Annotated in this window: 197 protein-coding genes, 5 tRNA genes and 1 other annotated feature (2 of these 203 cut by a window edge); of the genes, 101 read left to right on the forward strand and 101 right to left on the reverse strand. The window is 46.0% G+C overall.

The annotated features are described in order from the left end of the window. Both cmoB and cmoA read right to left on the reverse strand, forming a co-directional pair. Positions 1 to 714: the 5' portion of a tRNA 5-methoxyuridine(34)/uridine 5-oxyacetic acid(34) synthase CmoB gene (gene cmoB, locus DI392_RS06980; protein ID WP_109319189.1), read on the reverse strand. Its footprint begins 261 nt before the window's first position; only the first 714 of its 975 coding nucleotides appear in the window; it begins with the start codon at positions 712 to 714; its stop codon lies off the left edge, out of view. A 2-nt stretch (positions 715 to 716) separates the two neighbouring features. Beyond that, positions 717 to 1,445, reverse strand: coding sequence for a carboxy-S-adenosyl-L-methionine synthase CmoA (cmoA, locus tag DI392_RS06985; protein WP_109319190.1), 729 nt, complete (start codon positions 1,443 to 1,445; stop codon positions 717 to 719). 332 nt (positions 1,446 to 1,777) lie between these two features. Between cmoA and aspS the strand changes: the two genes are divergently transcribed. The 14 genes from aspS to nadA all read left to right on the forward strand — a co-directional run bounded on the left by aspS (position 1,778) and on the right by nadA (position 16,305). Next, a complete protein-coding gene (aspS, locus tag DI392_RS06990) occupies positions 1,778 to 3,550 on the forward strand; it encodes an aspartate--tRNA ligase (RefSeq protein WP_109319191.1) in 1,773 nt (590 codons plus the stop codon). 201 nt (positions 3,551 to 3,751) lie between these two features. Next, on the forward strand, positions 3,752 to 4,273 hold the full coding sequence (gene ruvC, locus DI392_RS06995) for a crossover junction endodeoxyribonuclease RuvC (protein ID WP_109319192.1): 522 nt from the start codon (positions 3,752 to 3,754) through the stop codon (positions 4,271 to 4,273). Positions 4,274 to 4,367: 94 nt separating this feature from the next. Continuing rightward, the gene (gene ruvA, locus DI392_RS07000; protein WP_109319193.1) at positions 4,368 to 4,988 is read left to right on the forward strand and encodes a Holliday junction branch migration protein RuvA; all 621 of its coding nucleotides are present in this window, start codon (positions 4,368 to 4,370) and stop codon (positions 4,986 to 4,988) included. Positions 4,989 to 4,995: 7 nt separating this feature from the next. Next, entirely contained in the window at positions 4,996 to 6,006 is a 1,011-nt protein-coding gene (gene ruvB, locus DI392_RS07005) for a Holliday junction branch migration DNA helicase RuvB (protein WP_109319194.1), read from the forward strand. A 519-nt stretch (positions 6,007 to 6,525) separates the two neighbouring features. Next, positions 6,526 to 8,109, forward strand: coding sequence for a cytochrome ubiquinol oxidase subunit I (locus tag DI392_RS07010; protein ID WP_109319195.1), 1,584 nt, complete (start codon positions 6,526 to 6,528; stop codon positions 8,107 to 8,109). 16 nt (positions 8,110 to 8,125) lie between these two features. After that, positions 8,126 to 9,262 (forward strand): cytochrome d ubiquinol oxidase subunit II, encoded by a 1,137-nt coding sequence (gene cydB / locus DI392_RS07015; protein WP_109319196.1) that lies wholly within the window; start codon positions 8,126 to 8,128, stop codon positions 9,260 to 9,262. Between the two features lie 341 nt (positions 9,263 to 9,603). Next, complete coding sequence (gene ybgC / locus DI392_RS07025) at positions 9,604 to 10,029, forward strand: tol-pal system-associated acyl-CoA thioesterase (RefSeq protein WP_109319198.1); 426 nt, start codon at positions 9,604 to 9,606, stop codon at positions 10,027 to 10,029. 70 nt (positions 10,030 to 10,099) lie between these two features. Next, positions 10,100 to 10,786: a protein TolQ gene (gene tolQ, locus DI392_RS07030; RefSeq protein ID WP_109319199.1), complete on the forward strand. Its 687-nt coding sequence runs from the start codon at positions 10,100 to 10,102 to the stop codon at positions 10,784 to 10,786. 1 nt (position 10,787) lies between these two features. Next, positions 10,788 to 11,237: an ExbD/TolR family protein gene (locus tag DI392_RS07035; RefSeq protein ID WP_109319200.1), complete on the forward strand. Its 450-nt coding sequence runs from the start codon at positions 10,788 to 10,790 to the stop codon at positions 11,235 to 11,237. 6 nt (positions 11,238 to 11,243) lie between these two features. Continuing rightward, positions 11,244 to 12,299 carry a cell envelope integrity protein TolA gene (gene tolA, locus DI392_RS07040; protein WP_109319201.1) on the forward strand — a complete coding sequence of 352 codons (1,056 nt, stop codon included), beginning with the start codon at positions 11,244 to 11,246 and terminating at the stop codon, positions 12,297 to 12,299. Between the two features lie 48 nt (positions 12,300 to 12,347). After that, positions 12,348 to 13,700, forward strand: coding sequence for a Tol-Pal system beta propeller repeat protein TolB (gene tolB, locus DI392_RS07045; RefSeq protein WP_109319202.1), 1,353 nt, complete (start codon positions 12,348 to 12,350; stop codon positions 13,698 to 13,700). A 33-nt stretch (positions 13,701 to 13,733) separates the two neighbouring features. Beyond that, positions 13,734 to 14,276, forward strand: coding sequence for a peptidoglycan-associated lipoprotein Pal (gene pal / locus DI392_RS07050; RefSeq protein WP_109319203.1), 543 nt, complete (start codon positions 13,734 to 13,736; stop codon positions 14,274 to 14,276). Positions 14,277 to 14,288: 12 nt separating this feature from the next. After that, on the forward strand, positions 14,289 to 15,086 hold the full coding sequence (gene ybgF, locus DI392_RS07055) for a tol-pal system protein YbgF (RefSeq protein WP_109319204.1): 798 nt from the start codon (positions 14,289 to 14,291) through the stop codon (positions 15,084 to 15,086). A gap of 154 nt (positions 15,087 to 15,240) precedes the next feature. Further along, positions 15,241 to 16,305 (forward strand): quinolinate synthase NadA, encoded by a 1,065-nt coding sequence (gene nadA / locus DI392_RS07060; RefSeq protein WP_109319205.1) that lies wholly within the window; start codon positions 15,241 to 15,243, stop codon positions 16,303 to 16,305. A 65-nt stretch (positions 16,306 to 16,370) separates the two neighbouring features. On the opposite strand, the gene DI392_RS07065 is transcribed toward nadA, so the two are convergent. Continuing rightward, positions 16,371 to 16,940: a UPF0149 family protein gene (locus DI392_RS07065; RefSeq protein WP_109319206.1), complete on the reverse strand. Its 570-nt coding sequence runs from the start codon at positions 16,938 to 16,940 to the stop codon at positions 16,371 to 16,373. A 291-nt stretch (positions 16,941 to 17,231) separates the two neighbouring features. Between DI392_RS07065 and DI392_RS07070 the strand changes: the two genes are divergently transcribed. After that, on the forward strand, positions 17,232 to 17,681 hold the full coding sequence (locus DI392_RS07070; RefSeq protein ID WP_109319207.1) for an L-alanine exporter AlaE: 450 nt from the start codon (positions 17,232 to 17,234) through the stop codon (positions 17,679 to 17,681). A 168-nt stretch (positions 17,682 to 17,849) separates the two neighbouring features. Then, positions 17,850 to 17,937 (forward strand) — tRNA-Ser (locus DI392_RS07075). Here DI392_RS07075 and DI392_RS19575 read toward each other — a convergent pair. The 3 genes from DI392_RS19575 to DI392_RS19910 form a co-directional block, all read right to left on the reverse strand. Then, positions 17,929 to 18,105 (reverse strand): hypothetical protein, encoded by a 177-nt coding sequence (locus DI392_RS19575; RefSeq protein WP_181388376.1) that lies wholly within the window; start codon positions 18,103 to 18,105, stop codon positions 17,929 to 17,931. The genes DI392_RS07075 and DI392_RS19575 overlap by 9 nt on opposite strands. 25 nt (positions 18,106 to 18,130) lie before the next feature. Beyond that, positions 18,131 to 18,709: a hypothetical protein gene (locus tag DI392_RS07080; RefSeq protein WP_109319208.1), complete on the reverse strand. Its 579-nt coding sequence runs from the start codon at positions 18,707 to 18,709 to the stop codon at positions 18,131 to 18,133. 265 nt (positions 18,710 to 18,974) lie between these two features. After that, complete coding sequence (locus DI392_RS19910; protein WP_281259820.1) at positions 18,975 to 19,109, reverse strand: hypothetical protein; 135 nt, start codon at positions 19,107 to 19,109, stop codon at positions 18,975 to 18,977. 257 nt (positions 19,110 to 19,366) lie between these two features. Between DI392_RS19910 and DI392_RS07085 the strand changes: the two genes are divergently transcribed. From DI392_RS07085 to DI392_RS07100, 4 genes are all read left to right on the forward strand, one after another. After that, entirely contained in the window at positions 19,367 to 21,787 is a 2,421-nt protein-coding gene (locus DI392_RS07085) for an ATP-binding protein (RefSeq protein ID WP_109319209.1), read from the forward strand. 452 nt (positions 21,788 to 22,239) lie between these two features. Next, positions 22,240 to 25,806, forward strand: a complete 3,567-nt coding sequence (gene pulA / locus DI392_RS07090; protein WP_245883983.1) for a pullulanase-type alpha-1,6-glucosidase — start codon at positions 22,240 to 22,242, stop codon at positions 25,804 to 25,806. Between the two features lie 73 nt (positions 25,807 to 25,879). Beyond that, positions 25,880 to 27,478 carry an alpha-amylase family glycosyl hydrolase gene (locus tag DI392_RS07095; protein ID WP_109319211.1) on the forward strand — a complete coding sequence of 533 codons (1,599 nt, stop codon included), beginning with the start codon at positions 25,880 to 25,882 and terminating at the stop codon, positions 27,476 to 27,478. 263 nt (positions 27,479 to 27,741) lie between these two features. Beyond that, the gene (locus DI392_RS07100; protein WP_109319212.1) at positions 27,742 to 29,037 is read left to right on the forward strand and encodes a methyl-accepting chemotaxis protein; all 1,296 of its coding nucleotides are present in this window, start codon (positions 27,742 to 27,744) and stop codon (positions 29,035 to 29,037) included. 95 nt (positions 29,038 to 29,132) lie between these two features. Here DI392_RS07100 and proX read toward each other — a convergent pair whose 3' ends face one another. From proX to DI392_RS19745, 5 genes are all read right to left on the reverse strand, one after another. Beyond that, entirely contained in the window at positions 29,133 to 30,137 is a 1,005-nt protein-coding gene (gene proX, locus DI392_RS07105; RefSeq protein WP_109319213.1) for a glycine betaine/L-proline ABC transporter substrate-binding protein ProX, read from the reverse strand. Then, on the reverse strand, positions 30,134 to 31,216 hold the full coding sequence (gene proW / locus DI392_RS07110) for a glycine betaine/L-proline ABC transporter permease ProW (RefSeq protein ID WP_109319214.1): 1,083 nt from the start codon (positions 31,214 to 31,216) through the stop codon (positions 30,134 to 30,136). Before proW ends, proX begins: the two co-directional genes overlap by 4 nt. 4 nt (positions 31,217 to 31,220) lie before the next feature. Then, the gene (proV, locus tag DI392_RS07115) at positions 31,221 to 32,408 is read right to left on the reverse strand and encodes a glycine betaine/L-proline ABC transporter ATP-binding protein ProV (protein ID WP_109319215.1); all 1,188 of its coding nucleotides are present in this window, start codon (positions 32,406 to 32,408) and stop codon (positions 31,221 to 31,223) included. Positions 32,409 to 32,856: 448 nt separating this feature from the next. Further along, positions 32,857 to 33,822 (reverse strand): methyl-accepting chemotaxis protein, encoded by a 966-nt coding sequence (locus DI392_RS19740; protein ID WP_245883984.1) that lies wholly within the window; start codon positions 33,820 to 33,822, stop codon positions 32,857 to 32,859. 259 nt (positions 33,823 to 34,081) lie between these two features. Continuing rightward, entirely contained in the window at positions 34,082 to 34,393 is a 312-nt protein-coding gene (locus DI392_RS19745; protein ID WP_245883986.1) for a hypothetical protein, read from the reverse strand. 373 nt (positions 34,394 to 34,766) lie between these two features. On the opposite strand from DI392_RS19745, the gene DI392_RS07125 reads away from it, so the two are divergent. Next, positions 34,767 to 37,265, forward strand: coding sequence for a bifunctional diguanylate cyclase/phosphodiesterase (locus DI392_RS07125; protein WP_109319216.1), 2,499 nt, complete (start codon positions 34,767 to 34,769; stop codon positions 37,263 to 37,265). After that, entirely contained in the window at positions 37,262 to 37,702 is a 441-nt protein-coding gene (locus tag DI392_RS07130; RefSeq protein ID WP_245883988.1) for a GtrA family protein, read from the forward strand. Before DI392_RS07125 ends, DI392_RS07130 begins: the two co-directional genes overlap by 4 nt. Here DI392_RS07130 and hypF read toward each other — a convergent pair. From hypF to hypA, 6 genes are read right to left on the reverse strand one after another with little or no spacing between them, the layout of a single operon-like run. Next, a complete protein-coding gene (gene hypF, locus DI392_RS07135; RefSeq protein WP_109319217.1) occupies positions 37,699 to 40,023 on the reverse strand; it encodes a carbamoyltransferase HypF in 2,325 nt (774 codons plus the stop codon). The two genes, DI392_RS07130 and hypF, sit on opposite strands and share 4 nt — an antisense overlap. A gap of 31 nt (positions 40,024 to 40,054) precedes the next feature. Next, on the reverse strand, positions 40,055 to 41,068 hold the full coding sequence (hypE, locus tag DI392_RS07140) for a hydrogenase expression/formation protein HypE (RefSeq protein ID WP_109319218.1): 1,014 nt from the start codon (positions 41,066 to 41,068) through the stop codon (positions 40,055 to 40,057). Between the two features lie 18 nt (positions 41,069 to 41,086). After that, entirely contained in the window at positions 41,087 to 42,241 is a 1,155-nt protein-coding gene (gene hypD / locus DI392_RS07145) for a hydrogenase formation protein HypD (protein WP_109319219.1), read from the reverse strand. A 1-nt stretch (position 42,242) separates the two neighbouring features. After that, positions 42,243 to 42,500: a HypC/HybG/HupF family hydrogenase formation chaperone gene (locus tag DI392_RS07150; protein WP_109319220.1), complete on the reverse strand. Its 258-nt coding sequence runs from the start codon at positions 42,498 to 42,500 to the stop codon at positions 42,243 to 42,245. A gap of 3 nt (positions 42,501 to 42,503) precedes the next feature. After that, positions 42,504 to 43,295: a hydrogenase nickel incorporation protein HypB gene (hypB, locus tag DI392_RS07155; protein WP_109319221.1), complete on the reverse strand. Its 792-nt coding sequence runs from the start codon at positions 43,293 to 43,295 to the stop codon at positions 42,504 to 42,506. Next, positions 43,295 to 43,636, reverse strand: coding sequence for a hydrogenase maturation nickel metallochaperone HypA (gene hypA, locus DI392_RS07160; protein ID WP_109319222.1), 342 nt, complete (start codon positions 43,634 to 43,636; stop codon positions 43,295 to 43,297). Before hypA ends, hypB begins: the two co-directional genes overlap by 1 nt. 225 nt (positions 43,637 to 43,861) lie before the next feature. Here hypA and DI392_RS07165 point away from each other — a divergent pair, with 225 nt between their 5' ends. From DI392_RS07165 to DI392_RS07190, 6 genes are read left to right on the forward strand one after another with little or no spacing between them, the layout of a single operon-like run. Next, positions 43,862 to 45,019: a 4Fe-4S dicluster domain-containing protein gene (locus DI392_RS07165; protein WP_109319223.1), complete on the forward strand. Its 1,158-nt coding sequence runs from the start codon at positions 43,862 to 43,864 to the stop codon at positions 45,017 to 45,019. Beyond that, complete coding sequence (locus DI392_RS07170) at positions 45,009 to 45,830, forward strand: FAD/NAD(P)-binding protein (protein WP_109319224.1); 822 nt, start codon at positions 45,009 to 45,011, stop codon at positions 45,828 to 45,830. The genes DI392_RS07165 and DI392_RS07170 overlap by 11 nt, the downstream gene beginning before the upstream one ends. After that, positions 45,830 to 46,636, forward strand: a complete 807-nt coding sequence (locus DI392_RS07175; protein ID WP_109319225.1) for an NADH-quinone oxidoreductase subunit B family protein — start codon at positions 45,830 to 45,832, stop codon at positions 46,634 to 46,636. The genes DI392_RS07170 and DI392_RS07175 overlap by 1 nt, the downstream gene beginning before the upstream one ends. Beyond that, positions 46,633 to 47,937: a Ni/Fe hydrogenase subunit alpha gene (locus DI392_RS07180; protein WP_109319226.1), complete on the forward strand. Its 1,305-nt coding sequence runs from the start codon at positions 46,633 to 46,635 to the stop codon at positions 47,935 to 47,937. Before DI392_RS07175 ends, DI392_RS07180 begins: the two co-directional genes overlap by 4 nt. After that, entirely contained in the window at positions 47,934 to 48,455 is a 522-nt protein-coding gene (locus DI392_RS07185; RefSeq protein ID WP_109319227.1) for a hydrogenase maturation protease, read from the forward strand. The genes DI392_RS07180 and DI392_RS07185 overlap by 4 nt, the downstream gene beginning before the upstream one ends. 39 nt (positions 48,456 to 48,494) lie before the next feature. Further along, positions 48,495 to 50,351 (forward strand): sensor domain-containing diguanylate cyclase, encoded by a 1,857-nt coding sequence (locus tag DI392_RS07190; RefSeq protein ID WP_109319228.1) that lies wholly within the window; start codon positions 48,495 to 48,497, stop codon positions 50,349 to 50,351. Positions 50,352 to 50,362: 11 nt separating this feature from the next. Here the strand turns inward: DI392_RS07190 and DI392_RS07195 are convergent, their stop codons facing one another. Then, on the reverse strand, positions 50,363 to 52,540 hold the full coding sequence (locus tag DI392_RS07195) for a YgiQ family radical SAM protein (RefSeq protein ID WP_109319229.1): 2,178 nt from the start codon (positions 52,538 to 52,540) through the stop codon (positions 50,363 to 50,365). A gap of 148 nt (positions 52,541 to 52,688) precedes the next feature. On the opposite strand from DI392_RS07195, the gene DI392_RS07200 reads away from it, so the two are divergent. After that, the gene (locus DI392_RS07200) at positions 52,689 to 52,889 is read left to right on the forward strand and encodes a DUF4250 domain-containing protein (protein ID WP_109319230.1); all 201 of its coding nucleotides are present in this window, start codon (positions 52,689 to 52,691) and stop codon (positions 52,887 to 52,889) included. Between the two features lie 39 nt (positions 52,890 to 52,928). Here the strand turns inward: DI392_RS07200 and DI392_RS07205 are convergent, their stop codons facing one another. Beyond that, entirely contained in the window at positions 52,929 to 53,840 is a 912-nt protein-coding gene (locus tag DI392_RS07205) for a LysR substrate-binding domain-containing protein (protein WP_109319231.1), read from the reverse strand. A gap of 252 nt (positions 53,841 to 54,092) precedes the next feature. On the opposite strand from DI392_RS07205, the gene metE reads away from it, so the two are divergent. Continuing rightward, a complete protein-coding gene (gene metE / locus DI392_RS07210) occupies positions 54,093 to 56,375 on the forward strand; it encodes a 5-methyltetrahydropteroyltriglutamate--homocysteine S-methyltransferase (RefSeq protein WP_109319232.1) in 2,283 nt (760 codons plus the stop codon). A 100-nt stretch (positions 56,376 to 56,475) separates the two neighbouring features. Continuing rightward, a complete protein-coding gene (locus DI392_RS07215; protein WP_109319233.1) occupies positions 56,476 to 57,153 on the forward strand; it encodes a PilZ domain-containing protein in 678 nt (225 codons plus the stop codon). A gap of 28 nt (positions 57,154 to 57,181) precedes the next feature. Here the strand turns inward: DI392_RS07215 and DI392_RS07220 are convergent, their stop codons facing one another. Both DI392_RS07220 and DI392_RS07225 read right to left on the reverse strand, forming a co-directional pair. Continuing rightward, positions 57,182 to 57,625 (reverse strand): META domain-containing protein, encoded by a 444-nt coding sequence (locus tag DI392_RS07220; RefSeq protein WP_181388377.1) that lies wholly within the window; start codon positions 57,623 to 57,625, stop codon positions 57,182 to 57,184. A 45-nt stretch (positions 57,626 to 57,670) separates the two neighbouring features. Then, positions 57,671 to 58,873, reverse strand: a complete 1,203-nt coding sequence (locus tag DI392_RS07225; protein ID WP_109319235.1) for an MFS transporter — start codon at positions 58,871 to 58,873, stop codon at positions 57,671 to 57,673. Positions 58,874 to 59,042: 169 nt separating this feature from the next. Here DI392_RS07225 and DI392_RS07230 point away from each other — a divergent pair, with 169 nt between their 5' ends. Beyond that, complete coding sequence (locus DI392_RS07230; RefSeq protein ID WP_109319236.1) at positions 59,043 to 59,921, forward strand: LysR family transcriptional regulator; 879 nt, start codon at positions 59,043 to 59,045, stop codon at positions 59,919 to 59,921. Positions 59,922 to 59,955: 34 nt separating this feature from the next. On the opposite strand, the gene DI392_RS07235 is transcribed toward DI392_RS07230, so the two are convergent. The 4 genes from DI392_RS07235 to radD all read right to left on the reverse strand — a co-directional run bounded on the left by DI392_RS07235 (position 59,956) and on the right by radD (position 64,284). Beyond that, positions 59,956 to 60,477, reverse strand: a complete 522-nt coding sequence (locus DI392_RS07235) for a hypothetical protein (RefSeq protein WP_109319237.1) — start codon at positions 60,475 to 60,477, stop codon at positions 59,956 to 59,958. Between the two features lie 224 nt (positions 60,478 to 60,701). Beyond that, entirely contained in the window at positions 60,702 to 61,844 is a 1,143-nt protein-coding gene (chrA, locus tag DI392_RS07240; RefSeq protein ID WP_109319238.1) for a chromate efflux transporter, read from the reverse strand. Positions 61,845 to 62,101: 257 nt separating this feature from the next. Further along, positions 62,102 to 62,380, reverse strand: coding sequence for a 50S ribosomal protein L25 (gene rplY / locus DI392_RS07245; RefSeq protein ID WP_109319239.1), 279 nt, complete (start codon positions 62,378 to 62,380; stop codon positions 62,102 to 62,104). Between the two features lie 161 nt (positions 62,381 to 62,541). Further along, entirely contained in the window at positions 62,542 to 64,284 is a 1,743-nt protein-coding gene (gene radD, locus DI392_RS07250) for a DNA repair helicase RadD (protein WP_109319240.1), read from the reverse strand. A gap of 106 nt (positions 64,285 to 64,390) precedes the next feature. On the opposite strand from radD, the gene rsuA reads away from it, so the two are divergent. The 10 genes from rsuA to fabV all read left to right on the forward strand — a co-directional run bounded on the left by rsuA (position 64,391) and on the right by fabV (position 78,011). Further along, complete coding sequence (gene rsuA / locus DI392_RS07255) at positions 64,391 to 65,086, forward strand: 16S rRNA pseudouridine(516) synthase RsuA (protein WP_109319241.1); 696 nt, start codon at positions 64,391 to 64,393, stop codon at positions 65,084 to 65,086. Positions 65,087 to 65,143: 57 nt separating this feature from the next. Then, positions 65,144 to 66,331, forward strand: coding sequence for a Bcr/CflA family multidrug efflux MFS transporter (locus DI392_RS07260; protein WP_109319242.1), 1,188 nt, complete (start codon positions 65,144 to 65,146; stop codon positions 66,329 to 66,331). Then, positions 66,331 to 67,014: a DUF2913 family protein gene (locus DI392_RS07265; RefSeq protein ID WP_109319243.1), complete on the forward strand. Its 684-nt coding sequence runs from the start codon at positions 66,331 to 66,333 to the stop codon at positions 67,012 to 67,014. Before DI392_RS07260 ends, DI392_RS07265 begins: the two co-directional genes overlap by 1 nt. After that, positions 67,014 to 68,393, forward strand: a complete 1,380-nt coding sequence (locus DI392_RS07270; RefSeq protein WP_109319244.1) for an MATE family efflux transporter — start codon at positions 67,014 to 67,016, stop codon at positions 68,391 to 68,393. Before DI392_RS07265 ends, DI392_RS07270 begins: the two co-directional genes overlap by 1 nt. A gap of 219 nt (positions 68,394 to 68,612) precedes the next feature. Continuing rightward, a complete protein-coding gene (locus DI392_RS07275) occupies positions 68,613 to 69,284 on the forward strand; it encodes an ABC transporter ATP-binding protein (protein WP_109319245.1) in 672 nt (223 codons plus the stop codon). Next, positions 69,265 to 71,721: an ABC transporter permease gene (locus DI392_RS07280; protein WP_109319246.1), complete on the forward strand. Its 2,457-nt coding sequence runs from the start codon at positions 69,265 to 69,267 to the stop codon at positions 71,719 to 71,721. The genes DI392_RS07275 and DI392_RS07280 overlap by 20 nt, the downstream gene beginning before the upstream one ends. Further along, positions 71,721 to 72,848 (forward strand): lipocalin-like domain-containing protein, encoded by a 1,128-nt coding sequence (locus DI392_RS07285; RefSeq protein ID WP_109319247.1) that lies wholly within the window; start codon positions 71,721 to 71,723, stop codon positions 72,846 to 72,848. Before DI392_RS07280 ends, DI392_RS07285 begins: the two co-directional genes overlap by 1 nt. 145 nt (positions 72,849 to 72,993) lie before the next feature. Then, entirely contained in the window at positions 72,994 to 74,199 is a 1,206-nt protein-coding gene (gene nhaA, locus DI392_RS07290; protein WP_109319248.1) for a Na+/H+ antiporter NhaA, read from the forward strand. A 242-nt stretch (positions 74,200 to 74,441) separates the two neighbouring features. Next, on the forward strand, positions 74,442 to 76,724 hold the full coding sequence (locus tag DI392_RS07295) for an acyl-CoA dehydrogenase (protein ID WP_109319249.1): 2,283 nt from the start codon (positions 74,442 to 74,444) through the stop codon (positions 76,722 to 76,724). An 84-nt stretch (positions 76,725 to 76,808) separates the two neighbouring features. Then, positions 76,809 to 78,011, forward strand: coding sequence for an enoyl-ACP reductase FabV (gene fabV / locus DI392_RS07300; RefSeq protein ID WP_109319250.1), 1,203 nt, complete (start codon positions 76,809 to 76,811; stop codon positions 78,009 to 78,011). Between the two features lie 125 nt (positions 78,012 to 78,136). Here fabV and DI392_RS07305 read toward each other — a convergent pair whose 3' ends face one another. Then, on the reverse strand, positions 78,137 to 79,819 hold the full coding sequence (locus DI392_RS07305; RefSeq protein ID WP_109319251.1) for an aspartate:alanine antiporter: 1,683 nt from the start codon (positions 79,817 to 79,819) through the stop codon (positions 78,137 to 78,139). A gap of 181 nt (positions 79,820 to 80,000) precedes the next feature. Further along, entirely contained in the window at positions 80,001 to 80,264 is a 264-nt protein-coding gene (locus DI392_RS07310) for a GrxA family glutaredoxin (protein WP_109319252.1), read from the reverse strand. A 180-nt stretch (positions 80,265 to 80,444) separates the two neighbouring features. Between DI392_RS07310 and DI392_RS07315 the strand changes: the two genes are divergently transcribed. After that, the gene (locus DI392_RS07315; RefSeq protein ID WP_109319253.1) at positions 80,445 to 81,686 is read left to right on the forward strand and encodes an iron-containing alcohol dehydrogenase; all 1,242 of its coding nucleotides are present in this window, start codon (positions 80,445 to 80,447) and stop codon (positions 81,684 to 81,686) included. 29 nt (positions 81,687 to 81,715) lie between these two features. Here the strand turns inward: DI392_RS07315 and DI392_RS07320 are convergent, their stop codons facing one another. From DI392_RS07320 to DI392_RS07335, 4 genes are all read right to left on the reverse strand, one after another. Further along, complete coding sequence (locus DI392_RS07320; protein WP_109319254.1) at positions 81,716 to 82,570, reverse strand: MurR/RpiR family transcriptional regulator; 855 nt, start codon at positions 82,568 to 82,570, stop codon at positions 81,716 to 81,718. Positions 82,571 to 82,843: 273 nt separating this feature from the next. Beyond that, positions 82,844 to 84,493 (reverse strand): pyridoxal-dependent aspartate 1-decarboxylase PanP, encoded by a 1,650-nt coding sequence (gene panP / locus DI392_RS07325; RefSeq protein ID WP_109319255.1) that lies wholly within the window; start codon positions 84,491 to 84,493, stop codon positions 82,844 to 82,846. A gap of 105 nt (positions 84,494 to 84,598) precedes the next feature. Next, entirely contained in the window at positions 84,599 to 85,507 is a 909-nt protein-coding gene (locus tag DI392_RS07330) for a LysO family transporter (RefSeq protein WP_109319256.1), read from the reverse strand. A gap of 119 nt (positions 85,508 to 85,626) precedes the next feature. Continuing rightward, positions 85,627 to 86,547, reverse strand: coding sequence for an HDOD domain-containing protein (locus tag DI392_RS07335; protein WP_109319257.1), 921 nt, complete (start codon positions 86,545 to 86,547; stop codon positions 85,627 to 85,629). Between the two features lie 399 nt (positions 86,548 to 86,946). Here DI392_RS07335 and DI392_RS07340 point away from each other — a divergent pair, with 399 nt between their 5' ends. The 6 genes from DI392_RS07340 (at position 86,947) to DI392_RS07365 (ending at position 93,426) form a co-directional block, all read left to right on the forward strand. Then, on the forward strand, positions 86,947 to 87,537 hold the full coding sequence (locus DI392_RS07340) for a TfoX/Sxy family DNA transformation protein (protein WP_109319258.1): 591 nt from the start codon (positions 86,947 to 86,949) through the stop codon (positions 87,535 to 87,537). A 242-nt stretch (positions 87,538 to 87,779) separates the two neighbouring features. Further along, positions 87,780 to 88,808: an ABC transporter permease subunit gene (locus DI392_RS07345; protein WP_109319259.1), complete on the forward strand. Its 1,029-nt coding sequence runs from the start codon at positions 87,780 to 87,782 to the stop codon at positions 88,806 to 88,808. A gap of 3 nt (positions 88,809 to 88,811) precedes the next feature. Further along, the gene (locus tag DI392_RS07350; RefSeq protein ID WP_109319260.1) at positions 88,812 to 89,855 is read left to right on the forward strand and encodes an ABC transporter permease; all 1,044 of its coding nucleotides are present in this window, start codon (positions 88,812 to 88,814) and stop codon (positions 89,853 to 89,855) included. Positions 89,856 to 89,901: 46 nt separating this feature from the next. Continuing rightward, positions 89,902 to 91,731: an extracellular solute-binding protein gene (locus tag DI392_RS07355; protein WP_109319261.1), complete on the forward strand. Its 1,830-nt coding sequence runs from the start codon at positions 89,902 to 89,904 to the stop codon at positions 91,729 to 91,731. A 7-nt stretch (positions 91,732 to 91,738) separates the two neighbouring features. Beyond that, positions 91,739 to 92,602: an ABC transporter ATP-binding protein gene (locus tag DI392_RS07360; RefSeq protein ID WP_109319452.1), complete on the forward strand. Its 864-nt coding sequence runs from the start codon at positions 91,739 to 91,741 to the stop codon at positions 92,600 to 92,602. A gap of 5 nt (positions 92,603 to 92,607) precedes the next feature. Further along, a complete protein-coding gene (locus tag DI392_RS07365) occupies positions 92,608 to 93,426 on the forward strand; it encodes an ABC transporter ATP-binding protein (RefSeq protein WP_109319262.1) in 819 nt (272 codons plus the stop codon). A gap of 59 nt (positions 93,427 to 93,485) precedes the next feature. Here DI392_RS07365 and DI392_RS07370 read toward each other — a convergent pair whose 3' ends face one another. From DI392_RS07370 to DI392_RS07380, 3 genes are all read right to left on the reverse strand, one after another. Then, positions 93,486 to 94,028, reverse strand: a complete 543-nt coding sequence (locus tag DI392_RS07370; protein WP_109319263.1) for a hypothetical protein — start codon at positions 94,026 to 94,028, stop codon at positions 93,486 to 93,488. 221 nt (positions 94,029 to 94,249) lie between these two features. Next, positions 94,250 to 94,747: a response regulator gene (locus tag DI392_RS07375; RefSeq protein ID WP_109319264.1), complete on the reverse strand. Its 498-nt coding sequence runs from the start codon at positions 94,745 to 94,747 to the stop codon at positions 94,250 to 94,252. Continuing rightward, positions 94,744 to 96,705: an ATP-binding protein gene (locus tag DI392_RS07380; protein ID WP_109319265.1), complete on the reverse strand. Its 1,962-nt coding sequence runs from the start codon at positions 96,703 to 96,705 to the stop codon at positions 94,744 to 94,746. Before DI392_RS07380 ends, DI392_RS07375 begins: the two co-directional genes overlap by 4 nt. Before the next feature lie 231 nt (positions 96,706 to 96,936). On the opposite strand from DI392_RS07380, the gene DI392_RS07385 reads away from it, so the two are divergent. Together DI392_RS07385 and serC are read left to right on the forward strand one after the other, a co-directional pair. Continuing rightward, complete coding sequence (locus DI392_RS07385; RefSeq protein WP_109319266.1) at positions 96,937 to 98,181, forward strand: DUF945 family protein; 1,245 nt, start codon at positions 96,937 to 96,939, stop codon at positions 98,179 to 98,181. A 174-nt stretch (positions 98,182 to 98,355) separates the two neighbouring features. Further along, positions 98,356 to 99,438, forward strand: a complete 1,083-nt coding sequence (serC, locus tag DI392_RS07390; protein ID WP_109319267.1) for a 3-phosphoserine/phosphohydroxythreonine transaminase — start codon at positions 98,356 to 98,358, stop codon at positions 99,436 to 99,438. Between the two features lie 82 nt (positions 99,439 to 99,520). On the opposite strand, the gene cydC is transcribed toward serC, so the two are convergent. From cydC to DI392_RS07430, 8 genes are all read right to left on the reverse strand, one after another. After that, positions 99,521 to 101,242, reverse strand: a complete 1,722-nt coding sequence (gene cydC / locus DI392_RS07395) for a heme ABC transporter ATP-binding protein/permease CydC (protein WP_109319268.1) — start codon at positions 101,240 to 101,242, stop codon at positions 99,521 to 99,523. Beyond that, positions 101,235 to 103,016, reverse strand: coding sequence for a heme ABC transporter permease/ATP-binding protein CydD (gene cydD / locus DI392_RS07400; protein ID WP_109319269.1), 1,782 nt, complete (start codon positions 103,014 to 103,016; stop codon positions 101,235 to 101,237). Before cydD ends, cydC begins: the two co-directional genes overlap by 8 nt. Before the next feature lie 316 nt (positions 103,017 to 103,332). Continuing rightward, positions 103,333 to 104,295: a thioredoxin-disulfide reductase gene (gene trxB / locus DI392_RS07405; protein ID WP_109319270.1), complete on the reverse strand. Its 963-nt coding sequence runs from the start codon at positions 104,293 to 104,295 to the stop codon at positions 103,333 to 103,335. Between the two features lie 196 nt (positions 104,296 to 104,491). Continuing rightward, a complete protein-coding gene (locus DI392_RS07410; RefSeq protein ID WP_109319271.1) occupies positions 104,492 to 105,202 on the reverse strand; it encodes a TSCPD domain-containing protein in 711 nt (236 codons plus the stop codon). A gap of 29 nt (positions 105,203 to 105,231) precedes the next feature. Next, on the reverse strand, positions 105,232 to 107,385 hold the full coding sequence (locus tag DI392_RS07415; protein ID WP_109319272.1) for an adenosylcobalamin-dependent ribonucleoside-diphosphate reductase: 2,154 nt from the start codon (positions 107,383 to 107,385) through the stop codon (positions 105,232 to 105,234). Between the two features lie 171 nt (positions 107,386 to 107,556). Beyond that, positions 107,557 to 108,918 (reverse strand): SLC13 family permease, encoded by a 1,362-nt coding sequence (locus tag DI392_RS07420; RefSeq protein WP_109319273.1) that lies wholly within the window; start codon positions 108,916 to 108,918, stop codon positions 107,557 to 107,559. Positions 108,919 to 109,009: 91 nt separating this feature from the next. After that, on the reverse strand, positions 109,010 to 109,618 hold the full coding sequence (locus tag DI392_RS07425) for a SanA/YdcF family protein (RefSeq protein ID WP_425445686.1): 609 nt from the start codon (positions 109,616 to 109,618) through the stop codon (positions 109,010 to 109,012). A 60-nt stretch (positions 109,619 to 109,678) separates the two neighbouring features. Then, positions 109,679 to 110,002: a DUF3392 domain-containing protein gene (locus DI392_RS07430; RefSeq protein WP_109319275.1), complete on the reverse strand. Its 324-nt coding sequence runs from the start codon at positions 110,000 to 110,002 to the stop codon at positions 109,679 to 109,681. A gap of 365 nt (positions 110,003 to 110,367) precedes the next feature. Here DI392_RS07430 and DI392_RS07435 point away from each other — a divergent pair, with 365 nt between their 5' ends. Then, the gene (locus DI392_RS07435; protein WP_109319276.1) at positions 110,368 to 110,745 is read left to right on the forward strand and encodes a transporter; all 378 of its coding nucleotides are present in this window, start codon (positions 110,368 to 110,370) and stop codon (positions 110,743 to 110,745) included. Positions 110,746 to 110,885: 140 nt separating this feature from the next. Here the strand turns inward: DI392_RS07435 and DI392_RS07440 are convergent, their stop codons facing one another. From DI392_RS07440 to DI392_RS07465, 6 genes are all read right to left on the reverse strand, one after another. Then, positions 110,886 to 111,992, reverse strand: a complete 1,107-nt coding sequence (locus DI392_RS07440; RefSeq protein WP_109319277.1) for a phosphoribosylaminoimidazolesuccinocarboxamide synthase — start codon at positions 111,990 to 111,992, stop codon at positions 110,886 to 110,888. A 121-nt stretch (positions 111,993 to 112,113) separates the two neighbouring features. Then, entirely contained in the window at positions 112,114 to 112,476 is a 363-nt protein-coding gene (locus tag DI392_RS07445) for a hypothetical protein (RefSeq protein ID WP_109319278.1), read from the reverse strand. Between the two features lie 176 nt (positions 112,477 to 112,652). After that, positions 112,653 to 112,844, reverse strand: coding sequence for a hypothetical protein (locus tag DI392_RS07450; RefSeq protein WP_109319279.1), 192 nt, complete (start codon positions 112,842 to 112,844; stop codon positions 112,653 to 112,655). Between the two features lie 100 nt (positions 112,845 to 112,944). Then, positions 112,945 to 113,862, reverse strand: coding sequence for a J domain-containing protein (locus tag DI392_RS07455; protein WP_109319280.1), 918 nt, complete (start codon positions 113,860 to 113,862; stop codon positions 112,945 to 112,947). Between the two features lie 34 nt (positions 113,863 to 113,896). Continuing rightward, the gene (locus tag DI392_RS07460) at positions 113,897 to 114,586 is read right to left on the reverse strand and encodes a DUF2786 domain-containing protein (protein ID WP_109319281.1); all 690 of its coding nucleotides are present in this window, start codon (positions 114,584 to 114,586) and stop codon (positions 113,897 to 113,899) included. A gap of 230 nt (positions 114,587 to 114,816) precedes the next feature. Then, complete coding sequence (locus DI392_RS07465) at positions 114,817 to 115,503, reverse strand: DUF3334 family protein (protein ID WP_109319282.1); 687 nt, start codon at positions 115,501 to 115,503, stop codon at positions 114,817 to 114,819. A 272-nt stretch (positions 115,504 to 115,775) separates the two neighbouring features. On the opposite strand from DI392_RS07465, the gene ydiJ reads away from it, so the two are divergent. Together ydiJ and DI392_RS07475 are read left to right on the forward strand one after the other, a co-directional pair. Then, the gene (gene ydiJ, locus DI392_RS07470; protein ID WP_109319283.1) at positions 115,776 to 118,814 is read left to right on the forward strand and encodes a D-2-hydroxyglutarate dehydrogenase YdiJ; all 3,039 of its coding nucleotides are present in this window, start codon (positions 115,776 to 115,778) and stop codon (positions 118,812 to 118,814) included. A gap of 136 nt (positions 118,815 to 118,950) precedes the next feature. Next, complete coding sequence (locus DI392_RS07475; RefSeq protein WP_109319284.1) at positions 118,951 to 119,412, forward strand: methyltransferase family protein; 462 nt, start codon at positions 118,951 to 118,953, stop codon at positions 119,410 to 119,412. Positions 119,413 to 119,456: 44 nt separating this feature from the next. Here DI392_RS07475 and DI392_RS07480 read toward each other — a convergent pair whose 3' ends face one another. Next, positions 119,457 to 120,182, reverse strand: a complete 726-nt coding sequence (locus tag DI392_RS07480) for a DUF3581 domain-containing protein (RefSeq protein ID WP_109319285.1) — start codon at positions 120,180 to 120,182, stop codon at positions 119,457 to 119,459. A 293-nt stretch (positions 120,183 to 120,475) separates the two neighbouring features. Here DI392_RS07480 and hlyD point away from each other — a divergent pair, with 293 nt between their 5' ends. The 11 genes from hlyD to pheT all read left to right on the forward strand — a co-directional run bounded on the left by hlyD (position 120,476) and on the right by pheT (position 133,896). After that, entirely contained in the window at positions 120,476 to 121,516 is a 1,041-nt protein-coding gene (gene hlyD / locus DI392_RS07485) for a secretion protein HlyD (RefSeq protein ID WP_109319286.1), read from the forward strand. Beyond that, positions 121,513 to 123,252 (forward strand): ATP-binding cassette domain-containing protein, encoded by a 1,740-nt coding sequence (locus DI392_RS07490; protein ID WP_109319287.1) that lies wholly within the window; start codon positions 121,513 to 121,515, stop codon positions 123,250 to 123,252. Before hlyD ends, DI392_RS07490 begins: the two co-directional genes overlap by 4 nt. Positions 123,253 to 123,258: 6 nt before the next feature. Then, the gene (locus DI392_RS07495; RefSeq protein WP_109319288.1) at positions 123,259 to 124,389 is read left to right on the forward strand and encodes an ABC transporter permease; all 1,131 of its coding nucleotides are present in this window, start codon (positions 123,259 to 123,261) and stop codon (positions 124,387 to 124,389) included. Beyond that, a complete protein-coding gene (locus DI392_RS07500) occupies positions 124,389 to 125,486 on the forward strand; it encodes an ABC transporter permease (protein ID WP_181388378.1) in 1,098 nt (365 codons plus the stop codon). The genes DI392_RS07495 and DI392_RS07500 overlap by 1 nt, the downstream gene beginning before the upstream one ends. Before the next feature lie 258 nt (positions 125,487 to 125,744). After that, a complete protein-coding gene (gene thrS, locus DI392_RS07505; protein WP_109319290.1) occupies positions 125,745 to 127,670 on the forward strand; it encodes a threonine--tRNA ligase in 1,926 nt (641 codons plus the stop codon). Between the two features lie 3 nt (positions 127,671 to 127,673). Then, the gene (gene infC, locus DI392_RS07510) at positions 127,674 to 128,225 is read left to right on the forward strand and encodes a translation initiation factor IF-3 (protein WP_109319291.1); all 552 of its coding nucleotides are present in this window, start codon (positions 127,674 to 127,676) and stop codon (positions 128,223 to 128,225) included. A gap of 105 nt (positions 128,226 to 128,330) precedes the next feature. Beyond that, complete coding sequence (gene rpmI, locus DI392_RS07515; RefSeq protein ID WP_109319292.1) at positions 128,331 to 128,525, forward strand: 50S ribosomal protein L35; 195 nt, start codon at positions 128,331 to 128,333, stop codon at positions 128,523 to 128,525. 42 nt (positions 128,526 to 128,567) lie between these two features. Next, positions 128,568 to 128,921, forward strand: a complete 354-nt coding sequence (rplT, locus tag DI392_RS07520; RefSeq protein ID WP_004401084.1) for a 50S ribosomal protein L20 — start codon at positions 128,568 to 128,570, stop codon at positions 128,919 to 128,921. Between the two features lie 131 nt (positions 128,922 to 129,052). Beyond that, a complete protein-coding gene (locus DI392_RS07525; protein WP_245883990.1) occupies positions 129,053 to 130,186 on the forward strand; it encodes a GGDEF domain-containing protein in 1,134 nt (377 codons plus the stop codon). A 321-nt stretch (positions 130,187 to 130,507) separates the two neighbouring features. Beyond that, positions 130,508 to 131,491, forward strand: coding sequence for a phenylalanine--tRNA ligase subunit alpha (gene pheS / locus DI392_RS07530; RefSeq protein ID WP_109319293.1), 984 nt, complete (start codon positions 130,508 to 130,510; stop codon positions 131,489 to 131,491). A gap of 17 nt (positions 131,492 to 131,508) precedes the next feature. Continuing rightward, positions 131,509 to 133,896: a phenylalanine--tRNA ligase subunit beta gene (pheT, locus tag DI392_RS07535; RefSeq protein WP_109319294.1), complete on the forward strand. Its 2,388-nt coding sequence runs from the start codon at positions 131,509 to 131,511 to the stop codon at positions 133,894 to 133,896. A 74-nt stretch (positions 133,897 to 133,970) separates the two neighbouring features. Here pheT and glgC read toward each other — a convergent pair whose 3' ends face one another. Beyond that, positions 133,971 to 135,224, reverse strand: coding sequence for a glucose-1-phosphate adenylyltransferase (gene glgC, locus DI392_RS07540; protein ID WP_109319295.1), 1,254 nt, complete (start codon positions 135,222 to 135,224; stop codon positions 133,971 to 133,973). Positions 135,225 to 135,802: 578 nt separating this feature from the next. Here glgC and ihfA point away from each other — a divergent pair. Then, the gene (gene ihfA, locus DI392_RS07545; protein ID WP_109319454.1) at positions 135,803 to 136,099 is read left to right on the forward strand and encodes an integration host factor subunit alpha; all 297 of its coding nucleotides are present in this window, start codon (positions 135,803 to 135,805) and stop codon (positions 136,097 to 136,099) included. Positions 136,100 to 136,192: 93 nt separating this feature from the next. Here the strand turns inward: ihfA and DI392_RS07550 are convergent, their stop codons facing one another. After that, complete coding sequence (locus DI392_RS07550; RefSeq protein ID WP_109319296.1) at positions 136,193 to 137,380, reverse strand: cystathionine beta-lyase; 1,188 nt, start codon at positions 137,378 to 137,380, stop codon at positions 136,193 to 136,195. A 79-nt stretch (positions 137,381 to 137,459) separates the two neighbouring features. Beyond that, entirely contained in the window at positions 137,460 to 138,911 is a 1,452-nt protein-coding gene (gene cls / locus DI392_RS07555) for a cardiolipin synthase (protein WP_109319297.1), read from the reverse strand. Positions 138,912 to 139,285: 374 nt separating this feature from the next. Between cls and DI392_RS07560 the strand changes: the two genes are divergently transcribed. The 4 genes from DI392_RS07560 (at position 139,286) to pepT (ending at position 143,659) form a co-directional block, all read left to right on the forward strand. Continuing rightward, the gene (locus DI392_RS07560) at positions 139,286 to 140,620 is read left to right on the forward strand and encodes a sodium-dependent transporter (protein ID WP_109319298.1); all 1,335 of its coding nucleotides are present in this window, start codon (positions 139,286 to 139,288) and stop codon (positions 140,618 to 140,620) included. 117 nt (positions 140,621 to 140,737) lie between these two features. Continuing rightward, positions 140,738 to 141,427, forward strand: coding sequence for a TIGR01621 family pseudouridine synthase (locus tag DI392_RS07565; protein ID WP_109319299.1), 690 nt, complete (start codon positions 140,738 to 140,740; stop codon positions 141,425 to 141,427). Between the two features lie 12 nt (positions 141,428 to 141,439). Then, positions 141,440 to 142,372, forward strand: a complete 933-nt coding sequence (locus tag DI392_RS07570) for a class I SAM-dependent methyltransferase (RefSeq protein WP_109319300.1) — start codon at positions 141,440 to 141,442, stop codon at positions 142,370 to 142,372. A 57-nt stretch (positions 142,373 to 142,429) separates the two neighbouring features. Then, positions 142,430 to 143,659, forward strand: coding sequence for a peptidase T (pepT, locus tag DI392_RS07575; RefSeq protein ID WP_109319301.1), 1,230 nt, complete (start codon positions 142,430 to 142,432; stop codon positions 143,657 to 143,659). An 87-nt stretch (positions 143,660 to 143,746) separates the two neighbouring features. Here the strand turns inward: pepT and gspS2 are convergent, their stop codons facing one another. The 4 genes from gspS2 to DI392_RS07595 all read right to left on the reverse strand — a co-directional run bounded on the left by gspS2 (position 143,747) and on the right by DI392_RS07595 (position 145,511). Further along, positions 143,747 to 144,136, reverse strand: a complete 390-nt coding sequence (gspS2, locus tag DI392_RS07580) for a type II secretion system pilot lipoprotein GspS-beta (protein WP_109319302.1) — start codon at positions 144,134 to 144,136, stop codon at positions 143,747 to 143,749. 2 nt (positions 144,137 to 144,138) lie between these two features. Continuing rightward, the gene (locus tag DI392_RS07585; protein ID WP_109319303.1) at positions 144,139 to 144,435 is read right to left on the reverse strand and encodes a YciI family protein; all 297 of its coding nucleotides are present in this window, start codon (positions 144,433 to 144,435) and stop codon (positions 144,139 to 144,141) included. 84 nt (positions 144,436 to 144,519) lie between these two features. Next, positions 144,520 to 144,930: an acyl-CoA thioester hydrolase YciA gene (gene yciA, locus DI392_RS07590; RefSeq protein WP_109319455.1), complete on the reverse strand. Its 411-nt coding sequence runs from the start codon at positions 144,928 to 144,930 to the stop codon at positions 144,520 to 144,522. Positions 144,931 to 144,965: 35 nt separating this feature from the next. Further along, the gene (locus DI392_RS07595) at positions 144,966 to 145,511 is read right to left on the reverse strand and encodes a septation protein A (RefSeq protein WP_109319304.1); all 546 of its coding nucleotides are present in this window, start codon (positions 145,509 to 145,511) and stop codon (positions 144,966 to 144,968) included. Between the two features lie 233 nt (positions 145,512 to 145,744). Here DI392_RS07595 and DI392_RS07600 point away from each other — a divergent pair, with 233 nt between their 5' ends. Continuing rightward, positions 145,745 to 147,208, forward strand: coding sequence for an FAD-dependent oxidoreductase (locus DI392_RS07600; protein ID WP_109319305.1), 1,464 nt, complete (start codon positions 145,745 to 145,747; stop codon positions 147,206 to 147,208). Positions 147,209 to 147,298: 90 nt separating this feature from the next. On the opposite strand, the gene DI392_RS07605 is transcribed toward DI392_RS07600, so the two are convergent. The 7 genes from DI392_RS07605 to DI392_RS07635 form a co-directional block, all read right to left on the reverse strand. Next, the gene (locus DI392_RS07605; protein WP_109319306.1) at positions 147,299 to 148,552 is read right to left on the reverse strand and encodes a dicarboxylate/amino acid:cation symporter; all 1,254 of its coding nucleotides are present in this window, start codon (positions 148,550 to 148,552) and stop codon (positions 147,299 to 147,301) included. Between the two features lie 318 nt (positions 148,553 to 148,870). Next, positions 148,871 to 149,677 carry a tryptophan synthase subunit alpha gene (trpA, locus tag DI392_RS07610; RefSeq protein WP_109319307.1) on the reverse strand — a complete coding sequence of 269 codons (807 nt, stop codon included), beginning with the start codon at positions 149,675 to 149,677 and terminating at the stop codon, positions 148,871 to 148,873. Beyond that, positions 149,677 to 150,867 (reverse strand): tryptophan synthase subunit beta, encoded by a 1,191-nt coding sequence (gene trpB, locus DI392_RS07615; RefSeq protein WP_109319308.1) that lies wholly within the window; start codon positions 150,865 to 150,867, stop codon positions 149,677 to 149,679. The genes trpA and trpB overlap by 1 nt, the downstream gene beginning before the upstream one ends. Before the next feature lie 13 nt (positions 150,868 to 150,880). Further along, positions 150,881 to 152,278 (reverse strand): bifunctional indole-3-glycerol-phosphate synthase TrpC/phosphoribosylanthranilate isomerase TrpF, encoded by a 1,398-nt coding sequence (gene trpCF / locus DI392_RS07620; protein WP_109319309.1) that lies wholly within the window; start codon positions 152,276 to 152,278, stop codon positions 150,881 to 150,883. A gap of 2 nt (positions 152,279 to 152,280) precedes the next feature. Continuing rightward, positions 152,281 to 153,279, reverse strand: coding sequence for an anthranilate phosphoribosyltransferase (trpD, locus tag DI392_RS07625; protein ID WP_109319310.1), 999 nt, complete (start codon positions 153,277 to 153,279; stop codon positions 152,281 to 152,283). A gap of 45 nt (positions 153,280 to 153,324) precedes the next feature. Continuing rightward, a complete protein-coding gene (locus DI392_RS07630; RefSeq protein ID WP_109319311.1) occupies positions 153,325 to 153,903 on the reverse strand; it encodes an aminodeoxychorismate/anthranilate synthase component II in 579 nt (192 codons plus the stop codon). An 11-nt stretch (positions 153,904 to 153,914) separates the two neighbouring features. Continuing rightward, a complete protein-coding gene (locus DI392_RS07635; protein ID WP_109319312.1) occupies positions 153,915 to 155,480 on the reverse strand; it encodes an anthranilate synthase component 1 in 1,566 nt (521 codons plus the stop codon). Positions 155,481 to 155,585: 105 nt separating this feature from the next. Further along, positions 155,586 to 155,688, reverse strand: a sequence feature (Trp leader region). 180 nt (positions 155,689 to 155,868) lie between these two features. Between DI392_RS07635 and rnm the strand changes: the two genes are divergently transcribed. From rnm to DI392_RS07660, 5 genes are all read left to right on the forward strand, one after another. Further along, positions 155,869 to 156,735 carry an RNase RNM gene (rnm, locus tag DI392_RS07640; protein WP_109319313.1) on the forward strand — a complete coding sequence of 289 codons (867 nt, stop codon included), beginning with the start codon at positions 155,869 to 155,871 and terminating at the stop codon, positions 156,733 to 156,735. Between the two features lie 8 nt (positions 156,736 to 156,743). Beyond that, the gene (locus tag DI392_RS07645) at positions 156,744 to 157,364 is read left to right on the forward strand and encodes an L-threonylcarbamoyladenylate synthase (protein WP_109319314.1); all 621 of its coding nucleotides are present in this window, start codon (positions 156,744 to 156,746) and stop codon (positions 157,362 to 157,364) included. A gap of 145 nt (positions 157,365 to 157,509) precedes the next feature. Next, the gene (locus tag DI392_RS07650) at positions 157,510 to 158,946 is read left to right on the forward strand and encodes a cobyric acid synthase (RefSeq protein ID WP_109319456.1); all 1,437 of its coding nucleotides are present in this window, start codon (positions 157,510 to 157,512) and stop codon (positions 158,944 to 158,946) included. Positions 158,947 to 159,059: 113 nt separating this feature from the next. After that, the gene (gene rluB / locus DI392_RS07655) at positions 159,060 to 159,965 is read left to right on the forward strand and encodes a 23S rRNA pseudouridine(2605) synthase RluB (RefSeq protein ID WP_109319315.1); all 906 of its coding nucleotides are present in this window, start codon (positions 159,060 to 159,062) and stop codon (positions 159,963 to 159,965) included. Between the two features lie 73 nt (positions 159,966 to 160,038). Beyond that, the gene (locus DI392_RS07660) at positions 160,039 to 160,239 is read left to right on the forward strand and encodes a DUF2986 domain-containing protein (RefSeq protein WP_109319316.1); all 201 of its coding nucleotides are present in this window, start codon (positions 160,039 to 160,041) and stop codon (positions 160,237 to 160,239) included. 88 nt (positions 160,240 to 160,327) lie between these two features. Here the strand turns inward: DI392_RS07660 and DI392_RS07665 are convergent, their stop codons facing one another. Continuing rightward, positions 160,328 to 160,648 carry an HI1450 family dsDNA-mimic protein gene (locus DI392_RS07665; protein WP_109319317.1) on the reverse strand — a complete coding sequence of 107 codons (321 nt, stop codon included), beginning with the start codon at positions 160,646 to 160,648 and terminating at the stop codon, positions 160,328 to 160,330. Positions 160,649 to 160,662: 14 nt separating this feature from the next. Further along, entirely contained in the window at positions 160,663 to 161,232 is a 570-nt protein-coding gene (gene efpL / locus DI392_RS07670; RefSeq protein WP_109319318.1) for an elongation factor P-like protein EfpL, read from the reverse strand. A 157-nt stretch (positions 161,233 to 161,389) separates the two neighbouring features. On the opposite strand from efpL, the gene DI392_RS07675 reads away from it, so the two are divergent. After that, complete coding sequence (locus DI392_RS07675) at positions 161,390 to 162,169, forward strand: nucleotidyltransferase domain-containing protein (RefSeq protein ID WP_109319319.1); 780 nt, start codon at positions 161,390 to 161,392, stop codon at positions 162,167 to 162,169. A 95-nt stretch (positions 162,170 to 162,264) separates the two neighbouring features. Beyond that, complete coding sequence (locus tag DI392_RS07680) at positions 162,265 to 164,346, forward strand: EAL domain-containing protein (RefSeq protein WP_109319320.1); 2,082 nt, start codon at positions 162,265 to 162,267, stop codon at positions 164,344 to 164,346. A gap of 41 nt (positions 164,347 to 164,387) precedes the next feature. Here DI392_RS07680 and DI392_RS07685 read toward each other — a convergent pair whose 3' ends face one another. Continuing rightward, positions 164,388 to 166,751 carry a DNA polymerase II gene (locus tag DI392_RS07685; RefSeq protein ID WP_109319321.1) on the reverse strand — a complete coding sequence of 788 codons (2,364 nt, stop codon included), beginning with the start codon at positions 166,749 to 166,751 and terminating at the stop codon, positions 164,388 to 164,390. A gap of 345 nt (positions 166,752 to 167,096) precedes the next feature. On the opposite strand from DI392_RS07685, the gene uvrY reads away from it, so the two are divergent. The 6 genes from uvrY (at position 167,097) to DI392_RS19915 (ending at position 170,789) form a co-directional block, all read left to right on the forward strand. Next, entirely contained in the window at positions 167,097 to 167,741 is a 645-nt protein-coding gene (gene uvrY / locus DI392_RS07690; protein ID WP_109319322.1) for a UvrY/SirA/GacA family response regulator transcription factor, read from the forward strand. 6 nt (positions 167,742 to 167,747) lie between these two features. Continuing rightward, entirely contained in the window at positions 167,748 to 169,580 is a 1,833-nt protein-coding gene (uvrC, locus tag DI392_RS07695; RefSeq protein WP_109319323.1) for an excinuclease ABC subunit UvrC, read from the forward strand. A 49-nt stretch (positions 169,581 to 169,629) separates the two neighbouring features. Next, entirely contained in the window at positions 169,630 to 170,187 is a 558-nt protein-coding gene (gene pgsA / locus DI392_RS07700) for a CDP-diacylglycerol--glycerol-3-phosphate 3-phosphatidyltransferase (protein WP_109319324.1), read from the forward strand. A 253-nt stretch (positions 170,188 to 170,440) separates the two neighbouring features. Then, positions 170,441 to 170,514: transfer RNA gene (locus DI392_RS07705), tRNA-Cys, on the forward strand. Positions 170,515 to 170,535: 21 nt separating this feature from the next. After that, positions 170,536 to 170,611, forward strand: a tRNA-Gly gene (locus DI392_RS07710). Positions 170,612 to 170,663: 52 nt separating this feature from the next. Next, positions 170,664 to 170,789 (forward strand): hypothetical protein, encoded by a 126-nt coding sequence (locus DI392_RS19915; protein WP_281259821.1) that lies wholly within the window; start codon positions 170,664 to 170,666, stop codon positions 170,787 to 170,789. 67 nt (positions 170,790 to 170,856) lie between these two features. Here the strand turns inward: DI392_RS19915 and DI392_RS07715 are convergent, their stop codons facing one another. Then, positions 170,857 to 171,156 carry an isoamylase early set domain-containing protein gene (locus DI392_RS07715; RefSeq protein WP_109319325.1) on the reverse strand — a complete coding sequence of 100 codons (300 nt, stop codon included), beginning with the start codon at positions 171,154 to 171,156 and terminating at the stop codon, positions 170,857 to 170,859. A gap of 356 nt (positions 171,157 to 171,512) precedes the next feature. Here DI392_RS07715 and DI392_RS07720 point away from each other — a divergent pair, with 356 nt between their 5' ends. Further along, positions 171,513 to 172,757: an HDOD domain-containing protein gene (locus DI392_RS07720; RefSeq protein ID WP_245883992.1), complete on the forward strand. Its 1,245-nt coding sequence runs from the start codon at positions 171,513 to 171,515 to the stop codon at positions 172,755 to 172,757. A 183-nt stretch (positions 172,758 to 172,940) separates the two neighbouring features. Here DI392_RS07720 and DI392_RS07725 read toward each other — a convergent pair whose 3' ends face one another. The 3 genes from DI392_RS07725 to amrB all read right to left on the reverse strand — a co-directional run bounded on the left by DI392_RS07725 (position 172,941) and on the right by amrB (position 174,888). Then, positions 172,941 to 173,261, reverse strand: coding sequence for a hypothetical protein (locus DI392_RS07725; RefSeq protein WP_109319326.1), 321 nt, complete (start codon positions 173,259 to 173,261; stop codon positions 172,941 to 172,943). A gap of 285 nt (positions 173,262 to 173,546) precedes the next feature. Beyond that, the gene (amrA, locus tag DI392_RS07730) at positions 173,547 to 174,134 is read right to left on the reverse strand and encodes an AmmeMemoRadiSam system protein A (RefSeq protein ID WP_109319327.1); all 588 of its coding nucleotides are present in this window, start codon (positions 174,132 to 174,134) and stop codon (positions 173,547 to 173,549) included. Then, the gene (amrB, locus tag DI392_RS07735; RefSeq protein ID WP_109319328.1) at positions 174,106 to 174,888 is read right to left on the reverse strand and encodes an AmmeMemoRadiSam system protein B; all 783 of its coding nucleotides are present in this window, start codon (positions 174,886 to 174,888) and stop codon (positions 174,106 to 174,108) included. Before amrB ends, amrA begins: the two co-directional genes overlap by 29 nt. 85 nt (positions 174,889 to 174,973) lie before the next feature. Here amrB and amrS point away from each other — a divergent pair, with 85 nt between their 5' ends. The 10 genes from amrS (at position 174,974) to dbpA (ending at position 184,611) form a co-directional block, all read left to right on the forward strand. Next, positions 174,974 to 176,026: an AmmeMemoRadiSam system radical SAM enzyme gene (gene amrS / locus DI392_RS07740; protein ID WP_109319329.1), complete on the forward strand. Its 1,053-nt coding sequence runs from the start codon at positions 174,974 to 174,976 to the stop codon at positions 176,024 to 176,026. A 106-nt stretch (positions 176,027 to 176,132) separates the two neighbouring features. Further along, positions 176,133 to 176,330 (forward strand): hypothetical protein, encoded by a 198-nt coding sequence (locus DI392_RS19490; protein ID WP_146194525.1) that lies wholly within the window; start codon positions 176,133 to 176,135, stop codon positions 176,328 to 176,330. A gap of 383 nt (positions 176,331 to 176,713) precedes the next feature. Next, a complete protein-coding gene (locus DI392_RS07745; protein ID WP_181388379.1) occupies positions 176,714 to 178,330 on the forward strand; it encodes a tetrathionate reductase family octaheme c-type cytochrome in 1,617 nt (538 codons plus the stop codon). Between the two features lie 17 nt (positions 178,331 to 178,347). Continuing rightward, positions 178,348 to 178,944 (forward strand): cytochrome b/b6 domain-containing protein, encoded by a 597-nt coding sequence (locus tag DI392_RS07750; protein WP_109319330.1) that lies wholly within the window; start codon positions 178,348 to 178,350, stop codon positions 178,942 to 178,944. A 31-nt stretch (positions 178,945 to 178,975) separates the two neighbouring features. After that, positions 178,976 to 179,302, forward strand: coding sequence for a hypothetical protein (locus DI392_RS07755; RefSeq protein WP_109319331.1), 327 nt, complete (start codon positions 178,976 to 178,978; stop codon positions 179,300 to 179,302). A 122-nt stretch (positions 179,303 to 179,424) separates the two neighbouring features. Beyond that, on the forward strand, positions 179,425 to 180,801 hold the full coding sequence (locus DI392_RS07760; RefSeq protein WP_109319332.1) for a DUF3373 family protein: 1,377 nt from the start codon (positions 179,425 to 179,427) through the stop codon (positions 180,799 to 180,801). A gap of 407 nt (positions 180,802 to 181,208) precedes the next feature. Further along, positions 181,209 to 182,732, forward strand: a complete 1,524-nt coding sequence (gene amyS, locus DI392_RS07765) for an alpha-amylase (RefSeq protein ID WP_109319333.1) — start codon at positions 181,209 to 181,211, stop codon at positions 182,730 to 182,732. Positions 182,733 to 182,934: 202 nt separating this feature from the next. Then, positions 182,935 to 183,021, forward strand: a tRNA-Leu gene (locus tag DI392_RS07770). 22 nt (positions 183,022 to 183,043) lie between these two features. Continuing rightward, a tRNA-Gly gene (locus DI392_RS07775) sits at positions 183,044 to 183,119 on the forward strand. A 106-nt stretch (positions 183,120 to 183,225) separates the two neighbouring features. Next, positions 183,226 to 184,611, forward strand: coding sequence for an ATP-dependent RNA helicase DbpA (gene dbpA, locus DI392_RS07780; protein ID WP_109319334.1), 1,386 nt, complete (start codon positions 183,226 to 183,228; stop codon positions 184,609 to 184,611). A 62-nt stretch (positions 184,612 to 184,673) separates the two neighbouring features. Here dbpA and DI392_RS07785 read toward each other — a convergent pair whose 3' ends face one another. Beyond that, positions 184,674 to 185,234: a hypothetical protein gene (locus tag DI392_RS07785; protein ID WP_109319335.1), complete on the reverse strand. Its 561-nt coding sequence runs from the start codon at positions 185,232 to 185,234 to the stop codon at positions 184,674 to 184,676. Positions 185,235 to 185,584: 350 nt separating this feature from the next. On the opposite strand from DI392_RS07785, the gene DI392_RS07790 reads away from it, so the two are divergent. Further along, positions 185,585 to 187,297 carry an EAL domain-containing protein gene (locus DI392_RS07790; protein WP_109319336.1) on the forward strand — a complete coding sequence of 571 codons (1,713 nt, stop codon included), beginning with the start codon at positions 185,585 to 185,587 and terminating at the stop codon, positions 187,295 to 187,297. Positions 187,298 to 187,328: 31 nt separating this feature from the next. On the opposite strand, the gene DI392_RS07795 is transcribed toward DI392_RS07790, so the two are convergent. The 22 genes from DI392_RS07795 to DI392_RS07900 all read right to left on the reverse strand — a co-directional run bounded on the left by DI392_RS07795 (position 187,329) and on the right by DI392_RS07900 (position 214,459). Then, positions 187,329 to 187,670, reverse strand: coding sequence for an SHOCT domain-containing protein (locus DI392_RS07795; protein WP_109319337.1), 342 nt, complete (start codon positions 187,668 to 187,670; stop codon positions 187,329 to 187,331). Beyond that, positions 187,663 to 188,403: a PP2C family protein-serine/threonine phosphatase gene (locus DI392_RS07800; RefSeq protein WP_219930889.1), complete on the reverse strand. Its 741-nt coding sequence runs from the start codon at positions 188,401 to 188,403 to the stop codon at positions 187,663 to 187,665. Before DI392_RS07800 ends, DI392_RS07795 begins: the two co-directional genes overlap by 8 nt. 12 nt (positions 188,404 to 188,415) lie before the next feature. Next, positions 188,416 to 189,183 carry a type VI secretion system-associated protein TagF gene (gene tagF / locus DI392_RS07805; RefSeq protein WP_181388380.1) on the reverse strand — a complete coding sequence of 256 codons (768 nt, stop codon included), beginning with the start codon at positions 189,181 to 189,183 and terminating at the stop codon, positions 188,416 to 188,418. Continuing rightward, on the reverse strand, positions 189,168 to 192,746 hold the full coding sequence (tssM, locus tag DI392_RS07810; protein WP_181388381.1) for a type VI secretion system membrane subunit TssM: 3,579 nt from the start codon (positions 192,744 to 192,746) through the stop codon (positions 189,168 to 189,170). The genes tagF and tssM overlap by 16 nt, the downstream gene beginning before the upstream one ends. Next, positions 192,746 to 194,071 carry a type IVB secretion system protein IcmH/DotU gene (gene icmH / locus DI392_RS07815; RefSeq protein ID WP_109319340.1) on the reverse strand — a complete coding sequence of 442 codons (1,326 nt, stop codon included), beginning with the start codon at positions 194,069 to 194,071 and terminating at the stop codon, positions 192,746 to 192,748. Before icmH ends, tssM begins: the two co-directional genes overlap by 1 nt. A gap of 2 nt (positions 194,072 to 194,073) precedes the next feature. Then, entirely contained in the window at positions 194,074 to 195,411 is a 1,338-nt protein-coding gene (tssK, locus tag DI392_RS07820; protein ID WP_109319341.1) for a type VI secretion system baseplate subunit TssK, read from the reverse strand. 14 nt (positions 195,412 to 195,425) lie between these two features. Further along, the gene (gene tssJ / locus DI392_RS07825) at positions 195,426 to 195,980 is read right to left on the reverse strand and encodes a type VI secretion system lipoprotein TssJ (RefSeq protein WP_109319342.1); all 555 of its coding nucleotides are present in this window, start codon (positions 195,978 to 195,980) and stop codon (positions 195,426 to 195,428) included. Between the two features lie 148 nt (positions 195,981 to 196,128). After that, on the reverse strand, positions 196,129 to 197,607 hold the full coding sequence (tagH, locus tag DI392_RS07830; RefSeq protein WP_181388382.1) for a type VI secretion system-associated FHA domain protein TagH: 1,479 nt from the start codon (positions 197,605 to 197,607) through the stop codon (positions 196,129 to 196,131). Positions 197,608 to 197,708: 101 nt separating this feature from the next. Beyond that, positions 197,709 to 198,803 carry a hypothetical protein gene (locus DI392_RS07835; RefSeq protein WP_109319344.1) on the reverse strand — a complete coding sequence of 365 codons (1,095 nt, stop codon included), beginning with the start codon at positions 198,801 to 198,803 and terminating at the stop codon, positions 197,709 to 197,711. Between the two features lie 195 nt (positions 198,804 to 198,998). Beyond that, positions 198,999 to 199,385 carry a hypothetical protein gene (locus tag DI392_RS07840; RefSeq protein WP_109319345.1) on the reverse strand — a complete coding sequence of 129 codons (387 nt, stop codon included), beginning with the start codon at positions 199,383 to 199,385 and terminating at the stop codon, positions 198,999 to 199,001. Between the two features lie 156 nt (positions 199,386 to 199,541). Then, complete coding sequence (locus tag DI392_RS07845) at positions 199,542 to 200,591, reverse strand: M35 family metallo-endopeptidase (protein ID WP_109319346.1); 1,050 nt, start codon at positions 200,589 to 200,591, stop codon at positions 199,542 to 199,544. 103 nt (positions 200,592 to 200,694) lie between these two features. Next, on the reverse strand, positions 200,695 to 203,460 hold the full coding sequence (gene tssH / locus DI392_RS07850; RefSeq protein ID WP_109319347.1) for a type VI secretion system ATPase TssH: 2,766 nt from the start codon (positions 203,458 to 203,460) through the stop codon (positions 200,695 to 200,697). A 66-nt stretch (positions 203,461 to 203,526) separates the two neighbouring features. Beyond that, positions 203,527 to 204,555, reverse strand: coding sequence for a type VI secretion system baseplate subunit TssG (gene tssG / locus DI392_RS07855; RefSeq protein ID WP_109319348.1), 1,029 nt, complete (start codon positions 204,553 to 204,555; stop codon positions 203,527 to 203,529). Continuing rightward, positions 204,519 to 206,387, reverse strand: a complete 1,869-nt coding sequence (gene tssF / locus DI392_RS07860) for a type VI secretion system baseplate subunit TssF (RefSeq protein ID WP_109319349.1) — start codon at positions 206,385 to 206,387, stop codon at positions 204,519 to 204,521. The genes tssG and tssF overlap by 37 nt, the downstream gene beginning before the upstream one ends. Further along, a complete protein-coding gene (tssE, locus tag DI392_RS07865; RefSeq protein WP_109319350.1) occupies positions 206,384 to 206,902 on the reverse strand; it encodes a type VI secretion system baseplate subunit TssE in 519 nt (172 codons plus the stop codon). Before tssE ends, tssF begins: the two co-directional genes overlap by 4 nt. A gap of 12 nt (positions 206,903 to 206,914) precedes the next feature. After that, complete coding sequence (locus tag DI392_RS07870) at positions 206,915 to 207,742, reverse strand: type VI secretion system accessory protein TagJ (protein WP_109319351.1); 828 nt, start codon at positions 207,740 to 207,742, stop codon at positions 206,915 to 206,917. A 118-nt stretch (positions 207,743 to 207,860) separates the two neighbouring features. Further along, complete coding sequence (locus DI392_RS07875) at positions 207,861 to 208,343, reverse strand: Hcp family type VI secretion system effector (RefSeq protein WP_109319352.1); 483 nt, start codon at positions 208,341 to 208,343, stop codon at positions 207,861 to 207,863. A gap of 125 nt (positions 208,344 to 208,468) precedes the next feature. Then, positions 208,469 to 209,965: a type VI secretion system contractile sheath large subunit gene (gene tssC / locus DI392_RS07880; protein ID WP_109319353.1), complete on the reverse strand. Its 1,497-nt coding sequence runs from the start codon at positions 209,963 to 209,965 to the stop codon at positions 208,469 to 208,471. 3 nt (positions 209,966 to 209,968) lie between these two features. Beyond that, the gene (gene tssB / locus DI392_RS07885) at positions 209,969 to 210,487 is read right to left on the reverse strand and encodes a type VI secretion system contractile sheath small subunit (protein WP_109319354.1); all 519 of its coding nucleotides are present in this window, start codon (positions 210,485 to 210,487) and stop codon (positions 209,969 to 209,971) included. Positions 210,488 to 210,521: 34 nt separating this feature from the next. Continuing rightward, entirely contained in the window at positions 210,522 to 211,637 is a 1,116-nt protein-coding gene (tssA, locus tag DI392_RS07890; RefSeq protein WP_109319355.1) for a type VI secretion system protein TssA, read from the reverse strand. Positions 211,638 to 211,831: 194 nt separating this feature from the next. Continuing rightward, positions 211,832 to 212,422 carry a DUF6931 family protein gene (locus tag DI392_RS07895; RefSeq protein ID WP_109319356.1) on the reverse strand — a complete coding sequence of 197 codons (591 nt, stop codon included), beginning with the start codon at positions 212,420 to 212,422 and terminating at the stop codon, positions 211,832 to 211,834. A 51-nt stretch (positions 212,423 to 212,473) separates the two neighbouring features. Next, on the reverse strand, positions 212,474 to 214,459 hold the full coding sequence (locus DI392_RS07900; RefSeq protein WP_109319357.1) for a type VI secretion system Vgr family protein: 1,986 nt from the start codon (positions 214,457 to 214,459) through the stop codon (positions 212,474 to 212,476). 159 nt (positions 214,460 to 214,618) lie between these two features. Between DI392_RS07900 and DI392_RS07905 the strand changes: the two genes are divergently transcribed. Next, the gene (locus DI392_RS07905; protein WP_181388383.1) at positions 214,619 to 215,062 is read left to right on the forward strand and encodes a DcrB-related protein; all 444 of its coding nucleotides are present in this window, start codon (positions 214,619 to 214,621) and stop codon (positions 215,060 to 215,062) included. A gap of 14 nt (positions 215,063 to 215,076) precedes the next feature. Here the strand turns inward: DI392_RS07905 and DI392_RS07910 are convergent, their stop codons facing one another. Then, positions 215,077 to 215,463 (reverse strand): PAAR domain-containing protein, encoded by a 387-nt coding sequence (locus DI392_RS07910; RefSeq protein WP_146194526.1) that lies wholly within the window; start codon positions 215,461 to 215,463, stop codon positions 215,077 to 215,079. Positions 215,464 to 215,690: 227 nt separating this feature from the next. Here DI392_RS07910 and DI392_RS07915 point away from each other — a divergent pair, with 227 nt between their 5' ends. Then, a complete protein-coding gene (locus DI392_RS07915) occupies positions 215,691 to 216,866 on the forward strand; it encodes a LysM peptidoglycan-binding domain-containing protein (RefSeq protein ID WP_181388384.1) in 1,176 nt (391 codons plus the stop codon). A 102-nt stretch (positions 216,867 to 216,968) separates the two neighbouring features. Here the strand turns inward: DI392_RS07915 and DI392_RS07920 are convergent, their stop codons facing one another. From DI392_RS07920 to DI392_RS07930, 3 genes are read right to left on the reverse strand one after another with little or no spacing between them, the layout of a single operon-like run. After that, entirely contained in the window at positions 216,969 to 218,285 is a 1,317-nt protein-coding gene (locus DI392_RS07920) for a hypothetical protein (protein ID WP_109319360.1), read from the reverse strand. Continuing rightward, entirely contained in the window at positions 218,285 to 219,301 is a 1,017-nt protein-coding gene (locus DI392_RS07925) for a polysaccharide deacetylase family protein (RefSeq protein ID WP_181388385.1), read from the reverse strand. Before DI392_RS07925 ends, DI392_RS07920 begins: the two co-directional genes overlap by 1 nt. Further along, positions 219,261 to 221,036: a serine/threonine protein kinase gene (locus DI392_RS07930; protein WP_109319362.1), complete on the reverse strand. Its 1,776-nt coding sequence runs from the start codon at positions 221,034 to 221,036 to the stop codon at positions 219,261 to 219,263. The genes DI392_RS07925 and DI392_RS07930 overlap by 41 nt, the downstream gene beginning before the upstream one ends. A gap of 183 nt (positions 221,037 to 221,219) precedes the next feature. Here DI392_RS07930 and DI392_RS07935 point away from each other — a divergent pair, with 183 nt between their 5' ends. Beyond that, positions 221,220 to 221,606 carry an AAA family ATPase gene (locus tag DI392_RS07935; RefSeq protein WP_109319363.1) on the forward strand — a complete coding sequence of 129 codons (387 nt, stop codon included), beginning with the start codon at positions 221,220 to 221,222 and terminating at the stop codon, positions 221,604 to 221,606. Here DI392_RS07935 and DI392_RS07940 read toward each other — a convergent pair. The 4 genes from DI392_RS07940 to DI392_RS07955 all read right to left on the reverse strand — a co-directional run bounded on the left by DI392_RS07940 (position 221,603) and on the right by DI392_RS07955 (position 229,485). Next, positions 221,603 to 222,787: a cation:proton antiporter gene (locus DI392_RS07940; RefSeq protein ID WP_109319364.1), complete on the reverse strand. Its 1,185-nt coding sequence runs from the start codon at positions 222,785 to 222,787 to the stop codon at positions 221,603 to 221,605. The genes DI392_RS07935 and DI392_RS07940 overlap by 4 nt on opposite strands. Positions 222,788 to 222,853: 66 nt before the next feature. Further along, a complete protein-coding gene (locus DI392_RS07945) occupies positions 222,854 to 224,131 on the reverse strand; it encodes an HD-GYP domain-containing protein (RefSeq protein WP_109319365.1) in 1,278 nt (425 codons plus the stop codon). Positions 224,132 to 224,337: 206 nt separating this feature from the next. Further along, on the reverse strand, positions 224,338 to 228,546 hold the full coding sequence (locus DI392_RS07950; protein ID WP_181388386.1) for a transporter substrate-binding domain-containing protein: 4,209 nt from the start codon (positions 228,544 to 228,546) through the stop codon (positions 224,338 to 224,340). Between the two features lie 498 nt (positions 228,547 to 229,044). Continuing rightward, the gene (locus DI392_RS07955) at positions 229,045 to 229,485 is read right to left on the reverse strand and encodes a hypothetical protein (RefSeq protein WP_109319367.1); all 441 of its coding nucleotides are present in this window, start codon (positions 229,483 to 229,485) and stop codon (positions 229,045 to 229,047) included. A gap of 160 nt (positions 229,486 to 229,645) precedes the next feature. Between DI392_RS07955 and DI392_RS07960 the strand changes: the two genes are divergently transcribed. Next, on the forward strand, positions 229,646 to 230,137 hold the full coding sequence (locus DI392_RS07960; RefSeq protein WP_219930890.1) for an outer membrane lipoprotein: 492 nt from the start codon (positions 229,646 to 229,648) through the stop codon (positions 230,135 to 230,137). Positions 230,138 to 230,513: 376 nt separating this feature from the next. After that, positions 230,514 to 230,686 carry the start of a sensor domain-containing diguanylate cyclase gene (locus DI392_RS07965; protein WP_219930891.1) on the forward strand. Its footprint extends 1,366 nt past the window's final position, so 173 of the gene's 1,539 nt are visible here — the first part of the coding sequence; the start codon lies at positions 230,514 to 230,516; the stop codon falls past the right edge of the window.

The raw sequence follows: 230,686 nt of genomic DNA on the forward strand, positions 1-230,686 counted from the left end.
AACCAGCACGGCATTTTCGTCACCTTCAATGACCAGCGTTTCCAGTATCAGCTCGCCACCGGGAACCAACTGGTTTCTCAGTTGTAACAGGTGATCGAGTGGTGAGCGACGGTGATATAGTACGCCCATACTGAAGACGGTATCAAATGCATTCAGTTCCGGGAGCTGTTCAATGCCCAATGGCAATAAGTGTGCTCGCTGGTCATTACCCATCAGGCGGCGTACAGCTTCAAACTGGACAAGGAACAGATGCGAAGGGTCGATACCAATGCATAGACGAGCACCTTCACCCAGCATACGCCACATGTGGTAGCCGTTGCCGCAGCCCACATCCAGCACTGACCGGTTTTTTAATGGCGTAATATGCGGCAGCACGCGATCCCATTTCCAGTCACTGCGCCATTCGGTGTCAATGTGGATACCGTGCAGGTGATAAGGGCCTTTTCGCCACGGGTGGAAAGTGCGCAGCAGGTTTTCCAGCTTTTTGCGTTCTCCCGGTGGCAAAGGGTCGTTATTGGAAACCGATACAGAGCCTTTTAAGTCGACAATGTCAGGTGCTTCTGTGTGAATTTTATTCAGGGCACGTAACCAGCGGTCAAAATCACCGTGTTCGGCATTCTGCCAGTCGGTCAGTTGTTGGGGTAAAACATTCAACCACGGCTGTAGGCGGGTATCCTGAGCGATAAGCTGATAAAAGTTAGCAAAATTGAACATAATTATTTAACCGCCACCATAGAGCCGAAATTAAAACACTGGAACCAGACTTCTGCGCTGGAAAAGCCGATGTCCGTAAGACGTTTCTTGTGCTGGGAAATCGAATCCGGGATCAGTACGTTTTCGATGGCACTGCGTTTCTGGCTGACTTCCAGTTCACTGTAGCCGTTCGCACGTTTAAAAGCATGGTGCAGATCAATCAGCAGTTCATTCATTGTGTCATCTTCGAAAGTGTACTTTTCCGATAACACCAGAATGCCGCCTGGCTTAAGGCCGGCATAGATCTTTTTAAGCAGCGTATACCGGTCATCCGGAGATAAGAACTGAAGGGTAAAATTCAGTATCACCATGCTGGCATTATCAATCTCGACATCCCGGATATCCGCTTCCAGCACTTCCACCGGTGTATCGGAGCGGTAGGCGTTTACATGCAGCTTGCAGCGCTCCACCATGGCCGGAGAATTATCCACGGCAACAATGTGACAGCCTTCCTGCTTGATGTTTCTTCGGGCTGAGAGAGTTGCTGCGCCCAGAGAACAGCCCAAATCATAAATGTTACTGTGTGGCTTTACATAACGTTCAGCCAGCATGCCAATAGCAGAGATAATATTGCTGTACCCCGGTATGGAACGTTGCAGCATATCCGGAAAAACCTCAGCGACACGTTCATCAAAGGTAAAGTTACCAATCTGATCGATAGGAGCAGAAAATATGGTATCTCGGTTGCTCATTGGCTGCCTCTTTTATTACTACAGAGCAATAAACAAATATGCTCGAAAAATGGGGGCGTATTTTAAGGGAAAAGCAAGCGTGTGTCACTGCAAAGATAATGGAAAGCCAGAGGAGTGTCTGGCGAGTGGTTTGCAGTAGCGGCAGGCTGAAAGAGGAAAGCCAAACACGCTCAGCTATGAGCTGTATAAATTGCGTTCAATTACAGGGAAAGGCAATAAAAATTACCGGGAAAGACAAGAAAAAATGGTCGGAAAGGTCGATTTTAGCCAGCTTTCCGAGTATAAATGTGGGCTTTGAATCGTTAATAATTTTTTTGATTGGGAATTTCATTATGCGCACCCAGTATTGTGGTCATCTAAACAAATCCCTTGCGGGGCAAACTGTTGAACTTTGTGGTTGGGTTAACCGCCGCCGCGACCTTGGTGGTCTTATCTTCGTTGATATGCGAGATCGTGAGGGCATTGTTCAGGTAGTTGTTGATCCGGATATGAAGGACGTGTTTGAAGTTGCCAACCACCTGCGTAACGAATTCTGTATTAAACTGACGGGTGAAGTACGTGAACGTCCTGAAAGCCAAGTCAATAAAGACATGGCAACGGGTGAAGTTGAAGTACTTGCGACAGGCCTTGAAATCATCAACCGTTCAGACGTTCTGCCACTGGACTTTAACCAGAACAACTCGGAAGAACAGCGTCTGAAATACCGTTATCTGGATCTGCGTCGTCCGGAAATGAGCAACCACATTAAACTGCGTGCGAAAGCATCCAGCTTTGTACGTCGCTTCCTGGACAACAACGATTTCCTGGATATTGAAACTCCGGTTCTGACTAAAGCGACTCCGGAAGGTGCCCGTGACTACCTGGTGCCCAGCCGTGTCCACAAAGGCAGCTTCTACGCGCTTCCTCAGTCTCCTCAGCTGTTCAAGCAATTGCTGATGATGTCTGGCTTCGACCGTTACTACCAGATCGTTAAATGTTTCCGTGACGAAGACTTGCGCGCAGACCGTCAGCCTGAATTTACTCAGATCGACCTTGAGACCTCATTCATGACAGCGGATCAGGTTCGTGACGTGACAGAGCGTCTGGTTCGTGAAATGTGGCAGGAACTGCTGAGCGTTGACCTGGGTGAGTTCCCGGTTATGCCATTTTCTGAAGCGATTCGTCGTTTTGGTTCTGACAAGCCAGACCTGCGTAACCCGCTGGAGCTGGTGGATGTGGCTGATCTGGTTAAAGACGTTGAGTTCAAAGTATTCTCTGGTCCGGCAAACGATGAGAAAGGTCGCGTAGCGGTTATCCGTGTACCGGGTGGCGCTTCTCTGACCCGCAAACAACTTGATGAATACGGTAAGTTCGTCGGCATTTACGGTGCGAAAGGTCTGGCGTGGATGAAAGTGAATGACCGCGCTGCGGGTCTGGAAGGCATCCAGTCTCCGGTTGCTAAATTTCTGTCAGAAGAGGTGATCAACGCTATTCTTGAGCGTACCGAAGCAGATTCAGGCGATATCATTCTGTTTGGTGCAGATAAAACTCACGTAGTCGCTGAAGCGATGGGTGCTCTGCGTCTGAAACTGGGTACTGATCTTGAGTTGACCGATACCTCTGCATGGGCACCGCTATGGGTAGTGGATTTCCCAATGTATGAAGAAGATGATGAAGGCAACCTGCATGCTATGCACCACCCATTCACATCACCACTTGGCGTAACTCCGGATGAACTGAGAGCGAACCCTGCGGCTGCAAGCTCTGATGCTTACGATATGGTTATTAACGGCTATGAAGTGGGCGGTGGTTCTGTACGTATCCACAATGCTGAAATGCAGGCGGCGGTATTTGATACTCTGGGTATTAATGAAACCGAACAACGCCAGAAATTTGGCTTCCTGCTGGACGCGCTGAAATACGGCACACCACCACACGCGGGTCTGGCATTTGGCCTTGACCGTCTGGTGATGCTGCTGTGTGGTACAGAAAACATCCGTGACGTTATCGCGTTCCCTAAAACGACAGCGGCTGCATGTCTTCTTACTGATGCACCGAGTGTCGCTAACCCGGCGGCACTGGAAGAGCTGGCTGTAGCGGTAACCGTGGCGAAGGACGAAGAGTAATCAGAAGAGACTAGAAATGAGATCGCTTCGCTGCTAGAGACTATAAGAGAAGAATACAGGACGGTCGCAAGCTCCCTTACAGAGCGGACTCAGGCAATACAGACGGTCAAAAAGATGGTTCTGTATTCTGTACTCTCAAAGCGAAGCGCTCTGTATTCCTTCTAGTCTCTAGTCCCTCACTATTCTCCATAGGGTCCCCTAATGAGCATTATCCTCGGCATTGACCCCGGCTCACGTATCACAGGTTATGGCGTTATCCGTCAGGAAGGACGCCACCTCCGTTACCTTGGCAGTGGCTGTATCCGCACGTCAGAAGCCGAGTTGCCGGGGCGCTTAAAGCAGATTTATGCCGGAGTTACGGAGATCATTACTCAGTTTCAGCCGGACGTGTTTGCTATCGAACAGGTTTTCATGGCAAAAAATGCAGATTCAGCACTGAAGCTGGGTCAGGCTCGCGGAAGTGCCATTGTTGCGGCCGTGAATGCGGATCTCCCCGTCTACGAATATGCAGCCCGCCTTATCAAGCAGGCGGTGGTTGGTACCGGTGGTGCTGATAAGTCTCAGGTTCAGCATATGGTCATGAGTATGCTGAAATTACCATCCAAACCCCAGGCCGATGCTGCGGATGCATTGGGTGTTGCTATTTGTCATGCGAACACCAATAAAACACTTATCGCTATGGCGGGTAAGGCGACCAGTGCCAGAAGAGGACGCTATCGCTAGGTCGATACGTCTATCTTCCCCCCTATTTTAACTGGATATCCATCCAGTTATTGAGTAGTATCATTCCTATTATTGATTAAGGTAAGGAATAGACGTGATCGGACGTTTACGAGGCACTTTGCTGGAAAAAATGCCACCGGAAGTGCTAATTGAAGTGAGTGGCGTCGGTTATGAAGTTCAGATGCCGATGAGCTGTTTTTATGAGCTGCCTGAGACAGGCCAGGAAACCATCGTTTATACCCACTTTGTTGTAAGGGAAGATGCCCAGTTACTGTATGGCTTTAACACGGTCACAGAACGGGCTTTGTTCCGTGAAGTTATCAAAGCTAATGGTGTCGGGCCTAAGTTGGGTCTGGCTATTCTTTCCGGAATGAATGCCTCACAGTTTGTGGCTTGTGTCGAAAACGAAGATATTTCTACTTTAATAAAATTACCAGGCGTCGGCAAAAAAACAGCGGAACGTCTGGTAGTTGAAATGAAAGACCGCCTGAAAGGCTGGGGAGCCGGGGACTTATTTACACCAGCGACAGATGCTGCTCCTGTTGACAGTCATGCCGCTGGCACCATATCCCAGAGTGCCGAGGATGAGGCTGTGAGTGCGTTGATTGCTCTGGGTTACAAGCCTCAACAGGCAAGTAAAGTCGTTTCGCAGGTTGCGCAGCCAGGCATGAGCAGCGAAGCTGTGATTAAAGAAGCTCTGAAATCGATGGTTTGAGTAAGATATGATAGAAGCTGACCGTTTAATCGCTCCGGACAATTCCGTTTATAAAGATGAAGAAGTAATCGATCGCGCCATCCGCCCGAAAAAACTGGCGGATTATCAGGGGCAGGATCAGGTGCGGGACCAGATGGAGATTTTCATTAAAGCGGCGCAGATGCGCAGTGAAGCGCTTGATCATCTGCTGATATTTGGTCCTCCGGGCCTTGGTAAAACCACACTGGCGAATATTGTTGCCAACGAGATGGAAGTCAATATTCGTACTACCTCTGGCCCGGTACTGGAAAAAGCCGGGGATCTGGCGGCACTGCTGACGAATCTTGAAGAAAATGACGTTCTTTTTATTGATGAAATCCACCGCTTAAGCCCAATGGTGGAAGAGGTATTGTATCCGGCAATGGAAGATTATCAGCTGGATATTATGATCGGTGAAGGTCCGGCTGCCCGCTCAATCAAAATTGACCTGCCTCCGTTTACGCTTATCGGTGCCACTACCCGTGCGGGTTCTCTGACATCACCTTTGCGTGACCGTTTTGGCATCGTACAGCGGCTTGAATACTACAAAGTTGCAGATCTGCAACACATTGTGCAGCGCAGCGCCGAATGTCTTGGTCTTTCTATGGAGAGTGAAGGCGCTCTTGAAGTGGCTAGGCGAGCCAGGGGAACGCCGCGTATTGCAAACCGACTGTTAAGGCGAGTCCGCGACTATGCAGAAGTTAAGGGTAACGGGCATATCTGTGCGGACATTGCCGATAAAGCACTGAACATGTTGGATGTTGATCACCTTGGCTTTGATTATATGGACAGAAAGCTGCTTTTGGCGATTATGGAGAAATTTTCCGGAGGCCCGGTCGGGCTGGATAACCTTGCTGCGGCGATTGGCGAAGAAAAAGACACCATCGAAGATGTGATTGAGCCATTTCTGATCCAGCAAGGGTACCTGCAACGTACTCCAAGAGGGCGTATCGCTTCTGAAAGGGCTTACCTGCATTTTGGTTTTGATGTTAAATCCTGAAAAGGATGCCAGTATTCAACGACATAATCTGATACAAAAACGACACTTTGCAGGAAATGATGTTTAAGGGATTTCCTGCGCTCAGAACCTGCAACTATACGTGTGTATATCACTAAAACTGTGGATAATTTCACACTTCCATAAATACCACATTCTTGTAATTTCCCACCAGATATTCCTGAAAACCATGATAAAAGTGTGTCTTTAGAGCTTGGTTTGGAATTAAATTACGTGATATAATTGATCTAAATCATTTATAGCCGTCGTTTTAATAAAACCCGAAAATAAAGTTGATGTAAATCAAGGCGATCTCGGACGATAAACACTTTGAAACATGTGGTTTTTACGATTAATATTAGTGGCAGCTATATTAGACCCAATTTTACATAAAATTAACCAATATGGTACATACTCTCGCGGTTGCTTAGAGTGACTTATGTTCACAATAAGTAATGGCAAGGTAGTCTGTATTGAAACAATAATTACCCGTGTCATTCAGCCGACACAAAAGGAGTTTATATGATTGACGTCGTTGATCTATCGCGGTTGCAGTTTGCGCTCACTGCGATGTATCACTTCCTGTTTGTTCCACTGACTCTGGGCATGTCATTTTTACTTGCCACGATGGAGTCTCTTTACGTATATACCGGTAAACAGATTTACAAGGACATGACTAAGTTCTGGGGTAAACTGTTTGGTATCAACTTTGCTCTTGGTGTGGCTACGGGCCTGACCATGGAATTCCAGTTTGGTACTAACTGGTCTTATTACTCTCACTATGTAGGCGATATCTTTGGTGCTCCTCTGGCAATCGAAGCCTTAGTTGCATTCTTCCTGGAATCCACTTTTGTAGGCCTTTTCTTCTTTGGCTGGGATCGCTTATCTAAGAAGCAACACTTAACGGTTACCTGGCTGGTGGCGTTTGGCTCTAACTTCTCTGCGCTTTGGATTTTGGTGGCAAACGGCTGGATGCAGAATCCGGTTGGTTCTGAATTCAACTTCGAAAGCATGCGTATGGAAATGGTGAGTTTCGCTGAGCTGGTATTGAACCCGGTTGCTCAGGTGAAATTTGTTCATACCGTTACAGCAGGTTATACAACGGGTGCCATGTTTGTTTTGGGCGTTAGTGCATACTATCTGCTGAAAGGACGTGATATTGAATTTGCAAAACGTTCATTCTCTGTTGCGGCCTCATTCGGTTTGGTTGCCGTTCTTGCGCTGATCTTTGTTGGTGATGAATCAGGCTACGAATTAGGGCATGTCCAGCCAGTAAAATTGGCGGCAATTGAAGGTGAGTGGCATACAGAAGAGGCACCAGCGGCGTTTAATGTTATTGCTTTCCCTGATCAGGAAAAAATGGAGAACAGCTTTGCTATCCAAATTCCTTATGTTATGGGGCTTATCGTTACCCGTTCTCTAGATACGCAGGTTCTTGGTATCCATGATCTGAAAGATCAGAATGAAGAACGTATCCGTAATGGTATGTACGCTTATGAATTGCTGGAAAAATTGCGTGCCGGTGAAAAATCTTCAGAAAACCTGGCTGCATTTGATGAAGTAAAAGAAGACCTGGGTTACGGCCTGCTTCTGAAGCGTTATACAGACAATGTGGTTGACGCGAGTGAAGAACAGATCAAAGCGGCTGCGGATGATTCTATTCCGACAGTCTGGCCGCTGTTCTGGTCATTCCGTATCATGGTTGGTCTGGGCGTTGCGATGTTGTTTATCTTCGGTGCGGCGTTCTATCAGTCTGTTCGTGGCAAAGTTATTGACAAGGCCTGGGTACTAAAAGCGGCTTTGATCGGTATTCCTATGCCGTGGATTGCGGTTGAAATGGGCTGGTTCGTTGCTGAATACGGTCGTCAGCCATGGGCTGTTGGCGATATTCTTCCTGTTAATGTTGCGGCATCTGCGCTTTCTTCTGCTGAACTGTGGTTGTCACTTGCGGCTATTATGATTCTTTATACTCTGTTCCTGATTGCAGAAGTTTACCTGATGGTGAAATTCTCGCGTAAAGGCCCAAGTAGTCTGAAGACTGGTCGTTATCATTTTGAACAAGCTGACTCTGGTGAAAACAAAGTTAGCCGCCAAGTAGAAGTATAAGCAGGGAGAAAGAATAATGTTTGATTACGAAGTCTTGCGATTTATTTGGTGGGTTCTGGTTGGTGTTCTGCTAATCGGCTTCACCGTGACTGATGGTTTTGATATGGGGGTTGGTGCCTTAATCCCTGTTATCGGGAAAAGCGACAGTGAACGTCGTGTCATGATTAACTCCATCGCCCCGCACTGGGATGGTAACCAGGTTTGGTTGATCACCGCAGGTGGTGCTCTGTTTGCTGCATGGCCTCTGGTTTACGCGGTGTCTTTTTCCGGTTTCTACCTGGCGATGATTGTGACTCTGGCTGCGCTTTGGTTGCGACCTATTGGCCTGGATTACCGTTCAAAGATTGAAGATCCGAAATGGCGTAATATGTGGGATATCGCTATTTCTATTAGTGGTTTTGTTCCGCCAATTATCTTCGGTGTTGCTTTTGGTAACCTGCTGCAGGGTGTGCCATTTACTCTGAATGAGTTTATCATGGCTCGTTATGAAGGTTCGTTCTTCGGCCTGCTGAATCCGTTTGCTCTGTTGTGTGGCGTGATCAGTCTGCTGATGTTTTTGTTGCAGGGTTCAGCCTGGCTACAAATGAAAACGACTGATGATGTATATACTCGCTCCATGGGTGTCAGCCAGCTGTGCGCTGTCCTTCTGATTGTCCTGTTTGTAGGTGCGGGCTTCTGGGTAAGCAGCATGGATGGTTACGTAGTGAAAAGCGTCATCGATACCATGGCTGATTCTAATCCGCTGAATAAAGAAGTGGCCCGAGAAGCTGGTGCATGGATGGCAAACTTTGACAAGTATCCTCTGCTTTGGCTGGCTCCTGCTTTGGCGGTGATTATGCCTGTTATTGCTGTCTTTGCGACTCGTCAAGAGAACGGTGCGCTGGCATTTCTTGCGGCAAGCCTGACTAATGCGGGTGTCATTCTGACTGCTGGCTTTACTATGTTCCCGTTTGTGATGCCGTCTAGCTTAGAACCAAACTATAGTCTGACAATGTGGGATTCCACTTCTAGTGAACTGACGCTGCAGATCATGACGATTGTTGCAGCGGTATTTGTACCAATCATTCTTGCGTACACTATCTGGGCTTACACTAAGATGTTTGGTCGTCTGGATGCGAAGTTTATTGAAGAAAACAAGAACTCGTTGTACTAAGGAGCAATGACTATGTTGTATTTAATTTGGGCGTTCGGTGTATTTGCTGCTTGTGGGTTTGCCGTATATATGACGCAAAAGCTGGATAAATAACTGGACGGTCTTGTACCGTAAACATCAAAAGGGTTCTGTATTCAGAACCCTTTTTTGATCTCACCGCTTAACCTGTTGTTTATGAAATAATCAATAGGCGTTTAAGAAGTGTGGGGAGATTTCAAATTATTTAACTTATTTCAAAAAAAGTTAGCTCATTTCGTACTAATGCCATAGTCATGGGGTATAGTAGATTATTCAGATTTTTAGCTCTTAGTTTCTATGAGCTGCTGCACGAGGGATAAGGTTTGCAAGAGAAAGCCGCTTTAGTCTTTCAATGGCCGGTGACTGTCTATTATGAAGATACAGATGCTGGAGGGGTGGTCTATCACTCTAATTATTTAAAGTTTTTTGAAAGAGCTCGAACGGAACTACTCCGCAAAGGTGCTGTCTCTCAACAAGTACTTTTGCAGGAAGGTGTGGGCTTTGTTGTACGCCATATGGACATTGATTTTTTGCAGGGAGCAAAACTTGATGACCATTTAACGGTTCGTACTACGGTTAGTGATCTCAGAAAGGCTTCCTTAGTATTTTGTCAGGATATCGTTAATCCTGAAGGAAAAGTATTGTGCCAGACCAAGGTTAAGGTAGCATGCGTGAGCAACGCAAAAATGAAGCCCCAGGCCATGCCAGAAGATATTTATCATATTTTAAGTCAATATTGCGTTTTATAGCATTTTTATATACACCGAAGGCCATACCATCGGTTTGATAACCTGAACGAGTTCGTGGAGTTTAGTTAAAGTGACAGCAGAGATTTCTATCATCGATCTTTTTATGCAGGCCGGCTTTTTAGTCAAAATTGTCATGCTTACGCTTTTAGGTATGTCGATTGCCTCCTGGACAATGATAATTAAACGCAGCAAAGTCCTGTCGGTCGCCCGCCATGAGCAAGAGCGGTTTGAAGATTCATTCTGGTCAACTCAGGATTTGTCTCAGCTATATCAGAAGGTAAAAGAACGCAAAGAAGATATTGCCGGTTCGGAAGAAATTTTTTATAGCGGGTTTACTGAGTATGCTCGTCTCAGACGAACCACTGGTTCATCGAGCGTTTCTGTTATGGAAGGTACAGGAAGAGCAATGCGGGTTGCCGTTGCAAGAGAAGTTGAATCTCTGGAAACAAGCCTTCCGTTTTTAGCGACGGTTGGATCCATCAGCCCTTATATCGGCCTGTTTGGTACGGTTTGGGGAATTATGAATGCCTTTATTGCTCTGGGTGAAGTAAAACAGGCAACCTTGTCGATGGTTGCCCCGGGTATTGCCGAGGCATTGGTGGCGACAGCAATGGGCCTGTTTGCTGCGATACCTGCCGTTATGGCCTACAACCGCCTGAGCAATCGAGTGAGTAAACTGGAACACGCCTACGCTACTTTTTCCGAAGAGTTTTACAGCATTCTTCATCGTCAGTCTATGAGTGAAAAGGACGCATAGCATGGCGGGCTATCAACCAAAGAAAAGAAAGCTCACTGCTGAAATTAATGTTGTTCCTTATATTGATGTTATGTTGGTGCTGTTAATTATTTTTATGGTGACGTCGCCTTTTGTTACTCAGGGGGTAGAGGTTGACCTGCCTGATACGTCCGTAGCTAAGACCGCTTCTGATATCGCAGGTGATAGCGATGCCAGTTTTATCATTGTTGAGATTGATAGTGACGGTAATCTGGGATTGAGCGTTAATGATGAACCTGTAGTCAGAGGCCTTTCGTTGCAGGAAGTTATCGTTAGGGTGAAAGCAGAGCTGTCACTTGCGCCGACATCTCCGGTAGCCGTTGGCGGTGATGCAGCAACACCCTATGCGGATGTGGTATTGGTATTAGATGAACTGAATCAGGCCGGCATCCAGAAAGTCGGTTTGTTGACGGAAATCAGGGAACAGTCTTAGCCGTAAATGAAAAACGACAATAATTACAAATCAGCCATAGCTATTTCTCTGGTATTGCACCTTGCATTACTGGCGGTATTAATCTGGGGGTCAGATTTTAGTATGTCCCAGCCAAAACCGACAGGAAATATGGTTCAGGCTGTAGTCATCGATCCTCAGCTTGTGCAACGTCAGGCCCGAGAAATCAGACAGCAGCGGGAAGCCGCTTCCAAAGCGGAGCAAGAACGACTGGATAAACTGCGTAAGCAGAGTGAGCTCCTGGAGAAGAACCGCAGAGAGGAAGAAGAGCGGATCCGGAAGTTAAAAGAGGATAAAGCCAGGGCGGAAAAAGAAGCTCGTGAAGCGACAAAGCAGCGCAAACTTGAACAGGAACGTGTTCGTAAAGAGCAGGAAAAAATTAAACAGGAAAAAGAGCGCCTGCGTCGGGAACAGGAACTCACAGCAAAAGCCGAAGCTGAACGGAAGCAAAAACAGGAAGCGATTAGGCGTGCAGAAGAAGAACGTTTGGCTAAACAGGCAGCGATAGAAAAAGCTGAAAAAGAGCGATTAGCCAGAGAGAAGGCTGCTCAGGAAGCGAAAGCGGCTGCTGAAAAAGCGGAGCGTGAACGTGTTGCAAAAGAGAAAGCAGCCAAGAAAGCAGCAGAGAAAGCGCGGAAAGAACAGGAACGTCTGAAACGTCTTGAGCGTGAGAGGAAAGAGCAAGAGGCTGCACTTGGCGATATTTTTTCTGGTCTGGAAACCGAGTCTGTTCAGAATTCAGCCGCAAAGCAAAGGCATGTCGCTTCTGAAAAAGAACGTTATGGAGCCATTTATACGCAGCTTATACAAAATAACCTGCTGATGGAGGACTCCTTCAGGGGAAAGTCGTGTAAAGTGAGTCTGCGGCTGTTACCGACAGGCTCTGGTGCGATATTAAGCAATGTTTCTGTAATGGAAGGCGACAGCCGTTTATGTTCGGCGACAAAAAGGGCGGTTGCCCAGGTTAATAGCTTTCCACTGCCCGCGGATAAAGAGATTGTCGACGAGCTTAAGAATATTATCTTAACCGTTATCCCTGAATAGTAAGAGAAAGCGTTAAGAAAAGAGTAGTAAGGAAAAAAGGATACCACTGTGATTAAACAACTTATTACTGGATTGTTTTTAGTTTGCTTAAGTGTGAGTAATGTTGCGCATGCGGCACTAGAACTGGTGATTACGGAAGGCATCGATTCCGCCCGACCGATAGCCATCGTCCCTTTTAAATGGGAAGGGAAGCAGCCTCTTCCTCAGGATGTCTCTGCTGTGATTGCCTCAGACCTGCAACGTAGCGGTAAGTTTAGCCCTGTGTCAGTGAATAAAATGCCACAGACACCCTATAAAGATACTGATGTGAACTTTGATGCCTGGACAGGGATGGGGGTTGATTCCCTCCTGACCGGGACGATTACTCAGGATGCACAAGGTAATTATATTATCTCCTATCAGCTGATTGATGTGATTCGGGGGCAGTTAACTGGCGGGCAGAGTAAAGCGCTGGACAGTGCCGGCCAATTGGTTCTGTCTAAGGATCACATCCTGTTCAATAAGAGGGCAACGGTGCCGGGTCGTCGCCTGAGAGAGTACGCTCACCGTATTTCAGATTTGGTTTATGAGCAGCTCACAGGAGATAAAGGCGCATTCCTGACCCGTATTGCTTATGTTGTGGTCAATGACAAAGAAAAATATCCGTACCAACTTCGTATCGCCGATTATGACGGATATAACGAGCGATTAGTTCTTCGTTCAAAGCAGCCTTTGATGTCTCCGGCCTGGTCACCGGATGGAAGAAACCTGGCCTACGTCAGCTTTCAGAATGGTCAGGCAGAAATCTTCATGATGGATATCTATTCGGGTAAGCGAGAAAAATTAACGTCATTCCCTCGTCATAATGGTGCGCCAAGATTCTCTCCTGACGGTAAAACGCTTGCGCTGGTACTTTCTAAAACGGGAAGCCTTCAGGTATACACTCTCGATCTGGAAAGCCGAAAACTGAGGCAGATTACGCGGGGAAGATCAAATAATACGGAACCTTTCTGGTATCCGGATGGGCGATCCCTTATTTTTACGTCTGATCGGGGTGGTAAACCACAGATATATCGAGTAAATTTGGATAGCGGCTCGACAGATCGACTGACTTGGCAGGGTAGCCAAAATTTAGGGGGGCAGATTACTCCGGACGGACGTTTTATGATTATGGTAAATCGTTCTGCTTCTGGATTTAATCTCGCCAAACAAGATTTGGAAACAGGGGCGGTTCAGGTTCTTACCAAAACGCTGCTTGATGAGTCTCCAAGTATTGCACCAAATGGTGGTATGGTCATTTATAGTTCGATGTTCAGAAAGAAAAATGTGCTTTCTATGGTATCTATCGATGGCCGATTTAAAGCTAGATTACCGGCAACAAATGGGCGCGTTCGAGCACCCGCCTGGTCACCGTTTTTGTAGCGACTAAGTTTTAATATATAAGGAAGAAATAAGATGCAACTTAATAAGGTTCTCAAAGGGCTTCTAATTGCGCTACCAGTATTGGCTGTTACTGCATGTAGCTCAAGCGATGACGCAGCAGATGCTTCAATGGAACAAACAACTAACCAGCAGCAAACAGGCTCTCAGGAGACAACAGATACAACGGTTGTTACTCCAATGAATACAGAGTCTCAGCTTTCTGAACAAGAACTGCAAGAGCTTAAACTGCGTGAAAATCAAACTGTGTTCTTTGCGTTCGACAACGCTACAGTATCTGGTGATTACGAAGAAATGCTGGCTGCTCATGCTGCATACCTGAGCAAAAACCCGACCATCAATGTAAAAGTTGAAGGTCACGCCGATGAGCGTGGTACGCCAGAGTACAACATTGCGCTGGGTGAACGTCGTGCTGAAGCCGTTTCTAAGTACCTTCAGGCATTAGGTGTTCAGGCTGATCAAATCCAGATCATGAGCTACGGTGAAGAAAAACCCCTGGTTCTTGGTCAGAGTGAAGAAGCCTATGCGAAAAACCGTCGTGCGGTTATCGTATACTAATCGGGATTGATTATGTTCAGTAACTTTAAGCGCGCTGTTTCGCTTACGTTGCTGGCGAGTGTGGCGGGTGGTGTATCCGCCGCACCAGCTCCAGTATCTGATGTAAACAGCACCACGCCTAACTCCGTTAATGCTTCTTCAGCACAACCACGGGAAACTGACGTTCAGCGTCTTGAACGTTTGCTTAATAATCGTAGCCGTGTTCAGGTGCAGATGCAGCAGCAGCTGGACAGTATGTCGGCTGAAATTCAGCAATTACGTGGAATGGTTGAGCGTAACCAGTACGATATGAAGCAAATGTTGGAACGACAGAAAGAGCTTTTCATCGAACTGGATCGTGTTCGAAGCGGGTTGAAAGCGAATGAGCAACCGGCAGCGGTTAATCCGGAAACGCTTCAGAATGCCGATGATACCGGATCTTCTGACAGCGGTACCTATACCGTTAATATAGATGAAGAGGCTGCTTATAAATCAGCCGTTGATTTAATTCTGAAAAAAAAGGATTACGTCGGAGCTATCGCTGCATTTAAGAAGTTCCAGGAAGATTTTCCTGAGTCTAACTTTGCACCAAACGCACATTACTGGCTGGGGCAGTTATATTTTGCGCAAAAGCAGGATATAGAAGCGGCAAAGAGCTTCGCTTCAGTTATCGCGTATGAAGACTCAAACAAACGTGCGGATTCATTGGTTAAATTAGGTGATATTGCCAGGCGCAATAATAAACCTGATGTGGCGAAAAAATACTATCAACAGGTAGTAGATGAGTACCCGAGCAGCGCCTCCGCAGAAAAGGCTAAGCAGCACCTTTAGTGCTTATTGCGCGCTACAGATATCATAAACACAAGGGCGGAATATATAACTCTGCCCTTGATTTTTATGGTTTTAAACCGGGCATATCGTTTGGTATTAACTGCTATCGGGTGTACAATGCCCGAACCCTGGAGAGTTGCGTAGAGCATGAGCAATGAGCCATATATTAGATTTAATAGATACAACATCATACCCATTTCCTCCTAAGCCAGAACCGCTAACTGACGAACAGAAGCAGACCCATATTCAGAATATCAAACATCTGCTCAAAGAAAAGGATGCCGTTCTTATTGCCCATTATTATACCGATCCTGAAATTCAGGCTTTGGCTGAAGAGACCGGTGGGTTTGTAGGCGATTCACTGGAAATGGCGAAGTTCGGTAACCGCCACCCGGCCACCACTCTGTTGATTGCAGGCGTGCGCTTTATGGGGGAATCAGCAAAGATTCTGACACCGGAAAAAACGATTTTGATGCCAACGCTGGAAGCCGAGTGCTCACTTGATTTAAGTTGCCCAATCGAAGAATTCAGTAAGTTCTGTGATGCTCATCCAGATCATACTGTTGTTGTGTATGCTAATACCTCCGCAGCAGTAAAGGCTCGCGCCGACTGGGTTGTGACCTCGAGCATCGCCCTGGATATCGTTGAGCATCTGGATGACGAAGGGAAGAAGATAATCTGGGGACCAGATCGTCACCTTGGTTCTTATATCCAGAAAGAAACAGGCGCAGATATGCTGCTCTGGCAAGGTGAATGTGTCGTACACGATGAATTTTCAGCTAAAAGGCTGAGCGATATGAAGGCCGTGTACCCTGATGCCGCTATTTTGGTACACCCTGAATCGCCAGCCAGCGTTGTTAAGCTAGCGGATGCCGTGGGTTCCACCAGTCAGCTGATTAAAGCGGCAAAAGAACTGCCGAATAAACAGCTTATTGTGGCGACCGACAAGGGCATTTTCTACAAGATGCAGCAGATGGTACCGGAAAAAGAGCTGATGGAGGCTCCAACCGCTGGTGCTGGCGCTACATGCCGAAGCTGTGCTCACTGTCCTTGGATGGCGATGAACGGCCTTGCAGCGATAGAAAGTGCATTGACTGAAAGTGGTGACACTCATGAAATTTTTGTGGACGAAGAGGTAAGAGTAAAATCACTCGTACCACTGAATCGTATGCTGGACTTTGCTGAGCAGATTAACGCTAAAGTGGAAGGCAATGCCTGATAAAGTCTGATAAAAAAGAGAGGGATAACCTCTCTTTTTTATCTCTGATACTTCGCTATTTCTGCTTATTCCCCGTCCACCAGCATCGCTGCCCGCTGAGTCAGCCCACACGCCATCATAGGCATGGCCTTATAAATTTCTTCAAATTGGTCTAACCCTTCAACACCTTGTTGAGTAAGTGTTTCTACGGAAGTTTCTGGGTCATATAGCATGCTAAGAGACAGAATGAACCCACCCATCAGAGCACTGTCTTCACTGTCTGCTGGCATAATCGTTTCCCAGTCGTCCTTGGTTATATGCCATCCATCAAGCATACCGGCAGCAAAGCCTCTCACACTCTCTGTAATAATATCCTTTTCATCCAGGTTGTAGCCTTCAGGCCATTGCCAACTGCCATCCAGCAGAGTTTCACGGGTATGGTTCCACAACTCAACAATCAGGTGTGCATATTGCTCAAACTGAGCTCCATCCTCAAATGGGTTCTCTTCGTTATTACCCCACAGATAAGGGAGCCATTCTGACGGATTAATCAGGTGGGGTGCTGCGGCCATTGCCGTCACAAAGCCTCTGGTTTCGGCCTCGCTGACCAGCTTATTGTGTAATTCCGGGATCAGAAGAAATTCTTGTAGTGTCACGTTTACTATCCGTTAAGTATTTGCTTTTTATCTTAGCAGGGTGAGGCAGTAATGTATGTGTTTCAGAGTACCATGTGGCGGTTATTTGAGCATTGACATGAAAAGCAGTCAATTCCTCTGACTCAGAGCCTAATTCCGGTCATAGATTCAGGTTTATCATTTAAATATAGTGTTTAAAGCTGTCTTAAATTTGTTTTCATGGTATATATAACTATATATAATGCGATTCCCCAGTCAGGTGTCTGGTTTCCTTAAGTGTTTTGTGGTTATTTGTTCTGTAGGTGCTATACGATGAAAGTTCAGCTTCCTTTTTCTGTTCGGCATGCGGTTGCCGATACGTTTGCAATGGTTATTTTCTGTTTTGCTGTTGGAATGGTAGTGGAAATCCTTATTTCAGGGATGACTTTTGAGCAGTCTCTTGCCTCTCGCCTGTTATCGATACCTGTTAATACGGCAATTGCATGGCCTTATGGTATTTACCGTGACTGGTTTATCACTGTAGCCGGGAAAGTGTCGGCTTCAAAGGTAGTGAAATTGGTCGCTGATTTACTGGCTTTTGTTTCTTTTCAACTGCCGGTTTATGCCGGAATTTTGTTTTCTGTCGGGGCATCACCTGATCAAATCATCACTGCAGTTGCCAGCACAGCCGTTATTTCATGCGGTATGGGGGTGGTATACGGTCAGTTTCTGGAAATTTGCCGCCGCTGGTTCCGGGTTCCCGGGTATTGCCAACAGGCATAAAAGACCCTCACAACCGGTTAAACTGGCTATATTTTGTGATAATTAGCTAATTATTAGGCAGTTAAACATAAAACCATGTTTTTTTCTGTTTTTATACTTGACCAATCAGGCCTTAATCATTAAATTAGCGCCTCGTTGTCGCAGAGAAGACAACAACAATTTGATTACGGTGAGTTGTCCGAGTGGCTGAAGGAGCACGCCTGGAAAGTGTGTATACGGCAACGTATCGAGAGTTCGAATCTCTCACTCACCGCCACATTCTAAGACCTTGCTTTTGCAAGGTTTTTTCGTTTCTGGCATTTAGTTTTATCGTTGTGGCGACAATAGGGGCTACAATTGCGTATTCCGGAGCAATCCAGCCACCGTTTCCGGGATTGTCCGGCCACCCATTCCGTTTTAATCCGGACACTATTTCCGGCATCATGTAGCCCGCCGCGCGGAATGGTAATTTAGCATCTGTTACCAAAGGACTCAGCCAGTTTCAGCAAATGCTCAGTTGCCTCCATATGTTGTGGGTAATCGCTGAATTTCTGGCGCTGTTCTTTAGTCATCTCAAAGAGATCACTTTTTACCGCCCAAAACAGTGTTGAGGTACGAAGCATGGCTCTCAGCGGGTTGCATACTTCATACTCGTATATATCTTCCAGTTCTGCCAGAATTTGTTCCCGCTCTTCTTCACTTATCCCCGGTTTAGCCAACTTTTCTTTTACCTTTTGGTAGCGTTGACTGCTGGTAAGTTGTTCCATTAGTGGAACGTTGCTATCAGCCATTTCTTCCAGCTTGGCTCTTATCACGGCAACCCAGTGCGCTTTGGTTAACTGGACGTCTGTCGTGGTACTGACATTGCAGAGAATTTGCGTTTCAATTCCAGCCTGAGCATTCATGACAATGGTTCTGACCTTCTGGAAAGGCAATTGATACTCCTTACATAGTTCAATGATCATGGAGTGAAAGCCGTCGCCGGGCAGGTGGATATTCTGCTTAAACTGGATAATCGCACTCTCTTGTTCAGGAGTCAGTTGGCTCATGTAACTTGTGTCCCTTTCTGGATATTGTGTATGGGAAAATGGCTAAAGCAGCGATGATATCACTTCATATCACGGTATCAACCAGCTTATTGCCGGAGAGGCAATAAAGCTAGCTACAGACTTATTGGCATGGGAATATTCATTCCCCCTCTTTGTTTGTTCTGTCACCGTGTGACTTACTTATGATACTTAGGCCAAATCGCCAGGCATAACGTTCGTGCTTCGGCTTTAATTGCAGCCATGTAGGTCTGTAACCCCATGATTTTCATTGAGTGATCATGCCCTCGGTATACTTCTCTATTAGCCGGGCAGCAAATTCCGGTGATTCACCTTTCTTTTTCACATCATAAACGCGGGCCTGAGCATATTGTCGCAGAGAATATAGCAGCTGTTTGTACATCTTGTGTTCCTCATGGCGATGACAGTAATTCTGAACCTTAAGGTTGATTAATTTGTATACAAACTTTGTGCCAGTGAGCGTCAAATTCCTGAATCGTTGGTTTATACCGCAGATATGCGTTCTGAAGACGGCAACCGTGTTAATTCACAAATACTGATGTAAAAATGGGTATAACCAAATTTATGGCGTCTACATGTATACAATATAAAGGTAACTAGGTGGTAACATAGGGCCATAGTGTTTATTAGGGAAGTAACATGACGACAAGTGAAATTAGTACCCAGTCCTGGGTGTGGCGGGCGATGGTCAGAAGTGGTTTGATACCGCTGGTTTTAGTTGAGTCTGTTCTTATTGCTGTTTATCTGTTGAGTAACCATTTTATCAGCTCTGAGAACATGAATTATATCTATCAGCAGGCAAACTCAGAGTTGAGTATCTCGGCGAAAAGAGAAACATCAATTATTCGGGAAAACTTAATATCAATCTCTACCCTGACAAAGTTATATAGTACAGAAACAGAAAGAGTTTTATCCGGTGATACCTATTTGGATACTGATGATGAGGCTAATCTTGAAATAAAGGACAGCGGAGTCTTGTACTCGAAAGAAGATCTTGGGGGGGCTGCCTCTTTTTATTCTGCGTATACAGAAAATGATAAAAAAGATATGCAGAAAGTATATAAGCTGTCTCAGCTTGATCCTCTAATGAAGCAGATACAAGAAAGTAACGAGTTAGTAGCAGCGATATATTTCAATAGCTGGGATTCATACAACAGAATTTATCCCTGGTTTTTAACCGTCGATCAGTATCCGCCGGAGATGAATATACCGGAATATAATTTTTATTATCTGGCTGACGGTCAGCATAACCCGGAACGTGATGTCGTCTGGACTGATGTTTATATTGACCCCGCAGGACAGGGGTGGATGGCCTCTGCCATTGCACCTGTTTATAACCGGAATAATGATTTTCTTGAAGGTGTCGTCGGGTTAGATATTACCGTCGGTACTATTGTGGAAAGTATCCAGAACTTATCCGTTCCCTGGGATGGCTATGCGATATTAGCCAGTGGCGACGGGAATATTATGGCATTGCCTCCTAAAGGTGAGACAGATTTTGGTCTTAAGGAGTTAACGGATTATAACTATCAGAAAGCCATCACAGAAGAGGTGTTTAAACCTGATCAGTTCAACCTGTATAAGCGCAGAGATACCAGCATACTGGGTGAATCGTTGGTTAAAAATAAAGAAGGTATTACAGAACTTGTTCTGGATGGAAACAAAAAGTTAGCTTCCTGGTCGACTATACCGGAGACAAACTGGAAAATTCTTCTCATCGTTGATGAGGACGATATGTACGCGGAGTCCCGCGCGCTGGAAAATAAGTTCCAGACCATCGGCTATATACTGATACTGGGGCTGGTTGGATTCTATTCACTGTTCTTATTGTTTATGTGGTTCTCATCAAAAAGCATGAGCCGCCATATTGCCGGGCCACTATCAGACATACAAGAAATGATAACCCGAGTGAGTATGGGTGAATTTCATCTGTCTCATAAAAATTTCAGGATTAAGGAAATTAATGAAACGGAAAAATCCATTATTCGGATGGGGAAAAAATTAGATCAGATAACCACTGAGCTAAGAAACGCGAAAATCGATGCGGAAGAAGCAAATATCGCGAAGAGTCAGTTTATTTCTAATGTCAGTCATGAAATCCGAACCCCGATGAACGCTATACTGGGTATGTCTCACATTCTTCTGGATGATGGTCTGAGTGATGAGCAAAAACAGTATATTTCTAAAATCAATAAAGCGGGGAAACACTTATTATCATTAATCAATGACGTATTGGACCTTTCCAAGCTGGATTCAGGAAAAATAGAGATAGAAAGTCATAGCTTTGAATTAATGTCTATTGTGCAGGATGTTCGGGATATCTTTGAACATAAAGCAAAAGATAAGGGGTTAGGGTGTCACGCGGAAATAGATGAAAATATCCCTCCGGTATTAATTGGTGATCAACTGCGTATCAAGCAAATCCTGCTCAATTATGTGAGCAACGCCATTAAATTTACCGATAGCGGTACAATTAGCCTGAAAATCAGCCTGTTAAATAAATCGGAATCCAGTGTTAGTTTGTGTTTTACCGTGCAGGATACCGGTATAGGTCTGTCTGAGAGTGAACAGGATAGAATTTTTGACAGTTTTCAGCAGGCGGATGCATCCATTGCCCGCAAGTATGGTGGTACAGGGTTGGGACTGGCCATTTGTCAGCATATTGCGCATGCGCTGGGAGGTTCTGTCGGTGTTGACAGTGAGCCCGGTGTTGGCAGTTCATTCTGGTTAACACTGGACCTGAAAATTGATCATACCGCAAGCCATACTTATGTGAGTGACGAGGGTCCTCTGGATATTCTCCCACCCGTTAAATCCACATCAGAATATGGCACAGCAGAACTTGACAGTGAAATTTCAGAGGAGCGGCTTAATCGCTTGTATGAATTGTTGGAAGACAATGATTTGGAGGCGGAGTCTTATTTCTCTGCTGAAAAGGCGTTCTTCGAAACGGCTTTCCCCGTATTAAGTAAAATTCTGGCAGGGCACATCGCTGTATATGAATTTGAACGGGCTTTAAAAGTCGTTGATGAAATGAAAAGCACCTACCGCAGTCTCTAGAGCTTGCTCTAGCCCGTAAATACAGGTCACCTTATGTACCTAGTCACATAAGGTGACCTGTGTCATTTTTTTGAAAGATATACGAAATGTTAGTTACTTGTTGTTTTATTTCATATATTTTTGATCTCATCCCACAGTACGTGATCTAAGGCATATTAATTTACTTAAACAGAAAGTGAGCAAGATGATTTAATATACAAACAGTGATCTTGCTAAAATTTCTTTTTTCTACGCCCTTCATACTCCACCCCCTATGCTCCTTTACCAGGATGATTTGTATATATAAGGCGAACAGTATGGTTTCTCGTGTTGCGGACTTATTTTTGTTTTATCCGCATATACAGTGAAGTGTTCCGGATCTATACAAAATGAGAGATTTTAATACTAATAAACTGTTTCTCTCCAGACCCGGTGCTTCTGGTAAATTTTTAGGTAAAAAACGGGAGCTTACCTTGAAACCACTACTACCTTTAAGGTTGAAATACTCTGCCGCCGTCATCGGCAGTATTCTTTTGGTCGGTTGTAACAGCAGCACGACCGACCCAACGACACAAGACTCGTCAGATCCAACGGCACAAGTTACCGTGTATTATAAAGCCAACCCTACAGTCCTCAGCACAGCAGACAGTAGCAGCTATGATACCGCGACACTTTATGTCTGGAATGATGATAGTTGTAGCGCTTATGCGGGCGATACGACGGATGCCAGTGACTGGAGTAAGGGGCTGGAACCGACCGGTGTAGACAGTGAAAATGGTGCGTACTGGACATTGGATGTCAATTCTGACGATTCAACTCAATGTGTGAACTTTATTCCCCGGACTGGTGCGGATAACAGTAAACCCCTGGGAGACTATGACGCGCAAGTTGATTTAACCCAGTTAGGTACGGAAAATTCAGTGTACACGCGTGAGGGGGTGGCTTCAGTCATGCCTGAGCTGATCAGTGCTCTGCCTGAAAATACTGTCCGTATCTATATGAATACTCAGGATGGAGATGAAAATGCATTTAAACTTCATACCTGGAACAATGATACCTGTGGAGCTCATGCCGGAGACGATACGAGCTGGCCGGGAATGGAGCAGACCGGAATAAGTGATACCTATGGTGTCTATTGGGATGTGCCGGTTTCTGCACTGGAAGGTTGTCTGAATATTATTCCTAACAATTCGGATGGCGGAGGCAGCTATCAAACTGCAGACCTGAAGTTTGAGTTTGACAAAGTTACAGCTGTCGGAAATGTCGGATTTATCTTTAAAGGTACCGATAAAGTTTATTACCAGCCAATGAAACAGCTGCCGGTGAGCAAAGTCTCATTCTCGGGGGCAAGTGCCATTTTTGCTGATGATTCCACACTTCTGGTTTCTGCTGCTGATGCAGATAAAGTCTCTCTGTATTACTCTGCTGACGGTTCAATGACATTTGATGAGAGCAGCCAGGAAGTGACCGGAGCAACATATGTTATTACTTCTTCTACCGCTGCCGGAAGTGCGTGGCAGGCAAGCAAGCCTCATCTTTCTGAAGCTGGTTTTGTCGGATTTGAATTCGATTTCTCTGATTCTGAAACCACTCTGAAAGAGATGCTGAAAGGTGAATTAATTGTCACTGCAACCGATTCAGCAGGAGACATTGTACTGGCAACCAAGGCTCAGCCTGCGACAGCTCTGGATGCGTTGTATGCCGACGCAGCAAAAAGTGTTCAGCTAGGCGCGATTATTAATGGTGATACGACGACCTTCCGCTTGTGGGCACCTACGGCTCAGCAGGTAAAACTCATCCCGTATAATTCAGATAAAGAAGCCCAGACAGCTATCGATATGACCTTTGATAGTTCTACCGGTATATGGGAAGTCGCTGACACTGCATTGGGGCATGGTGACCTGTATAAGTACGAACTAACAGTCTATCACCCACAAGCCGAGGAAATGGAAACGTATCAGGTTACCGATCCATACTCTCTGAGTCTGAGTATGAACTCTGAATACAGCCAGGTCGTAAATCTGAACAACCCAGATCTGATCCCATCTGGCTGGGATAGTCTTGAGTCTCCTCACGCACAGGATAATCCGGCTGAGTTTGTTATCTATGAAGGCCATGTCCGTGACTTCTCTGCTCATGACGCTTCAACACCTGCGGAGATGCGGGGTAAGTATGAAGCCTTTACTCAAACTGACTCTGATCCGGTGACTCACCTGAAGGCATTATCTGAGTCAGGAGTGACCCATTTACATCTGCTGCCGGTGTTTGATATTGCAACGATCAATGAAGATCCGAGTAAAGTGGCGGATATTGATCAGCCATTCAGCAAGCTGTGTGAGCTGAATTCAGCCGTAGCGGATGATACCGACTTTGGCAACTACTGTAGCAGTGCGGATACGATTGCTGATGTATTTACCGATATGCAGGCAAAAGACTCTGTTGATAATCCTGTAGTGCAAAGACTGAACGGATATGTGCGCAATGTAGACAGTTTCAACTGGGGTTATGACCCTTACCACTACACCGTACCGGAAGGTTCGTATTCATCAGATGCTGATAGTATGACAAGGATTAAAGAATTCCGGGACATGGTTACTTCGATCAAAAAAGATATTGGTATGAACGTCGTCATGGACGTGGTGTATAACCACACCAATGAATCTGGCGTCAGTGACAAGTCGGTTCTGGATAAAATCGTTCCGTGGTATTACCAGCGTCTTAATCCGATGACTGGGTCGGTTGAAAGCTCAACATGCTGCTCAAACACCGCACCTGAAAATGCCATGATGGGTAAACTGATTGCGGATTCTCTGGTGGTTTGGGCAAGAGACTACAAGATTGATGCTTTCCGCTGGGACTTGATGGGACACCATCCTAAGCAACAGATCCTGAATGCGCTGGCAAAAGTGAAAGAAGTGGACGCTGATACTTATTTCTATGGTGAAGGCTGGAACTTCGGTGAAGTCGCGAACGATGCCATGTTTGTTCAGGCAACTCAGGCCAATATGTATGGCACCGGTGTTGGTACGTACTCGGACCGTATGCGTGATGCGGTACGTGGCGGTGGCCCATTCGACGGTGGCGATGGTCTTCGGGCTAATCAGGGGTTCGGTAACGGTGCCTTTGTTTATCCGAATGACAAAGATGCGGTAGACCGAGCAACAGCACTTCACCTGATGGATCTGGTACGAGTGGGTATGGCTGGTAACCTGAAAGACTACAGTTTTACTGACTCAACCGGGAAAGTTATCACTGGTGGTGAGCTGGATTATAATGGTCAGGCTGCGGGTTATGCTAAAGATGCGGACGAAATCCAGAACTACATCGCTAAGCATGATAACCAGACCCTGTGGGATAACAACCAGTACAAAATCCCTTATGCAGCATCACTGGATACCCGCGTCAGAATGCAGGCAGTTGGTATGTCTACCGTGCTACTGGGCCAGGGGGTTGTCTTTACTCAGATGGGTAGTGATATTCTGCGTTCCAAGTCGATGCAGCGTGATTCTTACGATTCCGGTGACTGGTATAACCAGGTTGATTTCTCCGAGACCAGTAGCGATAACTGGAACAAAGGTCTGCCAAGGAAAGACAAGGATGGAGATAACTATGCAGTCATCAATGACGTTATCTCTGGCTCCGGAGAGCGCGCGGATATAACGCCTGCTGCAATGACAGCGATGAACAGCTATTTCCGTGAGCTGGCATCGATTCGCAGCTCATCACCACTGTTCACCCTGAACGATGGTGAGAAGATTAATCAGGCAGTTAAGTTCCACAATACCGGAGCGGATCAGACTGCAGGCTTGATTGTTATGTCTATCGATGGAGGTACGACCAACAACGATATCGTTATCGTGATTAATGCTACCAATGAAACACAGGTATTCACTGGTGATATCGATACGCAGGGTTATGCCCTTCATCCTAAACATATTGAAATGGGCGACGCATCTATTGCTGCTGGTGCCAGTGTGACAGGCGGTGCTTTCTCTGTCCCAGCCTGGTCTACAGCGGTATTTGAAAAAGCAGCTCAATAACTCGTAAACACAATAAAGTACAGGTGGCAGTGAAAGCTGCCACCTTTTTTGATTTTCCAGAGAATGATTAATTATGAAGACAGAACTGATCAAGGCGGGCCTGCCTATTGCAGTACTCATCGGTATTATAGCCTGCAGCAGCAGTACAGATAATGCCGCGGTAACCTCAATTAATGCCGATACCGCACAGGCGACAAGCTACGCTTGCTATGAAGGAGAAGAAGAAGCATGTAATTTACGTGTTTATCAGGTCATGATGGAGTCATTTGTTAACGGAGATGACAGTATTAATTATGATCAGGGTTACGGCACCTCTCACCATAAAGGTGATCTGCAAGGGGTAATCGACAGCCTGGATTACATCAAGAGTCTGAATGTCAATGCTATCTGGATGACTCCGGTTTTTGATTCCTGTGAAGGTGCGGCAGGCAACGTGAAGCTGGATGCAACCGGGTATTTCGCCTGCGACTATTTTAATGTTGATCCAAATTTCGGCTCTAACGAAAAACTTAAAGAGTTGATCGATACTGCCCATGATAAAGGGCTGTATGTTTTTTTGGATGGTGTCTTCGGGCATACCAATAAAGCACAACTACAAACGTCTCCGACAGGTAAATTACCTGAATTAGACGCGGGTGATTCTGGCTATCCGGGACAACTGGTGGTTTACCCAAATTCTGATAGTGAAGCATTCTTCACCGAAGTGGCTACTTACTGGATTTCTAAATATAAGATTGATGGCTGGCGACTGGATCAGGCTTATCAGGTTCCGACTGAAACCTGGACGAACATCCGACAGGCCGTCGAAGCCGCTGCTGAGAAGAACCGGAGGGATGGTAATAGCTGGGGAACCTTGGGTTATATGGTTGGCGAGGTCTGGAATAGTGCGGGTTATATTGCGGATACCGCTTATGGGACAAATGCCAACCCAGCCCTGAAATCAGCATTCGACTTTCCTCTTCGTTATGGACTGGTACAAGCGCTGGCGGTGGAAGAATCCGGAGCATCGGGAAATGCAACCAAGCTTAACGCTGACTGGAACCGGATAGAAAATTATCCATACCATGCGATGCCTAATCTAATGCTGGGTAATCACGATCTGGTACGTTTTGCTGATCTGATTCAGAGAGGGCATTTAGATGATTCGATAAAACGGCATAAGGCGGCATTTAGCTTTATGACCGCTTATTCCGGGCCGATTACTTTCTACTATGGTGAAGAGATCGCAGATGAAGTCCCTGATTTCGCAGATAAGGTGACGGTGAATTGTGTCGCCCAAGGGCTGTGTGATGATCACGTAGCCCGTACCAGTGGCAAGATCGATGGTGTGGTTGACGGGGTAATATTAAGCAGTGAGCAGGAAGATCTGAAAAACTGGCTCGCCAGCGCGATGAAAGTTCGCAGTGAACATCCGGCATTGTATAACGGTAGCCGGACAAACCTGCTGACCAGCTCAACACTGTATGCCGATTTAAAAACGTATGCAGATGAACAAATAGTCTATGTTCTGAACACCGCTGAGAGTGACGCCACGTTCAATCTGGATATGGGCAGACTTGAGACGACCAGTAAGCTGGTGGACCTGATGACAGGGGAAGAGATTAATGTATCGTCAGATAACACTATGATATCGGTTCCGGCTCTGACAGGTCGCTTACTCAAAGCTGAATAACTCGTGCAACGCGTATTATTAGCCGGGCATGACTGTCCGGCTTTGCTGTTTTTGGATTGTGATAGCGGCTGTTGCTTCGACTCATCGTGATCAGATAGACGAATCTGTCACCGAGTCTTGATCTTTATTCCAAAACTAATCGTCTTCTAGTAATCTCTAGAGCGTGTTGACGAAGTATGAAACATCAACACGCCCTAAAAGATAATAATTATATATCTAAACCATTATTGATTACCCAAATCATTATTTAGGAATTGCCATTTATGTTCTTTATAAAGAAGAAAGAGCTGCTGCAAGAGAGAAGCTACTCGGATGATATTTACCACGCAATCAAAAAACATGTTCCGTGGATAGAATTCACACCAACCGGAGAAATAAAAGAAGCTAACGAACTGTTTTTACATGTTATGGGCTACACCCTAAATGAGATTCAGGGTAAGCAGCATAATATTTTTTGCTCACAGAGCTACGTTTCCTCACCTGACTATCGCAGCTTTTGGTCTGATCTTGCCCGGGGTATAAGTAAGCAGGGAAGCTTTGAAAGGCTGCATAAAAATGGAAGTATTGTTATTCTTGAAGCGACTTATTTTCCGATAAAAGACGAGAAAAATAATGTCATTGCCGTTGCTAAAACGGCATCCGATGTTACTGAGCTTTACAATAAAGAAAAAAGCAGTGAGGCAATTCTGGCAGCATTGGATCGTTCTCAGGCTGTCGTAGAGTTTGACCCGCAAGGCAATATACTCAGTGCCAACTCCAATTTCTTATCCTTACTTGGTTATCGATCTGAGGAGCTTGTTGGAAAGCATCATCGTATTTTCTGTTTTGATGATTTTTATGCGGAAAATCCTGATTTCTGGCAGCAGCTGAGCCGTGGGCAATTTAAATCCGGACGATTCTTGAGACAGGGTAAACAGGGGCAAAAGATCTGGATAGAGGGAAGTTATAACCCTATTATGGATGCTGCCGGTAATGTGTCTAAGGTAATTAAATTTGCTTCAGATATTACCGAAAGGGTAGAGCGTAGCCTGGCTATTTCTGAAGCTGCGGAAGTGGCCTATTCAACGGCCGTTGAGACCGCACAAATTGCCCAGGAAGGAGCCCGCTTGCTATCAGAATCGGTACATGTTTCACAGAATGTGACTGAACATATTGAAAGTGCAGTAGAAAAAGTACATTTGTTAAGCCAAAGTTCACAAAATATCGATGAAATCGTTTCAACGATAAAAGGCATTGCTGATCAGACAAACCTTCTGGCTCTGAACGCTGCTATCGAAGCTGCGCGAGCAGGGGAGTTTGGCCGGGGCTTCGCAGTTGTCGCGGATGAAGTTCGGCAACTGGCATCCCGTACAACAACTTCTACAGATGAGATAGTGAGTGTAGTTGATGAAAACCGTAAACTGATAGAGCAGGTTACGGCAATGATGTCAGATGTTTCCACCATTTCTCTGGAAGGTAATGAAAAAATTACCGGAGTTTCTTCAGTGATGGATGAAATTTATCAAGGTGCGGAAAATGTCTCCAGTACCGTGGTCAATCTGACTGAATCTCAAAAATAGTCAGGGCAGAGCCCGAATATAAAAAGGGACTCTCTGACGAAAGTCCCTTAGGCGATAATCTTAGTCTGTTTTTACGATCTAATCAGTAACCCGTCTTACATCGCAGCTTCTTTGGCTTCATCAACCCACGCATTAAATTGCTTCTGGTGCGCTTTGATCCAGCCGTTTACATGAGCTTCAATATCAGCACTTGAGTTGTTGCCCTGGCTCATCATCATGTTTTGTGCACTCACATCATTGATATTAAGTTTCATGATTTCAAAGAGTTTAGCCGCCGCTGGGTTTTTATCTGTGAACTTCTTATTAGCAACGATACGCATAGAGTTCATCTGGAAACCGTAGTTTTTACCATTTGGCAGAGTGGTATCCACATCGCCGCGGTCGCCCGGCAGAGAAGAGAACGGAACTTCCAGCCATACAACATCTTTACCCGGAACCAGAACACCACTTACCCAGTAAGGTGTCCAGGTATAGTAAAGGATAGGGCTGCCTTTTTTATAGCGAGAGATAGTATCGGCAATGATAGCCGCATAGTTACCCTGATTGTGAGTAACAGTATCTCTCAAATCAAAAGAAGTAAGCTGATGTTCGATAACCCCTTCACAACCCCAGCCTGGATTACAGCCGGTTAAATCGGCTTTACCGTCACCATTTGCATCAAACAGTTTAGCCAGCTTTGGATCTTTTAACTGACCAATGTTAGTAATGCCATATTTATCAGCGGTTTTTTTGTCAATCAGGTAGCCCTGAGCCGCGCCACTAATATATTGGCCTTCGCGATAAAACTTATCGTTACCACCTGCTGCTTCGAACTTACCCTCGTGAAGCGGAGCCCAGTTTACTGCCAGGTAAGTCGCATCGCCTTCAGCGATAGAGGTATAACCTACGTTATAGTCTACCTCTTTCGTTGGCTCTACAGTGTAGCCGAGCTTTTCCATTGCTTTATTTACAATAAGGGTCTGGAATGTTTCTTCTGCTACGGTAGATTGTACCGGCTGGACAGTTACACCTTCACCCGGTAGTTTGTCGGCCATGGCATTTGCTGAGATAAGCATACCTGTAAACAGACTTGCCGTGAGTTTCTTCCGTGAAAGGATCATTGGTTTTCTCCTATCTTATTCAGTTGATTTATATTCGATTTAGGTTTCAGGCGCAGTAAGAAAGCAACCGGGCCGTGGTGAAACCAGCGTGTTTTGTTGTCGCGAGAATCTTCCCCGATAGCCTGAGTAACGCGATCCAGCAGAATGGCGAGGATAACGATACCGACACCGCCAACAGCGGCCAGGCCCATATCAAGTCGCCCAATGCCCCTCAGTACCATCTGACCTAGACCTCCGACGGCAATCATAGAGGCAATGACCACCATGGAGAGTGACAGCATCAGAGTCTGGTTCACACCAGCCATAATGGTTGGCATCGCAAGGGGTAACTGGATGCGATACAGCATCTGTTTGGGATTTGCTCCGAAAGAGTGACCCGCCTCAATCAGCTCTTCTGGCACTTGCTGGATACCCAGAATCGTCAGGCGAACAACCGGTGGTAGTGCAAAAATAATGGTGACCACAACACCCGGAACATTACCGATACCAAACAGCATTACGATTGGTACGAGATAAACAAAGGCTGGCGTCGTCTGCATCGCATCGAGTATCGGCCGGACTATCCGTGCGGCGGTATTACTCCTTGCCAGCCAGATCCCCATGGGTAACCCAATCAGCAGGCAGAAAAATACCGATGTCAGAACCAAAGCCAGAGTGGTCATCGCTTGCGACCAGGCTCCGATTAAGCCAATAATCAGCATAGAAAACAGCGCAGACACCCCCATGCGGAAACCGGAAAACTGCCAGACTAACAAGAACAGGATCAGCAGCATAAACGGTGCTGGCGTGGATACTAAAGTGGTTTCAAATGATGAAAGAATAAGATCAATAGGGACACGAATGGCCTGAAAAAGAGGGCGTCCGTGTTCAACCAGCCAGTTAAGACCGGTTTCTACCCAAGTATCCAGAGGCACTAAAGCATCATTAAACGGATGCATCCAGTCAAATGGCGGAGCCTGTACCGGGGCATCATTTAGCCACGCATTTGCGTCTGCTTGTGAAGTAGTGGTCGCCCATGGGTCTGTGGGAGCTTGTGCTGCCTGAGCCCACGGGTCACTGTTTGATGTATCTGAAGCCATATATTTATTCCCTGTCAAGTACTTGCAGCAAACGTGTTTTGGAAATGACGCCGTAGTAGTTTTTCTGGTCATCCACTACGGGAACCGGGCATGAACTGTCTGCTACGCTGGAAATGAGGTCATTGATAGACATTTCCGGGTCAAGGGAGGCTATCCCTTCTAACTGTGCGCTGGTAAGAGAGCGTTTTTCTTTATAGGCTTTCTGCAAAGAATCCAGAGATACAACACCAGAATACTTATTGGCTTTATCTACCACGACACCATATTCATAATCGGTATCGATAAGCATCTGCAGCGCGGAGGCCGGACCGTCATGTTCCGATTTCTTAAATACGGCACCGGGACGTTTACGCGCAACATCTCTTGCTGATAGCACGCTGGCGACATTCACACCTTTAAAGAAAGAGCTGACATAATCATTGGCTGGTTTATGCAGAATTTCATCCGGAGTGCCGACCTGAACAACATTTCCGTCCTGCATGATAGCGATACGGTCACCGATACGCATAGCCTCATCCAGGTCATGCGAAATGAATACAATGGTGCGTTTGTCGTCATTCTGCAGACGAATAAGCTCATCCTGCATTTCTGTCCGGATAAGTGGGTCAAGTGCGGAGAATGCCTCGTCCATCAGCAGAATGTCCGGATCACAGGCCAGAGCCCGTGCCAGGCCCACACGCTGCTTCATCCCCCCGGACAGTTCATCAGGGTAAGAGTCACCGTGGTTACCTAAGCCGACTCGTTCCAGTGCAGACAGAGCCGCTTTCAGACGCTCTTCCTTCTCTATGCCTGCCAGTTCCAGGCCAAATGCTGCATTTTCCGCTACCGTCATATGCGGCATCAGTGCAAAGTTCTGAAAAACCATGGAGATATTATTGCGACGAACCTGGCGGAGTTCTTCTTCTGAGATACCAGCAATATCTTTGCCATGAAGCAGGACTTTTCCTTGGGTAGGCTCAATCAGACGGTTTAACAATCTGACGAGTGTGGACTTTCCGGAACCAGACAGCCCCATAATTACGAATATTTCGCCTTCATCGATGGAAAGGGAGACGTTGTTTACCCCGACGGTTAGACCTTCCTGGTCAAAAATCTGGTCTTTATCGAGACCTTTTTCTAATAGTGGAAAAGCTGCATCAGGCTTTTCCCCGAAAACCTTATATAGGTTTTGTACTTCAAGTATGGATGACATCCAACACTTCCTTATGTGTTTTAATTTCACATATTCATTTGAGATATAACAATTAGTACTCTAATGATAATCGTGCTCAAGATCAATGGCGAGATTGGTTGGTTATAGAGCGTGGGTAAAAATACCCTTTACATTCAGTAAATTATTGTCATATAGGATTTGGGTAAATATTTTTAATCTGATATTTAGATTTTGTTACCATTTGATGTCAAATATAATTCTGAGAGAACTGAACAAGACAAAGGATGAAAGAAAAGACATGAAATGGAAGGGGTTCCGCTATGGGTATTCAGGTAACCTTAAGCCGCCCCATTTGTTGGGTACGGGATGTGGGTCTGTTACCTGCTTATTTGCCTAATTTATAGGCAGGAACAGACCAGTATCAGTCTGAATAAGCCGCGGAAAAACTGGCTGTAAGGAGAGGTGGCTAATTCAGCCTTCTTCATGATTAAAGGTTAAATTTGTTTACAATATCGACCAGCTTCTTATTGGTTTCTGTCAAATGATGTGTACTGGTGACCGTGTGTTGGCCATTCTTATTCAATGTCTTTACCACATCCTGTATTGCTGACATGTTTTTGTTTATTTCGGCCGTGACCGAGCTTTGTTCTTCTGTGCTGTTTTGGGTTCTTGCTGCGAGAGCTCGGACTTCATCGGCTACGACTGCAAACCCTCGGCCTTGTTCGCCTGCCCGAGCGGCTTCAATAGCCGCATTAAGAGCCAGTAGGTTAGTCTGCTCAGCAATGTCTCCGATAACGTTTAATACGGCGCTGATCTGTTCCGTATCGTTACTCATTTCAATAATAGAGCGAGAGGTGTGTTCAACCTGTTTTACGAGCTCTTCAACCTGATCAACAGCCTGTTGAACAATCGTTTTTGACTGTTCAGCTTCTGAATTAGCCTCCCGGGTCTGCTTTGCGGTAAGGGCTGCGTTTTCAGCCACGGAGGATGCGCTGGAATTCATTTCATTGATGGATTCAGCTGCCAGAGCCATTTCTCCGGAATGCTTCTGTAGTAAAGTTTGATTATCCCCCGTCTGATGCTGAAGCTGACTGACTTCGCTGGTGATCTGTTCTCCTGAGGTTGAAATTTCCCGCAAGCTCTGAATAAATTTATTAATACCTTGAGCTATCAGACCTAAATCATCTTTTAATTCAACTTTCAGCCTTTGAGTCAGATCGCCATTACCATTACTTAATTCAGTAATTAATTCCCTTAGCTTTACAATCGGACCGAATGATTTATGAATTAGAAAGATACTAACAGGAATAACAATAACAGATAAAATAAGTAAAGCGAAAGTTATAGAACTATTTATTTTATTTGTTTTTTCTTGTATAAAAGTATTGTCTATATAACCAGTGAGCTTCCACTCTTTTTCCGCAATATTTAGTATGGACCCAATAGGATTCAAATTCCTCCCATCTTTATTTGAAAAAATAATATTATTATTTGAGTCAGACAGTTCAAAATAATACCCGTTACCACTGGTCTCGTTGAGGATTTTTTGAACAGGACTAAGATCAACATAAAAATATTACCGTCACGAGAATTTTCAGGAACAGTGATTGTTACCAGTGGTTTATCACCCTGATAGAAAACGTTACCTAATGCTGTCTTACCATTGGCAGTAGCCAGAATATCACTATATTGTTCTTTATCTTCTTTTGAAATCAGGGTACCTTCATCACTGTATACAATGCCATATGTGACTTGAATAATATCGTTAAATCCGGTTTTTCCAGAGTCTCTTTTATTTTAATAAAGTTAAAGTTACTTGATTCTGCTAATTTAATATCTCCTTCTAGTTTTGTAATAGGAATTTTGCTAACTAAATCAACTTTAGATTTTATGTTGTTTTTATATTCATTGTGTATATAGTTATTAATATAATGGTTTGAACTAAAAAACGAAGTAATTATAGTTATAGCTATAATAGCGATAACAAGAGAAATTAATTTGGCCTTAAAAGATAACTTTCTCATGATTTATTATCCTATACTTATATTATTGCTATATCCTAAAATATAAAACAAGGTTATATAAGTGATAAAAATCACATTAGATACTTATGGCTAAATTGTCCATATTTTCGGCGCTTGTGACCATGAAGGACGTCTCATTTTTTGGGTCTGGATGAATGCTTTCAGTTGGCCTTAAAGAAGGGGGGAACCAGACACCTATTTTGCGAGAGGTTTTATGTTACAGACAAAATTTAGAGGATTATTCTGTTTCAAATAGTGACAAAAGTATCACAATAAGCAATCGTTTTCGGTAACATAGGATAACAGCTATTCTTTGGTTCCGCACGGGATGTTCTATACTCAGGCAAGACCCGTGTGGTAAAGAGCGGTATAAATGGAAAAAGTTGACGATAAAAAACTCTTAAGAGTGATTCAGTTTGCCCCGATAATTATTATCTTTGTTGCAACTCTTGTTATTGTCGGTGTCATGATTCGGGAGAACCGAATTGCAGCACAGCAGAGTCTGGACTCACTAAAAAACGAATATATTGAACAGCAGAAAGAGCAGATTCAGAATCAGGTTGATCATATTGTTCAGAAGCTTGAATATGAGAAGGCTCGTACAGAAGTTGAGTTAAAAAGACAGATTAAAGCCCGGGTATATGAAGCGCACGCGGTAGCAGAAGGTATCTATCAGCATAATCCAAACTTGCCTAAAGATGAACTTACTAACTTAATTGCGTCTGCGCTAAGAAATGTCCGCTTTAATAATGGACACGGCTATTTCTTCATGTATCAGATGGATGGAAAGAGCATGTTATTGCCGCCTCTGTCCCATATGGAGAATTCCAATCGTTGGGATAATCAGGATAACCGTGGTGCTTACTTTGTCAGGGAACTGGCCTCTGTCGTCGCTGATAAGGGAGAAGGCTATCACCGCTGGTGGTTTTATAAACCCCAGGATATTAATACAGAATACGAGAAGATTGGTTTTGTAAAATATTTTGAACCACTGAATAGCTTTATCGGTACAGGTGAATATGTTGTTGATTTTGAAGAAGATAGCAAAGCAGAGATACTTCGCTGGCTTTCTGAAATCCGATATGGTGCATCCGGTTATGTGTTTGTGGTTGATAAAAATGGCGTCATTCTGGCGCATCAGGATAAATACGCTATCGGTGAAGACAGATACAATTTCAGGGATGTCAATGGTAACTACTTTATTCGGGATATTCTCAACGCGGCAAAAGAAGGCGGCAAAGGCGGTGGTTTTGTTCATTACTCGAGTGTCTTTCATCCGACGTCTGTAACCAGTACGGAAAAAATAAGTTATGTACGTTGGTTTGATGACTGGGATTGGGCTATCGGTACAGGTGTATACCTGTCAGAGACGGACTCGTTACTGAAACGAAAAGAAGCGTTACTGATGACACAGGATGAGAAAGAGTTGATGAATGTTCTCATTTTAAGTGCTTGTGTATTGATTGTGATTGGAGGAGGAGCTCTGGTTTTAAGCCGCTATGTGGCTGAGAAATTCAGGAACTTTCAGGAAAAAATCAACCGTAATTTTTATGAGTTACTTTCCACCAAGAATCAAATGCAGCATATGGCGTTGTATGATTCTCTAACCGATTTACCCAACCGGATTCAATTTAATCAGGTTGTCCGCAGGGCAATTAAAGATGCAGATGTCACTGGTTTGTCGGTGGCGGTTATTCTGGTAGATCTGGATAATTTTAAAAAAATCAATGATTTGTATGGACATTCGGCAGGTGATAAATTGCTGGGTGTGGTCAGTCGTAAGCTGGAAGTCCTTTTGGATAAAAGTGAAGCTATTTCCCGTTTCGGTGGTGATGAGTTTATCTTTTGCTTCCCTAACCTGATCCGTGACTCGGATGTGCAGGAAAAAATACACCGGATTCAGAAAGTATTCGATGAACCGATGATCATTGACGGAAGAAAAGTTAAAACGAGCTGCAGCATTGGTGTTGCCAGCTATCCTAGAGACGCAATGACGGCAGAAGAGCTAATCAGTAATACTGATATTGCGCTATATCGCGCTAAGAACAGACAAAAAGGGTCGGTCTTGTTTTTTGATTCGACCATTGCTCAACAGGTGGAGTATGAGTTTGTTCTGGAAGAACAGCTTCGTGGTGCATTGAGTCGAAATGAAATCAGTGTGTTGTATCAGCCACAGATGAATAGCCAGACGGCGAAAATTGTGAGTGTCGAAGCATTATGTCGCTGGAACAATAATTGCTTGGGAGCCATCTCCCCTGTGGAGTTTATTGCTGTTGCAGAAGAGCTGGATCTTATTCATGATATTGGCGTTTTTGTGTTCCGTCAGGCTTGTACTGATATTCTCAGTTTCTCACCAAACGGGCCTGACGCAGTAAAATTGTCGGTCAATATTTCTCCGGTTCAGCTTAAGCTTCCGCACTTCTCCGATGAGATTAGAGAAATAATCCGGGATGTCGGGATTGATATTTGTCGTATTACTCTGGAAATTACCGAAAACGTTTTGGTTGAAGACCTGGAGGCCGTCAGCCCGATCCTGCAGGAGCTAAAAGATTTTGGTTTTGGGATTTCTCTGGATGACTTTGGTACAGGTTTCTCCTCGCTGAGTTATCTGAATAACCTGCCTATCAACGAGATTAAGATAGATCGCAGCTTTATCGATAAGATATTGCTGAGCGAACAGAGCCGCTCATTAGTTAAAGCCATTATTGCTATCAGTGAATCTTGTGACATGCATGTTGTCGCTGAAGGTGTAGAAACGGAGAAACAGTTTAACTGGCTGGTTGAGCACCACTGCGATTATGTGCAGGGTTATTATTTTGATAAGCCTCTGTCTGTTCATGTTCTTAAGGAGCGTTACGGAGAGCCTGCGTGATCCGGACCGGAAAGGTAGCCATCAAAAACAGGTTGCCAAGCCGGTTGCTGAGGTCGACGTTCTTTCGTTTCGCGTTTGTCGGAGGCGTCGGCTTTCTGGTGGATTCTGCGGTATTCGGACTGGCCTGGTACCTTTTCTCTGTGCCGGTACACGCGGCCCGGGTAATTTCGTTTGTCTGTGCGGCGACGGCGACCTGGTGGGGAAACCGTATCTTTACCTTCGATGCCCGGGAGAGGAATATTTTCCGTCAGTGGGCCAGTTTTTTTTCAAGTGCCTGCGTTTCTGCCATTCCGAATTTCTTGGTATTCAGTGTGGTCATCTACCTGTTTGGCAGGCAGGACATCATGCCTTTTGTCGCTCTGGTATGCGGGACACTCACCGGAATGGTTTCCAACTACTTACTCTGCAAAAAATGGGTGTTTGTCAGAAAACATTAAGCATCCTGACTTCGCTGACTGGCCTGACATGCGGCTACGGCAAGTTGGCCTAAAGCCAGTCCTCCGTCGCCACAGGAATACTTGTGATGCTGAAGTATCCGGGTATCAGGCAGTTTTGCTTTTACCAGTGAGGTCAGTAAGGTGTTATGAAAGACACCGCCGGTCAGCACCAGATGATTGAGCCGATGTACACCCTGTGCTTTCGTCACAATGTCGGCGAGAGCCTGGGCGAATGCATCATGGAACAGCCTGGCCTTTTCGGCCGGAGAGCCGTCGTGTTTCAGCCACTGTTGCCAGAACCCTGGCAAATCCAGCGTCAGACCATTGCTAGGGATATGAAGCTCTGGGGATGGTTTGGCCTCTTCACATTGCAGTGCCAGTGCTTCCAGCAGACAGGCCGCCTGTCCTTCGTATTCCATGCGTTCTTCTCCGGCAGTAATACCCAGAGAATACGCCACAGCATCGAAGAGCCGCCCTGCAGAGCGCACCGAGTGGCAGTTAACCTGCCTTGCGAATGCCATATCCAACTGATGAATCGGTTTTCCCGGCAGTAATGTTTCAAGCTCTGCGTCGGAGATGTCAGGCGCAAATGTTCTGATGTGGGAGTAAAAAGAGCGCCATGGTTCTTTTGCCACGCTGTCACCACCAAGCATGGTAACAGCAGGGAGGCCGCCTATCTGCCGGAAGGTATGATAATCCGCAATCAACAGTTCCCCTCCCCAGAAGGTATTGTCATTGCCCAGCCCCAGTCCATCAAGAGCCAACGCCAGTACTTTACCTTGTTTGGGTGCCCAGCCGTGTTCAATCAGACAGCTCGCGACATGGGCGTGATGATGCTGAACCCGGGTAAGCTGATAGCCGGAAGGTTTATCACAATGTTGACTGGCAAACTGGTAGCTGAAGTACCCGGAATGAAGGTCAGTCACATGGTGATGTACATTGATATGGTACAGAGATAAATAATGCTTAATCGTTTGAAGGTGCTGTTTCTGAACCCTGACATTGGCCAGATCCCCCAGATACTGGCTGACAATAATTTTATGACCTTTACCAACTGCAAAGGCATTTTTGAGATCGCCGCCATAAGCGAGAAAGCCATCGACGTCCGGAAAACCGTCCGGTAGTGCTAACGCATCCGGTACCAGCCCTCTGGAACGACGTAGTACCTCTGTTTTACCATAATTGACCCGAAGCAGAGAATCGTCACACCGCTGTACGATGTCGCGGTTATGCATCACAAACCAGTCGGCCATAGTATTGAGTGAAGTCAGAGCCGCAGTGTTATCAATGGCTGGTGGATAGCCGCTGGCGTTGGCTGACGTCATAACTAATGGATAATCACAGGCTGTTATAAGCAGGTGCTGTAACGGGTTAGAAGGGAGCATAATGCCGATTTCGGTCAGTCCGGGTGCGATATTGTCTGCCAGACAAGCAGCGTCTTTTTTTTTCAACAGAACGATCGGAGCAATCCGGCTGGCCAGCATGTCTCTTTCGGCTTGGGAGATTCGTGCGTATTCTTCTGCTGTGGCGCTATCCGCGACCATCACTGCAAAGGGTTTATGCTGACGCTGCTTGCGGTTTCTGAGAGTTTGTACGGCTTCAGCATTGCTGGCATTACAGGCGAGATGAAATCCACCAATGGATTTAATGGCCAGGATTTCACCCCGTTGAAGTGCTGAGGCGGCGAGCTCTAACCAGTGACCGCTTTGAACAGTGCCTTTGTTGTCCGTTATCCACACTCTGGGGCCACAGGTGTCGCAGGCGACTGGCTGGGCATGATACCGGCGATCAGCCGGGTTCTTGTACTCTTCTGTACAGTCTGGACAGAGCGGGAAATCTCGCATAACGGTGTTCGGGCGGTCATAAGGCAATGCCTGAATAATAGTGAAGCGTGGCCCACAGTGGGTACAGTTTATAAAAGGGTACTGATAACGGCGATTGCGTGGCTGGGTTAGCTCCTGAAGACAGTCGGAGCAGGTAGCGGCATCCGGAACAATCTCGGTATCGACATTGTTTGAAACCGATGGAGAAATTTCAAAATGTTCAGGCGGGCGTTGCCAGTGGAAATCAGAGACAGACAAGGAGTCGATGCGGGCCAGGGGGGGAAGTTGTTGACAGAGTCGGGTCTGAAACTGGTGCTGTAGTGCCTGAGTATCATAAGGCTCGCGGTCATCAAGTGGCGATGCCAGCCGGATCAGTACGCCTTCTCCATCGTTCAGCACCTCACCCGTCAAATTAAGCTGGTGAGCAAGTTGCCAAACAAAAGGGCGGAAGCCCACACCCTGAACTTTACCTTTTACTCTGATTTCGATCCCTTTCATCGGTCATGCTCCGGCTACTGCTTTGCGGTTATCAGCATATCCTCGGCATCGGTTCTGCCGAAGGAAGGTCGAGCCACCGGTAGCCGCCAAAGGCATGCCGGACGGTAACCTGATGACTGCTGTCCACTTCGCCAATGATAGCCGCCGACTCTCCGCCCGGAGTTTGCTGCAGAGCGAGTAATGCCGTATCTGCGTCCCGTTTGTCGACAATAGCGATGAGTTTGCCTTCATTGGCGAAATTAATTACGTCCAGCCCGAGGAGTTCACATAAACCACGAACTTCAGGTAATACCGGCAGTGCTGTTTCATCAATACAAAAGCCACAGCCAGAAGGAGCGATAAATTCATGCAGAACCGCATTTACGCCACCGCGTGTGGCATCACGTAATGTTCGGATCCCTTTTATCGGCAGAAGGGCCTCGGCAAGGGGATACAGGTGCTGGCAATCGCTTGTGAGCTGTGTGTCGAGCCCCAGTTCTTCGCGAAGATTCAGAATGGTCGCACCATGGTCGCCCAGAGTTCCGGATATCAGGATGCAGTCACCTGGCTGGATTTTGTCTGCCCCCCACTCAATGCCAGCGGGAATCACCCCCAGGCCACTGGTATTAATAAAGATTTTATCGGCGGCCCCGCGGGGAACGACCTTGGTATCCCCCGTGACCACTTGAATACCTAACTGACCAGCTGCTTTGGCCATTGACCGGACAATGGATTCCAGTGTCTCAATTGGCAGCCCTTCCTCTAGGATAAAACCGGCAGAGAGGTAGACGGGTTTTGCTCCGCACATGGCGATGTCATTCGCGGTGCCGCAGATGGCAAGTTTGCCAATATCACCACCGGGAAACACAATGGGGTCGATAATAAATGAGTCGGTGGAAAAAGCCAGTTGTTCACCCTGAACGGCTAAGGGTGTGAGTGGCAGACGGGCCTGATCTTCCTGCTGCCGGAGTGTCGCATTATCAAAGAACTGAGCAAAGAGTTCGTGGATGAGTTGCTGCATGGCTTTACCACCGCTACCGTGTGCAAGAGTGATTCGATCAGACATAACGGCTCCTTTACTGTGTTATCCGTTGATGTGTTTATATGCTGTGGCTGAAAATATTGGTTTTGGCTGAGAATATTGGTAGTAAGCGGCACATGCGCCTTCAGATGACACCATTAATGCACCGACCGGGTTGTCCGGGGAGCAATGATTGCGGAAAAGCGGGCAATCTGTGGGTTTACAGCGGCCGGTCAGTACATCACCGCAGCGTCCCTGTTCCGTTGATGCTGTGGCAGTGGTTACCACACGGGTATCCGACTTTACTTCCGCATCAAAATGTCGGTATCTGTCCGTCAGTTGGATACCAGAATCCTGAATCATTCCCAGTCCGCGCCATTCGCTCTCTGTTTTAGATGTAAAAACACGGGTTATCGCCTGCATTGCATTATGGCTGCCATCAGGAGTTACCGCGCGGGTGTATTGGTTCTCGATGTCACATCGCTTGTCTCTGAACTGTCGAATCAGCATCAGCAGCGCATGGAGCATATCCAGAGGTTCAAAGCCGGATACTACGCCGGGTTTGTGGTAAACCTCAGCCAGCGGGCGATAAAGTTTGGTTCCGGTCACGACGGAAAGGTGTCCCGGTAGCAGAAAACCATCTATCCGGACATCATCCTGCTCAAGCAGGGCCGTTAGGGTAGGCATGATGGTAATGTGCTGACAGAATATCTTAAAATTTCGGATACTCTGTTTCTCAGCCTGCAGTACGGTCATTGCCGTTGCCGGCATCGTGGTTTCAAAGCCCAGAGCAAAAAAGACGACTTGTTTATCCGGCTCAGTTTTCGCCAGCGTCAGCGCATCCATTGGGGAGTAGACGATCCGGATATCCGCGCCCCGGGCCCGGGCATCCAGCAGAGAGCCATCCGTACCGGGTACTCTCATGGCATCACCAAAGGTGCAGAATATGGTATCGGGTCTTTGCGCCAGAGCGATACACTGATCCAGACGGGAGGTGGGCAGGACGCATACGGGGCAGCCGGGGCCATGCACAAACTCAACGCTGTCCGGCAGAAGTTGCAGAATGCCGTATTTGAACAGCGTATGAGTATGCCCGCCACAGACTTCCATCACCTGCAGTGGTGTGTCTGATGCGGGCATGGCGGATAGCTCCCGGGTTATGCCGGTAACAAGGGCTTTAGCAACGGAAGGATCACGGAATTCATCTATGTATTGCATTTTAGACTTTCGCTCCTTGTTGCTCCAGGTCTTGCATTGCTTCCAGAGTATCGAGTGTCGCCCGTGCCTGCTCTTCGTCGATAACACAGAGTGCAAAGCCAACGTGTATCAGTACCCAGCGGTTGAGCAGGGCTTCCGGCCGGGTTTCAGTCACGCAGGCCAGATTGATTTCACGTCTGACGCCACCGATATCCACGGTGCCCATCAGACCGTCTGCGTCAGTAATTTCGATGACCTTGCCGGGAATCCCAAGGCACATTATTTATAACCCCTTTAACCAATCCAGCCACATCTGCATACCCTCACCGGTTTTGGCTGATAGTGTGATGATCCGGCTATTTGGATTGATACGCCGGACATTATCTATGCAGGCGTTCAGATCAAAATCCAGGTAAGGCAGCAGATCCGATTTATTGATCAGGACCAGATCCGCCTTTAAGAAAATATCTGGGTACTTCAGTGGTTTATCTTCTCCTTCAGTAACGGAAAGAATGGCGACCTTATGACTTTCTCCCAGATCAAAGGCGGCCGGACAGATAAGGTTACCGACGTTCTCAATAAAGAGGGTTGTATCATTATCCGGAGCCAGTTCCTCTATGGCATTGGCAATCATCCGGGCATCGAGGTGGCAGCCCTTGCCAGTATTGATCTGTACCGCCTTTGTTCCTGTCTCACGGATACGATCGGCATCATTATTCGTCTGTTGATCGCCCTCAATAACCAGGCAATGTTCAGGGCCGAGTCGCTTCAGTGTCTCGGTCAGCAGGCTGGTTTTTCCTGAGCCGGGACTTGATATGAGGTTCAGGGTTGTGATGTGACGCTGAGTAAGAAACGCCCTGTTTTCCTGGGCAATGGCATCATTTTTACCCAACAAATCCTGCTCGATTTGTATCATCCGGTCCTGCGGTGTTTCCGGAGCATGTGAATGCTCAGCATGGTGGTGGTGTTCCCCATGTGAGTGTGTATGTTCTTTTCCCGGTATTTTTTTGCTTTCGGGTACGTCCTGGCTTCCAGGTAAAGTAGCGCTGTTTCCACAGCCACAGGTTGTACACATTAGCTGACCTCCAGTTGGGTTATCCGTATTTCGTCACCGCCCTGATACTGAAGCCGGAATCCCTGACAGATAGGGCATGGTGACAGCCGGTGAGTCAAGGTAACGGTTTGCGAACACTGTAAGCAGCGAGCTTTTACAGGCAGTGAAGTCATGATCAGTTCCGATGAATCCGCGATGGTGCCACGGCATACAACTTCGAAACAGAACTGCATCGCATCCGCCTCGACCCCGGCAAACGCTCCTACCTCCAGGAAGACGGTTTTGACCCGGCTGAACTGCTCAGTCTCAGCGCTTTCCTCAATGATCCGGAGCAGGTTTTCACATAGCGACATTTCGTGCATAGCATCACTGTTCTGTGTTCAATCTTTACGTTCATCTCATCGCAGAGAATCTCGTCTCTTATTGTAAAGATAGCCGATGTTAATAATTTCTGTGTCCTATACTGATGTTATCCCGGAATAAATCAGTGGTTACTCCGGAATAAAACGATTCAAGAGAATGTATATAACCGTTTATCTCTATAACCATTTCTCTCTATAACAAAAGCGGAGGCTCTGTGATTCAACATGAGCTCGAAATTTCAGAAAACACAATTAGCCAGAGATCGATTTCACACTCTGTTTGATGTTTTACACCGGCAGAACTACAAAGTAATCGGGCCCGTGGTCCGGGATGGCGCTGTCGTGTTCGAGCGCGTGACCTCTCCTGATCAGCTTGCCAAAGGTGTGATTGATGAGCAGCAGCCCGGTTCTTATAAACTGAAGTACGATAAGCAGAGTGAAGACTCACGTTATTTTCTCTGGAATAACGGTCCTCAGGCACTGAAACCTTTGCTGTTTAAGCCTAGGCAGGAGTTATGGATGTGTCGCGCCGATGATACGCAGCTAACATTTCATCCGAGTTCAACTGAAGCGGATTCAATTGCTGTGATTGGTGTCCGGGCCTGTGATCTGGCGGCTCTGGCACTGCAGGATCAACACTTCCTGCATGGGAACTACGGTGATGGTTATTATCAGGCGCAAAGGGAGAAAATGCTGCTGATTGCGGTGAACTGCAGCCGCAGCGGTGAACAGTGTTTTTGTGTGTCTACCGGCGACGGGCCGGGCGCTTCATTTTATTACGACCTGCTTCTGGATGAACTGGATGACGGTTTCCTGCTTGAATGTGGCAGTGATAAAGGGGCGAAAGTGCTGGATCAGTTGTCTCTGCCGCCAGCGACGGAGGAGCAGGAACAACGAGCGAACAGACAGGTTGAAGCGGCGGCTAAAGCACAGAGTAAGCAACTGCCGGGGAGCTTACAGCTGGCCGATCTGGCTAAACTGCTGAGAGCGGATGACTGGAAAGCGATAGCGGAACGTTGCCTGTCCTGCGGGAATTGTACGCTGGTCTGCCCGACGTGTTTTTGCAGCAAACAGGAAGCAGAAAATGACTTGTCGCTTGACCACTCAACCCAGGTTAGGTTGTGGGACTCATGCTTTAGTGAAGAGCACGGTCACATTTTTGGTAAAAACTATCGCCCGGAAATTGCTTCACGTTATCGGCAGTGGATGTTGCATAAACTGGTTTTCTGGCGTCAACAATATGGCCGAATTGGCTGTGTTGGTTGCGGCAGGTGTATTTCGTGGTGTCCGGCTGCGATTGACTTAGTGGAAGAAGCTCAACGTTTACTGGCTCTGCTTCCGGAAGAAGAACAAACCAGACATGGAGGGGGAAATGGACAATAAAATGACTCCCGTTGCCGCAACGCTGATTGATAAGACAGAAGAGGTCTTAGATATAGTGACGCTGTCACTTAAAATGACGGATGAGCGGCCATTCGAGTTTCAGTTTGGCCAGTTTAATATGCTGTCTCTGTTTGGTGTAGGAGAAGTCGCGATTTCGATTATGGGCTGGAAAGACGATTTATTACTGCATACGGTGCGTTCCGTTGGCCGGGTGACTCATGTTCTGACGGCCATGGAGCCTGGTCAGCAAATTGGTATCCGTGGGCCGTTTGGTCAGGGGTGGCCGTTAGAGAGTGCTGTGGGAAAAGATCTGGTCTTTATTACCGCCGGGCTTGGCTGTGCTCCTGTTGTCGCAGCGATCAACTACGCGGTTCAGAACCGGCAGAATTTTAGGCGCATTGTGATTCTGCAGGGAGTGAAACATCATCAGGATCTGCTGTGGTTACCTCAATATGAAATATGGCGTGATCAGCATAACTGTCAGGTGTTGCTGGCCGCGAGCGAAGAACACAACAGTAAAAAACACTGGAAACTGGGGATGGTGACAGAGCTGCTGAATAACGCCAGTTTTTCTGCCGACAATTGCATTGTCATGATGTGCGGGCCGGAAATTATGATGAAGGCGGCAATTAAACAATTGAAAGAACTTGGTGTCGCTGAAGATGCGTATTACCTCAGTATGGAGCGTAATTTTCAGTGCGGTCAGGGGTTCTGCGGGCACTGTCAGATTGGTCCTTATTTTGTGTGTAAAGATGGCCCGGTTTTCCATTATCCACAGATAAAACCCTGGTTTGGGCTGGGAGGTTTCTGATGGAAAAACTGAAAGTCGCCATCCATAAACTGACCTCATGTTCCGGCTGTCAGCTCGCTTTTCTGAATCAGGGAAGCGGATTACTCACGCTGATTCAGTATGTGGATATCTGCCATTTTATTGAAGGTGGCATTGATAATCCGGACATGCCGGTCGATATCGCGTTTGTTGAGGGCAGCATTTCTACGCCTCATGATTTGGAAAGACTAAAAAAAGTCAGAGAAAATAGCAAGTTACTTGTGACTATCGGTGCGTGTGCCACATCGGGAGGGGTGCAGGCGCTGAGGAACCTGACCGGGTTATACCGTTCGGCGGCCGACATGAAAGCGGCGGTGTATGCCAGCCCGGATTTTATTGCCACACTGGACAACTGTGAGCCTGTCAGCAGCGCCGTGAAAGTGGACTACGAATTATGGGGCTGCCCCGTATCAACGCAGCAGATGGGCCGTTTCCTTTCCCAGCTTTTGCTGGGAGCCGAACCTATGCTGGAAAAAGAAAAGTTGTGCATGCAGTGCAAACGTCAGCAGACCGTCTGTGTGATGGTCACCAAACAGGCTCCTTGTCTGGGGTCGGTTACCCGTACGGGATGTGGTGCCATGTGTCCTTCTTATGGCAAGGCCTGTTACAGCTGTTACGGGCCGTCTGAACAGCCGAACTGCCGCAGCCTGTCAAACCGGCTGCAGGGGCTGGGAATGGTTGACCATGATATTGCACACCGCTTTGCTCAGTTCCACAGCAATGCGCCGGTATTCCGCAAAGAAATTGACCACTGGGAAAGCAATACCGCAGAAGGAGAGAATAAATGAGCACGCGGAAAATAGAGATCAAAGTGCCTTTTATTACGCGGGTTGAAGGCGAAGCATCACTGGAGCTGAATGCGAAAGGCGATAAACTGGACAAACTCCATATGCGGATATTTGAGCCGCCGCGTCTGTTTGAGCAGTTCCTGGTCGGAAAAAACTACAGCGATGTGCCGGAGCTGGCGGCGCGGATTTGTGGTATTTGTCCTATGGCCTACCAGTTAACCTCTATTCTGGCTCTGGAAAAGCTATTTCAACTGGAAGTACCTGAGCCGGTCACTCAGTTACGACGGGTGATGAATCTGGCGGAGTGGATCCAAAGCCATGCACTGCACATTCACTTTCTGGCGCTGCCCGATTTTCTGGGTTTTTCCAACGGACTGGAGATGGCCAAAGTGCATCCGGATATTTTTAACCGGGGCATCAGGATTCAGGCATTCGGTAATCAGGTTATGAGCCTGCTGGGAGGGCGCAGTGTTCATCCTATTGGACTGAAAGTAGGCGGATTTGAGGGCTTGCCTAAACTGGATGAACTCTTGTCTTTGCAGGGGGAAGCGGAAGAAATGCGTCATCTGGCTGAATCGCTGGTGCTGTTTTGTGCGTCTCTGGAAAGGCCGGATTATTCTCACAGCTTTGACTATGTCAGCCTGAAGTCCGATGAGCATTACCCGATTAATCACGGCTGGATTGCCAGTGCATCAGATATCAATATCGAACCGGAAGAATACGAAGACTATTTTCGTGAACATCAGGAGCCGCATTCAACGGCGCTGTATTCTCTGCTGCATAACAGTGATTACCTGGTCGGGCCGTTAGCCCGGTTTAATCATAATTTTGCAATGCTGGACAGTGAAACCCGGCAACTGGCACTTCAGGTGGGACAGAGTGGTGAGAGTCAGAACATGTTTGACAGTATTCTGATCCGGGCGCTGGAGATCCATTACGCCTGCCAGGAGATTCAGCGTATCCTGTCCGGATTTATTCTTCCGGATGCTCCGTTTGTACCCGTTACCGTCAGGCCGGGTATCGCCTGCCATGCAACGGAAGCGCCCCGGGGCTTAATTTATCATCGCTACGAGATTGATGAATCCGGACGGGTAAAAAACTGTACGATTATTCCACCCACGAGTCAGAATCAGGCCCGGATAGAATGTGATTTACGTGATTCTGTTGAGCGGTTCGGTCTTGAGAACAGCGATGAAGATTTGAAGCTGTTTTGCGAGCAGCTGATCCGCAATTATGACCCCTGTATTTCCTGTTCCACTCATTTCCTTAAGTTGAAAGTTACCAGGGAAAATAACCGATGAGTCAAATTATGATCAATATTATCTGCTTTGGTAATCCTTTGTGTGCTGACGATGGCGCAGGGCATGCTGTTTTTCAGCAACTGCAATCAGAATTAGAGGTTATGCCAGAACTCAACCCCCATATTCAGCTTTTTTATGGCGGAAACTCTGGTCAGAGAGCACTGCCTTTTTTTATGAACTGTTCCAATGTGATTGTTGTCGACGCGTTGCTGGATCGGACCGCTCACTCTCCGGGGCGAATTTACCGTCTGGGAGAAGGTGATCTGAATCTTATTGATGAAGAAGAAGAGAGCAGTGGGTTTAGCAGTCATATACTGGCATTGCCACAAAGTTGGCGGTTACTGAAAGAGCTGAAAAATACCTTACCGGAATTGACGGTGTTCGCGATAGAAATTTCCGATACGACTCTGTATAAGGAGGGTTTAAGTCAGGCAGTAGCATCCGCCACCTGGAAAGTGACGAAGAAAATAATGCAGCAGTGCCAGGAACTTATGTTGTCAGAAGAGCGCTTATGTTAAATTAAATGTTGGCGTCTTGTTTTTTTTGGGTAAAACAATATGGTTCATAATAAGAATATTTATTATCGGTTTATCGTTTCTCTGTTATTTTTTAGTGTCTGCATTACTTTGTTGTCTGTTTATCTGGTGGACCATCACAGTAAAAGGGCAATGGCCACTTCTATGGCTGAAAACACGGCCTTTCAGCAGAGAAGTGCGATATATGCGACCCAGGCATTTGCGGTCTCTTCTGCCCGCGCGGTGAATACGCTGTGGGAAAGTGAGGAGTTACGCCGCTATATAAGAACAGGGTCGGCGTCGTCACTGGCTGAAACCGAAAACCTGATGCGCAACCTGTTAAAAATGAGCTTCAGCTATTACCGTATTGAGCTGATTGATGACCGTGATCAGCCCCTGTCCTCATTTTATCGGGTGGCCGGTGATAATATTGTCAGAAACTTAAGTACACATCAGCGCACATACTCTTTTTCCGCTGCCATGCCTACCAATAACTATGGGGTGTGGTTTTCTGACTTAACTCTGAGTAATGACTCTGTCGTTTCAGAATCATTTTATATGGTGAGTGTGAGCAAACCGGTATACAGAGAAGATGAGCTGTTCGGGCATGTCGTGCTGTATCTGAATATGGATTTTCTGGTTAATGTACTGACGAACAACGGTAATCTTGATACCTATCTGGTGAATGATTCAGGAACGATTCTCGCTTCTTCTAAGGCTTTTGGCCTTAAAAACTCACCTCATCAGCCAGGATCTTTCCGGGATGTCTATGGCATTGAGAATATTCAATCAACAGAGTCTCTTACTGAGCAAGGCTTCTCTGCTCTTAACCTGATTAACTTACCCATGTCCGACGGAATTACATTGATCAGTCATGCTGCAACGGACTTTCTTGAACAGCGGGAGGAAGAGGAAACCAGTCTGCTGATTAATATCTCCCTGACTGTGATGATATTTTCGGTTGTGTCGGGGATCTTGATCGCGATTAATCCATCACGTCTGGTGAAGAAGTTAGAGAATGTAACTAAAGAGCGTACCAGATACATGAAAATGTTGGATCAATATGTTCCGTTAGTGGAAACGGACACAAACGGCTCGATTACCCGCCTGAGTCAGGCTTTCCTGAATATTAGTGGTTACCGGGAGGAGGACCTGGTGGGGGAGCCGGTGTCGGTTTTGAGTTTTGATAAGGGCAATGATAAGTTAGAAGAAGTATTTGATACGCTTTCCAGCGGCCTGCCTTGGCAGGGGGAGTTTCATAACCGGACCCGCCGGGGAGAAGAGTTCTGGCTGTTCAGTACCGTCGTTCCCCTGTATGAGAACGAAAAAGATCTGGTCGGCTATATGTCGATTTCTGTAGATAAAACCGAGAAAAAGCACCTGGAAGTGATTGCGGAAATGGACTCCCTGACGGAGATATATAACCGGCGAAAAATTGACAACTGTCTTCAGCAGGAATACGAACGTAGTAAACGGTATGGGTCTCTGTTCTCGGTGCTGATGATCGATGTTGACTATTTTAAGAATGTTAATGATAAGTATGGTCACTTCGTCGGTGATAAGGTGTTGCACCGGTTGGCGATACTGTTAAACGAGAATACCAGAACGGTAGATGAGGTTGGTCGCTGGGGCGGTGAAGAGTTTCTGGTGGTCTGCCCGGAAACCGAGCTGAAAGATGCGGTGACAGTGGCGGAAAACTTAAGGAAAGTGGTGGAACTGCATGAGTTCCCGGAAGTTGGTCACATAACCATCAGTATCGGCATTGAAGTATTCAAACCGGAACAGGGCCTGAAACAGACCCTGGAGCAGGCAGATTATTATCTGTATCAGGCGAAGAAGCAGGGGCGTAACCGGGTGGTGAGTCGTTTGCCCCAGGCAAAAACATTACAGGAAGCATAGCGCCTTCCGTGCTACGCGCGGGAGCGCTGTTTTTTCGGCTTGTTTTTCTTCTGCCCTGATTGCTTATGCTCAGGCCTTCTCTGATCCGGCTGTCTGGGGTGCTTGGTCGCAAAGCGTTTGGCCCCGTGACGGCCAGATTGTCTTCTCTGTGCCGGGGTCTTCACATCTTTATCTTCCTCAGGAACCAGACAACCTGCTCGGTCGCCTATCAACTGTTTTTTACCCATTTCGGTCAGAGCCTTACGAATTAAAGGCCAGTTTTCAGGATCGTGATAGCGGAGCAGGGCTTTATGCAGGCGACGTTGGCGCTCTCCTTTTGCACTGGGGACTTCTTCACGCTTTTTATATTTCACCCGCTTTAATGGGTTGGTTTCCGAATAATACGCAGCAGTCGCGTAGCTCATCGGAGTCGGGTAGAAGTTCTGCACCTGATCACACTCATAGTTGTTGGCTTTCAGCCACAGTGCCAGATTCACCATGTCTTCATCTTTGGTACCTGGATGAGCAGAAATAAAGTAAGGGATTAGGTACTGTTTTTTACCTGCTTCTTTACTGTATTGCTCAAACATCTCTTTGAAGCGATACCAGGTGTCCATGCCCGGTTTCATCATGATGTCCAGTGGGCCTTTTTCTGTGTGTTCCGGCGCGACTTTCAGATATCCGCCAACATGGTGAGTCACCAGCTCTTTGATGTATTCTGGCGACTCAATCGCGAGGTCATAACGTACACCGGAAGCGATAAAGATTTTTTTTATGCCGTCGACTTTCCGGGCGTCCCGGTAAAGATCGATCAGGTGCTGATGGTTGGTATTCAGCTTGGCACAGATCCCTGGAAACACACACGAAGGTCGGCGACAGTTTGCTTCCGCCTTAGGGTCCGAGCAACCCAGACGATACATATTCGCTGTCGGACCTCCAAGGTCAGAGATGGTGCCGGTAAAGCCGGGTACTTTTTGTTTAATATCAGCCAGCTCATTCAGGATCGATTCTTTGGAGCGATTCTGAATAATGCGACCCTCATGTTCGGTAATTGAGCAAAATGAACAGCCACCAAAACAACCGCGCATGATATTGATCGAGGTTTTAATCATTTCATAGGCCGGGATTTTAGCCTTACCGTACATAGGGTGTGGCACACGGGCATAGGGCAGATCAAACACAAAGTCCATTTCTTCAGTGCTCAGCGGAATAGCCGTCCGGTTAATCCAGAGTTCACGGTTGCCATGGCGTTGTACCAGCGCCCGGCCCGAATATGGGTTGGTCTCCAGGTGCATGACACGGCTGGCATGGGCGTAAAGAATGCGGTCATTCTGCAATTTTTCATACGATGGCAGACGCACAACGGTATGGGCGGCATCTCTTGGTGCCGGACGAACCGTAATCGGAGTCACTGTGTTATCGGCTTTTTCTTCTTTCTGCTCACACTGTTGTTCTGTAGCGTACGGGTTTACGGGTACGTAAGCTTTTCCCGGCTTTTCGATACGTGAAGAGTCCACCACAGCATAATGATCCGGAACGGCCGGCAGGTTTACCGCCGTTCCCCGGATATCGATCAGGTCTTTTACGGATTCGCCATTGGCCAGACGATGAGCGACATCAACCAGAGCGCGTTCCGCGTTACCGTATAAAAGAATGTCGGCTTTGGCATCAAGCAGTACGGAACGACGGATTTTATCTGACCAGTAATCGTAATGGGCGAGGCGACGAAGGCTGGCTTCAATGCCACCCAGGACGATAGGGGTCTCTTTATAGGCTTCTCGGCAGCGTTGAGAATATACTAAAACGGCACGATCCGGACGCTTACCACCTTCATTGTTAGGGGTATAAGCATCATCGTGGCGCAGCCTTCTCTCCGCAGTATAGCGGTTGATCATGGAATCCATGTTTCCTGCCGTAATGCCAAAAAACAGGTTTGGCTGTCCTAACTGCATAAAGGCATTTTTGTTGCTCCAGTCTGGTTGAGCAATAATGCCGACCCGAAACCCCTGAGCCTCCAACAGTCGGCCAATGATAGCCATACCAAAGCTGGGATGATCCACATACGCATCACCGGTGACAATAATAATGTCACAGCTATCCCATCCCAATGCATCCATTTCTTTTCTGCTGGTGGGCAGAAAAGGAGCAGTACCGAAGCACTCAGCCCAGAAGCGGGGATATTCATTAATAGGAGTGATATTGCTGTGCATATTTTGACCTCTTTTTTGTGAGCGAGGCATTATAGCTACATCTAGTGTGAGCATCTACCGATATTGGTAAAATCTCCCACCGGACAGCTTTAATTCTGCGGGATACGGGTTAATACTTATTTATGTATCCAATCAGAGGAGTATTGCCATGGACCTGAGTAATGTACAAGCTATTGATAGTTCAATCTTGCTGGGGATTGTGAATGAAAAGCTGCGCCTGGAATGTGAAAGCTTTGAAGAGTTTGTGTCTAAATATGAAGTCGATGTTGAAAACCTGGTCGGTAAACTGGATGTGCTCGGCTATCAGTATGATCCGCTCACAAACCAGTTTAAATCCTACGAAAGGTGAATCTGCACTACAGTAGACAGGTGTTACTTTAAATAGATACTACGGAAGTTTTATTCCTTCCAGGTGGTTTTCTGACTGCTGGCGTGCAGTGTTGAAAAAGGCCTGTAAATAATGCTTATTCGACTCAGCACTTCTTACGGCTGCGAAGAGGCGACGTTGCAGGCCATCGCCCAGCGGCAGGCTGGTGACCAGCCCCTGCCGTGAAAACTCACTGATGGCCCAGTTTGGCAGAGAAGCCACCCCTAATCCAGCCGACACCATTTGCACCAGCATTAGGGTGTTATCGGCTTGTTTCCATTTTTCCGGCTCGACGCCAGCAGGCTGCATAAAGTGTTTGACCACATCTAACCTTTGTTTAGGAACCGGATAAGAAAGCATTGTCTGTCCCCTCAGGTCTTCTGGCTCGACCCGCCCTTTATCAGCAAGAGGGTGGTTCAAAGCAGTGATAAGGCGCATTTCAAAATCAAACAGTGGTTCATAATGAACATCTGAACGTGGCAAAATATCCGAGGTAATCACCAGATCCAGCTCCCCGGACAGCAGGGCCGGAATAGGGTCAAAACCAAAGCCGGATGAGAAGTCCAGACCGACATTTGGCCAGGAAATTTGATACTCCTTCAACGCTGGCATCAGCCACTGAAAACAAGAGTGACAGTCGATGGCCATATGTAATCTGCCGTTACTGTCTTCTTTTAGCCCGGCGAGTTGCTGCTCTGCCGCAGTCAGTTTTGGCAGCAATTCGTCTGCCAGTTTCAGCAGTATTTCGCCTTCAGCAGTAAACTTAACCGGCCGGGTTTTGCGCAAAAAAAGCTGTCCGCCAATACGGGATTCGAGATCTTTAATCTGGTGAGACAGCGCAGATTGCGTCAGGTGTAATGAGGTGGCTGTTGCCGTCAGTGAGCCGGTTTCTCTCAGCGAAGCTAATGTTTTTAAATGCTTAATTTCAATCATTACAGTTCCTCATTATTTTTTTATTGTCATTAACTTTTTTCATGTAGCTACTAAGTTACCCCTTCTGAATTGAGATGTAAACGTCTAGACGGCCAATTGTTTAAAAAATAATGCGAATGCCTCTGATTCACTATTAATGGTGAGACTATGAAAGTTTCTAATAAACATGTTGAATAATGTGCAATTGCTAATCTTACGGCAGAAAGCGATAGTTTGGCCATCCAGACATCTTAATCTAGTAAGGACATTAGCATGACAACAACGACTCACATTCTTGGCTACCCACGTATTGGTGAACAGAGGGAGCTTAAATTTGCACAGGAAAAATACTGGCGTAGAGAGATTTCTCAAAATGAGCTAAAACAGGTTGGTTCTGAACTGAGGCAGCGTCACTGGAATAGCCAGAAGGAGAATGCGTTAAGTTTCGTTTCTGCCGGCGATTTCGCCTGGTATGACCATGTACTGACGACCTCTTTACTGCTTGGTCACGTACCAGAACGTCACCGCAACGGTTCTCCAAATCTGGATACGTTGTTCCGTATTGGTCGCGGGCAGTCTCATTCTGATTGTGGGTGCGGTGCCGCTGCATCCGATATGACGAAATGGTTTAACACTAACTATCATTACATTGTGCCGGAGTTTAGCAGTGATGACCGGTTTGAAGTGAGCTGGCCTCAATTATTTGAAGAAGTCAGTGAAGCCATTGAAGCCGGGCATCATGTAAAACCGGTACTGCTTGGCCCGGTCAGTTACCTGTATCTGGGTAAAGAGGTAGAAGAAGGTTTTGACCGTATTCAGTTACTGCCTCGTTTGTTGTCTGCTTATCAGGCGATTCTTTCTAAACTGTCTGCATTAGGAGTAGAGTGGGTACAGATTGATGAACCTGTGCTGGCTCTGGACCTTGAAGATAAGTGGCGGGATTCTTTTAAACAGGCTTATCAGGTTATTCAGAGTAACGTAAAACTGTTACTGACCACCTATTTTGATTCGGTAACCGATAATCTGGATAAGATCACCGAACTTGCGGTGAATGGTCTGCATATTGACCTGTCCGCGGCTCCGGAACAATTAAGCTCTGTCGTCGATGCGCTGCCGGAAAATTGGGTACTTTCTGCTGGTGTCGTCAATGGCCGCAATGTGTGGCGTGCGGATCTGGAACGTGTGCTGGAGAAGCTTACTCCGGTTAAAGCGCAGTTGGGAGACAAGCTCTGGATTGGTAGTTCCTGTTCTCTGTTGCACAGCCCGATCGACCTGGAACTGGAAATCAAACTGAATGAAGAAACCCGCAGCTGGTTTGCATTTGCGAAACAGAAGCTGGGTGAGGTTAGTCTGCTGGGTAAAGCGCTGGATGGCGATACTGATGCTGTGGCAGCATGTCGGGAATACAGTCAGCCGATTCGTCAGCGTGAAACGGCGCAGCATGTTAATAAGCCGGACGTTCAGCAAAGGGTGAACGCTATCTCTGCGGAAACGAGTCAACGCGCAGCTGCTTATGAGGAGCGGGCACATCATCAGGATGAGGTGCTGGGATTACCATTTTTGCCGACGACGACGATAGGCTCATTCCCGCAAACCGGTGAAATTCGGGCACAGCGTAGTGCTTATCGCGCAGGCCGACTTTCTCAGGCTGACTATGAAACGGCTATTAAAGGGCATATTGCGGATGCAGTGAAGCGCCAGGAAGCTCTGGATCTGGACGTATTGGTGCATGGTGAAGCCGAGCGGAACGATATGGTGGAATATTTTGCGGAGAATCTGGAAGGGTTTGCCACTACGCAGTTTGGCTGGGTACAGAGTTATGGTTCCCGTTGTGTGAAACCTGCGGTCGTGGTCGCGGATATTGAACGACCAAATCCGATGACTGTAGACTGGTCCACTTATGCACAGTCTCTGACATCAAAACAGATGAAAGGTATGCTGACTGGTCCCGTGACGATTCTGTGCTGGACATTCCCGCGTGAAGATATCTCACGTAAGGAAATTACTCAGCAACTGGCCTTTGCACTGCGCGATGAAGTTGATGATCTGCAAAATGCCGGGATTAACATTATTCAGATCGATGAGCCCGCTATTCGGGAAGGTCTGCCACTGAAGAAACGGGATCATCAGGAATATCTGAACTGGGCTGTGGAAGCCTTTAAGATTTCTGCGGCGAGCGCAAGGCCAGAAACTCAGATTCACACTCATATGTGCTATAGCGAGTTTAATGAAATTATTGAGTCAGTGGCAGCACTGGACGCCGATGTTATTACGATCGAAACTTCTCGTTCGAATATGGAACTGCTGAAGGCATTCGAAGAATTTAATTACCCAAATGAAATTGGTCCGGGTGTCTATGATATTCACTCACCGAATATTCCTGATGAAGAGTGGATCATTCAGTTACTGGAAAAAGCGGCGCAGAAAATCCCGGCACAACGACTGTGGGTAAACCCGGATTGTGGCCTGAAAACCCGTAACTGGGAAGAGACAGAAGCCTCTCTGAAAAATATGGTGTCGGCAGCTAAAACACTGCGTCAACAGTGGGTTAACTAAAAACAGCCAGTGTTTTTATGGTTAACGTATGGCATACTACTGCAACAAAATAATAAACAGCGTGAATGGAAAGCGCGATCATTCATCTTTGTAGCAGTGTATGCCTTATTTTATTCCTAACAGCTCAGAGCTAGAAAAATATTTAACTATCGGTTCCCGGTTTTCTGCGGTATTTATTTTTGAAAATGGGGAAGAGTATTCTGGTCAGTGCTCGTTTACCGGTATGAAAAAAGACCAGTATCTGATTTTTGAAATAACCGCCAGAACACTGGAAAGTTTAATTACTTATAAAGCGGATATTTCCAGCTCCTCTTCCGGTATCCAGGTCATTATTCGGGGATTTGCTGATACCGAGTCCGGGCATATTATTGCATTCAGAACTCAGTTACTTGGTATTCGGTCGGCATTTTCATGGCTTATGTTTGTGGAATTCCCGGAACGGGTCGAAGCGAAAGTGGTCAGAAAAGATAAGCGGTTAAAAATCAACCTTCAGACAGAAGCCGCATTTGGAAAAACAGCGGCGATTGTTGTGGTCCGGGATATTTCGGTGTCCGGCTGCTGCCTTTATGTTGAACAGGATATTGAATTACATCAGGGAGATGAGGTAAAGGTTAAGCTCCAGTTTGACAATTTATCAGAGCCTCTCCAGCTTTGTACCATCGCTAACTGGCGTAAGAATGGTGCCGGATACAGCGTTGGAATGACCTTCAATCGACCAATAGCGTTGTCGGATCAGCTCAGGCTGGAGCTATTACAGTATTCCCCTCTGAATTTGTAGGCCATGAATATAAGCATGGCCATAACCGCTATTTATAATCGTTTAATTTAAAGATCAGTTGATGGGTACCATTATGGAGCTTCAGATAATCTTCATAAAGAATAATGGTACTGTACTGAGTCAGGGTATCGGAAAGAATATTTTCGATACCCATCACTTGTCCGAAACACATTTTTTGTGATATGGCCATTTTTTCAATTTTAAATTGGTTTTCACGCAATATACTTTGTCCGAAAAAATGGTTACATCCGGCAAACCCAGTGGCACGCATATTTTCACCAATTTCCAGGTTTGGTTTTTCTTTTATTTGTAAATCAGTCAGCTTGTGATTATCTACTTGAATCAGCGTCCAGTTATGGTGTTGCAGAGCGGCTTCACTTATCGTGGTAGTGTTGTTACTGGCAGTGGTACTGCTGTAGGTACAGGCACCCAGAATAACCGGCATTAACAGCATCATAAGCTTTTTGTTCATGGCAAACTCCATTCGTAAACTGACCTACTTAGTATAAAACAAGCCTTAAGCAGTTTGGTGAGAAGTTTTCCGGTTTTTCAGATAAAGAAGCTGACAAATAACCACCAGAGCCATGCAGATCATCAGCGTAAACTGAGTGGTTTCCAGTATGCCGTGCCATCCTTTAGTCTGGTAGGACGGCTCCAGTAAGAAGACGCCTGTACTGGCCCCTGTGTAGTAAAACAAGCTGTATAACGCCTGCGCGCTACCCTTAGCTTTTTTTACACTACGGCCAACCAATGCACTTGCTTGCGCATGGCAAAAGAAGAAACCCATCGCCATCAGGACCATACCCAGAATAAGTAAAGGCAGTTGGGTTTGCCCCAAAATAAGGTTAGCGACCAGCATAATACACACGCCAACCGCCATTCCTGTGATCAGACTATGCTTGCGCGCGTATTTTCCGGCAAAAGAAGAACTGGTGGTACCACCAAGCAATGTAAGGAACATCAGGCTGCGAATATCACTGGGTAAATGATAGGGAGCGGCTTCCAGGACCAGCATCAGATAGTTGGACAGGTTGACAAAACAACCAAAACCCAGGCCGATGATAAGATAGATGATAACGAGCTGAGGTCGTTTCAGATGTAACGTATAGTCATGAAGGCTGGTTTTCAGGTGAAATTCTGATGGTGTAAAGTGCCGTTGTTTTGGCAGAGAAAAATGCACAACCACAAATAGCGCGGCACTGATAGTGCCAATGATATAACCGGATGCCTGCCAGCTCCCAAGATATTCTGCACCTACCCCCGCGAGCAGGCGAGAGGCGATACCGCCAATCGTATTCGACGCAATATAAAATCCAACAGCTGCGGGAAGCCAGCTTTTTCTCAGCTCATCGCCCAGCAAAGGGACAGCAACGGCTGGACAGACGGCAAGAAAGGCACCCTGAATAAACCTGAGGATTAGGAAGACATTGTAGTTTTCGACCAAAGGAAGAAGAAAAGAGATGCAGAGTCCGACAGCCGTACCTACCAGCAGGATATGACAGCGACCTATAGCGTCAGACCAGCTTGCAAAGAACAGTAACCCCAATCCCATGCCAAAGAGAGAGGCTGACATTGACAGGCTTGCCGCCATAGAGGATATCTGAAAATCCTGCTGCAGTTGTGGCAGCAGTGGTTGCAACCAGTAAATATTAGAAAATGTAACTATAGAACATAAGCATATAGATAAGGTTAATTTGCGGTAATGGGTTAAATTTTTCACTTCAGTTACAACTCGGAATCAGGATTTTGGGACAAGGAACACGAGTAGAATAACGATAGGTGCATAATAAATAAAATATTCTGTTTTTATGCTTTCCATAGTTTTTATTTATATATAGGATGACATGAAAGTCCCCCCTTTCTGATACGGACGCTTTGTAGAGGTCATTATGGAATTTCGACAGTTAAAACACTTTGTTGCGGTTGCTGAAACCGGCACTATTTCAGCAGCGTCCCGTCGGCTGAACCTGGCACAGCCTGCGATCAGCAGTAGTATCAAAAAACTGGAAATGGAATTGAATATGCCCCTGTTGCACCGTAGGGAAAGAGGGGTCAGCCTGACCGATGCCGGCATTCAGTTTCTGCAGCATGCCCGGCAGATTTTACAGCAGGCCAGTGATGCCAGATTATCCATGCTGGCACTGGAAGGACTGGAGCGTGGAGAAGTGAAGATCGGTGTGCCGAGTATGATTGGTTCATACTTTTTACCTCCTCTGCTGATGGCCTTTAAACATCAGTACGCCAACCTGAGTCTGAATATTATTGATGACGGCACAAGAAATATCCGTCAGATGCTTCTTGATGGAGAGCTGGAACTGGGTGTCATAGCCGATACCTATCTGAGGCCGGAACTGGATAGTGCTCCGTTGATACAAGAAGAAATGGTCGTTTGTATGGCTCCTGACCATCCATTGGCAGAGAAAGAGTTGATAGAGTATGAAGATTTTTTGTCTCATGACTTGGTTCTGTTTCAAAAGAGTTATTATCACCATTCGCTGATAGAGAAAATCAGCCGGGAGATGCAGATAATACCGAAAGTGGCTTTTTCCAGTAATCTTTTACCATTGATAAAATCTGTTATCCGGCAGGGGTATGCCATATCACCCATGTGGAAAGTTGCAATACAAGATGATGACCAGATTATTTCCCGGCCCTTTAAGCAACCTTTCTATATTGATTTGAGCCTGGCGTGGAGACGCGACAGCTACCTCTCCAGAGCCAATCAGGTATTCCGTGATTTTGTTCTGGAGAATGTAGCTGCCGGGTGATGGGTATTATAAAGTCTTATATACAGCCAGTGGTCTATGGTGTGGTTGTAGAAGTCCAGCTATCACATAGGCTTTGAATCTCGGCTATGGATTCACCCGAAAGTTCTACGCAAGTCACAGAAGGATTACCCTCATTGGTATCACACATAACCTTGGACTGATTACCCGGGTTAATTCGGATAACCTGACAGCTTCTGTCGTCAAATTCAGTAGTATAGTCGTAGTGAACAGCCACTTTTAACGCAATATCGGCGGCTATGTCTTCAGCGGTATCTTTAAAGGTTGCCCCTACATCCTGCCAAGTTTTATCGTCATCATTATCTATGGCGTCTTGCAAATCTGGACATAAGCTGAGAATTTGACCTCTAATTGCTTCAGTTAGTGTTCCCTCGGGCATGCCGGGATCATCCAGATTAGCTTCAGAACCACTACTAAAGTCCCCACAACCGATCGCCATATCAAAATCAGCACCCTGACCTGAAGCGGTTTGAGAGTCTTGTGCTACTGCCGGAATAGCAAGTATGGCCGCTAGCATTGATAGTATTAGATATTTCATATCCTTACCTTCCTGTTTCTGGCAAATTAAATAGGCTGGAGAAACGGCTCAGAGCTCGGCTCTCACAATTAACTCCTACCACTAGTCTAGTAATAGCAGAAACCAGGGAAAAGGTGTGTTTTATAATTAATACATTTATAGATTTATCACTAAATATCACACTGTCAGCGACCAACCCGACATTGTTTTCAGTCGCTGAACAGGTATTTTCACTCTGGTACTGTCTAGAATAACAATAACCCGGCAAGAATAGACAAAGTGACCATCCAGACCAGAGGCAGCTTAAGCTGCTTTTGCAGAAACAACCCTGAGAGAACGAGTGCAAAATCCAGTGGAACGTTAACGGCACTTAAGAAGATAGGCTGATAGAGGGCGGCAATAAGTAAGCCGACCACCGCGGCATTGACGCCATTTAACGCCCCGTCCACTTTAGGTATAGAGGCCAGTCTCTGCCAGTGTCTGAGTATCCCCAGAAGGAGCAGAAAGCCGGGAAGAAAAACGCCGGCGGTGGCAAAAAGCGCGCCCAGTACCGGAAACTCCGGTGACATGATATAGCCGATATATGTCGCAAAGGTAAACATAGGGCCGGGAATGGCCTGCGCAGCGGCATATCCGGTTAAGAAGGCGTCCTGAGGCAGCTGATCACCGACGATGTTTTGTAGTAAAGGTAATACAACATGACCACCACCGAATACCAGACTACCAGCCTGAAAGAAGTCACTGAATATACCAGCAAGTGAACCATGTGAGGTTAGCAGAGGCAACCCGGTCAGCAAGAGCGCAAAGATCAGAAGGGGAAGCCAGTGCGGACGGAACGGCAGGTTATCGTGAGAGTCTCCGCCACTTTTTTGTAGAAACAGGCTGCCAGTCATTGCTGCGGCAATAAGCACAAGTGCCTGAGTTGCGATGCCAGGCAGGACAAGTAAAGCAATAGCAGTGAAAAGACAAAGCCCGACAGGCAGCGTCGTTTGACAGAACTTGCTGAACATTCCCCATATCGCGTCGGCAACCACCACCACAGCTAACAACTTCAAACCATGGACAGCGGACAGGAATAGCGGTTCAGTGGTTAAACTGGCGCTTAAAGCGGCCAGTACCAGCATAATAATGATGGATGGAAGAGTGAAACCAAGAAAAGCCGCCAGCGCCCCAGAGACTCCGGCATGTTTATAGCCGATAGCAAAACCAACCTGGCTGGAGCCGGGCCCCGGTAAAAACTGGCTCAGGGCGACGATTTGTGCGTATTCTTCTTCGGTAAGCCACTTAAGTTTTTCTACGAATGTATTACGAAAGTAGCCGATATGAGCGGCAGGGCCACCGAAGCTGATCCAGCCCAAAGCAAAAAATGTTTTAAAGATAGTAAGCATTGAATTTCTCTTGTTACAAAGGCGCATCATTGTGAGAGATATAATAATGATAACGAAAATTAATGCTTTTACGATTTTGTTACAACGTTTTTTCTATAGCCGTAGTCATAAACCTATAGCCGTGGTCATAAACGGCGAAACCCCAGATGTTGGTAGCATCTGGGGTTTCTGATTTTTAGATGTCCCGGGTGGTAAGACCGAGTTATCTGATATGCAAAAGGTCTGGATTTATCCGACTAACTCTTTTGGTAAAAGAATTAGATACGGATGAAGTCCATGTGCTCAACTTTTGGCTTGAACACGTGACGTTGAACGTCTTGTGGCTTAACCTTAACTTCAGCACCGTCAATAACCAGAGTGATAGCTTCGTAGAACTCAGGCTTATCCATTTGGTTGATGATGTCATCGTGCTTCAGAGCGATAGATACAGGTGCTTCTGTTCCACCGTAAACGATTGCTGGGAATTGACCAGCGTGGCGTAGGCGGCGGCTCGCACCCTTACCTAGCTCAGTACGTACTACTGCTTCAAATTTCATAGTATTTACTCTCAAATTGGGTAAAAGATAGGTTCATCACCAACATAGCGACCTAGTTGATAATGCTAGTCGTTCCGGTGTAATTGGTTGTTACATCCAAAACGAGCGCGGATACTATCATTGTTGGCATTCAGGAGCAATAGCACAGCGGGAAATAGTCCCTAATTATTGTCTTTAAATTCATCATCAAAGATTTTATCCCTGAGCTTCCAGAACCGTCCTGATTTTCTGGCAATAACAAACTGAGGCAGACGAAACCGGTGCTGATGGCTCACTACCCGGGAAGGAGAGCTTTCTTCGAAAGGCCGGTGTCGATCCGCCAGATGTGGACGGACGAATTGTTTATGGAAGTTTTCCTTCTGTTTCTTTGTGTTCAGAGACCAGAATTCATGCACCTGTGCATTATCGTCGCCAATGTATGTCACTCTTAGCTGATTCTTACCTGATGAGTCTTTATGAGTATTAAGCTGCATGTCTCTGCATTCAAAGACAAGTGCATCTTTTAGGTTTAGTGCTTCACGCAGCTTTTTGTCCGGATCGGCGAGGGTGGCATCACACTCATGGCAGATTCGGGCGGCGATATCATTATCGGCCCCACATTCATTGCAGTATTTTGCCCGGAACCGGTAGCCGCAATGTTCGCGGGTTCCGTCCTCCTCCTCGAAATAGCCCTGACAACGTCGGCCATAATGTTCAAGCAGAAAGCCATTACTGTCCAGCTTGCCCCAGAAGTTATTGTTGAAGCCACAGGCCGGGCAGGGAACGGTAATAATCTCGCTGTTAGAATCCGGCTTAGGGTCGCCAACTTCCGGCTGATAGAGGTCATAATTATTACCGGCGTAGTCAAGCACCAGGCACTCCTGCTTGCCTTCAGACAATCGCAGTCCTCGTCCGACTATTTGTTGATACAGGCTGACCGATTCAGTCGGCCTTAAAATCGCAATTAAATCCACGTGTGGCGCATCAAACCCGGTAGTCAGAACGGACACATTCACCAGGTATTTTATCTGCTGATCTTTAAAACTCTGAATGATGGTATCCCGTTCTGTTGTTGGTGTGTCACCAATAACAATGGCAGACTCCAGCTGTGGCAGCAGGCTTAATATTTCCTGTGCGTGATGAACGGTAGCCGCAAAGATCATAATGCCTTTCTTATCCTGACCAAGCTGGATAATCTGCGTGACGATCTGTGGTGTGGCACGCTTCGAACTTTCGATCACCATATCCAGCTCAGACTCTTTATAGCGGCCGGTATTCGCCGGTTTCAGCTGAGAGAAATCATAGCTGAGTACCGGCGCATCGATCATTCGGGCCGGAGTCAGAAATTCTTCGTCCAGAAGGTAGCGGATAGGCAGCTCAAAGATACAGTCCCGGAAAAAACGGGGGGCTTCACTGCGTACCTGCCCTCGGGTATGGTACTGATAAATCCAGCCCATCCCCAAGCGATAAGGGGTCGCGGTTAAACCGAGGACTTTGATTCCCGGGTTTACCTCTCTAAGGTGGCTAATTACTTTCTGGTAGCTGCTGGTATTGTTGTCTGGGACACGGTGGCATTCATCAATGACCAGAAGAGAAAATTGATTGGCAAATGCGTCCAGGTTTCGTACCACAGACTGAACCGATGCAAATACCACTTGTTGATCGGTTTCTTTTCGTCCCAGACCGGCAGAAAAAACCGCGCCGGTTAAGCCATACCCTTCGTACTTTGCATGGTTTTGCTCTACCAGCTCTTTTACATGCGCCAATACCAGAACCCTGCCTTTAGCAAGGCGGGCCAGCTCAGCAATAACAAGGCTTTTGCCTGCACCGGTCGGCAGTACAATGACCGCGGGTGAGGTGTGTTTCCTAAAGTAGTGGATAACGGCTTTAACAGCATCGGCCTGATACGGACGAAGTTTATACATAAAAACTGTGAAATAGCTCAACTATTGAGATAAAGAAGCATATAATAGCGCATTCTTATCCAGCTTGCCTTAGAGCATTCTGGATACAGCCGAATAAGAGGTATAAATGCGACTGGATAAATTTTTATGTGATGCCCTTGGGGCCACCCGGAAAGAGGCGACGAAGCTACTAAAAAGCGGAGAAGTTTCGGTTGATGGCATTGTGCAGAAAAGCGGTGCAGTAAAAGTAACTGATAAGAGTTGCGTGGAATGGCAAGACAGAGAAATAGCCATGCCGGGCCCGAGATACATTATGTTGTATAAACCGGAAGGGTTTGTGTGTTCACATGAAGATGGGTTTAACCATACTGCCTTTGTACTTCTGGATGAAGTAAAGATGGAAGAGCTGCATTTCGCCGGAAGGCTGGATGTTGATACCACAGGTCTTGTGCTTATTACTGATGATGGAAAGTGGTCGCACCGGATTACATCACCAAAACATAAATGCGAAAAAACCTACTATGTTTGGCTGGCTGATCCCGTGAATGATGATTATGCCGAGCGATTTAAGCAGGGCATCGAATTAAGAAACGAAAGAGAAGCAACGCTACCGGCTGAACTGGACATTATTACCGAAAAGGAAGTCAGACTGACCATTCATGAAGGAAAATATCATCAGGTGAAGCGCATGTTTGCTGCGCTTGGCAATAAAGTAGAAGCGCTGCACAGAGAAAGGATCGGCGACATTATTCTGGATGAAGAACTGGAACCCGGAGAGTACCGTTATTTGACTGAAGAAGAGATCGCTTCCGTCTGGAAGTAAAGTCGGAGACTTTTAAGCTGATTACCCCCGTAACTTTAATCCAACAACAGGAACTTTATGTCGAATAAACAGGTGCAACTGACCTTTGTGCTGCTTTTAGTACTTGGCTCAATCGGTGCTTTGACGCCTTTTGCTATTGATATGTATTTACCGGCCATGCCTGCAATAGCAAAGGACATGGGGGTTGATGCCGGAGCCGTTCAAATTACGCTGACCATTTATACGGCTGGCTTTGCCATAGGACAACTGATTCACGGTCCGTTAGCGGACAGTTTCGGTCGTCGGCCTGTTCTGTTGTTCGGGATGTTTTTCTTTACTGTTGGCTCGATTGTCTGCGCTTTGGCAACCGATGTCGAAATGCTGACTTATGTCAGAGCTGCTCAGGGGTTTGCCGGTGCAGCTGCCGCCGTTATTATTCAGGCGGTCGTCAGGGATATGTTTGAGCGGGAAGAGTTTGCCCGCACCATGTCCTTTATTATTCTGGTTATTACTGTCGCACCGTTAGTGGCTCCAATGGTGGGTGGGTATTTTTCTACCTGGTTTGGCTGGCGATCCGTATTCTGGTTTTTAACTATTTTTGCCGTTCTGGTCGGTCTGGCGGTGTTCTGGAAAATACCGGAGACTCTGGATAAAGAGAAACGTCAGCCGCTGCGTCTGAAGACGACCCTGAGAAACTACCTGCGTTTATCCATGAACCCAGTAGTGATAGGGCTGGTATTATCGGGTGCCTTTTCTTTTGCCGGAATGTTTGCGTTTTTAACGGCTGGTTCGTTTGTCTATATGGATATTTACGGTGTTCCTGCCACCCAGTTCGGCTATTTGTTTGGGCTGAATATCGTATGTTTGATTATCATGACCAGCATCAATGGCAGAGTGGTAAAGAGATTTGGTTCGCATACCATGTTGAGATTTGCTCTTACCGTTCAGTTACTGGCGGGTCTTGGGTTATTTGTTGGCTGGGTGTTGGACCTCGGTCTTTGGGGCACAGTCCCTTTTGTTATGTGTTATGTCGGGACGCTTTCTACCATCGGCAGTAATTCAATGGCGTTACTGTTATCGGGGTATCCCGATATGGCGGGTACCGCTTCTTCCCTTGCTGGTACCCTCAGGTTTGGCATGGGATCGGTTATTGGTTCCATTGTCGCGGCGATGCCCGGAGATGCCGCCTGGCCGATGGTGATGATGATGAGCTTATGTGCTCTGTTATCTGCTGTGTTGTATTGGACGTTAGGAAAGAACGCATAATGGCTGACTATTATATTGAGCTGCAAAATGTCGTAAATACGGCACTTAAGGAATTAGAAGAAGAGCACCGTAAAGGTAAGCTGGCCAACACTCCGGTGAGTAATACCCACTTTCTGGTTCGCTGGGTGACAAGAAGTTTAAAGACGCAACGGTTTCCCCGTTGTGTCGGTGATGACCTGACGCGTTGGCAAAAAGCCGGAAGAAGTAAAGGTACGGCTTCCGACTTGTTATTTACTTTTAAAAATATATCGGCTTTTTATCAGAGTTTCTTCCCAATAGAAAAAGAACCTGTCGCAATCACTGATGCTGACATCGAGACATTTCTTGACCGTATGGAGCAGGACGGCTGGAGTGTCTGTACTGAGTATGACCTGACGGAAAAAACGCAGATTTTTTCGGAAGGGGATAACTCTCTGGTGTTGTGCGCCAATCAGTGTGTGAGCTGTTTTTTGGCTGATGAACAAGGCCAAGAAAGTTCACAACCAGAAATGTTGATTAAACCTATCAGCATGTTTGTCAGGGGCAATCATGCCCGCTTTGTTCAATTGGCAACGGATGCCGGATTTTTGGTTCATAAAAGAACAGATTATAAGTCCATTGTTAAGTATCACGGTGAATATTTGATTTATCCATTTAACAAGGGGACTCAACTGGCTGAAATTCCTATTGGATTTGTAAAATAATGTCAAAAACACTCACATTGGTTTTCCATCATACAAATGGCGAGTTTGTTCGCCGTCTGTTTGCAATTGCATTACCTATCGCTTTACAGAATATCTTGTTCTCCAGCCGTGGGTTGGTTGATGTTTTGATGCTTGGTCAGCTCGGAGAAGCGGATATTGCGGCGGTTGGCGTTGCCAGCCGGGCGATGTTTGTTACCACTATTATGCTGGTGGGTGTGAATATGGGGGGAGCGCTGTTAACTTCCCAGTACTGGGGAGCCGGGGATAAACAAGGGGTTAAAGAAAGTACCGCTTTGACCTGGATTATCGCCAACACATTTGCCACTTTAGTCGTTGTTCTATTTACGCTGTTTTCAGTTGATATTATGCGTCTGGCGACAGACTCACCCGAAGTGATTGAACTGGGCAGCGAATATATTGTTATTACTTCTTTCAGTATGTTTGCCGTTGCTTCGGTCAGTAGTATGGCTGTTGGGCTCCGGGCAATGCACAGACCGGGGGTCAGTACATTTTTTAGCTCAATCGGCATTATTTCTAATGTGTTTCTTAACTGGGTGCTGATATTCGGCCATTTAGGCATGCCTGCACTTGGAATTAAAGGCGCGGCAATAGCAACGGTATTAAGTGGTGCTGTTGAAGTTGCGTGCTTGTATTTCTTTCTGTATTCAAAAAGCCATCTATTAGCATTCAGGCTGGAAGACATTAGAAATGCTTTTATTCATTCTAAGGTCTCCCGCTTTCTTAAGTTGTCTTTACCAACCACGTTTAACTTCTTCGCCTGGTCTGCCGGCATTTTCTCTTATCATGCCATTATGGGGCAAACGGGAGTTCAGGGGCTGGCAGCACTTTCAGTTATGACGCCAGTGGATCAGATCTCACTCAGTCTGGTTATTGGCATGGCGAATGCTGCGGGGGTACTTACGGGAAATACGATTGGTGCAAAACAGTATGATCAGGTGTATTACCAGTCATTTGGGATATTGGCACTCAGTGTGTTTGTCGGTATATGTGCGGCTATTGTTCTTTATTTTCTTCAGGTACCTATTCTTAATGCTTTTAGTGCCCTCACTGACGAAACGCGGCAGTTGGCGGATAAATTTATTTTAATACTCTGTTTTGGTGTTGTTATTCGTTCTGCTCCGATTACGCTTGTTGTTGGGATACTTCGTGCGGGTGGTGACGTTAAATATTGTCTGTACCAGGACATGATCACTCAGTGGTTGATTGGTGTTCCTGTCGCCGCTATCGCTGCTGTAATGTTAGGGTTTAAACCTGAATATGTGTACGCCCTGTTTTTGCTGGAAGAGTTGATAAAAATCTTCAGCAGTTTTCATCGGCTGAAAAGTAAAAAGTGGGTACGAAATCTTATTGGCAATTAAGTCAACTGGTTGCTATTTATTTCAAAGGGTAAATTAAATTGAGTGCGTGATTAGTACATTATTTTTCTATCTTCAAGAATATTTGATAGGAATTTGATTTTCCCTCACCTATTTTTTCATTTAAGTATTGATACTGTGATCGCCTTATTAAAATACTTTCGTAAAAAGGGAATTTGGTGTAGATTCACACTTCGGTTTTGAAGTAGTGAGAATGTTTTAATGTTAAGACTGTCTAACCTTAGTAAAGGCTTTGTAGATGGGGAGGAGTTTCACCCGGTGCTACAAGGGGCAGAGCTTGAATTAAAGCAGGGTCAGCAACTCGCTTTAATGGGTGAAAGCGGTTCTGGGAAAAGTACACTGCTTAATCTTATCGCTGGCATGGATACCGCCGATTCTGGCGAAATATGGTTTCCCGGATTTCCTATGCACGATAGCTCCGATGCCAAGCGTACTGCTTATCGTCGTAATAATATCGGGCATGTCTTTCAGCAATATAATTTGTTACCTACCCTAAACCTCGCGGACAATATCCGCTTCTGCCGTCAGTTGAAAGGGATGTCTGAAAATGAAGGACTCCTGCGTCAAATTTTGTCTGCTCTGAATTTAATGCCACTCCTGGGCCGTTATCCTGAAGAAGTTTCTGGTGGGCAACAGCAGCGTGCCGCCATTGCTCGTGCTCTTTATATGGAGCCTAAACTGCTATTGGCTGATGAGCCGACAGGAAGTCTTGATGAACGTAATGCTGAAGCTGTCATGAGGCTATTAACGTCTTTAGCCAGACAACTGAAATGTACACTTTTGCTGGTGACTCACAGTGAAAAAGTCGCCCGACATATGGAGGGGTGCATTCGTCTTCAGGGAGGGCAGCTGCATGTTATGGCCCATAGTTAAAGCACTACTGGGTCATTATCGTCGTCATCCACTGCAAATTATCCTCGTCTGGCTCGGGCTGACACTGGGGGTCTCGATTTATGTGGGTGTTGCCGCGATTAATCATCATGCCATAGAGAGTTATACCAGTGGGGAACAGCTGTTTTCCCATTCATTACCTTATCAAATTCACCCGAAGCAGAGCGCAACAAAGATTCCTCAGGGCTTTTATATTCAGTTAAGGCGTGAGGGGTTTACTCAATGTGCCCCTTTTGATTTATTACGTATTAGTACTCGTGAAGGCAAAGATATTGTCCTGGTAGGCGTTGATCCTCTGGCGATGGCAGAGGTTGGTTCAGATACTGATTTAAACCATTTTTCTGTTCTGGAAATCATGCAGCCTCCTTATCCATTGGTCATGAATCAAGAGTTAGCCTCTTATCTGCATATTCAGAAAGGGGGATTCATTACGTTGGCAGACGGGAAAAACCTGGGGCCTGTATTGATTGATACCAATAACTGGGTTGAAGGTACCCGGGTGTTGGTTGATATGGCGATGATCAGGCAGTTGAACCGTAACGGCGGTCTTTCCTATATTGGGTGCCGGGCCATGCCTAATGAGACTTTAGAGCGCCTCAGACTGCGCCTTCCCGGAGGCATGACTCTTTCGAAAAGCTCCCGTACAGAACTGGAGTCTATGTCGAAAGCTTTTCATATCAACCTGTCGGCGATGGGGATGCTGTCTTTTGGCGTTGGTCTGTTTATTTTTTATCAGGCAATGTCACTCTCATTTATTCAGAGACAGACCGTGGTTGGCACTTTGCGTCAGATGGGGGTTTCACGCTGGCAATTGGCTCAGGGGCTTTGTGTTGAACTGTTTTTACTCATTTTGCTCTGTTGGGGATCGGGGAATATTTTTGGCCTCATGCTGGCGAATCAGCTTATTCCGACCGTATCCATCACACTGGCTGACCTGTACGATGCGAATGTTGGCTTTAATATTACGTGGAGTTGGGTTTGGGTCCGTGAGAGCCTTTTGATGTGTATTGTGGGTACGATGCTATCTTGTAGCTGGCCTTTAGTCCGGTTACTACGAACACAACCGATCAGGCTATCAGCCCGGCTTTCTCTGGTGCGTTTTGCCGGCCTTGAGTTTTACTGGCAAGCTCTGATCGCATGTCTCTGTTTCATCGCTCTGGTGGTGGTCTATCAGACACAGGAGATGAACTCTGACGTAGGTTTCCTGGTCATATCGCTGATGATGTTTGGTGTTGCGCTGTTTGCGCCATTTATCATATTCAATTTATTTACTTTTCTTTCCTATGTGCTTAAGTGGGTAAAGATCCGATGGTTATTTGCAGATGCGGCTGCGAGTATGAGCTACCGGGGCGTTGCCGTAATGGGATTCATGCTGGCTATTTCCGCAACGATTGCGATAGAGACCATGATTGGCAGTTTCCGGATAACCACAGAGAACTGGCTGGATCAAAAGCTTGCGGCGGATATGTATATTTATCCGACAAATAGCTCCGCTCTTCGCATCACTGAATGGTTATCCCGGCAACCAGAAGTGGAGTCAGTCTGGTGGCGTTGGGAGGGTGAAGCCCGCACCAACTCACGTACTATTGAAGTTGTGAGCACCGGTTCTTCACCTGGCGAACAACAGGCCCTGACGGTGAAAGTAGCCACACCGGATTACTGGTATCTGCTGCATCACTATACGGGGGTCATGATCAGTGAATCAATGGCCGTTAAAGACAACCTGAAGCCGGGAGATTATATTGCTCTGGGTGAGGGTGACCCAACCAAGTGGCAGGTTCTGGGGATTTATTATGATTACGGAAACCCTTACGGTCAGGTTATCGTTTCACATAAAAGCTGGGTAGAACATTTTTCCGGACGGGGCAGTGTGGCTCTGGGGGTGAATCTTGATAGTAAGGATGAGATTGCCAGGCTGACAAACTATCTGGAAAGTTATTACCACCTCTCTCCGGAAAGAGTGTTCGATAACAGCAGCCTGCATGATAAGGCCATGCGGGTGTTTGACCGTACATTTACCATTGCGGATACATTGGGCAAACTGACTCTGCTGGTAGGGGTCTTTGGTATTTTCTTTGCCACGGTTGCCGGAGAAGTTTCCAGGCAACGTCAGGTCGCATTATTGCGCTGTTTTGGAATATCAGCCAAGGAGCTCATCATGCTCAGCGCATTACAGCTGTTTATCTTCGGAGTAACTTCCGCTTTGATAGCTATTCCATTGGGATTGTATATTGCCGACATGATGGTCAATGTGGTGTTAGAGCAGTCATTCGGATGGTCTATTCAGTTCTATATGATGCCCTGGGATTATCTGTCGACTTTCGCCTGGACCATGGCTGCTTTAATGGTCGCCGGAGTGTTACCTCTTTCTGAGCTAGTCAGACGCACTCCCATTAAATCTTTGAGGGATGCGCTCTGATGATCGAATTTGAGAGATTCAGACCACACAAACGCTTTTTGTTGGTTTTGATTATCCTGGTACTGGTTGTTGGCGGTACGATTGCTTTGTTGTCCGGGCCTTCAGAAGGTATTCCCGGATCTGCCAAGACTCAAATTCACGACAGTCTGGCAGCCGATATTACCCAGTTTCAGCAAATGACCCCGAAAAGAGGTATTAGCCTTCCTGACGATTTCCGTTTCCATGTTGGCTACCGGCAGGAATGGTGGCATTTTTTTGCTGATGTTGTTGACCAGGAAGGCCAGAGATACAGCGTTAAATGGCATTATTACCGTGTGGCAATGAACAGCCGTAATGCCAGTGGCTGGGAAAATCCTCAGTTATATATCGCCACTACGGTTATAACATCCGGACAACGCGTATGGCGTGCGCAGAGGTTGGCTCGCGGAGGTATCGGACAGGCGGGATTTCGGGAACGTCCGTTCCGTTTGTGGCTCGATAACTGGAGTTGGCGTTCGCTCGGGTTAATGCCATTTCCGGGGTTATTAAATGTTAACGGTGATGGGTTTGCGGTTCAGCTTAATTCCACTGCTGCCGGGCCCTATGTTCTGGATGGAAAACAAGGGTATCAGGAAAAGCGCAACGCACCTTCAGTGGGATCCTATCAGTTTAGAGCCCCTTTTCTGAACGTAGCCGGAGATCTCATTCTGGATGGCGTTCCGGTGTCAGTCAGAGGGACGGCTACACTAAGTAAAGAGTGGGGAAACCGTATACTGAATCAGGGGCCAGAGCATCAGGATCAGTTTTTCCTGCGCTTTCACAATGGAATGACACTTCTGATAAACCGCTTTTCCTACCCTCTGCAGTCGACAACGTATTTTGGTACTCTGGCTCAACGTGATGGTAGTACGGTACACTTGGATGGATCAGACATCCATATTTTTCCTGAGTCATACACGGAACTGATCGAAGGTCATCAGTTTCCGGCACGATGGATTATTGTGATTCCAAAGTACAATATTCGTTTGACGGTTGTCCCCAGAGAAAGTGGTCAGTGGCACCCGTTTTTAATCCCTCTCTGGGAAGGCGGTATCACGGCGTCCGGTACCCATAATGCGACAGGGTACATGTACTTTTCTGGATACTAGGCTGAAATTTGTTCGGAAATATAATGGCTGACCCTTGTTTGTTTCGGTTATTCCGATGTTTTTACTCCAAACAAACGATTTTTCTCCTTAATCGCTAAAGAGTACGCTCTACACTATATAACAAGAACCTTTATATGGTGATGAGATGACGGACGTTATTCGCTATTTTTTTAGAATGGAATCTGCTGCTGGTATTATTCTGGTATTTGCGGCAGCACTGGCTATGGTGGTGGCAAACTCACCATTGGCTGACCTGTACAATTCTGCTTTACATACCTATCTGTTCGGTATGTCTCTTTCTCATTGGATCAATGATGGTCTGATGGCTATCTTCTTTCTGCTGATTGGGCTGGAAGTCAAACGAGAGCTACTTGAAGGTGCTCTGAAATCCAAAGAAACAGCGATTTTTCCTGCCATTGCGGCCGTTGGCGGTATGTTAGCACCGGCACTAATTTATGTACTGTTTAATGCTGGTGATGCTCAGGCTGTACAGGGGTGGGCGATTCCGGCGGCTACGGACATTGCGTTTGCTCTGGGTATCATGGCCTTGTTAGGAAACCGTGTTCCGGTTGCTCTTAAGGTGTTCCTGCTGGCCTTGGCGATTATTGATGACCTGGGGGTAGTGGTCATCATCGCGCTGTTTTACAGTGGTGATTTATCAACCATGGCGTTAGCCGTCGGTTTTATCATGACTGGCATACTGTTTGTTCTGAATGCAAAACACGTCACTAAGTTATCTTGGTATCTGATAACGGGTCTGATACTTTGGATAGCCGTTCTTAAGTCCGGTGTGCATGCTACGCTGGCGGGGGTGGTCATTGGTTTTGCCATTCCGTTGAAGGCCGACGAAAAAACGTATGGTGGTTGCGATGACGAGGATGGCTCGCCGCTTAAGCACCTTGAGCATGTCCTGCACCCTTATGTCGCGTTTGCTATTCTGCCTCTGTTTGCGTTTGCGAATGCCGGTATTTCACTGGAAGGTATATCGCTGTCCGGATTAACGTCAATGCTGCCTGTCGGTATTGCGCTTGGATTGCTGCTGGGTAAGCCTTTGGGGATTTTTAGTTTTAGCTGGCTATCGGTCAAAATGGGTCTGGCGAAATTACCGGCAGGAGTCGGATTTAAAGAAATATTTGCGGTATCTGTCTTGTGCGGTATTGGCTTTACCATGTCGATCTTTATTTCTTCACTGGCATTTACCGGTGCAAGTGAAACCTTTACCACCTATGCGCGTCTGGGAATTCTGATGGGCTCTACAACGGCCGCAGTGATTGGTTACGCCTTGCTGAGTTTGTTTTTGCCAAAAAAACGCCCAATCCAACGTGGAGTGGGCGACAAACATAGGAGTTAATAAGAAAAAGCAGATTCTGGAGTAATCAGTCGGAAGACAAGTCTGACGGCCTGGTCGACTTCGGAATGCTCTGCTTACTACATTAAGTGAGACATGGATGTTTTCGAACAGTTCCCTTTCTGAGTAAAAAATTTAAAAAAGAAAGGTACGGCTCTCTCAATCGCAACACATTTCTGGGTAGATATCGGAGTTAATGACTAAGATTTCTACAATAGAACAAAAACATAGGCAGAGGTGTTGTGATGTGCTCATTGAGAAAAGACTGGATCAGTGATCCTATATTTAATTTCTTTAAAAAAGTACTTCCTCCGCTCTCAAAAACAGAAAAGGAAGCAATGGAGGCCGGTAGTGTCTGGTGGGATGGCGAACTTTTTTCCGGTAAACCGGACTGGCAGGCATTACTTCACTACCCACCACCTAAACTGACCAGCGAAGAGCAGAGCTTTATCGACAATCAGCTCGAGACTCTGCTTGCCATGCTGGATGACTATCAGATCGTCAAACAGGACAGAGACCTTCCGCCCAATGTTTGGGATTATCTGCGCAAGGAAGGTTTTTTTGCTTTTATTATCAGTAGGCAGTATGGCGGGCATGGCTTCTCTGCGCTTGCTAATTCAACGATTGTCACCAAAATTGCTTCAAGGAGTGTGAGTGCGGCCTCAACGGTTATGGTACCTAACTCCCTCGGCCCGGCTGAGTTATTATCCCGATATGGTACGGAACCTCAGAAGCAGTACTGGCTCCCACGTTTAGCCGATGGGCGGGAGATCCCGTGCTTTGCGCTTACCGGTCCGGAAGCAGGATCGGATGCCGGTAGTATTCCGGATATCGGCGTTGTGTGCCGGGGTGAGTATAACGGGCAGGACGTTATCGGAATTCAGCTGAACTGGGATAAACGTTATATCACTCTAGCCCCGGTGGCGACGGTATTAGGGCTTGCGTTTAAATTACATGACCCTGACCAGCTGCTTGGTGAAGAATCGGATTTAGGCATCACACTGGCGCTGATTCCCACCAGCCATCCCGGTGTTGAGACCGGTGAAAGGCATGATCCGATGGGGCTTGCTTTTATGAATGGCCCGACACGGGGACACGAGGTATTTATTCCTATAGACTGGATTATCGGCGGACAAGAATATGCGGGTAAGGGCTGGAAGATGTTAATGGAATGTCTTTCTGCCGGGCGGGGTATCTCATTACCTGCAATGGGAACCGCTATCGGGCATCTGACGGCTCGTACGACAGGAGCATACGCTTACGTCCGAAAGCAGTTTGGTGTGTCGATAGGGCATTTTGAAGGGGTGGCGCAAAAGCTCGGCCGCATAGGTGGCATGACCTATATGCTCGAGGCAACGCGGACCCTGACCACGACGGCTCTGGACCTGCGTGAAAAACCAGGAATTATTACTGCTATAGCAAAATCGCATATGACCGAAATGGCCAGAGTTATCATTAATGACGCGATGGATATTCACGGTGGACGCGGGCTTCAGGAAGGGCCGATGAATTACCTGGCCAATCACTATGTCGGCACTCCGATAGCCATTACTGTCGAAGGTTCGAATGTACTTACGCGGAACCTGATGATATTTGGTCAGGGGGCTATCCGGTGTCATCCCTATGTATTGAATGAAATGTCGGCGGCGGCTGACCCGGATCAGAATCAGGGAAGGGAGACATTCAGCCAGTTATTCTTTCAGCACATACGGCATACCACACGTAATGGCCTTGGGACATTAACCGCAGGGCTGACCGGGTCTTGGTTTATCAGTAGCAGTGTTAGCGGAGAGACAAAAGCCTATTATCGGCAACTGACTCGTCTTAGCAGAGCGCTCTCATTCAGTACCGATATTGCCATGGCAACTTTAGGAGGGGATCTTAAGCGGAGAGAGATGATATCGGCCCGGCTGGGGGACGTACTCAGCTATTTGTATATTGCCTCAGCGGTGTTGAAACGCTACGAAGATGATGGTCGTCAGCAAAGTGACCTGATTTATGTTCACTATGGGGTTCAGCACTGTATGCATTATGCCGGAGTTGCATTGCAGGAGGTTTGTGCCAATTTTCCTGTTTTCGCGATCGGAACCGTTCTGAATCGCTGGATATTCCCTTATGGTAACTACTTCCGCAAGCCATCTGATCAACTCACCGGGAAAATAGCGGAAAGTTTAATGAGTCCGGGCCCGCACAGGGAAAGATTAACCGGTTTGTGCTATGTCGGTGGGCATGAAACCGATGCCGTTGCCATTGTTGATCGCGCATTTAAGGCCATGTACGGTATACGACCATTGGAAAGAAAACTCAAAAATGCGTTTCAGCAGGGTATAGTGTCAGCAAAGGCTCCTCTTGAGTTAAGACTTAAACAAGCGTTAGATGCTGGGGTCTTGACCGAAGAGGAAATTGAAGCGATTCGTGATGCCGATAAACTGCGTTACAGAGCGATTCAGGTCGATCATTTCAGCAATGATTTTTCTGAAGTCTTGACCTATCGTGATTCAACCTCTATAAGAACTCCAACCACTTAGGAATTAAAAGGAAATAAGCAGAAAAAGGGTGCGCTCTTGTCTGTAACCTTTTATCCTTTGACCGTTTTTTTAAGGAAGTTGAATATGATCATCAAACCAAGAATTCGTGGATTTATCTGTACCACAACCCATCCTGTGGGCTGTGAAGCCAATGTAAAAGAGCAAATCGCTTATACCAAAGCACAAGGTCCGATCAAAAATGCACCTAAACGTGTGTTGGTTGTCGGTTCTTCAAGTGGTTATGGCCTATCTTCCCGTATTGCGGCTGCATTCGGCGGTGGTGCGTCAACTATTGGTGTTTTCTTTGAGAAAGCCGGTACTGAAAAAAGAACTGGCACGGCTGGTTTTTATAATGCGGCTGCGTTTGACAAACTGGCTCACGAAGAAGGCCTGTATGCGAAAAGCCTGAACGGTGATGCTTTCTCAAATGAAGCAAAACAGAAAACCATCGACCTGATTAAAGAAGATTTAGGTCAGATTGATATGGTCGTTTATTCACTGGCTTCACCAGTACGTAAGATGCCAGAAACAGGTGAAGTGGTGCGTTCTTCCCTGAAGCCTATCGGCCAGACTTACACATCGACAGCGGTTGACACTAACAAAGATGAAATCATCGAGGCAAGTGTGGAGCCGGCTACCGAGCAGGAAATCAAAGACACTGTAACGGTTATGGGCGGTGAAGACTGGGAGCTGTGGATCAACGCGCTTTCAGAAGCTGGCGTTCTGGCTGAAGGCTGCAAAACGGTGGCATACAGCTATATCGGTACTGAACTGACCTGGCCTATCTACTGGGATGGTGCTCTGGGTCAGGCAAAAATGGACCTGGACCGTGCCTCAGAGGCACTGAATGCTAAGCTATCTGTAACCGGCGGTAACGCGAACGTGGCTGTGCTGAAGTCTGTTGTGACTCAGGCGAGCTCTGCAATTCCGGTTATGCCTTTGTATATCGCAATGGTCTTTAAGAAAATGCGCGAAGAAGGCGTACATGAAGGCTGTATGGAACAGGTTTACCGTATGTTTAGCCAGCGTCTGTATAAAGACGACGGCAGTGCAGCTGAAGTTGATGACAAGAACCGTCTGCGTCTGGATGACTGGGAACTGCGTGATGATATTCAGGACCATTGTCGTCAGCTATGGCCGCAGATCACAACTGAGAATCTGAAAGAGCTGACCGATTACGAAGATTACAAAGCGGAATTCCTGAAGCTGTTTGGCTTTGGTGTTGAAGGCGTTGACTACGAAGCAGACGTAAACCCTGCAGTAGAATTTGATGTGATTGATATTTAATATCTTAATAAGATGTTTGCTTATCTGTATGGTATAAGTGAACCGTTAAGTATCTTATTGGTAATAAGAAGGGCAGCATTCCGCTGCCCTTTCTTTTATTTATGGTTATCCCATTCTGGTACAACTTAACTCAGGATGATCAGAATCGTACCAGCTAATGTCATCAGGATATTGGCAATGGCATAGGTGCCTGCATAGCCAAGGGCCGGAATGGTGGAACGAGCGTAGTCATTAACGATGTCCATGGCCGGAGCACAGGTTCTGGCCCCAATAATAGCGCCAAATAACAGGGCACGGTTCATCTTAAAGATATAAGCACCGACAAGATAGGCAACAACCACAGGAACCACGCTGACGATAAAGCCGATAGCAATGACCTGCATACCTACTTCATTCAGGTAAGTCAGCATGTCGCTGCCGGCATTCAGACCAATCCCCACCATAAAAAACATCAGTCCTAAATCTTTGACCATATTCAGTGCGCCTTGCGGTACATAGCCGAAAGTAGGATGGTTTGCCCGTAAGAAACCAAGTGTAATCCCGGACAACAAAAGCCCGACGGCATTGCCAAGGCCAAACGTTACCTGACCAAACGTCATGGTAATGAGGCCAAACAGAATACCCAGAATAAAGAAGCCGCAAAAAGCGAGTAGATCAGACATCTGACTGTGGATCGAAATAAAACCGATGCGTTCAGCCAGCCCGTGAACCCGGCTTTTTTCGCCGCTGACCTGTAGAACGTCGCCTTTTGCCAAGACGATGTTTAAATCGGTCGGCATTTCTATCTGTGCACGGACAACCCTGTTCAGGAAACAGCCATATTCGGCAAGGTTCAGATCTGATAATTTTTTGCCGGCAATGCTGTCGCTCTTTACTACAATTTCTTCTTCGACGACTCGTAAATCAAGCAGGTTGCGGTCGAACACCTCTTTACCATTACGGAAGCTAGGATCCAAGCGTGCATGGCTGTCCGGATAACCGACCAGAGCGATCTCATCGCCTTCCTGCAAGATCGCATCACCATCTGGGTGGGCCAGAATGCCCCCACGGCGAATACGCTCTATATAACAACCTGTCTGTCTATATATGCCCAATTCTCGCAGGTTTCTTCCATCAATCCAGTTAATGAGCTCTTGTCCGACACGGTAAGCCCGGATGATTGGCAGGTAGACTTTCTTCTGTCCTGCATTACCAATTCCCCGTTCCTTTGCGATGCGCTCGGCACTGTCATGGAGGTTTTCTTTTTGCAGCTTGGGCAGTAGCTTGGCAAACATAATCATACTGGTCAGTCCGACCAGATAGGCGAGGGCATAACCAACGGATAGATTCCTGAGTACGGCGTCCATCTCCATATTATGTGGCAGTGTGGCAAGACCGGAATTGAGGGCATCCTGAGCACCAACCAGAACCGGGGTAGCGGTCAGTGCACCGGCCATAACACCAGCGGATAAGCCAAAACTAATGCCTAAGTAATGGCTGGTAAAATAGGTCAGGCTAATGGCGGTAACGAGTACGATCAGACTAAGAAGAAAGTAATGTTTGCCATCACGGAAGAATATACCGAAAAAATTGGGCCCGGCTTCGATACCAACACAGTAGATAAACAGCATAAAACCGATGCTCAGGGCATCATAGCTGAAAGAAAAACCGATATTACCCATAACCAGGGCGGTAAAAAGAACACCGATAGAGTTACCGAGTTGCAGGCTCCCGAAACGGATTTTGCCAATAGCCAGACCAATGGCCAGCACAACAAAGATCAATAAAATGGGGTTTTGTTCAAGAATGGTGGCGACGTCAATATTCACAGCTTAGCTCAAAACAACAGGTTGTGACGGAAAGGAAAGAGAGTGGGTAAATTGTATAGGAATATACGAAAATGATAAGCAGAAAATAGGGAAAGAGTGCGAAAAAAAAGATATATGGTGCTGAGATTAATACAGCACCAAGATTATTTTTTACATCGGTAGGGGAGCCTGGTTGGTTGTACTACTCGTACAAGCCCAGATTTTCTTTTGCATAGGCCTCAAACTCAGTGCATCCACCGATATGCTCCTGATCGATAAAAATCTGAGGCACGGTTTCTACAGGCTTACCGGCACTTTTTTCCAGATCGGCTTTGCTGATACCTTCGGCGTGGATATCAACATAGCGGTATTTGAAATCGTCGCGCTTTTCTTCCAGAGAATCCGCGATGTTTTTAGCTCTGACACAGAAAGGGCAGCCAGGGCGACCAAAAATAACAACAAACATTTTACTTCCTCTCAATTTATTCAGCTTATTTTATTGGGCTACTATGCATCAACCATTAGTAGAAATAAAGCAGGAATCACTTTTTGGTCTGATAGGTAAAATCGATGAAAGAGAAACACGCACTAGTCAGCCGGAACCTGCTAATCTTTTTACTATAAGTAAGTTATCAAGGAGAGAGAGATGTTCCAGTTTATGACGTCAGCCAGAATTATATTTGGTGAAGGAGCGCTTGTCTCCTCGCTCTCTATACTTAATCACTATGGGTATAGTGTACTTTTGGTAACAGGGAAAAATCATCAGCGGGCAGCACAGTTGACGGCCTACCTTAACAGCCAGAATATGCGTTACCAGCATGTATCTGTGTATGGGGAACCTCATATAACAATGGTGGAAGAAACGGCGGTTATAGGGAGGCGTTTTAAGCCTGATATGGTTATTGCAATGGGGGGAGGCAGTGCTTTGGACATGGGCAAGGCTCTGGCGGCGATTATCCCAAACCAGGGGGATGTCTATGACTACGTTGAAGTTGTCGGACGAAGTGTCCCTCTGAAGGCAAAGTGTCTCCCGATGATCGCGATTCCGACGAATGCTAGTACCGGGGCTGAAGTAACGAATAAAGCCGTTTTGCGGTCTGGGCAGGACAAGGTTAAAGTCAGTCTGCGCAGCCCCGATATCCTTCCCGACGTTGCTATTGTTGATCCCACCCTGACTTATGATATGGACTCATTTTTGTCGGGCAGGGGAGCCATGAAGACATTTACCCATCTGATGGAGTCTTATGTATGTGGTGACCCGAACCCCTTGACCGATATGATTTGTGAGGAAGGCCTTCGCCGGTTGAGCAAGGCTATTCTCTCCGGGTGTCTTGAAAACAATCTCAAAGCCAGATCTGACCTGGCCTTTGCCGCCATGCTTGGCGGTATGGCTATCTCGAATACAAAGCTGGGAGCCGCGAATGGACTGGCGTCTTCTCTGGGTGGGAAAATAAACGCCCCTCATAGTGTGATTACTGCCAGACTGGGACCTTATGTGATGGAAGAAAATATCAATGCCGCCAGATTGGCCGGGCGTAATGATCTTCTTCACCGATACCGGAAGCTGGCCCGGATTGTTACAGGTAACACAAGTTCAAACGAATCAGATGGTGTTACCTGGGCAAGCAGGATGCTTGAACGGTTTAAAGTGCCCCAGTTAACGGAGTTTGAAGTGTGTTCCGTTCCCTTTGATAAGGTTGCCGGTGATGCGATGCAGTCTTCTTCAATTAAAGGAAACCCTTTGCCGTTAACAGAAGGACGATTAATGCATATTCTCAAACAGGTATGTGCAGGAAGTGAGGGGTTAAGAGCAGGAGAGGTATCAGATATTCAAATGGAAAAAGTGCATATTAAAGAAGTAAATCATAAGCTGGAGAAGGGTGTTTAGCCTCCCGGAAGGAGGCTAAAGGTAAAGCATCAGAATTGGGTAATTTTATCGTAACGTGAATCTTTCAGAGCCTCTTTTACCCGTTTAAGGTTTTCCCTGAAGCCGGTACCACGTCTCAGGGTAAACCCGGTTGCCAGCACATCAATAACGGTCATCTGTACGACACGGCTTGCCATCGGCATATAAACGTCGGTATCTTCCGGGACATCCAGAGTAATCGACAGAGAAGCCGATTTATCCAGAGGTGAGTCTTTGGCAGTGATAGCGATTACAGTGGCACCATTTTCTCGCGCCAGTGCTGCTACTTCAACCAGACTTTTTGTCCGGCCAGTATGAGAAATCAGCACTACAACATCATTATCAGTGCAATTGATACAACTCATACGCTGCATCACAATATCATCAAAGCAGGCGATAGGGATGTTGAAGCGGATAAATTTATTCTGAGCATCTTTCGCAACTGCAGACGAGGCTCCGAGTCCAAAAAAGGAGATGCGCTTAGCCTGAGTCAGCAAATCAACCGCACGGTTGACCTGCAATGGGTCCAGGCTGTTTTTCGCAACGTCCAGGCAAGCCATGGTGGACTCAAAAATTTTATGTGCGTAGGCGTCCGGACCGTCATCTTCTTCTACATTGCGGTTCACATACGGAGTACCGTTCGCAAGGCTCTGAGCCAGGTGAAGCTTAAAGTCAGGAAAACCTTTGGTGTCCAAACGTCGGCAAAAACGGTTAACCGTTGGCTCACTCACATCAGCCATCTTGGCTAACGTTGCAATACTGGAGTGAATTGCCGTCTGTGGAGAAGCCATGATGACTTCAGCCACTTTGCGTTCTGATTTGCTGAAGTTATCCAGGCTTTTTCGTATCTTTTCTAGTGTATTCATAAGATTAGACAGTAAATTATATACTACTCACACGCCCATTCTTCGCGTTAACATGCTGGCAGCTTGAATGAACCTACAACTTTATTCCAGTATAAACCTAAGTGTTCTGCTGAAAGAAATAAAAGCGGTTTAAAAACGAGATTTATTAGCGAGAATATGACAAACCTCAAACAAAATTTCAGTTTTGGAAGCTGGGTACGCGATAAAAACGCTAGAATTCCCGCTGGGTGCCTTCTGATTGATTAATTAATTACATAAATCAGAAAGAAAATTTCAGTTTGAATCCTGTATTTTTTCTATTAGCTCATCGATTTCTTTCCGAAGAGAATGGCAGTGCGCCGCAATGTCTCTCTGCTCTTCAAGAATGGCGGAAAGAATGGATTCAGTGGTCAGTGGATTAGCCAGAACCACCCGGAATACGATCGTGTCCAGATAATCCCACTTAGCCGGGTTCAGTCTGGTTCGTGAGACAAATGATTTTCCGGATTCACGCTGACGCTTCTGAATGTACGTGGTCAATTCATTAAGAAGTCGGTGTAATTTATCTTTGTGATCACCGGCTGCCAGGCTAAGGGCTTTTTGGGCTTTTTCCGGAACATACCGATAGGTCAGCAGACACAGCTCAGGGTCGGAAATGAGTTCAAAATCTTCTTGTTTGCTGATTAAATCTGCAAAATATTTGGCTTTATTGATGCTTGCATCAATCAAAAGTTCATACCCAGGACGGCTGATAATATGCATGGCTGCATACACCAGCATTGCCATACCTGAGCGTGAGCCTTCCAGAGTATGGCTGCCCAGATCTTTGGAGCCTTTACGCAGAATGTATTCAGCGTGGTGCTCAATAACAGAAACCGCATCCGGGTTTTTAAACAAAACCATGCCAGCCCCCATGGGCAAGTACAGCTGTTTATGGGCATCAATGGTGATGGAATCTGCCAGCTCAACGCCATCCAGAAGGTGACGATTGTTCTTCGACATCATGGTTGCACCACCCCAGGCAGCATCAACGTGAAAATGACACTGTTCCCGATGACTGATCTCAGCCATTTCTCTAAGAGGATCTATATTCCCGGTTTCTGTCGTTCCGGCCACACCGATGATGGCAAACGGCTTGATATTTTTTCTTTTTAGATCTGAAAGTTTTTGTTCAAGGTCTTGAATGCAGGTTCTATTATTGTCATCAGTTTTGACTGCAATAAGATTATCCTGGCCGATGCCCAGAATATTCGCTGCTTTTCTTAGTGAATAGTGTCCCCGTTCGGAAACCAATATGGCAAGATCATCATAGCCATAATATTTCATCGCCCTAAAGAGACCTTCGCTCTCTACACCGCGGAAAGTGCCATCTGCTTTCAGTGCGTTGTTTCTTGCCACCCACAATGCGGTGATGTTTGCGATGGTGCCGCCAGAGCAGAATGCGCCGAGAGAGTGCTTGGCGCTGTGCATCCACTTTGTATAGAAAGCATCACTTTCGGCATAGAAAAGCCGGTGAAGCATACCCAGAACCTGACGTTCAAGTGGTGTGAAGGCTTTTGATGTTTCAATCTTCACCAGATTCTGATTCAGTGCAATCATGATCTTAGACAACGGCATAATGAAATATGGAAGTGCCGATGTCATATGTCCGATAAAGCTTGGTGCAGAGGTATGCACGGACTGTGATACTAATGTATCCAGCAGGTGTTGTGTATGGTCGGAAACAAAAGAAGGCTTTTCGGGCAGAATAGGGTCAGAAAAATCTTTCTCAATATCACTTAAGCGTTTTTCTTCTGCGACGATATGCTCCCTCAGAAACTGATTGAGGTTCTGCGAGAGTTCAGTTTCGATTCTGGATAAGGTGGAATCCGGGGCTTCCGGGACCGTAAATATCCGAAGCAGGCTTTCGAAGCTGACATCTGCTGTTTTATTTTCCGATAACATACTCGTATTGCTTTTACATTCACTTATCTGTTTCTGGCGGGACAATCTAAACGAAAATTAGATCAAAGTCCCGTTTTAATTCCGTAAACTGATTTTTCCGGATTTTTATACCGGGCCTAATGACACAAAAAACAGCATAAAAAACGGAACCACCAGGCTGAGAATAAACCCGCTAACAATAGCCACCGGAACGCAACGCACTCCACCACTTGACTGAATCACTGGGAGAGTGAAATCCATAGCCGTAGCGCCTGCATAGCCAATAGCGGTACAAGGCCTGTTTCTGACCATAAGCGGAATACTCACCAGTGCCACCAGTTCCCGGAGTAATTCCAGCATGAAGGACGCTCCCCCGAAAACCGGGCCATACGCATCCCCCATTAGAATGCCGGATAATGAGTACCAACCAAACCCGGACGACATTGCAAGGGACTGATAAATAGGTAGATCAAGAATAAATGCGGCGATGATACCACCCGCCCACGAGGAAAGAATAATGACAACAGAGATAATCATACCGTGCTTATTAAGCAGAATTTGTCTCAGAGTCAGGCCACTGTTACGTAACTGAATACCAATAAAGAGCAGCAGTAGAAACAGAGTCCATTCTATAGCGGTATCGACCCAACTGAGATTGATCGGCAGAAGGATACCTATGATTAATCCAGATCCGACAACCATGATCAGGGTAATGGAGTCTTTGAGCATCATAGAGAGAGGAATAGGTTTTCCTGTCTGCTCTGTTTTTAACGGCAGTATTTTGTCAATAAAAGGCAGTGCAGATAAATTACACAATCCGATAATGACAAAAAAAGAGCCGGTATAAATAAGAATGCTTTGTAAATTACTGCCCAGATTATCCAGAGCCGCGAGGCTCAACCCCATCAGGGAGAGAATAATATAGATAATGTTAGAGGTGTAACGGTTGATCTTGTTCAGCAGGGACTCATTAGAAAGAGAAACAAAGTAACCCGCAATAAGAGGCGAAAAGATAAACAGCATTCCGGAAAACATAAAACGACTACACCTGATTTAAGATTATATCTTTTTGAATTTAAACAAAAATGGGGATACATAGTATCCCCATTTTTATGGTATGAAAAGGCGCAGGCCGGTATAAATACAGTTTAATATTATAGCCCGGTTGAATTCATAACCTCATGAATACGTTCCTGAAATTCGGTTTCGTTCAGGTTACTTAACTCGAACAGAGCTTCTGCTCCCACAAGATTAAATTCCACATAGTGATCATCAAGCTCTTCATCCTGACGACGGAACATTAAGAGATGATTCGCCATGCGTGCGATGTCCAGGTAAGAGATCTCCGCTTTATTGTCTGCCGCCTCTTTATTAGTTGCGACTTCGATAAAGTCATGGTCGAATCCCCACTCCTTAAGAACCAGCTGACTGGTAGATGGGCACCGGGAATTAAAAATCTGCATTGCGAGATTATGATCCAGATAATTACCCCGATCCAGATAATGGTGGTATTCATTGACCAGACAGAAGAGACCAATATCTGCCAACAGCCCGACTAACAACGATTTTTCAACCTCAAGATAAGCATATTCTCCGTCGGAGTGTTTTAGTACCTCCTGCGTAACAAGCACCATCGTAGCCGCAAGTTCACGCGATACAGTGGCGCTATTGGTCAGAATACTGTTGCATTCTTTATTCAGATCGGCGGAATGCTTCATCTGTTCAATTGCCTGAGCCGTTACAATATCCCGGACACGGAGTATTCCCAGGCGGGATACCGCGGTATGAATATCTGTACACGTAATATTCCGGCGGTTGAAAACAACAGAGTTCGCCACCCGGATAACAACAGCGGTAAGGCCGGGATCTTCTGTCAGGCAATCAGAAATTTCTGGAATGCCCGTGTCTTCGTGGGTACATAGTTGCTGGATTTTAAGAACAACATCAGGAATAGGAGGAAGGGTAATCTTTCCCATATTAATGGATTGTTCGACCAGATGAGCAAACTCAGATTCAAGGCTTTCTAAAAGAAGCTTCTTATTCTCTGGCAGCCAATAAAATGATAGATGATTCATGTAATTTTCTTTTCTCTAGCTTCTTTATTCAATATTACAATTTGATTCCGAGTATTAGCAACATAACTTAGCGAAAAATCAGTGATGTTGAGTCTGTTTCTAATTGTAAATAGATTCAATGTTTTTTTTAATGGCAAACAAAGAGGCTTGATTAGTATTGTTATAATGTGATCGGCATCATAAAAAAGGGAGTTTAGAGTCACCTAATTGTGACATTTTTACTTACTTATTTTTTGCTGTTAAGTATCATTGTCATGCTGCTGCGGAATATCCGAACCGACAGAATAAGTTGGTCCTGAAAACAGAATGAAAACCTATTGACCAGTTTATGGTTACCCGCCACCTATGTGGTTTTGTGCATTTTTCGGGGGAAGTAACTGAAGTTGGAGGTATATAATAATGGATATGGCTAGACAGCATTTTTGTGATTACGCGTTAAAGTTTGGTAGGTATCAAAAGCGTTCTATGTTCGGAGGTTTAGGACTGTTTCAAGATGAAGCAATGTATGCCTTGCTTATTGATGACACTGTATATATCCGTGGCGGCGATCAATTGGATAATAAGTTGAAGGAGCTTGGCTGTGAAAAATACCGACATGTCAAAAAACAGACAACCGCAACGGTAAATTATTATGATATTACCACCTTATTTGAATCCAGAGATGCAGAGCTTGACAAAATAATCCTGACATCAATTGATTGTTCTATCGGAGACAGAAAGGCACAACGCTCTGCAGAGAGTCGCCGGCTGAGAGATCTGCCTAATATGCAATTGACTCTTGAGCGGATGGTGAAAAAGGCAGGGATAGAGGACGTGTCTACTTTTATGGAATTAGGCGCTGAGACTGTGTTTAAACGTGTGTGCGAGGCCTATGGCAATGATGTTGATGTCCGCCTTTTATGGCGCTTTGCCGGTGCGGTTGATGGCGTTCACTGGAAACTGCTGCAGGAGTCCAGAAAGCAGGACCTGAAACGTGCGTGTAATTTATAATTATATGGTTTAACCCGCGATATCAGTCTGATTCATATACAAAACCCGGCATCGCCGGGTTTTCTTGTTTTACCCCCATCCTCCAGGAGATTTCAAGATGATCCCCTCATCTTGAGGCCTCTTGGATATACTTAAGCTATTGTTATAAGAGTAGTGATCATTTTCCATTTCATTGATTTTAAAATTACTATCATAATCAGTATGATGTACTAATACATGAAATAGAGAGGAACAAGGACAGGGTGCTGAACTATTTTTTGCGCAGGATGGCGCTGGTCATACCGACTTTTTTAGGTATCACCATTTTAATTTTTGCAATTACGCGCCTGGTTCCCGGGGGGCCGGTCGAGCGAATGTTGGCGAGTATGCAATTTGAGTCTGCTGAAACGGCGACAGCGGTAGCGGATGTCGGTGCTAGCTCAGCGTTGTCAGAGGATCAGATTGCGCAGCTAAATCAGTTTTACGGTTTAGACAAACCCGTGCTAGATGCGTATTGGGAATGGCTGACGAAACTTATGTCACTGGACTTTGGTGAGTCAACCCGGTATTACGAGCCGGTTATCGATATGATTGCAGAAAGGCTGCCTGTCTCTCTGTTTTATGGGGGGATGACCTTCTTTTTTGCTTACTTTATTTCGATTCCCCTTGGCTATTATAAAGCACTGAAGCACGGCTCCTGGTTTGACTCTGCCTCTTCAATTCTCATCTTTATCGGTTACGCTCTGCCCGGGTATGTGGTTGGGGTACTGCTGATTACCTGGTTTGCTTATCATCTGGAGTGGTTTCCGATGGGAGCGTTCACCAGTGACGACTTTGATGACTACACGTCCTTCTATGAGCAGGTTAAAGATGTTCTATGGCATGCAGTACTGCCTCTTATCTGTTATCTGATAGGCGATTTTGCCACTCTGACTATGACGATGAAAAATAATCTGATGGAAAATCTTTCCGCTGATTATATCCGTACGGCTATTGCTAAAGGTTTGCCGTTTAAACAGGCCATCAGAAAACACGCCTTGCGAAACAGCCTGATCCCGGTTGCCAGCCACTTTGGTAACTCGTTGCTGTTTTTTATGACCGGATCATTTCTGATTGAAGTGATATTTGATATCGACGGCATTGGGCTGCTCGGCTATGAATCTATTATTGAACGTGACTATCCGGTTGTTATGGGCATTGTGGCGATTAATGCGACTATGTTACTGATAGGGAATATTTTATCGGATATCTGTGTCGCCCTGGTGGATCCGCGTGTGAGGTTTGGAGAATAAACTATGATTCGAATGGACCCGTTAACGCAGAAAAAAATCAAACGCTTTAAGGAAATCAGGCGTGGTTACTGGTCACTGATTATTCTTTCCGTTCTACTTGTTTTGTCATTGTTCGCTGAATTTTTCATCAATAGTAAGGCGCTGATTGTAAAGTATGAAGGGGAATATTATTTCCCGGTTGTCAGTAGTGTGATCATCGGAAGTGAGTTTGGGTTGGGTTATGCGGCCGAAACAGATTACCGGCAACTAAAAAAACAGTTTGCTGAAAACGGTGGCAGTAATTTTGTTGTTATGCCGGTTATCCCCTGGAATCCCTATGAACAGGACTTTACGGGTAATTATCCGCCGACACCACCTGATGCAGAAAGTGAACACTATCTGGGAACGGATGTTATTGGCCGGGATATTCTGGCGCGATTGGTGTATGGCTTTCGTATTGCGATGGGGTTTGCGCTCATCACAATGATTATTTCGTATGCCATCGGGACAGCGGTGGGGTGTGCGATGGGGTTCTGGGGCGGTAAATTTGATCTTATTGTTCAGCGGGTGATTGAAATTTGGTCTATGGTGCCGTTTCTCTATGTCATTATGATTTTAGTTTCTATTATCCAGCCGACATTTATGTTGTTTGTTGGTATCAATGTGCTGTTTGGATGGATGGGGATGACCTGGTATATGAGAACCATGACATATAAAGAATCGGCCCGTGAATACGTGATGGCGGCGAAGGCGATTGGCGCATCGACGTCACGTATTCTGTTCCGGCATATATTACCAAATACCATGGTGATGATTGTGACCCTTGCCCCGTTTACTATAGCAGGGAATATTACGGCACTGACCGCGCTGGATTATTTGGGGTTGGGCCTGATGCCGCCAACCCCGAGTTGGGGAGAACTGCTACAACAGGGGAAATCAAACCTGGATTCTCCCTGGATCGCGACCTCAGTCGTTGTTTCCATTGTTGCGGTTCTGGTGATGGTGACTTTCATTGGTGAAGCCGTCAGAGCTGCCTTTGACCCTAAGAAATTTACACGTTACAGCTAGGTTTACACGTTACAGCTAGGGATAGTGTTATAAAAAGGATAGTGTTATGAAAAACAATGTATTTCTTTCGGGATGTTGCCTTATCGCATTATCCGGTACGGCCTGGGGGGCAGACCTGCCTGATGACCTGCAATGGACAACAAATATCAGCGAGCCGTTGTTCGCTTCAGAGAACGCCATATTCGGGGGAACGTTCCGAACTTATATCAGTAGTTTCCCACAGACGTTTCGTACCATAGGGCCCGATGCCAATGGTGCTTTCAGGGCCTGGCTGCTGGATGCTCAACCCGGATTGGTTAGCAAGCATCCGAATACCGATAAATGGATCCCTGCATTAGCGACGGAATGGGCGTTTGGTCATGATAATAAAACGGTATATTACCGGTTAAACCCCAAGGCGGAGTGGTCGGATGGGGAACCCGTTACTGCTGATGATTTTACCTTTATGATCAAGCTCATGCGTTCAAAAGATATCATTGCGCCCTGGTATAACACTTATTATTCGAAAGTCATTCAAAAAGTAACGAAATACGATGAGCATACCCTCTCTGTCACCCTTGCAGAGCCAAAAGACAAGCGTGATTTACTGTACAGCACGAATCTGGCACCAAGACCGGAGCATTTCTATAAACCGGTTAATGATAAAAACGGTGACGGGATTGCGGACGATTTTGTTCGTCGCTACAACTTTAAGGCCGAACCAACTACCTGGGCCTATAAACTGGATAAAGTAAAAAAAGGTCGGTCACTCACGTTTAAACATGTCGGTAAAGACTGGTGGGGATACACCAACCCGTACTACCGGAATCGTTATAACGTTGCCCGAATTCGTATTCAGGTGATCAGAGATAACGATATTGCCAAGAAGCATTTTGAGAAAGGTGACCTGGATGCGTTTGGTGTTGTGCTGCCTTCTCTCTGGCATGAAAAAACCGATACCGAACCTTACCGTAAAGGGTATATCCACAAATTCTGGGGCTTTAACCAGACCCCGCAGGGAGCGGGTGGTTTATGGCTGAATACCGCAAAGCCTTTGCTTAACGATATCAATGTACGCAAGGGTATCGCTCTGGCGACCGATTTCGACGGTATGATTGAAAAGGTATTACGTGGTGATTATGTGCGTAAACCGAATGGTCTGGGTGTTGGACAGGGCCTCTATACGAATACAGACATTAAAGCGCCTGAGTTCGAACCGAAGAAAGCCGCAGAGTATTTTGCCAAGGCAGGGTTTGATAGCATCGGGCCTGATGGCATCCGGATAAATGAAAAGGGCGAGCGGCTCTCCTTTGCCGTCACTTATGCGGCGCGTCACCACACCCCCCGCATTGCTTACCTTAAGGAGCAGGCAAAATTAGCCGGCCTTGAATTAACCCTGAACCTGATCGATGGCTCATCTGCATTCAAGTATGTCAGCGAAAAGAAACACGATATTTCTTTCCATGATATGGGATCAGGGGAACGGCCACAGTACTGGGAGTACTTCCACTCTGTGAATGCAAACAAACCACAGACCAATAATTTTACCAACTACAGTACAGCACAGATGGACGATCTGATCATGCAGTACCGCAATGAATTCAGTACGGAAAAAAGAGAAGCGTTGTCCCGCCAGATACAGAAAATAATTGCTGAGGCCTATGTCATAGTACCCGGTTATATGGTGCCCTATACCCGCGAAGCATACTGGCGCTGGATGAAGTTTCCTAAGCAGCCGATGACAAAGAAAACGGACAGCCTGTTCAGTATTAGTGCCCCTTATGATCTGGGTACTTACTGGATTGATCCAGAGCTAAAAAAAGAGACGAAAGAAGCGATGGAAGATGGTAAAACCTTTGAACCTGTGACGATTGTGAATGATACCTATAAGTTCTGATAAGACGATGACAACAACATTACACACTGAGCCGGATATTATTCTGAAGGTGGAAAACCTTGAGGCAGAGTTTTCTTCCGACGAAGGCATTATTAAGGTTCTGAAAGGCGTAGACTTTGAAGTAAAAGCGGGTAAAACGCTGGGGTTGGTCGGTGAGTCAGGGTGTGGAAAAAGTGTCACATCCATGTCTGTCTTAGGTTTGTTGCCACAACCTTATGGGCGTGTCACAAAAGGAAAGGTTATCTATAGAGATACTGATCTGCTGACGCTATCGGAAGAGCAAAGGTACACTATTAGGGGTAACCATATCTCTATCATCTTTCAGGATCCGATGACGGCTCTGAATCCGGTGCACAGTATCGGCAAGCAATTAAACGAAGTGCTTGCCTTACACCGGCCGGATCTCAAAAAGAAGGAACGTTACCGGTATGCTGTCGAGATGCTGGACAAAGTGCGTATCCCTCAGCCTGAAAAAAGGCTGAATGAGTATCCGCATAACCTGTCCGGTGGTATGCGGCAAAGAGTCATGATAGCGATGGCCCTGGCTTGCAAGCCAGATATCCTGATTTGTGATGAACCGACTACGGCACTGGATGTGACGGTACAGGCATCGATTCTGGATCTTATGCTGGATTTACAGGAAGAAACCGGGATGGCGATGATTTTTATCACCCATGATCTGGGGGTTGTCGCTGAAATCTGTGATGATGTTGCCGTCATGTACGACGGAAAGATCGTCGAATATGCGGATGTTTTCAGCCTGTTTGATCACCCTCAGCATCCCTATACTGAAAAGTTGCTGAGTCTGGTCCCGGGGCTGGATAAGCCGCCGAAACAGATGATCGACATTAAACCCTATCATCCGGAGTAAAGGTCATGGAAGAAATTATCCGAGTTGAAAACCTGAAGCTCTATTTTACCTCTGGTGGTGGAGTGTTCCGTAAAGGCTACACCGTTAAAGCGGTGGATGATGTTTCATTATTCGTCCGCAGAGGAGAGACGCTTGGGTTGGTTGGTGAGTCCGGGTGCGGAAAGAGTTCATTGGGACGGGCTATTCTTAAGCTGTATGAGCCTACTGGTGGGCGGATTTTTTTTGAAGGAAAGGATATTACCGAACTCAGTAGCCGTGAAATGCGCCCATTGCGTAAAGACATGCAGATAGTGTTTCAGGACCCGCTGGAATCGTTAAACCAGCGTCACACAATAGGCATGATCATTGAAGAACCATTTGTTATTCATAATATCGGGTCAAAAGAAGAAAGGAAAAAGTGGGTTAAGGAGTTATTGGTGAAAGTCGGGTTGCCGGAGAATGCGATCAATCGCTATCCGCATGAGTTCTCCGGTGGACAGAGACAACGAATAGGCATTGCGCGGGCGATTGCGTTGAAACCGAAATTACTCATCTGTGATGAATCGGTCTCGGCACTGGATGTGTCTGTACAGGCGCAAATTCTTAACCTGCTCCTGAAACTTCAGCAAGAGATGGATCTGGCTATGATCTTCATTTCGCACGACCTTTCTGTGGTGCGTCATATTTCTGACCGGGTCGCGGTAATGTATTTTGGTGAAATAGTGGAGCACGGCAGCGTAAAGCAAATTTTTGATGCGCCTAAAGCGGAGTACACCCGTAAGTTATTGTCCGCAATTCCGGTTTCTCATCCCCGTTTGCGTAAAAGAAAACCAGCGAGGGCATAATAAGAGAAGCCACAATGTTGTGGCTTCTCTCAGTATTTTATCAGGGTAGTGTGCTGTTCTTAGAACTTAAAGCGTGTGGTAAACATGATTTGATCATCGTAGAAACCATTCATGGTTGCTTCAAGGCCAAGGGTAAACAGTTCCGTTGAGTGGAAACGAGCAAACGCCGTACCTGTAATATCGTCTTCAGTGTCAATATCAACATAGCCAATACGACCACCGACTTCCAGTTGCGGGCCAAGCCATTGGCGAACACCAATGTTCAGTTCCATACCGGTTTCCATATCCATGTTGGCGTCGTCGACGATACGAGCCAGCATCTCACCGGTTAAATCTGCCCAGTTATTGATAGGGGCGTGAAAGCCCAGACCTGCAGCAATATTGTAGTCCTGATCAAACTCAGAATCAGCCCGGACGACAGCGTGAGCATTTGGGTGAACAGATTTGCTAAATGCGCCGCCGAAAGTGACGGGATCCATACCGATACGAGCCTCGGCATAGTCATAGCTAAAGTTGCTCATAACAGTACGATCGGGATCCTGAGCTGAAAATGCACTGCTTGATGCCAGCAGAAGGCCAGCGGTAATTAGAATTTTACGCATAGTAGTAAATAAACCTATATCCTGAATGTTTATCCCTGATGGTGGCATATCTGTTCGCTGTTGATAAACAGAACCTAACCATACAATGTAAGCCACCAAAAATTTGTCGCTGGTGCTTAGCTTTTCTGTAATTTAGCAAGTTGAATGCCATAAATGCATATAGGCTCTCAGTCAGCAAGACTTTATGTTCTATGGCTGGGTTTTTTGTGCTTTATATCACATTATTCACCAAATTGAGTCCGTCTTTCTGCTATAGCGTCAAATATTTTTACTGTATCCAGTATTTGAGCCCACGGCATCAGATCGGTTTCGTTATCAATAACATATTGGGTGAGCTGCTGTGTCAAAGTTTCGACAAGCTCATCACCTTTCCAGGGCTTAGCGATGTAGTAATCAAGGCTGGCATTATTGACCGCCTGAATAGTGTCTTCCAGATCGGCCTGGCCGGTCAGCAGAAGTTTCCTGGCAGAACGGGTTTCGTCATTTTGGTTTAACTCTATTAAAAAGTTAATGCCGTTTTGCTCCGGCATAATGTGGTCACATAAGATAAGAGCCAGTTTTATGTCATCTTCGGCATATTCTTCAATGACCTCTTTGGCTTCGGCAACGGATTCAGCGCCTTCGACCATAAAATGATCTTCAAAGCCAGAGAGATCCTGTATAACGCTGTCCAGTACTTCACGTTCATCATCAACGCATAGCATCAGGTATTTTTTCATGGTCTGTCCTTATCCGTATTGGCAAAGAGAGTGTTTTGTTCGAAAGGTAGCCAGACGATCATCCGGGTAAATTTACCGGTACGGGATTCAACCTCAATCCAGCCTCCGTGTTGGGCCATTATCTGCTGACAAACGGAAAGCCCGATTCCCAGCCCGAAATTACCTTCTTTTTTAGTGGTATAATTGAGCTCAAAGATATGCTTCTGTTCTTCCTCCGGAATCCCATGTCCATTGTCTTCAAACGTGATTTTGGCATATTCCTGACTATTCCGGATAACTGACTCGGTACTGATAGTCAGGCAACCCTTATCAGGGAACGCATCAATGGCATTCGATATCAGGTTAGTCCAGACTTGCTGTAGTGCAATAGGCAGGCAGGGAATCTCCGGCAAAGGTTGATACTCTTTTATGACCTGATGGCGTTTAAGTTTGTTTTCAAAGATGACCAGAGTGTCTTCAATACCTTCATGGATATTAACTTTATGCATCTTTTCATCGTCAGGGCGCGCATAGCCTTTAAGACTTTTGACCATGTCCGCAATTCGTTTGGCACATACCTGGATGGAGCGTAAGGTCGAACCGGCTACGTGGTATTTTTCCAGCCCGCTGATGGTATTCGCCAAATTGCCGGTTTCTTTACCCAATTGAATCACTTCGTCCAGATCGCCATGCAGATCCAACTGAACAATTTTCTTCGCTAACTGCTTATCGCCAACCTTGGGAATAATGGCTTTACTCTGTTGACGGATTTCCGAAGTCGACATCGGCCGGGCGTGCATCGATTCCGTCAAAATGTGAGCACCCAGCTCCTGGTGAGAGCCTGGAAGCGGGGAGTGAATAAGTTCATCTATTTTTGAAGTCAATGTTTCTGCACCACGCAGAATAGCCGCGATTGGGTTATTCAGTTCATGGGCCACACCAGCCACCAACTGGCCTAACATCGCCATTTTTTCTTTTTCCACTAATTGCTGATGGGCGTTTTCCAGTGACTCGAGTGTTTTCTGCAGCTCAAGTTTTGTATTGATATTTCTTTGCAGGCGTCGATTAAAGTGACGCAGTAGCAGGTTAGTAAACAGAGGCAACAGTTCACTGTTTGTATGCATGACCTGGAAAAAAATCGCTTTGTCTAATTTGATCACTTTGGTCCGGGTCAGTGTGACGCCCGTAGAAAAAGAATTTTCTCCCGTGACAAAAGACATGCCTCCGACAATGTTTCCTTTTGTATGCCGGACTACTTCCCGCTGTATTCCGGCTTCGTCTTTCTTATACAGTGCGACATCACCTTCGACAATAAACCAAAGGAATTCGTTTGGTTCTCCTTCAACGGTCAGTAAATGATCCGGGGAATAAGTGCGGCATGCATTGGTTTCGTCTTTTTCAGAAAAAAACTTCAGCAGGGCTCCAATCACTTTGTCTGTCAGATAGGAATCACTGAGTTTGTGAAAGTCATGAATAAACCCTGCCTGATAAGAACTGACTTTTTTATTGATGTGGGCATCCAATATACGAGGCTGATCCAATACAGAGCTGTAATACAGCCAGTCTTCATTTTTAAGGCCGAGTATATAGGTTGTCAGTTCTTTTTTGACGGTGTCGAGTAAGGTGTTTGGCGCGAGAGGTTTCGTCAGGCAATGATCAAGGCGGCCTTCATTGACAGCATTCAGAATACTGTTGATATTTTCTTCGTCACTGATCAGTACTTTTCTGGCATTTCTTGTATGCGGAGCTTTATCCAGTTGGATTAGAAACTCAGCGCCATCCAGATCACCGTTGGATGTGGTAATAGCCATGGCAACGGTTTGCTCCCGGCTTTGAACATAGTCCAACGTCTGTTCGGCCTCTTCGATGGAGTCGAGACAGCAGATATCAAAGTGAGTCGCAAGAGGGGCGAGTTCAGTCCTCAGTTTTTCAACCGCAACCGGATCATTATCTAAGTAGAGTAAAACGTATGGATTCACACTAACCTCAATACAGTTTTACTGTCACTTTAGCAAGTTTCAGGCGTTTGGGAGGATATATGGTTAAAAATATGATCTGTTTTGTGGTTTTACTCAGAAAAGGCTGATTTGCCTCAAATTTTTATCTTTATCTGTTTTTTCAGCATAAGGGTGTTATCCCCTTAAGAGTTTCTATAGACTGGGCTTAATCGAGCCGGGCTGGCTCAACGTTCAGATAATGAGAAAGATGTTATGCAGCAATTGAAAAGAATAGGTGCAATAGGCGGTACGGTGGCATTAATTGCCTGCTGGCCCCTGGCTGTCGGTCAGATTGGGCAGACATTATTGAGTGATGGTATTGCAGAACTGCAGAAGCAGAATAATGGTTATTCGGCTGAGTTAGTCAGTTATGAGCGAGGGTATCTGTCTTCTGTTGCAGTCACCCGGTATTCAGTCACTGATCCGGAGACGAAGCACAAGTTGTTGAGTGATGGACTGCCCTCAGAAATGACACTAAAGCATACGATCAACCATGGGGTGATGAATCTTACAGCGGAAACGGTTCCTGTTGGCGTTCCTGAGTTGCCAGCGGTGCTGCATACCACGACACAGTTGAACGGGAATACAACGTTTGAGCTGGACATGGATACTATCAATCGTTCTTATGATGACGGCAGTGTCGTTGCGATAACTCAGCCGGAGCTCAGTGGTAAAGCCTCCGTTTTAGGGGAAGTCAGTTTTACTCTGGATATCCCTCTGGTGCAACTGAAGTTCGCGAATGGGGATACTCTGACTTTGACGGAATTAAAAGGAACGGGTGACGGGAAAAGAGAATATGGTTTTTGGCTGGGCTCTCATCAGTTTGACCTGAAAAAGGTAGCCCTGCTGGCTAAAGGCAACGGACCTGTATTTCAGGGAGAAGAGTTCAGTTACCGGATTCACTCTGAAAAAGACAAGCTTACCGGAAAAATAGACTCTAATCATATCCTTAAAGGAAGCAGACTGGTTTCAGGCGATGGCATGGTAGATAAAGCTCAACTGGATATGACCTGGGGGGCATTAGACGCAAAAACAATGCAGGTATTGAGTCAGCTAAATCATAACGATCATGTACAACGAAATGCTGCAATTGATGAGTTTCTGAGTAAAGGGCTCTATTTCTCGGTGAATAACATGCAGGTATCGATTGGTGACGGCCGGTTTGATTCGGATTTGAAATTGACCTTACCGGAAGGGATAGCGCATGTCAGTGAGGATATCGGTAAGGTGTTCTCTGAGCTGAAAGGCAATGTCAATACCTTCATTTCTCATGAAATGGTTAAACAGTACCCTTATATCAAGCAGGGGCTGGATGAGTTAATTATTATGGAAATGGCAACAGAAACTGACAAGGGTATTGAGATTCATGCTGATATCAGCCAGGGAAGTTTAGAGTTTGAAAATGGTCAAAAGGTGCCACTATTTCCTTTGTTATTACCGATGTTTTTCCATCAGTAAAACCACAAAATATTGCTTTTTATACGCAGAGGTCTTCGGACCTCTTTTTTTATACTTTTTCTATACTGAAAAACGTGGTATTACTTGCGGTAGCTTATTCTTTTTGTCAACCCAAAGGATAAAAATTAAGCGGACCCTATCACAAAATTCATTTTAGCAGGAGCAATCGCCACCATGGATACGATTTATAATTTCAGTGCAGGACCAGCAAAACTACCCGAGCCAGTAATGAAACAAGCACAGTCGGAGCTGGTTAACTGGAATGGGCTTGGCACATCCGTAATGGAAATCAGCCACCGTAGTAAAGAATTTATTCAGGTGGCAGAAGAGGCGGAACAAGATCTGCGTGATTTATATAAGATTCCGGACAACTATAAAGTGCTTTTCTGTCAGGGTGGTGCCCGCGCTCAGTTTGCTGCCGTACCGCTTAACCTGCTAGGGGAAGCAAAAACAGCGACTTATATTGATGGTGGCTACTGGGCTGAGAGTGCGATTGCCGAAGCGAAAAAGTATTGTGAACCGGACGTTTTTGTTGCTAAGACAGAAAAAGATGGAAAAACGGCTATTTTACCGGCAGATCAGTGGAAAATTTCTGAAGATGCTGCTTATGTGCATTTCTGCCCGAATGAGACCATCGACGGTATTGAAATTAATGACTTACCGGTAACGGATAAGCCGATTGTTGCGGATATGTCTTCAACGATTCTTTCCCGTGAAATTGACGTTTCTAAGTATGCCGTGATCTACGCGGGTGCACAGAAAAATATCGGACCTGCTGGTATCTGCATTGCTATCGTTCGCGATGACATGCTGGGTCTGGCAAGAAAAGTTCTGCCGAGCGTGCTGGATTATAAAGTACTGGCGGAAAAAGATTCTATGTTCAACACACCACCAACCTTTGCCTGGTACCTGTCTGGCCTGGTATTTAAATGGCTGAAAGGTATCGGTGGTGTTGCTGCTATCGAAAAGATTAACCGTGAAAAAGCGGCTTTGCTGTATGACTACATTGATCAGTCACCGTTTTACAAAAATGGCATTCACCCGGATAACCGCTCTCTGATGAATGTACCATTCCAACTGGAAAAACCGGAACTGGATGCCGCTTTCCTGGAGCAGGCTGAGGCTGAGGGACTGGTTGCGCTGAAAGGTCACCGCGCTGTTGGTGGTATGCGCGCTTCTATCTACAATGCAATGCCGTTGGAAGGTGTGGCAGCGCTGGTTGAGTTTATGAAGAAGTTTGAAGCGGCAAATGCTTAATTAACGACTTCTTATATGTAACAACGTGATAAACAATAGAAAAGGCGGGAATTCCCGCCTTTTTCTTTTTGGTTTTGCTGAATTACAATGTTTGATGTAACTGGTGGTAACGACCCTTTGCATTCAGTAATGCCTGATGGGTTCCAGACTCAACAATCTGCCCGGCTTCTATCAGACAGATATGGTCCATGTTGCTCAGGTTAACCAGACGGTGGGTAATAAAGATAACGGTTTTATCCACGGTATGTCGGTTTAACAGCGCCATAATTTGCTGTTCTGTCCCTTTATCCAGACCCTCGGTCGGCTCATCCAGTAGCATTATAGGAGCGTTACGCAGCAACGCCCGGGCAATACCTATTCTGCGTTTTTCACCACCGGACAATTGTCTGCCTCCGTCTCCGAGCCAGTTATCTAACCCGGCATCTTCCAGCAGTGTCTGGAGTCCGACGTGACACAGCACCTCTTCCAGTTCGGTATCAGAAGCGGTTGGTTTGGCCATATGGAGGTTATCTCGCAAAGAGCCGTTGAGAATATCGACCCGCTGACTGACCACTGAGATCGTATCTCTGAGGGTGGGCTCATCAATGTCTCTTAGCGGTGTTCCCGCGATGGAGACCAAGCCCTGGCTAACATCCCAGTACCGGCAAAGTAGCTGGATAAGTGTTGATTTACCTGAGCCGGTTTTACCCAATATGGCTAACTTATCCCCGGCATTGACAGACAAATTAATATTATTCAGTACGTTACTCTGACTGTCCGGATAAGAAAAAGAGACATCCTTAAAGTCGATGTGACAGCGATCAGACTTCAGGGCTCCGGACTGAGGGAATATCACATCAGGTTCACCTTGCGTAATTTCATTTAAGCGTCGTGCTGACGTGAGCGTCTGGCCCAGGTGCTGGAAAGCACCGGCAATAGGCATCAGCAGCTCAAAGCTGGCCATCGTTGCGAACGCTATCATAGCAATCAGAGGATCTGGCGTATTTCCACCCACACCATCAGCCGCCAGCCAGACGATCACTGTCAGAGCTAAGCCATTGGTCAGCATCAACATGGCGCTGGCAAGCCCGGTCAGATTTGCATTGATAAATTGATTTGCCAGTAATTTCTGTTGTGTATCCAGTAGGGCATCCAGGTAACGCTTTTCGGCACCAAACAGTACCAGTTCACTGTGCCCTTCCAGCCAGTCAAGGGTAGAAACCCGCAGGGAAGAGGTGTGCAGGGTTAGCGCCTGACCATTGTGTTTACCCAGTCGGTAGAAAAGTATCGGCCAGGTTAGCAACATAATAGTGAGTATCGTCCCCAGTGCCAGACCGATGGTAAGGTCGAAGAAACAGAGAAACAGAGTGAGACTTAATATGCCGAATATGCCGATAACGACGGGGCTGACCAGTCGTAGATAGACGTGATCCATCGCATCTACATCGGCCACCAGTCGATTCAACAGGTCACCATCCCGGAGTCCGGAGAGTCTGCCGGGTATTAACGGAGCGAGTTTTCGGAAAAAGAATACCCGTAAATCGGTCAGTAATTTAAAGGTTGCATTATGGCTGACGACTCTGTCTCCCCAGCGACCAGCAGTCCGCCAGATAGCAAACCCTCGTACGCCACCACCCGGTAACATATAGTTGAAGGTTTCTTTGGCGATAGTCAGCCCCGCAACAGCAGCAGCAGAAATAAACCAGCCCGAGAGTGTGAGCAGGCCAATAGAAGCAAATAGTGTTGCAAACGCTAGTAGCATACCCAGCGACAGGCTGAACCAGTGCTTTTTATACAGTTTCAGAAAAGGAATTAACTCACGCATCAAGATCTCCTTTCACTGTTTCTGCTGAACCTGAATTGAGCATAGTTGAAAACAGGCCTTCTTCCGTTGCCAGTTCGGAAAACGGACCGGACTGAACGATGGTACCGGACTGCATGACTAAAATTCTACTGACCTCTTTGAGTTGGTCCAACTGGTGGGTAACAAGTAGTGCGGTTCGATCTTCAATATTATTGGCAATGCCCTGCATCACCAGCTTTTCACTTCTCGCATCTAAGCTGGCTGTCGGTTCATCCAATAGCCAGAAACTGCCTTGTTGTAACATGGCCCTTGCCAGCGCAAGACGCTGAGCCTGACCTACCGACAGACCACCAGATCGATCGGTGATGACATAATCTAATCCGTGCTGGTGGACAAACTCTGCGGCATAGGAGTCTTCGACTATGGTTGACAGAAGTGTGTCTGATACATCCTCTTTTCCTAAGGTGATGTTATCTCTGATACTTCCGTGGAGAAGAAGTGGATTTTGTCCAACCCAGCTAATGTGTTTTCGCCAGTGGCTTAAATCGCACGCTTTCATCTCCACCCCGTTTATTGTCAGGCTCCCCTGATAAGGCAGGAAGCCGAGCAATGCGTTGATCAGCGTTGTTTTTCCGGCACCGCTTGGACCGACCAGCGCCATCGTTTCACCTGAATTCAAAGTAAAGGAGAGAGGACCAATCAGTGTCTTGCCTTCCGGGGTCTGAACCATCAGATTCTTGGCTTGTATGGAAATATGCTCCGGATCCGGTAATGTTTGCGTGCCACTGGCCAGTCCGGTCGCATCTGTTTCCAGAAAATCGACAATACTTTCTGCCGCACCAACGGCTTGTGCTTTAGCGTGGTAAAAGGTACCGAGATCACGAAGTGGCTGATAAAACTCAGGGGCAAGGATAAGGATGAACAGTCCGGAAAACAGGGTGACTTGTGTTCCGTAGTGTCCGAAATCCAGTTCACCAATATAGCTGAAGCCAAAATAGACGGCGGTTAAAGCAATGGAGATAGAGGTAAAGAATTCAAGCACCGCAGATGACAAAAAAGCCACCCGGAGTACGTCCATCGTACGTAACCGAAATACCTCTGATGCGCCTTTGAGTACTTCTGTTTCTGCTTCCATCCGGTTGAATAGCCGAATGGTGGTCATAGATTGCAAACGGTCATAGAAATGTCCGGAGAGGCGTTGCAGCGCTTTAAAGTTCTTTTGGTTAGCCTCTGCCGCTTTAATACCGACAAACGCCATAAAAAGAGGGATAAGAGGTGCTGTCAGGAAAAAGATCAATCCTGCTGCCCAGTTAACCGGGAAAACAGCCACCAGAATAATCAGAGGCACAAAGCCTGACAGGGCCATTTGAGGAAGATAGCGGGCAAAAAATTCCTGCATGTCTTCAACCTGCTCCAGCAACAGGGTAGCCCAGACACCGGCTGGTTTACCTTTAATATAAGCCGGACCAAGCTCTCTCAGCTTGTTCAGAATCAACTGGCGGATATAAACGCGTACCTGTTCACCACAGCGAAACCCAGTGATTTCTCTTCCCCAGGTACAGGCTGAACGACCAAGTACGGTTGCTGCGAGTCCGAAAAAGTAGGGGATCAGGGTGGATTTATCCACCTGTTCGATAATCAACTGGTGCAGAATTGATGCTAATAACGCAGCCTGTCCGAGTAAGAACAGGCTGGAAATTATACCAAGAGTAATGTTTAACAGCAGCCAGCGCCGGGCTAAGCGACTTTGCTGCTTTAACCATTTGTTGAGCTGTTTTTGTTTGGTTTTATCCATTAGTGAAGGCTTTTTGTTTTTTTAGTTGCGGAATCGCACGGTTAAGAGACGAGATCGCGTTGCTTCTAGAAACTAGAGTCTATAAATAAGCAAGGATTAAGGTCGCTGCGCTTGGAGGAAGAAGGTGCTAAACAGTCAACTGTGTCTGCAAAAGAACCTCATAGAGCTGAAGTGGGCTACCTTTGCCAAGAACTGAACGTGTTAACGCCTTAATCCTCTTCCCTTAATCCTGTTTTTCTGTATTTTGTCTAGTCTCTAGTCTCTAGTCTCTAGTCTCTAGTCTCTAGTCTCTAGTCTCTAGTCTCTGAACAATATGTTACTGACTGTCTGCCAGCTCATCCAGATACTTCTCTGCGTCCAGAGCGGCCATACAGCCGGTACCGGCAGAGGTAATCGCCTGACGGTAGTTATGATCCATCACATCACCTGCAGCGAATACGCCTTCAACGCTGGTTTGAGTGGCATTTCCGTCCAGACCGGATTTGACCACAAGGTAGTCATTTTTCATTTCCAGCTGATCTTTAAAAATAGCGGTATTCGGTTGGTGACCGATAGCAACAAAAACACCCATTACGTCCAGTTCTTCTGTCGCATCAGACTGAGTGTCTTTCAGGCGAACACCTGTGACGCCCATTTCATCACCCAGCACTTCATCAAGCACACGGTCTGTGTGCAGGATAATGTTACCGCTCTCCACTTTATCCTGAAGACGTTTTAGCAGGATTTTCTCGGAGCGGAAGCCCTGACGACGGTGGATAAGGTGTACTTCTGACGCAATATTCGACAGATACAGCGCTTCTTCTACTGCAGTATTACCCCCTCCAATAACAGCGACTTTCTGATTACGGTAGAAGAAACCATCGCAGGTGGCACAAGCCGAGACCCCACGCCCTTTGAAAGCTTCTTCTGAATCCAGGCCAAGGTATTTGGCGGATGCACCAGTCGCGATAATCAGAGCGTTACAGGTATAAGTACTATTCTCACCGGTCAGTACAAAAGGGCGAACAGTCAGATCAACACCGGTGATCTGATCAAAAACCATCTCTGTATCAAAGCGTTCAGCATGAGCTTTCATTTGATCCATAAGAGCCGGACCGGTCAGATCTTCTGCGCCACCAGGCCAGTTTTCAACTTCTGTGGTTGTGGTCAACTGACCACCTTGCTGCATGCCGGTCACGATAACAGGGTTAAGGTTAGCACGTGCCGCATAGACAGCAGCCGTATAACCGGCAGGGCCTGAACCCAGAATAAGAAGGTTAAAATGTTTTACTTCACTCATTAGTGAGACTCCATAGCTTACTTTACTTTGTAATTATAAAAGCAATGTGGGGATAAAAACTAATAGATACAAGGCTTAAGATATTCCTAAATGCACTGTTCCCTGCGCTGACAGGGAACAGTACAGTTCAGATAATCACCGTTTGATGGCTATTTGTACGAATAATACCTAATTATGTACATTTATATCTTACATCTTACCCACACTTAGATTCACCACAATTCAGGCAGGTCTGACAGTTATCAATGATCACAACGGCTTTTGCATGGCATTTGTAGCACAGCGTGGCATTCACCGGAAAGCTGCTTTCGTCCTCGTTATCATTGTCTTTTGATTCTGACGGCTTTGAGGGTGTTTCTGTTCGTCCTTCAAGTTCGGCTTTTTTAGATTCCAGAAAGGCTTTTCTGTGCTCATCCATCTCTGGGCTGCCTAGCAGACCGATTTCCTTAAGGTGCAGCTCAATAACATTGCCGATTTCCGCTATTAGTGAAGGGACATACTGACCTTTGTTCCAGTAACCGCCTCTGGGGTCGAATACCGAACGAAGTTCCTCTACAAGAAAGGTACAGTCTCCGCCCTTACGGAATACCGCTGACATGATTCGTGTGAGAGCGACTATCCACTGATAATGCTCCAGGCTCTTTGAATTAATAAACACTTCAAATGGCCGGCGAACTTCGTGTTCGGTTCCTTCGTTGAGTACGACATCATTTATTGTAATGAACAATGAATGCTCAGACACATGCTCTGGGGTCTTTAGCTTGTAGGTGGAGCCCATCAGCTTTTCCGGACGCATAATCGTCTCGTGCATCTGTTGAATTTCAGGCTGCTTCTGTTCCTGATTTTGTTTCTTTTCGTCAGATTTAATATTAAAGCTGACAATCTTTTTATCTATTTTTTTTACCATATCAAACTCTCAAACAGGGGGACCCAAGATTAATACTTACCGTAGTAGCCTTCTTTTAACGCATCATAAAGGTTAGCGGCAGTATGGGTTTCACCATCGTATTCAATCTCTTCATTACCTTTTGCTTCAAAGGTTGTACCATCTTCAAGCGTAAAGACATAAGTCGTGTTTTCCAGATCTTTTTCCCGGATCAGAACACCCTGGAAAGCTTCCGGGTTAAAGCGGAAGGTGGTACAGCCTTTCAGCCCTTTGCTGTATGCCTCAATGTAGATATCTTTGAATGATTCAAACGGGAAGTCGGTCGGGACATTGGCAGTTTTAGAAATCGAAGAGTCAATCCAGCGTTGAGCGGCGGCTTGCACAGCAACATGCTGAGATGGGGTAATATCATCAGCAGTAATAAAATAATCCGGTAGTTTTGCTTCATCTTCTTCGGAGTAAGGCATAGCTTTTTCATTGATCAATTCACGATAAGCCAGGAGTTCGAAGCTGAACACATCAACATTCTGTTTGGTTTTCTTACCTTCAATGATGACATTCCGGGTGTAATGATGAGCAAAGCTCGGCTCAATACCATTACTGGCATTATTGGCAAGGGAGAGCGATATTGTCCCTGTCGGAGCAATAGAAGTATGGTGCGTAAACCGGCAGCCATGTTCTTCCAGCTGTTTGGTCAGTTTCGGGTCGAGCTCTTTTAATTGCTGCATATAATGGCTATAGCGTACATGCAGTACTTTGCCTTTTACTTTATCTCCGACTTTTATGCCATCATCAGCCATTTCAGGGCGTAAGCGCATCATTCTCGGGGTAATGTCGTATTCCTGCTCCATTACTGGTGCAGAGCCTTTTTCTTTTGCCAGAGCAAGGCCCTCAGTCCATCCTGCCACGGCCATTTCCCGGGAAATTCTATCAGTGAAAGCAATCGATTCGTCACTGCCGTATTTTTTTCTCAGCATGGTGAGAGTGGAACCTAAGCCAAGAAATCCCATACCGTGGCGGCGTTTACTTTCTATTTCAGCTCTTTGCTTTTCCAGCGGCAACTGATTAATTTCAATCACATTATCCAGCATGCGGGTAAAAATCCGTACGACTTTCTGATAAGTCTCCCAATCAAAGCTGGCTTTATCGGTAAAAGGGTTGCGGACGAACTTTGTCAGGTTCACCGAGCCTAGCAGACAAGCGCCATAAGGAGGGAGAGGCTGCTCCCCGCAAGGGTTTGTTGCGCGGATTTCTTCACAGAACCAGTTATTGTTCATCTGATTCACTTTATCAATCAGTATAAATCCGGGTTCTGCGTAATCATAAGTGGAGGTCATGATGATATTCCACAGATTACGGGCAGGAAGAGTCCGGTAAATTTTACAGGCCACTCGCCCTTGTTCGTCCTGAACGAGATCATCCTGAGTTGGCCAGTCAGCCCAGGTAATAGAAGGGTCGCTCTCTAAATCGATACCATCTTGTCTGGCTTCTTTTGCCATAATAGGGAAAATAAGCGGCCATTCTTTATCTTCCTGAACTGCCTGTATGAAGTCTTCAGTAATCAGCAAGGATAGGTTGAACTGACGCAAGCGGCCATCTTCGCGCTTGGCTTTAATAAATTCCAGAACATCCGGATGACGAATATCCATGGTACCCATCTGCGCGCCGCGACGTCCGCCAGCTGACGATACGGTGAAGCACATTTTGTCGTAGATATCCATAAAAGAAAGAGGGCCAGACGTATAAGCACCGGCTCCGGAGACAAAGGCTCCACGGGGGCGCAGGGTCGAGAAATCATAACCGATACCACACCCGGCTTTCAGTGTCAGGCCAGCTTCGTGTACTTTAGACAGAATGTCATCCATCGAATCATGAATAGTGCCGGATACCGTGCAGTTAATGGTCGATGTGGCCGGTTTATGCTCGAAAGCCCCGGCATTAGAGACAATGCGTCCGGCAGGAAGCGCGCCGTTTCTTAGTGCCCATAAGAAAGAGTCGTACCACTGATTTTTATTTTTGGATTCCAGCTCCGAGAGGGCTTTTGCAACCCGCTGAAACGTGCTGTCCAGCTCTTCATCAATGGGGGTGCCGTGTTTGGTTTTTAAGCGATATTTTTTATCCCAGATATCCATGGAGGTTGGCTGGTACTGAATGCTGGTGGCGGAAGTGATGGCTGGGTTTTCCTGGTTGTAACTATCTGACATGGCTGGAATTTTCCTCGGTTATTGATCTTTGGTTCTGGACCTGTCTCCAATGCTGAGCTGTATGATCAAACCACTGAAAATAGAGATATTCAAGTCTTGTATTTTAATTGAATTCTGTCTATGTAAATCGGACTCCTTAATATTAACTGGCTGTTTTATATACAGATAAAATTACCAAAAAAAGTAGCTGATCATGCTCAAAATTAATATACAGATCAGGTTCAACACTACGCCGACCCTCATCATTTCTTTTTGCTGAATAAAGCCGCTGCCGAACACCAGAGCGTTAGGAGGTGTGGCTACCGGCAGCATAAAGGCGCAGGAAGCGGATATAGCGATAATAACGGTCAGTATCAGCGGAGAAACCCCCAGCACTTCGGCAACAGGCCTGAATAAAGGGATCAACAGAGCGGCGCTGGCAGTATTACTGGCAAATTCTGTCAGAAAGACGACAAATGCAATAATGGCCAGAAGAACAACAAAAACACCAACCTGATTCAGAAGCGAACTGAGCTGTGTAGCAAGAAAAACACTGGCACCCGTGGCCTTAAGTACATTGCTCAGACAAATACCGCCGCCGAACAGTAACAGCACTCCCCAGTCAGTAGTGCGCTCAATGTCTTTCCATTCAACCACTCGGGTGGCACCTAACATCAGAATGGCGCTGATGGCCACCAGTGTGTCGAATTTTGAAAAATTACCTAGCATGGCATTAATCGGTTTACTGAATATCCAGAAACAGACAGTCAGCATAAAAATAGCCAGTGTCAGTTTGCGGTTAGTTGTCCATTGCAGTGTTTCATGCCGGATCTCAAAGGTATAGTTAAGGTTTGGTCTGGTCATAAAATAAACCACACCAATAGCGACCGGCAGTAAACTTAAACTGACCGGAAGGCCCAGAGCTACCCACTGAGTAAAGCTGAGTTTCATTTCCGCAGCAGCAATGGCATTTGGCGGACTGCCAACCAATGTAGCGATTCCTCCTATCGAAGCACAGTAGGCGATACCCAATAGTACAAACAGGTAGGTGTTATGATTTTCTTTGGCATCGACTTTACTCATGATACCCATGACTAAGGGAAGCATCATGGCCGTAGTCGCGGTATTGGATATCCACATAGACAAGCATGCACTCACAACAAACAGCATTAGAACCGCGACAGACATTTTCCCCCGGGCGGCGATCAAAACCTGATCGGCAATGGCTTTGTCTATCTGTTGTTTATGCAGTGCTGACGCAAGCGCAAACCCACCTAAGAAAATAAATATTACTGAGTTAGAGAAATGGCTGAGTGCCTCAGTAGTGTTAAAGACGTCAAAGAATACGGCCAGAACCGAGACCAAAAGAGCCGTAATGCTGACATGCAAAGCCTCAGTTAACCAGAGTATGGCAACAAAAATAAGGATGCTGAGCCCATGGACGACATCTTTCTCTAAAGGTAGAGAGGTTAGAAGTATCACGAATAAGGCGACATCACCGAAGAGAATAAGAGCATTACGGTTGGACATATTTCTAACGGATAACGTACTCATTGTTCCTTCCTCATTCTGTCAGAGAGCAGAAAGAATAGGGTCGTATGCTTTATTGTAAGTATAGATGTAACAAACTGGTTTTTACGAAGAATTACTGTATCGGCTCTTTAGGGCCGAGAAATTTTGGCTGCGTATGGAAAATATACAAATCGAGCACCGCTTTTACTCTGGCCAGTATTTCCCTTGCCCGAATTATCGTTCCGGAATATTGCACTGGCCCGGGGACGGCCAGGCATACTGCATCGATTTGATAATGATTAGCAATTAGCAGAGCTCGTTCACAATGAAATTGTTGGGTGACAATAATAAACTTATCAGTGTTGAAGACTTCTTTAGCCCGAATAATTGAATCGAGAGTCCGGAAGCCGGCATAATCCAGGTGAATGGCCTGATCGGGGACGTCGGCTTTTAAAAGATCACGCTTCATTGTCCAGGGCTCATTATAGGAGCGATGGGCATTGTCACCACTTAACAAAAATGAGGTGACTTTACCTTTCTTGTACAGTTCTATCGCGGCTTCAATTCGGTGAGCATAGTAGTCATTCAGTGTTCTGCCCAGGTACTTGCTGGTTCCCAGAACCAAAGCAACATCATAATCGGGTAATTCACTGACCTGATAAAATATCTGATTTTCTGCCTGCCAGCTTACTGAACGATCCACAAACAGTACTCCAATAAGGAATATTGTTACCGTCACCATGACGGTAAGCGGTTTTGGTATCAGTTTGTTAAGCCGCATTTTCATTCAGGGAAAGCGTCCTTATACGTGTCGGTTTTTTTGCGCCCATATGCCAATGACTAAAAAACAAAGCAGAGTAGCAGCAAACATCATTCCAGGTTCTGTGGTCTTTAAAGTGTGAGCCAGGTAGGGAGTGGCTTTAACGATCAATAACCCATATCCAAATGCGTTCAATAGTATAAAAGCGCAGGTTCTGATTATAAAGTGCTGTCCTGATAATAGATTGCGCATTAGCCGGTTGATCTCTCCACCAAACATGACCAATAAGCAGGCAATCAGAGCGGTAGAAATTTCAGTGGTATAAGGGATAAGATAGCGGCCAACCGGAGTTAAAAAATCTAACATTTTTTTAAAGCTTCCATTATTTAATCTATTTCCGATACTACCAAAAAAGTAGTGAACAAGGGTAGTCTATGTGTGGAATTTGTTAATTGTTCTGGGTTGTTTGTAAACAAAATGTATTTGTTTTATTGTTGTATCGTATTATTTAAATAAATATAAAGTGGCTTATTACTCAATATTAGTGATGTGAACATGACGTTCTACAGAAGGCGAGTGTATATTTTGTGTTAACGGATTCTCATTTATATTATTTTCATTATAAAAATCTTTTCTTAAAAGACCTTTATAATATATCGTATTGCTAGATATAAAAATATAAGCGATAGTAATATACGGGCGTTACGTTACCAATATGTCGGGGGGACATAATGGCAAAACAACACACTATTTCTGCTGTTTTTGATTACACAACTTTTCTCGGAGTATCAAGCAGCAAAACATGGACTTTTCTGGAAATATTCTCTTCTCTTGTTCCAAGATCAGGAGCTAAGAGAAATAAATGTCATCAGGAAGACACCAGACCGGAAGAAAGGCTATGGCAACATGCTATCAGTGAGCTTTCAATCCAGGAAAGTGATGTGCATAACCTTATTCGCTTGCTAGAACTGGCAAGGTCTGAAGGCATAAACAAACTAACCTTGATGATGCCGTATGATCTCGAGTCACAGCAGATAAAGTTGATTACAGATGAAGCGAATGTGAACATTCATCCGTCGGGCCAGGATGAATTTACTATTCTGCTTTGAAGGATGAGTAGAGATAACTTATTTTAAAACAATTACTCTAATTTTATTTTTGCTGAGGAAAACATAAAATAAAAGATTCGTTTGAAACGAATCTTTTATTTACGCACTAAAATAATTATTGACAGAGATGAATATATAAATTAGTCAATAATTAGACGGTAATCATTACGCAATATATCAATAATTTCCTGTTTAGGGTTATCGCTCAATGTAATCTTTTTACCGGTGACTTTTTCGGCAATGCTAAGGTAAACGTCTGATACTTTCTGTATCTCTTCGACAGGCAGAGCATTATTCTCTGCTAAAGCCTGGCGTTCATCCATTCGCTCTTTATTCAGCAAGATATCTGGATCAGGGAAGTAGTTAAGCAAAAACTGACGGAAGCCTTCTTTAGAGTTTTCTACGATGTTGCCTGCCTGATACTCATTTTTATCCCAAATACGGGAAGAGTCCGGAGTTCCGACTTCATCCATATAAATGAGTTTTTCATTCCCCTGAGCATCATTGACATAACCAAATTCAAACTTGGTATCAACGAAGATTTGATCAACCTTATCCAGTGCCTGACTGATAACGTCAAAGCCTTCTTTTAGCAGTTTTTCGTACAACGCAATATCAGCCTCATTACTGAAGTTGAATGCTGAGTAGTTTTCTTCGATGTTCTGGCGTGAAATGTTGACATCATCCGCTTCAGGAACACCTGGAATGCCTTTTAGGATGCCTTTTGTGGATGGCGTGATAAGTAACTCAGGTAATGACTTGTCTTTTTCTAAACCTTCCGGAAGCTGAATACCGCAGAACTCTCGTTCACCTTTTGCGTAAGCTCGCCACATTGAACCGGTGATATATTTGCGGCAAATAGCCTCAATCATAATTGGTTTGGCTTTTTGTACTATCCATACAAAAGGGTGGGGTATATCAAGAATATGGCTATCAGCTAACCCATTCTCACGGAATAGTTTGAACCAGTGGTTAGAAATAGCGTTAAGAGCAGCACCTTTTCCGGGAACACCTTTAAGGCCATCTTCTCCATGCCAGATACAGTCAAATGCAGAAATACGATCACTGATCACCATAATGGCTAATGGGGCATCAGGAGAAACATCATACCCTTTCTCTTTAATCAAACGCTGGCTGTCTTCTTCTGTCAGCCAGTAAACAGAACGTACTTTTCCGCTATGTACCGGTTTATCTGTACGGATTGGAAGATCATCATTCACGGCAAGAACTTGATCGGCGAGGCTCATTTCAGCATTCCTTATCTTCATACACTAACGGGCGCATCATACCAGAACTTTGTAAAGTCGCCAGATAAAAAGCAAACGTTTGCTCTGGGCTTAACCAGTCCGAAAAAGCAGGTACGCGGCTTTAATGATACGTGCATGAAGTCATCTCTCTTGAAATAAAGAAAACCTCACATTGGTATTGTTCTGCAGTCAGCATGATAGTGTTCTTACTGTGTTCCGAAAAGTTGTCACTGGCAACAACAGCACTGGCCGTACCGGCTTTAATCGCTTTGATCACAATCTCTTCTTCACAAAGGTTACTTGAAGGCTTGATCTGAACAATTTTGTTGCAGTTAATCTGATGGCGTGACAGCACCTCATAAGAGGGGCGGGGGCACTCTGAGGTAAAAAATACCCATTGCTCTTTCTGAGACAATAGTGCTAACCGGGTCGACATAAGAGAAACAGATGAAGAAGTGTATTTCGTTGGGGTAATCTGAAGCATACGCACTGTCCTTATATCCATACTGTATGGTTATACAGTAGTTTGTGATTGTTCAGAGTGCAAGCTTTTTTTGTCGAAAAGAACAGCAATATCTCAGGGCAAGATAAAAATTAGCAGGATATCAAATAGCAAAAAAGCCGCATGATGCGGCCTTTGACGTGGGAATTGGGGTAAGGTTATGCTGCCTGGTATCCGGCAGAATATTTATTGCTGAGATCGACTTCTTCCAGATTGAATTGGCGAACATCCAGTTTCGCTCTTTCCTGACAGTCTTCACAGGAATGATGGTACTTGCCGTCAATATAGTCATGGCGCGTTACTTGTGCTGCTTTTTTACACCAGTCACATACACCCTGAGTGGTAAACATGATGGGGCTCCTCATTTGAAGTGATAGTCTCGTGTCTACAGATAAAATCATGAGGCTGATTTGTGACAGCAAAAGCACATAAATATAAATACTCAGTGAATTACGGCTTTTTGTAACTGGAAATCAGCTTTATTGCTTCGTTGAGACGTTTCATTTCTTCGTCACTTCCTTCTGTGTCCGGGTGGTAAATCCGACACAGCTTTTTATATCTTAACTTTAATGTTTTATTGTCCGGCAGATTATCTGTTGTGTACCCTAGCAAGGCACAGGCAACAGCCAGTTTATGTGTCTGATCCTGTTGCTGGGTTTGCTTCAACTGAGAGTACATCTTACTTATCTGTTTCTGTTGAATCCGGTATTTCTTCTTTAATTGATCAAGTTGCTGATTTTGCCCGGTGATGCGTCCCTGAAGCTCTGTAGACTGAGTATCGTTGCGTTTATGTATGAATCTTCGACCGGTGAAAATCAGCACAGCGAAAAACACAATGGCAGAAACAGCTAGGATGTCAGTCCGGACGACAGTGGGCTGTTGAGAAGTGGGTGAAGACACGGTTGCCTGAGACGTAGGAGTCTCATTAAAGGTCTTATCCAACTGTTGAATGGATGAAATCTGTTTGGCTCGCTGATGGTTAAACTGAATTTCAAGTATGTGGGTATAAGCCGCTTCTGCATCTGGCTGGTTATTTTCTGCGGCCAGCTTATACCAGATCTCGGCCTGATCCAGGCTTGGGGTAGGGTACCAGTTTTCAAACAACAGCCCTAATTCATATTGAGCATCACTATTGCCAGTGATAGCCGCTTTACTGTACCAATATAGGGCTTGTTTTTGGTTGGCGTTCCCGGTTTCTTCTGACAGGTAGGCTCGGGCGAGTTCCAGCTGGGCTATGACATCATCCTGAGCTGCACGTTTTTCTAAGCTATCAATCGTAGCAGCGTCGGTAGGGTATGGAAAAGTCAGTATGATAATCAGGAGGAGCGCCACGCAGGGAAATAATAAGCGGAGGCTATAGCCTTTCATACCAGTACCTTTTCTGTTTATCGGTTATCAATCATCATTTATTATCGATCATCTTGCGTGCCTGAGCACCATTAACTGGCCGGTTAACGGACAGTCTGCGGCCCTTTTTAAGTCCGACCTCATAATCTTCGGTCAGATTTTTCATGGCTTCTTTTAGTTGTTTTTTAAAGGTTTCCCGGTCGATATTTTTAAACTCACGATCAATGTAATTATTAATCGTATTATTAGAATCTTCATTAGGCGCAATTTCAGGAAGCTTTTCCAATGCGCCTTCAACCCATCCCGAAACAAAAGAATTAACGCGACGGGTCACTTCAGTGCTGCTGGTTCCACTACCGGCAAAGCTGTTGCGGAATTGTCCGGTGTGTTCATTCATTTCTCTGTAGATGATGTCAAAGGCAAATGCGGCAAAAATGGCCCGATCCGCCTCACCGATAAACTCGGCTCGTTTTAAACCTTTGTGGTTAACGAGTACGGCTTCAACGCCAAATTTTGTGTTAATACCACGGATAATTCTTAATAGGGTCGAGCTGATATTGGCTGGTAACAGGTGTGTCGACTGAGTTTTACCCATTTTGATAAACTCAATATCATCTTTGTCCAGACCATACTTAAGCATCAGTCTGTGAGCCATTTTGATCGCCTGCGCGGCTTCATTCACGTTGGCTGAATTGCCAAGTTCCAGACACTTGGCGATTTTCTTCAGGGCTTTTTGCTTATCCATCGACACTTCTATTTATCCACCGATACTTTTATTGACTGGTATTGTACTGATTCACCGGTATCGTTTTACCAGTTATTGAGTATTTGTCACCGGAGCGGGAAAAGTCGATCATTTTACCGATATACCCAGGTAACCTCAAGGTATAGACAATATGGTATGCAATAAGAAAAAATAATGCAGAACGAAAAAAGCTGCCGTTAAGCAGCTTTAGATTTGGTCAGCAAATTAAGTTAAATGCCTAGTTCATCCAATAAATCATCTGTTGCAGCTAAAGAATTCTGTTCTTCTCTGAGCGCATCGTGAGTGGCGCTTTTCAGGCGTTCAGCCTCAAGAATGGCATCCGGACTTTCATCCTCTTCGACTTCAAACTCTTCTAGCTGGATAAATTCAGTTTTATCCATAGCAAGCTCAAGATAAAAAATGTTGTTTTTCTCCGTAGAGAAGGTAACACGGCGAGCCTGAGGACGGTCAAGGTTGGTGTCAACAGAAAGCTGAACTTGTTTCGTTATCGCCAGCATTTTAGGCTGGTTCTGGGTAATATTCGTTTTAAGTTCCTTGCGTATTTTATTGGTAAAGTCACCGACCAGCTGGTTCATTAACTCCCCAAGCACGTCACCAACCTCATCTGACGTATGTAGAATAGCTAATTCATCTTCCGGCATTCCCATATTACGCATGTACTTGGAGTAGACTTCCAGAGCCGCCTGTGAGGTGAAATTAATAACAACCAGTCCGGAAAATCCACCGTCAAACAGAACAAAGCAGCCAAAGTCAGGGCGAAGGCAGGTTTTGTTGATTTTTTGTACCATGGCAGAATAGGTAATAGATGAACTGGTGGCCTCTGTCATTACAGAAGAAACAGACTGGCAGAGCTTTAATAAAATATCATCTGTGGTGACAACTCGATTTTTTTTCATTTTTTTACCGCTTATGAAGGATGATGACGTCATTATGAATAAAAACACACAGCGGGTCATCAAATTTGATTGCCATTTTTGTTTTGCTGAAATGACAAATGTTGTAAAGTGATCGCCATCATAAAAATGTCATAACTAACAGACTAAAAATAGTAAGCCAAACTGAGATGAAACCCCGGAAAAGGGCATCACTCAATGCGGATATTTTTAGTTTATGGTGAATGTATTAACCCAAGCTGACAGGGATCAGCGATATTGGGGCAGGAAGCAGAATGTTACCAAGACTTGAACTCCAGACTGATATTGATCCGGTTGTGATCAAATATCTAGACGCACTTTCTAAGGCCGGATTTACCGGCGATATCGAAACTCAATATTCCAGCCGGTTAGCTGTCGCGACAGATAACTCGGTGTACCAGCAATTGCCTGAGGCCGTGGTTCATCCAAAAACGACGGAAGATGTGATACTTATCGGCAAGATCGGCAGCCAGCCTGACTATGAGCGGGTCACCTTTTCTGCTCGTGGCGGCGGTACCGGTACAAACGGACAGGCTTTGACGAAAGGTATCGTGGTTGATTTGTCCAGACACATGAACCAGGTACTTGAAATTAATGCCGAAGAAGGTTGGGTCCGGGTTCAGTCTGGTATCATTAAAGACCAGTTGAATGATGCTATCCGTCCATACGGATTGTTCTTCTCTCCTGAGCTGTCCACCAGTAACCGGGCAACTCTGGGCGGGATGATCAACACTGATGCATCGGGTCAGGGCTCCCTGGCCTACGGAAAAACCTCAGACCATGTATTGTCACTACAGGCGGTATTTGCCGATGGCTCTGTGTACGAAACAGACAACTCATCCGGTCAGCCGGCTGAGGGTGAGTACGCTTATGAGGCATTAAAGACTACGGAAGCGGTCTGTACTGAAAACCGTCAGCAGATCCTGGATAAGTTTCCGCCACTTAACCGTTTTCTGACCGGTTATGACCTGAAAAATGCCATTAATGACCATGGGGAGTTTGATCTGACTCGAGTTCTGTGTGGTTCCGAAGGTTCACTGGCATTTATTACTGAAGCCAAGCTTAATCTAACACCGATTCCTAAAGTCCGGACTCTGGTGAATATCAAATACAACAGTTTTGATTCGGCATTAAGAAATGCACCTGTAATGGTGGCCGCGAAGGCGCTTTCTGTCGAGACGATTGATTCAAAAGTACTGAATCTGGCGAAGCAGGATATTGTCTGGCATACGGTGAGTGATTTGATCACAGAAGTACCAGATAAAGAGATGCAGGGCATTAATATCGTCGAGTATGCGGGTCAGGACGAAGAAGAGATAAAACAGCGGGTGACCAGTCTTACTGCACAGCTTGATCACATGCTTGAGAAAGAAGAAGCCGGGATTATCGGTTATCAGGTTTGTGAGGAACTTGCCAGCATCAATAAAATATATGCGATGCGCAAGAAAGCCGTGGGCTTACTGGGTGCTGCCGAGGGCAGAGCAAAGCCGGTGCCTTTTACTGAGGATACCTGTGTGCCACCGGAGAATCTGGCGGACTTTATTGCTGAATTCCGTGAACTGCTGGACAGTAAAAACCTGCAATACGGTATGTTCGGACATGTGGATGCCGGTGTGCTGCACGTTCGTCCGGCACTGGATATGTGTGACCCCGCTCAGGAAATGCTGATGCAGGAAATTTCCGACCGCGTCGTTGCACTGGTATCGAAATACGGCGGTCTGATGTGGGGGGAACATGGTAAGGGTTTCCGTTCTGAGTATGGTCTGGAATTCTTTGGTGAAGCGCTGTTTACTGAGCTGAGAAGAGTCAAAGCCGCATTTGATCCGCAGAACAAAATGAACCCGGGCAAGATCTGTACGCCTCTTGAAAGCAACGCTGAGCTGGTTAAAGTGTCGGATACCAAACGGGCATACTATGATCGGCAGATTGATGTTGAAGTGCGGGACAGCTTTAAGCAGGCGATGGAGTGTAACGGTAACGGCTTGTGTTTTAACTACGATACCAGCTCGCCAATGTGTCCTTCTATGAAGATCACCGCAGACCGTCGCCATTCACCGAAGGGTCGGGCAGGACTGGTACGTGAGTGGCTTCGCCAACTGTCAGAGCGTGATATCGATATTCTTGATTTTGAACAGAAGAGTCTGGAGTCGGCTCCAAGCATCAAAACTATGATTGATCGGGTACGCAATACACTGAAAAAGTCGGAGGAATATGATTTCTCTCATGAAGTTTATGAGGCGATGAATGGCTGTCTGGCATGTAAAGCCTGTGCCACTCAGTGCCCGATCAAGGTTGATGTGCCAAGTTTCCGTTCCCGCTTCCTGAATTTGTATTACACCCGATATCAGCGTCCGGCTAAAGACTATCTGGTGGCGAATATTGAAACCATGTTGCCTCTGATGGCGAAAGCGCCAAAGATCATTAACGCTGCGTTGTCACAAAAGTGGGTGGAAGATCTGACCAAATGGTCGGTTGGCTATGTGAATACACCATTGCTTTCTGTGCCGACGCTGAAACAGCGTATTGCGCAGCAGGGGATTAAAACGTTTGATCTGCAGGCACTTTCGGCATTGTCTCAGCAGGAGAGAGAAAATCATGTCCTGATTGTACAGGACCCGTTTACCAGCTATTACGATGCTGAGGTGGTTGATGATTTTGTGTCACTGGTGAAAAAAGTTGGTAAAACACCGGTATTACTGCCATTTAAACCAAACGGCAAAGCGCAGCACATCAAGGGCTTCCTGAAACAGTTTGCTAAGTCGGCAGAAAACACAGCCGCGTTTCTTTCCCAACTGGCGGATTTGGGGATCCCGATGGTGGGTGTTGATCCGGCCATGGTGCTTTGTTACCGGGATGAATACACAGAAATCCTTGGCAATAAACGTGGTGACTTTGATGTTCTGATGGTACACGAATGGATGTTACCTCGTCTGGACAGCTTCACGGTGAGCGGTCCATCCGATCAGCCACCGTGGTACCTGTTTGCACACTGTACAGAAAAAACCAAACTGCCTAATGCAGAGAAAGAGTGGGTAACCATTTTCAAAGCCTTTGGCGGTGTTCTGGAGCCGGTATCCGTTGGCTGTTGTGGTATGGCGGGTACGTTTGGCCATGAGCTGGATAAACTGCAGATGTCGAAAGACATTTATGACCTCAGCTGGCAGCCTAATCTTGAGCAGTTACCGAAAGAACGTTGTCTGGTGACCGGTTATTCATGTCGCAGCCAGGTGAAACGATTTGAGGAGGCAAAACTGAAGCATCCTCTGCAGGTATTACTTCAGTTGGTTGATTAAGCTGGTTGCCATTATTACTTTAACTAAGAAGTGATGCCTCGTTCCCACGCTCTGCGTGGGAATGCTACTAGACTGATTTGATACATACATGGCTGAAATATATTCGTAAAATGGCAGTATATTGTCAGGACTGACTATGAAAATAATAGAGCTAAAAATGCCGCCGGCATTTCTGTTTATCATCATTGGTGGCCTGATGTACTGGGTACATGTTAACGGCTTTGGTATTCATATTCCTTTACCAATGAAGTTTGAATTTTTTGCCGTCTGTTTTGTGGCAAGCGGAATCTTCGGACTCGGGGGGATTTATGAATTTAAGAAGCATAAAACTTCCGTGCATCCGGTCGAATTACACAAAGCCGTAAAGGTGGTGGATTCCGGTATTTTCAGACTATCCAGAAACCCTATGTATGTTGGTCTGCTGCTGTTACTGCTGGGATATGCCTATTATTTACAGGATATAATCAGTTTGTTGCTGTGTCTGATTTTTGTTCTTTATATGAACCAGTTTCAGATCAAGCCCGAAGAGAGGCATCTTGAGCAGAAGTTTGGAAAGGACTATCTGGAGTATAAGCAGAAAGTAAGAAGGTGGCTGTAGCAGCCACCTTCTTTATATTTTTATCGAATGATTTTTTTCTTGGATTAAGCAGCTGAAGCGATTTGCTCTAAGAATGCATCTTTGCGCTCATGGAATGTACAGACCAGAGCATCAACCGCTTCCTGATCATATGGCTTAAGGCCACTGGCAATCATTCGTTTCCTGCCGGTTCCGACCACAATGCCGTCTTCCTTAAAAGCAAAGTTCATTGTTACTACGCCGCGCTTGCCTTCAACATCAAAGGTTGCGCCGGTAAATTCGACTTCAGGGTGGGTCATATCCAGTCGTTCGAACTCAATTTCCATGCTCTCGTAGATCACTAATGGACGCTGGCAGTTGATCATCATCTGCTGTTCTTCCATCAGAGGAACCATAATATGCGGGAAATTCATGCCGGAGAACTGCACATAATTGGTCACAACGTGCTCAATAAAATCACGGTTATGGCTTCGCTCGCCTTCTCGGCTCATGTGTAAGTACTTTTTGCCGTTAGCATCGACAACGGCACTTTCTTTCTCACACTTACTCTCAACTTTCAGGCCTACACCATCAGCCACCATACCGGAGAAGTTAAAACTCATCTTCTGGCTGATACCCTCTGTTTTTAGCAGCACAGCAAACAGAAGGTCACCTGGGACACAAAAACGCTTGCTGTCTTCATCATGGATAGGGTTAAAGTCACCGGCAATTTTCTTTGCGAAGTGGCTTGCTTGCTGACGAGTAAACTGGAACTGGTCACTTTCAGTTGAAAAATAAGGAGTTAGAAACATGATTCTCTATCTGTAGCCAAAACTGCGCCGAATTATATACAAATTAAGCGGAAAAATGGTCTATCCAGTGCAATTTATTTCTGATCTTTTCTCTTTTTTTCTATGTATTGATGGTTATTTGTTCATTGTTGGCCGGTAACTCAATAAATTATTTATAGAAAAGGTTAGTTCAACCGAATAACGAGCAAAAAAACTGTACTAGTCTTTATGTGTGCTGAACGACAAAAGCCGGGCATTATCTCAGGCCATTGCCACAAACTGTCACAACGTTCTCTGCCAGAGGGAGGATAGCAATGAAAAAACAATCGATCATTATTGTGCTGGTTGTCGGAATGGTGTTGGGCGTGGCCTTTTATGTATGGGACAGACCAGACAGTCTCAGTGTCATTGCGAATAATGAGCAGAATACGACGGTGTTCGGCAATGTTGATATAAGGCAGGTGAATCTGGGGTTCAGAGTTGCTGGCCGGGTTAAGCAGTTATACTTTGATGAAGGAGATGAAGTTCGTGCCGGAGAGTTGATTGCGGTGCTGGACAGTGAGCCCTTTGAGGAAGAAATGGCATTGCATGAATCTGAACTTTCGGCGGCTGAAGCGGATTATGAGCGACTTCAGTCCGGTTTCAGGCAGCAGGAAATTAAGGTGGCACGTGCTGCGGTAAGTGAACGTCAGGCGACACTGAATAATCTACAGGCCGAATTTATCCGCAGGCAAAAGTTGGTTAATGAAGGAAACGTATCCCGGCAGTCTTTTGATGATATTCGGGCTCAGAGAGATGCAGCCCGTGCTGGTCTGGAGAGCGCCCGTGAACAACTCGCTCTGATGGAGGAAGGATACCGTAAAGAAGAAGTTGCAAAGGCAAATGCACAGGTCGGGGTCCGGATGGCGCAACTGGAGATTGCCAGAACACGGTTAAATGATACCAATTTGTACGCGCCATCTTCAGGAACATTACTGACCCGGGCGCTGGAGCCTGGCTCGGTAGCTGGAGTAGGGCAAACAGTGGTGACGCTTTCATTATCCGACCCCGTATGGGTTCGTGCTTATATCTCTGAATCAGGACTCGGCACTATTGCTCCGGGAATGAATGCTGAAGTTTTTACCGACAGCAATCACGATCAGCCCTATAAGGGGCATATAGGGTTTATCTCACCCAAAGCAGAATTCACACCCAAAAATATTGAAACTCCGGATCTCCGTACCCGATTGGTTTTTCGTTTTCGTGTCTTAGTAGACAATCCTGATAACCGTTTACGTCAGGGAATGCCGGTAACGGTTAAGTTACTGCCCCAAAAAAGCGTTGGTGGCAAACTGGATGGGCAGGTTGCGAAATGACGTCATCTTCCATTTCAATCGCTGGCCTGAATCATTTTTTTGATCCATCCGAAACATTGGTACTGCGTGATATCAATGCTGAGATCTATCCGGGCAGAATAACCGGTCTTGTCGGGCCTGACGGAGCGGGAAAAACAACACTGATACGGCTGATGTCTAGCCTCCTTGTACCCTGCGAAGGTAACATTAATACATGTGGTTATAACTCCCGTACCGAGACCATTAGCATTCGGGAACGTATTGGGTATATGCCCCAGAGATTCGGCCTTTATGAAGATCTGACGGTTCTGGAAAATCTGACACTTTATGCGGAACTTCGCTCGGTATTCGGGCCCGAACGGGAGGATACGTTTGAACGACTGCTGACGTTTACCGATTTGAAAAAATTTACCGGCCGATTGGCTGGTCGCCTTTCCGGTGGCATGAAACAGAAACTTGGACTGGCGTGTGCGCTTATCCGCAAACCTCAAGTACTTCTTCTTGATGAACCCAGTGTCGGGGTTGATCCCATCAGTCGCCGGGAATTGTGGCACATGGTTAGGGAGTTAGCCGATGAACAGATGGCGGTCGTCTGGAGTACGGCATATCTGGATGAGGCCGAACAGTGTGAAGAAGTGATGCTGCTTAATGAAGGGCGTCTTCTGTTTACAGGGCTCCCCGGAGAGATGACCCGTCGGGTAGATGGCCGGGTATTTCAGGTCCGTGGAATCCAGGCAGAGGAAAAACGCCCCGTGCTAACTCGTCTTCTAGACTCCCCCTGTGTGCTGGATGGCATCGTGCAGGGGGCTGCACTCAGGTTACTCGTACGCAAAGACGTAGGTAATGTAACTGGTCAGTTAGAGTTGCCTGATGGTGCTGAGTTGCAGGCTGTTATGCCAAACTTTGAAGATGCATTTATGGATATGTTGGGGGGAGGCCCCGGAGGCCGATCGGTATTAGCCGAACAGTATGATGAACGGGTGGATGATGGTCAGCCTATTGTGGAAGCGCAAGGTCTGACAAAACGCTTTAAAGACTTTGTCGCAGTTCATGATAATAGTTTTTCCATCCGGCGCGGTGAGATCTTTGGCCTTCTGGGACCAAACGGAGCGGGAAAAAGCACCACGTTTAAGATGATGTGCGGCCTTCTGAGACCTACCGAGGGCATGGGTAAAGTCGCGGGTATTAATCTTCGCCATGCAGCAAGTAAAGCCCGTAACCGGCTTGGCTATATGGCGCAAAAGTTCAGTCTGTACAGTGGTCTTTCGGTTTATGAAAATCTGCGGTTTTTTTCTGGTGTATATGGTCTGAGAGGAAAAGAACAGCAGCAAGCGATAGAGCGTATGCTGGAGGTGTTTGAGCTTTACTCTTACCAGTCGGCAGAAGCGGGAACATTACCATTAGGATTCCGGCAGCGGCTATCTTTAGCATGTGCCATGATGCATAAACCCGATGTGCTGTTTCTGGACGAACCAACCAGTGGCGTGGATCCTGTTACCCGGCGAGAGTTCTGGAACCACATTAACGGGCTGGTGCAGAAAGGGGTGACGGTTCTGGTCACGACTCATTTCATGGATGAGGCTGAGTATTGCGACCGTATTGGTCTGATTTATCGAAGTGAAAAGATTGCAGAAGGTACGCCAGAGGATCTGAAACGGCTGACCACCTCGGGTGAGTGTCCGGATCCGACACTGGAAGACGCTTTTATTATGTTAGTGCACTCTCATGATAAAAAAGCTTATGACAGAGAGGAATAGTATGGAATGAACAGATTGTCATCCATCCGTATAAAAGCCATTGTGATTAAAGAATCACGGCAGGTGCTACGGGATCCAAGTAGTATCCTGATTGCGTTTGTACTGCCTGCGATTTTGCTGGTGCTGTTCGCTTTTGGCATAAATATGGATGCGAGAAATGTGTCTATCGGCATCGCTATGGAAAGCAGCGCACCGGTTGCACACCGTCTGGTGGAAACGTTTAAAGCGACACCATATTTTCGCGTGGATGTGGCCACCGACCGGCGGGATTTATTCGATAAGGTCACAAGTGGAAACCTGCGCGGCATGGTTATTATCCCTCAGGATTTTGCGAATCTCCTCAGTCGCGGAGAGCAGAGTCCCATTTTGGTGATTACGGATGGCAGTGAAACCAATACGGCAAACTTTGTCAGAAACTATGCTGCCGGGGTGCTCAATGTCTGGAAGAGTCTGGAGTCTTTGGGCAACAGTGCCATTAACAAAGTACCGGTAGAGTTAGAACTACGCTATTGGTATAACGCCGATCTTAAGAGCAGTAACACACTGGTCCCCGGAAGCATCGCGATCATCATGGCAATCGTAGGTACCTTGTTAACATCCCTGGTTGTGGCTCGGGAGTGGGAGCGGGGAACGATGGAGGCTCTGCTTTCTACGCCCATCAGTCCGATAGAGTTGTTGATTGGAAAAATGGTGCCTTATCTGATTCTGGGATTCTTTTCATTCGTTGGTGCGGTGTTGTTGGCCATTTTCCTGTTTGATGTGCCTTTCCGCGGTGGAACGTTTGCACTGTTTGTGGTGGGAGGCGCATTTCTTCTTAGTGCATTAGGCCAGGGTTTTCTTATCTCGACGGTGACTAAGAATCAGTTTATGTCGAGTATGATTGCACTCATTACTGCATTTCTGCCTGCATTTCTGTTATCGGGGTTTATTTTCGAAATTGCTTCTATGCCGTTTATTATTCGTCAGATTACCCGGATTATTCCGGCCCGGTATCTGGTCACGAACCTTAAAACGCTTTTTCTCGTGGGAGATATCTGGCCGGTCATCATTCCGAATGTGATTTTTCTGGTTGTGATTGCAGCTATTTTTTTTGGTTTGACTATCCGAAAATCTCCAGCGGTATTGGAGCTTGACTGATGATTAGCCGACTGCTTTCCCTCATTATAAAAGAACTGCTTGTCGTGCTGAAGGACCCGAAAGGTCGCCTTATTCTTATAGGCCCCCCACTTCTTCAGACGGTGATCTTCTCCTTTGCGGCGACGCTCGAAGTGAATAACCTGACACTGGCAGTTAATAATCTTGATGAAGGGAAGTGGGGGTATGAACTGGTGCAGCGGCTTTCTGCATCCAGTACCTTTACCGGTGTTTTTTCCGCTGACGGGGAAAGGCAGATTGCCCGGGTTCTGGATGAGCAGGAGGCGATTGCCGTATTGTCGGTACCGCAGAATTTCTCTCATGAGATTGAAAGTGGAAAGCCAGCGAATATCCAGCTATTGCTTGACGGCCGTAGAACGAATGCGGCACAGATAGTCGCTGGATATACCCGTCAGATCATGAACCAGATGCTGATGGATATGGGCCGGGTCTCAACCGGAGTCGTCATGATAGAGCGTAACTGGTTTAATCCGAACCTTGATTACAAGTGGTATACGCTGCCATCTCTTGTCGCTATTCTCTCGACGCTGGTGGCACTACTTGTTACGTCTTTGTCTGTGGCAAGGGAACGGGAGCTGGGAACGTTTGAACAACTGCTGGTATCGCCACTTCGCCCGGTAGAGATCCTGATTGGAAAATCGGTGGCAGCATTGTCTGTTGCACTTGTTGAGGCGACCGGTATTATCCTTATCGCGGTTTTTCTTTTCCGCATTCCTTTTGAAGGCTCACTGATATTGCTCTATGGCTCTATGTTTGTATTTTTGCTTTCTATCGTCGGGGTCGGCCTGTTTATCAGCTCTCTTTCTATGACTCAGCAACAGGGGATTTTAGGGGCTTTTACCTTTATGTCTCTTTCTGTTGTATTGTCCGGTTTTGCAACCCCGGTAGAAAATATGCCGGACTGGTTACAGGTGATTGCCCTTGCGAATCCCATTCGCTGGTTCCTGGTGATTGTCAGAGGACTTTTTCTGAAAGGCATGCCGGTTGACGATGTAATAGCAAATACCTGGCCGATGGCGATCATTGCTCTCGTCACGCTCAGTGCTGCTACCATCCTGTTCCGTAAGCGAATGGAATAATAAAATTTGGTATAAAATTACTCATCCAGGTAGTCGATAAAGATTCAGTAAGTTATACTGCGCCTTCGCTTTAATGCGTGGGTAGGTTTCTAATCATTTCATTAGACAAAGTTTGCATGCATCTGTATTTGTACCAGACTTTGTACCAAATGAATCATGACGCATTTAGAATTGCTCGTAACGCATTGTAAATACACTCTTTTATGAAAAGAAGCATGTGTTGCCTGGTATGCAACACCACTGTGTAAAGGATATATCATGCCTGTAATTACTCTTCCTGACGGCAGTCAACGTCAATTTGATAACCCTGTAACCACAATGCAAGTGGCTGAATCTATTGGTCCTGGTCTTGCTAAAGCAACCATTGCCGGTCGTGTTGACGGTACTCGTGTTGATGCTTGTGACTTAATCGAGAATGATGCAAATCTTGAAATCATCACCACGAAAGATGCTGATGGCTTGGAAATCGTTCGTCACTCTTGTGCTCACTTGTTGGGCCATGCGATTAAGCAACTGTTCCCTGATACAAAAATGGCTATCGGGCCAACCATCGACAGTGGTTTCTACTACGATATCGATCTTGAGCATTCTTTAACGCAAGAAGATCTGGATGCGCTGGAAAAACGCATGAAAGAACTTGCCAAGACCAAATATCAGGTTATCAAGAAAAACGTAAGCTGGCAGGAAGCACGTGACGCTTTTGAAGCGCGCGGTGAAACTTATAAGATAGAAATCCTGGATGAAAACGTGTCTAGAGATGACCGTCCGGGTCTTTACCATCACGAAGAATATATCGATATGTGTCGTGGTCCACACGTTCCGCATATGGGGTTCTGTCAGCACTTCACTCTGCTTAACGTAGCGGGTGCATACTGGCGTGGTAACAGCGACAATAAAATGCTGCAGCGTATCTATGGTACGGCATTTCACGATAAGAAAGCACTGAAAGCACACCTGACTCGCCTGGAAGAAGCGGCTAAGCGTGACCACCGTAAACTGGGTAAACAGCTTGATCTGTTCCATATGCAGCAGGAAGCTCCGGGTATGGTGTTCTGGCATCATAACGGCTGGTCTGTCTTCCGTGATCTGGAAGTGTTTGTTCGTGCGAAACTGGACGAGTATAAATACCAGGAAGTAAAAGGTCCGCTGATGATGGACCGTGTTTTGTGGGAACGCTCTGGTCACTGGGACAAATATGCAGATGCGATGTTTACAACCAGTTCTGAAAACCGCGAATATGCCATTAAGCCTATGAACTGTCCGGGTCACGTGCAGATCTTTAACCAGGGTCTGAAATCGTATCGTGATTTGCCTCTGCGTATGGCTGAGTTCGGTTCATGTCACCGTAACGAGCCTTCAGGCGCGCTACACGGCCTGATGCGTGTACGTGGCTTTACTCAGGATGATGCACACGTTTTCTGTACTGAAGAGCAGATCCAGGCAGAAGTTACCGAATGTATCAAGATGGTCTATGATACTTACCAGACGTTTGGTTTTAATGAAATCGAAGTGAAGCTGTCTACTCGCCCTGAAATGCGCGTGGGTTCAGATGAAATCTGGGATCGCTCTGAAGAAGCACTGAAAGAGTCTCTGGAAAATCTGGATATCAAATATGAAATTCAGGATGGGGAAGGGGCGTTCTACGGTCCTAAGATTGAGTTCACACTTCACGACTGCTTAGACCGTGCATGGCAATGTGGTACAGTTCAGCTGGACTTCAACCTTCCAGGCCGTCTGGGCGCGACTTATGTGGGTGAAAACAACGAACGTCTGGTACCGGTAATGATTCACCGGGCTATCCTTGGGTCACTTGAACGATTCATCGGTATTCTTATCGAAGAATATGCAGGTTTCTTCCCAACCTGGCTGGCTCCGGAACAAGCAGTTATCATGAACATTACTGATAAACAGTCTGATTACGTTCAGGAAGTTGCAGAAAAACTACAAAAAAGTGGAATTAGAGCCAAAGCAGACTTGAGAAATGAGAAAATAGGCTTTAAAATCCGCGAACACACTTTGAAACGTGTACCGTATATGCTTGTTTGTGGTGACCAGGAAATGGAAGCCGGTGAAATCGCAGTACGTACTCGTAAAGGTAAAGATCTCGGTAAGATTAAAGTTGAAGACTTTATTGCCCGTCTTCAAGACGAGATCTCAAGCCGCAAGCTCAATCTGGAGGAATAAGCTATTAAAGGCGGAAGACGTGGCCAACAGCCGGCCAAACAAAACCAGCACCGTTTGAACGGTGAAATTCGTGGCGTTCGTGAAGTTCGTTTAACTGGCGCAGATGGTGAATCAGTAGGTATCGTTAAGATTGGTGAAGCCATAGCTGCAGCTGAAGAAGCTGGTATGGATCTCGTTGAGATCAGCCCTAACGCCGAGCCACCTGTCTGTCGTGTGATGGACTATGGTAAGTTCCTCTTCGAGAAGAGCAAAGCTGCAAAAGAGCAGAAGAAGAAGCAAAAACAGGTTCAGATTAAGGAAGTTAAATTCCGTCCTGGAACTGATATTGGAGACTATCAGGTAAAACTACGCAACCTGACGCGTTTCCTTGAAGACGGCAACAAAGTGAAAGTAACTATTCGCTTCCGTGGCCGTGAAATGGCTCACCAAGACATCGGTGTAGACGTTCTGAATCGTCTTAAGGAAGATACTGCAGAAATTGCTGTAGTAGAATCTTTCCCTAAGCGAATTGAAGGTCGTCAGATGATCATGGTACTGGCCCCTAAGAAGAAGTAATTAACGGCTTTGCAAGTAATACAGCCCAGCTGCTGTAAGGCAGTTGGGTTTTATTCGCCCTGATTACTATGTTTATTTAACAACTACAATGCGGAGTTATTCATCATGCCTAAGATGAAAACCAACAAAGGTGCTGCTAAGCGTTTCAAGAAAACTGCTGGTGGTATTAAGTACAAGCACGCTACAAAACGTCACATCCTGACTAAGCGTACTACTAAGAACAAGCGTCAACTACGTCCAAACGCAATCCTTCCTAAATGTGAAGTGGCTGGTGTTGTACGTATGCTGCCATACGCTTAATTCTTTTTAGTTTATTTAATAGTTTAGTTTAGGAGAGACATAATGCCTCGCGTAAAACGTGGTGTACAAGCTCGTGCACGTCATAAGAAAGTTCTGAAGCAAGCTAAAGGTTACTACGGTGCACGTTCTCGTGTATATCGTGTTGCTTTCCAAGCAGTAACAAAAGCTGGTCAATATGCATACCGTGACCGTCGCAACAAAAAGCGTCAGTTCCGTCAACTATGGATCGCGCGTATCAACGCTGCATCTCGTCAGAATGGTCTATCTTACAGCCGTTTCATCAACGGTCTTAAGAAAGCATCTATCGAGATCGACCGTAAGATCCTTGCTGATATCGCGGTATTCGACAAAGCTGCATTCGCAGTTCTTGTAGAAAAAGCAAAAGCTGCTCTTTAATTAGTAGCGTATCAGACTCTAAAAAGGAGACCCATTGGGTCTCCTTTTTTTATGTTTGCTTATCCTAATGTACGGCTCATTGTTATATAATTGTAAAGGCCTTAGTTTTTTTATGGAAAAGAGTCGCCTTAATGATCAAGTCCTTTCAATGGAATGAATACTTTGAAACTGGTATTGAAGATGTTGACAGTCAACATTTGATATTAGTTGAGCTGTTAAATGAATGTGGTGCTTTAGTCGCAGAAAATAATGTGACGGTTGAAGCGCTGAACCAAGCTATTAAAAAGCTCTCAGATTACACGATATACCACTTTAAAGAAGAAGAAACATTGATGCGCAGTGTTGGTATTGATAATCAGCACTTTATAGCCCACCGGTTCCTGCATAAGAAATTTATTCAAGATATTCATGACTTTTCAAAAGTTGTGTTGGTTGAAGGAACGGAAGAGCGTTTTGTTAGGCAACTTTTTGAGTATCTGGTTCAATGGTTGGTTTACCATATTCTTGGTAGTGATCAGAATATGGCCAGACAACTCGAAGCGATTCGAAACGGCGAACATCCGCAGCAGGTTTATGAAAGAGAAGAGCGTGAACATAAAGAATCTGTCGGCCCACTTCTTCATGCACTGCAAACCATGTTTGAGCAGGTATCTGACCGAAATAAAGAGTTAATGCTGCTCAATCAGTCTCTGGAAGAGAAAGTAGAAGAAAGAACCCGACAACTTATGGCCGCTAATAAAAAACTTGAGCTTCTTTCTTATACTGACACCTTAACTCGCCTGCCTAATCGTCGGTATGGGCTGAACAAACTGGATAAAGAGTGGGAAACGTCGGTCTCAGATGATAAGCCTCTTTTATGTATGCTTATCGATATCGATAACTTCAAACTGGTAAACGATAACGGTGGGCATGCCATGGGCGATGAAGTTCTGGCCGATGTTGCTGAGAAGTTAAGTCAGAACCTGAGAAAAGAGGACACAATATGCCGTCTCGGTGGGGATGAATTCCTGGCGATTTGTCCTGGTCTTACTTTCGAAGATGCCATGAATCTGGCCAGCCGAATTCTCGTTCATATCAGAGCGATCAGAAAGCAGTGTGGTGAGTATTGCTGGACGGGAAGTCTCAGTATTGGTGTTGCTGAACGTAATGAAGGAATGAATCATAGCAGGGAGTTGATTAAAGAAGCAGACAAAGCGGTATATAAAGCAAAAAATTCTGGTCGGAATCAGGTTTGTCATTTGTTAGATAAAGTGACTGTGAGCTGAATCAGCCAGCCTTTTGAATTATTTTCATCGACCTCCACTGGTCTAGTCGTCCATCACCTTTCTTTTAGCTACTCCTTCTGTTGTTATTCTTCTTAGTGTTGCTATGCAGAGTACTCATTTTTTGAAGCAATGTGTTTTGGTTTTAAGTACCCGAGTGATGAGTAAGTTCAGCAGAAGTGAGTAATAAAAAGAAAGGTTTTCCAAATATTAGGTGGTTTTACCCGTAATTCGATTTGGCTTTACGCCGTGCTTTTATTACTATGTACAGCTATTCAAAAGACACTCCGTAATGGATACTACCGAAGGGTAGATGAGGAAACGATGCAACATCTACAAGAGATTATTGCTAGTGCAACGTCAGCAATTGACAGTGCTGATTCGTTAGTTGCACTTGATGAAGTGCGTGTGCAATTTTTAGGTAAAAAAGGCGAGCTAACTGTTCAGCTTCAAAGCCTGGGTAAATTGCCACCGGAAGAGCGCCGTAGTGCTGGCCAGGAAATCAACAAAGCAAAGGGTGCTGTTCAGCAGGCCATTGCCGCACGTAAAGAAGCACTGCAACGTGCAGAACTGGAAGTCAAACTGGCGGCAGAAACTATTGATGTAACACTGCCTGGTCGTCGTATTGAGAATGGTGGTCTACACCCGGTTACCCGTACCATTGAACGTATCGAAAGCTTCTTTGGTGAACTGGGCTTTGGTGTAGAGTCTGGCCCTGAAATCGAAGATGATTTCCATAACTTTGATGCTCTGAACATTGCAGAAGATCACCCTGCGCGCACGGATCACGACACTTTCTTCTTTAATCCTAAGCTGATGCTGCGTACACACACCTCTGGTGTTCAGATTCGTACCATGGAAAACGGCAAACCACCGTTCCGCTTTATTGCTCCGGGCCGTGTATATCGTAATGACTATGATCAGACTCATACGCCAATGTTCCATCAGGTAGAAGGTTTGCTGGTCGACGAAAACGTAAACTTTGCACAGCTTAAGGGTATTCTGAACGACTTCCTGTGTAACTTCTTCGAAGAAGATTTAGAAGTGCGTTTCCGTCCGTCTTACTTCCCATTTACAGAGCCTTCTGCAGAAGTGGATGTAAAAGGTAAGAATGGTAAATGGCTTGAAGTTCTGGGCTGCGGTATGGTTCATCCGAACGTACTGCGCAGCGTAGGCATTGACCCTGAGAAATACTCTGGTTTCGCATTCGGCATGGGTGTAGAGCGCTTAACAATGCTTCGTTATGGCGTGAACGATCTGCGTGCGTTCTTTGAAAACGATCTTCGTTTCCTAAAACAGTTCAAGTAATTCAGGGGTAAGTCAAAATGAAATTCAGCGAATCATGGCTGCGTGAGTGGGTTAATCCTGAGATTACGACTGACGAGCTAACACATCAAATTACAATGGCTGGCCTTGAGGTAGATGATGTTCTGCCAGTTGCCGGCGAATTCAACGGCGTAAAAGTCGGCCAGGTTGTCGAATGCGGCCAGCATCCGGATGCGGATAAACTGCGTGTCACCAAAGTAGACGTGGGTGAAGAAGATCTTCTGGACATCGTTTGTGGTGCACCAAACTGCCGTCAGGGGCTGAAAGTTGCAGTTGCAACGGTTGGTGCTGTACTGCCGGGCGATTTTAAAATCAAGAAAGCGAAACTACGTGGTCAGCCTTCTTTCGGTATGCTTTGTTCATTTACTGAACTGGGTATCGACGTAGAGTCTGACGGTATCATGGAATTGCCACAAGACGCCGTTATCGGTACCGATTTCCGTGAATTCCTTGGCCTTAACGATGTTACGGTAGATGTTGACCTGACCGCGAACCGCGCAGACTGTTTCAGTATCCGTGGTTTGGCTCGTGAAGTTGGTGTTCTGAACCGTGAAGATGTGACTGAGCCAGCGGTTGAAACGGTTGCTCCTGCGATTGATGACAAAATATCAATTGAAGTTAAAGCGCCAGCTGCCTGCCCTCGCTACCTTGGTCGTGTGGTTAAAAACGTTAATGTTGCTGCGGACACACCAATCTGGATGCAGGAAAAACTGCGTCGTTGCGGTATTCGTTCTATCGACCCGATTGTTGATATCACTAACTATGTTCTGCTTGAGCAGGGTCAGCCAATGCACGCATTTGATCTGGCTAAACTGGAAGGTGGTATCGTAGTTCGTATGGCAGAGCAGGGCGAAAAACTGACTCTTCTGGATGGTACCGAAGCTGAACTGAATGCTGATACTCTGGTGGTAGCTGACCACAATAAAGCACTGGCACTGGCTGGTATCTTTGGTGGTGAAGGTTCTGGTGTGAATTCTGAAACCAAAGACGTACTGCTTGAGTGCGCATTCTTTGCTCCTGATTATATCCGTGGTCGTGCACGTAACTATGGTCTGCATACCGACTCATCTATGCGTTACGAACGTGGTGTGGACTATGCTCTGCAGTACAGCGCAATGGAGCGAGCGACTCAGCTATTAGTTGATATCTGTGGCGGTGAGGTTGCTCCTGTTGTGGCTGTAGAGTCGGAAACTGATCTGCCTAAGCCAAATACAGTAACACTACGCCGTACTAAGCTGGATGACCTGTTGGGTCACCCTATCTCATCAGAAGATGTGGTCGAAATCCTGTCACGCCTGGGTCTGACGGTAGAAGCGACAGCAGAAGGCTGGACAGCAACGGCTCCGACATGGCGTTTCGATATCGCTATTGAACAGGATCTGATTGAGGAAATCGGTCGTATTTATGGTTACGACAATATCCCTAATCAGGCACCAAAAGCTGCTCTGAAAATGAACGAGTACAAAGAAGCGGATCAGCCGATGAAGCGGGTTCGTGATCTGCTGGTTGACCGTGGTTACCACGAAGCGATTACCTATAGCTTTGTTGAACCTGAACAGCAGAAACTGATTGTGCCAGATGTGGAACCTTTAATGCTTCCATTCCCGATTTCAGCCGAAATGTCAGCGATGCGTCTTGGCCTGATTCAGGGACTACTGAATACTGTAGTGCATAACCAAAAACGTCAGCAGCCACGTGTTCGCCTGTTTGAACAGGGTCTGCGCTTTATTCCTGATGACGCTGCGGAAAACGGTATGCGTCAGGAGAAGATGCTGGCTGGTGTTATTGCAGGTACGCGTAGTGAAGAACACTGGGATATTGAATCTAATACTGTTGATTTCTTCGACCTGAAAGGTGATTTGGAAGCTATCCTTGAACTGACTGCAAATCAAAAAGCTTATAGCTTTAAAGCTGTTAAGCACCCAGCACTGCACCCAGGTCAGTCTGCGGCGATTGTCGTTGATGGAAAAGAGGTTGGTGTCATCGGCACGGTTCACCCTGAACTAGAGCGTAAATTTGGCTTGAATGGCCGTACGGTAGTGTTTGAAATCGAATGGTCTGCTATTAACACACGTGTTCTTCCTGAAGCGGTTGCAGTATCTAAGTTCCCGGCAAACCGTCGTGATATTGCGGTTGTGGTGAACGATAACGTTGCATCTGGTGATATTATCAACACCTGCCTGGCTGTGGGCGGCGAGTTCCTGACAGATGCCAAGTTGTTCGATGTGTATAAAGGCCAGGGTGTCGAAGAAGGGAAGAAGAGTCTGGCGATTGCTCTGACCCTTCAGTCTATTGAACGTACACTGGAAGATGCCGATATCGCAGGTGCGGTTGATGCTATTGTGGCGGCAGTATCTGAGAAGTTTGATGCAACATTGCGTGACTAAGTTTCTTTGATATTACAAACGTAAAAAAATGCCTCGCTTTTGCGAGGCATTTTCACATTTATGATAGCGATAAATTACCGAAACATATCTTCTGTTACCAGAACAATACCATTGGGTGATACTGTGTACTTTTGCGCATCTTCTTCCGGATTCTCTCCAATGACAGTGCCGTCAGGAATGTAACACCCTTCACCCACGATGACCCTCGTCAGACGGCAATTTCGTCCAACCTGAGAATGAGGCAGCAGGATAGAGTCATTAACTTGGGCATAACTGTGCACACGAACACCTTCGGAAATCATTGAGCGTTCGACAGCCGCACCGGAGACAATTACACCACCGGAAACCACGGAGTCCACCGCATAACCACGGCGTCCCTCGTCGTTAAACACGAACTTAGCTCCTGGGCCCTGATACGCGTTGGTAATAATTGGCCAGTTATGAGAGTACAGGTCTAGCTCTGGATCTGGTGATAAAAGATCCATAGTCGCAGCATAGTATTCATCTAAGTTACCAACATCACGCCAGTAAGCCGTACGGCCAGGGTGACCATTTTCTGTAAATACATAACCACAGACTTTATGGCGACCAAGCAACCCAGGAATGATATTGTGGCCGAAGTCATGGTTGTAATCCGGGTCTTCTAGTGCCGCAACCAATTCATCATTAAGAATATCAGTGTTAAAAATATAAATACCCATAGAAACCAGTGCCTTGGATGGGTCGCTAGGGTCAGGCATTGGGGTTTCAGGTTTCTCTACGAAGGTTTTTATCTCACCAGAAGTATCAAGCCCCATCACACCGAAAGAAGAGGCTTCTTCGATTGGTTTATGGATACAGGCGACAGTAACTGCAGAGTTAGTTTCTACGTGGAAGTTCAGCATACGGGAGTAGTCCATTTTATAGATATGGTCACCACCCAGAATAAGAACTCGCGATGTTTTTTGACGCTTAATCAGGTCGAGGTTCTGATAGACCGCATCAGCAGTACCACGATACCATGCTTCCCCGGTTCGTTGTTGAGCCGGAATAATTTGGACACCTTCACCCATGGCAGGAGACAGAATTTGCCAGCCTTCCTGAAGGTGTTCAATCAAATCCTGAGCCATGTACTGAGTTAATACACCAACGCGTCGTATACCAGAGTTGATACAGTTAGAAAGAGTGAAATCGATAATACGGAACTTACCACCAAAGGAGACAGCAGGTTTCGCATTTTGGCTTGTGAGTTGTTTTAGTCGTGTTCCTTTACCTCCCGCGAGAATCAGAGCACTTGTATCTCTTAGCAGTTGATTGGTATCAGCATGCGAATAATTGTTATTTGACATAACGAAAAGCCTTTAAAATAAATTGTAATAATGATGTGACGCTGTAGTTGTATTGCTTACGGGGACAACCACCACGACAGTAATAAATTACTATGATATTCAACTCGTAATTGTCGGATAGCTCACTGTTTCAAAAGTTAACACATTTAGTTTACATTTTTTTAATGGTTGGTGATAAAAATGTGAACTAGATACGATTTTAGATGCTTATGCATCAATATTTGAGCTCAATGGTCTAAATTTTTTTTAATCCAACCGTATGAAATAACAGGAAAATATTTTTCAAGGGAATTTATTTTACGCTCGAAATATTATATCGAATATATCGGTAATTTGGTTTAATATTGCGAGTTTATTGCGGTGATTGTAATTAAATTCTGGATTGTCAAGTGAGGATATCGCTGGTTTTTGGAAAAAATACGTTTTTCTGAAAATTTTTGAAATAAAAAAATGGCGAAAATCATAAGGTTGGCATACACTTTCTCATGAAACAGCCGGTATCTCGTTGTCGGCTAAGCAAAAATGCTTTGGCGCTACAGAATGTAGCAATGTTTAACACAGCTTTGAGGGAAGTTTTTATGGCGCTCACAAAGGCCGATTTGGCTGAGAACCTGTTTGAAAAACTCGGATTTAGTAAACGGGATGCCAAAGAGACGGTTGAGGTGTTCTTCGAAGAGATTCGTAAGGCTCTTGAAAATGGCGAGCAAGTAAAACTGTCTGGATTTGGTAACTTCGATCTTCGGGACAAAAGTGAACGACCAGGTCGGAACCCAAAAACTGGTGAAGACATTCCAATTACTGCTCGACGCGTAGTAACGTTTCGTCCGGGGCAGAAGTTAAAAGCTCGGGTTGAGAGTATTAGAGTCGAAAAATAGAATCGCTTGGCCGGTTACCGATAATGAAAGACCACGTATAATAAAGTTATACGTGGTCTATTAGAATTTTGTTATAAAAATCACTTAAAATCTTTATTTACAAGCTTCATTGTATCTTTCGAACGCGGCTTTTAGATCAGCGATTAAGTCTTCGACATTTTCCAACCCGATATGAACTCTGAATAGAGTACCGGTAAAACCGGGATTAGCTACGGTTCTTAGCTGCTTAAATGATTCCGGTTCGTTAGCAAGAACAAGGCTTTCGAATCCTCCCCAGGAATACCCCATCGCAAAATGCTGCATGCCATCAAGGAAAGCGGTGGTTGCTGCCGGATTGCTGCCTTTAATGACAAATGAAAACAACCCATTACATCCGGAAAAGTCTCTTTCATAGAATTCATGTCCCGGGCAGGATGCTAGGGCAGGGTGTCTGACAAAATCGACTTCTGGTTGCTCTTCCAGCCATTTTGCGACTTTAATACTGCTTTCCTGGTGTTGTTTCAGGCGCACATCCAATGTTCTCAGACCCCGCAAACCCAGATAGGCATCATCTGGGGAGATACATTGCCCAAGCAGGTAGCTTTCTTCCCTTAACTGGTCCCAGTGCTTTTCGTTTGCAACCGCGGTACCTAACATCACATCGGAGTGGCCGACAATATATTTTGTTGCGGCCTGTACGGATATATCCACGCCATAATCAAAGGGTGAAAAGTTAACACCAGCACCCCATGTATTATCGATAACGACCACAATATCATGCTGATGAGCAATATCCGTTAATTTAGGAACATCCTGGACTTCCATGGTGATTGAACCTGGTGACTCCAGAAACAACACTTTTGTATTGGGTTGAATCAGAGATTCCAGATCGTCTCCTATCATTGGGTCATAATAGGTGGTTTCTACCCCGTATCTCTTCAATGTGTTGTTACAAAAGTCTCGGGTTGGTTCGTAGCAGGTGTCTACCATCAAAACATGATCACCTGTCTTGAGAAACGCAAGTAAAGTACTGGCAATAGCTGCTGTGCCGCATGGGTATAGGGCGCAGCCTGCTCCACCTTCAACTTCAGCCATCGCTTCCTGAAAGGCAAAGTGAGTATTGGTTCCACGGCGTCCGTAGAACAGTGTTTTATTCATGCGGTTTTGTGTTGCTTTACGCTTTTCTTCGACAGAATTGAATGTGATGGTCGAAGCTCTCTGAACCGGCGGGTTTACAGCGCCATTTGTCCATTTTTTATTTCTTCCCGCTGAAACCAGCTGAGTTTGTCTTTTTTCTGACATGACTTTCCTTTAAATATGATGTTGCTGTATATCGTATGAGAATCTGCGTGTGTCTCTGCATGGTCGTGTGCTTGTGCCGTCATAGCAAAGGCCCAAACAGAGAAAAGATACGTTCCTGAAAGCGGTGTAACATGGTGCGCCTCTTCCAGCTTTCCTGATCTATTTTTAATGCTTGCTCAATATAAGATTGCTGCATTTTGTAGAGATCCTGAGTAAATGTGCCATCATCAACTGCGAGTGTTACTTCAAAATTCAGCCATAAACTGCGCATGTCCAGGTTGACAGTACCGACCATACAATAACTTTGATCGATCACCACGGATTTTGTATGTAACAATCCTCCGGTAAACTCATAGATATCTACACCAGATTCCAGTAACACTGAATAATATGATCTTGACGCCCACTGTACCATCAATGAATCATTCTTATGAGGAATAACTAATTCCACTTTGACTCCTCTCTGGGCCGTCATTTTTATGGCTTCCAGAAGTTCTTCACTGGGAACAAAGTATGGAGTGGTAATTCTCACCGAACTTTCAGCTTGATTGATAGCAAGCAGCAGAGTCTGTTGGATAAGGTTTTCAGGCATGCCCGGCCCGGAAGGAATCACCTGGATTGGCAGGCATGGATTGGTATCAATCAGACAGGCTGGCAGGCTCGGGAATACTCTGTCCCCGGTTTCAACTTCCCAGTCCCAGGAGTGAATTGCAGAAAGGACGTTAACGGTTGGCCCCGTAATGCGTACTATGACATCGACCCATTTACCGACGCCGGCTTCCTGCTTGAAAAAAGAGGGGTCGACCATATTCATTGATCCGGTATAGGCCACTTTATCGTCTATGGTGATGATTTTCCTGTGTTGCCTGATATCCAGCCGACGGAAAAACATCCTTAGCGGTGTGACTCGCAAAGCTTCGACGACGTCGATGCCCGCATGTTGAAACATTCCCACCCAATGGCTGTTAAAAAAACGGGAACTGCCGGCTGAATCCAAGAGAATTTTCACATCAACGCCGCGTTTGGCTGCCTTTATTAGTGCTGCTGCCACTGCATCCGCAAGCCCCCCTTGGTACCAGATGTAGAACTCCATACGAATATGAGATTCAGCATTTTGGATATCCTGGATAATACTACGCAGGATCTGATCCGGTTCATTTTGCAGAGAGAGCGTATTTCCACACAGTGCTGGTATTCCCATCCTGTTGGTGCACAGATTGTCGATTTTTTTTATGGGTGCACTCATCAATGCAGGAATATGAGCCTGACAGCTGTATAGATCCCGGAACCAGGTCTGATAAAAGCTGAACATTTTTTCGGCACGCTCTGCGCGCTTTCTGCCGAGGTTAAGCTCACCGATCAGTACATAAAAAATAACACCGATAACCGGCAGAATATAAATGATCATCAGCCAGGCGAGAGAGACGCTGACGGAGCGTGGCTTCATTACGACTCTGATGGTCACGCCTGCGACTAATATCCAGTACGTAAATACGCCGATAAGTGTAATGATGTGATAAAACTTTTCCATGGAGTCCAGGCTAATAGTCCCGTTTACCTTATTAACTTGATAATACTACCTTTTTGTAACTTTTTCCGGAGTTGTTCACTTCGAGGTCATTTATTGTCTATCGTTATACTACTCAACTAGTACGAGAAAAGATAAATATAAGCATAAAGTAGAAAAGGTAAGATTAAAAGTTGGATGTGGCTCAAAAAAGAAGCATTTAAGATGGGAAAAATGGAAAAATAACGAAAAAAACACCAAGTGGACTTTTAATCTTAGCTACAAACTGTTTTACTTGCCACGTTTTTGCATCCGTAACCATTTATTCTACTGTACAAATAAATTTACATATTTTGGATGCGTTTTTACAAACACAACAGACTTAACGGAAAAATAGAATGGCAAGTAATTCAAGAGGTCAATTTTCATCGAAATTTGGCTTTATTATGGCTGCTGCGGGCTCTGCAGTTGGTCTGGGAAATATTTGGGGGTTTCCTACACAAACAGCAAGTAATGGTGGTGCGGCATTCTTGTTTGTATATCTGGCAATGGTATGTGTACTGGCGTATCCGATGCTGGTTGCTGAGTTAACCATTGGCCGGTATGGACAGTCAAATCCGATTCAGTCTCTGAAAAAAGTATGGCCGAAAGGTAAGGTTGGTGCGGTAATACTGGGTATCACTGCCATGACCGTCGCTTCCTTGATCCTAAGTTTTTATGCCATCGTTGCAGGCTGGCTGGTTGGGGCGTTTGCCGGAAGCGGGTTAGAGATTCTTGGTATGGATGCGGCCGCGGAATGGGTAACCAGTTTCGGGGATTCGCGTAATTTACTACTCATGGTTATCTTTATGGCGATGACTGCACATGTGGTAAAAAACGGCGTACATGATGGTATTGAAGCCTGGTCTTCGCGCCTGATGCCAATCCTGTTTATTCTGTTTGGTGTGCTTATTCTGTATATCTTTACTCAGGAAGGCGCAATGGAAGGTCTGGAGATGTATTTGATCCCAGACTTTTCGATGATTACACCGAAGTTGCTGGTGAGCGCGATGGGGCAGTCTTTCTTCTCGCTATCTCTGGGTTGTGCAACTATTATGGTCTACGGTTCTTACTTGAGTAAGAATGTGAACCTGCCTAAAACTGCAATGCAGGTAGCCATGGTTGATACTGCCGTTGCTATCGGTGCAGGTCTGTTGATTCTACCTGCTATGTTCGTTGCAAAACACAATGGCGTAGAGATCTTTTCAGCAACGGGTGAACTACTGAGCTCCGATACTCTGGTATTCACGGTATTGCCGGCTATGTTCCACACTATGGGTACCATGGGAACCGTGGTGAGTTTAGTCTTCTTCCTACTAATGATGATTGCGGCACTGACTTCTTCTATCTCAATGCTTGAAGTGCCGGTTGCATGTGCGATTGAAGAGCTGAACCAAAAACGTACCACAGCGGTTATCTGGATTGCCGGGGTAATCACTGCAATTTCAGCGATCATCGTGTTTAACTTTGGTGCACTGTTCGGATTGGTTATTAAAGTAACGACAGTATACGGACAGCCATTACTTGGATTGTGCTGGGCGCTGTTTGTTGGTTGGTTGTGGAGCCGGGATAAAGTGCTGCAGGAAATCAAACAGGGTTATCCAGAGCTGGAGAAAGGCCTGTTCTGGAAGATCTGGCCTTGGTATGTCCGCGTAGTATGCCCGATCCTGATGTTGATGGTATTTTTTGCATAATCGCTTTAATAAACAAACTGTTTAACAGATAAAGTTAGAAACATAGTTTCTGCATAACAAAGCTGGTTTCTTTTGTTTGAGCCGTTATACTTGGCGCTCGCACAAAAGGCCAGCTTTATGTTTGATATTCTCTATACCCATCCTGATTTTATTCTTATCAATAAACACCCCGGTGTCAGTGTCCACAAAGACGGCGGTGACACTATGCTGACGCAGGAAGTTGCCAAAGCGGTTAATGAAAACCACCTTTACCTGGTTCACCGGTTGGACAAAATGACCTCAGGTCTGTTATTGCTGGCCAGAAATCAGCAAGCTGCCAGTGAACTGTCCCGCAAGTTTGCCGACCGGGAAGTGGAAAAATACTACCTCGCTATTGGCAGTAAAAAACCGAAAAAGAAGCAGGGGCTGATAAAAGGGGATATGCAACGTTCCCGGCGCGCTTCATGGAAACTGATTCCCAGCCAAAACAATCCAGCGATTACGCAGTTTTTCTCTCTGGCGGGTGAGCCCGGGGAGAGGTTGTTTCTTTGTAAGCCTCATACGGGAAAAACGCATCAGATCCGCGTGGCATTAAAATCGGTAGGCTCACCCATTATTGGTGATCCTATTTACAACCCTTCCAGCGATGCGGATCGAGGCTATCTGCATGCTTATGCTATTCGGTTCGAGTATGCCGGAGAAATCTATGCGGTTGTATGCAATCCTGCCGGCCTTTCTGGGATGGGATGTAAATGGGATGGTGATACGGTGCTGTCTGCACTACAACAGTGGGAAGCTCCGTGGGATCTACACTGGCCTGCTATTTAGGATTTATTCATCATGCAAGAATCAGAACTTAACCTTTTTTTCTCCCACATTGAGACAGAACTTCAGCAGGTTCCTGACGAAATTCGCCGTCTGTTTCATGGAAGAGGCAGACAGTGGCCCGGATTAGAGCAACTGACTTGTGACTGGCTTCAGGGGCAGCTTGTCGTAAGCCTGTTTAAACCGGTAAGCGACAAATTTTTACTGGCTCTTAAATCCGGACTGAGCGCCTTTGGTACCTCGAAGGTGTGGAAGGATAAAAATGGCAAGGCGATACTATTGCAGCATCGGTATCAGGACGGTGCTCCGGCAGAAGTATTAGTTGGAGAGCTGGATACCTTTCCCGTTGTGACAGAGAGCGGGTTGAAATTTCAGCTGGATCTCGGTCGTAACCAGAATTCGGGTTTATTTCTGGATATGCGTTACGGGCGTGACTGGATCCGGGCGCGAGCCGATGGCAAGCGAGTGCTGAACTTATTCGCCTATACCTGTGGTTTTTCTGTTGCCGCGATTGCAGGGGGAGCAGAGAAAGTGGTGAATGTTGATATGGCAAAAGCATCCTTGAGCAAAGGCAGGGACAATCATCGTCTTAATGGACACGATACTGGAAAAGTCAGCTTCTTTGCTCATGATATATTCAAGTCATGGGGCAAAATAAAGAAAGCCGGGCCTTATGACTTTGTCATTATCGATCCGCCATCTTTCCAGAAAGGCAGTTTCGCGCTGACTAAAGATTACAAGAAAATTTTGCGCCGTTTACCTGAGTTGTTGTCTGAAGGGGGAGAAGTTCTTGCGTGTGTTAATTCTCCGTCTGTTAGCCCACAATTCTTGGTCGACTCTATGCGGGAAGAAGCCCCGGATATTCATTTCCAATACCGATTGCAGAACCCACCAGAGTTTTCTGACAAAGATGAAGAAGCCAGCCTCAAGGTAATGGTTTTTAAATAAAAATAGAAAAATACAAATAGATAAAGCACAGATACATAACAAACTGTAGGAAACAGAATGAAAAACGTAGTTGATAGATTCATGCATTATGTCACTTTTGATACTCAGTCAGATAGTGAAAATCAGACGTGTCCCAGTACTCCGGGACAGATGGTTCTGGCGGAAGAGTTGAGAAAAGAACTTATCACGGTTGGCCTGTCAGACGTTTCTCTGGATGACAATGGTTATCTGATGGCTACGCTTCCGTCTAATGTTGACTATGACGTTCCTACTATCGGTTTTATTGCTCATATGGATACCGCGCCGGATGAGAGTGGGAAAAACGTAAAACCGCAGTTGGTAAAAGATTATCAGGGAGGTTCAATTTTACTGGGAACCAGTGGTGAGCAACTTACACCAGAGCAATATCCTGAGTTAGAGACGTTAGTCGGACATGATCTGATTACCACTGACGGGACAACTCTGTTAGGGGCTGATAATAAAGCGGGTATTGCTGAGATTATTACGGCGCTCGATGTGCTGATGGACAATCCGGATATTTCACACGGTGATATCCGAATTTGTTTTACGCCTGATGAGGAAGTTGGTCGCGGTGCGGATCATTTTGATGTCAATAAATTTGGTGCAGAATGGGCTTATACCATTGATGGTGGTCAGATAGGTGAGCTGGAGTATGAAAACTTTAATGCCAGTAGTGCTAAGGTTATCTGTCACGGTGTCAGCGTACATCCTGGAACGGCCAAAGACAAACTGGTTAACTCAATGCTGATTGCGGCTCAGTTTCAACTGATGATGCCGAAAGAAGAAACACCGGAATGTACGGAAGGGTATGAAGGTTTTTATCATCTGACATCGATTAAATCAGGTATTGCAACCACAGAGCTCAATTATATCATCCGGGATTTTGAACGTAGCGGACTTGAACAACGTAAAGTCTTTATGCAGGACAAAGTGGATGAACTCAATAATATACTCTCGAAAGGTAGTGTGACGCTGGAAATATCTGATAGCTATTTCAATATGAAAGAGATGGTTGAACCGCACCCACATATTATCGAATTCGCAAAGCAGGCAATGGAAGAGTGTCATATTGCACCAGTGATTAAACCCATTCGGGGTGGGACGGATGGTGCCCGCCTATCGTTTATGGGGCTGCCATGTCCAAATGTCTTTACCGGCGGCTACAATTTCCACGGTATTCATGAATTTATTTCGATAAACGGAATGAAACAGAGCGTGGAAGTTATTACTAAAATTGCAGAAAAAACCGCTTTGCAGCAGTTATAAGCTGTTATGGTTATGAGCCTCGTCATTGTTCAGTTACTACTAAAGTAAGTTATAGCAATGGCGAGACTATTTACAAAAGAAGCTGGTTTATTTGACGTCAGAACAACTGTCGGCAGAAATATGTTGTGACACCAGCAGTTTTCCCCGAGCGTTTCTCATCGTTATCTGATACTCAACACCAAGATCCAGGTTGCTTCTGATCTCTGAATTATTGCAGTAGAACTTAACACTAGAGTTAACCAGTTCAGCCGCCGGCTTTTCTCCATTATACAACATAACCAGTTCTACGGTATTGGCATGGGAGCGCGACTGAATAACCTTCAGAGGTCCGTGTTCAATAGGCAAGTCTGCCGCCAGAATATCCGCTCTATGCTTAGCAATAGCTTCAATTTTCTGCTGTTCGCTATTCCCCGATGAACAACCGGCCAGAGTAACCAGCAGCAGAGGGAAAAGAGTTTTAAGTGATGATAAAGACATAATTAGAATACTTGCTTGTATGGTTTAACAATGACGTTTTGGTACACTTCAGCTGCAACATAAGGATCCGCGTCAGCCCAGTTTTTGGCCTCTTCCAGTGAACCAAAGTCAGCAATAACGGTTGAACCTGTAAAGCCTGCTTCACCCGGGTTTTCTGAATCAATTGCCGGCATAGGACCAGCCGTAAGTAAACGACCTTCATCTTGCAGAGTTTTCAGCCGTTCCAGGTGTTTTTCTCTGACGCTCATACGTTTTTCAAGTGAATTTTCAACGTCTTGTGAAAAAATAACGTACCACATATTTTGTCCTTTATATTGTTATGTCAATACCAGAAACTATTGGTATTGGGCTTATTCCGTAACTGAGTTTATCTTTCTGTTGCTTTATCTCTTTACTGGTCTTGGACGACCTTCACTATCGATTGCCACATAGTTAAATGTCGCTTCACAAACCTGATAACGTTCACCGATACCATCAACATTAACAGGTTTTACCCATACTTCCAGATTAATCGACAGAGAGGTTTTGCCTATTCGGACGCATTCGCCATGAACACACACGACATCACCAACCCGGACTGGTTGTTTAAATGTAATGCTGGATACAGAGACGGTAACTACTCGTCCGTGGGAAATTTCTTTTGCCAGAATAGCTCCGGCTAAGTCAATTTGAGACATGATCCAGCCACCAAAAATGTCGCCATTAGCGTTGGTGTCTGCTGGCATAGCCAGTGTTCTTAGCAGGAGTTGTCCTCTAGGGATTGCATCACTGTTATCCTGGTGAATATCAGTCATAGAGTGTTCAGTATTTATATTTTCTGTAGACATAATTAGCGTTTATTCTGTGATGCTTCTTTTGGCATATGTTTGTAGATATAGGCTCCGGTTAGCAGCATAAAAGTAAAAGTAGCGGCAAGCAGGCCGAAGACCTTGAAGTTTACCCAAACATCTAAAGGTAGGCGGAAAGCAATATAAACATTCACCACAGCACAAAGGCTGAAGAAGCCAATCCAGGCCCAGTTAATTTTCTGCCATACCGTATCAGGCAGGGATATTTCTTTATCCAGCATACCCTTAATGACCGGTTTACCCATATATTGCGTGACCAGAAGGCCTATCGCAAATAATGCATAGATAATCGTCACTTTCCATTTTATAAAATCATCATTGTGGAAAAAGAGTGTCATACCACCAAATATCGTCACGATAATGAAAGTGACCAGCTGCATTTTTTCTACTTTTTTATACAGGAAGTAAGTCAGGGCTATCTGGATTGCGGTCGCGACGATCAGCGCCCCGGTTGCTGCGTATATGTCATACATTTTATACAGAGCAAAAAAGATGATGAGAGGAATAAAATCAATAAGCTGCTTCATGTACTACCTGTTTTTAAGATTAACTTTTCGTAGCATAGACTACAATATTCTGTCAGGAAGCTGAACCGAAATAGTCAGCAAAGACATGTCCTATTCTACACCATTTTTCAGGCTGAACCTACCACACAGATATACGGGCATTTTCTGATATGGAGACCTTAGAAAAAATGTGATTTTCTTAAGAGAGACATACGATTAGAATGGCTGAAGGTACATTTATAATATGAGTCATTATGTCACTACATCAGATAACTACTCCTGAGTCACCCCATGTTGCCATTATTGGCGGTGGGATTGCCGGATCGACCGCTGCCATCCATTTAGCAGAACAAGGGATAAAGGTTACTCTGTTAGAACAGGGACCGGGGCTTGTGAATGGTCCGCCAATTTGTCATCTGCATGCCGGTGGAAATCTGTACCGCGAAATTTCTTTGCAACAATGCATCTCATTACTGGAGCAGTCGATTGAAACGGTTCGTCTTTATCCGCATGCGGTTAATATCCGGCCAACAGTCATTGTGACCCCAGTCCAGGATAGAGGAAGTGCTCAGGCATTATTACCGCGTCTTGAAGCCATTCAGTCAGCATATAAAAATTTGGTTGCTCAGGATCCCAAAAATGCGGTGTTAGGTGAGCCGGATTCTTACTATAAGCTCTATCAACGTGAAGAGTTAGAACAGTTGGCACAATGTGAACAACCTATCAAACCCGAAACGGTGGATGATTGGATGATTCCGTTTGCAAAGCAAGCTCAGTTGGATCAAATAAAATATCCGGTTGTCGCAGTGCAGGAGTTCGGATTAAGTCTGTTTCGTCTGTCTGCTAGCGTGACGTTGTCACTTAAAGACCACCCAAACTGTACCGTGCTGACAGGCTGCTGTTTGAAAGCGGCAGATAAGCGAGACACTGGCTGGACACTGAATTACCAGAATGCTTATGGAAAAGACAGGCAGTTAGAGGTGGATTACCTTATCAACGCAAGTGGCTACAAAACGGGTGTCATTGATGATATGACGGGTCAACCGCAACAGCGTCTGGTTGAATTTAAATCAGCTTATATCACTCACTGGCCTGATTCCACGATGAGCTGGCCTGAAGTTATCTTCCACGGCGAAAGGGGGACTCCACGAGGGATGGCACAGCTTACACCATACGCCGATGGGTATTTTCAGCTACACGGTATGACTCAGAATATTACCTTATTTAAGGATGGTCTGGTCGCGTCACAGAGTATCAGCTCTCACCCGGCGTTACCTGATCGATTGGAGCAGAAAATCATTAGTGGTTGGCCGCGGGATGTGATGGAGCAGCGTACTGAACGGGCAATCCAGCATATGAGTCAGTACCTGCCAGCTTTTATCTCGGCAGAAGTGGGCGGAAAGCCATTGTTTGGTGCTCAGCAGATCCCTGGTAAAGATGCTTCATTGCGAGCTGCCGATGTTTCGTTCACTGACAATAACTATGCGCGGATAGAGATTGTTAAGGCTTCTTCGGCTTATCAGGCCGCCAAAAAAATAGAGCACCAGTTAATGGAAGTGACTGGTTGGATTTCAAGTCGTTCTAGTGACGCTGTCACGACGTCTGTTGAAGAGATGCACCCAAGGCTGGCTAGTCTCGACAGGGGTAGGGTTGAGCGTACCGCGAGAGACTTAGCTCAACAGCGCAATTATCCGGAAGCGCTGGCTAAGCTTACATAGCTAAACAAAGATGATGTCGAATATAAAAACCGGGCACATAAGTGGCCCGGTTTTTTATCACTGCGAGTTTTTATTACAGAGAAAAGGCGGTTAAGCTTCCTGTTGTGCTGGCTCAGCTTGTACCGGTTCTTCCTCAATCAGTGCGTCTACAATGACGGCACATGCGGCATCACCAGTAATGTTCAGAGCTGTACGGATCATGTCGAAGACACGGTCTAGTGCAAACAGCAATGGCAGGCCTTCAATTGGGATGCCAGCCGCAAGCAGTACCGCAACTACCAGGAATGATGGACCAGGTACACCAGCCTGACCAACTGCGCCTAGAGTCGCGGTCAGAATAATTGCAACGTAAGCGCCCATGCTCAGGTCGATATGGAACAGCTGAGCAAAGAAAATAGCGACCAGACCGTAGTAGATGGCGTTACCTGACATGTTGATGGTCGCACCCAGAGGCAGGACAAACGAAGCCGTAGAGTTACGAACTTTCAGGTCATGCTCAACCGCATCCATTGTTACCGGTAGTGTTGCCATAGAAGAAGCGGTTGAAAGCGCCACAGCCTGAGGCTTTTTCATTACAGACAAAAACTGACGCGCAGAATGTTTGGTCAGTAGCTGGATCATCGCCGGATATACAATGAAACCGAAGATAAGAATAGCAGCAACATAGACAACAAATAGCTTTAGCACAACAGTTAATGCACTAAAGCCGAAAGTACCAACCGCTTCTGCCATCAGACCAAATACACCCAGTGGAGCAATCAGCATGACTTTGTTGATCATCCAAACCATGGCATCAACAATGGCGTTTACGCCCTGAATCAGAGGAGTACGACGTTCTTTTTCCAGCTTGGATACTGCAATACCAAAGAACAGGCAGAAAACAAGGATCTGCAGAATATTGGCTTCATTCAGTGACTGGAAAACGTTGGTCGGGATCATACCAGTTATGGTCGCCCAGAAAGTGGGTAGCTCACCTTTTGATGCATATTCGGAAGAGAACATGTTTTCGATACCGGAAACATCAATGCCGATACCTGGTTGGAATACTTCACCCATTACAAGAGCCAGAGCAACAGCTAAAGCCGAGGTTAGAGCAAAGAAACCCAGAGTCGTTACACCGACTTTACCTGCGGACTGACTATCGCCAAGACCAGCGGCACCGGAGATAAGAGCAACGGCAACCAGAGGTATAACCAGCATCTTGATCAGGTTGATAAAGATATCGCCCAGTGGGGCAAACATTGCTGCAGATTCACCCATTATGGCACCAATAACAGTACCTAGAATCATGGCAATAACGACCTGAACACCGATATTACCCATGAGGTTTTTACTTTTGGACATGAAAGGAAACTCCTTCTTTTATCTAACTAATAAAATGGCATTTTCAATATAAATAACTACTCCACTAGTGCAGGGTGAGTTTATCGTTTTTCATTCTAGTAAATGAGTAGTTTAAAATTAGGTAAGGGTTGTACAGGGAATAGACTTATTTCGCAACCGGAGAAGTAACAAAAATGAATTTTTTGGCCAATTTTGCGTATTTATGCAGCGAAAACGTTTGCGTTCGTGTTTTTAGAGGAGATAAAAGCAAAAAGCCACCCCCATATTCTGCAACAAAATGTTGCCGGGAAGTGGCTAAAATTAGAGAGAAAGAGCTGACTAAAGTTGAGTCGCTGCTTTCATTGAAGAGACAAATTTAGCGAGCTTTTTCAGCATCGCTTCTTCATCATCCAGATTAGATTCGATGATTTTAACTACCGCAGAGCCGGATATTGCTCCGGCAGCTCCGGCAGTAATTGCTTCTTTTACCTGTTCTGGTTGTGATATACCAAAACCAAGCAGTGCTGGTGGAGCATTAAATTCATTTAGCTTATCCAACATATGATGCACGGGCATTTTCGCTTTGGTTTCCGTACCCGTTACACCTGCCCGAGACAGAAGGTAGGTATAGCCGCCACCTAGCTCTGCAACTTCTTTTAGAGTTTCATCACTGGCGGTTGGCGGTGCGATAAAGATAGCCTGTACGCCATGCTTTTCTGCTGCGGCAGAAAAATCGCCGCTTTCCTTGGTTGGAACATCGGCAACCAGTACAGAATCCACACCGGCTTCTGCACAACGCTGATAGAAGTTGTCGATACCACGAGAATACACCAGGTTAGCATACATCAGCAGGCCGATTGGCAGAGCCGGGTATTTCGCGCGGATCTCCTTGATAATATCAAAACAGGTGTCTGGTGTGGTTTTGCTGTTTAATGCCCGAAGGTTGGCTCCCTGAATCGTCGGGCCATCGGCCAGAGGATCTGAGAATGGAATGCCTAGTTCCAGTGCATCAGCACCGGAAGCTGCCAATGTATCTATCAGTTTTAGAGACTGTGTAGGATTAGGATCACCTATAGTGACAAAAGGAACAAAGGCTCCTTGTTTTTTTTCTGCCAGTTGGGCAAAAAGTGTTTGATAGCGATCCATTACAGCACTCCTTTTTCTTCTAAGATTTTGTGTACAGTGAAGATATCCTTATCACCACGGCCAGAAAGGTTAACCACCAGAAGCTGTTCCTTATCCGGATTTTCTCTGATCATTTTCAGCGCATGGGCCAGGGCATGGGATGATTCCAGTGCAGGGATAATACCCTCACCTTTTGCCAGTTCCTGGAAGGCTTCTATCGCTTCATCATCGGTAACCGACTCATACTCTGCTCGTCCAATTGCGTGCAGGTGTGCGTGCTGTGGCCCGACAGATGGGAAGTCTAACCCGGCAGAGACAGAGTAAGACTCTTCAATTTGCCCAAATGTGTCCTGCATCAGTGGCGACTTCATTCCAAAGTAGATGCCGGTTTTTCCGTGTTTAAGAGGGGCTCCATGCTGGTCAGTATCAATACCTTTACCGGCAGGTTCTACACCAATCAGGCGAACCGACTCTTCTTCAATGAAGTCAGAAAACATACCAATAGCGTTCGAACCACCACCCACACAGGCAATAACAGCATCAGGAAGACGGCCTTCTTTTGCCAGAATCTGGTTTTTCGTTTCTTCACCAATCATATGTTGGAACTCGCGGACGATCGTCGGGAACGGGTGAGGCCCAGCGGCGGTACCTAAAAGATAGTGTGCGGTTTCGTAGGTTGCAGACCAGTCGCGCAGTGCCTCGTTACAGGCATCCTTCAGTGTCGATGAGCCAGAATGAACAGGGATGACTTCTGCGCCCATTAATCGCATGCGGAATACATTCGGGCTCTGACGCTCAACGTCTTTTGCCCCCATATAAACGCGGCATTTCAGCCCCATTAAAGCACAGGCTAATGCAGTGGCGACACCATGCTGTCCGGCTCCGGTTTCTGCAATGATTTCCTCTTTACCCATGCGCTTAGCCAGCAGGGCTTGTCCCAGTACCTGGTTAGTTTTATGGGCACCACCATGCAGCAAATCTTCTCGCTTCAGATACAGTTTTGTTTTTGTGCCTTTGGTCAGGTTACGGCATCGGGTTAGTGCAGTAGGACGGCCAGCGTATTCCTGCAGGAGCTCCATAAATTCAGCCTGGAATTCAGGATCCTTCTGCGCATCAATGAAAGCCTGCTCAAGCTGGTCCAGCGCCGGAACAAGAATTTGTGGTACGTATTGCCCACCAAAGTCGCCAAAATAGGCTTCTAGCTTAGCCATTGTTTATTCCTTTTTAATAATCTCTGATATTCTCAAATGCCTGCTTCAATTTCTGCGGATCTTTTTTTCCCGGAGCGCTTTCCACGCCTGAGTTTAGATCCAGGCCAAGACAGCCCAGTGCAGCAGCTTCCTTAACGTTATCTGGATTTAAGCCTCCAGCCAGCATAATATTTTTGGTATCACCCATCAGCGACCAGTCGAACTGGACACCTGTACCACCGGATTGTGTACCGACCTTACTGTCGAGCAGGTGGCGATCCACATTGTGGGATAGTAATGTTGGAACAGACTTGCTGACCCCGTAGGCTTTCCAGATAACACAGTGCTCTGGTAGTTGCTCTTTCAGGGCATCAACAAATGCCTGGTTTTCTTCACCATGTAGCTGTACCGCAGCCAGTTTCAACGTCTCAGCGGCTTCAACAATAATGTCTGCTGACTGATTCTGAAACACACCCACATATTTTAGCGGGGCCGCCGCAGTGATTTCGCTTGCGGTACTAATATCGACTTTACGTTTGGATTGCTCAGCAAAAATAAGTCCACCATAAACGGCTCCCGACTGATAAACGTTTGCCGCATCTTCTGGTGACGTTAAGCCGCAGACTTTGTTTTCCCCTAAGAGTACGCGTCGTACGGCAAGCTCAAGGTTATCTTCCGACATCAGTGATGAGCCGATAAGAAATCCGTTGGCAAACTGGCTAAGGTCGTGAACCTGCTGATTGGTGTAGATGCCGGATTCAGAAATAATGGTAGTACCTTCCGGAAGGCGGGGAGCCAGCTTTTTGGTGCGGTCAAGGTCAATAGTCAGGTCACGCAGGTTACGGTTATTGATACCAACCACTTTTGCGCCCAGCTCAATTGCCCGTTCCAGCTCTTCCTCATTACTGACTTCGGTCAGAATACCAAGATTCAGTGAATGCGCTACGTCAGCCATTTCCCGGTATTCTTCATCATTCAGTACTGACAACATCAGCAGGATGGCATCGGCCTGATAATGGCGAGCCAGGTATATCTGATAGGTGTCGATCATAAAGTCTTTACACAATACCGGTTGACTGGCAATGGCTCTTACCTGAGGAAGAAATTCAAAATTACCCTGAAAATACTTTTCGTCTGTCAGAACCGAGATTGCACTGGCATGTTTGCTATAAACAGAGGCGATGTAATCCAGATCAAAATCGTCCCGGATAAGTCCTTTGGACGGCGATGCTTTTTTACATTCCAGAATAAATTCGGTTCGACCTGTTGAAAGGGCATTGTAAAAGCTACGATCAGTAGGCTTGAGAGTCTCTTTAAAGCTTTCAAGTGGCTGAGCTTGTTTCCGTTCTTCTACCCAGATTCGTTTATCTGCAACGATTTTTGCCAGTACCTGAGCCATTTCCCGGTTCTGTTGTGAAATATGTTCTGACATTATTAGCCTCTTGTCGCCAGTTGTTGTACCAGCTCAAATGCTTTCCCTGAGTTCATGACGTCAATTGCTTTTTGTGTATTAGCTTTCAGATCTTCCTGTCCGAACAGACGCAATAATAGAGCGACGTTGACAGCGACAGCTTCGACCTGTGCTTCGGTGCCTTTGCCCGTCAGTATATTGGTAATGATCTCACGGTTTTCTTCCGGCTCTCCGCCCTGAATAGCTTCCAGAGGGTGAACGTTAACACCAAAGTCTGCCGGTGTCAGCGTGTATTCATTGATCTCACCATCAATGATCTCCGCAACTTGTGTTTCGCCGTGGATGGCAACCTCATCTAATCCGCTACCATGAACAACGGCAGCTCGTTTCATTCCCATTTTAGCCATGGTTTCAGCGATAGGGCGTACCAGTGAAGCGTCATACACCCCCATGAGTTCGATATTTGGACGAGCCGGATTAATCAGTGGGCCAAGAATATTGAAAATAGTGCGGGTTTTCATTGCCTGACGAACCGGCATAGCATGACGTACACCTCCGTGATACTGAGGTGCGAACAGGAATGCGACACCCAGATCGTCAACGGCCTTACGGGTATCTTCCGCGCTCATCGCCAGGTTGATGCCGAAGGAGTCCAGAAGATCGGAAGAGCCGGATTTACTGGATACGCCGCGGTTCCCATGTTTCGCGACCTTCACACCACAGGCTGCTGCAACAAAAGCGGCCGTAGTCGAAATATTGATGGTGTTAGAACCGTCACCGCCAGTCCCAACGATATCGGCAAAGTCATAGTCCGGACGAGGGAACGGGTTTGCGTTTTCCAGCAGCGCAGAGGCGGCACCTGCAATTTCATCCGGCGTTTCGCCTTTGATTTTTAACGCGGTAAGAACCGCGCCCAGCAGGATAGGGTCCATTTCACCTTTGATGATGGTATCAAACAGCTTCTGGCTTTCTTCCTGAGTCAGCGACTGTTGTTCATATAATTTGTTGATGATCGCTTGCATAATTCTTCCTGTAAAATTGTTCTGTTGATATTGCCAAAAGTGAATCTAGTTCTGGGCCCATTCAATCGCATTTGCCAGCAGCGTTGCACCATAGGTAGTCATGATGGATTCCGGGTGGAACTGAAAGCCACACACCTTATCTTCCTCCTGAATAACGGACATAACCAGGCCATTAACCTCTGCGGTGATGGTTAGCGAATCAGGCACCTCAGTCGCAACCAGAGAGTGATAGCGTGCAATGGCCAGTGGTGAAGGCAGCCCCTGGTATATGTCATGACCCTGATGCTCCATCATGGAGACTTTCCCGTGAACAATTTCCCCTGCGCCAGCAACGGTACCACCATAAGCTTCAACAATAGCCTGGTGCCCCAGACAAATACCAATTATAGGCACTTTGCCTTTCAGACGCCGGATCAGTTCAGGCATATTGCCCGCCTCTGATGGCGTTCCCGGACCGGGAGAAAGAACCACTAGTGGGCTATTCAATTCAGCCAGCGCATCAATAATGGTCTGTGCCGGAATATGGTTACGGTAGATGGTGACCTTATGACCCATTGAACGGAACTGATCCACAAGGTTATAGGTAAAGGAGTCAAAATTATCAATAAATACAATATCAGTCATAATGGGCTCCTTTACGCGCTGTGTGCTTGTTGAATGGCTGAAATGACGGCCTGAGCTTTATTACGGGTTTCATCGGCTTCGGCCTGAGGGTCAGAGTCGAACACGACACCCGCACCGGCCTGAACCTGAGCAACACCATTTTCCACATAGGCGGAACGAATCACGATACAGGTGTCGAGTTCACCTTCTCCAGAGAAGTAACCGACTGCGCCACCATAACTGCCACGCCGGGTTTTCTCTACATTGCGGATCAGTTGCATAGCACGAATCTTAGGAGCGCCACTAAGCGTACCCATATTCATGCATGCCTGGTAGGCGTGCAGGGCATCCACATCCTGTCTTAGTTGTCCGACAACGCGGGAGACCAGATGCATCACATGGCTGTAACGGTCTGTTTTCAGTAGATCCGCCACATGACGGGTACCTGCTTCTGAAATTCGTGCTACATCATTACGGGCCAGATCGACCAGCATCATATGCTCAGCGTTTTCTTTCATATCACTGCGTAAATCAAGCTCGATGCGGCTATCCAGATCGTAATCAATAGAACCATCGGCTTTTTTGCCCCGGTGGCGGGTCCCGGCGATTGGATAAATTTCAATTTGATTGGTTTCAGCAGAATACTTCAGAGCACTTTCCGGTGATGCACCAAATAAGGTAAACAGTTCGTCATGCATATAGAACATGTAAGGGCTTGGGTTGCTCTGCTTCAGCACTTTATAGGCAGCAAGCGGAGAAGGGCATGGCAGTGTAAACCGGCGGGAAGGGACAACCTGGAAAATGTCACCCTTAACAATATGCTCTTTCAGACCGGACACGATATCGCAAAATTCTGGATCGGAAATATCTGTGTGGAGTTCACACTGTGCAAGCTTTTCGGTTTCTCGTAATGGCGCTGGCTGGTGGCTTAATGTCTGAATTTCTTTTAACCGGGTCTGCAGAGTTTCTCTGGTTGCCTCGGAACCATCAAACAGACTCGCCTGAACGGTACAGGATTTAGCTTGGTGGTCGATAATCATCAGTGTCTCGGCCAGGTAGAAAACATAATCCGGGCAATTGTTGGTTGTTTCTGCTTCACCGAGTGGCTCGAAGTTCGCTACCAGATCATAAGCAAACAGCCCGCCCATGAAAATGCCAAACTGATCCGCATGACTCTGATCATAACTGTGACGGATAATTCTTAAGGCATCGAAGCTTGATGCTTCCCTTAAACGACTGTCTTCATCCAGTTTATCGTCAGGGCGCTCAAAATGCAGAGTCAGTACGGACTCCGTTTCTGATGTCTTAATGTGCTCTGTCAGGTGGCTGTTAATACGTTTCAAAACCTGACGACCATTGTCTGTCAGTGCTTCCAGCTCGACATCGTGATCCCGGCAGACAATACGTACAGCGGCATCAATCAACAGCATGCTTTTTAAGTCTTCTTTTGAATCGATGTCGGCAGATTCCAGCAACAGGCTGTTGGCTTTGTCTGCACATAACACCTGAAAAAGGCGGGTCGGATCATCAGAATAAGGGACATCCAAGTGCAGAGTTTCCAGCTGTCCCAGTTCTTTAATTGTTATGGCCTTATTCATAAGACCTCCTGTAATTTGTTATTAAATCCGTTTGGCATCCATACTGACACAAAGCTTTATGCTAACCAATTGTAAATCGCATGTTTAATCAGTCGGATATAGTATAAAAGAAAGCCCGCTGTTCTAAGCGGGCTTTTTCTGTGATTTGCTGTATCAGAAATACGCGTTAGCCCACTTGTCATTGTAACCAAGTGTGCCACCAACGAGTTTGTGCCGAGCCGGAACAAAGGGATGATGTGAAAATTTTTGCTATCTGTTGTTGTACAGTTTCTTGTAACATGATCTCGCTCAACAAAATGGCTGGACTCTGAAGTTGCGTACTAGTTAACTAGTGCGCGAGGTGAAAGTCAAGTAAAATTTCAAATTCACCAATATATTGCTGTAATTCATGAAAATAGATCTGCACAGTCACACCACCGCGTCAGATGGACGTTTTTCTGCTGACGCTCTTATTGATCGCGCTATCGGGTTTGGTGTCTCGGTTCTTGCTATTACCGATCATGACACGGTAGAAGGCTTAGAGCCGGCACACAAATACGTGCATGAGAACGGATTGGATATCCGGATTATTAACGGAATCGAAATTTCAACGTTGTGGGAAAACAAAGATATTCACATCGTGGGGCTTAATGTCGATCCTCAGAATCAAACACTTTGCCGGCTGGTTTCGGAACAAAAGCATCGCCGGGAAGAAAGAGCTAAACTTATAGCTAAACGGTTGGAGAAGGTTACCCGGGAGGGTATTTACGATGAAGTACGGGCGATAGCGGGAGAGGCGTCTATCACTCGAGCTCATTTTGCTCAGTGGTTGATTGATAACGGTTATGTCGATACCAAACCGAAAGTATTTAAAAAATACCTGACCCGTAACAACCCCGGCTATGTCCCACCAAATTGGTGTTCTATCGCTGATGCGGTGTCTGCTATTCATGCCGCTGGCGGTCAGGCGGTACTGGCGCACCCCGGACGATATGACTTAACCGCGAAGTGGATAAAAAGGCTGATAGCGGCGTTTGTTGAAGCTGGTGGTGACGCAATGGAAGTGGCACAACCACAGCAGGCGCAACATGAAAGGCGCAATTTGGCCGATTATGCTATACAATACAAACTATTAGCCTCTCAGGGTTCAGACTTTCACTATCCATCGCCCTGGATGGAGTTAGGACGAAATCTCTGGTTACCTTCCGGCGTTGAGCCGGTCTGGAAAGATTGGGACAATATCCCAATAAAAAGTGTCGATTCTATCGACAGTTAGGAGTTGTTATGAGCCAGTTTTTTTATGTACACCCCGAGAATCCGCAAGCACGCCTGATTAATCAGGCGGTTGCGATTATTCGTAACGGGGGTGTGGTTATTTACCCGACCGATTCCGGTTATGCACTTGGCTGCCAGCTTGAAAACAAGCAAGCTTTAGAAAGAATATGCAGGATTCGTAAAATCGATGATAAGCATAATTTTACTTTGCTTTGCCGTGACTTGTCTGAGCTGTCACTGTACGCCCGGGTCGATAACGGTGCGTTTCGATTATTAAGAAATAATACACCGGGTCCTTATACCTTTATTTTCAAAGGTACAAAAGAAGTTCCTCGTCGCCTGATGAATTCAAAGCGTAAAACGATTGGTATCCGTGTGCCGGATAACAAGATAGCGCTGGATCTGCTTGAAGCGTTGGGCGAGCCGTTGATGTCCACGTCTTTAATTCTACCTGGTAATGACACAACAGAGTCCGATCCGGAAGATATCCGTGACAAGCTGGAACATGCGGTCGACCTGATCATGAATGGCGGATTTCTTGGTGAGCAGCCAACCACGGTCATTGATTTCAGTGATGAGAAGCCAGAGGTTCTACGTGTTGGTGCCGGTGATATTACTCCTTTTGAATAACCATTTTATCTGATCACTTTTTTAAAGAAGCTGGTGGATGTGCCAGCTTTTTTAGTGGAAGAGATCGAATTTAGTGGAAGAGAACGAATGATACAGTGCTCAATATAATCAGGGTGATTAAGTGATCGAAACTCATAAGGCTTTAATGGTTCAAGGGACAACTTCTGACGCAGGAAAGAGCGTTTTAGTTGCGGGACTGTGTCGGGTGCTGGCACGCAAAGGAATAAAGGTCGCCCCCTTTAAGCCGCAGAATATGGCGTTGAATAGTGCGGTGACCAGCGATGGTGGAGAAATTGGCCGGGCGCAGGCGGTGCAGGCATTTGCATGTGGAATAGAGCCGACGACAGATATGAACCCGGTGCTGTTGAAACCGAACACCGACATTGGTGCGCAAATTATCGTCCAGGGTAAAGCGATTACGGATATGGATGCGACTGGTTTCCATGCCTACAAGCCCAAAGTTATGCCGCATGTGATGGAGTCTTTTCATCGCCTTCAGAATACCTTTGACAGTGTCCTTGTTGAGGGGGCTGGCAGCCCGGCGGAAATTAATCTGCGTGATCGTGATATTGCGAACATGGGGTTTGCGGAAGAGGCTGATGTTCCGGTTATCATTATTGCTGATATTGATCGTGGTGGTGTCTTTGCTCACCTGTGCGGAACTCTTGACCTTCTGAGTGAATCCGAACAACAACGCGTTGTTGGCTTTGTCATCAATCGCTTCCGTGGTGATATTGCGCTTCTTGAACCGGGCATTGATTGGCTGGAAGAAAGGACCGGAAAGCCGGTCATTGGTGTGCTGCCTTATCTGCATGGTTTGATGCTGGAAGCAGAAGACGCTATCGATATCAGTCAGGTAAAAAATGATCAGCCTCAGTTAAAAATCGTTGTACCAGTCTTACAGCGAACCAGTAACCATACTGACTTTGACCCGCTGCGCATGCACCCGAATGTAGACCTTGAGTTTGTCGGTAAGAATCAGGCCTTACCTCCGGCCGATCTCATTATTCTACCGGGATCGAAATCTGTGATTAATGACCTTAATTTTCTGCGGGAGCAAGGTTGGGATAAGCAGATAGAACGTCACCTGCGTTTTGGCGGCAAGCTGATGGGAATTTGCGGCGGCTATCAAATGCTGGGGGAAATGATTACAGATCCACTGGGTATTGAGGGCAATATTACGAGTGCTCAGGGGCTTGGTTACCTCCCTCTTACTACAGAGCTAAAACAGCAAAAGCAACTTCAAAGAAACCAGGGAAGATTAACATTACCTGCCCAGGATAGCGTTACCGTGTTTGGGTATGAAATCCACGCAGGTACGACTTCAGGTGTGGATGACAGTGCACCACTGCAACTTGAACAAGGACCGGATGGTTGTTTAGGTATAGATAACCAGGTATTTGGTACCTATCTGCATGGTGTATTTGAATCGTCAGAGGCTTGTGGTGCCATCCTTCAGTGGGCTGGTTTGACGGAAGCAGAAGGGGTTGATTTTGACCAAATACGCGAAGAAGGGATTAACCGGGTTGCGGATGCCATAGAAGAGAATTTGGATCTAAAAAAATTAGGCATTAATTTTTAAAAAGAACAACGGATTCTGTGGAAAATTCATGTATAATCCTCTGCCGCGTAAAATTTTGAGTTACGCCTGTTTCAATGGTTCTGACGTCTGAGAAGACGACAAAAGGTATCTTAATGAGCGAAAAATTACAGAAAGTATTGGCACGAGCTGGTCATGGTTCTCGTCGCGAGCTGGAAGCTCTAATCAAAGCTGGCCGTGTGAGTGTGAATGGTGCGGTTGCCAAGCTGGGCGAACGCCTGGAAGATGAAAATGCGACGGTACGTATAGATGGTCATGCCGTGTCGATAAAGGCTCAGGAAGAGACTGTATGTCGGGTTCTTGCTTATTATAAGCCTGAAGGTGAATTATGTACCCGCCATGATCCTGAAGGGCGTCGTACCGTTTTCGACCGTCTTCCAAAGATTCGCGGTGCCCGCTGGATTTCCGTTGGCCGTCTGGATGCAAATACCTCTGGCTTGCTTCTGTTTACCACTGATGGTGAATTGGCTAATCGTCTGATGCACCCAAGCCGTCAGGTTGAGCGTGAATACCTTGTTCGTGTGTTTGGTGAAATAAACGAGCAGAAAGTTCGTAACCTGGTGAAAGGTGTTGAGCTGGAAGATGGTCTGGCCCGCTTTGAAGACGTTGTATACGCAGGTGGTGAGGGGATGAACCACACCTTCTACGTCGTGATCAATGAAGGTCGTAACCGCGAGGTTCGTCGTCTTTGGGAATCTCAGGATACTACGGTAAGTCGTCTGAAGCGGGTTCGTTATGGCGATATTTTCCTGGATAAAAAACTGCCACGAGGCGGCTGGGTTGAGCTGGAACTTAAACAGGTGAACTATTTGCGTGAGCTGGTGGAATTAAAGCCTGAAAAGACAACCATGATTGATCAGAACCCGACATCACGTAAACGTGAACGTTCCCGCAGTCAGAAAATCCGTCGTGCGGTTAAACGTCATGAAGAACGGGTAAACACGCCAAAGGGCCGTGGAAATCAGAGACGTAAGTCATCTGGAAAAGCACGCAGAAGCTAACAGATACTGTTTGTAATAAGGTTTTAATAAATAATAAGGGTTGGCCTGAGGTCAACCCTTAACGTGTAAGATTATGAATAGAAAGAAGAAAATCAACGAAACGTTGAAGAAGAAGCTAAAAAAGAAAAATGCCAAGCTGCATAAAAGCAATAAGCCCAGATATATATCTAAAGCAGAGCGAGCTAAGCTAGAGCAGGAACAAGAGGTATCGCAAGCGCAAACTCAGGTTGAGGGGCAGGTTAATGAAGAGACCCCATCGGACTTAGATTCATAATGCCGTTTTGACTTAAATCGGTGTTGAGACCAAAAAAGACGGCAGGCCATTGGCCTGCCGTCTTTTTATGTGTAGCAAATTAGTACGCTTAATCTCTTTTCCAGAGTATATGGCAGAACTTATGCTCGGGATCCCGGCTGACAAGCATTCGGGCGAAAACATCATCCAGCTCATCCGTTTCTTCATTGACCAGTCCTACATGCACTTCCGCATAGACTTCCTTATCAACAGAAAAACCAACATGTTGTTCCCAGTCATCGCTGGTATCTACAATACCAGCTGCACCTCGATCTTCGAATTGCGCAGAGAACAGAAGTACATCAGCCGCTTCCAAATTGTCCGGAGCCATCTCCAGGAAAATATCGTAAGCGACTTCGATTACATCATCATAAGAAATCAGTTCTGTCATTCCGGATACTACCTTTAGTCTGCACGACCCATAAATTTACAATCGGTCGTGTTGATTTTAATTTTCTCACCACTGGCGATATATTCAGGTACCTGAACAGTCAGGCCTGTAGCAAAGCGGGCTGGTTTAGTGCGGGCTGATGCAGACGCACCTTTAATAGAAGGGTCTGTTTCTTCGATAACCATGTCAACCGATGCCGGAAGCTCAATGGCTACAGCACTGCCGTTGATAAGTACAGCCTGAACGCCCAGAGTCTCCTCGGTGATGAACAGCAGCTCGTCCTTAATATCTCCCTGGTTGAAAGTGTACTGACTGTAGTCTTCGTTATCCATAAAGATATACTCTTCACCATCGATGTACGAGAACATCACCTGGCGCTTAGTCATTTCTACAGTTTCAAGCATTTCATCACTTTTGAATGATTCTTCAACTTTTGCTCCGGTAGCGAGATCTTTAAAGCGGAACTTATAAATTTTTGCACCGCCGCGGCCGCCTGGAGTTGTAATGTCGAAATCTTTAACCAGCAGAACTTTACCGTTGAGGCTAACTGCGAAGCCTTTTTTAATATCACTTGCCTTTGGCATGATTGTGTCCTTCAGACTATAAGTTAGATAAAAATGTCTAAGTCAGATAAATTGGGGCGAAGACTGGAAAATACAACCTCTTGATTGAATGGTTTTACTGATCGATTATATGTTCAGGTATACTTATTTTCATTGTTATTAAATCAGGGTTTTCTTTTTGAACAAGCCAGTTTCACTACCGGTGATTGATCCAGCAGAACCATTTCAGGAAGCATATCAGGATGTTGTGCGGGAATTGATTCAGTATTTAAAAGGTGGGTTAGGTGATAATTTGCATAGCCTTTACCTTTTTGGCAGCGTGGCGAGAAAAACGGCTATTCCGGAGCAATCCAATCTGGATATTGTTGTGATAACCCGTCGTCCGATCAGCGATAAGGCAAACAGTGTCATTAGCACGATCAAATGGCGCTTTAAGAGAACCTACCCGTTTATTACTGACTTAAGCTTTCAATTCGGTCTGGCTCATGAAGTGATGGATTTATCCAGTATCTTTACCTGGGGCTTTATGCTTAAGCATTGCTGTGTCTGTCTTTACGGTGATGACCTTTCAACACGCTTTGGTGAGTTCGAGCCAAGTTGGGAGATAGCAAAACACTGGAATATGGATGTGGATGAATGGCTAACTATTTACCGAAGGAAAATAGCGGAAGCCAGAACTGGTGAAGAACAAGTAAAAGCACAGCAAGTGATTGCGAAAAAGCTGTTACGGGCCAGTTACTCCCTGATTATGCATAAAGATAAACAGTGGATTGAAGATCCTACCGCTTGTGGGCAGCAATTTTTATGTTACCACCCGGATAAAGAGATCGATATTCAACGCCTGGGAATTTTACTTTCCGGAAGGCTGGTTGCCAAACGCTCTGTGATAGGGGTGTTAGACGATTATGGTCAGTGGCTGGTAAAAGCGTATAAGAAAACGGAATTCAAAATAGGCTAATAGGCCAAATGTACTTTCTGTCGGCTGTGCTAATGTTTAAATAGTTGGAGTTAGGTGGCGCTTGCTTAACTGGCACTAAAGTGCAGAGGCCATGAATGTTAGAACGTGACAGAGACACAGAAAGCCGTAGCATTTCGACTTATCGGGTATTAAAAAAGTCTATTCTCTTTTCAATGCAGTCCATCAGAGAAGGGTTGCTGTGGGTTCTCCCTTGCCTGATTATCTCTTCTTTGTTTCTGTTTATCGCCAGTGCTGGTGAGTTTGCTCTTGGCAAGTCTGCTGACTGGATAGAAAGTTGTTATGCCATTAACCGAACCATTACTCAGGCCTTTCCTTATTTACTGACCGCAGCCATTGGTAGTGTGGTTGCTCAAAAATGGAAAGTACCGCGAGCGCCTGTCGCACTCTTATCTATTGTTTTTCTATTAATAGCGGAAGCAATAATTACGGCATCAGGGAATGATATTTTCCTTACTTTTAGCGTATTCGTAGCCATTCTTACGCCCTTGTATGGTGTTCCGTTGTTAGTAAAACTGAGGAGAGTGCAAAGGTTAGAGCTGATACGCATTGACGGTGCGGGCCGTTTAGTTAAAGAATCTCTGAATCTGGTGGTACCCTCTTTTTTTATTGCGATTGTAGTGACAGCTATCAATATGCTCCTGTTTCAGCTGCTATCTGCTTTTACACTATCAGAAGAGTCAGCCAGACAGTTTTTTATGGATGCGCCATATATCTTCGGAATGGTTTTCGCTGCGTTAAATTCCTTTTTTTGGTTTTTGGGCATTCATGGCTACTATGCTTTGTTGCCGATGGTAGACCTGCTGGAAGAAGCGAGTCAATTGAATGCCTCGTTTGCATTGGTCGGAGGCGACCCCCTCTACAGCATGAACATGTCATTTATGGGGATTTTTGTTTTTATTGGTGGTAGTGGGGCGACATTTTCTCTCATTATCGCTTTGCTTATGTTGTCTGAACATAAGACACTACGAATACTCGCTCTGGCGAGTATTCCCATAGGGCTATTTAACGTTAACGAAATTTTCCTATTTGGTTTGCCTATTATCTTTAACCCAAGGCTTTTTTTACCATTTCTGTTAACACCTCTGGTTAATATTCTCGTGTCACTCACTCTCGTCAATATAGGTTGGGTATCCATGCCGGCGATGACTGTACCGTTCAACAGCCCGTTATTAATTAATGCCTGGGTTGCTACGGAAGGTAATATTTATGCTGTTTTGCTACAAATGTTTAATATTCTTTTTGGTGCTGTGATTTATGCGCCATCAGTTATGAAGTTGAACGAGCTATATACTACTGAGCCTATTTATATAAAAACGTTAGACACGACGTATACCCGGCAGCAGGAAGACGTGGAGATGTTAAATGAAGATGTTGTGGCTTGTATTAAGGAAAGAGACCGGGATTGGGTACAGGTTGAGCATCACCTTCAGGACATTGCCAATCAAGATTTTTATCTTGAATATCAGCCGCAGGTGAATGTTCTTACGAATAAGGTGGTTATTGCGGAAGCGTTACTTCGCTCAATGAACAGCGATGGCAGTAAACAATTGCCGATGACATTTATCCCTTGGCTGGAAAAAGCTGGCCTGATGACTGATATGGATATATGGGTGATCAGGCAGGTTTCTGAAGATATCAGACAAGCGCAACGCATGGGAAAAAACATGCAGGTAAGTGTGAATATCGCGCCTGGTTCATTGTTAGACTCAGCCTTTTTCAGGGAGATTGAACAACATATTTCTGGAATAGAGACGAGTCTTTGTATCGAAATAACAGAAGCTGCTTTATTAACCGATCCTGAAAAGCTGAATAATGTAATACGCCAGCTTAGGGATAAAGGGGGTCGGGTGTTTGTCGATGGCTTTGGAATGGGGCATTCGTCCCTGAGTTATCTTAGTCAGTTCGACTTTGATGGTTTAAAAATAGACAAAAGTTTTATCGTTGCTCTCGACAGTGATAAAGGGCAGAAGGTTTTCTCTAGCTTATTTGATATTGCTGAAAAAATGGGACTGGATGTGATTGTGGAAGGTATTGAAACCGAGTCGCAGCTAAGTTTTATTCCTAAGCTCGGTTATATTTCTGTTCAGGGCGAATACTATAGTGGTTCACTTGTTCTCGAAGATTATTGGCACTATCAGTATAAAATGAATGGCTAGGTGATGAAACACCGATAGGCTCCGCTCATATTTTAAATGCTTTAAAACAGCCCCATTTGCGGAGCGTTGAGCGCATCAAAATCAAGTCCGATAAAAGGTAAAATCGCATCCGCAACCGGTTTTAACTGCTTATCAATGTAATGCTGATAGTCAACCGGGCTTTGCAAGTACTCTTTTGGCTCTGGGCCATTAGTTGTAATGAGATATTGGATCACACCTTTGTTTTGATATTGGAGAGACCGGCCTGTTTTGGCGTTTATTTCGTCAGCAAGCCGGGCGGCGCGGACCTGTGGCGGGACATTTTTCTGATAATCACTCAGCTTACGCCTTAGCCTTTTCTGGTAAACAAGATCAGCATCGTATTCACCAGCCAGTGTGGCATCGACGTAGCGACGGATATATTCCTCAGGGTTATCTCCATGAAAGATAATTTCGTATAGCTCTTTCTGAAAGCGTTGTGACAACGCTGTCCAGTCAGTTCGGGCACTTTCCAGCCCCTTGAAAATGATGTGTTCATTTGAGCCTTCACCCGTTAATCCGGCATAACGTTTTTTTGAGCCGGTTTCCGCACCTCGGATCGTCGGCATCAGAAAACGCCGGTAATGGGTTTCATACTCCAGTTCCAGGCACGAGGTGAGATGGTACTCGTTATCTAAATGCCGGGCCCACCACTGGTTGATATAAGTAGCTAGGTGTTTGCCTATCTCATTGGCTTCTTGCTGGGAAAGTGATGCTTTAAGAGAAACAAACGTTGAGTCAGTGTCACCATAAATAACCTGATAGCCTTGCTGCTCAATCAGTGTTTTTGTCTGTTTCATTATTTCATGGCCACGCATTGTGATAGACGAAGCCAGGCGAACATCGAAAAACCGACAACCTGACGACCCCAACACGCCATAGAAAGAGTTCATAATTATTTTGATTGCCTGTGAAAATGCCAGTTCATCATTCTTTTTTGCGATGTCTCGAGCGGCCCATAACTCTTCGATCATTCTGGGTAGGAAGTGCTTCTCCCGATGAAACTGCCCACCACGAAACCCCGCTATAGCCTGATCAGGCCTTTTTCCTTGTTCAAGTTTAAGGCCTTCAATCAGTCCCAAAGGATCGATGAGAAAGGAGCGGATGATGGATGGGTAAAGGCTCTTAAAATCCAATACCAGCACCGAGTCATAGAGCCCCGGAATCGAATCCATGACATAACCACCGGGGCTTGCCTGCCAGTTTTCCGGGATAAGGTTTGGGGCTACATAACCCGCCCGGTGGAGTTGCGGCAGATAAATATTGGTAAACGCAGCAACAGAGCCGCCAATACGATCCAGATCTAAACCGGTGAGTTTAGTCCGCTCTATCAAAAACTCAATCAAATGAGTGTGTGCAAAGATCTTATTTACCAGAACACAGTCCTGAAGGTTATATTTCGCCAGTGAAGGTTTGTCTTTTCGGAACATATGGTTTATTTCATCCATACGGTCATAGACATTATGAATCGCTTTACCTTCCCCCAGCAGTTCCTGAGAAACATATTCAAGAGACCAGGAACGGAATTGATAAGTGGCTGTTTTCAGAGCACTGATTCCATCAAGAACAACCCGTCCGGGTATGGATATATAGCCCTGCTGGTTTTGTGATGATCGACGAAAGTAGGCATTTTGCCTGCCTCGTCCCAGAGCAAAGCGCACCTGATGCCACTCCGCACGCTGGCACAACAGGCGAAAGTCAAAATCGATAACGTTCCAGCCTAGTATCAGATCTGGGTCGTACCGTTCAAACCATTCGATCAGGGCATGCAGCAAAGCTTTTTCATCGTCTACCCACTGTATTGCGGTTTCTGCTGGTTGCTCATTACCGATCATAATCACCCGGCTATCCATGGCGCTGGCAAGGCCGACAGAATATAGAATGCCTTTTTCTGAACATTCTATATCCAGTGACACAGAAGATAGCGTGGGGTGGTAGTCCGCTTTTTTACACTTTACCTGCGAATATTTTTGGTAGCGTTCTGTTGTGAGTTGGTTACCTGAAAAAGCTATACCTCCACGGATAAAGCGTTCCATCAAGTATCTTTCAGTAAGGCGTATATCGGATTCCAGAACGGTAATATCAGCCTGTTGAAAAAGCGCCGTAACCTGCTGACTGGTTTTGATATTTTTGCAGTAACATGCCGAGACGGGGTGATCCTGAAAATCCCGCAATGAGAGTGGAGTTACCCGGCAAGCCAGGTGATGCTGGCGTATTAGCTGTTCCGCCTGGGCGACATCTTTCTGTAAGACAAAAAATACGGACTCTTGAGATGGAACCGTTAACTGGATGGGGCCGGAGTCAGAACTCACCCAAAGTTCAATACAGGAGTGGCCTGAGAGTTCCCTTACCTGTGTCGTTAAGATAAACCCTTTCCCCTGATTCACTGATTTATTACCTGCCTAGATTATTTTCCGTTAAATAGTAGCAATTGGTCTAAGAAAAGGATAGTGTTATGTGATCGTGTTATTTGTTAAAAATAGTTTATATATTATGCGCTTACTGGGCTTACTTTTTTAAGAAATAATATTAGAGTGAATTGGAACACGCCAGGGGTTATAAGTGCTTGCTAAAATTTGGCGTATGACGCATATTGATGGCAGCTACACCTATACTCAATATCCTGTTTCAGGATAACCAAAAGAGTATTAGTAGGTTTGTATAGATAGAGGGTTTATTGCAGTCCACAGTAAGGTGGGTGCAGAACCAAAGTGAGTTGTGGAGATACAAGTTTGATTAATGTTTTCCTTGTAGATGATCACGAGCTGGTTCGCACAGGGATTCGACGTATTATTGAAGACGTCCGTGGGATGAAAGTAGCAGGGGAAGCTGATAGCGGTGAAGAGTCTGTAAAATGGTGTCGTAATAATCATGCCGATGTCATTCTGATGGATATGAATATGCCCGGAATTGGCGGTCTGGAAGCGACAAAGAAAATTTTACGTTTTAATCCGGATGTTAAAATTATTGTCTTAACAGTACATACCGAAAACCCATTTCCGACTAAGGTAATGCAGGCTGGAGCGGCCGGTTACCTGACAAAAGGCGCGGGACCGGATGAAATGGTCAATGCGATTCGTCTGGTTCATAGTGGTCAGCGTTATATTTCTCCGGAAATAGCGCAACAGATGGCGTTAAGCCAGTTTTCATCAGCATCTGAAAACCCGTTTAAAGATCTGTCCGAGCGCGAGTTACAGATAATGATGATGATTACCAAAGGGCAAAAAGTCACAGACATCTCAGAGCAGTTAAACCTGAGCCCTAAAACAGTAAACAGTTATCGTTACCGCCTCTTTAGCAAACTAAATATCAGTGGTGATGTTGAACTGACGCACTTAGCGATCCGCCATGGAATGCTGGATACTGAGACACTTTAATTTCTGATGGCTCACCTTTTTGACTCAGTTTCATTTTTAAAGACAGTAACTAATCAACCAGGCGTGTACCGGATGTACAACGCCTCGGGTGATATTATTTATGTCGGTAAAGCCAAAGATCTGAAAAAACGTTTATCTAGCTACTTTCGAAAACAGCTGGACAGTGAAAAGACCAAAGCTCTGGTCAGCCATATCGCAAAGATTGACGTCACCGTTACCCATACCGAAACCGAAGCTCTTATTCTTGAGCACAACTACATTAAGCAGTATTTGCCCAAGTATAATGTGCTTTTGCGGGACGATAAGTCCTATCCTTATATTTTTGTCAGTGCTCATAAACATCCTCGTCTTTCCATGATAAGAGGGGCAAAAAAACGTAAAGGGGAATATTTCGGTCCTTATCCTGACTCTGGCGCGGTTAGAGAAACGCTGCACCTTATTCAGAAAATTTTTCCTGTCCGTCAATGTGAAGACACGGTTTACAGTAATCGGACAAGGCCATGTCTGATGTACCAGATTGGCCGTTGTGCGGCTCCTTGTGTCAAAGAGATTATTTCTGATGAAGAGTATCAGGAACTGGTGAATGATGTTCGTCTGTTTCTGCAAGGGAAAGATAAGCAGGTTCTTGAGTCTTTGGTGGAAAGAATGGAGGTCGCCAGCCAACATCTGAAGTTTGAAGAAGCGGCGAAATATCGGGATCAAATTCAGGCTATTCGCAGGGTTCAGGAGCAGCAGTTTGTTTCTGAAGATAGTATGGATGATATGGATGTTCTGGGTTTTTCCCAGGAAAATGGTATTGCCTGCATTTATATTCTGATGATCCGACAAGGTAAAATATTAGGAAGTCGGAGCCATTTTCCTAAAGTACCGAACAACACTGGCAGGGAAGAGGTTTTTTCTAGTTTTTTAAGTCAGTACTATCTTGGGCATAATGAAGCGAGAACAATTCCTTCAAGGGTGATAATGAATCAGGATCTGTTGGAGGATATGCTTCCGTTCCAGAATGCTTTAACAGATATTGCAGGCAGAAAAATAACGCTGCATTTATCTCCGACGGGGGTTCGTGGGCGTTACTTAAAGCTGGCGAACACGAATGCATTAACCGCGATCACCACAAAAATTAATCACAAGATGACGATTGGCCAGAGAGTTAATGCACTTCAGGAAGTGTTTGGTATCGACTCTATTCGTCGTATGGAGTGTTTTGATATCAGCCATACCATGGGGGAAAGTACGATAGCGTCTTGCGTCGTGTTTAACCACGAAGGCCCTGTCAGGCAAGAGTATCGGCGCTATAACATCACGGGTATAACTGGGGGGGATGATTATGCTGCCATGGGGCAGGTATTGGATCGCCGTTACAGTAAGCAACTGGAAATAGAGAAGATCCCGGATATTATTTTTATTGATGGTGGTAAAGGGCAGTTAAACCGCGCCCATGATATTATTTCATCACACTGGCAGGACTGGCCTAAAAGACCTCGTCTGATAGGGATTGCCAAGGGTGTGACCCGTAAGCCGGGTCTGGAAACTCTGATAACCGTCGAAGGGGATGAGTTTAATCTGCCATCTGATGCTCCTGCGTTACACCTTATTCAGCATATTCGTGATGAGAGCCATGATCACGCTATCGCTGGTCACCGGGCCAAAAGAGCAAAAACAAGGCGAACCAGTCCGCTGGAAGGAATTGAAGGTGTCGGGCCCAAACGTCGGCAGGCATTGCTAAAATATATGGGAGGGCTACAGGAACTGAAACGTGCAAGTGTTGAAGAAATAAGCAAAATACCAGGAATTAGTCACTCATTAGCAGAAAAAATACATCAAGCATTGAAACAATAGTCAATTTGGCGCACCATTGATTGCGCAATATCTAAGAGCTAATAAAAATATGCGTTTAACCATCCCAAACATTCTAACTCTACTTCGCCTGGTATTAATTCCGGTTCTAGTGGTGACTTTTTATCTTCCCTATACCTGGGCACCATTCGTGGCAGCCATGGTCTTCTGGCTCGCTGGCGTAACCGATTATTTTGACGGTATGCTGGCAAGGAAACTAGGTCAGACATCCCGTTTTGGTGCCTTTCTGGACCCCGTTGCTGATAAAGTTATTGTCGCGACGGCGTTAATATTAATTACAGAGCACTACGCTTCTATCTGGGTGACTATCCCCGCGTTGACTATGATTGCCCGTGAAATCATTATTTCAGCTCTGAGGGAGTGGATGGCCGAGATAGGTAAACGCTCCAGTGTTGCCGTCTCCTGGATTGGCAAAGTAAAGACTCTGTCTCAGATGTTTGCCCTTTGGGTTCTGATATGGCGGTATGACGAATGGATGATATGGCTGGGTTATGTCGCTTTGTATGCAGCTACTGTATTGACTTATTGGTCGATGGTTCAGTATTTAAAAGCAGCAAAAGACGATTTACTGGCGGAAGAGAATCAATAGAACACTCAAATTGAGAGAAGCGGGCAATGCCCGCTTTTCTTTTATCTAAAATCAGCCTTTCTTTGTGTAACGACGGCTTTTTCTGCTAAGAAAATAGGCAATTTCATTGCTTTTGTGTGTAAAATAGCCAAACGGTTCAAAAACATAAAAATTGTATTGACTCATCCCCGTTAATCCGTAAAATGCCTCCCCGTATTCAAGAGGAACTTAACGGTTCTGACATAAAAGAGTAAAGAAAGAAGTTAAATAATATGGCGCGTTGGCAGAGTGGCTATGCAGCGGATTGCAAATCCGTGGACCTCGGTTCGACTCCGGGACGCGCCTCCATAGTCTTTTGAAGAGTATGATGCGACACTAGCTCAGTTGGTAGAGCGCAACCTTGCCAAGGTTGAGGTCACGAGTTCGAACCTCGTGTGTCGCTCCAAATTCTAAAGCCCCGACTTAATAGTCGGGGCTTTTTCGTTAGGATCGCATAAATGGTGAACCTCGGTTCGACTCCGGGACGCGTCTCCATCTTTCTTGAAGAGTATGATGCGACACTGGCTCAGTTGGTAGAGCGCAACCTTGCCAAGGTTGAGGTCACTTTTCAGTTCTTTAAATGAAAAGAGCGCCTTGCAGGCGCTCTTTGTTCCAATTAATTACTCGCTCTAAAAGCCGCTGTGTAACCAGTTATGCTTCTTTTGTATGTAACAGGCTGTTATCACTACCGAACTCGTTACGGATATACTCGTCTGCAACAGGATCATTTTCCCACTCAGACTCATTGATTAGATAGCGGAATTGGAAACTGTCGTCTTTTGGAAGGCGGGTTTTATAACTAAATACCTTTGTCCGCTTATTCAACTTCATTGGCTCCGCCTGCCACTTATTGAAGTCACCAGCCAGAGACACTGTTTCCTCACTGCCAAGAGGCCACTCAAAAGTTACCTCAACTTCATTTTTAGTTTTAAAAAAACGCTTTTTTATCATCTCAATTCCCTATAACAAATAGCCAAGACGCTTAATTTGTAGACGAAATGTAAAAACTTATCAAGTACTTTTGGCTATATGTATCAAAATAATTAAACTTCATTGTAAAGAGAATAACATTTGAACATAAATTGCGCGTATTTTCTTGATGTATATCTAAGTTTCAGTTTGTTAACTAAAAAATAATCACCGACTGAGGATAAGTCTGTGATGGATTCCGGTAAAAGATCCGAGAATTTTACCTGCTTACCTTAGTGATCTTTTGCCAGAATATGCTGTACTATTAGAAGCAGTATAAAACTGACAGTTTTATAAATTAGATTTTATTCATGTAGTTACATCATAGAAGGTTGAAATTGACAAAACAACAAGCAAGAGACTTATTATTTAGTGGCAAACGCTATAACAGTCAGGCGGAAGAAGTTGCCAAAAAGATCTCTCAGCAGACGATGGAACGTCACGCTAAGTGGCTTGTTAGCCAAAAGTATCTTCTCGATCAAAGTGATGTCGATTCGGTGCTCAGCCGGCAGGGCGAGTTTTGCGACCCTGTTATCTTTGAAGAAAAAGAGAGAATTACCGAAAATCAACGAGTGCTATTAGAAATTGAAAAGGCCAAAGTCGTTGAGCGGATGGGGCAAATAGAAGAAAAGCAGAAAGTTTTGCATAAGGTGGTTGCGCATGTAGCAAAAGAAACAGAAAAGTTGATGATTGCCAGAATGCTGAAAGTTGATGTGAATAAACTGCTTTGGGGATTTCCGGATTACAGTTATTTTTCTTCATTTGCGTATTCTGCGTCATTGAATTTTACTAAGCTGGGAGCGATGACCACCTTAAGCCATTCTTTGCGTTCAAACGTACTTGAACTGGTCAGCAATGCTAAATTTTGTGAACTAATGGGCAAGAAGGCAAAACATACGAATGATCCAAAAATTGCAATTGGATTTATGGGGATAGAAAACTGCCGACGTCTGTTTCCTGTTCTGATGACGAAACCTATGCTGCGCTGGGGTGATGAAAACACTAAAGTCATCGTGCCTAAAATATGGCAACACTCGATTGTGACAGCAAATGTCGCCCGTATGCGTCTGCAGGACGCCGGATATAAAGAACCAGATGAAGGCGTGCTCATAGGCATTCTGAGGACACTTTCCTATTATGCCGTGTGTAACTACTTTAGTCAGGTATTTGAAGATGCTCTGATACAGGTGATGACCGAGTACCGGGAGAATGAGAAAACGAATGAATACTTTGCCTGTGGTGACGTAAAACCAACGCTTTCGGTGTTACCAAGGGTATTTGCAAAAGTAGACAGGGCTCTGACAAAAAGGATCGTTGAACATATCGAGTGGGATCCGAAAGTCATGCACCTGAAAAATGCGTTGTTGGAAGATATTTCTGAAGTGCCCATTTTGCAGAGAAGCCTCCACGGAGTGGCATTAGGGCAAGCAAGGGCATTTTCAATCTACGAAACGATGAATAAGAGTAATGCTTTTGTCGATAAGCATGCCCCATATTGGTTTGCTCATGTACAGCTGGATGGAATCGCACTTCGTAAAATCCAGGACAGGGGGCCGGGAAGAATGACTCTGTCAGTTGATTAACGGTTTGTTTTCAGCACAATCTTGTTATGCATAAGCCTATTTTGCATAAGCTAATTTTATATAATCTAATTTTATATAAGTAATGCAGGCCACGGACGTCTCATGTCAGTGGCCTGTTTCTGTTGATGCGTTGTTGCTAACCACTATGATTCCTCTGTTATTTATGCGTCACTGACGGCGTATTCAGGCTGCCAGAGGGAAACAATAGCCTCTGACTGTTGCTATAATCTGCTCCAGTCCAAAAAAACGCGCATATTCAGTAGTAGAACAAGGGGTAGGTGACGTTTGTTGATAAAGTAGGCTTCTCAGTGTATTAACGGATAACTCTATACAATCTTGTGACTCATAGTGAGTCGTTACTAAGTAATCGATCAGTTCCTTTTCGAAAGTGCTCTGATCCAAAGGATCAAAATGTTCAGCTTGGATATCTCTATTTGTTGTTGTCAGTGTTAACGGCTCTCCTTTAAATATATAGTTGATTACTATATCAATCGTGGTTGACATGGTTAAGCCTCCTGCCTGTCGTTGTCTATTTGATGTAATTTAAATGATGCTTAAAGGTATGTAATATTGTTTCGATTATGTAAGAAGATCGTACTTGAGGCGAATAAAGTCAAGTGAGCAAAGTCATAGTTTAAGCTGGAAGCATCTAACTGACTGTTTTTAAAAAAATTGTCACTTATTCAAATGAAACCCTATTAAATTTCAATTAATTCAATTGGATAGAACGTAATGTTGATCAAGCGCAGGGTTGGTTCAAGTATTCATTTCAATCACCCCAATAGCGTGTTAGGGCTTGTATGCTCCTTTTATACTGATGACCCGGAATGTTTGTATAGTTATAGATGGTGACCAGTAAGACCCGCTCCAGCCAGCTTTCTTTTTTAGGTGATAGAGAAATTCTCTGGGGGCGTGGAGCTGCTCCCATACCTGGGGCAGGAATAGTGCCCGGTGTGTATCATCAGAAAGAATGACACCAAGTCGGTTGTGGCTTAAATACTCTTCCAGCTCATGTTCTGACGCGACATCCAGTGGAACAGGTTTGCTCAGAACTGACACTTCAATCGTGAGATCGGCTAACTGATAGGCCTCCAGTGGCGAAAACCGAGGATCCCGCGAGCTGGCGGCCTGCGCTTTGTTATAAACTTCATACAAAAGCGGGCGCTCAGGTTCAATAATGCCCAGACAACCCTGAAGCTGTCCTGATACTTCAAGTGTTACAAAGCAAGCTCCATTTTCTTTAAGGTTCTCACTGTACTGTGAAGGATCCGGCGCTTCATAGATTTCTCTTAAATAGTCTGAAATACCCCTATTAGCGATATTGAGTAGATCTTCTAATTCTTTATCACTATACGGCTGAGATGAGATAGCTGACATAACCTACCACCTTATCCTTATTTCCACTTGTATCGCCTGAATTTGCCAGGTGTAATCTTTCCAACTGATAGCCATGTTTATCTGCCAGTTGTAACAACGCATTTATTCCCGTGCAGCCACATGCTTCCTCAGGTGCAAGGTCTGGTTGGAAATCTTCTATTTTAAGGCAACTGTTCTGGTCTATGGCCATGGCCTCAGAATAGGAATGAAAATGACTTAAGTCGCTACTGATCACCAGCAAGGTGGATTCGTCCCATAATGGGTCAATAAGCATAGCAAGCTCTTGTGGGCTAATGTGACTGGTTAATATTGGTAACAGCTGAAACTCATCCAGAGTCGACTGTAAGAAGGGTATCTGAACCTCTAGACAGTGTTCCGGGGCATGGGGTTGGTCGGTTACCTGAACACAAGGATGACGGGCAAGCTCTCTGACAGCCTCTTTATCTATCGGGACGTCACCAAGTGGTGTATTGTAAATTTCAGCTTTTGGTATAGCACACCCTTCAAAATAGAAATGATGGCTGGGGCCGATCAGAATGACTCTGTGAAAATGTTCTGACTGAAGTTTTACGTAGGAATAAGCTTCTGCCGCTATTTTTCCAGAATATATGTACCCGGCATGTGGAACGATAATGGCCCGGAGGGGGGATTCAAATTTTGGACAAGCCCCTAACCATTTGTCTAGCTGGTGGTGCAGTACTTCTGGTGAGCGCTCATAAAACTGGCCGGCTACAGCAGGTGTGCGGATGTTCATAGTTGTCCCCGCTTATTTTATAAAGTGACGTATTTTTCAAACTATAGTTAATAGTATAGAAGCAATCTTTTGTGATGGACTAAATATGACTGTTTTATCTGTTAACCGTTACAAAACTAAGTATTGGCACAGGCTAGACGATGGGAGAGTGGTGTGCGATCTCTGTCCCCGGAAATGTACCCTTCGTGATGGGAAACGGGGAGTATGTTTTATCCGAGAGGCTTATAACGGAGAAATCGTTCTGACCAGCTACGGTAAAACCAGCGGATTTGCTGTTGATCCTATTGAGAAAAAACCACTTAATCATTTTCTTCCCGGAAGCTCGGTACTCTCTTTTGGTACTGCCGGGTGTAATTTAGCGTGCAAATTCTGTCAGAATTGGACGATTAGTAAGTCGAGAGAGCTAGCTACTTCGTCAGTAGAAGCCTCCCCGCAGGAAATTGCTTCATTAGCTCAATTGCATAAATGCCAGAGTGTTGCTTTTACCTATAACGATCCTGTTATTTTCCTGGAATATGCCAGAGATACCGCTATTGCCTGCCACGAAATGGGAATCAAAACCGTTGCGGTGAGTGCTGGTTATATATGTGATGAACCCAGGAAAGAGTTTTTCTCCTATATGGATGCAGCAAATATTGATCTGAAAGCGTTTACGGACAGGTTTTATAAAAAACTATGTGGAGGACAGTTGTCTCCTGTCTTGGACACACTGCTGTATCTCAAACATGAAACGAAGGTCTGGTTTGAAATTACTACGCTGTTAATTCCTGGTGAAAATGACAGTAGTGAAGAGTTAAATGCGATGACAGAATGGATTATGCAGAACCTTGGGCCAGATGTTCCTCTGCATTTTAGTGCCTTTCATCCCTCATTTAAGATGATGGATACACCATTTACCCCGTTGTCTACTTTGTTGAGAGCCAGAGAAATAGCAATGAGGCAAGGGCTACATTATGTTTATACCGGAAATATTCGGGATGTCGATTCGGAAAGTACGTATTGCCCCGTTTGTCATCATTCTCTGATTATGAGAGATCGGTATCAGATCACCCGGATTGATATCAGGGACCAGAATGATGGCACTAAGATAGGGGTATGCCCTCATTGCGATACACCAATCCCAGGAGTTTTTTCATAAGCTCAGATGTGCTCACATTTTAACCAAAAAATCGTTGGTAGTTGCCCTGATTGATAGTATTATTACTACTAGGTTACAAATTGTTAACATGTGTAAGGTGGTAAATATGGCTTGTATCGAGGGTAAAACAGAGCAGGGTGTGTATTTGTGTAATCGGTGTCACGTCGTCGTTAGCATAAAAGGCAATAATCAGATGTTACCGAGGTGCCCTTGCTGTGAATCAGAGATCTTTTTATCTAAAGATGGCGTGGAATACCATTCCGATGTTTTCTCTAATGCTGATTTGTCTTATATGGATGTTTAATCCTCGTTATTTATCCCTTCAGGTATTTCCTCTTTCAGGTTTAAGCAGCAGCAACGTTGCTTAAACCTTTTTTATGCTCATCGGCTTTTTTCTATCTGACGGTAGTTAAAAGCGCTTTTTTGATTATTTTCTATTTTATTGATATATAAAATAAAAATAGCTTTCCTTGAGTGAAATCAAGAAAGGTTCTGCCAATCATAAAAATATTAGTGTGATCTAGCTTAAAGGTTTTATGTGTGCTTCAAGTACCCATATGAATATTGTGTGTTTACGTATTATATTAGAGATTAGCTATATTAGGTTTTGATGTTTTAGTGATGTCTGATTTTTAGCCTGAGATATCGAATCAAAAAATACATAACATACACAGGCGGTGGCTAACCATGATTAAACAAACAATGCTGATCTTTGGCCTGTTTATTTTCTGGACAAGTCATGCTCTTTCTTCCGAAGCCGGCGGGGAAAGTGAGATAAAAAGAACAGTGTCATCGGTTGCAGGAACGGCTGATCACTCCATGTTTGAAGTGCTTGATCAGGAGTTTGATTACGCACCGGATGTGACAGAAGCATGCCTGGAATGCCACACGGAAGCCTCTAAGCAGGTTCATAAGACTTTCCACTGGCAGTGGGGAAAAGACGTTGATGGCATTAAAGTGGGTAAGTCTGAAAATGCCTTTAATAATTACTGCGTTGCGGCAAAAGGGAACGCAAGTTGTACTCAGTGTCACGCAGGGTATGGGTGGCGTAATGACGATTTTGAACTGGATGCAGAAGAGAATGTAGATTGTCTTGTCTGTCATGACACCACCGGAACCTATAAAAAATCGGCCAACACATCCGGCCATCCCTACTATGAAGACACCATGGTTGGTGGAAAGCTTCAAAAGGCGATCGATCTAAAATATGTTGCTCAGCATGTTGGCGAACCCGGACGGGAGAATTGTCTGGCCTGTCACGCCGTTGGTGGTGGCGGCAATGGTGTAAAACATGGGGATACCGATTTATCTTTGATTAATCCGGATTTTGCTCTTGATGTGCATATGAGCCCGGAAAAACTTAATTTTACCTGTCAGACCTGCCATACCGAAAATGAACATAAGATTTCCGGCCGCTATTATGACCGAAAGGCATTTATCGATCATGAATTGAACAAAGGCCAGGCAGACCGCATGGGGAACAATGTTTCCTGCGAATCCTGTCATAGCGCAACACCTCATGAAGAACGGGAAATAAATAACCATACGGCTAAAGTTGCCTGTACCTCATGCCACATCCCTGAAATGGCTCGGGGCCCGTATTTGACCAAATTGTCATGGGACTGGTCAACTGCAGGTCAGCTAAAAGATGGCAAGCCATTTACTATAGAAGAAGAGTTTGATGGTGTCGAAAACCATTCTTACATGAGTAAAAAAGGGACTTTCGTATGGGGTAAAAACGTGGTTCCTGAATACCGTTGGTATAAGGGAGAGCTTAAACAGAAAACTCTGTTAGATACGATTGATCCAGCTCAGGCTCCTATCGATATTAACCCGCCGACCGGTGACTATAACGATCCGGATGCGCGGATATGGCCGTTCAAGATCCATAGAGGTAAGCAGCCATATGACACGGAACTGAATCATATCCTCCCGATTCGTCTATACGGACGTCCCGGAACAGGGGCGTTCTGGACGGAGTTTGACTGGGGCAAAGCCCTTGCAGCCGGAGCCGAATCAAATAATGTTGAATTTAGCGGCCACTACGGATTTATCGAAACAAACGGATACTGGCCAATCAAGCATATGGTCGCACCGGCTGACGACGCTGTTGCCTGTGAATCTTGTCATAGCAGAGAAAGTCGGCTAAACGGGCTGAACGATTTCTATCTGGTTGGCCGGGATAGCAATACGCTGGTCGAATACTATGGCGCGTTTGCTATCTTCGGCGGACTGCTCGGCGTGTTATTCCATGCCTTACTCCGAATCATCAGTATCCGCCGAAGAAGAAATAATCAGAAGTAACAGATACGGACAAAGTTATGAAAAAGACAATAGTAATTTTTAAACGGTTTGAACGCTTCTGGCATTGGGCTCAGGCATTATTAGTTCTCATGCTTATTGTGACAGGGCTAGAGGTTCATGGAGTTATAGAACTCTTTGGTTTTAATACCAGCTCTTCGCTGCATCATTTTAGCGGATTTGCCTGGGGTGTACTGGTTATTCTTATTTTTACCTGGGTATTGACGACCGGGGAGTGGAAGCAGTTTATACCGGATATGAAAGGGATTGATGGGGTGCTTCGCTTTTATTTGTATGGCGTGTTTGTTGGTGAGCCACACCCGCATCATATGTCACCGGAAAGTAAATTTAATCCCCTGCAGCGAATCGCCTATATTGGCGTATTGTTTGTCCTGATCCCGGTTCAGGTTATTACTGGCTTAATCTACTTCTTTTTCCCTGAATTAAGGGCGGCAGGCATTATCGATCAAATTGGTACCATCGCTATAATTCATACATTTTGTGCTTATACCATCATCGCCTTTCTGGTTGTTCACCTTTATCTCATTACATTGGGTGAAAAATTATCCAGTCATATGAAAGCGATGGTGACAGGTAAAGAAAATATCAAAGAATAGGAAAATCAACTGAAAATAAGGGGTCCGTGTTATGAAGAAAATACTGATAGGTTTAATGGTGGCAATGCTATCGTTTAACGTGTTTGCTGATGCTGCCAAAGGTCAACAATATTATCTTAAATATTTAAGACCATTATTTGGCTATAACGGTCAGGAATTTGCCACTCAACATTTAAAAATAGAGTGGAAGCGATATTTCAAAAAGGATGCGAAGAAGTTCATCCAGAAATATAGTAAGAAACACCCTGAGGCAGCAGAGTTTTTGGCAAGTGATACATTTCAGAAAATCGCGCCTCATGTCGAAGATTTTGCAGTTAAATACGCAGCAGACAGCGGTGAGTTACCTAGTTGTAACTAATTAACAGAGCATTAGTAATACGTTATCTGGATTAGGTCTGTTTTTGATTCTTTAAAGCTTCTGAAAAGGAGTGTGGTTTGTTGCATCTTGAAAATGGGCCGACAACAAAAAAGAGAACAATTATGATCAAATTATTACCTATCTCAGCAGCGGTGATGGCGGCACTGGCCCCGTCTGTTCAGGCAGAAGAAAGTCTTCAGGCTCAAATCGACGATTTGAAAGCACAAATACGGGAGATGAAAATTGACAATGCCGGGCAGAACCTGAAGTTTAAGGTCGATTACCGGGTAACCATGGACTCTATCGAATATAAAATGTCTGATGGTTCAAAAGCCAAAAACGATGATCTGTTAACTAATCGGTTATGGCTGAATATGGGCTATCAGTATGACGATAACCTATCTTTCATTGGTCAGCTTGCGTATAACAAAGCCTTTGGTGAATCACTTGCCGATGATGGTTATGCGAATTTTGACTGGGTAGTCAACGAAACGCCGGAAACGGATAACGCATTAAAAGTTCGCCAGGCCTATTTTCTGTATTTAGGTGAACAATTCATGGGAGTCGATGACTTACACTGGTCATTCAGTTTAGGTCGGCGTCCATCCACCGACGGTTTCCTTGTGAATCGTAGGGAAGGCTTTGACGAAGCTCAGTCACCATTAGGCCACTCTATCAATGTTGAATTTGACGGATTAAGTATAAACACCAAGTGGGACAAAATTACGGGTATCCCTGGCGCTGCAATTAAGCTTTGTGCCGGTAGAGGGCTGACGAATACGACCACCCGCTTTACGATGTCGGGCACTGACTACGCGGTAGATGATTCGGCAACGGATGACATTGATTTCATCGGCTTTATTTTTACGCCGTATGATAACGGTCAGTATGATGTTAAGGCGATGGTATATAACGCGCAGAACCTGATTGGTTACGATGCCATGGAAGCAATGAGTGGCAACCCTGTATTTCATGACTATGGTAGCCTGAATAATGCCACATTTTCCTTTGAAATGAATGGAATCGGTGAGTTGATCAATGATTTTCTGGATAACACCACAGTTTTCGCTTCTTATTCTTTGTCACAAACCGATCCTGCATCCGACATGGCGATGTTAGGCTCAACGGAAGAAGAGACCGGGCATTCATACTGGTTTGGTGTTAATTTCCCCGGCTTTATGGATGATGATTCGTTTGGAATAGAGTATAACCATGGGTCTAAATACTGGCGTTCGTTCACTTATGGTGAAGATACCATGATTGGTTCAAAATTAGCGGCCCGGGGTGATGCTTACGAAATTTACTATAATCTGCCAATTATTGATGAGGCGTGGGTAGCTCAACTTCGCTATACGCATATTAAATATGATTACACAGGCAGCAACGGTTTCTTTGGTAGTGCATCAGCGCCCATGACGATGTCTCAGGCCGAAGGGTATGGCATGAACCCGGTTAAAGAAGCCAGCGATATTCGTCTTCTGCTTCGTTATAAGTACTAGTAGCCGAAAACTAAGGGAACCCTCGGTACACTGAACACCTTAAAGTGTCGTTGTTCCCTGACCATACTCATTATAAAGCCAGTGCAATACTGGCTTTTTTTGTTTTCTATCTACTACTTGAATAACAAATATAATTATTAATAGGCATTTTTTCTTACCATAATATTTAACAAATACCCATACATTATTTGATTTTTATTCCAGAATAAATCAAACAAAATATTAATTCTGCAAATGATAGGTGAATCAACAACTGCGGATGCATAGTAGTGTTAGATTTTTTCAGCTTTTAATTCGTCTTGGGGGTATTAAAAATATCTTACAGCGCTGTGGGTTATTAAGCCATTAATTTAGTGCCTTGATTTAATTGAGAGGTGCTAATTTTAATTATAACGAGAGAGAAAATAATGAAAGTTATCCAATTAAAACGTGCAATATTACCTTTGTCCTTGCTGTTGTCTGCGCCTGTTTATGCGTATCAAAACGGTACCATGATGCAATATTTCCACTGGTACGTACCGAATGACGGAACATTATGGACCCAGGTTGAAACCAACGCGCCATTACTGTCAGATGATGGTTTTACTGCATTGTGGCTACCGCCTGCTTATAAAGGTACCGGGGGCGGTTATGATGTGGGCTACGGTGTTTACGATATGTATGACTTGGGCGAATTTGATCAAAAAGGCTCGGTCAGAACTAAATACGGCACCAAAGACGAGTATATCAGTGCCATTCAGGCGGCACACCAAAACAATATTCAGATTTATGGTGATGTCGTGTTTAACCACAGAGGTGGGGCCGATGGAAAGTCCTGGGTTGATACAACGAAAGTGGACTGGGATAACCGTAATATCGAGTTAGGCGACAAATGGATCGAAGCCTGGGTGGAGTTCAACTTCCCCGCTCGAAATGACACCTATTCCTCATTTCACTGGACTTGGTACCACTTTGATGGGGTGGACTGGGATGATGCGGGTCAGGAAAAAGCTATCTTTAAGTTTAAAGGAACAGGCAAAGCGTGGGACTGGGAGGTCAGCTCAGAGAAAGGCAACTATGATTACCTGATGTACGCCGATCTTGATATGGATCACCCGGAGGTTAAGCAGGAACTGAAGGATTGGGGGGAATGGTATCTGAATATGACGGGAGTGGACGGATTCCGCATGGATGCCGTCAAACATATTAAATACCAGTACTTGCAGGAATGGATTGATTATTTGCGTAATAAAACAGGTAAAGAGCTATTTACCGTTGGGGAATACTGGAATTACGATGTAAGCCAACTACAGAACTTTATTACCAAAACGTCAGGTAGTATGTCTTTGTTTGACGCACCGCTGCACATGAACTTTTATAATGCATCACACTCTGGCGGTAATTATGATATGCGCCAAATCATGGACGGAACCTTGATGAAAGATAACCCGGTAAAAGCGGTTACCTTAGTCGAAAACCATGATACTCAGCCATTGCAGGCTTTGGAGTCTACCGTTGACTGGTGGTTTAAGCCGTTGGCATACGCGTTTATTCTGCTCAGGGAAGAAGGTTATCCATCCGTGTTTTACGCCGATTACTATGGTGCTCAATACTCTGATAACGGTTATGACATTAATATGGTACAGGTACCGCATATTCAGGAATTGGTATCGCTCCGTAAGAACTATGCATACGGTACACAGCATTCCTATTTGGATCACTGGGATATCATTGGCTGGACACGCGAGGGGGACACTGAACATCCTAATTCAATGGCGGTAATTATGACTGATGCTGCAGGTGGCAGTAAATGGATGTACACCGGACATGCCAACACGAGTTATGTAGACCAGCTTGGCAACCGTTCTGAAGTGGTATGGACTGATGGTAACGGCTGGGCTGAGTTTCCGGTAAATGGTGGTTCAGTGTCCGTTTGGGTCAGCGAAAACTAGTCGTAATCAGGAGACGCTGTTCAACTCCTGTACTAACTGTATGAGAAATAAACCCGTTAGGCCGAAATTTAGTCATACGGTTCAAAACATTACATTTTTTTGTTGACGAAAATTCTGAATGCAGTAAAGTACACCTCGTTCCCAGCGACAACGGGTTGTTGAGAGCGAATTAAGGATGGTGTCTCCATCGCTTATATAGCGTGCCCTGGTGGTGGAATTGGTAGACACAAGGGATTTAAAATCCCTCGGCGTTCGCGCTGTGCCGGTTCAAGTCCGGCCCGGGGCACCATTCTCTTATTTAATGAGAATATGCGACACTAGCTCAGTTGGTAGAGCGCAACCTTGCCAAGGTTGAGGTCACGAGTTCGAACCTCGTGTGTCGCTCCAGATTTTAAGGCCCCGACAGAAATGTCGGGGCTTTTTTGCATTCGTGTGGTTTTTGTTGTCTTATTCTAGGGCGTGCCCTAAACTCACCCAATATAAGGAATATCCTTTGAGTCAGTCTCCTTTTTCTTCTCTGTCTCTATCTCCAGCTTTATTAAAAAACCTGGACTCTTTAGGGTACACATCCATGACGCCGATTCAGGCTCAAAGTCTTCCATTAATGTTGCAGGGTAAAGATGTGATCGGGCAGGGTAAAACCGGCTCAGGCAAAACCGCTGCATTCGGATTATCTATATTGACCAACCTGAATGTTAAGCGGTTTCGGGTTCAGTCTTTAGTGCTGTGCCCGACAAGGGAACTGGCCGATCAGGTTGCAAAAGAGATCCGTAAACTGGCACGAACCATCCACAATATTAAAGTGCTTACCCTTTGTGGCGGTATGCCAATGGGGCCACAAATCGGCTCGCTGGAGCATGGTGCTCATATACTGGTAGGGACGCCGGGAAGAATTCTTGACCATCTGGACAAAGGAAGAATTGACCTGTCGGAGCTGAACACACTGGTGTTGGATGAAGCAGACAGAATGTTGGACATGGGCTTTCAGGATGCGATGGAAGCCATTATTCAGCAAGCACCGGCTGAAAGGCAAACTTTGCTGTTTAGTGCGACCTTTCCGGAGCAAATCCAGTCAATTTCTGGTCGGATTATGCGTGAACCAACGATGGTGAAAGTGGAATCTACACATGACAGTGTAAGCATCCATCAGGCGTTCTATAAAGTGGAAGGAAACCGTGAGCGTCTTGAAGCCGTTAAAAAACTGCTGTTGGCACATAAACCGGAATCAACGGTTATTTTCTGTAACACCAAAAGAGAGGTTCAGGAGGTCGCTGATGAGCTTTACCATCATGGTTTTAGTGTGATTGATCTGCACGGTGATCTCGAGCAGAGAGAACGCAATCAGTCGCTGGTTCAGTTTGCCAATAAAAGTATCTCAATCCTGATCGCTACAGATGTCGCTGCCCGTGGGCTTGATGTCGACAATCTGGATATGGTGATTAACTACCAACTTTCTCGTGATCCGGAAGTGCATGTTCACCGTATCGGACGGACAGGGCGAGCCGGAAATAAGGGCCTGGCATGTAGCCTGTTCAGCGAAAAAGATGCCTATCGTGTGGCGTTGATCGATGAGTATATGGATATTCCGATCTCGCCGGTAGGGCTGCCCGAAGACGATGTACTGTCACAAGAACCTTATCAGGCTGCGATGGTAACGATTGAAATAGCGGGCGGGAAAAAGCAAAAAGTGCGTGCTGGCGACATCTTAGGTGCTTTGACCGGGCAAAACGGCATTCAGGGTAAACAGGTGGGTAAAATAAATCTGTTTGATATGCGTTCTTATGTCGCGGTTGAGAAAAACGTGGCAAAACAGGCTTTGAAGAAGCTTGAGTCAGGGAAAATGAAAGGGCGCAACTTCCGGGCGAGAATTCTCCGCTAGCCAATCGAAAATGCCACCTTTATAAAGAAGGTGGCATTGTTGCTGTTGTATGAAGAGGAAAGTCAGGCAGGTAAACGTTCTCTATTTTCCATCAGTAAATTCATGGCATCTAAATATTGGTATAAGCCGTTACCGTCAAGCTGGTAAATATCGATGGTTTCTTTGTCAAGTTTCAGTCCTCTATGTCGGGCTTCTTTCTCTAACCCAGTGATGTCAAGTAAAGGAAACAGCAGTCCACCAACTTGTTCTTCTACAGCAACGATCTGGTGGCGGAGTCGGTCATTGAGCTGGTATAACTCTTTTTCTTCTTTTGGTAACACAATGCCCGGAGAAAATTTTTGATGGAGCAAAAGCCCGACAAAATAGGCAACTAAAAGGCCAATAGCCGTCAGCATGTTTACTCCCGTTACCAGATAGCTGACAATAACGACCAGTGATGACAACCCGCCTATCCACGCCAGTCGATACAAAATTTGTCGTAGCCTCTGTTTTCTTTCCGCTTTAAGTAACAGAGTATTTAAAGCCAGCATTTGCTTACATCCGGCTTTCAGGTGATGGTCATATAAATTGCGTGCTGCATGCGCAGTGGTGGTAAGATCATTCTGAGGTACAGTCTGACTCATGAAGTGTTTCCTTGGGGTCACTCATTTACTACAGGTTTTATCGTAATACTTTTACATGACCGCAATCTTAGATAAGGTAGCCACTAGAAAACACCCAATATGCATTAATTGATTTTTATGGTGTTAATCCAGATTTGGGAATGTTTGATTCTGGTAAGTAAATTGTTGCGTATATGTGTGTTGTTGGGTGTTAGTGTGAACTTTCGCCGGATATCAATACAGATTAGTTGCGGTTTTATGACATTTTCAATAACTTGGTTTTTCCATAGTCTTTGTCAATTGTTGTCTCTGAGCGTACTGTGGTAGTATTTTTTAGTCTTGGTAATGAGTCTTATTAGGTGATTGTATAAATGTCGGATTTAATTCAGCGTCGTTTTATGAGTATGTTCGACACTGCGGTTGAAGGGTTGTGGATTATGACTCCTGACCGGCAGGTTGCTTTCTTTAATCACACTTTTTACCAGCAATTTCCTTTCAATCCTGAAGGGGCCAGCTTAAGCGACTGGACGGACTTAATTCACCCTGATGACAGGCATCTTTTTAAAGATAACGTTGATAAACAGCTGAATTTTTCTGATGGCGACAAAAAAGTTCTGAGTCAGTATCGAGTCCGTAAAAAAGATGGTTCTTATTGTTGGATAGAAGCGCTCGGTGCGATGAAACGGGACGACCAGGGTGAATATATGGTGGGTAACCATCGTGATATTACCTCCCAGAAGAAGCTTGAGTCTTCTATTCGTCGTTTAGCTTTCTCTGATAAAGTTTCCGGTCTCCCTAACAGAGATCAGCTGAAAATTGATCTGCAAACCCGAAAGTCTGACGTTACTCTTCTCCATATTCATTTAAAAAGAATTCAGTCATATATCAATCAATTTGGAGAGCTGGTTATTCAGGAAGTGATTGATAGGACAATACAATGCCTGGATATATTTCAGCCGTTTAACAGTAAGTTCTATAGAAGCTCTACAGAAACTTTTACCGTCGTTTTATATTCTCCGATCCCAGAACAACAACTTGCTGAACTGTGTCAGAAGTTTATTCATATGTTCTCAAAGCATGCCGATCAAAACGGAGCTTTGTATATTGATGGTGTGTGTATCGGAGCTTATCCATGTAAAGATTTACTTCAGGATCCTGATGAAGTCATCAACTGGGCGGCACAAACGTCAGAATATGCTTACAGAAATGAAGAGAGTCAGTGGACTATCTGTAATGATGAAATTCAGAAAAAAGTTAAGCGATACTTTTATATTGAACGTAAGCTGAAGTCCGCTATAAAGAATGACGAAATATCCGTACGTTTTCAGCCAATAATTAATGCGAAAACACGAGAGTTAGTGAGTTTTGAAGCATTAGCCCGGTGGGATAAGAGTAAAATCGGGGAAATTTACCCGGATGAATTTATACCGGTTGCTGAGCGCAAAGGACTGATAAGTGATCTTGGTAAAAAGGTGTTAACCCAAGCCAGTGGCTTTATCGCGTATTATAATAAAATCCGTAACAGTGATATCAAAGTTAATGTCAACGTTTCGGTTCTTCAGCTACTGGATGGTACTTTTCCGGACCAGGCTCTTGAGATAGTTCGTGGGGAAGGTGCGACAACAAACAGTGTTGTTCTGGAGCTGACGGAGTCAGTATTACTGGAAGATAAGTGTCAGGCAATGAACCAACTGAGACAATTGCAGTCATTCGGATTCCAACTGGCGATGGACGATTTTGGCTCCGGGCATAGCTCAGTCACAGGCTTTTTTAAATTGCCTTTCCAACAGTTGAAAATCGACCGTGAGTTGGTCAACGATTCGATGAAAGAAGCTGAACCCTATGCTTATCTGGAATTTCTGACGATGCTGTGCAGTATCAGAGGCATTGGCGTCACAATAGAAGGAATCGAAACAGAAGAGATGATGGAGCGATTTATTCAGATGGATGTATCCTCTTTCCAGGGATATCTTATTGCTAAACCTCTTACTCTGGAGTCGGCAATGGAGTATCGAGGGTATGGTATCAGCCATAATGATAATGTCTGTTCTATTGAACAACTGGTAATCCCTAATATTGCCTGAGCCAGTATTCTTCGCTGCATAATCAGCGACTTTACAGCATAAAATACAGATAAACTGCACTAATAAACAGCAGTAACAGAAGAGACGCAGTTATCAGAATTCGTGCGAGAGGCAACTCTTCCTGTGGATCTGGCGATGACTCAAGGAGAGAGTCGTGATGGATATTACCCGGTTTTTCTAATTTCACAGGCTCTGTTTTCTTTGTATGCTTTCCAGTCTGCCAGGGCTTCTCTGTTTGCGGATTTTTTTGCATCCGGACCAGTTTTTCCAATAGCTCTGCACGAAGAGCCAGGTAAGTTGCGCGATCTAACTCCCCGTTAGCGTAGCGCTGGGCGAGCTGATTGAGTGTCGTATGGCTGCTGGTACTAGACATGTTGAGCCTTATGGGCTTTAACGAGTACAGACGTGACGTTATCGCGGGCCCCCCGCTTAAGTGTGCATTCTATCAGGGCGGTGTTGATGTCCTGAACCGAGTCATTTTCATTTAGCATATCCTGCAGTTCTGTATCACTGACTTCTTTATTCAGGCCATCGCTGCAGAGCAGAAACATATCATTATCCCGGATATCATAATCAATCAGATCGACAAACAGGGTACTATGCGCGCCTACGGCTCTGGTGACGATATTAGAAAGGGGATGGTTTTCGGCGTCTTCCCTGAGCAACATGCCCCGTTTTACCATTTCTTCAACCTGGCTATGATCCTGAGTAAGCTGAAGAAGCTGGCCCTCTCTCAGTCGGTAGGCTCTGCTGTCACCCGCCCACATCAAAATACAGGTGTCTGCATAGGCCAGCAGGATCACAACGGTGCTGCCTATCAGAGCATTGTTACCTAAGCGTCGGGCTTCCAGCTGTAGGTGTCTGTTGATTGCCAGCAGGTTATCTTCACAGAGTTTGACCCGGTCACTGAGTCTGTCCGGCAGGTGAGTATGCTTGAATGTCGCCACTATGTTCTGGCTGGCAATTTCTCCGCAATTATGGCCACCCATACCGTCGGCAACCAGCCAGAAATTCTCTTCCGGTCTGGCAAGGAAAGCGTCCTGGTTTATTTTCCGGACTTTCCCCTGATGGCTGATAGCGGATGTTTCCCAGGTGAATCCTTTCATATCGGCTTACCTTTACTGTGCCTGGTGTCTGGTATTGTGGTTACTCTCTTTATGCTCTGTCAGATCATATTGTTGCCAGCTTCTTCCTTCCCAGTCACCGTCCAAAAGACTGGCGTACCTTTCTTTTACGGGCAAACCCTCAGTGATCAACAGCGAGGGCGCGATACTTTCTGAACCATGTGTCCACCACAAACAGCATTGTTCCGGCAACTGAGAAGATAGGTAGTCTTTCAGGCTTTGAATACCGCTGTTAAACGGATCCAGACTAGGCAGCTCAACGTGAACTTGCAGAGGAGTGCTCTGCATGGTGGTCTGGGAGCTTAGTTTTACGTGCGGTGTACTCGCGTTCCGGAGCTCTTTATCAAAGGCATCAAGACTGAAATTATTCTGCAGAGCACTGAGCGCCATTTCTTCGCACTGATTAAACCAGGCTTCATTATTGAACATCAGATCCGCTAAGTCGGTTCGCTCCGGAAGCGCTGCGGCAAGTGTGAGTGGAAAGTAGCGGCCGACATTATCGACACTGGGCATCAGCACGCCTGTCCAGCAGGCTTCACCGCACAGGCCGGAGGATAAAGCAAAGCGCCATAACGGACTGGTCAGATATGCATTCAACCATGCCTCATCGAGTTGCTGACGGCTTTCGTTAATTGCCAGCTCAAGCCAGTGATCCCATACCGAGGTAAACGCATTGGGTAGTCGCCGGTTTAAAAAGTCACCGTGAGCAGGCTGTTTACCGAAGAAGCCGATGGCTGCTCGGTTGGTTATAACTTCGGACACCTGAATGCCTCCAGTTCCTTCATGAGAAATGGGTTATTAACGCTGCTTGCTCTGAGCTCAAGTTCGACTTCATGCCCCTGCTGACTAAAGGTCACGATAAACCGGTCTGCCTGGCCACTTTGCCGGATATCGGAGCTTTTAAGTAACTTGAACCAGCCCCACAGACCATCTTCCGCTTTAGTAAAGGAGCGGCCACTGGTGTCAACGAACGTGGCTGAACTCTGGTTCGTCGTGTCGTTAGTCGGTGGCCATTGCAGGTTACTGACCCGAGCCGGGCCATGACGATAGGAAACGGTTTGTCCGTTGATATCCAGCACAAACATCTGGCTTCCGGTATCCATATATACAGGCTTGAGGCTGAAACCTATCTGTGGCTGACTTCCTCCGGTCGGGAAGAAGGTACTGCGAATTTTAGCGATATTTTCAAACTGACGCAGTACGCGATCAGAGATTCCCATCGGGTGTCCGTTCGCGCCTCTCCATCGCCAAGGGCTCCTTCTGGTGTCAGCAAAGGGTTTGATGTTTTCATTAAAGAATTGGTCCATAAGCTGGCCGGGGCCGAAAAAGCGGCTGAAGTCCAGTAACGTGACCTCTTTCGACAGGTCTGCTGAGAACGGAAAACGACCCTGGATACCACGCTGACAGAGCGGCAATATTTCCTGCCCAAGCATTGACGAGAGTTCGCTTTTCGTTCCGCCGACAATCATACTCCAGCCCTGACCGGACAGTGCCGTAATCCACTTATCAACCGGAGCCGGTAACTGCGTTGCTTTTTTCTGCAGAAGAGTAAGCGGGCTTTCACCTCCGCTGGCGGCGGTTTGTTTGGCGGCATCCAGTGCTGTACCACTGTTTTTCATTTCAGACAGAAAATTGAAAGAATCGTAGAAGTCAGCAATAAGTTCGTCAATCAGTGGCGGATTACCATCGCTCTCCTCAACCAGTGCATTGATGGACTTAAAGCTGGATTCCACCTGATCTATCGGGCCTTTCTCTTCATCCGGGCTGACTTTTCCTGTTGCGCTCATTAAGCGTTTCAGCCGACTTTGCTGCAGGCTCGCCTGCATACTGACTTCTGATGCGGCGTCTCCGAGATTTTCAGCCAGTTGGGCGGGGTTGTCTGGTTTCTCTGTCAGGTGGGTGTTTTTCTCCACCAGCTCTAACACTTTCTTCACCGGACTGGACGGCGAAGCGGCGGCTTCAAATACATCAATCGCATGCGCCAAATTGTGAATATCGACAATACTCAGGTTGTTCAGTAACCGGCGCCACTGGATGATGTAATCTTCGAAATAGAGTTCCTCGATATCGTCTTTCATGCTCGAAAGCTGTTCGTCATCCGGCTCCGGATCAGTGAAATCATCATTTAAGACCCAGCGCTGTTTCAGGTTTCTTTCGATCAGGTCATCACTGATTTGAGTATATACCTGATAGTAACCCTTATAGGTGTACAGGGCTGGTATTCTTGCGTTTTTCAGATCACCCTGATTATAGGTGAATACCCGGTCACCATGGCGGCCCAGGGCTTTGGTCAGCAGGATATCTCCGTCGGGATCCTCTGAGGCCATCTGGAGTTGTCCATAAATATATTCCGCAAACGGCATGTCTGTCAGGCTGATTCTGGTGAGTTCTACGGTTTGCTGATTGAGAGGCAGCGGACGGAATTTCTGGCTCAGCATATTATCCAGGTGGGACAGGAGGCGAGCCTGAACGTCTGGCTGTTCCGGGTAAATGCTTGACCAAAGCAGTGACATAAACAGTCTGACTTCTTCCGCATTCAGATGTTGGGGCCGTCCCAGCATCAGGTAGGTTTTCAGCCCTTCAAACAGCAGTTCAGTCGTTGTGGTGGTTTGCAGAAATGTTTCCAGCTGTGCGCCCACAGAGTACAGAAATCGTCCCTGGAGTACTCTTTGATAGGCCTTGTGAACAAACGGATCCAGCTTGTCACCCTGATATAACCCAGCTCCGAGTAAAAAGGGCACATCTTCCTGATAAACACCAGCGGCGTCTTTCAGGTCATCCAGTGCTGGCAGCAGAGTATCAATCTCTGTTGTACGGAAGGGCAATCCTGGCAGCTTGTCTTTATAATCGCTGATATGTTCGCTGACTTCCGTGACTCTGAGTTGGTTACGGGTAAAGCTGGTCCCCCAGACAATGGCTCCGACAACCAGTGAAAGAAGGGCGGAGGCATAAACGCCTCTCTGAAACCAGGCACGGCGTGCCTCGGCCTTTGGATCACTGCCGACCATGCCGGATTCTGCAAACAATACTTTGCTGAACAGGTTATGGATAAAATAACTGCGACCCTGACCACTGAAAGCGGGCTGTGATACCCTGTCCAGACCAAAACTTCCGGCCAGGTTCCCCATCAGGCGGTCAATGGGGGTGCCTTCCTGAGTACCACTGGAAAAGTAGACACCTCTGAGCAGCGGACTGCCCTGAAAACGGTTAGGATGATAAATCAGGTTCAGAAACTCCGTCAGACGGGGTCTGAGAGAAGCGACTTCCTGTGGAAAAGCAAACAGAGTGGCCCGTTTCGTATCATCTTTTTCCTGATGCATTTTTTGAAGCAGCTGCTCGTTCAGACGTTCAACCAGTTCATCGAATTTATCCGGAAAGACATCAGTAACGGTGGTATTTTTTGTCTGATCGCTATTTTCCGTCTGATCGCTCAGAGGAAACGTGATTCCCCATACCTGATTTCGTTCTTCACGACTCATGTTCTCAAAGAACTCGTTAAATCCGGCAATGAGGTCACATTTACTGAACATCATATAAATAGGGGCGCGGATCCCCAGTCTGCTGTTCAGCTCTTCAATACGCCTTTTGATAGCGCTGGCATGCAGCTCTAGTTCCGTTGCGCTGTGCAACAGCAGGTCTGTAATACTCACGGCGACTAAAATACCGTTGATCGGCCGGCTTCTGCGGTGTTTTTTCAGCAGGTCGAGAAATCCTGTCCAGGCCCCGGAATCTGTATCATGCTGGCTGTCCTGTGTGGTGTATCTGCCCGCTGTATCAATCAGGATGGCATCATCAGTAAACCACCAGTCACAATTGCGCGTGCCGCCTACACCTCTTATTGCGTCCTTGCCAAATTTATCTGATAACGGAAAGTGAAGTCCGGAATTGACCAATGCGGTTGTTTTGCCTGATCCCGGCGGGCCAATCACTACATACCATGGCAGCTGATAGAGATACTGATTTCCGGAGAAGACGCCACCTTTGCCGGATTTTTTCAGCACACTCATGGCTTCATCGAAACGTTGCCGGATGACCTCCAGTTCTTCCTGAGACTGATCGGCTTCGTCAGTCGATTCGCCTTGTTCCAGCTCTTCTACTAACTGCTGATCTTTTTTCCGGGCTTTGAGTCTGCTTAGTAAGAGCACTGCCAGCCAGATAATGAATATGACCAGGATAAGAAGCAGTCTTGCGAGACTTCCTTCCAGAGGAACATTACCAGCCACTGCGATCAGCGGACCAACAAACCAGATGATAATACCGGCGGCTACCAGTCCCAGACACTGCAATACCCACCTGTTTTTGAAGAACCCGATAACTTTACTCATCATTTCTCCAGTATGATTTCTACCCGGCGGTTAATGGCCCGGTTTGCGGCGGTGTCATTGCTCACCAGTGGTTCACTGTCTGCCCGTCCTTCGGCGGTCATCGTCTTAGGAATAATGGATAACTGACGGACAACGTTGGTCACGGAATCGGCCCGGGCCTTAGACAAGTGCCAGTTTGAAGGGAACCTCAGGGTATGAATAGGAACATTGTCTGAATGCCCGGCAATAATGATCTCTCCGTCCGCGAGAGATAACGTGTCTGCAATTCGCTCCAGAAGGGGTCTGAATGCCGGATTAATATCAGCACTGCCAGAGCCAAAAAGCCCCTGGTTACGTAGCCGGATAATGACATCGGTGTCGTCATCAATAACTTCCAGTTGTCCCTGGGCGATTTCGTCAGCCAGAAAGGCGCTGACCCGGTCGTATAGGTCACTTTCAATCACAGGGGGAGGTTCAGCCGCTTCAATGACCATTGCCGGTGGCTCTTCTTTTCCGATGGTTGTCAGTTGACTAAACACGGGAGAAGAGGCCTGATTTATTATCAGGCTGAACACAAAATAGGTGATTAACAGCAGTGCACCGGTAACGAGAGCGATTACCCATACAGGGAGATAGTCCCGTATTTTATGCTTCACCGTTGCTACGCCCTGCCATTGAGGAGACAGCTCTGGCTCCGGTACGCCTTTCTGTTTTCTGATCAACTGAAACAGCGTCTTTTTCATCTGTTCCAGAGAACGTCGGCCGCTTTCGAGCACCCGGTATTTGCCTTCAAACCCCATACTCAGACAGACATAGATGAGCTCCAGCATATCTAAGTGCCGGGCTGGATCTTTCATCAGCCGCTCGAGAATGACGAAGAACTTTTCGCCTCCCCAGCTTTCCTGGTGAAAACTTACCAACAGGCTGCGTTCACTCCAGCGACTCTGACTGCCCCATGGGGTATTCAGAACGGTTTCATCCATCACGCAGCAAAGGCAGTAACGTGCAGCGTGTATGGTTTCCCGGTCGGTATGGGTGACGGCATTGTTCTCAAAGTCGTGTAATTCCTGTTCAACCTGTTCGCGCAGCTTTTCCACATTCTTGTGGCTGGCGCTGTTTCTCAGTCTGGCAACCAGAGACAGCAACGGGGATGCGGACGCTACCAGCGGATTGAGTCCTTGTTCTACTGCGTAGTTACCCGGTTTACCGGATGCACCGGAATGAGCCGGTTCTGTTGGGGGTACCTGCATTGCTGGTTGAGAAGCAACACCTCCCGGAGTCGGTCGAATGACGGTGCTGTCTACATCGGCGTCGGGGTTATCAAAAAACGGGTTATCATTGCTCATGATTATTCACCCTTTATCGCCCAGAATTCGAGTTCAAGCCCCGGAAAGTCTCCGCCTGCATGGAAGGCAAAACCACCGGAAGAACTGAGTTGTTTCCACAGTTCACTGTTTCGGTCGAGTTCGAAGTAGTTGAAACCGGCATGATAGGGGATCTGCCTTGGTGCAACCGGAAGGGGGCGGATGGCAATACCCGGAAGCTGTAGGTTAACCAACTGGCGGATCTGTTCTACCGGCCCGATTTTTACCTGAGTCGGAAAGTGTGTCCGCAACGCCTCGGTTGAAGTTTGTGCGCTGACGGCCAGGACAAAGTTAGCATTATTAAGCAGGGTGTGATCCGATAACACCGCCACATAGATACCGTATTTACGGGCCTGAACCGGAACAGGGATCGCATTTTGTTCCAGCACCATGCTCAGTGACTGTCGCAGGGCCGACATCAGACCGTCAAAAGTCGCGCGCAGGTCATCATGCAGGTAAGAGGGGAGATCCGGTGGGCGTTTATTGCGCGTAGTAAACGTAGCCAGTTCGCCTGCGACCTGAATACCAATCCGGAAAAACGCTTCAGGGTGCAGTCCCTTTGTGTCTGTCAGGTGAGTAAACAGTGGTTCTAACCGGTTAACGGTCTGGAGCATCATAAAATCAGCGATTTCAGCGGCACCACCACGGCCTGATTCTGTGATCCGTCCGGACAGGGCTTCCGCCCGGTGACGCAGCATTCCCTGAAGCTCAGTCAGGTAGCCGTGGATTTTCGGAACCGCTTTGCAGTCCAGACAGGGAGGAAGAAAATCTTCATCAAGCATGACTGTCTTGTCAGCTTTTCTCTCGGTAATTTTGCACAGCGGCATATCGACAAAGGCGTTGTGATCATCCGATTCCAGCATAAGGTGGAGACGAAGCTCACCGGTCAGAATGGTCGCTTCGCTGTTGGAGCCGTGGTTACTGTCAGTGACCTCCTGTTCTTTAGGAATATAGCGGGCCAGAATTTGCGGTGTTTCATCGGCATCGGCTTCTATCAGTCCTTTGCGCCTGGCCGGGACGGAAAGGTACACCACCGTGTCCCGGGTGTTTTCTGGTACTTCCAGCACCCGTGGGGGCTGATCTTCACCGCCAATGTTGAACGGTGTGCCATCTGGCATAATGCCGCTGCAACTCTGAATGGCCAGTTTTCCCTGTGCCAGGAGTGGCTGATCAATGGTGAGTCCGGTGATGCCCCAGCAGTAGGAGCGCAGCGGAGCAGAACGCGACTCCAGCATGTATTCCCAATGCCGGTCATGTTGTTGAAAATGTTGCGGACGCAGGAACATGCCTTCCGTCCATATCACTTTATTGCGCCATGTCATGATGATCACTGCTCCTAAAAATCAAATATATCGCTCTCGCCGGGTTTGATTTTGTCTGAGATTTTTTCTTCGAGAATCGGAGAGAATTCCGCGGTTTCTTTTGTTACCTCAATAGCATTTTGCCCCACACGAACCATAAAGCGGTTAGACGAACTCGCTTTAACCGGCATTACCGTCCGCCATTGAGCGTTGTCGATCTCTCTGAATGCAGCAACAAACCCGATATACCGGGTTGTAGGTGGGAGTTCCTGAACCAGGTTAAGCGCCTTGCCCGGAAATAAGGTCACTTCGTTATATCCGAGGAGATCGTCTTTCAGCACACCGCTGTCCGGATCGGTCAGGGTAAAATAATTACTGACTTCAAATGTGGTAGGAGAGGAGAGTTCGTAGATATAAACCACAGTCGGGGAGGCCTTTCCCTTAATATTCGGGTTCATATGAGTTGAGCCAATAAAGTTCACTTTCAGTGAGACGGAGGTACCGGCACAGCCAAACAGCAGAGAAGCAAACAGTATGACAGCCAGACGAGGTATCCGGCTCAGACAAGATATATCACTAAGTAAGAGCATAATAATCTCCGTTTTACAGAGCCCGTATACTTAAAAAGTATAGGGGCATTTTGTGGCTCTCTGTGCCCGGGGGGCTTATTTTCCCCGGTATCTGTCAATGCTTTATCGGTTTTCTCTTTATTGAGAAATCGGTAAACAACCAACATCTCTACCGCTTTTTACGTGACACAGACAGTTTTTCGACCTGCTCCTCATAGGCTTTTGAGAAGGCTTCGCCAAACAGCTCCTGGAAAGAATCTTCGGCTTCTGAGAGTATGGCCTGATACTGTTCTTCATATTGTTCCCAGTACCAGGCTTTTTTGCTTTCAAGCAGGCTACGGCCGCTCTTCTGGTCAAAGTGGCGTTTCAGAGTATCCGGATCAAAGCGCTGTAGCATGGTGGATAATGCCGCCTGAACCCCGGCCATAATGGCAAGCTGATGCGCTTCAATATCATCCAGAGCTTCACTGAGTGCCTCGTGTGCCGGAAGATAAGCTGAGCTGGTAGGCTGTAACATCTGTTGCAGTGCGTCGTCTGCCGATACCGAGAATTTCAGAGGATTATTTTCCACAGCGCGGATCGTGGTTTGCTGCATACGAAACTCACTTTTTACGTCCGCCCGCGCCCTTAACATCTGCATCAGCCCTTCGATAGCGCCTCTTAATAACGCGCCTGACGTTTCCATTGAGGCTTCGGCACCGGATTCAGGAATATTGAGATGTTCAATGCCCGCACCTTTTACAAAACTGGCGAATGCGTTAGAAGGGCCGCCGGAGTTTGCCGGAGCCTGTGTGCGGGGCGGAGACGATGCGCCAGGGTTAGGAATAGCAAAATTCTGAGGGGGAGTCTGCGGTTCCGGGCCAGGTTCAGGCGCTGTTGGAGGTTCGGCTGGTGGTGTAGTCGGTTCTGTTTCCGGGGTTGTGTGTTCAGCTTCGTTGTCCGAAAGGATATCCCAATCCTCAGGAATGCTATCGGGTGCTCTGAAAAATTGATTTTCCGACGGGACATTATCCGGCATGGATGATCCGGTTAATTCATCCGCACCGGGGCCAGAGGTCAGCCCGTTGTCCGGGGAGAAAAAATCGTTGTTTTCACTGGAAGAGGTACCTTGCCGGGGCTCCCTCTCCGAAGGAGAAGAAAAAAAGTCATTCTTTCCCTGAGAGGGGGATGAAGAAGGCGCAGGCTCCTCTGGTTGCCAGGGCGGTATGGACTGCTCCACCGGTTCAGTAAAAAAGTCATCTTTTGCTGTCGGTTTAGCCGCAAAAGGATCGTCTGTCCCCGATTGTACAGGGGCACCGAATGGTGAATGACCCACAGTCGGTGGCTCATCCTCAATAGCGATTTCCAGTGTATAGTCACCTAACACCAGTCTTTGCCCGTCGATCAGTTCTGCAGAGTGGTCACGACCTAAAGGATTCAGGTTTCCTTCAAAGTAGAGGCCGTTGGTACTGGTGTCGGTAATGATAAATTTGCCGTTTTCGAAAGTAACAGCAGCATGTTTGCCTGAGATAAACCGGTCGGGGTCGGGCAGGACACAGGTATTCCCCGGGGCACGGCCCAGAGTGCCGCCAGATTCTCCAATATCCACTTCAACCGGGGATTCCGGAGGCTGACTTTTATAGCTGACAACTTTTATTCGGGCTTTCATTGTGTCCCCCGTTAGCATTATTACTTGTATTTATTTTCTTTTCAGTATTGTATTGAATTGGCCTCTCCGCCAGATTAGTACTATTAGTCACTGGCATAGATCTACTGTGTTACTGTTGCGGATTCTGTTCCTCTCACAATTTGCCAACCTGGGCCGGCGGTTTTGGTTAGGGCATCCCAAAGGGTGACGAAATGGCATTCACTGGTCACCCAGCCGCAACACATAATGCTTAGATTATTGACCATATCACCTTCTTTGGATGGAATCTTATTGGCTCTCACTCCTGCTGCAACACATAGCCTTTTCCATTCACTATGAGCTTTTTCTATGGAACTGTCTTTTGGATAAAGAGTGTATTCATCCGGTAGCCCTAATAAATGTCCGAACTCATGATCGGCTACCCGATAACGATACCAATGGGCGGTAAAAAGTTCAGAACCATAATTCAGGTCTGGTAATTCAATAACAGCGTCCGCTTGTGTCTTGTGTTTCCTGAATGGGATTTTTAGTTTTGGAAATGTCTTAGTTGGTTGAATCCGAATCGGATAGGTGACACCAGCATCACGGAGAAAGCTCTGTACAGTATTCACTAAGGTCTGAGCTTTTCCTTTTGCACCAGATGTTGCTTTGATAACAATAGGGAACTGTTTTACGGGCATGGCTTTTAGTTTTTCTGCTAACGCGGCCAACTTACCATCGTCATCATCTACGGACCAGGTATCTCCGGTACGGGTCAGGCTTATCTGGCTTGCTTCATTAACCGCCTGTCCAATTCTTTGGTGTAGATTCGTTGCCGCCGCCGCTCTTGATAACGCGGTTGGTGATACACCAGCAATTTCGTCGTTAAATTTCCATGCTGATTCATAGAGGACGAGAGAAGGTGGGTCTGAAGCTATAAGGGCCGATTGGCCATGTCCGCTTTTGACTGCACACTTTAACCCATGAGCGTTTTCTCTTACGTGAAATGTCGGCTCTAACTCAAGGTCGCCTTTCTGAAACTTGAATTTTCTATCCCAGGCTGTTTTTACATTACTTGCAAACTGTTCTTTATAAACTGTTTCAGGAACATCGGGTGCATCGCTGAAGTCCCAATTGACATCTAAGTAAACTTTAAATGTCCCTGTATCGGTATCAATGTCATAAGAGAACTTACCGAACCCTGTTGGTGACGTATATTGCCCGGTTCTAGTGACCATTAGATATCCTCCTGAAGCTAAAAAATCTATGCGATATATCACCAGGTGTATGTCCCTGACATCATCCGCCAGATTCCTCAATCTTTACTGAGCAATAGCGATATAGTTCTACAGTTATGTCAGTGCTTTGAACCAATTTGTCTATTTCAGTATTGTATTGAGCTATAAATATTTCCAATTAACGACAAGTTACCATTACTTCTTTGTGACTTTTTTTGTTTTTAATTCAACAAGATAAGTTTCATTTCTTTCGTTTGTTATGCTGATATTGTTACCATCTGGTAGCAATATCATTGACTTGAAAAAGACATCCTGAACATCTGATTCAAGGTTCTCTATTTGCTGCGTATCATAAATTTTTAGAATCCATAATCTTTCATCTGTTTGTTTATCATAGGCGGCAAGAAAACCAGTGCGCTGGTCTTTACCAAGCAGTTCTGCATTGATGACTTGTTCATAACGGGTATCACCACTGGTAACCGGCGATATATCTGGTGGTGCTTTTCGACTCACATTAGGCTGCGGTATTGAATCTGACGGTTCCATTCCGGGTGGAGTACTTTTACTATTGATATTACTCATAGATGTTTCCTTATTGGTATGAATCTCAGTACACCCTGTACAAAACAGTACAATAGAATAAGCTAATATCATCGTAACAACGGCTGAGATTAATTTGCACGAAAATCTAGATCGTATTACAGAGCTCATTACTTTTCGTCCTGTTATCGTTCTGGATCAAATACCATTCATAGCACGGTTTATATCGTTTTTTGTTAGTGCGTTGGCACAGTCGGCTGCGAAATACGCCCAGCTATCAGCATTTACTGAGCAGTCAGCAGGTGTGATGTTGGTTCCCGGCTTAATACCAGCCCATGCATATAGTTTGTCAGCGGTGGAACAGTCCAGATGGGATACTTCATGAACGATGATTCTTGCCCAATTTTTCATTCCATCCATAACGTTGCCTCCTTTTGCAAAAAAGGCATCTTCGATGTAAACGATTGGAAGTTTTTCGTACCGGCCACCATAAACAAATGCCTCTGAGTTTTTAAAGTCGGCATCATTCCCTGTCTGAGCTGAGCGTAGGGAGGCCATATCGGTAAATATCAGTTGGTTGGAATCAAGAGTATTGGCAATTTTTTTGAATCCTCGCTCCAGATTACCGATCATCAAGTTAAGCTCGATATCAGAGGTATTCCCGTCCGCAAACCATTTCTTTACTTTTTCTCGTGATTTTTGTCCTCCTTTTTGTCTGGCATTAGTCAGTGTCATTATTGCTTTATGTGTCCACGCCAGCCCCATTTGTGTGGCATTACTGAGGTTCTTTTTGTCTCGTGAACTAAAACGTTCCTTGGTATCTCCTAGTTTGTTTTTTAAAGTCACTTTATTATGTGCTGTTGCCCATAGTTCCTTAGAGGGATAGTCGGTATACGCTGCAGGAGATGAGAATATCCAAATTTTTTGTCCGCCTCTTTTCCTTAATAAATGAAAATGTAGCAGGAACTTAATCACAAGAACTCTGAAATATTCATCATTATCTATAGAGCCGGCACGATTTTTTAGCTCTATACCCGCAGACTTCATCATTTTATTTGAAGCCCTGAATTTGAGAGCCCAATGCATAGAACTTAATTTAGACGCATAAGATACATCAGGCCCATCCACCCCTAATATATTCTTGATAGCATCAATGTGTTTTTTCATTGGAGATTTGACCCCAAGTGAAGGGTTAATGAGCAAAGTTCTGACGTAGTTGTATTCTTTTGAAAACAGTTCCATTGGCATGATTTATTACTCCTACCGTCGATACCTATCACAATGTCCCGGTTCATTACTGGTTGCAGCCAATAGTTGTGAAACCAGTAAAATAATGAGTTAAAATAAATAGTTACTTAAACTCATAACTAAACTCACCGTCTTCAACACTGACATGCACCCGCTCTACAGGCTTACCTTCCACCATACATTTCAATAATTCTTCACTGACGGCCGGAAGAACGGTATTGGTCAGAATGGAGTCGATCATCCGGCCTCCGCTGTCCACTTCGGTACAGCGGTCGATAATCAGCTGAATGACCGAATCGTCATAAGTAAATGGTATCCGGTGATTAGCCACGACACGTTTCTCGATACGTTTAAGCTGCAATCTCGCAATCAGCCCCAGTACTTCGTCTGTCAATGGATAGAACGGGATCACAACCAGACGGCCGAGCAGGGCTGGCGGGAACACTTTAAGCAGCGGTTCACGCAGCGCTTTGGTGATGCCTTCGGGTTCGGGCATCAGTTCCGGGTCTTTGCACATATTTATGATCAGATCGGTACCGGCATTGGTGGTCAGCAGGATCAGGGTATTTTTAAAATCTATGATCCGACCTTCACCGTCTTCCATCCAGCCTTTATCAAATACCTGGAAGAACAGCTCATGCACATCCGGATGGGCTTTTTCAACTTCATCAAGCAGTACGATACTGTATGGACGCCGACGGACGGCTTCTGTCAGCACACCACCTTCACCGTAACCCACATAGCCCGGAGGAGAACCTTTTAGGGTGGATACGGTGTGTGCTTCCTGATATTCACTCATATTAATGGTGATAACATTTTCTTCTCCACCGTAAAGCGCTTCGGCCAGTGCCAATGCGGTTTCGGTTTTACCCACACCAGAGCTACCGGCCAGCATAAAGACCCCGATAGGTTTGTTCGGGTTATCCATACCGGCTCGTGAGGTCTGAATGCGCCGGGCGATCATATCCAGAGCATGGCGCTGACCGATGATGCGTTGCTCCATAATATCGGCAAGGTTAAGTACGGTTTCGACTTCATTTTTCACCATCCGGCCAACCGGAATACCGGTCCAGTCCTGTACGACAGAACCAACGGCAGTCGCATCAACACAGGGTAGGATAAGCGGATCTTCTCCCTGCAGTTCTGTCAGTTCGTCTTGTAATTGCTGAAGCTTATGCAGACATTCCTGACGTTCATCGGCATTCAGCTCATGCGCTTCTGACTCATCTGTCTGTACTGGGGAATCCTCTGCGACGTCGGCGTTAATTTCTGTGACGCTGTCACTTGATTCGTCGTCGTTTGTTTCTTTGGGCTGAGCGTGTTTGCCTAACCGTGTCCGAAGATCCAGAATCTGTTCAACCAGTGTTTTTTCTTTATTCCACTGTTCTTCCAGAGTGGTCAGTCTTGCTTGTTCCTCAGTTAAATTTTCGGTTGCTTTAATTTCTCTTTCCTTAATATCAACACCGACATCTTTTTCTCTGCGGATGATGTTCAGCTCAGTTTCCAGTGCCTGAATCCGTTTTCTCGAATCATCAATTGAAGCTGGAACCGCACCGTGACTGATTGCTACCCTTGCGCTTGCCGTATCCAGCAAACTAACGGATTTATCCGGTAACTGACGCGCCGGAATATAGCGATGAGAGAGTTTAACCGCAGCTTCTAACGCCTCATCCAACACCTGAACCTTGTGGTGTTTTTCCATGGTGGAAGCGACGCCGCGCATCATCAGTATTGCTTTGTCTTCGGTTGGTTCGGGAACCTGAATGACCTGGAATCGGCGGGTGAGCGCCGGGTCTTTTTCGATATACTTTTTATATTCTGCCCAGGTAGTTGCAGCGATAGTGCGCAAGGTACCCCGGGCAAGCGCAGGTTTAAGCAGGTTGGCAGCATCCCCGGTACCGGCTGCGCCACCCGCACCAATCAGGGTATGGGCTTCATCAATAAACAGAATAATAGGTTTTTCGGATGACTGAACTTCTTCAATCACCTGACGCAGGCGATTTTCAAATTCGCCTTTCATACTGGCACCAGCCTGTAGCAGACCAACGTCCAGTGAACGCAGTGTCACGCCCTGAAGTGGAGGAGGGACATCACCCTTAACAATCCGCTGGGCAAAGCCTTCTACCACCGCCGTTTTACCGACACCGGCTTCACCGGTCAGGATTGGATTATTCTGTCGGCGGCGCATCAGTATGTCGGTGATCTGGCGTATTTCTTCATCCCGTCCGACGATAGGGTCCATTTTACCGCTGCGCGCTTCTTCAGTAAGGTCAACGGTAAATTGCTGAAGTGCTTCTTGCTTGCCCATCTGAGCCGGGGAAGTGGCTCCACTGGCTTCACCCGGTATGGCTCCGCCACCTACTTTGAATCCGTCATTGGCACTTAGATGATCTTCCGGTGAACCACCCACGATGTCATCGAAACGATCAGTCAGCTGTTCAACTTTTATCTTATCGAATTCAGTGGAAATACTTCTCAGGGCATTGGTGAGTCGTTTGGTTTTCAGTATGCCAACCATAAGGTAGCCGGTGCGGATTTGAGATTCGCCAAACAGCAGGGTGGCGTACAGCCAGCTTCTTTCTACCGTTTCTTCAATATAGGAGGAGAGGTCCGTAATGGATGTTGAACCGCGTGGAAGCCGGTCTAAATGGTCAGTGATATCCTTTGCCAGACGCGAGGGGTTGATATCAAAGTGATTAATGATTCTGATCAGGTCGGAATCTGTCAGTTGAAGGATCTGGTGTATCCAGTGCACCAGCTCAACATAGGGGTTACCGCGCATTTTACAAAAGACCGTTGCGCTTTCGATGGATTTATATCCGACCTGATTGAGTTTGCCGAATAGGGCAACACGATTAATTTCTGACATCCCTATTTCCTTGTATTCCATTTGCAGCATGCTGCGGTTTATTAACGGGTAACCCCACACCGGGCACTAGTGAGTCCCGGCAAAAGGATTAAGTATCAGTTCTTCATAGTCACCGGACCCGGAATTGCCGGATATCCAGGAGTTCCACCCGAGTTGTCCTTCTTCTCCCAGCCGGATGGGCCGGGGTGGTTTTTGCATAATCAGCCTGAGGTCCCAGGTAAGTTCATTGCCACTATAATTCCGGACAATGGCTATAAGCCGTTTTAATCCGTCGCTGCCCGGTAACAGGGCTTCAAATTGTTCACGGGTTAACGGCCCGATGGTGATACGAAACTTGTTCTGCCGGTCCCAGACCTTTTCGCCGATAATGGAGGTTGTGCCAAGTGTGCCGGTTGTCGGTGACTCGCCAAGGCGGCACTGACCCTCTTCGGGGATTTGCATCCAGTGGCCGGTAAATTGCTCTATTGTGGTGGGTAATTCAAAAAAGCTCTGGATCATGGCTTCCAGTCCATCCGCACTTTTGGTCTGGCCGGAGAGCCATCCGGAAAAGCTCAGTTTGGCCAGGTCTGGCATATCATCCCGTTGCCTGTACGCGGGCATCCCGATTCCGGTCACTGCGCCGATATAGGTTGAGAATGTGTCTTCCTCCGGTCGGTCATAGCTGATCGCCGGCTGAGTATTGGCCCATGCCCGGTAAAACAGCGACAGCATGCGGTGGTGAAACAGATCGGCAAAACCTCTGAAGCTGGTATCGCCGGAATTTTGAATCCGGTCTTTTACATATTCTGTGATATGCAGAGGTAGTGGGCCGTTCGGCCCGAACAGGCCAAAGTGCAACACACTCAGGTGTGGCTTTTTACCATCTTTCGCCAGAGAAAAATGACGTAAAGTGGTGGGAGCAAAGATCAGAGAAGGCTCCTGACCAAAGCGAACCGGGTCATTTCGCGGTCGCAGGGATTCACCGATTCTGGGGGCATCGGAGTGAACGCACTCAAGCAGCCGCATGACCTGATAGAAGTCAAACTCATACGGAGCCTCGTGCAGCCCGTCATGTAAGGCTAAAATACGTGCCGCATTCCGGTTCGTAATGGCCATCGCATTATCTCCCCGCGTTCACTGGTATGAATGACGGTCTGAGTAAATGAATTGATGGAGACGTACCGGGCGAAAAACCGGTCCAGAACGGCTCCCAGTAAAAAGACGCCACTTCCGGCAAAGACATCTTCGTCAAAAGTCAGGTGAATTTCCTGTCCCCGTCCGAGGGCTATCGGGCCGCTGACCGGAATACGCCGGATAACCGGTTCACAGCTTATCTGTTTGACTCCTTCGATCTGTTTTCTGACCGGCAGTTCTGCCACATCTCCGTATAGTGACAGTAATTCCCGTAGTGCTTCAGCACTCTGTGATTCATCACTGTTACTCAGTGAAAGGTAATTCAGTGAAAGGTGGCTGATTAACCGCCAGCTGGTTTTCCCCTGAGGCCAGGATGGCATCGGCTTGGACGGGCCGGCAATGCAGCGAACGGCCTTCAATGGGGCAGAGCCTACCAGGGTAAAATCGGTGTTTTCTTTTCCCAGTGGCATATGCAGGGGCAGATCGCGGTTACTGCACATGGCGTCGATGCCGACCTGCCTGAGGTCGTCACGGAACGGGGCTTCCTGACTGTCTACCAGGCTGATAAACAGTTCGCTGCCGATATAACTGGAGCGGGGGCCGTTTCTTTGCTGCTTGGCCGACAGTTGACGAGGCTCCCTGCGCTGGGTGTAGAACGTATTTCCCGGCTGTTGCGCAGCATGGTTATGGGAAGCATAAAATGAGCTGAACTCCTGAGCGTCTTTCGCTTCCGATCCATAGCCGATAACTTGAGAGAGTGAATAAACTTCAAAATCCATTGGCCGGGTTCTGTCCGGGACCACATGGAATTCACTGGATTTCTGATTGATGTGGATGCGGTCGCACTGTTTGGGAAACAGGTTAATTGCCGGCGTGCAGAACAGTTCAAAGTTATCTTTGCTGAGCCGTTTTTCCAGGAAGCTATCCTGACGGTTTAACAGGAACAGCAGATCCAGTTGATCCCCCTGACAGCGCTGAACGGCTTTGCTGAGACCGGTGATACGGGTAAACATAAAGCGCTGTGGGAACGCAAAGTATTCATGCAGAAGCCGGTAGCCTTCATAGCTGTGCGGGGTATGCGGTAACAAAGCTTCGTTGTCGGTAAAGCCCACGGGTTGCACATGGTGTTTATCCAGCATTTCACACCAGTCGGCGGTATGACTGGCAGGCATAACGCATACTGAGATCGTATTACCCGTTATCTGCTCGTAGAGGTGCATGGGCAGGGCATCAACACCATTCAGGTAGAACTTGAGCTCATCCAGTTGAATCTGGTTAAAATTCAGACCGGCTGTGCTTTTCAGACGCAGGCGTATCGCGGCTCTGGTTCCCGGCTGTTCGGGAATTTTTAACCCCGCCAGCGTGGTCAGATAGCTGGCTTCCTCCACTTGTACCGGCCAGAGCCGGGTAGTGTGAGCCGTCCGGTATTCACATGCGGTCTGTTCGTTTTTACCCAGCAGGCTGTACAGCTGACTATTTCTGTCAATGCTCACTCCTTCCGCCAGACCACTTTCACTCAGATCGGGACGGAACTGAACGACAGCCATCGATGGGGTCGGGCACAGATAATGCGGATAAATGGTTTCCAGCAGGTATTGGGTAAACTGAGGAAACTGTGCGTCCAGCTTCAGCTGGACCCGCGCGGCAAGAAAGGCGAATCCTTCGAGCAGTCTTTCTACATAAGGATCGGCGCAGTCAAAGCCATCCATACCCAGCCGGCCTGCAATTTTAGGGTATTCCCGGGCGAATTCGGCTCCCATTTCGCGGATATACTGCAGTTCCTGATTATAGTATTTGAGCAGTTGCGGGTTCACGGGCGACCTCCTCTGCTGTTGTAATCCGTTACTGATACTTGTCCGCCTTCAAGATCAATTTCTGTTTTCATATACATCCGTAAGGGGACAGGCTGTGCCCAGAGTTCGCCTTCGATATCAAAACCGAGCGTGTTGTGGTTCATCTCGCTTTCTGAGAGTTTTAGCTTCACCTTCAGAGAGTGTCTGAGCAGCCGGGGCTCATAGTTGAGTATGGATTCACGCAGCAAATGCTGCAGAGTGCGCACATCAATACCGGATGCCGTGTGACCGGCCAAATCGGGCATACCGTAATTCAGTACAGACTCTGCGACATAAGGGTAGCGACTCAGATCCTGCACCGTACTCAGGCTGGCGGTATTAAACAGCCAACTAAGATCGCGCAATACACCTTCACGGATTTTCTGAAGTGACAGGACGCGCTTGTCCCTTGACTCTGCCTGTGTTTCCGGAGAGTCATCTGTCAGGCGATCCAGCAATGAAGGCTGCAGCCTTTCTCTGGTAGTGAGCTCGACCACAACAGGTTCTCCTTATCCTTGCTCATCCGCTTCCGGGAGGGCTGAGTTTGCGTCGGTTTCAAACTGTATGTCTCTGACCTCCATAAGAGGGTATTCGTCATTATCGGTCGCCAGCATCCGCTGTCCGTATCCGATATACAGTTCGTTACCTTCGTCTGACCAGTCGGTTTTTCGGCTAAGCTGGATCATCGGATCGTCGCTCTGTTCTGAACCGGGGTAGCGGGCCGGGATCAGGCCAACAATTTCACCTCCGTTGCGCCAGTTAAAATGGGCCGGCATCCATACCACATCCCGCAGATCGCTGGGCTCCTCTATCTGTATTGACTGGATATTTTCCTGTGGTATCCAGTAGTACTGACCATTGATAATGGCTTCAAAAACGGGGCCTAGACGGGGATCGGCGTCTGAAATCCAGGCGAACGGCTGGCCGTTGATGCTACCGGCAATAGCCGGTGCCAGTTCAAACGCCTGATTGCGGACTGACTGAGACTGCTGGAGTTTATTGTCAGTTTCCAGACGTAACGCTTCAAGCAGCAGAGCTATCCATTCAGGCGGCTGGCCAAAAATCAGCGGTGAGCGCAAGCCTGCGAACACCTGCTGGCGAAAAGCCTCACAGTTCAGTGCCGTCTCATACATTTTCACCATGGCCAACGTACCGGCGTCCAGCTCACCTGCGACTTTTAGCTGAGTTAATGCGCGCTCCCACTGCCCGAGTACAGAAAGAAGCTGGAACAGAAAGGTTCGGTATTCCGCTCGGGAAGGCTCTTTACGGATCTGGTCCTGCAGTTGAGATAAAGCGTCTGTCAGGCGTCCCTCAATGAGGCTTTGTTTAGCCAGCATAACGACTCCTTAAGTCACAGGCTTATCTTAGAGGTGTCCATGACTGGTCGATGTGTTTGGTTAAGCCCCGGCTTATTCCGGGGCACATTTTTCAGATAATGGTCTTATCGATTAAGGCTTACAGGTCTTTATTCGCTGCAATATCACGACCATATTTAACGGCAGCTTCCAAACTACCATCCGCTTTCTGAGGACTATAGTCATATTTCACAACGGAGAAGTTCAGGGTGATATTTTCTGTTAAGCGATCTTCACCACCACTACCACCGGAGCTTATGGAAGTGACGATAATGTCTTCCATATTCAGGACGATATATTCAACTTGTTTTCCCCCGGCTTTGCGTATCGTCAATTTGGCTTTTTTGATATGGTTACCGTCTGAGCAGTACTTCATCAGAACAGGAGTCGCTTTATCGACGTATTTAGTGACGGACAGATCCTGAATACTCACTTTACCGGAACCACCGCCACCACCCATGTGGGTTGTACCGGATTGACTCATGCCCCAACTCCATGCCAACACGTCAATCTCATCGGCGTGTTTATCATCCTGGGCCTCACCATTGATTCCATCTATTTTCAAAAACATGTCAACAGCCATAAGATAATCTCCTTATGCGAATAAACGGCTATTCCTGCACGGGTTCTGTTTGCTCCGGAGCCGTATCGCTCCGGAGTCACTGGTGGCAGGGACAGTATGTAGGCTTTTACTCTGATTCAGTCCGGTTATGATCCTCCTTTTACGGAAGGAAGTTTGGACACTAACCTTAGCGATACTGTCAGGCCTTCCAACTGGTAATGCGGACGCAGGAAGAACTTCGAAGTGTAGTAACCCGGGTTTCCCTCTATTTCTTCCACGACGACTTCGGCCGCAGCTAGTGGATGTTCCGCTTTGGTAATTTCTGATGAATGTGCTGGATCACCATCGACATATTGCATGATCCATTCTTGCAGCCAGCGCTGCATTTCTTCTCTTTCTTTAAAGGAGCCGAGTTTGTCGCGAACAATACATTTTAGGTAGTGAGCGAATCGGCAGGTGGCGAACAGGTATGGGAACCGGGCAGCCAGGTTGGCATTGGCGGTAGCATCCGGATCATCATACACGGCTGGTTTTTGCAGAGACTGTGCGCCAATAAAGGCAGCGAAATCGGTGTTTTTCTTGTGGACTAAAGGCATAAAGCCGTTCTTCGCCAGTTCTGCTTCACGTCGATCACTGATTGCGATTTCGGTCGGGCATTTCATATCGACACCACCGTCATCGGTCGGGAAGGTATGAGCGGGCAAACCTTCGACAGCACCACCGGACTCAATACCACGGATCCGTGAACACCAGCCATATTCCTTGAAGGAACGGTTAATATTCACGGCCATTGCATAGGCAGCATTTGACCAGGTGTAACGGTTATGGGCTCCGCTGTTGGTATCTTCTTCAAAGTCGAACTCTTCAACCGGTTCGGTTTTCGCACCATATGGCAGGCGGGAAAGATAACGCGGCATGGCCAGGCCAATGTATTTAGAGTCGTCAGAATTACGCAGCGAGTTCCATGCGGCGTATTCTGGGGTCTGAAAGATTTTGGTCAGATCACGTGGATTGCTCAGCTCCTGCCAGGAATCCATCTGCATGACGCCCGGATTGGCACCTGCAATAAAAGGTGAGTGGGTGGCAGCACTGACTTTGGCGATTTCACCCAACAGCTCTACGTCCTGAGGGCTTTGATCAAAGTAGTAGTCGCCGACCAGACAGCCATAAGGTTCACCACCGAACTGACCGTATTCTTCTTCATACAGTTTTTTGAAGATAGGGCTCTGATCCCAGGCGGTACCTTTATATTTTTTCAGGGTTTTATGCAGGTCTTTTTTAGTGATATTCATCACCCGGATCTTCAGCATTTCGTCAGTTTCGGTGTTGTTAACCAGGTAGTGGAGGCCGCGCCATGCTCCTTCCAGTTTCTGGAACTCTTCGTTATGCAAAATGAGGTTAACCTGCTCGGTCAGGCGCTTATCAATTTCAGCGATCATTTCGCGAATGGTGACAGAAACATCGGCAGAAACGGTTATGGAGGAGGCGAGGGCTTGTTCTGCCAGCGTCTGGACAGCGTGTTCCACTTCTTCCCGGGCCTGATCCGATTTAGGGCGAATCTCCTGATTTAACAGACTGGCAAATTCACTCGATTCCAGCTTTGTTTCGCTGGCTTGTTGCTCTACAGTGCGTTCGGTGTCCATAGGTTACTCCTCCTCAGGGGATTGTTCTTCCGCTGGCTTCGGAGCAGATGCTAGAGATTGCAGCAATGCCGGATCATTAAGTGCTTTAGATATCAGCTCTTCGGCTCCAGTTTTACCATCCATATACGTCATCAGGTTTGAAAGCTGGGTTCGTGCTTTTAGCAGTTCATTCAATGCGCCCACTTTCTGGGCAACAGCGGCAGGGGAAAAATCATCCATGCTGTCGAAACTCAGATCGATATTTAGGTTGCCTTCACCGGTCAGTGTGTTGGGCACTTCAAAGGCTACTCGTGGTTTCATTGACTTGAGCCTGTCATCAAAATTATCAACATCAATTTCAAGCATTTTGCGCTCAGCGACGGAAGGAAGAGGTTCTTCTGGTTTACCTGACAGGTCAGCCATTACCCCCATTACAAACGGAAGCTGGACTTTTTTTTCTGCACCGTAAACCTCAACGTCGTACTCAATCTGTACCCTTGGGGCACGATTTTTCGCAATAAATTTTTGGCTGCTCTGGGTCACAGTTCACCTCCTGTTGGTGTTAAACCCTGCATGCTTACCAGTCATCTTCATTGGTTTGCGGGCTGGTATCCTGCTGGTCATTATTTGTGTGCTCTTCCTCAGGCCCCCGTATCAGCTCAACCTGAGAGATGCCATCCGGGGCAATATCTCTGATGATTTCCATAAAGTTCATACCGACCATTCTTTTCGCGCGGAAAATCAGTAGCGGAACCGGGCTGGTGGGCTCATATTGCTGGTAGTAATGTTCAATATCCTCCAGTGCCCGGATAACGTCGTCCCGGCTGCTGATTTGTCCGTTGTATCCGTGATTAACCGGATTGGCAGGTGTGGCCACGGGAGTATTGCGGGTATTATTTTCTGCGGCAGAGCCTGATGCTGACTCGGTAGCCGGTACGGCAGCTGAAGCGCTGTCTGTAGACACATACTGGTTCAGAATTCGCTGAATTTCTTTTAGCTCGTCAGACAGCGGAGCAAAGCTCGCGGCGTCAGCAACACCGACCTGCTCGGTAATAAACTGTTCTATTTGCGTGGCGTTTTGCAGGCTTTCAGTGACAGCGTCACTAGTTCGTTGCAACTCATCGTTGTCTGCATCCTGAAAGGCACCATTGATGGTGTTTTCTGACACGACATCATATCCGGGCGGTGGGGATGCTTCTCCGGTGGCGTAGGTAATATCCCGCAGACTGAAATTGCCCAGCATGCGGGATTTTACCACCGGTGTTTTTCTGAGAGGAAGAAGCATGACTTCCTCGTCACAAAGGGTTGTCAGAGCGTTGATCCGCATTGTGGGATCGCCATCATCTTCATCCAGAAGAGGATAAATGTTCGCCCAGTGAGTGGTGAGCGATTCAGTCAGCGCTGCCAGCACTTCATTAAAGGTGCTTAGATCATCAGTCCGCAGAACGGCACGAAGCAGGTAGATAAACACCCGGATATCTTTGGTGCGTGAAAGCAACGCAATGGCTTTCTTTTTCACTTCCTGCCAGTCGGCGTCTTCGGCTTCTACAAACGTATCACCGATCTGCTGCTCGGCCTTACCTTGTGACAGTGATTCCAGTTCGATAAAGTCGTTATCATATTCAAGGTCTTCTCCACAGATCTGATCAGCAGAAATATCACTGATAAGAGTCGTGCGATCAATTGCCACCATAATGGGGCTCCCTGATAACCTGTTACCCTCTAACGGCTGGGGGTGATGAGTCAATCCCTGTACGGCTGGGCCCTGATAAGTATTATCAACAACGTAAAAATAAACGCTGCTTAAGAACTACTTAAAGTAGTAGATGGGAGAATGCGAAAAATAAAGTGGCACTCAGGAGATATTTACAAAACCATTAATAAATATCATGGTTGAGACATATGACCGGTGCCGCCATTAGCAATATCGATAGCCTGATCCAAAAATGCGTGAAATTTTGCAGTAATTGTCTCAGGATCTGACTTGTAGACATGCATAACGACAGACGCCCAGAGTGCTTTCGCCGTCAGGTCTTCAGCCGGTGGAACGGGTGGGTTATCGGGGCCGGACAGACTGCCTGAACTCCAGGCTACGGCGGCCGAGACAAAACTTTCCGGCGTTTGATAGTGTTGTGATTCTGCGAGCTCCATGGCGGCCAGACGGTGCTCCTCATCGGGGCTGAATACCCACTCTTTGGCCCGTTTAATCGCCTCGGGTTCATTTGAACCGTCTCCATTGTCTGCACTGTTTTCGCTGTAAATCATGCAGGTCAGCCATACGGCTTCTCGTTTCGGGAGGGCGTAAAGCATAAACTGCAGTGCATCGCCATAGTATTGATTCCGCATCAGGAGGGAGACAAACTCCGCTGGTGAGGCTGTATCGTCCTGCAGTGAGCGGACGGGGTCTTCCAGTTCGTAAAGCGAGGTAACGTCTGATGCTTTGTTGTGAATGACTTTTGTTAATGTGAGTTCACCCATAACCGGATCCTGCTTTTAGTTTGTGTTTCTCTCTTAGTTTGTTTTTCTTTCTTAGTTTATCTTGATTATGCCGCCTTTTAGCGTCAGTACCGCGTCACCACTTACGGTTGTCATCGGGCTTTTAATATCCAGCTTTCCGTCCGCTTTAATTTCTACCTGCGGTGATTTTATCGTAATTTTTGCCGGCTCGATTTTTATGCTGCTTCCGCCGACTTTCAGTTCGATTGAAGCCGGTGATTTCTGGCTAATCCCACCTTTGGCACTGATTTGTTGCTTACCGTTTATTTCGGTGGACTGATCTCCCTTAATACTGACGGTCTGGTTTCCTGCGATATCGACCGCCTGCTTCCCAGCAATATCGATAGACTGGTCTCCCTTTTTGAGTTCCAGGCTGTCATTGCCGGTTTCCAGCATGGTGGAACGGTTGCCATAAATTTGAACAGACTGATCGCCTGGGTCAGATTTTTCGAAGCCGACAGACAGAAAGTCGTCGTTTTCTACAATACGGGTAAAGGTTCTCTCTGCGTGTAAATAGACTTCTTCACTGCCTTTTTTATCTTCAAACCGCAGTTCGTTAAAATTCTCGGCCGTCCCCTTGGTTGAGCTTCGGGTTTTAATGCCAGACTGGGTTTTGTTGGCGGGCATGCTGTAAGGCGGGGGCATCTCGGTATTATAGACGGCTCCGGTGACGATCGGCCGGTCCGGATCGCCGTTAATAAAATGTACGATCACTTCCTGTCCGACGCGGGGAATATGTAAACTGCCCCATTTATTCCCGGCCAGCGACTGACTGACACGGACCCAACAAGAATTTCCGGTGTTGTCCCGGCTCCAGTAAAACCGAACCTTGATCCGGCCATGCTGATCAATATTAATTTCTTCATCCTTGGCACCCACTACAACTGCGGTCTGGGCACCATAGACGACCGGTTTTGCGGTTAAGCGCGCAGGACGGAAAGCCCGTTCCCGAGAAATCGCCTCAAACCGGCATTGATATACCAGTGGAGAGTCTTTGCCGCCTGACTGAGTCTGTGAAGAAGTATAATCATCCAGGCTGATACTGAAATTAGCATGGGTAATTAAGTACTCGATATTTTGGTCGTCACGTGGGTAGTCCTGCAACGTGAATAACCGGCCGCTACCAAGTTTTATTGAGTTTCCTTCGGCACAGACCATTACTGACATTGCTTTTAGCTCTTCCAGCCGGATCCGGGCGTAGCGCTTAGTATCGTCGGGGTTGGAATTATAATCGTGGAATTCGTATCTTTCCTGCTCTGACAGGCTATGGGATTCTGAATCCGATTTCTGCCCCGATGTTACCGTGGGCGGATTGTGATAGTCGGTGTCCTGTACGGAATAAGTACCGGACTGCACCTCTGCTCTGGAAAGCCAGGAAAAAATATGCTCTTCCGTACGTCGCTCTTTGTTTTCCGGCGGAAAGTAAGGAATGTCTCCCTGTGATTCATCTTTATGGGCCTCGACAGAATCGGCGAGCACCAGTTTATGTCCGTGTTCGTCATGACGGAAATAATAATAGATGCCGGCGCTTTCCATTAAACGACTGACGAAATTGAAATCTGTCTCGTTGTACTGCACACAGTATTCAAGATTTTGATAGGTCTCTGACAGTTTCTCCTCAAAATCGGAAAAGCTATTATCGCGGAATATCTGTTTAATGATATCCGGTACCGCTTTGTTCTGAAAAATACGGCAGCCGGAGCTTATGGTCAGAAACCAGAGCCATGGCCGCAGTATTACCTGATAATGTTCAAAGTTACTTACCTGTCCTGAATAGGTCACCTCTGCGACCAGGCCGTTAAAATATCGGGTTTCTCCGTTGTCATTCTGTAACCAGACTTTCACTTGTTCACCCAACAACAGGTTGAAGTTAATGTCACTATCTTCACTGAGCAAATCTAACCGGTAGTGAAATAGCTTACCCAGGCCTTCATCTGCCGTCATTTTCCAAAAGACCAGCTTATCTGTTTCCAGCGGAGTCGACACTGAAACGGGTCTGTCTGATTGAGTTAATGACATATAGGGTGCCTCCCTGTCAGGGCTTTACGCTCTAAGTCTAGTTGTTCGCTTGTGATTTGCATGAACGCGATTGGGGAAAGAGAATTTATTTGCGGCAGGAGTTCAAACAGCGACTACTATTTTTTATATACACTCATTCATGAGACACAAGGTGATGCAATGGCTCAGTTTCAGGGCTCGGGTTTTTCTATTTATTTACCGGACAGCTGCATGGATGCATCGGCATACACCTTTGTGTTGCCATATAACCAGGGTTTTTCCGCCAATCTGACGATTCGCTTTGAGCATGTCCCGGACGGCTATGAACTGGAAAAGTCTGTGAAGGACGAGCTGGCGGCCCTGAGTAACCGCCTGAATGATTTCACCCTGATTAGCCAGAATGCCGGGCAGCGGGAAGGTAACGATGGAGTTATTGCAGTGTATGAGTGGGGAGAAGGACAGGCCCGCATGCGGCAAAGAGTGATTACCTTACTGGTGCAGGGAGATATGCCGAGAAAATACATTCTGACCACCACGGATCTGGTGGCCGGTGCAGAGGAGTCGGATGCGGTATTCAATCAGATTCTGCAAAGTTTTGCCCTGAATGATATTCAGTTTTTTTAGCTACCGGACAAAAGTCAGCCTCCAATCAATACGGTGGGGCATCCGGGTGGAAGGATTTTACCTGTCGGACTTGGAATGGGGGCAATGCAGCTGGGGTGAGCCGTCATATCGCCGACTCTGGCGGCAGGCAAGTTGCCGATCAGCACAGTCACAGATCCCATCGCAATCATTCCGGGGCCACCTGGTACACACCCGGCAAGAAGGCAGGGGGTGGTAGTATCAGTCAGTCTGGCGGCGGGCACATTTCCGATCAGAACATTAGGCTGACCTTTGATGATGGTCAGTGGCGTCGGGGGGTGCGGTATCGGTGCCGGAACCGGAGCGGGCGGATGTATAGGAGCGTGACAATGAGGTGCATCCTGAAGCACCATATCGCCCATTCTGGCTGCTGGCTTACCCATATCTCCCCCTTAATTTCATCTTATCTGATGACGTACTCCCATAATTTTAGAGCGAAACGGACGGTTAAATAATAAAGAGTCACCTGACTGCGTAAGCCTTTTCATCTTATTATCAATAATGAAACACTTACTGTCGGTCTCTGCTGATAGTTTCATGGCAAGGACGTGTTGAATGGACTATATATTTGATGACACACCTTAATTTCCGCCAGACAGGAGTAGCAGGGATGCGTATCTCAACTCGTACACTTATTCCGGTTTTTTTGGTTTGCACTGTTCTCTACGGCTGTACGTCAACGAAAAAAGAAGAACCTGTGGTTGAAGAAACCAATATTCAGACACAGGAACAACAAATGGTTGAACCGGAATTTACGGCTCAGAAAGGTCTCACTCCACGGGCACGGCTTCAGCTCGTTATGCGTTATTTGTCAAATGGTGAGCCGGACAAAGCCAGAGTCGAACTGCAGGAATATATCAATACCAACCCTAAATCTCCGCGCGCCAACATGCTGATGAAACAGATCGATCAGCCGGCTTCTTCCTATTTTCCGGCGTCTAACTTTGCTGTCACCATGAATAAAGGGGAAACCATTTCTACGTTAGCAAGAGATTACCTCGGAGATGTTTTCTCTTTCTATGCACTGGCAAAATACAATGGAATTGAAAAGCCGGCCTGGATTGATGAAGGGCAGGTTATAAAGATCCCGGCAACTCCGGAAGCGCTCAAGCATAAGGCGGAGCTGATTGCCATGGATCAGGACGGGCAAGCAGTGGTTCCAGAACCTGTTTCCGGGGATGATATGCTGGATCAGGCCTTAGATTTCGTCGTGGAGGACGCCGGGATGACCGAGATGATGACTGACGGAGCGGAAAGCGAAGCCATGGCTTCTGATAGTGATATGTCAGACATGATGATGCCGGAAGACCTGATGAATGAGGCTATTGATAATGGAGACTATGTCGCAGCCGTTGAGCAATTGGAGGTGATAAAAGCAACGGTAGGGTTGTCATCCAGTGGAGATAAGAACAGTATTTCTACCTACCAGCAAGCGGCCCGCCAACTGGAATCAGTCGATCCTAAGAGGGCGGCGGAGTATTACTATGAATCGGCAAAAGTGCAGATTAAATACGGCCAGCGGGAAAGCGCTATCCCGTCACTGAAAAAGGCGGTTGAGCTGGATCCTGGTAATGTCTCTGCAGAAAATACGCTGCGTCCTATCCAGCAGGAATTCGCGGATAAATATCACAGTGAAGCCTCCATCGCTTACCGGAAACAGGAACTGGATAAAGCCATTGCCCTGTGGCATAAAGTAATAGAGATTAAGCCTGATCATAGCGCCGCGAAAGCCTATCTGGCTCAGGCTGAAGAGCTGAAAGCGAAACTGAGCGAATTGCAGGAGTAGGGTACTGACCGAGGTTGGACCAGGTAAACGAAAGCGGCTGGTTTTATACCAGCCGTTTGTTTTTCAGTGGCTTTATACTTTTTCGGTTTTTTATTAACCGGTTTATTGCTCTAGCTGAATGGTTCCGAGGTTTTTACGGATAAGGTACGCTTTTTGAAGCTGATGTTTAATCTCCGGAGAGTTTTCTTTGTAGATTAGCGCCATTTCCCACAGTGAAATGGCTTTTTCAATATCGGTGTAGAACACTTTTTTACCCTGTGTGTAGAGATTATGAGACAGCTGATTACGGATCTCTTTCAATAGGTTATCTGCCTGGGCCCGGTTTTCATTGCTGGCATAATCCAGTGCTGTACTGGCCTCGCCGAGAGCGGTATCCAGTTTATTCTGTTCTATCAGAGTTTGTGCCTGTTGCAGGTGAGCGTCGAACAGCCAGTTTTTCAGATCGTCAGGAATGGTTTGTCCGGTCGGAATATAGCTGGCTGCTTTGATGAGTGCGGCATACTCGTGTTTTTCATAATGGCTGCGATAAGGGGCTAACAACAAGTCCTGCTCTGTATCCGTATCAGGCTTCTGTTCCTGCCCGGTTTCACGCAGGGGCAGTGGTTCTGTTTTTGTTGTGGTATCTTCCGTTCTTTTTAGATCGGCATCCTTCAGGTAGTCATCCGCAGCCGTTCTTGGTTTTGGTTTGTCAGCCCTCATGGCTAAGGTCAGGTTATCTTTGGTACCGGCCATTTCCTGTGCGTCTATACGAACATTGGTGGCGTCTTCCGGTTCTGCTGTTTTCTTAACGGTGGCTACCGCCATTTCAGAAGGTGTTTTTTTAGTGACTTCCACCACAATGGGTTTTGTCTCTTCCACCGAAGCGGGCTCAGTCGGCTCGGCAATTTCTGGTTGTTCTGTTGGGCGGAGAGTATTAGTCCATACATGTGAGTTCCGAGAAAGAATCACAGGATTATCTCTGAAGTGTTCAGTAGTGAGAACCGGAGTCGTTGTATAACTGGTGATGAGTTCGTCACCTTGTTTGTGTCTTCGTTGTGCATAGGTTATCTTGCGCAGCAGCAGAAAGGCTTCTTTGTTTTCCGGGTCTATAGCAAGGCTGCGCAGCAGGTTATTTCTGGCCGCTTTTGTGTGGCCTCTTTGCAAATCATGCTTAGCCTGGGTTAACAGCGGTGTGGTTTGAGTATCAATGAGTACATTTAACAGCTTAATCTCATTGTTCAGATCGGCTGAGCCTTTCTGGTAAGCATTCAGAATTTTTAGATGAGTACGCGCCTGATGATATTGTCCGGCATCGATCATAGCTTTGGCCGTAGCTCTATGGTAGTCCTTGAAAGAGGCTTCCTGTTCTCCGACCTGAGTACTGCTACAGCCCTGAATCAGTAGACCCAGCATCATTGCTGACAGTGTACGCATTCTCATTACTTAAGGTCCTCCTGATGAAAAACGTCAAGCTTTTCTGCAAAGGTATCAATAGTGTCATCAGCATAAATCATGGTTCGTTTTAACAGGTATGGATTGGCAAAAGCAGGATTGCCTCCCTGCTGAACGGTGACGGACATCTTGATCCCTTGTTCGACCAACTCTTCAATTGCGTGATCACTGCTATCACCATAAGGGTATGAAAAAATGACAGAATCTTTATGTAGTTTTTGGTTGATCAGAGCTCTGGGATATCTGATCTGATGTCGGATTTCTTCAGCAAAGTTAATATCTTGCTCTGGGGGAACGGCCAGAGAAGTGTGACTTTTTGAGTGTGATTGTATGTCCACAAATCCACTTTGTTGCATTTCTTTAAGTTCATCCCATCTCAGTCCCAGCGTCGCCCCGATAAAGTCGGTATAGACAAACAGCGTGGCGGGTACATTGAATGCTTTAAACAGTGGATAGGCAGTGGTATACACAGACTTGTACCCGTCATCAATGGTTAGCACCACCGATTTTTCCGGGATCTCCCGGTTCCCTAACATGTACTGATCGAGTTCATTCAGTGAAATAACATAGTATCCGTTGTCGGCGAGATATTGCAGTTGTCTGCGAAACTGTTCCGCTGGCAGGTCAAGGCGGTCGGTGCTGGTGGTGTTGCTGGTAAACCTGTGATAGCAAAGTATTGGAATGGTTCTGTAACCATCCGGATACACACCTGAAGGGTTGAGTACCCGTTTGGGTATTGCGACTACTTCCCCGGCGACGGGGGCGTTGTCTTTGTTTACCTCACGGATTTTACCGGACAAAGCGGCGGAGCCATAATAGCGCTGAGCAATGGTTTCATAGCTGTCGCCAGCACCCGCCCTGAAGAAGATATAGTCCTGATCCTCCTGAAGCTGAGTCCCGACAGATACCGGGCCTGATGCACAGGCAGTAAGCAGTACCGCTAAGGTAGCCGGAGCGAGAACTTTATTCATTTTTTTGCTGAATCGTGGTTTCGTCAGCATCATTGGTGACTTCCTCTTCACGCGCTGATGTTTGTTCCTCGTTTTCTCTCTCTTGTGGTTCATCAGCTATGTCGGCTGGGTTCTCTTCGTGTTCTGGCTCATTCTCAGTCTCTGCGTCGTGTTCGGGTTCTTTATTGCTTATTGGCTGCATCTCGTTTTGTACTTTGTCGGCAATGTCATTGTAAAGCTGGAATAACTCACCGATTTCATCCTTGCGGTTTCTGGAAATCCGTCTGTCCAGGCTGCCAGCCTTAAAGTCGACCATCGCCTTGTGCAGAATCCTGAGCTGAATCGAAATAGAGTTACCGAAGATAAAGATGACGACCACGACAGACAGCAATGTGATGCCACCAACGGAAATAAACAGTCCGGTAGACACCTTTTTAAGCTCTTCCAGGCTGCTTTGTAACAGGCCTAGCTGAATATGACCAACGATGGTGCCGTGGAAAAAAATGGGAACCTGAAAGTTAAATACCTGCTGTGCAGAATCATTAAGCAGACTGAATATGCGAATACCATCCTTATCGTAAAATTCTTCATTTACCTGGAATTCGGGCATAGGCTGCCCCACAAGTGTTGGAGTCATTGCTGCCCGGATAGTACCGCTGTGATCCTGAATAATCAGGTGCTCAAACGATTTCCTTTCACTGGCATCTTTCACCAGAGATTCCAGTGAGACCCAATCTTCACCCAGAACCGGGATCGCACTCTCGGAGGCGATAAAGCGGGCCAGAGACAGCCCGGAATCAATGGCATAGTCGGTAAGGGTCTTGCTTTGAATGTTCAGCACGACAAACATACTGGCTGCCAGAACCAGGGTAATAATGGACGTCATTATCAGCGTCCATTTTACGTGCATAGGCATATATTTGTTTTTATTTTTCAGTTCTTCCTGTTCATAGAGGGCATCCAACTCCCACTGCAGTATCTCTGCCATTTCAGAGCCTGATGATGGGCGTTTGTCCGCTTTTTTTTCCAGAAGCCGTTTCAGAAGGTGCTGAAGACCGGCCGGAATTTCCTCGGGTAACTGTTCCAGTAATTCTGGTTGTTGTTGGGTTATTTGGGTAATAAGCGTGATGATGGATTTGGATTTGAAGGCTTTTTCACCTGTAATCATTTCGTACAAAAGTACGCCAAGGGAAAACAGGTCAGAGCGCCCGTCCAGTTTTTCGCCTAATGCCTGTTCTGGTGACATGTAGCGCGGGGTTCCCAGCAGCGTGCCCGCTTGTGTCTTTTCGTTGGCGGCAGAATCGTCCCGGTGCGCAATGCCGAAATCCGTTAGCTTGACGGTTTCACCATCAGGCAGGAACATGATGTTATCCGGCTTAACATCACGGTGAACAATCCCTTTACTGTGAGCATAATCCAGCGCCAAGGCTAACTGTTTCATGATTCGAAGGGTCTTTTTAATATCAAATGTCTGGTTATCTTCCAGCAGATCGCCCAGAGATTTACCTTCAATAAGCTCCATGACTATATACGGGGTATCCTCGTAAGTACCGATATCATAAATAGTGACGATGTTGGGGTGGGAGAGAAATCCGGCGGCCTTTGCTTCACTTAAAAACCGGTTGTAATATTCGGAATCCAGGCAGTTATTCTTCTTGAGTACTTTGATGGCTACCGTACGGTTTATTTCGCTGTCATAGGCCTTGTATACATGAGCCATGGAGCCTGCCCCTAGTAACTCATCGATACGGTATCGGTTTATATATTTACCTTTTAATTCGAATTCCATGACATACCCTTATGCGTTAGAGCTGTTCAGAAAACAGAGCTTTTTGTAAGTGTAGTTCTGTTCAGCCGCAGGAAGGGGTACGTAAATGATATTCTTGAAATTAAGACGGTATTTGGTTTATTTCCCGGTTAGTGTAAAGTCGCTCTGGTAATCAATGGGGAAAAATAACGGTAGACAAAGAGTATGACGAAACAAAAGCTTATCCTGATTCGTGGCATTCCGGGTTCTGGCAAAACGACCCTGGCCAAACAAATGGATGCCGAATTGGTAGAAGCCGATATGTTCTTTATTGATAAGAATGGTGAATACATGTTTGCTCAGGAACGGCTCAGAGATGCACACCTATGGTGTCAGTTGGAAACCAAGCGACTTCTTTATGCCGGATATAGTGTGGTCGTCGCCAATACCTTTATTAAACGGTGGGAAATAAAGTTCTACGCGAAACTGGCGGACAAGATGGGGATTCCGGTAGACATTATTGAAGCTACAGGAAACTACGCTAGCATACATGATGTTCCGGAAGAGAAGATCCGGTCTATGAAAGCGCAGTTTGAAGAACTGTCGGATTAACCTTTCTTACCGGGCATCTCTCCTGCCTTATTCAGGTTCCAGTGTGTGGCTAGCGGTCCGAATAGCTCAAACAGTACTGTCGTGGTAACGGCTATAGTGAGTATGGTATCACCCAACTCTGGGAACCGTTCACTGACCAGAAGTGCCATACCGATAGCAACACCGGCCTGTGGTAACAGGCATCCGCCTAAGTGGTGAATAACCTGAGAGGGGGCTTTTGTCAGCCGGGAGGACAACTGGGCACCGAGCCATTTACCCAGGGTCCGGGCGATGATGTAGGTCAGCATCAGATATCCCAGAGCGTGGAACGTAGAGAAATCCAGACTGATACCGGAAAGAATAAAAAAGATAATCAAAAATGGATCACTGGCAGTTTCGATGTCATAGAAGGGTCTTTCTATATGTTTTGCCATACGTGACACCGTTGCACCTAATGTCATGCATGCTAACAGGTAAGAGACTTCCAGATAGAGCGCACTGCCTCCACAGATAAAGACAAAACCCATGGCTTCAACAACCGTCGGTTCACCCGGCCGGTTACGCCCTATGATATATGACATGGGGATACCAATGGCGATTCCCAGGCTCAATGCGCCTGCTATTTCCCTAAAGCCATGAATGATATAAATGATGCCATCTTGACCGCCATTTAAATTACTGGCGACGACGAGTAGTAAGCTGAAGATAATAATTCCCCAGGCATCGTCAACAGCCACCACACTTTTAAGGATTCTGGAAACAGGCCCTTTCGCCTTAAACTCCCGAATCACATCAATGGTTGCTGCCGGATCCGTTGCCGTTGCGATACCGGCTAATACAAGGGCTAAACTGAGGTTGGATGTGATCAGTAATATAGCGATAAAGACACAGATAGCGGGCACAAGAGAAACACCAAGCGAGATAAATAGGATCTGCCAGCGTTCAGATATAATGTCTCGACCGAAAAAGCTTTCTCCGAGTAGAAAGCCGACCATGGCTAATGCCAGATGAGAAACGGTATGGAAATACTGAGAAAATTCGGCAGGAATTAAATTTAACCCTGTGGGGCCGGAAACAATTCCGATGCAAAGGAGTATTGTCACACGAGGTATGTGTGCTTTAGAGCTGATAATATGAGCAGTCCAGCCGATAAGAAATAGAACACCTAAAATGAGTAAGTCAGGGACTTTATCGGACTGCATATATCCACGCCTCTTTTTACTTAATGGGACTCCTTTTAATAATAAGTGATTATTGACAGTATGTGGTTAAATCTCTTGGAAGTTCATTTCTTTTGCACCAATGGATGCACAGTAATATCTATCAATGTCATTCTGGACGAATGAAAATACGTCCTTGTCGATTTTATTATTTTCAACCAGTGAGGTCATTTCTCTTATTATTTCATCGGGTTGCATGCGCTCTTTTCTGTAGGGACGCTTCTGAGACAACGCCTGAAAAATATCTGCTATTGCGATGATTCTTGACGGTAAATCCAAATCAATTGCTTTTTTATGGTACGGATAACCGGAACCATCCAGACGTTCGTGGTGGTTTGAGGCCCATTTACCAATGTCTGAATTTTTGAAAAAAATACGTAGGGCGAAGTCGGTATCTACCGTATGACGACGAATTTTTGAGTATTCTTCATCTGTTAGTCTATTGTTTTTATTTAAAATTTCATCAGGTGTACGTAACTTTCCAATATCATGTAATAAGCCAGCAACATAAATCATTTCGCACATTCTGGGCTCGAAGTCCATATCGGTAGCGAGCATTTTTGCTAATAAGGCGACTCTTTCTGAGTGTTCAAATGTAAAACTACTTTTGGCATCAACGATTCGGGCAACAAAACGAGCCAGTTGTATAATATTATTAAGGCTTAATTTGTGACAATATTGCAGTTGCGAATCTTTTCTCTCAGAAGCAAATACCTCAAGACATGTTGCATCCATATTGAACCAAAAACCTTCGGTCGCAATCAGGCCACACATGGCTTTAACCATATCCGGTTCAAACATAAGGCCGGACTGAGACTGAATATGATCGGAGATTAACCCTGCTTGTAAGGTGACGGCGTCATGATGAATAGACTGAGTGTAATAGTTACGTAAAAAATCAACTCTATCGGCTATGTAGACAATGGCAGCAATATCTTTATCGTAATCGGAGATGTCGAGTTTAATCAGATCTGTCCAACGGGTATGGTGGTAAAGAACAGGGATAGAAAAATCCTGTAATAACGGACATTTTTCCAACTCGGAATACCCTTTAAGACAATGCGCCCGTTCATTTTCAGGAACCAGATAACCAACCAGATTTTGATGCTCTTCTGTTGATGAGACCCCACAGTCATGTATCAGACCGGTATAATACGCGAATGCGGCTTTTTTCTCTTCCCAGCCTAAATATTGAGCACATCGGTACGCCATATAGCCTACCCGGTGACCATGGTTAATATCGTCTATTCCCACGTAGTCTAAGGCTCTGGCTATCATCAGTAGGGCTTGATGAAGATCGATTTCTAAGTCGGTTAATGTATTCATTTATAATAATTTTTTCTTTGTCTTAAAAAGGAGACGGTAGTTATGCATAAAGTGGAATCAAGATCACATTGTAACATTAATTTTCATTAAAGGTATGTGAACCTCGATAACGAAATGTGATCGGAATTACATAATTGCACGGCATGTTTTCTGACGGAAAGAAAAGTGAGCGCATAGAGTTATAACCTCATTAAGTAAAGGTGAGACTAAACTTTTAACCTGTCACGGTAACAGGTTACCCTGTTACGACCTTTCTGTTTCGACATATAAAGTGCTTCATCAGCATGTGACAACACACTCTTGACGGTTTCTCCCGGCTCCTGGATTGCCACCCCGATACTGGCTGTTACCCGACCAACCGTGTCGAAGTGATGTTCTTCTATGTTTTTTCGAAGCTTTTCAGCCATCTCAAGCAGTGAAACCTTGTCGGCATGAGGCACAATAATCAAAAACTCTTCACCTCCCCAGCGGCCGGCTATATCGTTCTGGCGAGTGGAGACAGATAGTATATGAGCGAATTCAGTCAGGGTTGAATCGCCAACGTGATGGCCGAAGGTATCATTAACCTGCTTAAAATGATCAATATCCAGAATCATGACGGCAAACTTGCTTTTATAGCGGTTGGTCAGCTCCACCTGCTGGGTGAGTATTTCATCCAGTTTGTGGCGATTGAAGATGCCGGTCAGTCTGTCAGTCAGAGCCAGATTTTCGAGCTGTTTCTCATAGGAGAGCGTCTGTGTTATATCACGGGACAGGCCGATAAAACGCATCTCGCCTGTATCTTTGTCAACAACTAGGCGTGCATTGACTTCAGTCCATACTGTTGAACCATTCCTGCAGGGTTGTTCGATCCGCAGGGTGCGCATCTGAGATTTTTCACCATTGCGGACGGCGTCAATTTCAGCTTGCATTGACTCCAGAACCTGCTGTCGGGATCCTTCACAAATTACCTTATCTAAAGTCTGTAGCATCACTTCTTCAGCGGTATAACCACGCAACTTCTCGACAGAAGGGCTGATATAGATGAATTTACCTTCGGTATTCATCACCCAGACCACATCATCCATATTTTCTGCCAGCCAGAAATATTTCTTGTAGGCCTGTTGTAATTGTTGGTTTTTTTCTTCTATGGTCTTATTGATATTAAACAGCTCTCTATGACGCCAGAACCCGATAAATGCGATGAAAGCAAATCCAATAACCACTTTATACAGGAGAGAATAGTCAATCCGGGATTCATAACGAATTGCCAGCCATTTGTTGTAGATTGACCGAATCGCTTCAGGAGAGACGGTATCCAGTGCTTTTTGCATAATATCCAGCAATAGAGCTTCATCGTTACGGGTTGCAATGCTCAGTTCGAAATTTTTGTCCAGTTTTCCGGCAATGCGGATATCTGTTATGCCTTCTTTCTGGATTGTAGAGGCCAGAGGCGGCAGAGCATCAACATAACCAAATACTTCTTGGTTCCTGACCAACTGCATACCTTCAAGACGGGAGTCGACCCGGATAATATCGATATCCGTATATTCGTTACCCAAGAGCTCTTCGGGGGCATACCCCTTTAGCATGGCCAGTTTTTTTCCCACAAGGGGGGCCATATTATCGATATAGATTTCAGTGTTTCTGGTCGCAATGACAAAGGGAAATGACACGTATGGACGGGTGAAATTCATATATTTCAGCCGTTCTGGTGTCTCCATCGCTAGAGAGAAAATATCGCACTGGCGTTGTTTTGCCAGCTGAATACTTTCCTGCCAGCTTGTAGTAGGAACGAGTTGCAGGTTGAGTCCACTATTTTTCATCACTTCTTGCAGAATATCGGCTGCAATACCAGTATGGTTTGACTCTTCATCAATACTTTCAAGAGGCAACCAGTCAGGATCGACGCACATCGTTATCTGCTTTTTCTGATCCAGGTATTTAAGTTCGGCCTCAGACCATGTGACGGTAGGATCTTGCGTGCTGGTTGTCATTGGACCAAACCAGAGATTACTTAAAGAGACCAGCGTTGACGGGGGAACCGAAGCGATGGCTTTGTCTATTAACCCAAGCAAAACCGGTTGGTTATGGGGTGTGGCAATATAGAGGTTATTCGTCGCAGACGGGAGATCCCAGGTTCCCTGAATAGTGAGCCCAAGATAGTGATTCTGGTTGATCAGGTATCGAAGCACATTACCGTAGTCAGCAGCGAAGTCTGCTTTACCATTGCGTACGGCTTCAATCGCCTCAAGGGTATTTTCGGTGAGATAAAACTTGAACTTGTCAGCATAATTATTTTGTAAATATTCTGTTTGCTCCCAACCTTTTGGTGTGGCGATCGTCGTATCGTATAAATCTTCAAGGGAGTGTACCTCTCTGAAGTTACTGCGGGTGACGAAATTCGTGGTGTCTTTAATAATCGGTTGAGAGAACTGTCCGCAGCCGCTAATTTTTTCTGAGCGGTCCGCGGGTTGAAGAAGGTCAATCTCTCCGCTGCAGAACATGTCTACCAGCTCTTCCCAGGATTTGCCGGTGACAAACTCTACTTTGATATTCAGCTGTTTAGCTAATAGCTTGATTAAACCAACAGAATACCCGGCAGGCTGATTATCTGTAAAAAAGTCATAAGGAGGCCAGTCTGTTTCGTTCGACACCCGTAACACTTTCTTTTCCTGCAAATAGTTGGCTTCCTGCTCTGTCAGCAGCAGAGAGCCAGTACTACCTTCATTTTTTGAATTTTCGTTGGCAAGAAAGTTGGTCCCGAGCCATTTATTTACCAGCGTCATTCGTTCTGTTGTTGTCATATCATCCATGGCTTTCTGAATGATGGAATGCAGTATTGGTTCGTCGGCGCGAATGCCCAGACGCAGATCTTCTTTAGAAACGGAAGGCAACTGTAACTCACCCGCTATGCGCAAATTGGTATAGGCATGTTGTTTGATCAGGGCGTTAATATTGGTCAGGTTTTGCATTAACGCATCAACCTGACCATAGACCAGGGCTTTGGTTAGTTCTTCATAGGTTTCATAGATAATCAGATCAAATGCGTTTAATTTTTTTAGCTCACTGGCATAAAACACATCTTTTAAAATTCCGACTTTTTTTCCGGTCAGACTGTCGAGTCCTTCATAGTCGCCAAAATCATCCCTGACATAGATCATGATCGGGATCTCGTAATAAGGATCGGTAAAGAGGGTGAATGGCAGCCGTTCTTCCCGGTACGAAATACTGGCGATTATATCGACTTCTTTGGCCTTAAAGGCACTGTATCCTTTATTCCATATCCCTATTACAGGTTCAAAAGTAAGCCCTGTTTTGTCACTCAGAATATCCAGCAGGTCATGCTCAAAACCGTCTATATGGTTTCGGATAGTGAAGCTGAAGGGGGTGAAGTCCGGCATCATCGCCACAGAGACTTTACGCTTGTTACGAATATATTTCGTTTCTTCCTGACTCAGTTCTATTCGAGGATGTTCCGCACGATAAATAAATTCATGAGTGCTGCTGGGGGCGGTCAGCCCGACTTCTGTGAACAGGCGGCCGATGCGGTTTACTTGTATTAGATCGATACTGCCTATCGGATAGTTTTTTGGCTGAACAATACGAGCGGTTTGCTGTGCTTCAAAGAGCAGGTGTTCACGGCTTTTATTCTGGGTATTATATTTATTGAGAATGAGGTCGACAGTCTCTTCCTGATGGTTAAGTGCATACTGCCAGCCCCGGTTGCTGGCGTTTATAAAGGCCTCTGTCAGTTCAGGGTGAGCCTCTGCAAACATTTTTGAGGTAAACAGGTTAACATCGTAGAGTTCAACGCCGTAATTGTTGGGGTCGATGATATTATATGGGATACCGTCTTTCTGCAGTAGAAAAGGCTCGTTGGTTAAAAAAACTGAAACAGCGTCTACTTTTTTATCGATAAAATCCTGCATATTGAACGTTGGCGGGACCGTATCGATCTGTCCGGTATCCACTTTGAATGTGTTAAACATCTGAGTGTAGTTGGCGTTTTTAATGTCCTGCTCTGAGATCATCAGTGTTTTGCCAACTAGGTCGGAGGGAAGCCGGATATCTGGCTGCGTAGCCAGTACCAGCGGAGAGCGTTTGAAGTAATTTGCCAGCAGCATCACCGGCTCGCCCTGCATGCCCAGCTCAATGAGGCCGCTTCCCCAGATTCCGAAATCGGTCTTTCCTGAGGTGACTTCTGTCACCATATCCACGTCATTATCATATTCCAGAATGTCGACATCTATTCCGGCATCACGGTAATACCCCTGCTCCTTGGCAGCATAAAAACCAGCGAATTCAAACTGATGCTTCCATTGAAGGCGAAGTGAGACTTTCTGGGTATCGGCAAAACAGTTGGCGGCAATCAAGAGCAGAGAGACGAAAACCAGTAAAATACTTACACACCTTTGTGTATATCGATATGCCATTCTACTTGCCTGCATGCCCGTTCCTTTTTACATTGCCAATGTAACAAACAAATAACGATATTGAGGGGTGATGTTATCAGTTTGTTTTTTATTATTAGAGCATTCTAATCTGACTTGTATATCAATTGCTACAATAATACTGGTTTTTATAGGGTTTTTGAGAAAGGCTCAATTCATTTATGCAATTGTAACGAAAAAGTTGTGATTGAAATGCACCAATCACTTTCGTGCTCAGTACCTTTGAACCTATCATACTCAGCACCTTACAGGCTCAGGGGGCGAGATCAATGTTAATTAACACACTTGGTGCTATCTGGTACTAATTTGTATTGAAGTCTAATTTTATGGCCTGATAACAACTCTGGGTAAAAGTATAGGTTACCGCTGAACCAACAGTGGTAACCTTGTCAATGTCACTAAAGCTTCATTAGGTTAAAAATCAGGCTCAAATTCTAGAAATTATCAGATTAGTAACTCATATACAGCACAGAGAAACCGTTACTCCCAGAATTTCCACCACTTTTTACTATTCTCTTCTCGTTTTTGTTGCCCTTTTTCAGAGCCTTTTCCAAGTTCTTTATGCTCTTGCTCAGCTTTTTTCTGCTTCTGTTTTTCAAGGCCAGACTGTTTTTCCCTAAGCATTTCCTTACTCTCTTTTAGCTCCTTACGTTCTTTTTCTAAGGCTTCTACTTCTTCTTCAAATTTTTGCATTTCTTTTTTATTTTTGTTTTTCTTAGCTTTGTCTTTTTTTTGTTCAATTAGAAGATCAATCTCTTCTTCTCGGGCGGTTATATCATTGTCCAACTGTTGAGCATCGGAGACAGTCGTTATCTGCGTAATATCAGGTTTTCCTTTACCTGCCCATTCAGGTTTTGCTGCCAAAGCGCTGCCGGAACTGAATATGAGCAAACATGTTATAGCTAATGCTGATTTATTCATAAAGTACTCCTTTATTGAATTTGTAAAGACAGGAATATCATTTCATCAAGAAATAATAGGTTAAGTATAGTTGATACTGTCTGTTGACCATTGGCCGATTCGTAAAAAACAAATCAGTGTATACTGAATACATACTAGGCAAGATCAAAGGAAGTATCCCATGTTTCCGTTTCCCCCATATTTAACTAAATGTGTTAGTGGACTGCTGTCAGTGCTCTTTTTGATGACCAGTTTTTCAACGGTTGCGGCCTATGAACGAAACAAAGCCGTCCCTGTAGAAAAGGTCGTCTACGGCCGGGTCGAATCCATTCGGTATATAACCCAGAAACAATTGATAGAAGACCGAAATGTTGGCTGGAAAACATTTGGTGGTGCAGTTGTGGGTGGCGTTATTGGACATCAATTTGGCGGAGGGTCGGGTCAGGATATAGCAACAGTCCTTGGGGCCTTACTCGGTGGTGCAGCAGCCAATAAACACGGCGACTCAACACACATTCAGCAATACCAACTCATTGAAATGCTGATCAGCTTAGATGATGGAAGTCAAGTGATGGTGCTTCAGGATATTGATCCAGATATGCCTTTTACTGTGGGAGATGAGGTGCGTGTTGTATACCTGACCGGTTATGTTCGCGTGGACATTGCGATGTAATACTACAGAACAGAAAGGCATTGTTTCCCTTTGGGTTGATAATCGGCTGGCACGGTTTTGCCCCATTCAGAGCTTGCGCAACAGAACGCTGATAGTTACCACCAGAAAATAGCCCGGAGACCGCGCAGCACTGGCGTGCGGAATCTCTCAAAAGCTTTCACTTTTTAACATTTCACACCTAGTACCACATTTACATATCTATTCCAAAAGACATAAAATCTAACTAATGTGTATCTATAACTTAGGTCGCATTTTGCTGCTCGAACTTATCTTGTAAAGGCCTTTCTGACAGTTGTACTTTAAGGACACAACTCTACTGTCTAATATATCAATAAGGTGTAGGAAGTTTGATGCTAAGACTTACATGAAAACGGACATGGCACGACTGATGCGAAGGAAATCTTTAACCTATACAATATTATTGCTGGCTTTCTTGTTTCTGGTCCTGGCTATTATCTTCTTCATATCACAGAAAAACATCATCCAACGACGTGAAATCAGGCAATTTGAAGAAGTTATTAACATGATAGATACGGTCTCACATGAGGT

The sequence above is a fragment of the Vibrio albus genome (assembly GCF_003144035.1).
In the GTDB taxonomy this organism is placed as follows: Bacteria; Pseudomonadota; Gammaproteobacteria; order Enterobacterales; family Vibrionaceae; genus Vibrio; species Vibrio albus.

Excerpts from the sequence above, each read along its gene's own strand:
- cmoA (WP_109319190.1), bottom strand. The coding sequence starts at position 1,445 with ATGAGCAACCGAGATACCATATTTTCTGCTCCTATCGATCAGATTGGT.
- aspS (WP_109319191.1), top strand. The coding sequence starts at position 1,778 with ATGCGCACCCAGTATTGTGGTCATCTAAACAAATCCCTTGCGGGGCAA.
- ruvC (WP_109319192.1), top strand. The coding sequence starts at position 3,752 with ATGAGCATTATCCTCGGCATTGACCCCGGCTCACGTATCACAGGTTAT.
- ruvB (WP_109319194.1), top strand. The coding sequence starts at position 4,996 with ATGATAGAAGCTGACCGTTTAATCGCTCCGGACAATTCCGTTTATAAA.
- DI392_RS07010 (WP_109319195.1), top strand. The coding sequence starts at position 6,526 with ATGATTGACGTCGTTGATCTATCGCGGTTGCAGTTTGCGCTCACTGCG.
- cydB (WP_109319196.1), top strand. The coding sequence starts at position 8,126 with ATGTTTGATTACGAAGTCTTGCGATTTATTTGGTGGGTTCTGGTTGGT.
- DI392_RS07035 (WP_109319200.1), top strand. The coding sequence starts at position 10,788 with ATGGCGGGCTATCAACCAAAGAAAAGAAAGCTCACTGCTGAAATTAAT.
- tolA (WP_109319201.1), top strand. The coding sequence starts at position 11,244 with ATGAAAAACGACAATAATTACAAATCAGCCATAGCTATTTCTCTGGTA.
- pal (WP_109319203.1), top strand. The coding sequence starts at position 13,734 with ATGCAACTTAATAAGGTTCTCAAAGGGCTTCTAATTGCGCTACCAGTA.
- ybgF (WP_109319204.1), top strand. The coding sequence starts at position 14,289 with ATGTTCAGTAACTTTAAGCGCGCTGTTTCGCTTACGTTGCTGGCGAGT.
- nadA (WP_109319205.1), top strand. The coding sequence starts at position 15,241 with ATGAGCCATATATTAGATTTAATAGATACAACATCATACCCATTTCCT.
- DI392_RS07070 (WP_109319207.1), top strand. The coding sequence starts at position 17,232 with ATGAAAGTTCAGCTTCCTTTTTCTGTTCGGCATGCGGTTGCCGATACG.
- DI392_RS19575 (WP_181388376.1), bottom strand. The coding sequence starts at position 18,105 with ATGATGCCGGAAATAGTGTCCGGATTAAAACGGAATGGGTGGCCGGAC.
- DI392_RS07080 (WP_109319208.1), bottom strand. The coding sequence starts at position 18,709 with ATGAGCCAACTGACTCCTGAACAAGAGAGTGCGATTATCCAGTTTAAG.
- DI392_RS19910 (WP_281259820.1), bottom strand. The coding sequence starts at position 19,109 with ATGTACAAACAGCTGCTATATTCTCTGCGACAATATGCTCAGGCCCGC.
- DI392_RS07085 (WP_109319209.1), top strand. The coding sequence starts at position 19,367 with ATGACGACAAGTGAAATTAGTACCCAGTCCTGGGTGTGGCGGGCGATG.
- DI392_RS07095 (WP_109319211.1), top strand. The coding sequence starts at position 25,880 with ATGAAGACAGAACTGATCAAGGCGGGCCTGCCTATTGCAGTACTCATC.
- DI392_RS07100 (WP_109319212.1), top strand. The coding sequence starts at position 27,742 with ATGTTCTTTATAAAGAAGAAAGAGCTGCTGCAAGAGAGAAGCTACTCG.
- proX (WP_109319213.1), bottom strand. The coding sequence starts at position 30,137 with ATGATCCTTTCACGGAAGAAACTCACGGCAAGTCTGTTTACAGGTATG.
- proW (WP_109319214.1), bottom strand. The coding sequence starts at position 31,216 with ATGGCTTCAGATACATCAAACAGTGACCCGTGGGCTCAGGCAGCACAA.
- proV (WP_109319215.1), bottom strand. The coding sequence starts at position 32,408 with ATGTCATCCATACTTGAAGTACAAAACCTATATAAGGTTTTCGGGGAA.
- DI392_RS19745 (WP_245883986.1), bottom strand. The coding sequence starts at position 34,393 with ATGAGAAAGTTATCTTTTAAGGCCAAATTAATTTCTCTTGTTATCGCT.
- DI392_RS07125 (WP_109319216.1), top strand. The coding sequence starts at position 34,767 with ATGGAAAAAGTTGACGATAAAAAACTCTTAAGAGTGATTCAGTTTGCC.
- hypF (WP_109319217.1), bottom strand. The coding sequence starts at position 40,023 with ATGAAAGGGATCGAAATCAGAGTAAAAGGTAAAGTTCAGGGTGTGGGC.
- hypE (WP_109319218.1), bottom strand. The coding sequence starts at position 41,068 with ATGTCTGATCGAATCACTCTTGCACACGGTAGCGGTGGTAAAGCCATG.
- hypD (WP_109319219.1), bottom strand. The coding sequence starts at position 42,241 with ATGCAATACATAGATGAATTCCGTGATCCTTCCGTTGCTAAAGCCCTT.
- DI392_RS07150 (WP_109319220.1), bottom strand. The coding sequence starts at position 42,500 with ATGTGCCTTGGGATTCCCGGCAAGGTCATCGAAATTACTGACGCAGAC.
- hypB (WP_109319221.1), bottom strand. The coding sequence starts at position 43,295 with ATGTGTACAACCTGTGGCTGTGGAAACAGCGCTACTTTACCTGGAAGC.
- hypA (WP_109319222.1), bottom strand. The coding sequence starts at position 43,636 with ATGCACGAAATGTCGCTATGTGAAAACCTGCTCCGGATCATTGAGGAA.
- DI392_RS07165 (WP_109319223.1), top strand. The coding sequence starts at position 43,862 with ATGAGCTCGAAATTTCAGAAAACACAATTAGCCAGAGATCGATTTCAC.
- DI392_RS07170 (WP_109319224.1), top strand. The coding sequence starts at position 45,009 with ATGGACAATAAAATGACTCCCGTTGCCGCAACGCTGATTGATAAGACA.
- DI392_RS07175 (WP_109319225.1), top strand. The coding sequence starts at position 45,830 with ATGGAAAAACTGAAAGTCGCCATCCATAAACTGACCTCATGTTCCGGC.
- DI392_RS07180 (WP_109319226.1), top strand. The coding sequence starts at position 46,633 with ATGAGCACGCGGAAAATAGAGATCAAAGTGCCTTTTATTACGCGGGTT.
- DI392_RS07185 (WP_109319227.1), top strand. The coding sequence starts at position 47,934 with ATGAGTCAAATTATGATCAATATTATCTGCTTTGGTAATCCTTTGTGT.
- DI392_RS07190 (WP_109319228.1), top strand. The coding sequence starts at position 48,495 with ATGGTTCATAATAAGAATATTTATTATCGGTTTATCGTTTCTCTGTTA.
- DI392_RS07195 (WP_109319229.1), bottom strand. The coding sequence starts at position 52,540 with ATGCACAGCAATATCACTCCTATTAATGAATATCCCCGCTTCTGGGCT.
- DI392_RS07200 (WP_109319230.1), top strand. The coding sequence starts at position 52,689 with ATGGACCTGAGTAATGTACAAGCTATTGATAGTTCAATCTTGCTGGGG.
- DI392_RS07205 (WP_109319231.1), bottom strand. The coding sequence starts at position 53,840 with ATGATTGAAATTAAGCATTTAAAAACATTAGCTTCGCTGAGAGAAACC.
- metE (WP_109319232.1), top strand. The coding sequence starts at position 54,093 with ATGACAACAACGACTCACATTCTTGGCTACCCACGTATTGGTGAACAG.
- DI392_RS07215 (WP_109319233.1), top strand. The coding sequence starts at position 56,476 with ATGCCTTATTTTATTCCTAACAGCTCAGAGCTAGAAAAATATTTAACT.
- DI392_RS07220 (WP_181388377.1), bottom strand. The coding sequence starts at position 57,625 with ATGAACAAAAAGCTTATGATGCTGTTAATGCCGGTTATTCTGGGTGCC.
- DI392_RS07230 (WP_109319236.1), top strand. The coding sequence starts at position 59,043 with ATGGAATTTCGACAGTTAAAACACTTTGTTGCGGTTGCTGAAACCGGC.
- DI392_RS07235 (WP_109319237.1), bottom strand. The coding sequence starts at position 60,477 with ATGAAATATCTAATACTATCAATGCTAGCGGCCATACTTGCTATTCCG.
- chrA (WP_109319238.1), bottom strand. The coding sequence starts at position 61,844 with ATGCTTACTATCTTTAAAACATTTTTTGCTTTGGGCTGGATCAGCTTC.
- rplY (WP_109319239.1), bottom strand. The coding sequence starts at position 62,380 with ATGAAATTTGAAGCAGTAGTACGTACTGAGCTAGGTAAGGGTGCGAGC.
- radD (WP_109319240.1), bottom strand. The coding sequence starts at position 64,284 with ATGTATAAACTTCGTCCGTATCAGGCCGATGCTGTTAAAGCCGTTATC.
- rsuA (WP_109319241.1), top strand. The coding sequence starts at position 64,391 with ATGCGACTGGATAAATTTTTATGTGATGCCCTTGGGGCCACCCGGAAA.
- DI392_RS07260 (WP_109319242.1), top strand. The coding sequence starts at position 65,144 with ATGTCGAATAAACAGGTGCAACTGACCTTTGTGCTGCTTTTAGTACTT.
- DI392_RS07265 (WP_109319243.1), top strand. The coding sequence starts at position 66,331 with ATGGCTGACTATTATATTGAGCTGCAAAATGTCGTAAATACGGCACTT.
- DI392_RS07270 (WP_109319244.1), top strand. The coding sequence starts at position 67,014 with ATGTCAAAAACACTCACATTGGTTTTCCATCATACAAATGGCGAGTTT.
- DI392_RS07275 (WP_109319245.1), top strand. The coding sequence starts at position 68,613 with ATGTTAAGACTGTCTAACCTTAGTAAAGGCTTTGTAGATGGGGAGGAG.
- DI392_RS07280 (WP_109319246.1), top strand. The coding sequence starts at position 69,265 with ATGTTATGGCCCATAGTTAAAGCACTACTGGGTCATTATCGTCGTCAT.
- DI392_RS07285 (WP_109319247.1), top strand. The coding sequence starts at position 71,721 with ATGATCGAATTTGAGAGATTCAGACCACACAAACGCTTTTTGTTGGTT.
- nhaA (WP_109319248.1), top strand. The coding sequence starts at position 72,994 with ATGACGGACGTTATTCGCTATTTTTTTAGAATGGAATCTGCTGCTGGT.
- DI392_RS07295 (WP_109319249.1), top strand. The coding sequence starts at position 74,442 with ATGTGCTCATTGAGAAAAGACTGGATCAGTGATCCTATATTTAATTTC.
- fabV (WP_109319250.1), top strand. The coding sequence starts at position 76,809 with ATGATCATCAAACCAAGAATTCGTGGATTTATCTGTACCACAACCCAT.
- DI392_RS07310 (WP_109319252.1), bottom strand. The coding sequence starts at position 80,264 with ATGTTTGTTGTTATTTTTGGTCGCCCTGGCTGCCCTTTCTGTGTCAGA.
- DI392_RS07315 (WP_109319253.1), top strand. The coding sequence starts at position 80,445 with ATGTTCCAGTTTATGACGTCAGCCAGAATTATATTTGGTGAAGGAGCG.
- DI392_RS07320 (WP_109319254.1), bottom strand. The coding sequence starts at position 82,570 with ATGAATACACTAGAAAAGATACGAAAAAGCCTGGATAACTTCAGCAAA.
- panP (WP_109319255.1), bottom strand. The coding sequence starts at position 84,493 with ATGTTATCGGAAAATAAAACAGCAGATGTCAGCTTCGAAAGCCTGCTT.
- DI392_RS07330 (WP_109319256.1), bottom strand. The coding sequence starts at position 85,507 with ATGTTTTCCGGAATGCTGTTTATCTTTTCGCCTCTTATTGCGGGTTAC.
- DI392_RS07335 (WP_109319257.1), bottom strand. The coding sequence starts at position 86,547 with ATGAATCATCTATCATTTTATTGGCTGCCAGAGAATAAGAAGCTTCTT.
- DI392_RS07340 (WP_109319258.1), top strand. The coding sequence starts at position 86,947 with ATGGATATGGCTAGACAGCATTTTTGTGATTACGCGTTAAAGTTTGGT.
- DI392_RS07350 (WP_109319260.1), top strand. The coding sequence starts at position 88,812 with ATGATTCGAATGGACCCGTTAACGCAGAAAAAAATCAAACGCTTTAAG.
- DI392_RS07355 (WP_109319261.1), top strand. The coding sequence starts at position 89,902 with ATGAAAAACAATGTATTTCTTTCGGGATGTTGCCTTATCGCATTATCC.
- DI392_RS07360 (WP_109319452.1), top strand. The coding sequence starts at position 91,739 with ATGACAACAACATTACACACTGAGCCGGATATTATTCTGAAGGTGGAA.
- DI392_RS07365 (WP_109319262.1), top strand. The coding sequence starts at position 92,608 with ATGGAAGAAATTATCCGAGTTGAAAACCTGAAGCTCTATTTTACCTCT.
- DI392_RS07370 (WP_109319263.1), bottom strand. The coding sequence starts at position 94,028 with ATGCGTAAAATTCTAATTACCGCTGGCCTTCTGCTGGCATCAAGCAGT.
- DI392_RS07375 (WP_109319264.1), bottom strand. The coding sequence starts at position 94,747 with ATGAAAAAATACCTGATGCTATGCGTTGATGATGAACGTGAAGTACTG.
- DI392_RS07385 (WP_109319266.1), top strand. The coding sequence starts at position 96,937 with ATGCAGCAATTGAAAAGAATAGGTGCAATAGGCGGTACGGTGGCATTA.
- serC (WP_109319267.1), top strand. The coding sequence starts at position 98,356 with ATGGATACGATTTATAATTTCAGTGCAGGACCAGCAAAACTACCCGAG.
- cydC (WP_109319268.1), bottom strand. The coding sequence starts at position 101,242 with ATGCGTGAGTTAATTCCTTTTCTGAAACTGTATAAAAAGCACTGGTTC.
- cydD (WP_109319269.1), bottom strand. The coding sequence starts at position 103,016 with ATGGATAAAACCAAACAAAAACAGCTCAACAAATGGTTAAAGCAGCAA.
- trxB (WP_109319270.1), bottom strand. The coding sequence starts at position 104,295 with ATGAGTGAAGTAAAACATTTTAACCTTCTTATTCTGGGTTCAGGCCCT.
- DI392_RS07410 (WP_109319271.1), bottom strand. The coding sequence starts at position 105,202 with ATGGTAAAAAAAATAGATAAAAAGATTGTCAGCTTTAATATTAAATCT.
- DI392_RS07415 (WP_109319272.1), bottom strand. The coding sequence starts at position 107,385 with ATGTCAGATAGTTACAACCAGGAAAACCCAGCCATCACTTCCGCCACC.
- DI392_RS07420 (WP_109319273.1), bottom strand. The coding sequence starts at position 108,918 with ATGAGTACGTTATCCGTTAGAAATATGTCCAACCGTAATGCTCTTATT.
- DI392_RS07425 (WP_425445686.1), bottom strand. The coding sequence starts at position 109,618 with ATGGTGACGGTAACAATATTCCTTATTGGAGTACTGTTTGTGGATCGT.
- DI392_RS07430 (WP_109319275.1), bottom strand. The coding sequence starts at position 110,002 with ATGTTAGATTTTTTAACTCCGGTTGGCCGCTATCTTATCCCTTATACC.
- DI392_RS07435 (WP_109319276.1), top strand. The coding sequence starts at position 110,368 with ATGGCAAAACAACACACTATTTCTGCTGTTTTTGATTACACAACTTTT.
- DI392_RS07440 (WP_109319277.1), bottom strand. The coding sequence starts at position 111,992 with ATGAGCCTCGCCGATCAAGTTCTTGCCGTGAATGATGATCTTCCAATC.
- DI392_RS07445 (WP_109319278.1), bottom strand. The coding sequence starts at position 112,476 with ATGCTTCAGATTACCCCAACGAAATACACTTCTTCATCTGTTTCTCTT.
- DI392_RS07450 (WP_109319279.1), bottom strand. The coding sequence starts at position 112,844 with ATGTTTACCACTCAGGGTGTATGTGACTGGTGTAAAAAAGCAGCACAA.
- DI392_RS07455 (WP_109319280.1), bottom strand. The coding sequence starts at position 113,862 with ATGAAAGGCTATAGCCTCCGCTTATTATTTCCCTGCGTGGCGCTCCTC.
- DI392_RS07460 (WP_109319281.1), bottom strand. The coding sequence starts at position 114,586 with ATGGATAAGCAAAAAGCCCTGAAGAAAATCGCCAAGTGTCTGGAACTT.
- DI392_RS07465 (WP_109319282.1), bottom strand. The coding sequence starts at position 115,503 with ATGAAAAAAAATCGAGTTGTCACCACAGATGATATTTTATTAAAGCTC.
- ydiJ (WP_109319283.1), top strand. The coding sequence starts at position 115,776 with ATGTTACCAAGACTTGAACTCCAGACTGATATTGATCCGGTTGTGATC.
- DI392_RS07475 (WP_109319284.1), top strand. The coding sequence starts at position 118,951 with ATGAAAATAATAGAGCTAAAAATGCCGCCGGCATTTCTGTTTATCATC.
- DI392_RS07480 (WP_109319285.1), bottom strand. The coding sequence starts at position 120,182 with ATGTTTCTAACTCCTTATTTTTCAACTGAAAGTGACCAGTTCCAGTTT.
- hlyD (WP_109319286.1), top strand. The coding sequence starts at position 120,476 with ATGAAAAAACAATCGATCATTATTGTGCTGGTTGTCGGAATGGTGTTG.
- DI392_RS07490 (WP_109319287.1), top strand. The coding sequence starts at position 121,513 with ATGACGTCATCTTCCATTTCAATCGCTGGCCTGAATCATTTTTTTGAT.
- DI392_RS07495 (WP_109319288.1), top strand. The coding sequence starts at position 123,259 with ATGAACAGATTGTCATCCATCCGTATAAAAGCCATTGTGATTAAAGAA.
- DI392_RS07500 (WP_181388378.1), top strand. The coding sequence starts at position 124,389 with ATGATTAGCCGACTGCTTTCCCTCATTATAAAAGAACTGCTTGTCGTG.
- thrS (WP_109319290.1), top strand. The coding sequence starts at position 125,745 with ATGCCTGTAATTACTCTTCCTGACGGCAGTCAACGTCAATTTGATAAC.
- rpmI (WP_109319292.1), top strand. The coding sequence starts at position 128,331 with ATGCCTAAGATGAAAACCAACAAAGGTGCTGCTAAGCGTTTCAAGAAA.
- rplT (WP_004401084.1), top strand. The coding sequence starts at position 128,568 with ATGCCTCGCGTAAAACGTGGTGTACAAGCTCGTGCACGTCATAAGAAA.
- DI392_RS07525 (WP_245883990.1), top strand. The coding sequence starts at position 129,053 with ATGATCAAGTCCTTTCAATGGAATGAATACTTTGAAACTGGTATTGAA.
- pheS (WP_109319293.1), top strand. The coding sequence starts at position 130,508 with ATGCAACATCTACAAGAGATTATTGCTAGTGCAACGTCAGCAATTGAC.
- pheT (WP_109319294.1), top strand. The coding sequence starts at position 131,509 with ATGAAATTCAGCGAATCATGGCTGCGTGAGTGGGTTAATCCTGAGATT.
- glgC (WP_109319295.1), bottom strand. The coding sequence starts at position 135,224 with ATGTCAAATAACAATTATTCGCATGCTGATACCAATCAACTGCTAAGA.
- ihfA (WP_109319454.1), top strand. The coding sequence starts at position 135,803 with ATGGCGCTCACAAAGGCCGATTTGGCTGAGAACCTGTTTGAAAAACTC.
- DI392_RS07550 (WP_109319296.1), bottom strand. The coding sequence starts at position 137,380 with ATGTCAGAAAAAAGACAAACTCAGCTGGTTTCAGCGGGAAGAAATAAA.
- cls (WP_109319297.1), bottom strand. The coding sequence starts at position 138,911 with ATGGAAAAGTTTTATCACATCATTACACTTATCGGCGTATTTACGTAC.
- DI392_RS07560 (WP_109319298.1), top strand. The coding sequence starts at position 139,286 with ATGGCAAGTAATTCAAGAGGTCAATTTTCATCGAAATTTGGCTTTATT.
- DI392_RS07565 (WP_109319299.1), top strand. The coding sequence starts at position 140,738 with ATGTTTGATATTCTCTATACCCATCCTGATTTTATTCTTATCAATAAA.
- DI392_RS07570 (WP_109319300.1), top strand. The coding sequence starts at position 141,440 with ATGCAAGAATCAGAACTTAACCTTTTTTTCTCCCACATTGAGACAGAA.
- pepT (WP_109319301.1), top strand. The coding sequence starts at position 142,430 with ATGAAAAACGTAGTTGATAGATTCATGCATTATGTCACTTTTGATACT.
- gspS2 (WP_109319302.1), bottom strand. The coding sequence starts at position 144,136 with ATGTCTTTATCATCACTTAAAACTCTTTTCCCTCTGCTGCTGGTTACT.
- DI392_RS07585 (WP_109319303.1), bottom strand. The coding sequence starts at position 144,435 with ATGTGGTACGTTATTTTTTCACAAGACGTTGAAAATTCACTTGAAAAA.
- yciA (WP_109319455.1), bottom strand. The coding sequence starts at position 144,930 with ATGACTGATATTCACCAGGATAACAGTGATGCAATCCCTAGAGGACAA.
- DI392_RS07595 (WP_109319304.1), bottom strand. The coding sequence starts at position 145,511 with ATGAAGCAGCTTATTGATTTTATTCCTCTCATCATCTTTTTTGCTCTG.
- DI392_RS07600 (WP_109319305.1), top strand. The coding sequence starts at position 145,745 with ATGTCACTACATCAGATAACTACTCCTGAGTCACCCCATGTTGCCATT.
- DI392_RS07605 (WP_109319306.1), bottom strand. The coding sequence starts at position 148,552 with ATGTCCAAAAGTAAAAACCTCATGGGTAATATCGGTGTTCAGGTCGTT.
- trpA (WP_109319307.1), bottom strand. The coding sequence starts at position 149,677 with ATGGATCGCTATCAAACACTTTTTGCCCAACTGGCAGAAAAAAAACAA.
- trpB (WP_109319308.1), bottom strand. The coding sequence starts at position 150,867 with ATGGCTAAGCTAGAAGCCTATTTTGGCGACTTTGGTGGGCAATACGTA.
- trpCF (WP_109319309.1), bottom strand. The coding sequence starts at position 152,278 with ATGTCAGAACATATTTCACAACAGAACCGGGAAATGGCTCAGGTACTG.
- trpD (WP_109319310.1), bottom strand. The coding sequence starts at position 153,279 with ATGCAAGCGATCATCAACAAATTATATGAACAACAGTCGCTGACTCAG.
- DI392_RS07630 (WP_109319311.1), bottom strand. The coding sequence starts at position 153,903 with ATGACTGATATTGTATTTATTGATAATTTTGACTCCTTTACCTATAAC.
- DI392_RS07635 (WP_109319312.1), bottom strand. The coding sequence starts at position 155,480 with ATGAATAAGGCCATAACAATTAAAGAACTGGGACAGCTGGAAACTCTG.
- rnm (WP_109319313.1), top strand. The coding sequence starts at position 155,869 with ATGAAAATAGATCTGCACAGTCACACCACCGCGTCAGATGGACGTTTT.
- DI392_RS07645 (WP_109319314.1), top strand. The coding sequence starts at position 156,744 with ATGAGCCAGTTTTTTTATGTACACCCCGAGAATCCGCAAGCACGCCTG.
- DI392_RS07650 (WP_109319456.1), top strand. The coding sequence starts at position 157,510 with ATGGTTCAAGGGACAACTTCTGACGCAGGAAAGAGCGTTTTAGTTGCG.
- rluB (WP_109319315.1), top strand. The coding sequence starts at position 159,060 with ATGAGCGAAAAATTACAGAAAGTATTGGCACGAGCTGGTCATGGTTCT.
- DI392_RS07660 (WP_109319316.1), top strand. The coding sequence starts at position 160,039 with ATGAATAGAAAGAAGAAAATCAACGAAACGTTGAAGAAGAAGCTAAAA.
- DI392_RS07665 (WP_109319317.1), bottom strand. The coding sequence starts at position 160,648 with ATGACAGAACTGATTTCTTATGATGATGTAATCGAAGTCGCTTACGAT.
- efpL (WP_109319318.1), bottom strand. The coding sequence starts at position 161,232 with ATGCCAAAGGCAAGTGATATTAAAAAAGGCTTCGCAGTTAGCCTCAAC.
- DI392_RS07680 (WP_109319320.1), top strand. The coding sequence starts at position 162,265 with ATGTTAGAACGTGACAGAGACACAGAAAGCCGTAGCATTTCGACTTAT.
- uvrC (WP_109319323.1), top strand. The coding sequence starts at position 167,748 with ATGGCTCACCTTTTTGACTCAGTTTCATTTTTAAAGACAGTAACTAAT.
- pgsA (WP_109319324.1), top strand. The coding sequence starts at position 169,630 with ATGCGTTTAACCATCCCAAACATTCTAACTCTACTTCGCCTGGTATTA.
- DI392_RS19915 (WP_281259821.1), top strand. The coding sequence starts at position 170,664 with ATGGTGAACCTCGGTTCGACTCCGGGACGCGTCTCCATCTTTCTTGAA.
- DI392_RS07715 (WP_109319325.1), bottom strand. The coding sequence starts at position 171,156 with ATGATAAAAAAGCGTTTTTTTAAAACTAAAAATGAAGTTGAGGTAACT.
- DI392_RS07725 (WP_109319326.1), bottom strand. The coding sequence starts at position 173,261 with ATGTCAACCACGATTGATATAGTAATCAACTATATATTTAAAGGAGAG.
- amrA (WP_109319327.1), bottom strand. The coding sequence starts at position 174,134 with ATGTCAGCTATCTCATCTCAGCCGTATAGTGATAAAGAATTAGAAGAT.
- amrB (WP_109319328.1), bottom strand. The coding sequence starts at position 174,888 with ATGAACATCCGCACACCTGCTGTAGCCGGCCAGTTTTATGAGCGCTCA.
- amrS (WP_109319329.1), top strand. The coding sequence starts at position 174,974 with ATGACTGTTTTATCTGTTAACCGTTACAAAACTAAGTATTGGCACAGG.
- DI392_RS19490 (WP_146194525.1), top strand. The coding sequence starts at position 176,133 with ATGGCTTGTATCGAGGGTAAAACAGAGCAGGGTGTGTATTTGTGTAAT.
- DI392_RS07745 (WP_181388379.1), top strand. The coding sequence starts at position 176,714 with ATGATTAAACAAACAATGCTGATCTTTGGCCTGTTTATTTTCTGGACA.
- DI392_RS07750 (WP_109319330.1), top strand. The coding sequence starts at position 178,348 with ATGAAAAAGACAATAGTAATTTTTAAACGGTTTGAACGCTTCTGGCAT.
- DI392_RS07755 (WP_109319331.1), top strand. The coding sequence starts at position 178,976 with ATGAAGAAAATACTGATAGGTTTAATGGTGGCAATGCTATCGTTTAAC.
- DI392_RS07760 (WP_109319332.1), top strand. The coding sequence starts at position 179,425 with ATGATCAAATTATTACCTATCTCAGCAGCGGTGATGGCGGCACTGGCC.
- amyS (WP_109319333.1), top strand. The coding sequence starts at position 181,209 with ATGAAAGTTATCCAATTAAAACGTGCAATATTACCTTTGTCCTTGCTG.
- DI392_RS07785 (WP_109319335.1), bottom strand. The coding sequence starts at position 185,234 with ATGAGTCAGACTGTACCTCAGAATGATCTTACCACCACTGCGCATGCA.
- DI392_RS07790 (WP_109319336.1), top strand. The coding sequence starts at position 185,585 with ATGTCGGATTTAATTCAGCGTCGTTTTATGAGTATGTTCGACACTGCG.
- DI392_RS07795 (WP_109319337.1), bottom strand. The coding sequence starts at position 187,670 with ATGTCTAGTACCAGCAGCCATACGACACTCAATCAGCTCGCCCAGCGC.
- DI392_RS07800 (WP_219930889.1), bottom strand. The coding sequence starts at position 188,403 with ATGAAAGGATTCACCTGGGAAACATCCGCTATCAGCCATCAGGGGAAA.
- tssM (WP_181388381.1), bottom strand. The coding sequence starts at position 192,746 with ATGAGTAAAGTTATCGGGTTCTTCAAAAACAGGTGGGTATTGCAGTGT.
- icmH (WP_109319340.1), bottom strand. The coding sequence starts at position 194,071 with ATGAGCAATGATAACCCGTTTTTTGATAACCCCGACGCCGATGTAGAC.
- tssK (WP_109319341.1), bottom strand. The coding sequence starts at position 195,411 with ATGACATGGCGCAATAAAGTGATATGGACGGAAGGCATGTTCCTGCGT.
- tssJ (WP_109319342.1), bottom strand. The coding sequence starts at position 195,980 with ATGCTCTTACTTAGTGATATATCTTGTCTGAGCCGGATACCTCGTCTG.
- tagH (WP_181388382.1), bottom strand. The coding sequence starts at position 197,607 with ATGAAAGCCCGAATAAAAGTTGTCAGCTATAAAAGTCAGCCTCCGGAA.
- DI392_RS07835 (WP_109319344.1), bottom strand. The coding sequence starts at position 198,803 with ATGGTCACTAGAACCGGGCAATATACGTCACCAACAGGGTTCGGTAAG.
- DI392_RS07840 (WP_109319345.1), bottom strand. The coding sequence starts at position 199,385 with ATGAGTAATATCAATAGTAAAAGTACTCCACCCGGAATGGAACCGTCA.
- DI392_RS07845 (WP_109319346.1), bottom strand. The coding sequence starts at position 200,591 with ATGCCAATGGAACTGTTTTCAAAAGAATACAACTACGTCAGAACTTTG.
- tssH (WP_109319347.1), bottom strand. The coding sequence starts at position 203,460 with ATGTCAGAAATTAATCGTGTTGCCCTATTCGGCAAACTCAATCAGGTC.
- tssG (WP_109319348.1), bottom strand. The coding sequence starts at position 204,555 with ATGGCCATTACGAACCGGAATGCGGCACGTATTTTAGCCTTACATGAC.
- DI392_RS07870 (WP_109319351.1), bottom strand. The coding sequence starts at position 207,742 with ATGCTGGCTAAACAAAGCCTCATTGAGGGACGCCTGACAGACGCTTTA.
- DI392_RS07875 (WP_109319352.1), bottom strand. The coding sequence starts at position 208,343 with ATGGCTGTTGACATGTTTTTGAAAATAGATGGAATCAATGGTGAGGCC.
- tssC (WP_109319353.1), bottom strand. The coding sequence starts at position 209,965 with ATGGACACCGAACGCACTGTAGAGCAACAAGCCAGCGAAACAAAGCTG.
- tssA (WP_109319355.1), bottom strand. The coding sequence starts at position 211,637 with ATGGTGGCAATTGATCGCACGACTCTTATCAGTGATATTTCTGCTGAT.
- DI392_RS07895 (WP_109319356.1), bottom strand. The coding sequence starts at position 212,422 with ATGGGTGAACTCACATTAACAAAAGTCATTCACAACAAAGCATCAGAC.
- DI392_RS07900 (WP_109319357.1), bottom strand. The coding sequence starts at position 214,459 with ATGTCATTAACTCAATCAGACAGACCCGTTTCAGTGTCGACTCCGCTG.
- DI392_RS07905 (WP_181388383.1), top strand. The coding sequence starts at position 214,619 with ATGGCTCAGTTTCAGGGCTCGGGTTTTTCTATTTATTTACCGGACAGC.
- DI392_RS07910 (WP_146194526.1), bottom strand. The coding sequence starts at position 215,463 with ATGGGTAAGCCAGCAGCCAGAATGGGCGATATGGTGCTTCAGGATGCA.
- DI392_RS07915 (WP_181388384.1), top strand. The coding sequence starts at position 215,691 with ATGCGTATCTCAACTCGTACACTTATTCCGGTTTTTTTGGTTTGCACT.
- DI392_RS07920 (WP_109319360.1), bottom strand. The coding sequence starts at position 218,285 with ATGAGAATGCGTACACTGTCAGCAATGATGCTGGGTCTACTGATTCAG.
- DI392_RS07925 (WP_181388385.1), bottom strand. The coding sequence starts at position 219,301 with ATGATGCTGACGAAACCACGATTCAGCAAAAAAATGAATAAAGTTCTC.
- DI392_RS07930 (WP_109319362.1), bottom strand. The coding sequence starts at position 221,036 with ATGGAATTCGAATTAAAAGGTAAATATATAAACCGATACCGTATCGAT.
- DI392_RS07935 (WP_109319363.1), top strand. The coding sequence starts at position 221,220 with ATGACGAAACAAAAGCTTATCCTGATTCGTGGCATTCCGGGTTCTGGC.
- DI392_RS07940 (WP_109319364.1), bottom strand. The coding sequence starts at position 222,787 with ATGCAGTCCGATAAAGTCCCTGACTTACTCATTTTAGGTGTTCTATTT.
- DI392_RS07945 (WP_109319365.1), bottom strand. The coding sequence starts at position 224,131 with ATGAATACATTAACCGACTTAGAAATCGATCTTCATCAAGCCCTACTG.
- DI392_RS07950 (WP_181388386.1), bottom strand. The coding sequence starts at position 228,546 with ATGGCATATCGATATACACAAAGGTGTGTAAGTATTTTACTGGTTTTC.
- DI392_RS07955 (WP_109319367.1), bottom strand. The coding sequence starts at position 229,485 with ATGAATAAATCAGCATTAGCTATAACATGTTTGCTCATATTCAGTTCC.
- DI392_RS07960 (WP_219930890.1), top strand. The coding sequence starts at position 229,646 with ATGTTTCCGTTTCCCCCATATTTAACTAAATGTGTTAGTGGACTGCTG.